The organism is Corynebacterium lizhenjunii (assembly GCF_011038655.2).
Classification (GTDB): domain Bacteria; phylum Actinomycetota; class Actinomycetes; order Mycobacteriales; family Mycobacteriaceae; genus Corynebacterium; species Corynebacterium lizhenjunii.
In genome coordinates this window covers 918,377-1,149,062 of the sequence record NZ_CP064954.1, presented here as the reverse complement: position 1 = coordinate 1,149,062, position 230,686 = coordinate 918,377, and the positions used below count along the sequence as shown (strand labels likewise).

The 230,686-nt window shown below is 61.1% G+C and carries 196 protein-coding genes, 5 tRNA genes and 3 pseudogenes (2 of these 204 cut by a window edge); 83 read left to right on the top strand and 121 right to left on the bottom strand.

What is annotated here, in order from left to right:
* Both G7Y31_RS05340 and rpsA read right to left on the bottom strand, forming a co-directional pair.
* Window positions 1–358, bottom strand: the start of a protein-coding gene (locus G7Y31_RS05340; RefSeq protein ID WP_165010886.1) for a glucose PTS transporter subunit IIA. The gene continues 1,712 nt to the left of window position 1, outside the view; 358 of the gene's 2,070 nt are visible here — the first part of the coding sequence; its start codon is at window positions 356–358; its stop codon lies beyond the left edge, outside the window.
* Window positions 359–650: 292 nt separating this feature from the next.
* Window positions 651–2,105: a 30S ribosomal protein S1 gene (gene rpsA, locus G7Y31_RS05335; RefSeq protein WP_165010884.1), complete on the bottom strand. Its 1,455-nt coding sequence runs from the start codon at window positions 2,103–2,105 to the stop codon at window positions 651–653.
* A 279-nt stretch (window positions 2,106–2,384) separates the two neighbouring features.
* Between rpsA and G7Y31_RS05330 the strand changes: the two genes are divergently transcribed.
* The gene (locus tag G7Y31_RS05330; RefSeq protein ID WP_165010882.1) at window positions 2,385–2,852 is read left to right on the top strand and encodes an RDD family protein; all 468 of its coding nucleotides are present in this window, start codon (window positions 2,385–2,387) and stop codon (window positions 2,850–2,852) included.
* A 47-nt stretch (window positions 2,853–2,899) separates the two neighbouring features.
* Here G7Y31_RS05330 and polA read toward each other — a convergent pair whose 3' ends face one another.
* Window positions 2,900–5,518, bottom strand: a complete 2,619-nt coding sequence (gene polA / locus G7Y31_RS05325) for a DNA polymerase I (protein ID WP_244977467.1) — start codon at window positions 5,516–5,518, stop codon at window positions 2,900–2,902.
* 240 nt (window positions 5,519–5,758) lie between these two features.
* Between polA and G7Y31_RS05320 the strand changes: the two genes are divergently transcribed.
* Both G7Y31_RS05320 and G7Y31_RS12080 read left to right on the top strand, forming a co-directional pair.
* Window positions 5,759–5,832, top strand: a tRNA-Leu gene (locus tag G7Y31_RS05320).
* 157 nt (window positions 5,833–5,989) lie between these two features.
* Complete coding sequence (locus tag G7Y31_RS12080) at window positions 5,990–6,292, top strand: hypothetical protein (RefSeq protein WP_165010877.1); 303 nt, start codon at window positions 5,990–5,992, stop codon at window positions 6,290–6,292.
* 241 nt (window positions 6,293–6,533) lie between these two features.
* On the opposite strand, the gene G7Y31_RS05310 is transcribed toward G7Y31_RS12080, so the two are convergent.
* The 3 genes and pseudogenes from G7Y31_RS05310 to G7Y31_RS12075 all read right to left on the bottom strand — a co-directional run.
* A protein-coding gene (locus G7Y31_RS05310) for an IS3 family transposase (RefSeq protein ID WP_196823625.1) occupies window positions 6,534–7,798 on the bottom strand; the annotation gives its coding sequence in 2 pieces (ribosomal slippage) (window positions 6,534–7,516 and window positions 7,516–7,798; 1,266 coding nt in all).
* Window positions 7,799–7,850: 52 nt separating this feature from the next.
* Window positions 7,851–8,327, bottom strand: coding sequence for a transposase (locus tag G7Y31_RS05305; protein ID WP_196823624.1), 477 nt, complete (start codon window positions 8,325–8,327; stop codon window positions 7,851–7,853).
* Between the two features lie 108 nt (window positions 8,328–8,435).
* Window positions 8,436–8,540: pseudogene (locus G7Y31_RS12075) on the bottom strand (IS1/IS1595 family N-terminal zinc-binding domain-containing protein); the annotation flags it as partial.
* Between the two features lie 295 nt (window positions 8,541–8,835).
* Here G7Y31_RS12075 and G7Y31_RS05300 point away from each other — a divergent pair.
* A complete protein-coding gene (locus G7Y31_RS05300) occupies window positions 8,836–8,985 on the top strand; it encodes a hypothetical protein (protein ID WP_165010484.1) in 150 nt (49 codons plus the stop codon).
* A 392-nt stretch (window positions 8,986–9,377) separates the two neighbouring features.
* Here the strand turns inward: G7Y31_RS05300 and G7Y31_RS05295 are convergent, their stop codons facing one another.
* Both G7Y31_RS05295 and G7Y31_RS05290 read right to left on the bottom strand, forming a co-directional pair.
* Window positions 9,378–9,626 carry a hypothetical protein gene (locus G7Y31_RS05295; RefSeq protein ID WP_165243335.1) on the bottom strand — a complete coding sequence of 83 codons (249 nt, stop codon included), beginning with the start codon at window positions 9,624–9,626 and terminating at the stop codon, window positions 9,378–9,380.
* Window positions 9,616–9,819 carry a hypothetical protein gene (locus tag G7Y31_RS05290; RefSeq protein ID WP_196823623.1) on the bottom strand — a complete coding sequence of 68 codons (204 nt, stop codon included), beginning with the start codon at window positions 9,817–9,819 and terminating at the stop codon, window positions 9,616–9,618. The genes G7Y31_RS05295 and G7Y31_RS05290 overlap by 11 nt, the downstream gene beginning before the upstream one ends.
* Window positions 9,820–9,994: 175 nt before the next feature.
* Between G7Y31_RS05290 and G7Y31_RS05285 the strand changes: the two genes are divergently transcribed.
* The 5 genes from G7Y31_RS05285 (at window position 9,995) to G7Y31_RS05265 (ending at window position 13,972) form a co-directional block, all read left to right on the top strand.
* On the top strand, window positions 9,995–10,300 hold the full coding sequence (locus tag G7Y31_RS05285; protein WP_165010488.1) for a hypothetical protein: 306 nt from the start codon (window positions 9,995–9,997) through the stop codon (window positions 10,298–10,300).
* A gap of 154 nt (window positions 10,301–10,454) precedes the next feature.
* Window positions 10,455–11,288: a DUF368 domain-containing protein gene (locus tag G7Y31_RS05280; RefSeq protein WP_165010490.1), complete on the top strand. Its 834-nt coding sequence runs from the start codon at window positions 10,455–10,457 to the stop codon at window positions 11,286–11,288.
* A gap of 166 nt (window positions 11,289–11,454) precedes the next feature.
* The gene (locus tag G7Y31_RS05275) at window positions 11,455–12,291 is read left to right on the top strand and encodes an ABC transporter substrate-binding protein (protein WP_235923191.1); all 837 of its coding nucleotides are present in this window, start codon (window positions 11,455–11,457) and stop codon (window positions 12,289–12,291) included.
* On the top strand, window positions 12,281–13,210 hold the full coding sequence (locus tag G7Y31_RS05270) for an amino acid ABC transporter permease (RefSeq protein ID WP_165010494.1): 930 nt from the start codon (window positions 12,281–12,283) through the stop codon (window positions 13,208–13,210). The genes G7Y31_RS05275 and G7Y31_RS05270 overlap by 11 nt, the downstream gene beginning before the upstream one ends.
* Window positions 13,211–13,972 carry an amino acid ABC transporter ATP-binding protein gene (locus tag G7Y31_RS05265; protein ID WP_280527299.1) on the top strand — a complete coding sequence of 254 codons (762 nt, stop codon included), beginning with the start codon at window positions 13,211–13,213 and terminating at the stop codon, window positions 13,970–13,972.
* A 26-nt stretch (window positions 13,973–13,998) separates the two neighbouring features.
* On the opposite strand, the gene G7Y31_RS05260 is transcribed toward G7Y31_RS05265, so the two are convergent.
* Genes G7Y31_RS05260 through G7Y31_RS05225 form a run of 8 tightly spaced genes read right to left on the bottom strand, consistent with a single transcriptional unit; the run spans window position 13,999 to window position 21,400 of the window.
* A complete protein-coding gene (locus tag G7Y31_RS05260; protein WP_165010562.1) occupies window positions 13,999–14,739 on the bottom strand; it encodes a sulfite exporter TauE/SafE family protein in 741 nt (246 codons plus the stop codon).
* Entirely contained in the window at window positions 14,739–15,209 is a 471-nt protein-coding gene (gene coaD, locus G7Y31_RS05255) for a pantetheine-phosphate adenylyltransferase (protein ID WP_165010495.1), read from the bottom strand. Before coaD ends, G7Y31_RS05260 begins: the two co-directional genes overlap by 1 nt.
* Window positions 15,202–15,783, bottom strand: a complete 582-nt coding sequence (gene rsmD, locus G7Y31_RS05250) for a 16S rRNA (guanine(966)-N(2))-methyltransferase RsmD (protein ID WP_165010497.1) — start codon at window positions 15,781–15,783, stop codon at window positions 15,202–15,204. Before rsmD ends, coaD begins: the two co-directional genes overlap by 8 nt.
* A 2-nt stretch (window positions 15,784–15,785) precedes the next feature.
* Window positions 15,786–16,052, bottom strand: a complete 267-nt coding sequence (locus G7Y31_RS05245) for an acyl-CoA carboxylase biotin carboxyl carrier protein subunit (RefSeq protein ID WP_165010499.1) — start codon at window positions 16,050–16,052, stop codon at window positions 15,786–15,788.
* A 49-nt stretch (window positions 16,053–16,101) separates the two neighbouring features.
* Entirely contained in the window at window positions 16,102–18,180 is a 2,079-nt protein-coding gene (locus G7Y31_RS05240) for an ATP-dependent DNA helicase RecG (protein ID WP_165010501.1), read from the bottom strand.
* Window positions 18,181–18,184: 4 nt separating this feature from the next.
* On the bottom strand, window positions 18,185–19,657 hold the full coding sequence (locus G7Y31_RS05235) for a DAK2 domain-containing protein (protein WP_165010503.1): 1,473 nt from the start codon (window positions 19,655–19,657) through the stop codon (window positions 18,185–18,187).
* 11 nt (window positions 19,658–19,668) lie between these two features.
* Complete coding sequence (locus G7Y31_RS05230; RefSeq protein WP_244977447.1) at window positions 19,669–20,316, bottom strand: uracil-DNA glycosylase; 648 nt, start codon at window positions 20,314–20,316, stop codon at window positions 19,669–19,671.
* On the bottom strand, window positions 20,309–21,400 hold the full coding sequence (locus tag G7Y31_RS05225; protein WP_165010507.1) for a thiamine-phosphate kinase: 1,092 nt from the start codon (window positions 21,398–21,400) through the stop codon (window positions 20,309–20,311). The genes G7Y31_RS05230 and G7Y31_RS05225 overlap by 8 nt, the downstream gene beginning before the upstream one ends.
* Here G7Y31_RS05225 and G7Y31_RS05220 point away from each other — a divergent pair.
* Window positions 21,348–22,256, top strand: coding sequence for a DUF3515 domain-containing protein (locus G7Y31_RS05220; RefSeq protein ID WP_165010508.1), 909 nt, complete (start codon window positions 21,348–21,350; stop codon window positions 22,254–22,256). The two genes, G7Y31_RS05225 and G7Y31_RS05220, sit on opposite strands and share 53 nt — an antisense overlap.
* Window positions 22,257–22,614: 358 nt before the next feature.
* Window positions 22,615–23,766, top strand: coding sequence for an HNH endonuclease signature motif containing protein (locus G7Y31_RS05215; protein WP_165010509.1), 1,152 nt, complete (start codon window positions 22,615–22,617; stop codon window positions 23,764–23,766).
* 244 nt (window positions 23,767–24,010) lie between these two features.
* Here G7Y31_RS05215 and G7Y31_RS05210 read toward each other — a convergent pair whose 3' ends face one another.
* Window positions 24,011–25,075: a D-alanine--D-alanine ligase family protein gene (locus tag G7Y31_RS05210; protein ID WP_165010511.1), complete on the bottom strand. Its 1,065-nt coding sequence runs from the start codon at window positions 25,073–25,075 to the stop codon at window positions 24,011–24,013.
* A gap of 11 nt (window positions 25,076–25,086) precedes the next feature.
* Entirely contained in the window at window positions 25,087–26,085 is a 999-nt protein-coding gene (locus tag G7Y31_RS05205) for an NAD(P)H-dependent glycerol-3-phosphate dehydrogenase (protein ID WP_165010513.1), read from the bottom strand.
* Between the two features lie 203 nt (window positions 26,086–26,288).
* Here G7Y31_RS05205 and G7Y31_RS05200 point away from each other — a divergent pair, with 203 nt between their 5' ends.
* On the top strand, window positions 26,289–27,287 hold the full coding sequence (locus G7Y31_RS05200; RefSeq protein WP_165010515.1) for an NUDIX hydrolase: 999 nt from the start codon (window positions 26,289–26,291) through the stop codon (window positions 27,285–27,287).
* A gap of 123 nt (window positions 27,288–27,410) precedes the next feature.
* Here the strand turns inward: G7Y31_RS05200 and leuD are convergent, their stop codons facing one another.
* Complete coding sequence (gene leuD, locus G7Y31_RS05195; protein ID WP_165010517.1) at window positions 27,411–28,010, bottom strand: 3-isopropylmalate dehydratase small subunit; 600 nt, start codon at window positions 28,008–28,010, stop codon at window positions 27,411–27,413.
* 45 nt (window positions 28,011–28,055) lie between these two features.
* Complete coding sequence (gene leuC, locus G7Y31_RS05190; RefSeq protein WP_165010519.1) at window positions 28,056–29,498, bottom strand: 3-isopropylmalate dehydratase large subunit; 1,443 nt, start codon at window positions 29,496–29,498, stop codon at window positions 28,056–28,058.
* A 50-nt stretch (window positions 29,499–29,548) separates the two neighbouring features.
* Here leuC and G7Y31_RS05185 point away from each other — a divergent pair, with 50 nt between their 5' ends.
* The 3 genes from G7Y31_RS05185 to G7Y31_RS05175 all read left to right on the top strand — a co-directional run bounded on the left by G7Y31_RS05185 (window position 29,549) and on the right by G7Y31_RS05175 (window position 31,417).
* Window positions 29,549–30,232 (top strand): IclR family transcriptional regulator, encoded by a 684-nt coding sequence (locus G7Y31_RS05185; protein WP_165010521.1) that lies wholly within the window; start codon window positions 29,549–29,551, stop codon window positions 30,230–30,232.
* A gap of 181 nt (window positions 30,233–30,413) precedes the next feature.
* The gene (locus G7Y31_RS05180; protein WP_165010523.1) at window positions 30,414–30,710 is read left to right on the top strand and encodes a hypothetical protein; all 297 of its coding nucleotides are present in this window, start codon (window positions 30,414–30,416) and stop codon (window positions 30,708–30,710) included.
* A 68-nt stretch (window positions 30,711–30,778) separates the two neighbouring features.
* Window positions 30,779–31,417, top strand: coding sequence for a hypothetical protein (locus G7Y31_RS05175; RefSeq protein WP_165010525.1), 639 nt, complete (start codon window positions 30,779–30,781; stop codon window positions 31,415–31,417).
* A gap of 72 nt (window positions 31,418–31,489) precedes the next feature.
* Here the strand turns inward: G7Y31_RS05175 and G7Y31_RS05170 are convergent, their stop codons facing one another.
* Together G7Y31_RS05170 and G7Y31_RS12070 are read right to left on the bottom strand one after the other, a co-directional pair.
* Entirely contained in the window at window positions 31,490–31,921 is a 432-nt protein-coding gene (locus G7Y31_RS05170; RefSeq protein WP_165010527.1) for a hypothetical protein, read from the bottom strand.
* A gap of 24 nt (window positions 31,922–31,945) precedes the next feature.
* A pseudogene (locus tag G7Y31_RS12070) lies at window positions 31,946–32,547 on the bottom strand (fructosamine kinase family protein); the annotation flags it as partial.
* A gap of 190 nt (window positions 32,548–32,737) precedes the next feature.
* Here G7Y31_RS12070 and G7Y31_RS05160 point away from each other — a divergent pair.
* From G7Y31_RS05160 to G7Y31_RS12065, 4 genes and pseudogenes are all read left to right on the top strand, one after another.
* The gene (locus G7Y31_RS05160; protein ID WP_425321656.1) at window positions 32,738–34,567 is read left to right on the top strand and encodes an ATP-binding protein; all 1,830 of its coding nucleotides are present in this window, start codon (window positions 32,738–32,740) and stop codon (window positions 34,565–34,567) included.
* Between the two features lie 67 nt (window positions 34,568–34,634).
* Window positions 34,635–39,607, top strand: a pseudogene (locus tag G7Y31_RS05155) (DEAD/DEAH box helicase).
* Window positions 39,608–39,833: 226 nt separating this feature from the next.
* A complete protein-coding gene (locus tag G7Y31_RS05150; RefSeq protein WP_165010531.1) occupies window positions 39,834–41,147 on the top strand; it encodes an AAA family ATPase in 1,314 nt (437 codons plus the stop codon).
* A 6-nt stretch (window positions 41,148–41,153) separates the two neighbouring features.
* Window positions 41,154–41,765 carry an RloB family protein gene (locus G7Y31_RS12065; protein WP_425321655.1) on the top strand — a complete coding sequence of 204 codons (612 nt, stop codon included), beginning with the start codon at window positions 41,154–41,156 and terminating at the stop codon, window positions 41,763–41,765.
* A 138-nt stretch (window positions 41,766–41,903) separates the two neighbouring features.
* Here G7Y31_RS12065 and G7Y31_RS05140 read toward each other — a convergent pair whose 3' ends face one another.
* The gene (locus tag G7Y31_RS05140) at window positions 41,904–42,086 is read right to left on the bottom strand and encodes a hypothetical protein (protein ID WP_165010535.1); all 183 of its coding nucleotides are present in this window, start codon (window positions 42,084–42,086) and stop codon (window positions 41,904–41,906) included.
* Between the two features lie 487 nt (window positions 42,087–42,573).
* Between G7Y31_RS05140 and G7Y31_RS05135 the strand changes: the two genes are divergently transcribed.
* The 3 genes from G7Y31_RS05135 to G7Y31_RS05125 all read left to right on the top strand — a co-directional run bounded on the left by G7Y31_RS05135 (window position 42,574) and on the right by G7Y31_RS05125 (window position 45,158).
* Window positions 42,574–43,281 carry an NADPH-dependent F420 reductase gene (locus G7Y31_RS05135; protein ID WP_165010537.1) on the top strand — a complete coding sequence of 236 codons (708 nt, stop codon included), beginning with the start codon at window positions 42,574–42,576 and terminating at the stop codon, window positions 43,279–43,281.
* A gap of 392 nt (window positions 43,282–43,673) precedes the next feature.
* A complete protein-coding gene (locus tag G7Y31_RS05130) occupies window positions 43,674–43,979 on the top strand; it encodes a transposase (protein WP_165010539.1) in 306 nt (101 codons plus the stop codon).
* A gap of 624 nt (window positions 43,980–44,603) precedes the next feature.
* Window positions 44,604–45,158: a DUF6518 family protein gene (locus G7Y31_RS05125; RefSeq protein WP_165010541.1), complete on the top strand. Its 555-nt coding sequence runs from the start codon at window positions 44,604–44,606 to the stop codon at window positions 45,156–45,158.
* A 75-nt stretch (window positions 45,159–45,233) separates the two neighbouring features.
* On the opposite strand, the gene G7Y31_RS05120 is transcribed toward G7Y31_RS05125, so the two are convergent.
* The 4 genes from G7Y31_RS05120 to gltX all read right to left on the bottom strand — a co-directional run bounded on the left by G7Y31_RS05120 (window position 45,234) and on the right by gltX (window position 48,799).
* Window positions 45,234–45,306, bottom strand: a tRNA-Glu gene (locus G7Y31_RS05120).
* Window positions 45,307–46,922: 1,616 nt separating this feature from the next.
* Window positions 46,923–46,995, bottom strand: a tRNA-Glu gene (locus G7Y31_RS05115).
* A gap of 38 nt (window positions 46,996–47,033) precedes the next feature.
* Window positions 47,034–47,105, bottom strand: a tRNA-Gln gene (locus G7Y31_RS05110).
* A gap of 215 nt (window positions 47,106–47,320) precedes the next feature.
* On the bottom strand, window positions 47,321–48,799 hold the full coding sequence (gene gltX, locus G7Y31_RS05105) for a glutamate--tRNA ligase (RefSeq protein ID WP_165010543.1): 1,479 nt from the start codon (window positions 48,797–48,799) through the stop codon (window positions 47,321–47,323).
* Window positions 48,800–49,042: 243 nt separating this feature from the next.
* On the opposite strand from gltX, the gene G7Y31_RS05100 reads away from it, so the two are divergent.
* The 10 genes from G7Y31_RS05100 (at window position 49,043) to G7Y31_RS05055 (ending at window position 61,557) form a co-directional block, all read left to right on the top strand.
* Window positions 49,043–51,517, top strand: a complete 2,475-nt coding sequence (locus G7Y31_RS05100) for a choice-of-anchor M domain-containing protein (RefSeq protein ID WP_165010545.1) — start codon at window positions 49,043–49,045, stop codon at window positions 51,515–51,517.
* A gap of 40 nt (window positions 51,518–51,557) precedes the next feature.
* Entirely contained in the window at window positions 51,558–53,198 is a 1,641-nt protein-coding gene (locus G7Y31_RS05095) for a choice-of-anchor M domain-containing protein (RefSeq protein ID WP_165010547.1), read from the top strand.
* Window positions 53,195–54,688, top strand: coding sequence for an anchored repeat ABC transporter, substrate-binding protein (locus G7Y31_RS05090; RefSeq protein ID WP_165010549.1), 1,494 nt, complete (start codon window positions 53,195–53,197; stop codon window positions 54,686–54,688). Before G7Y31_RS05095 ends, G7Y31_RS05090 begins: the two co-directional genes overlap by 4 nt.
* Window positions 54,685–55,548 carry a choice-of-anchor M domain-containing protein gene (locus G7Y31_RS05085; RefSeq protein WP_165010551.1) on the top strand — a complete coding sequence of 288 codons (864 nt, stop codon included), beginning with the start codon at window positions 54,685–54,687 and terminating at the stop codon, window positions 55,546–55,548. The genes G7Y31_RS05090 and G7Y31_RS05085 overlap by 4 nt, the downstream gene beginning before the upstream one ends.
* A complete protein-coding gene (locus G7Y31_RS05080; protein ID WP_165010553.1) occupies window positions 55,545–56,261 on the top strand; it encodes an anchored repeat-type ABC transporter ATP-binding subunit in 717 nt (238 codons plus the stop codon). The genes G7Y31_RS05085 and G7Y31_RS05080 overlap by 4 nt, the downstream gene beginning before the upstream one ends.
* Window positions 56,258–57,202, top strand: a complete 945-nt coding sequence (locus tag G7Y31_RS05075) for an anchored repeat-type ABC transporter permease subunit (protein WP_165010555.1) — start codon at window positions 56,258–56,260, stop codon at window positions 57,200–57,202. Before G7Y31_RS05080 ends, G7Y31_RS05075 begins: the two co-directional genes overlap by 4 nt.
* Window positions 57,195–58,553, top strand: coding sequence for a choice-of-anchor M domain-containing protein (locus G7Y31_RS05070; RefSeq protein ID WP_165010557.1), 1,359 nt, complete (start codon window positions 57,195–57,197; stop codon window positions 58,551–58,553). The genes G7Y31_RS05075 and G7Y31_RS05070 overlap by 8 nt, the downstream gene beginning before the upstream one ends.
* 496 nt (window positions 58,554–59,049) lie before the next feature.
* A complete protein-coding gene (locus G7Y31_RS05065; RefSeq protein WP_196823622.1) occupies window positions 59,050–59,397 on the top strand; it encodes a hypothetical protein in 348 nt (115 codons plus the stop codon).
* 36 nt (window positions 59,398–59,433) lie between these two features.
* The gene (locus tag G7Y31_RS05060; RefSeq protein ID WP_196823621.1) at window positions 59,434–60,177 is read left to right on the top strand and encodes an HNH endonuclease signature motif containing protein; all 744 of its coding nucleotides are present in this window, start codon (window positions 59,434–59,436) and stop codon (window positions 60,175–60,177) included.
* Window positions 60,178–60,441: 264 nt separating this feature from the next.
* Window positions 60,442–61,557 carry an isochorismate synthase gene (locus tag G7Y31_RS05055; RefSeq protein ID WP_165009206.1) on the top strand — a complete coding sequence of 372 codons (1,116 nt, stop codon included), beginning with the start codon at window positions 60,442–60,444 and terminating at the stop codon, window positions 61,555–61,557.
* 66 nt (window positions 61,558–61,623) lie between these two features.
* Here the strand turns inward: G7Y31_RS05055 and G7Y31_RS05050 are convergent, their stop codons facing one another.
* From G7Y31_RS05050 to G7Y31_RS05000, 11 genes are all read right to left on the bottom strand, one after another.
* A complete protein-coding gene (locus G7Y31_RS05050) occupies window positions 61,624–62,421 on the bottom strand; it encodes a fumarylacetoacetate hydrolase family protein (RefSeq protein ID WP_165009205.1) in 798 nt (265 codons plus the stop codon).
* Window positions 62,422–62,753: 332 nt separating this feature from the next.
* Window positions 62,754–63,362 (bottom strand): 3'-5' exonuclease, encoded by a 609-nt coding sequence (locus G7Y31_RS05045; protein WP_165009203.1) that lies wholly within the window; start codon window positions 63,360–63,362, stop codon window positions 62,754–62,756.
* Window positions 63,355–65,211, bottom strand: a complete 1,857-nt coding sequence (locus G7Y31_RS05040) for a DUF294 nucleotidyltransferase-like domain-containing protein (RefSeq protein WP_165009201.1) — start codon at window positions 65,209–65,211, stop codon at window positions 63,355–63,357. Before G7Y31_RS05040 ends, G7Y31_RS05045 begins: the two co-directional genes overlap by 8 nt.
* Before the next feature lie 51 nt (window positions 65,212–65,262).
* A complete protein-coding gene (locus tag G7Y31_RS05035; RefSeq protein WP_165009199.1) occupies window positions 65,263–66,711 on the bottom strand; it encodes a cell wall-binding repeat-containing protein in 1,449 nt (482 codons plus the stop codon).
* A gap of 19 nt (window positions 66,712–66,730) precedes the next feature.
* Window positions 66,731–67,747 (bottom strand): 3-isopropylmalate dehydrogenase, encoded by a 1,017-nt coding sequence (locus G7Y31_RS05030; protein WP_165009197.1) that lies wholly within the window; start codon window positions 67,745–67,747, stop codon window positions 66,731–66,733.
* A 115-nt stretch (window positions 67,748–67,862) separates the two neighbouring features.
* Window positions 67,863–69,449, bottom strand: a complete 1,587-nt coding sequence (gene serA, locus G7Y31_RS05025) for a phosphoglycerate dehydrogenase (protein WP_165009195.1) — start codon at window positions 69,447–69,449, stop codon at window positions 67,863–67,865.
* A 48-nt stretch (window positions 69,450–69,497) separates the two neighbouring features.
* Window positions 69,498–70,307: a hypothetical protein gene (locus tag G7Y31_RS05020; RefSeq protein WP_165009193.1), complete on the bottom strand. Its 810-nt coding sequence runs from the start codon at window positions 70,305–70,307 to the stop codon at window positions 69,498–69,500.
* A 154-nt stretch (window positions 70,308–70,461) separates the two neighbouring features.
* Complete coding sequence (locus G7Y31_RS05015) at window positions 70,462–72,243, bottom strand: GmrSD restriction endonuclease domain-containing protein (protein WP_165009191.1); 1,782 nt, start codon at window positions 72,241–72,243, stop codon at window positions 70,462–70,464.
* A 242-nt stretch (window positions 72,244–72,485) separates the two neighbouring features.
* A complete protein-coding gene (gene ilvC / locus G7Y31_RS05010; RefSeq protein ID WP_165009189.1) occupies window positions 72,486–73,499 on the bottom strand; it encodes a ketol-acid reductoisomerase in 1,014 nt (337 codons plus the stop codon).
* Between the two features lie 197 nt (window positions 73,500–73,696).
* On the bottom strand, window positions 73,697–74,215 hold the full coding sequence (ilvN, locus tag G7Y31_RS05005) for an acetolactate synthase small subunit (protein WP_165009187.1): 519 nt from the start codon (window positions 74,213–74,215) through the stop codon (window positions 73,697–73,699).
* A 5-nt stretch (window positions 74,216–74,220) separates the two neighbouring features.
* Entirely contained in the window at window positions 74,221–76,002 is a 1,782-nt protein-coding gene (locus tag G7Y31_RS05000) for an acetolactate synthase large subunit (RefSeq protein WP_244977466.1), read from the bottom strand.
* Window positions 76,003–76,434: 432 nt separating this feature from the next.
* Between G7Y31_RS05000 and G7Y31_RS04995 the strand changes: the two genes are divergently transcribed.
* The 3 genes from G7Y31_RS04995 (at window position 76,435) to G7Y31_RS04985 (ending at window position 80,548) form a co-directional block, all read left to right on the top strand.
* On the top strand, window positions 76,435–76,959 hold the full coding sequence (locus G7Y31_RS04995; RefSeq protein ID WP_165009176.1) for a PH domain-containing protein: 525 nt from the start codon (window positions 76,435–76,437) through the stop codon (window positions 76,957–76,959).
* A 76-nt stretch (window positions 76,960–77,035) separates the two neighbouring features.
* Window positions 77,036–78,889 (top strand): dihydroxy-acid dehydratase, encoded by a 1,854-nt coding sequence (ilvD, locus tag G7Y31_RS04990; RefSeq protein WP_165009174.1) that lies wholly within the window; start codon window positions 77,036–77,038, stop codon window positions 78,887–78,889.
* A 498-nt stretch (window positions 78,890–79,387) separates the two neighbouring features.
* Window positions 79,388–80,548: an HNH endonuclease signature motif containing protein gene (locus G7Y31_RS04985; protein ID WP_244977446.1), complete on the top strand. Its 1,161-nt coding sequence runs from the start codon at window positions 79,388–79,390 to the stop codon at window positions 80,546–80,548.
* 168 nt (window positions 80,549–80,716) lie between these two features.
* On the opposite strand, the gene G7Y31_RS04980 is transcribed toward G7Y31_RS04985, so the two are convergent.
* The 4 genes from G7Y31_RS04980 to G7Y31_RS04965 form a co-directional block, all read right to left on the bottom strand.
* Window positions 80,717–81,973, bottom strand: coding sequence for a glycosyltransferase family 87 protein (locus tag G7Y31_RS04980; protein WP_165009172.1), 1,257 nt, complete (start codon window positions 81,971–81,973; stop codon window positions 80,717–80,719).
* A gap of 27 nt (window positions 81,974–82,000) precedes the next feature.
* Window positions 82,001–84,328, bottom strand: a complete 2,328-nt coding sequence (locus tag G7Y31_RS04975) for an acyltransferase family protein (RefSeq protein WP_165009170.1) — start codon at window positions 84,326–84,328, stop codon at window positions 82,001–82,003.
* Between the two features lie 62 nt (window positions 84,329–84,390).
* Window positions 84,391–85,458 carry a DoxX family protein gene (locus tag G7Y31_RS04970; protein ID WP_244977445.1) on the bottom strand — a complete coding sequence of 356 codons (1,068 nt, stop codon included), beginning with the start codon at window positions 85,456–85,458 and terminating at the stop codon, window positions 84,391–84,393.
* 65 nt (window positions 85,459–85,523) lie between these two features.
* The gene (locus G7Y31_RS04965) at window positions 85,524–86,405 is read right to left on the bottom strand and encodes an ArgP/LysG family DNA-binding transcriptional regulator (protein WP_165009168.1); all 882 of its coding nucleotides are present in this window, start codon (window positions 86,403–86,405) and stop codon (window positions 85,524–85,526) included.
* Between the two features lie 70 nt (window positions 86,406–86,475).
* Between G7Y31_RS04965 and G7Y31_RS04960 the strand changes: the two genes are divergently transcribed.
* On the top strand, window positions 86,476–87,210 hold the full coding sequence (locus G7Y31_RS04960) for a LysE/ArgO family amino acid transporter (RefSeq protein WP_165009166.1): 735 nt from the start codon (window positions 86,476–86,478) through the stop codon (window positions 87,208–87,210).
* Window positions 87,211–87,388: 178 nt separating this feature from the next.
* Here G7Y31_RS04960 and G7Y31_RS04955 read toward each other — a convergent pair whose 3' ends face one another.
* The 5 genes from G7Y31_RS04955 to G7Y31_RS04935 all read right to left on the bottom strand — a co-directional run bounded on the left by G7Y31_RS04955 (window position 87,389) and on the right by G7Y31_RS04935 (window position 94,309).
* Window positions 87,389–88,774, bottom strand: a complete 1,386-nt coding sequence (locus tag G7Y31_RS04955) for a YkvI family membrane protein (RefSeq protein WP_165009164.1) — start codon at window positions 88,772–88,774, stop codon at window positions 87,389–87,391.
* A 241-nt stretch (window positions 88,775–89,015) separates the two neighbouring features.
* Window positions 89,016–90,083, bottom strand: a complete 1,068-nt coding sequence (locus tag G7Y31_RS04950; protein WP_165009163.1) for an NAD(P)-dependent alcohol dehydrogenase — start codon at window positions 90,081–90,083, stop codon at window positions 89,016–89,018.
* A 160-nt stretch (window positions 90,084–90,243) separates the two neighbouring features.
* A complete protein-coding gene (gatB, locus tag G7Y31_RS04945) occupies window positions 90,244–91,758 on the bottom strand; it encodes an Asp-tRNA(Asn)/Glu-tRNA(Gln) amidotransferase subunit GatB (protein WP_196823620.1) in 1,515 nt (504 codons plus the stop codon).
* 78 nt (window positions 91,759–91,836) lie between these two features.
* Window positions 91,837–92,868, bottom strand: coding sequence for an ATP-dependent 6-phosphofructokinase (locus G7Y31_RS04940; RefSeq protein WP_165009161.1), 1,032 nt, complete (start codon window positions 92,866–92,868; stop codon window positions 91,837–91,839).
* Window positions 92,869–92,878: 10 nt separating this feature from the next.
* Entirely contained in the window at window positions 92,879–94,309 is a 1,431-nt protein-coding gene (locus tag G7Y31_RS04935; protein WP_165009160.1) for a DHA2 family efflux MFS transporter permease subunit, read from the bottom strand.
* 174 nt (window positions 94,310–94,483) lie between these two features.
* Here G7Y31_RS04935 and G7Y31_RS04930 point away from each other — a divergent pair, with 174 nt between their 5' ends.
* The gene (locus G7Y31_RS04930) at window positions 94,484–94,807 is read left to right on the top strand and encodes a hypothetical protein (RefSeq protein ID WP_165009159.1); all 324 of its coding nucleotides are present in this window, start codon (window positions 94,484–94,486) and stop codon (window positions 94,805–94,807) included.
* 88 nt (window positions 94,808–94,895) lie between these two features.
* Here the strand turns inward: G7Y31_RS04930 and G7Y31_RS04925 are convergent, their stop codons facing one another.
* The 3 genes from G7Y31_RS04925 to gatC form a co-directional block, all read right to left on the bottom strand.
* Window positions 94,896–96,047 carry a siderophore-interacting protein gene (locus G7Y31_RS04925; protein WP_165009158.1) on the bottom strand — a complete coding sequence of 384 codons (1,152 nt, stop codon included), beginning with the start codon at window positions 96,045–96,047 and terminating at the stop codon, window positions 94,896–94,898.
* 151 nt (window positions 96,048–96,198) lie between these two features.
* Window positions 96,199–97,686, bottom strand: a complete 1,488-nt coding sequence (gatA, locus tag G7Y31_RS04920; protein WP_165009157.1) for an Asp-tRNA(Asn)/Glu-tRNA(Gln) amidotransferase subunit GatA — start codon at window positions 97,684–97,686, stop codon at window positions 96,199–96,201.
* A 2-nt stretch (window positions 97,687–97,688) separates the two neighbouring features.
* Window positions 97,689–97,991 (bottom strand): Asp-tRNA(Asn)/Glu-tRNA(Gln) amidotransferase subunit GatC, encoded by a 303-nt coding sequence (gene gatC, locus G7Y31_RS04915; protein ID WP_165009156.1) that lies wholly within the window; start codon window positions 97,989–97,991, stop codon window positions 97,689–97,691.
* 226 nt (window positions 97,992–98,217) lie between these two features.
* On the opposite strand from gatC, the gene G7Y31_RS04910 reads away from it, so the two are divergent.
* Both G7Y31_RS04910 and G7Y31_RS04905 read left to right on the top strand, forming a co-directional pair.
* Window positions 98,218–98,877: an ACT domain-containing protein gene (locus G7Y31_RS04910; RefSeq protein WP_165009155.1), complete on the top strand. Its 660-nt coding sequence runs from the start codon at window positions 98,218–98,220 to the stop codon at window positions 98,875–98,877.
* A gap of 95 nt (window positions 98,878–98,972) precedes the next feature.
* Complete coding sequence (locus tag G7Y31_RS04905) at window positions 98,973–100,151, top strand: Fic family protein (protein WP_165009154.1); 1,179 nt, start codon at window positions 98,973–98,975, stop codon at window positions 100,149–100,151.
* A gap of 9 nt (window positions 100,152–100,160) precedes the next feature.
* On the opposite strand, the gene ligA is transcribed toward G7Y31_RS04905, so the two are convergent.
* Entirely contained in the window at window positions 100,161–102,197 is a 2,037-nt protein-coding gene (gene ligA / locus G7Y31_RS04900) for an NAD-dependent DNA ligase LigA (protein WP_244977444.1), read from the bottom strand.
* An 883-nt stretch (window positions 102,198–103,080) separates the two neighbouring features.
* On the opposite strand from ligA, the gene G7Y31_RS04895 reads away from it, so the two are divergent.
* Window positions 103,081–103,752 (top strand): 3'-5' exonuclease, encoded by a 672-nt coding sequence (locus G7Y31_RS04895; protein ID WP_165009150.1) that lies wholly within the window; start codon window positions 103,081–103,083, stop codon window positions 103,750–103,752.
* A 140-nt stretch (window positions 103,753–103,892) separates the two neighbouring features.
* Entirely contained in the window at window positions 103,893–105,038 is a 1,146-nt protein-coding gene (locus G7Y31_RS04890) for an ATP-binding protein (protein ID WP_165009148.1), read from the top strand.
* 13 nt (window positions 105,039–105,051) lie between these two features.
* On the opposite strand, the gene G7Y31_RS04885 is transcribed toward G7Y31_RS04890, so the two are convergent.
* Both G7Y31_RS04885 and mnmA read right to left on the bottom strand, forming a co-directional pair.
* Complete coding sequence (locus tag G7Y31_RS04885; protein WP_165009146.1) at window positions 105,052–105,963, bottom strand: uroporphyrinogen decarboxylase/cobalamine-independent methonine synthase family protein; 912 nt, start codon at window positions 105,961–105,963, stop codon at window positions 105,052–105,054.
* A 25-nt stretch (window positions 105,964–105,988) separates the two neighbouring features.
* Window positions 105,989–107,074, bottom strand: a complete 1,086-nt coding sequence (gene mnmA, locus G7Y31_RS04880; RefSeq protein ID WP_165009144.1) for a tRNA 2-thiouridine(34) synthase MnmA — start codon at window positions 107,072–107,074, stop codon at window positions 105,989–105,991.
* A 92-nt stretch (window positions 107,075–107,166) separates the two neighbouring features.
* On the opposite strand from mnmA, the gene G7Y31_RS04875 reads away from it, so the two are divergent.
* Together G7Y31_RS04875 and G7Y31_RS04870 are read left to right on the top strand one after the other, a co-directional pair.
* Entirely contained in the window at window positions 107,167–108,648 is a 1,482-nt protein-coding gene (locus G7Y31_RS04875) for an HNH endonuclease signature motif containing protein (protein WP_244977442.1), read from the top strand.
* Window positions 108,649–108,781: 133 nt separating this feature from the next.
* Window positions 108,782–109,627: a spermidine synthase gene (locus tag G7Y31_RS04870; RefSeq protein WP_165009141.1), complete on the top strand. Its 846-nt coding sequence runs from the start codon at window positions 108,782–108,784 to the stop codon at window positions 109,625–109,627.
* Here the strand turns inward: G7Y31_RS04870 and G7Y31_RS04865 are convergent.
* The 9 genes from G7Y31_RS04865 to G7Y31_RS04825 all read right to left on the bottom strand — a co-directional run bounded on the left by G7Y31_RS04865 (window position 109,624) and on the right by G7Y31_RS04825 (window position 117,928).
* Complete coding sequence (locus G7Y31_RS04865; protein WP_165009139.1) at window positions 109,624–109,947, bottom strand: hypothetical protein; 324 nt, start codon at window positions 109,945–109,947, stop codon at window positions 109,624–109,626. The two genes, G7Y31_RS04870 and G7Y31_RS04865, sit on opposite strands and share 4 nt — an antisense overlap.
* On the bottom strand, window positions 109,944–110,330 hold the full coding sequence (locus G7Y31_RS04860; protein WP_165009137.1) for a hypothetical protein: 387 nt from the start codon (window positions 110,328–110,330) through the stop codon (window positions 109,944–109,946). The genes G7Y31_RS04865 and G7Y31_RS04860 overlap by 4 nt, the downstream gene beginning before the upstream one ends.
* A gap of 277 nt (window positions 110,331–110,607) precedes the next feature.
* Complete coding sequence (locus tag G7Y31_RS04855) at window positions 110,608–111,810, bottom strand: glycoside hydrolase family 25 protein (protein ID WP_165009135.1); 1,203 nt, start codon at window positions 111,808–111,810, stop codon at window positions 110,608–110,610.
* Window positions 111,811–112,009: 199 nt separating this feature from the next.
* Window positions 112,010–113,155, bottom strand: a complete 1,146-nt coding sequence (locus tag G7Y31_RS04850) for a cysteine desulfurase family protein (RefSeq protein WP_280527298.1) — start codon at window positions 113,153–113,155, stop codon at window positions 112,010–112,012.
* Between the two features lie 3 nt (window positions 113,156–113,158).
* Window positions 113,159–114,106 (bottom strand): electron transfer flavoprotein subunit alpha/FixB family protein, encoded by a 948-nt coding sequence (locus G7Y31_RS04845; protein ID WP_165009133.1) that lies wholly within the window; start codon window positions 114,104–114,106, stop codon window positions 113,159–113,161.
* A gap of 12 nt (window positions 114,107–114,118) precedes the next feature.
* Window positions 114,119–114,913 (bottom strand): electron transfer flavoprotein subunit beta/FixA family protein, encoded by a 795-nt coding sequence (locus G7Y31_RS04840; protein WP_165009131.1) that lies wholly within the window; start codon window positions 114,911–114,913, stop codon window positions 114,119–114,121.
* A gap of 81 nt (window positions 114,914–114,994) precedes the next feature.
* Window positions 114,995–116,260: a THUMP-like domain-containing protein gene (locus tag G7Y31_RS04835; protein ID WP_165009129.1), complete on the bottom strand. Its 1,266-nt coding sequence runs from the start codon at window positions 116,258–116,260 to the stop codon at window positions 114,995–114,997.
* Window positions 116,257–117,069: an NUDIX hydrolase gene (locus tag G7Y31_RS04830; protein WP_165009127.1), complete on the bottom strand. Its 813-nt coding sequence runs from the start codon at window positions 117,067–117,069 to the stop codon at window positions 116,257–116,259. Before G7Y31_RS04830 ends, G7Y31_RS04835 begins: the two co-directional genes overlap by 4 nt.
* 16 nt (window positions 117,070–117,085) lie before the next feature.
* Window positions 117,086–117,928 carry an ABC transporter ATP-binding protein gene (locus tag G7Y31_RS04825; protein ID WP_165009125.1) on the bottom strand — a complete coding sequence of 281 codons (843 nt, stop codon included), beginning with the start codon at window positions 117,926–117,928 and terminating at the stop codon, window positions 117,086–117,088.
* Between the two features lie 69 nt (window positions 117,929–117,997).
* Here G7Y31_RS04825 and G7Y31_RS04820 point away from each other — a divergent pair, with 69 nt between their 5' ends.
* Together G7Y31_RS04820 and glgB are read left to right on the top strand one after the other, a co-directional pair.
* Entirely contained in the window at window positions 117,998–120,037 is a 2,040-nt protein-coding gene (locus G7Y31_RS04820) for a maltotransferase domain-containing protein (protein ID WP_165009123.1), read from the top strand.
* A gap of 82 nt (window positions 120,038–120,119) precedes the next feature.
* Window positions 120,120–122,243 carry a 1,4-alpha-glucan branching protein GlgB gene (gene glgB, locus G7Y31_RS04815; protein ID WP_165009121.1) on the top strand — a complete coding sequence of 708 codons (2,124 nt, stop codon included), beginning with the start codon at window positions 120,120–120,122 and terminating at the stop codon, window positions 122,241–122,243.
* Between the two features lie 68 nt (window positions 122,244–122,311).
* On the opposite strand, the gene G7Y31_RS11910 is transcribed toward glgB, so the two are convergent.
* From G7Y31_RS11910 to G7Y31_RS04790, 5 genes are all read right to left on the bottom strand, one after another.
* Entirely contained in the window at window positions 122,312–122,797 is a 486-nt protein-coding gene (locus G7Y31_RS11910; protein WP_244977440.1) for a hypothetical protein, read from the bottom strand.
* Between the two features lie 82 nt (window positions 122,798–122,879).
* Window positions 122,880–123,149, bottom strand: coding sequence for a hypothetical protein (locus G7Y31_RS04805; protein ID WP_165009118.1), 270 nt, complete (start codon window positions 123,147–123,149; stop codon window positions 122,880–122,882).
* A 195-nt stretch (window positions 123,150–123,344) separates the two neighbouring features.
* Window positions 123,345–123,758: an arsenate-mycothiol transferase ArsC gene (locus tag G7Y31_RS04800; protein ID WP_165009116.1), complete on the bottom strand. Its 414-nt coding sequence runs from the start codon at window positions 123,756–123,758 to the stop codon at window positions 123,345–123,347.
* Between the two features lie 69 nt (window positions 123,759–123,827).
* Window positions 123,828–124,751 (bottom strand): tetratricopeptide repeat protein, encoded by a 924-nt coding sequence (locus G7Y31_RS04795; protein ID WP_165009114.1) that lies wholly within the window; start codon window positions 124,749–124,751, stop codon window positions 123,828–123,830.
* A 6-nt stretch (window positions 124,752–124,757) separates the two neighbouring features.
* The gene (locus G7Y31_RS04790) at window positions 124,758–125,069 is read right to left on the bottom strand and encodes an MTH1187 family thiamine-binding protein (RefSeq protein WP_165009111.1); all 312 of its coding nucleotides are present in this window, start codon (window positions 125,067–125,069) and stop codon (window positions 124,758–124,760) included.
* An 89-nt stretch (window positions 125,070–125,158) separates the two neighbouring features.
* Here G7Y31_RS04790 and G7Y31_RS04785 point away from each other — a divergent pair, with 89 nt between their 5' ends.
* On the top strand, window positions 125,159–126,733 hold the full coding sequence (locus G7Y31_RS04785; protein ID WP_165009109.1) for a class I SAM-dependent DNA methyltransferase: 1,575 nt from the start codon (window positions 125,159–125,161) through the stop codon (window positions 126,731–126,733).
* A 2-nt stretch (window positions 126,734–126,735) separates the two neighbouring features.
* Window positions 126,736–127,890 carry a restriction endonuclease subunit S gene (locus G7Y31_RS04780; protein WP_165009107.1) on the top strand — a complete coding sequence of 385 codons (1,155 nt, stop codon included), beginning with the start codon at window positions 126,736–126,738 and terminating at the stop codon, window positions 127,888–127,890.
* Between the two features lie 267 nt (window positions 127,891–128,157).
* Here the strand turns inward: G7Y31_RS04780 and G7Y31_RS04775 are convergent, their stop codons facing one another.
* From G7Y31_RS04775 to rho, 18 genes are all read right to left on the bottom strand, one after another.
* Window positions 128,158–128,490: a DUF3024 domain-containing protein gene (locus G7Y31_RS04775; RefSeq protein ID WP_165009105.1), complete on the bottom strand. Its 333-nt coding sequence runs from the start codon at window positions 128,488–128,490 to the stop codon at window positions 128,158–128,160.
* A 60-nt stretch (window positions 128,491–128,550) separates the two neighbouring features.
* Window positions 128,551–128,751: a hypothetical protein gene (locus G7Y31_RS04770; protein ID WP_165009103.1), complete on the bottom strand. Its 201-nt coding sequence runs from the start codon at window positions 128,749–128,751 to the stop codon at window positions 128,551–128,553.
* A gap of 70 nt (window positions 128,752–128,821) precedes the next feature.
* Window positions 128,822–129,514, bottom strand: a complete 693-nt coding sequence (gene nucS, locus G7Y31_RS04765) for an endonuclease NucS (RefSeq protein WP_165009101.1) — start codon at window positions 129,512–129,514, stop codon at window positions 128,822–128,824.
* Window positions 129,515–129,556: 42 nt separating this feature from the next.
* The gene (locus tag G7Y31_RS04760) at window positions 129,557–130,096 is read right to left on the bottom strand and encodes a DUF2550 domain-containing protein (protein ID WP_244977439.1); all 540 of its coding nucleotides are present in this window, start codon (window positions 130,094–130,096) and stop codon (window positions 129,557–129,559) included.
* A 187-nt stretch (window positions 130,097–130,283) separates the two neighbouring features.
* The gene (locus G7Y31_RS04755; protein WP_165009099.1) at window positions 130,284–130,655 is read right to left on the bottom strand and encodes a F0F1 ATP synthase subunit epsilon; all 372 of its coding nucleotides are present in this window, start codon (window positions 130,653–130,655) and stop codon (window positions 130,284–130,286) included.
* 10 nt (window positions 130,656–130,665) lie between these two features.
* Window positions 130,666–132,114 carry a F0F1 ATP synthase subunit beta gene (gene atpD / locus G7Y31_RS04750; RefSeq protein ID WP_165009097.1) on the bottom strand — a complete coding sequence of 483 codons (1,449 nt, stop codon included), beginning with the start codon at window positions 132,112–132,114 and terminating at the stop codon, window positions 130,666–130,668.
* Window positions 132,115–132,117: 3 nt separating this feature from the next.
* Complete coding sequence (locus tag G7Y31_RS04745) at window positions 132,118–133,086, bottom strand: F0F1 ATP synthase subunit gamma (protein WP_165009095.1); 969 nt, start codon at window positions 133,084–133,086, stop codon at window positions 132,118–132,120.
* A 59-nt stretch (window positions 133,087–133,145) separates the two neighbouring features.
* On the bottom strand, window positions 133,146–134,786 hold the full coding sequence (gene atpA, locus G7Y31_RS04740; protein WP_165009093.1) for a F0F1 ATP synthase subunit alpha: 1,641 nt from the start codon (window positions 134,784–134,786) through the stop codon (window positions 133,146–133,148).
* Window positions 134,787–134,837: 51 nt separating this feature from the next.
* Window positions 134,838–135,656, bottom strand: coding sequence for a F0F1 ATP synthase subunit delta (locus G7Y31_RS04735; RefSeq protein ID WP_165009091.1), 819 nt, complete (start codon window positions 135,654–135,656; stop codon window positions 134,838–134,840).
* Window positions 135,657–135,662: 6 nt separating this feature from the next.
* Window positions 135,663–136,235 carry a F0F1 ATP synthase subunit B gene (locus G7Y31_RS04730; protein WP_165009089.1) on the bottom strand — a complete coding sequence of 191 codons (573 nt, stop codon included), beginning with the start codon at window positions 136,233–136,235 and terminating at the stop codon, window positions 135,663–135,665.
* Between the two features lie 49 nt (window positions 136,236–136,284).
* Window positions 136,285–136,527, bottom strand: a complete 243-nt coding sequence (locus G7Y31_RS04725; protein ID WP_165009087.1) for an ATP synthase F0 subunit C — start codon at window positions 136,525–136,527, stop codon at window positions 136,285–136,287.
* A 108-nt stretch (window positions 136,528–136,635) separates the two neighbouring features.
* Window positions 136,636–137,433 (bottom strand): F0F1 ATP synthase subunit A, encoded by a 798-nt coding sequence (gene atpB, locus G7Y31_RS04720; protein WP_165009084.1) that lies wholly within the window; start codon window positions 137,431–137,433, stop codon window positions 136,636–136,638.
* A 492-nt stretch (window positions 137,434–137,925) separates the two neighbouring features.
* Entirely contained in the window at window positions 137,926–138,393 is a 468-nt protein-coding gene (locus G7Y31_RS04715; protein WP_165009082.1) for a Cg1360 family ATP-synthase-associated protein, read from the bottom strand.
* An 83-nt stretch (window positions 138,394–138,476) separates the two neighbouring features.
* Window positions 138,477–139,652 carry an MraY family glycosyltransferase gene (locus G7Y31_RS04710; RefSeq protein WP_165009080.1) on the bottom strand — a complete coding sequence of 392 codons (1,176 nt, stop codon included), beginning with the start codon at window positions 139,650–139,652 and terminating at the stop codon, window positions 138,477–138,479.
* Between the two features lie 18 nt (window positions 139,653–139,670).
* The gene (locus tag G7Y31_RS04705; protein ID WP_165009078.1) at window positions 139,671–140,333 is read right to left on the bottom strand and encodes an L-threonylcarbamoyladenylate synthase; all 663 of its coding nucleotides are present in this window, start codon (window positions 140,331–140,333) and stop codon (window positions 139,671–139,673) included.
* Between the two features lie 67 nt (window positions 140,334–140,400).
* Window positions 140,401–141,243, bottom strand: a complete 843-nt coding sequence (gene prmC, locus G7Y31_RS04700) for a peptide chain release factor N(5)-glutamine methyltransferase (RefSeq protein ID WP_165009076.1) — start codon at window positions 141,241–141,243, stop codon at window positions 140,401–140,403.
* A gap of 18 nt (window positions 141,244–141,261) precedes the next feature.
* Entirely contained in the window at window positions 141,262–142,338 is a 1,077-nt protein-coding gene (prfA, locus tag G7Y31_RS04695) for a peptide chain release factor 1 (RefSeq protein ID WP_165009074.1), read from the bottom strand.
* Window positions 142,338–144,257, bottom strand: a complete 1,920-nt coding sequence (gene rho, locus G7Y31_RS04690; protein WP_165009071.1) for a transcription termination factor Rho — start codon at window positions 144,255–144,257, stop codon at window positions 142,338–142,340. Before rho ends, prfA begins: the two co-directional genes overlap by 1 nt.
* Window positions 144,258–144,741: 484 nt before the next feature.
* Here rho and G7Y31_RS04685 point away from each other — a divergent pair, with 484 nt between their 5' ends.
* The 5 genes from G7Y31_RS04685 to mobA all read left to right on the top strand — a co-directional run bounded on the left by G7Y31_RS04685 (window position 144,742) and on the right by mobA (window position 150,194).
* On the top strand, window positions 144,742–146,511 hold the full coding sequence (locus G7Y31_RS04685; protein ID WP_165009069.1) for a long-chain fatty-acid--CoA ligase: 1,770 nt from the start codon (window positions 144,742–144,744) through the stop codon (window positions 146,509–146,511).
* A gap of 142 nt (window positions 146,512–146,653) precedes the next feature.
* Window positions 146,654–147,790 (top strand): GTP 3',8-cyclase MoaA, encoded by a 1,137-nt coding sequence (gene moaA, locus G7Y31_RS04680; protein WP_165009067.1) that lies wholly within the window; start codon window positions 146,654–146,656, stop codon window positions 147,788–147,790.
* 26 nt (window positions 147,791–147,816) lie between these two features.
* A complete protein-coding gene (locus G7Y31_RS04675; protein ID WP_165009065.1) occupies window positions 147,817–149,121 on the top strand; it encodes a molybdopterin molybdotransferase MoeA in 1,305 nt (434 codons plus the stop codon).
* A gap of 18 nt (window positions 149,122–149,139) precedes the next feature.
* Window positions 149,140–149,619 (top strand): cyclic pyranopterin monophosphate synthase MoaC, encoded by a 480-nt coding sequence (moaC, locus tag G7Y31_RS04670; RefSeq protein WP_165009063.1) that lies wholly within the window; start codon window positions 149,140–149,142, stop codon window positions 149,617–149,619.
* A 2-nt stretch (window positions 149,620–149,621) separates the two neighbouring features.
* Complete coding sequence (mobA, locus tag G7Y31_RS04665) at window positions 149,622–150,194, top strand: molybdenum cofactor guanylyltransferase (protein ID WP_165009061.1); 573 nt, start codon at window positions 149,622–149,624, stop codon at window positions 150,192–150,194.
* 559 nt (window positions 150,195–150,753) lie between these two features.
* On the opposite strand, the gene G7Y31_RS04660 is transcribed toward mobA, so the two are convergent.
* Both G7Y31_RS04660 and G7Y31_RS04655 read right to left on the bottom strand, forming a co-directional pair.
* Complete coding sequence (locus tag G7Y31_RS04660; protein WP_165009059.1) at window positions 150,754–151,206, bottom strand: Panacea domain-containing protein; 453 nt, start codon at window positions 151,204–151,206, stop codon at window positions 150,754–150,756.
* A gap of 183 nt (window positions 151,207–151,389) precedes the next feature.
* A complete protein-coding gene (locus G7Y31_RS04655; RefSeq protein WP_165009057.1) occupies window positions 151,390–151,866 on the bottom strand; it encodes a molybdopterin-binding protein in 477 nt (158 codons plus the stop codon).
* A 285-nt stretch (window positions 151,867–152,151) separates the two neighbouring features.
* Between G7Y31_RS04655 and G7Y31_RS04650 the strand changes: the two genes are divergently transcribed.
* The 5 genes from G7Y31_RS04650 to narI are packed head-to-tail and all read left to right on the top strand — an operon-like array spanning window position 152,152 to window position 160,458.
* A complete protein-coding gene (locus tag G7Y31_RS04650) occupies window positions 152,152–153,477 on the top strand; it encodes a nitrate/nitrite transporter (RefSeq protein WP_165009055.1) in 1,326 nt (441 codons plus the stop codon).
* Between the two features lie 36 nt (window positions 153,478–153,513).
* Window positions 153,514–157,251: a nitrate reductase subunit alpha gene (locus G7Y31_RS04645; protein WP_165009053.1), complete on the top strand. Its 3,738-nt coding sequence runs from the start codon at window positions 153,514–153,516 to the stop codon at window positions 157,249–157,251.
* The gene (gene narH, locus G7Y31_RS04640; RefSeq protein WP_165009051.1) at window positions 157,251–158,846 is read left to right on the top strand and encodes a nitrate reductase subunit beta; all 1,596 of its coding nucleotides are present in this window, start codon (window positions 157,251–157,253) and stop codon (window positions 158,844–158,846) included. Before G7Y31_RS04645 ends, narH begins: the two co-directional genes overlap by 1 nt.
* Window positions 158,847–158,855: 9 nt before the next feature.
* Complete coding sequence (gene narJ, locus G7Y31_RS04635) at window positions 158,856–159,665, top strand: nitrate reductase molybdenum cofactor assembly chaperone (protein WP_165009050.1); 810 nt, start codon at window positions 158,856–158,858, stop codon at window positions 159,663–159,665.
* A gap of 10 nt (window positions 159,666–159,675) precedes the next feature.
* On the top strand, window positions 159,676–160,458 hold the full coding sequence (narI, locus tag G7Y31_RS04630; protein ID WP_165009048.1) for a respiratory nitrate reductase subunit gamma: 783 nt from the start codon (window positions 159,676–159,678) through the stop codon (window positions 160,456–160,458).
* Between the two features lie 89 nt (window positions 160,459–160,547).
* Here narI and G7Y31_RS04625 read toward each other — a convergent pair whose 3' ends face one another.
* Genes G7Y31_RS04625 through G7Y31_RS04615 form a run of 3 tightly spaced genes read right to left on the bottom strand, consistent with a single transcriptional unit; the run spans window position 160,548 to window position 164,375 of the window.
* A complete protein-coding gene (locus G7Y31_RS04625) occupies window positions 160,548–161,966 on the bottom strand; it encodes a multicopper oxidase domain-containing protein (protein WP_165009046.1) in 1,419 nt (472 codons plus the stop codon).
* A 13-nt stretch (window positions 161,967–161,979) separates the two neighbouring features.
* Window positions 161,980–163,200, bottom strand: coding sequence for a beta-carotene 15,15'-monooxygenase (locus G7Y31_RS04620; RefSeq protein WP_165009044.1), 1,221 nt, complete (start codon window positions 163,198–163,200; stop codon window positions 161,980–161,982).
* Window positions 163,197–164,375 carry a hypothetical protein gene (locus tag G7Y31_RS04615; protein ID WP_196823619.1) on the bottom strand — a complete coding sequence of 393 codons (1,179 nt, stop codon included), beginning with the start codon at window positions 164,373–164,375 and terminating at the stop codon, window positions 163,197–163,199. Before G7Y31_RS04615 ends, G7Y31_RS04620 begins: the two co-directional genes overlap by 4 nt.
* 101 nt (window positions 164,376–164,476) lie before the next feature.
* Between G7Y31_RS04615 and G7Y31_RS04610 the strand changes: the two genes are divergently transcribed.
* From G7Y31_RS04610 to G7Y31_RS04595, 4 genes are read left to right on the top strand one after another with little or no spacing between them, the layout of a single operon-like run.
* Window positions 164,477–164,737: a DUF2249 domain-containing protein gene (locus G7Y31_RS04610; protein WP_165009042.1), complete on the top strand. Its 261-nt coding sequence runs from the start codon at window positions 164,477–164,479 to the stop codon at window positions 164,735–164,737.
* A gap of 1 nt (window position 164,738) precedes the next feature.
* Window positions 164,739–165,533, top strand: coding sequence for a substrate-binding domain-containing protein (locus G7Y31_RS04605; protein ID WP_165009040.1), 795 nt, complete (start codon window positions 164,739–164,741; stop codon window positions 165,531–165,533).
* Window positions 165,511–167,364, top strand: a complete 1,854-nt coding sequence (locus G7Y31_RS04600; protein WP_165009038.1) for an ATP-binding cassette domain-containing protein — start codon at window positions 165,511–165,513, stop codon at window positions 167,362–167,364. The genes G7Y31_RS04605 and G7Y31_RS04600 overlap by 23 nt, the downstream gene beginning before the upstream one ends.
* A gap of 34 nt (window positions 167,365–167,398) precedes the next feature.
* On the top strand, window positions 167,399–168,115 hold the full coding sequence (locus G7Y31_RS04595; RefSeq protein WP_244977438.1) for a helix-turn-helix transcriptional regulator: 717 nt from the start codon (window positions 167,399–167,401) through the stop codon (window positions 168,113–168,115).
* Here the strand turns inward: G7Y31_RS04595 and thrB are convergent.
* From thrB to argS, 4 genes are all read right to left on the bottom strand, one after another.
* Entirely contained in the window at window positions 168,112–169,041 is a 930-nt protein-coding gene (gene thrB, locus G7Y31_RS04590) for a homoserine kinase (RefSeq protein ID WP_165009036.1), read from the bottom strand. The genes G7Y31_RS04595 and thrB overlap by 4 nt on opposite strands.
* A gap of 30 nt (window positions 169,042–169,071) precedes the next feature.
* On the bottom strand, window positions 169,072–170,412 hold the full coding sequence (locus G7Y31_RS04585; RefSeq protein WP_165009034.1) for a homoserine dehydrogenase: 1,341 nt from the start codon (window positions 170,410–170,412) through the stop codon (window positions 169,072–169,074).
* A gap of 127 nt (window positions 170,413–170,539) precedes the next feature.
* A complete protein-coding gene (gene lysA, locus G7Y31_RS04580) occupies window positions 170,540–171,886 on the bottom strand; it encodes a diaminopimelate decarboxylase (protein WP_165009032.1) in 1,347 nt (448 codons plus the stop codon).
* A gap of 11 nt (window positions 171,887–171,897) precedes the next feature.
* Complete coding sequence (argS, locus tag G7Y31_RS04575; RefSeq protein ID WP_165009030.1) at window positions 171,898–173,550, bottom strand: arginine--tRNA ligase; 1,653 nt, start codon at window positions 173,548–173,550, stop codon at window positions 171,898–171,900.
* Between the two features lie 334 nt (window positions 173,551–173,884).
* Between argS and G7Y31_RS04570 the strand changes: the two genes are divergently transcribed.
* The 4 genes from G7Y31_RS04570 to G7Y31_RS04555 all read left to right on the top strand — a co-directional run bounded on the left by G7Y31_RS04570 (window position 173,885) and on the right by G7Y31_RS04555 (window position 177,104).
* Window positions 173,885–174,670 carry a (Fe-S)-binding protein gene (locus G7Y31_RS04570; RefSeq protein ID WP_165009028.1) on the top strand — a complete coding sequence of 262 codons (786 nt, stop codon included), beginning with the start codon at window positions 173,885–173,887 and terminating at the stop codon, window positions 174,668–174,670.
* Window positions 174,670–176,286: a lactate utilization protein B gene (locus G7Y31_RS04565; protein ID WP_165009026.1), complete on the top strand. Its 1,617-nt coding sequence runs from the start codon at window positions 174,670–174,672 to the stop codon at window positions 176,284–176,286. Before G7Y31_RS04570 ends, G7Y31_RS04565 begins: the two co-directional genes overlap by 1 nt.
* Window positions 176,286–176,909 carry a LutC/YkgG family protein gene (locus G7Y31_RS04560; protein ID WP_165009024.1) on the top strand — a complete coding sequence of 208 codons (624 nt, stop codon included), beginning with the start codon at window positions 176,286–176,288 and terminating at the stop codon, window positions 176,907–176,909. The genes G7Y31_RS04565 and G7Y31_RS04560 overlap by 1 nt, the downstream gene beginning before the upstream one ends.
* A gap of 121 nt (window positions 176,910–177,030) precedes the next feature.
* A tRNA-Arg gene (locus G7Y31_RS04555) sits at window positions 177,031–177,104 on the top strand.
* A gap of 1,820 nt (window positions 177,105–178,924) precedes the next feature.
* On the opposite strand, the gene G7Y31_RS04550 is transcribed toward G7Y31_RS04555, so the two are convergent.
* From G7Y31_RS04550 to G7Y31_RS04525, 6 genes are all read right to left on the bottom strand, one after another.
* Window positions 178,925–179,092 carry a hypothetical protein gene (locus G7Y31_RS04550; protein WP_165009022.1) on the bottom strand — a complete coding sequence of 56 codons (168 nt, stop codon included), beginning with the start codon at window positions 179,090–179,092 and terminating at the stop codon, window positions 178,925–178,927.
* Window positions 179,093–179,338: 246 nt separating this feature from the next.
* Entirely contained in the window at window positions 179,339–179,638 is a 300-nt protein-coding gene (locus tag G7Y31_RS04545) for a molecular chaperone GrpE (RefSeq protein ID WP_165009020.1), read from the bottom strand.
* A 155-nt stretch (window positions 179,639–179,793) separates the two neighbouring features.
* Window positions 179,794–182,604: an AAA family ATPase gene (locus G7Y31_RS04540; RefSeq protein WP_165009019.1), complete on the bottom strand. Its 2,811-nt coding sequence runs from the start codon at window positions 182,602–182,604 to the stop codon at window positions 179,794–179,796.
* A gap of 2 nt (window positions 182,605–182,606) precedes the next feature.
* Complete coding sequence (locus tag G7Y31_RS04535; protein ID WP_165009212.1) at window positions 182,607–183,818, bottom strand: metallophosphoesterase family protein; 1,212 nt, start codon at window positions 183,816–183,818, stop codon at window positions 182,607–182,609.
* Between the two features lie 130 nt (window positions 183,819–183,948).
* Window positions 183,949–184,857, bottom strand: a complete 909-nt coding sequence (locus tag G7Y31_RS04530) for an SWIM zinc finger family protein (RefSeq protein WP_165009017.1) — start codon at window positions 184,855–184,857, stop codon at window positions 183,949–183,951.
* A gap of 2 nt (window positions 184,858–184,859) precedes the next feature.
* Window positions 184,860–187,991, bottom strand: coding sequence for a DEAD/DEAH box helicase (locus tag G7Y31_RS04525; RefSeq protein WP_165009015.1), 3,132 nt, complete (start codon window positions 187,989–187,991; stop codon window positions 184,860–184,862).
* 148 nt (window positions 187,992–188,139) lie between these two features.
* On the opposite strand from G7Y31_RS04525, the gene putP reads away from it, so the two are divergent.
* The 4 genes from putP (at window position 188,140) to G7Y31_RS04505 (ending at window position 192,034) form a co-directional block, all read left to right on the top strand.
* Window positions 188,140–189,687 (top strand): sodium/proline symporter PutP, encoded by a 1,548-nt coding sequence (gene putP, locus G7Y31_RS04520; RefSeq protein WP_165009013.1) that lies wholly within the window; start codon window positions 188,140–188,142, stop codon window positions 189,685–189,687.
* A 96-nt stretch (window positions 189,688–189,783) separates the two neighbouring features.
* A complete protein-coding gene (locus G7Y31_RS04515; protein ID WP_165009011.1) occupies window positions 189,784–190,521 on the top strand; it encodes an HNH endonuclease family protein in 738 nt (245 codons plus the stop codon).
* Window positions 190,522–190,567: 46 nt separating this feature from the next.
* The gene (locus G7Y31_RS04510; RefSeq protein ID WP_165009009.1) at window positions 190,568–191,020 is read left to right on the top strand and encodes a DUF2269 domain-containing protein; all 453 of its coding nucleotides are present in this window, start codon (window positions 190,568–190,570) and stop codon (window positions 191,018–191,020) included.
* Window positions 191,021–191,068: 48 nt separating this feature from the next.
* On the top strand, window positions 191,069–192,034 hold the full coding sequence (locus G7Y31_RS04505) for a pirin family protein (RefSeq protein ID WP_165009007.1): 966 nt from the start codon (window positions 191,069–191,071) through the stop codon (window positions 192,032–192,034).
* A gap of 514 nt (window positions 192,035–192,548) precedes the next feature.
* Here the strand turns inward: G7Y31_RS04505 and G7Y31_RS04500 are convergent.
* The 6 genes from G7Y31_RS04500 to G7Y31_RS04475 form a co-directional block, all read right to left on the bottom strand.
* Window positions 192,549–194,615 carry a DEAD/DEAH box helicase gene (locus G7Y31_RS04500; protein ID WP_165009005.1) on the bottom strand — a complete coding sequence of 689 codons (2,067 nt, stop codon included), beginning with the start codon at window positions 194,613–194,615 and terminating at the stop codon, window positions 192,549–192,551.
* A gap of 59 nt (window positions 194,616–194,674) precedes the next feature.
* Window positions 194,675–195,415, bottom strand: coding sequence for a hypothetical protein (locus G7Y31_RS04495; protein ID WP_165009003.1), 741 nt, complete (start codon window positions 195,413–195,415; stop codon window positions 194,675–194,677).
* Between the two features lie 186 nt (window positions 195,416–195,601).
* Window positions 195,602–196,795 (bottom strand): imidazolonepropionase, encoded by a 1,194-nt coding sequence (gene hutI / locus G7Y31_RS04490; protein WP_165009001.1) that lies wholly within the window; start codon window positions 196,793–196,795, stop codon window positions 195,602–195,604.
* A gap of 100 nt (window positions 196,796–196,895) precedes the next feature.
* The gene (locus G7Y31_RS04485; RefSeq protein WP_165008999.1) at window positions 196,896–198,572 is read right to left on the bottom strand and encodes a urocanate hydratase; all 1,677 of its coding nucleotides are present in this window, start codon (window positions 198,570–198,572) and stop codon (window positions 196,896–196,898) included.
* Window positions 198,573–198,815: 243 nt separating this feature from the next.
* Window positions 198,816–200,384, bottom strand: coding sequence for a histidine ammonia-lyase (hutH, locus tag G7Y31_RS04480; protein WP_165008997.1), 1,569 nt, complete (start codon window positions 200,382–200,384; stop codon window positions 198,816–198,818).
* Window positions 200,385–200,450: 66 nt separating this feature from the next.
* Window positions 200,451–201,209 carry an IclR family transcriptional regulator gene (locus tag G7Y31_RS04475; protein WP_196823618.1) on the bottom strand — a complete coding sequence of 253 codons (759 nt, stop codon included), beginning with the start codon at window positions 201,207–201,209 and terminating at the stop codon, window positions 200,451–200,453.
* A 48-nt stretch (window positions 201,210–201,257) separates the two neighbouring features.
* Here G7Y31_RS04475 and hutG point away from each other — a divergent pair, with 48 nt between their 5' ends.
* Window positions 201,258–202,298, top strand: coding sequence for a formimidoylglutamase (gene hutG / locus G7Y31_RS04470; RefSeq protein WP_165008995.1), 1,041 nt, complete (start codon window positions 201,258–201,260; stop codon window positions 202,296–202,298).
* A 3-nt stretch (window positions 202,299–202,301) separates the two neighbouring features.
* On the top strand, window positions 202,302–203,060 hold the full coding sequence (locus G7Y31_RS04465) for an HNH endonuclease (protein ID WP_165008993.1): 759 nt from the start codon (window positions 202,302–202,304) through the stop codon (window positions 203,058–203,060).
* Here G7Y31_RS04465 and G7Y31_RS04460 read toward each other — a convergent pair whose 3' ends face one another.
* Window positions 203,061–204,017, bottom strand: a complete 957-nt coding sequence (locus G7Y31_RS04460; protein WP_165008991.1) for a DNA cytosine methyltransferase — start codon at window positions 204,015–204,017, stop codon at window positions 203,061–203,063.
* Window positions 204,018–204,233: 216 nt separating this feature from the next.
* Here G7Y31_RS04460 and G7Y31_RS04455 point away from each other — a divergent pair, with 216 nt between their 5' ends.
* A complete protein-coding gene (locus tag G7Y31_RS04455; RefSeq protein ID WP_165008989.1) occupies window positions 204,234–205,322 on the top strand; it encodes an alkene reductase in 1,089 nt (362 codons plus the stop codon).
* Between the two features lie 29 nt (window positions 205,323–205,351).
* On the opposite strand, the gene G7Y31_RS04450 is transcribed toward G7Y31_RS04455, so the two are convergent.
* Complete coding sequence (locus tag G7Y31_RS04450; protein WP_165008987.1) at window positions 205,352–206,590, bottom strand: MFS transporter; 1,239 nt, start codon at window positions 206,588–206,590, stop codon at window positions 205,352–205,354.
* Window positions 206,591–206,839: 249 nt separating this feature from the next.
* On the opposite strand from G7Y31_RS04450, the gene G7Y31_RS04445 reads away from it, so the two are divergent.
* Window positions 206,840–207,427: a hypothetical protein gene (locus G7Y31_RS04445; protein WP_196823617.1), complete on the top strand. Its 588-nt coding sequence runs from the start codon at window positions 206,840–206,842 to the stop codon at window positions 207,425–207,427.
* Here the strand turns inward: G7Y31_RS04445 and G7Y31_RS04440 are convergent.
* The 3 genes from G7Y31_RS04440 to G7Y31_RS04430 all read right to left on the bottom strand — a co-directional run bounded on the left by G7Y31_RS04440 (window position 207,411) and on the right by G7Y31_RS04430 (window position 210,994).
* Window positions 207,411–208,328 carry a hypothetical protein gene (locus tag G7Y31_RS04440; RefSeq protein WP_165008983.1) on the bottom strand — a complete coding sequence of 306 codons (918 nt, stop codon included), beginning with the start codon at window positions 208,326–208,328 and terminating at the stop codon, window positions 207,411–207,413. The two genes, G7Y31_RS04445 and G7Y31_RS04440, sit on opposite strands and share 17 nt — an antisense overlap.
* Window positions 208,329–208,363: 35 nt before the next feature.
* A complete protein-coding gene (locus tag G7Y31_RS04435) occupies window positions 208,364–209,245 on the bottom strand; it encodes a DNA primase (RefSeq protein ID WP_165008981.1) in 882 nt (293 codons plus the stop codon).
* Window positions 209,246–209,308: 63 nt separating this feature from the next.
* The gene (locus G7Y31_RS04430; protein WP_165008979.1) at window positions 209,309–210,994 is read right to left on the bottom strand and encodes a carboxylesterase/lipase family protein; all 1,686 of its coding nucleotides are present in this window, start codon (window positions 210,992–210,994) and stop codon (window positions 209,309–209,311) included.
* A gap of 151 nt (window positions 210,995–211,145) precedes the next feature.
* Here G7Y31_RS04430 and G7Y31_RS04425 point away from each other — a divergent pair, with 151 nt between their 5' ends.
* The 5 genes from G7Y31_RS04425 (at window position 211,146) to G7Y31_RS04405 (ending at window position 218,163) form a co-directional block, all read left to right on the top strand.
* On the top strand, window positions 211,146–211,976 hold the full coding sequence (locus G7Y31_RS04425) for a hypothetical protein (RefSeq protein ID WP_165008977.1): 831 nt from the start codon (window positions 211,146–211,148) through the stop codon (window positions 211,974–211,976).
* Window positions 211,977–212,377: 401 nt separating this feature from the next.
* Complete coding sequence (locus G7Y31_RS04420) at window positions 212,378–216,100, top strand: multifunctional oxoglutarate decarboxylase/oxoglutarate dehydrogenase thiamine pyrophosphate-binding subunit/dihydrolipoyllysine-residue succinyltransferase subunit (protein WP_244977437.1); 3,723 nt, start codon at window positions 212,378–212,380, stop codon at window positions 216,098–216,100.
* An 83-nt stretch (window positions 216,101–216,183) separates the two neighbouring features.
* The gene (locus G7Y31_RS04415) at window positions 216,184–216,567 is read left to right on the top strand and encodes a hypothetical protein (RefSeq protein ID WP_165008974.1); all 384 of its coding nucleotides are present in this window, start codon (window positions 216,184–216,186) and stop codon (window positions 216,565–216,567) included.
* Window positions 216,568–216,645: 78 nt separating this feature from the next.
* Window positions 216,646–217,560: an ornithine cyclodeaminase family protein gene (locus tag G7Y31_RS04410; RefSeq protein ID WP_165008972.1), complete on the top strand. Its 915-nt coding sequence runs from the start codon at window positions 216,646–216,648 to the stop codon at window positions 217,558–217,560.
* Between the two features lie 51 nt (window positions 217,561–217,611).
* The gene (locus G7Y31_RS04405) at window positions 217,612–218,163 is read left to right on the top strand and encodes a GntR family transcriptional regulator (protein WP_165008970.1); all 552 of its coding nucleotides are present in this window, start codon (window positions 217,612–217,614) and stop codon (window positions 218,161–218,163) included.
* Here G7Y31_RS04405 and G7Y31_RS04400 read toward each other — a convergent pair.
* Window positions 218,150–219,676, bottom strand: coding sequence for an IS1634 family transposase (locus tag G7Y31_RS04400; protein ID WP_425321661.1), 1,527 nt, complete (start codon window positions 219,674–219,676; stop codon window positions 218,150–218,152). The genes G7Y31_RS04405 and G7Y31_RS04400 overlap by 14 nt on opposite strands.
* A gap of 113 nt (window positions 219,677–219,789) precedes the next feature.
* On the opposite strand from G7Y31_RS04400, the gene G7Y31_RS04395 reads away from it, so the two are divergent.
* Window positions 219,790–220,038, top strand: a complete 249-nt coding sequence (locus G7Y31_RS04395) for an FCD domain-containing protein (RefSeq protein ID WP_165007519.1) — start codon at window positions 219,790–219,792, stop codon at window positions 220,036–220,038.
* On the opposite strand, the gene G7Y31_RS04390 is transcribed toward G7Y31_RS04395, so the two are convergent.
* Complete coding sequence (locus G7Y31_RS04390) at window positions 220,035–220,799, bottom strand: hypothetical protein (RefSeq protein WP_165007523.1); 765 nt, start codon at window positions 220,797–220,799, stop codon at window positions 220,035–220,037. The genes G7Y31_RS04395 and G7Y31_RS04390 overlap by 4 nt on opposite strands.
* Window positions 220,800–220,902: 103 nt before the next feature.
* Here G7Y31_RS04390 and G7Y31_RS04385 point away from each other — a divergent pair, with 103 nt between their 5' ends.
* The gene (locus tag G7Y31_RS04385) at window positions 220,903–222,039 is read left to right on the top strand and encodes an Mrp/NBP35 family ATP-binding protein (protein WP_165007527.1); all 1,137 of its coding nucleotides are present in this window, start codon (window positions 220,903–220,905) and stop codon (window positions 222,037–222,039) included.
* A gap of 6 nt (window positions 222,040–222,045) precedes the next feature.
* Here the strand turns inward: G7Y31_RS04385 and G7Y31_RS04380 are convergent, their stop codons facing one another.
* The 3 genes from G7Y31_RS04380 to sigE form a co-directional block, all read right to left on the bottom strand.
* Window positions 222,046–222,582, bottom strand: a complete 537-nt coding sequence (locus G7Y31_RS04380) for a twin-arginine translocase TatA/TatE family subunit (RefSeq protein WP_165007530.1) — start codon at window positions 222,580–222,582, stop codon at window positions 222,046–222,048.
* 44 nt (window positions 222,583–222,626) lie between these two features.
* Entirely contained in the window at window positions 222,627–223,121 is a 495-nt protein-coding gene (locus tag G7Y31_RS04375; RefSeq protein ID WP_165007533.1) for an anti-sigma factor family protein, read from the bottom strand.
* Window positions 223,122–223,231: 110 nt separating this feature from the next.
* Window positions 223,232–223,861 carry an RNA polymerase sigma factor SigE gene (gene sigE / locus G7Y31_RS04370; protein ID WP_165007536.1) on the bottom strand — a complete coding sequence of 210 codons (630 nt, stop codon included), beginning with the start codon at window positions 223,859–223,861 and terminating at the stop codon, window positions 223,232–223,234.
* A gap of 153 nt (window positions 223,862–224,014) precedes the next feature.
* Here sigE and G7Y31_RS04365 point away from each other — a divergent pair, with 153 nt between their 5' ends.
* Entirely contained in the window at window positions 224,015–224,665 is a 651-nt protein-coding gene (locus G7Y31_RS04365; protein ID WP_165007539.1) for an O-methyltransferase, read from the top strand.
* Here G7Y31_RS04365 and glgC read toward each other — a convergent pair.
* On the bottom strand, window positions 224,662–225,879 hold the full coding sequence (gene glgC / locus G7Y31_RS04360; RefSeq protein WP_165007542.1) for a glucose-1-phosphate adenylyltransferase: 1,218 nt from the start codon (window positions 225,877–225,879) through the stop codon (window positions 224,662–224,664). The genes G7Y31_RS04365 and glgC overlap by 4 nt on opposite strands.
* 146 nt (window positions 225,880–226,025) lie before the next feature.
* On the opposite strand from glgC, the gene glgA reads away from it, so the two are divergent.
* On the top strand, window positions 226,026–227,180 hold the full coding sequence (gene glgA, locus G7Y31_RS04355; protein WP_165007545.1) for a glycogen synthase: 1,155 nt from the start codon (window positions 226,026–226,028) through the stop codon (window positions 227,178–227,180).
* Window positions 227,181–228,608: a GH32 C-terminal domain-containing protein gene (locus G7Y31_RS04350; RefSeq protein ID WP_165007548.1), complete on the top strand. Its 1,428-nt coding sequence runs from the start codon at window positions 227,181–227,183 to the stop codon at window positions 228,606–228,608.
* Window positions 228,609–228,697: 89 nt separating this feature from the next.
* Here the strand turns inward: G7Y31_RS04350 and G7Y31_RS04345 are convergent, their stop codons facing one another.
* The 4 genes in view from G7Y31_RS04345 to G7Y31_RS04330 are tightly spaced (at most 48 nt apart) and all read right to left on the bottom strand, a layout consistent with a single transcriptional unit that may run on beyond the window.
* A complete protein-coding gene (locus G7Y31_RS04345; protein WP_165007551.1) occupies window positions 228,698–229,558 on the bottom strand; it encodes a methyltransferase domain-containing protein in 861 nt (286 codons plus the stop codon).
* Window positions 229,559–229,726 (bottom strand): DUF3117 domain-containing protein, encoded by a 168-nt coding sequence (locus G7Y31_RS04340; protein WP_165007554.1) that lies wholly within the window; start codon window positions 229,724–229,726, stop codon window positions 229,559–229,561.
* Window positions 229,727–229,774: 48 nt separating this feature from the next.
* Window positions 229,775–230,125: a DivIVA domain-containing protein gene (locus G7Y31_RS04335; RefSeq protein WP_165007557.1), complete on the bottom strand. Its 351-nt coding sequence runs from the start codon at window positions 230,123–230,125 to the stop codon at window positions 229,775–229,777.
* A 10-nt stretch (window positions 230,126–230,135) separates the two neighbouring features.
* Window positions 230,136–230,686, bottom strand: partial view of a glucosyl-3-phosphoglycerate synthase gene (locus tag G7Y31_RS04330; RefSeq protein WP_165007560.1) — the 3' portion only. Its footprint extends 196 nt past the window's final position; only the last 551 of its 747 coding nucleotides appear in the window; its start codon lies beyond the right edge, outside the window; its stop codon occupies window positions 230,136–230,138.

The window sequence follows — 230,686 nt, the reverse complement described above, 5'->3', positions numbered from 1 at the left end:
GAAATTCAAAGCTGTAGTCCACCCATCCGAACTTGCCGCGCACGCCGCCGTACTCCTTGGAGCCGTCGGCGTTAACCTTTGGGCCGCGTGCGGCTGCGCCAGGTTCCACGCCCGGCAGCTTGTTGATGGCGTTGTAGAACTCAGCCACCCCGCCACCCATGACCACCTGGTAGCCGTTGGCACCCTGCGGCACCGTGCCGAGCACCGCCGGGTCGGACTCCAGGGCGGCCTTATCCACCAGGGAAGAATCAGCCAGTTGGAAACGCAGGCGCGTTGCGCAATGCGTTAAGGAAGTGATGTTGTCAGCACCGCCAATGTTTTTGACGATGTGCTGCGCGGTATCGTGTACAGACGCCACAGCAGGTTCCCTTCTTCACGAACAATAGGTAATAACCACTCAGTGCGTGGCCATAACATATCGGACCTTACCCCGTTTCGGGCACAATCAAAAGATACCGACCGCCCGCGCGGGCATGACAATGTTCACACGGGCAATTCGGACACGCCGAAAAGCAACCCATTTTGACCATTAGGCCGGAACTGGCGGGCGCTTAGGAAGCGAGCACTGTTGGGGCGAAAACGGCGAAAAACGGCGAAACCGCCCGACCGGGAAGGTCGAGCGGTGTATGCGCTAGCGAGGCTAGCGTGGCTTAGTTGCCAGCCAGCTTGTCGCGCAGAGCAGCGAGCTGCTCATCGGAAGCCAGGGAACCCTGGGTCTCAGCGGAGTCGGACGCAGGGGCATCGGCAGACTCGGAAGAGTAGTTAGCAGCTTCGCCCTGCTCGGAAGCCTCGGCGGCTGCCTGGCGGGAGCGCTCGATCTGAGCGGTGTGCAGCTGGAAGCGACGCTCGGACTCAGCGTAGCGAGCCTCCCAAGCCTGACGCTGCTCGTCAAAGCCTTCCTTCCACTCGTTGGTCTCCGGATCGAAGCCCTCGGGGAAGACGTAGTTGCCCTGCTCGTCGTAGGAGTCAGCCATGCCGTACTTCGACGGATCGAACTCTTCGGTGTAGTCCTCATCTGCCTGCTTAACGGACAGGGAAATGCGACGACGCTCCAGGTCGATGTCGATGACCTTGACCATAACTTCCTGGCCAACGTTGACAACCTGATCCGGAACCTCCACGTGGCGCTGAGCCAGCTCGGAGATGTGCACCAGACCCTCGATGCCTTCCTCGACGCGGACGAACGCACCGAACGGCACCAGCTTGGTGACCTTGCCCGGAACGATCTGGCCCACAGCGTGAGTACGGGCGAAGACGCGCCACGGATCTTCCTGGGTAGCCTTCAGGGACAAGGAGACGCGCTCGCGGTCCAGATCGACGTCGAGGACCTCAACAGTGACCTCGTCGCCCACGGTGACAACCTCAGACGGGTGGTCGATGTGCTTCCAGGACAGCTCGGAGACGTGTACCAGACCGTCGACACCGCCGAGGTCGACGAAAGCGCCGAAGTTGACGATGGAGGACACAACACCCTTGCGGACCTGGCCCTTCTGCAGCTGGTGCAGGAACTCGGAGCGGACCTCGGACTGGTTCTGCTCCAGGAATGCACGACGCGACAGCACCACGTTGTTGCGCTGCTTGTCCAGCTCGATGATCTTTGCCTCGAGCTCCTGGCCGATGTACGGCTCCAGGTCGCGCACGCGACGCATTTCCACCAGGGAAGCCGGCAGGAAGCCGCGCAGGCCGATGTCCAGAATCAGGCCGCCCTTGACAACCTCGATAACGGTACCGGTAACCGGCTCTTCCTTGGCCTGCAGCTCCTCGATGGCGCCCCAAGCGCGCTCGTATTGTGCGCGCTTCTTGGAGAGGATCAGGCGGCCTTCCTTGTCCTCCTTGGTCAGGACAAGTGCGTCGATGGTGTCGCCGACCTCGACGACCTCATCCGGGTCAACGTCGTGCTTGATGGAAAGCTCGCGGGAGGGAATGACACCCTCAGTCTTGTATCCGATGTCAAGCAGAACTTCGTCATGGTCGACCTTGACCACGGTGCCCTCGACGATGTCACCATCGTTGAAGTACTTGATGGTGGCGTCAACTGCTGCGAGGAAGTCCTCAGCGGTTCCGATGTCGTTAATCGCAACCTGAGGGGTGTTAGAAGATGGCATGTAAATTATGCTCCGAAAGAATGTAGGAGGCCGTAATTGGACAGTTACGAGTCATCTCAATCTGTCCCCCACCTGCGGTTTTAAACCGCGAATGCAGGGGCGAAAGATCCCGGCACTGCGTGCGCGGCGGTTCTCCTACACTAACCACCTCACCCGCGCGCCATAGACACGTTCCTAACATCCTACATCTTCCCAGCTCACTGCGCAATCTGTCCTCCCGGCCCGTCGCCCCACTGCCGAGTCCACTAGCCCAGTCACACTACCGGCTATACTGCGGCCATGCTTTTCGGCCCTGTCTTTAACCTGCGACTCAAGCTGGTGGCGCGCCGCGCCGTCGCGTGGTGGATTGACGGCTTCCTGGTTGCAGCCATCACGGTAGTGCTGCGGTGGACACTTCAAGGATCCGATACCACCGCGACCCCCGAGTTTGATGCTGCCTTTCGCACCATCGCCCCCGCGGTGATCTTCTTTTTCTACCGGATACTTATTGAGGCTTGCACGGGCACCTCGTTGGGCAAGTGGTCCATGCGACTGCGAGTCCACACCCCCGGTACCCCATGGCCCTGCGCTGCGCTGCGCAATGCGTGGCTACTCCTTCCCATGCTCGGGCTGAGCACGTATGTCAATGATGAGTACCTGACTGGGGCCCTGCTGCTCCTCGGCGCAATTGGCGTGGCCACCTTCGGAGTGACCCCCTGGGACAAGCTGGCCGGGGCCAGCGTCAAGCTCCAGACAGCCACCACCTAGTGCTGTCACTAAGTACCGCTACCTAGTGCCGTTAGCTAGTACCGCTACTAGTGCGCAGCAGCGTCCCAATTCTCCCCAGTACCAGCAGAGACCTCCAGCGGCACTCGCAGCTGAATAGCTGCGCCCATTTCGCGCTCCACAATCTCGCGCACCGCGTCCATCTCTCCCGGTGCGACTTCGACAACCAATTCATCGTGGACCTGCAGCAGCACCCGGGAATGGTAGCCTTCCAACGCACGGTCAACCCGCAACATCGCGATCTTAATGATGTCCGCCGCCGTACCTTGGATGGGCGCATTCAAGGCCGCACGCTCCGCGTTCTCCCGCGCCAAACGGTTGTCTGAGTTCAGTTCCGGAAGATAGCGCCGCCGCCCAAAGATGGTAGAGGTATAACCATCCTTGCGCGCTTGGACCACCACATTGTCCAGGTATCGTTTCACCCCACCAAAGCGGTCGAAGTAAGCATCCATAGTCTTCTTAGCCTCGCCGGCTGGGATACCTAACTGCTGGGACAGGCCAAACGCAGACAGACCATAGACCAGACCATAGGACATAGCTTTCACACGCCGGCGCAGCTCTGCAGTGACCTCATCGACCGGAACATCAAAGACGCGGGCGCCCACGTAGTTGTGCAAGTCCTCACCCTGTTGGTAGGCCTCAATCAGGCCTGGATCTTGCGAGAGGTGCGCCATCACGCGCATTTCAATTTGCGAATAGTCCGCAGTCAGCAACGCCTCAAAACCCTCGCCCACCACAAAGGCCTCCCGGATCTTGCGGCCGGCATCAGTGCGCACCGGAATGTTTTGCAGGTTCGGCTCCGTAGACGACAACCGCCCGGTTGAGGCCACCGTCTGATTAAACGTGGTACGGATCCGCCCATCCGACTGCACAGTCTTAATCAAACCCTCCAAAGTGGTCTTGAGCTTTTGGTACTCCCGGTGCGCCAACAAGTGCTCCAAAAATGGGTGCGGGTGTTCCACCGCCAATTGCTCAATTTCCTTCGCCGCCGTGGAATAGCCCGTCTTAGTCTTCTTCGTCTTGGGCATCTCGAAGGTCTCAAAAAGCACTACCTGCAGCTGCTTGGGAGAGTTCAAATTCAGGGAATCATCCCCCGCCAGCTTCCGCGCCGCAGACTCCTGCTCCGCAACCTGCTGAACCAACACCTCTAACTGGTCTTCTAACCGTTGGGTATCCACCGCAATGCCGGTGGCCTCCATCTGTGCCAGCACCAGGGCCAGCGGCAGCTCCATATCACTGTAGAGCTCCAGCGAATCAATCTCCTGGAGTTGACGCGGCAGCTCGATGGCCAACTCAGCCACCGCCACAGCAGAATCGATCAGGGCGGCATCGTCAAGCAAGGAAAGCTGGTCCGTGGGGGCCCCGAGGGTCTTGCGCAGGTGACGCTGATAGACATCGGCAAGCTCATAGGTACGCTGGCCGGGCCGCAACAAATATGCAGCCAAGGCAGTGTCATGCTCTACCCCTGCCAGCGCAATTCCCCGCCCGGCCAGCATGTGAAAGGCAGCCTTGGCATCATGGAAGTACTTTCGGGCCGGGGCTTCCAACCAGGCAGCCAAGGCTGCGTCATCGCCAGCGTCAAGCTCTGCCAACTCCAACTGCACCGCATGAAAATCCTCACGCACCAGTGCCACGGCAGAGGCATCCCCCCGACCCGGCTGCGCACTGCCCCGGACGTAGACCGCCGTCCCATCGGCGTGGCCTAGCCACGCGCTCAGCTGGCCGGCCTGCAGTGTATCGACAGTAACCTCCGGGCCCTGCTCCGCCTCCATCGCACCACTGGCAGCAGCCTCAGCGCCATCATGTGGAATCACCGCCAACACTCGCTCCCGAAGGGTGGCACCAAACTCCAACTGGTCAAAACGCGCCGCCACATCCGCCACAGCAGCACCCTTAAAGCCGAGATCCTGCGGGCCTACCTCCAACTCCATGTCAGTAATCATCTGCGTGAGCTGGCGGTTCATGCGCACCTGCTCAATACGCTCGCGGAAATTATTGCCCACCACGCCCTTGATATCGTCTGCGTGCGCAATCAGCTCATCCAAAGACCCATACTGTTGAATCCACTTGGTAGCCGTCTTCTCCCCCACCTTGGGCACGCCCGGCAAGTTGTCAGACGGATCCCCGCGCAGCGCCGCAAAATCCGGATATTGCTGCGGGGTCAGCTGGTACTTCTCCTCCACCGCCGCCGGGGTAAAGCGGTGCAGCGTAGACACGCCCTTCATGGGGTAGAGCACCGTGGTGGTGTCATTGACCAGCTGCAAATAATCGCGGTCGCCGGTGACAATCAGCGTCTCGAAGCCCCCGGCCGCGCTCGCCTCGGTAGCTAGAGTGGCCACAATGTCATCGGCCTCAAAATTCTCCAGCGACAGCGTGGTAATCCCCAGTGTTTCCAACACCTCCCGGATAAGGTCTACTTGCCCGCGAAACTCTTCCGGTGCGGCCTCACGCTGGGCCTTATACTCCGGAAACATCTCCGTGCGGAAAGTCTTTCGCCCCACGTCAAACGCAACCGCCATGGCATCCGGCGCTTCCTCGCCAACAATGTTGGCCAGCATGGACAAAAAGCCATACACCGCGTTGGTGTGCTGGCCCCCGGTGGTAGCAAAATTCTCCGCCGGCAGCGCGTAGAACGCACGAAAGGCCATAGAGTGTCCGTCAATGAGCAGCAAACGTTGGGTATCAGTCACAGCATGCCAGTCTACATAGCTGCCCGGACACCGCCAGGCCCCAACAGCCGTAGCTTGCCGATGCCGCCTCCTCCCCACCCATTCCACCTTCCCCGCCCTTCCTCACCCTTCCCCACCGCGCAATTTGGCTAGCCCCACCGCGTGGGGTATGCTGTCCCACGTACTTGCTACAGCCCGCAGTGCGAGCAGCAGTAAGACGCCTCCGTAGCCCAATTGGCAGAGGCAACGGATTCAAAACCCGTTCAGTGTGAGTTCGAGTCTCACCGGAGGCACGTTTTTTACACCCCGTCTACCAGTGTTTTTTCTGGTGGCGGGGCGTTTTGACTTTTCGCCTTTCCGCTGTTTTGAGGGCCTAATGGGGCCTAATGGTCAAAATGTGTTGTTTTTCGGCGTGTCGTCTTAATGGTCAGAATGTGTTGGTGGGGGTTAGTGGATGGTACCTTTCCGGATTCCCATACTGTGGTTGTAGTCAGCGTCGATGGCGTTGTCGAGGAGTGCGGGCCGCCCGTCGTCGTGACCGTTGGCGGTTTGGCGCTCGTGGTGGGCAAGGATCGTGGCTTTGGCGGTTGCGTCCTTGCCCCAATTTTGTTCTCTGGCGATGTCTACGGGGTCGCGTGGGTGTTGTGTGTGGGTGTAGAGCCACCAGTCGCAGGCGATGCGTTGATGTTCATCTCTGAGGCCTCTGTGGGCGTGCAGGAGGCTTTTTATCGGGGAGTTGATGCCACCTTCTAGGCTGTTGGTGGTGCTTTTATAGGCGATGGTGCCCTGCTTTTCGGTCAGGTAGGTAAACAAGTGACCGGCCTTGGAAAGTCGCACCAGCTGCATGTAGGCGGCTCGGTGGGTGTAGTGGGTGTACCACCACCTTTTGTTATGGCGCTTCGATTTCGGGATCTGCTCAAGCGGGGTGTCTTTGACGTAGCTTTTCTCATTGAGCTGCGTGTTTGACTCGCCCCGGGATTGTGAGAGTGGGTGTTTAAGCCGCTTGGGCTTCTGATTGCTCCCTGTTGGGATTGGTGAGACGGTACCACATTTCGTGTTCCTTTGGTGGAATGTAGTCAATGGATCCGTGTAGGCGCTCGGTGTTGTACCAACTCACCCAGCTCGCGGTGGCTGCTTCGACTTCCTGCCAGTTGCTCCACTTACGGCCTTCGAAATCAATCTCCTCACTCTTATACAGGCCAATGGTGGACTCCATAAGCCCGTTGTCGTAGGCATCGCCGACAGTTCCGATAGAACCAGTCATTCCTTCCCGGGCTATGAGCCCGCGCAGCTCGGCACTGGTGTACTGCGAGCCTGCATCCGAATGATGGATGACTCCTACCGGGCTAAAGTTTGGGTCTTCGCGGCTGCGAAGGCTAATAGCTTGGCGCAGCGCGCTGAGGATAAACTCAGTGGTCTTTGACTCGGCAACGCTATAGCCCAGTATCCTGCGCGAATACACGTCGGTGACAAACGCAACGTAGCAAAAGCCCTGCTTGGTGTAGACATAGGTAAAATCTGCCACCCACCACTGATCCGGGCGTTCTACGCTTTCCCAGGCTCGCTTGCAGTGATCGGCAAACCGGGGATTGTTCGGGTTGGCCACTGTCGTGCGCGTGGATTTACGCCGCAGCACACCACTAATGCCCAACAGGGTCATCAAGCGATTGACCTTGCCCCGACCAATGTCCCATCCAGCCCGCTTAGCTGCCTTCCACAGCTTGCGACGCCCATAGACCCGCCGATTAGCAACCCACAGGTCGTAGAGCCGGTTTGCCTCGTATGCTTCGTCAAGCTCGGCATCGGTAGGACCGAAATTTCGTGCCTGATACCGGTAATAGGTAGCAGGAGAAATCTGGTACTGATGCTCGTTGAGGACCTGGCACATCCGCTCGATGGAATAAAGGTGCCGGTGAGCATGGAGAAACTCCACGACTATTTTTGTTTGCGGTCGAGCTCCGCCTGGGCGAAAAAAGCCGAGGCCAACCTCAAGATCTCGTTGGCCTCTGTCAGCTGCTTGACTTCCTTGCGCAACCGGGCAATCTCGGCGTCCTTGTCCTGCTCGGCAGCAAGCGAGGAAGCCGCTGCTTCCTTCTCGGCTTTCAGGATCCAGTTATTCAGTGTCGCCGGGTTGATATCCAGCATCCCACCGATCTTGCGGCGCGCCCCAATCTTCGTCGCGCCCTCCTCGGCAACCGCCTCGTAGTACAAGCGCAGCGCACGGTCCTTGGTCTCTTGATCAAACCTCATAGTGCCCATGGGCCCCATTATCTCCTATTTAGCTCGTGCACTCTCACACCCCCAGGACGCCTCAGTTGAAGGTTTGGCCGAACTTTTGCAGCTTTATCGTCCAGTCGGCGGCCTGGTCGAGATCGTCAATGTGCAGTAGCTCTAGGGATAGTCGGCGTAGTGCCTTGCCCATTGTTGATGTGGGATGAAGACCTGTAGCGGTTTGAATATTTCGTTTGACGTGGACGAGACAGCGTTGGATCTTGGTCTCAGGCCAGGTGTTTCGGATGGCTTTTGCTGAGCCTTTATGACCATCTGTAGTCGCTATCAAGGGCGGGGCTATGGTGTCGAGCAGCCGTCCGTAGGCCCAGGAATCTTCGGTGTATCCCCAGAACCAGGAGATGACATGGTCGCAGTCGGCCAGGACAAGCAGGCATTTTGTGTTGAAGTATGTCCCATCGATAAAGACCTGGTCATAGACCCGGTGGGGGTCTGCTGGCATTGGTGGTTGCACATACCAGAAGGTAGCGAAGCGGCGTTGGAGCGTTGATACGCTCACCTTGTGCGTCTTGGCCAGGGTGTTTAGTGAAATTCCGCTGGTTAGCCAGTCAACGAAGACTCTAAACCACATCGCTTGGCCGGCGTCGTCGTGGCAACGGGTAAAGGTGTGCCCGCACTCCTTGCACCGCCAGCGTTGGCGGGTGCTGGTAGTTCTTCCGTGCTTGATACTCCGCCCGGCGCACACCGGGCATGGGGGATGTTTAGTACTCATCCCCTCATCGTCTACGCCCCCATATCACACTTGGTCGGTGGCCTGTGGGATTTCAGTGCATTGACCGCTCATTTACCCCAGAACAGTAAATCATTCCTAATACCACCAGCACGGAGCACAGAAACAGACAAATTCACCAACACATTTTGACCATTAGCCCCCTAATGGTCAAAATGTGATGTTTTAAGTCGTTTTAAGCCCGTTCCTGTGGCTTTTGTCGTGGGAATGTCGTGGGATTTAGGCTAGTATTCAGCCCTCCCACCACACCCTCCAAACACACACAAAAGGAAACCCCATGCCTCTCATCTATTTCGGCACACTATCAGTGCTAATAGGCACCACCATACACAGCGACATCATGATCTACTCATCCCTGGTCACCATCCTGGTAGGCATCCTCCGCGTGCACCAAACCTGGCGAAAGGAAAGCGATACATGGATCTAGTCCCCATCACCATCACCCGCACAGACTCAGGCGCCACCTTGTGGCGCGCCACAGACTGCGCAGACCACTGTAAGGTCACAGCGAACACATTTCTCGGCTACGTTAGCGCAGGCCGCGCACCGAAACCGATTACGCACCTTGACAAGCGGACGCCTCTGTTTGACGCTGAGGAAGTCAAGGCCTGGCACGCGGCCCGGCCTGGCTCGCCGGTGCGCAACGCACCCCGCGCAAAGGGACGCTAGGCCTGCTTCCAGCCCGCCGGGTAGACGTCCGGGGCGTATGCCTTCATGCTAATCTGCCGGAATATGATTCGACAGAACCAGCAGATCGCGCAGCTCGCAATGCATCCAGCTCCTGCTCATAGATTTAGCGTTCCCTCCCAGCGCATCAATTCAATTGACATTGATCTGACGCTCGCAAACTCCAATGATCGGGCCCACCACCGGGTCCGACGGATATTCAATCTTTACCCGTCGAAGAATCTCCGGCGTGACAGCACCTATAAGCAGAGCTTGATCAAGCAAATTAGCAACAGCGCATTCAGGTTCGCCGGCATCGTAAGCTTGCTGCGCAGAATCCCGATACACCTGCGGAGGAAGCACACGGTCAAGCCATTCGTAAACCTCGTAACTAGTCTCCATACTGGACCGCCTTTCTTCCGAGTTTCTCGACAGGATACGCGCTTACGGATCCCTCCTGCACGATACCACCAATAACAGAATACTTTGCCTTTATAATTACATCTCCATATGCTCGATACACCTTGCGTCCCCCTCCCCCCTTCCTGGGATCGTAGTGCTCTGGGTTTTCCAGGGTCTCAACCACAACGTCCACAATTTTCTGATTTGACCACGACTTGGGAAACTTCGACGCTTTAGCTCGCTGTGAGTCCCAGGTATGCCCCATGCGGGAATCCTCGTACCCGGTTAAAATCTTGCGCTCCCACCACCTCTAGTGTGTAATGGAACCCACAGCTTGCTGTTTACAGTTCCCTATCCAAGGAGTGCCCATGCGTGTAAATCGACTCAAGTCCACCGCCGTTGCAGCGATAACCGCAGTTGCGTTGACGGTGGGCCTGGCGGCTGCGGCCGCCCCGGCGGCATCGGCACAGAGCGCTAGTGCTGGGTCATCCGCGCCGGAGTTCCAAGGTTCGGCGTACCACCAGTGGCTGCAAGACAATGTTGCCCGCACCGGCAATCCGCAGGGCGATGTTGCGCTGATGCTGCTGGCAGACTTTGCCATTGGGTCTGCTGTCCTGGGCGTGCTGGGCCCACTGTATGCCGAGATCGCTCGCCGCTTGGGATTGGTGCACTAACCCGGCACACGCCACTATGGTCTACTGGCAATCTTGTGTTACGGTGTAAATAATTCACAACACTGCATGCCATGCAGTGTTGTCTGGGCTAAATCGGACTCTATTGCGGTCCGGCACTCCCCCTCCACCACGCAACTACATTAGATTTGCCTCTATGCACTATGTTCTTAACGCGCTTCGCGGCGCCCTGATTGGCTCAGCAGAGTTGGTCCCCGGTATCTCCGGCGGCACCGTAGCCCTCATCGTTGGTATCTACGAACGGGCCCTGCACAACGCCAATGCCCTGTTCAAACTCAAATTCCGCGAGGTTGAATGGGGATTCCTTGCCTCCGTTGCCGTGGGCATGCTCGCAGCCGTCTTCGGGCTGTCCACCGTCATTCACAGCTTTGTAGAGAATCAATTCTCCGCTTCCCACTCGATGTTCATGGGCATGGTATTTGTCTCCATCACCGTCCCCCTCCTCATGCTCAGTCCCGGCCAACGTAGCCAGGCCAGTACCTGGATCGCCTTCGCGGTCTCTACCGTGGCTATTTTCTTCGTCACCGGCTACACCCGCACTGACGTCGCGGACCCTTCGTACATCGTCATCTTCTTCGCCGCCGCGATTGCCATCTGCGCACTCATCTTGCCCGGAGTCTCTGGTTCACTCATCCTGCTGACCATGGGCTTATACGCCCCCGTCATCGGAGCAGTCTCCGAGCGCAACTTCGTCTTCCTCGCCGTCTTTGCCGCCGGTGCACTATTCGGCCTCGCTGCCTTCGTGCGCCTGCTGGAATACCTGCTGGACAACCACCGCGGCCCTACCCTGGGCGCCATGGCCGGTTTCATGCTGGGCTCCCTGCGCGCCCTGTGGCCCTTCGGCGCTGAACAAGACGCCGGTGCGGGCACCATCATCGCCTGCTTCCTCCTCGGCGCCGTGGTAGTCAGCATCTTCATCGTCATCGACGCCCGCAAAGCCCGCGCCACCGAGCCAACCACCGCAGCCTAAACCGCAGCCTCCGCTCCTCTAAAGAATTTCCTCAAGGACTCCCGCCATGCACTCACCATTCGCCCCTGCCCACCAGGCTGGCCGATGCCGCCCCCAGCAGGCCCAGCCCAAGGCCCGCCTGCGCACGGTGGCGGTACTGACGGCGGTGGCCACGGCGGCATCGGCAATGTCTGCTTGCGTGACCAACGTCGAACCTGCCTTGCCAGACGGCTGGCAACCCATCGAAGTCAACGCCGTGCCAGAAATCGCGGCGCTGGCACCGCAACTGGACGGCAAGCTGACCATCGGCACCAACCCGCCGTATGCGCCTTTTGAGCTCAAGGACAATAACGGAGCCATCGTCGGCATGGAGATGGACCTGGCGCGCGCCGTGGCCCAGGTGCTCGACGCGGAACTGGAAATCAAAGAGCAAGATTTCTCCCTGATTTTGCCCGCAGTGGCCCAAGGCCAAATAGATATGGGCGCCTCGGGGCTTACTGATACAGCAGAGCGCCGCAAGAATTTCGACTTCGTGGACACCCTCTACGCCGGCATCCAATGGGCTCAGCGCCCCGGCAACGACGTCGACCCGGATAACCCCTGCGGGCTCACGGTGGCGGTGCAGCGCACCAGCGTCTCCGAGACCGAAGATGTCCGCCCCAAACAACAGCGCTGCCTGGATGAAGGCCAGGAAGAAATGACCGTCCTGTCCTACGACACCGGGGACAACGCGGCACTGGCCGTGCTGATGGGGCGTGCCGATGCCCTCTCCGCCGACTCCCCTGTCAGCGCCTGGGCCGTCAACCGCTCCGATGAGCGCCTGGAGTTAGTCGGTGAGCTCTTCGATGCCGCCCCGTACGGCTTTGCCGTCCCCAAAGGCTCCCCTCTGGCCCCGGCGCTGGCTGCCGCCATGCAGCACCTCATTGATACAGGGGTCTACGCCCAAATTCTGGCCCAATGGGGTATTGATGAGGGCCTCATCGACCACGCATTAATCAACGAAAGTCCAGCACATGTCTCCTAATTCCACCTCAGAGCGCATTGAAGCCCGCCCACTGCGCCACCCTTGGCGCTGGGTAGCCGCTGCCATCCTCCTCCTGCTAGCGGTCTGGTTTGCTATATCCGCCGCCCGCAATGAAGCCTACGGGTGGCCAACCTACTTCGCGTATCTGCTGGACACCCGCATTGCCGTGGCCGCGGCGCACACCATCGCCATCACAGTGCTGGCCATGCTCATTGGCGTGGCCGGCGGTGTGGTGCTAGCCGTGCTGCGACTATCCCCCAACCCCGTACTGCGGACGGTATCCTGGGTGTTTTTGTGGATTTTCCGCGGCACGCCCATTTATGTGCAGCTAGTCTTTTGGGGCCTGCTGTCCGCCCTCTACCAGTCAATCAACGTGGGCTTAGCAGAGATCTCTTTGGAGGCTGTGCTGTCCAACGCCTTCCTGCTGGCTGTGCTGGGCTTGGGCCTGAATGAGGCCGCCTACATGGCAGAGATTGTGCGCTCCGGCATCTCCTCAGTGCCCGAGGGACAAAAGGAAGCCTCCAAAGCCTTGGGCATGGGGTGGGCTATGACTATGCGGCGGACCGTCTTACCGCAAGCCATGCGAATCATTATCCCGCCCACGGGCAACGAGTTCATCTCTTTGCTCAAAACTTCTTCCCTGGTGGTGGCCATTCCTTATTCGCATGAGATCTTTGGCCGTGCCACCGATATTTCCGCTGCCCTCTTTGAACCCATCCCCCTGCTCATGGTCGCTGCCACCTGGTACCTGGTCATTACGTCCGTGCTGATGGTGGGCCAGTACTACCTGGAGCGCTACTTTGAGCGTGGCGCCACCCGGGAGCTTACCGCCCGGCAGTTGGCATCGCTTGCCGATGCCGAGGGCACCATCCCCCGCAACATCTCCGTCATCCCCACCACCAAGCAGGAGGGACAATAAATGACTCCCATGATCCAGGCCATCAACGTCCATAAATCCTTCGGGCAGCTAGAGGTGCTTAAAGGAATCAACTTGGAAGTCCAGCAAGGCGAGGTTGCTTGCTTACTGGGGCCGTCTGGCTCCGGCAAGTCCACATTTTTGCGCTGCTGTAATCACCTTGAGAAAGTCACCGCGGGTCGGCTATATATCGACGGAGAGATTATCGGCTACCGGGAGCGCGACGGAGTGCTCTATGAGCTATCTGAAAAGCAGGCGGCGCAGCAGCGCCGGGACATCGGCATGGTCTTCCAGTCCTTTAACCTCTTTAGTCACCGCACGGTGCTAGAAAACGTTATTGAAGCTCCCGTGCAGGTCAAAAAGCAGCCGGTAGAAGTAGCCAAGAAGCGGGCGCTCGAACTGCTAGACAAAGTGGGCTTGGCGCACAAGGCTGACGCCTACCCCGTGCAGCTATCCGGCGGCCAGCAGCAGCGCGTAGCAATCGCCCGCGCCGTGGCGATGGAGCCCAAGCTCATGTTATTCGATGAGCCCACCTCTGCCCTCGACCCCGAGCTCGTGGGCGAAGTGCTGCGAGTGATGAAGGAGCTTGCGTCCGAAGGTATGACCATGCTGGTGGTCACCCACGAAATGGGTTTTGCGCGCGAGGTGGCCGATACCGTCTACTTCATGGACGGCGGCCAAGTGGTGGAGCACGGCTCGCCCCAGCAAGTCTTCGACCACCCGCAGCACCAGCGCACACAGGCGTTTTTGTCCTCACTGCTCTAGAGCCGTCGGCTCCGGTAGCCGGGACGTCAGAGCTGGCTGAATCCGCGCCACACAGCCACTGCGGCCCCCGCGGTGGCTACCATCAGCGACAACTTGTGGGCCACGTCCCGCGGAATGCGCCGGGAGAGGTAATTGCCTACTGCAATGCCCACAATCATGCCCGCCACACCGGCGGGCCACACCAGCCAGGTGGTGCCGGCGAATCCCCCAGCACCTAGCAATAGCTTGGACACGACCGAAATTGCGCCGCCTACCATGAAGATGGGCTGCAAGGTGGCCGCAAACATCTGGTGCGGCCAGCGCGCAGCCTGCGCGTACACGGTGATTACCGGGCCCGCCACCCCAGCCAACGTGTTGGTAAACCCGCCTATAACGCCGGCGGAAAGCAACGGGCCGGTGCCCTCCAAGTGCGGGACATACTTTTTGCCCACCGTCACCATTGCCAGAGCCACCAGCAGCGCTGATCCTGACAGAATCAACAACGGTGCAGTATCAATGGTGCTGATCAGATAGGCGGCAGGAAGCGAACCAAAGACCATCACGGAGCCAATTTGGGCGAACTTCTTCCAATCCACGTGTTCGCGCACGTTGATGGTTTGCATAATGGCATTAATGCACGCCAGCACATTGACCACCATGATGCCCTCCACGGGGCCCAACAACAGCATCAAAATCGGCCCACCGATAAGCCCCATCCCCATCCCGGACACCCGCTGCATCAACGCACCCGCGGTAATGGTGGCAAAGACGACTGCGGCGGTGAGCATCATGCGAACTTCGCCCGCACCGCGCGTGCCACGGGCTCAGGAAACATTCCCGTGATGTCCCCGCCAAACTGGGCCACCTGCTTGCACAACGACGAAGAAATGTAGCCGTATTTCTCATCCGTGAGTAAGAACATGGTGTCTATCCCCGTCAGGCGGCGGTTCATTTGCGCCATGGGCAGTTCATATTCGTAGTCCAGTGAAGAGCGCAAGCCCTTGACAATGGTGTCAATACCGTGCTCGCTGGCGTAGTCCACCAACAGCCCCGACCAATGGTCCACTGTGATGCCCTCCGGGACTACTTCGCGAATGAGTTCAACGCGCTCATGCACGCTAAACAACCCCGAGGGCTTGTCTGGGTTTCCCGTGACCAGCACGGTAACGTGCTCGAAGAGCCCCGCAGCCCGGGTAAAGATGTCTAAATGCCCCATGGTCATCGGATCGAAAGATCCGGGGCACACTGCTTTAGTCACGCGTTGCTCCTTTCGAATTCCTGTCGAAGATGGCCATATCCATCCGCGCGATACCAAACGTGCGCTTCTTCAGCTTCTGCGGCGTAGGTGCAAACCCTGGCCGCCACGTTGTGGGCGGCGAATCCGCAGGCCTTTCAATGACCACCATCGCGCGATCCGTGAGAACCGGCTCAATAGCGGCCAGCAGTCCGTCTATGTCCGCGTACTCATAGGGCGGGTCCGCCAGCACCAGGTCAAAATATCCGCGCGGCGCCCGGGCCAGAAATGTGTCCACGCTGGAGTTTTCCACCCGGACCTGGGGGTGGCCAACCACGCCAACATTATGGCGAATGACGTCCACCGCTGCGGGATTGGATTCCACCAGCACTGCTTCCCGCGCGCCGCGGCTGGCGGCCTCGAGCCCCAAGGCACCGGAGCCTGCAAAAAGATCCAGCACGCGGGAGTCTTCAAAACCCCAACGGATGCTCAGCGAGGAAAACAGTCCCTCCCGGGCGCGGTCTGCGGTAGGCCGCGTTCCCTGCGCCGGAACTTTAATGGTGCGCCCGCGCGCCTGTCCAGCAATAATCCGCGGCATGCTTAATCCTGCCTTTCGCTTGAGCTTGCCGATGCCCCCGCGCCCGCCGGCCCTACCTCGGCCATCCCAACCACCGCCAGCAGGTCCCCTCCTAGCACGTCGCTAAAGTCGGTCTGTGCCAAAAATTGGACTACTCCTGGGCCCGGGGTTGGCACCGGTGCTTCGAGTTTGGTGGCCTCCACGGTGGCTACCACGTCCCCCGCAGCAAGCCGCTGGCCGGGCTGGACGTGGTAGCGCACTATTCCTGCAAAGGGGGCACAAATTTTCATGGCTCACACTCTACACCGCGCAATTTTGGCCGCCGCACGCTGGTGGTTTCTAATTCTTCTCCAAATAGGAGCGCTTGTCTGCAGAAAGCTCTGCTGCCAAGCGGTGGGCCAGGGCCTTATCGCGGGCCACTATGCGCTCGGCATCGCGGCGGGCGCGGGCAATGGTCTCATAATCTGTGCCCAAGTTGAGCAGTTGCAGGGTGCGCTTAGTGCCCGATTGGAGGATGCCCAAAACGTCGCCCTCCCGGCGGTGGCGCAGATCTATTTCGGCTAGTTCAAAACCGGACGTGGTCTGCGCAATGGCCTGCACCCGTTGTTCACTAGGGCTGCCGGGGGTCGCGGTGGTGTGGAACAGACACACGGAGGCGTGTCCACCGCGGCCCACGCGGCCGCGCAGCTGATGGAGCTGGGAGGCGCCAAATCTCTCAGACTCCCAAATAACCATCACGGTGACATTGGCAACGTCGACGCCGACCTCAATGACTGTGGTGGATACCAAAACATCGATCTTTCCTGCGGCAAACCGGGCCATGATGTCATCTTTATTCTCTAATCGCCCGTGTAATACCGCTATGCGCAACCCAGCCAGTGGGCCAGATTCCAATGCGGCAGCTGTTTCTAGTACTCCACCCTCGCCCTCAATGCGCGGGCACACCACGTACGCCTGATGCCCCGCCGCAACGTGTTCGCGCACCAGCTGCCAACAGCGATCCACCCAATGCACAAGCTCACCCGGGACTACGTGGGAAGAAATCGGCTTACGGCCTCCGGGCAGTTCAGCCAACGTTGATACCGCCAAATCACCAAAGACCGTCATCGCAATGGTGCGGGGGATGGGCGTTGCCGTCATCACCAATGTGTGCGGCTGCGTGCCTTGCCGCGTCTTGGCCCGCAGACTATCGCGCTGCTCCACGCCAAAACGGTGCTGCTCATCCACGACGACCAAGCCCAAGTCGTAAAATTCGACACTGTCCTGGATCATGGCGTGGGTGCCCACCACAATGTCGGCTTCCCCACTGACAATGTCGAGCAGCGCCTGCCGCTTCTGGGCCACGCGCAGCGAGCCGCTGAGCAACACCACGCGCACGCCTTCTGGCAGGCCCTGGGCCAAGGAGCGTGCATGCTGCGCGGCCAAGACCTCGGTGGGAGCCAGTAGCGCTGCCTGCTTGCCGGCGTCCACCGCTTGCACCATGGCCACGGAGGCCACCAGAGTTTTACCGGAGCCGACTTCCCCCTGCAACAAGCGCTGCATGGGTACGGACTGTTCTAAGTCCTGGACGATTTCGGCCACCACCTGTTGCTGGCCGGTAGTCAACGCGAAGGGCAGCCCCTCTAGCAGCTGCGCACGGTAGCCATCGTCGCGCACCGGCAGGGCAGGCGCCTGCTGGCTGGCTATCTGTTGCTTGCGCAGCGCCATCACCAACCCCACTGTGAGGGCCTCATTGTATTTGAGCCGATGCACCGCCAGGTAGGGCCCCTGCTCCGGGGGTTCGTGGACTTGCCGCACCGCCGCGTCGAAGCTCAAGGGCAGCTCGTAATCCAAGGGCTCAGCAATCGGGGCTGTGCGCTCCAAAAGATAATGGATAGCCCCCATCAAAAACCACGAACTGGCCTTGTGGGTGGCCGGGTACACCGGTATCCAGTGCGCAGACTCCAGCAGTTGTTCAATATCCCCAAATTGGCTCAGTAGGCGCAGCTCCTTGGTTCCCTTCATCTTCCTCGCACTGGAGCCCAACAGGACAAACTTGGGCTGCGTTAGCACCGGATCCCCGTTAAAGGAGGACAGCGTCCCGGCCAGGAGAATCCGCATACCCTCTTTAAGGACCTTGCCCACCCACTGTTGGCCAAAGAAGGTAGCCTTTACCCCACCGGTAATGGTGATGGTAACCAGGTGCAGGCCCCGGCGGGTAGTGCCCTGGCTAAGCCTTAACACCTCGCCAACTAAGGTGACAAAATCCCCCTCGATCGCCCCAGCTAGCCCAATGTCTTGGCCCGCGCGAGTATAACGGCGCGGATAATGCTCCAGCAGCTGCCCACAAGTGGTGTAACCAAACTCCTGCTGGAGCAACTTCGCGGCGCCTTGGGGCAGCACGTCACCTAAAGCGCGGTTGTCCTGCCAGCCCAGCATGTTTTTACTCGACTCCTACCTCTACGCCCACGCCCGGCGCCACGATGACCATGACCTCAACCCCCAACTCTTGTGCCAGGTAGTCCTGGTCCAGTTCCCGCGGCGACAGCACAGTGACCTGCTCGCCACCCGCGGCCAGCAATTCGCGCACCACATCGAGGACCTGCCCCAAAAGCTCCTGCGCCGTAGCCCCACTGAGACCCAATTGGCGCACGCGCATGCTTGCAGCGGCATCGGCCATCGCCGCGGCGGCATCCTCCGCCTGTGGGTCATAGACACTCAGCGCCGCCACCCCGGCAACAATGGACTGCGTGGGCACCACCGTCGCCTGTCCTGCGGGCGTGTCCGTACCATTAGGCAGGAAAATATCCCCCGGCTGCGCCTGCGTCGGCGCTACTCCGGGCTCCACTACCTCCGCGCCTACCTGCGCAAAAAGCTGGGCCACCGGCCCTTCCGGAGCCGCGACCCACACGCGACGGCGCGGGCTAGACGCGGCTTCTGGAGCGGCAACGCCCGCGGCGTCCGCGGCTTCTGGCACAGCAGACGGGGCGGGGGCATCGGCAAGCTCAGACGGGGCAGCAGAAGACGCGGCACACACCGGCGGCAGAACCTCAATGCGCAACTGGCTGACAGCCCCGGCAGCAAAAGCAGCCTCGATGACCTCCCCCGCGCGGGCAGAGTGAATGTGGACCGCGGCCGCACCGGAATGCTCACGGGCCAAGACCAGGCTATTGCCCAAATCCGCCAACTGCTGTTCCAGCACCTCCAGATCGCCCTCAAAAAAGAACATCACCTCAAACTCGGGGCGGGAATCCTCTGCCGCCACGGGCTCTGCAGCCATCTGCGCGCCCTCCAGCTCCGCCTGCAAGGACTCAAGCACCACCACCAGACCGGCCCCACCGGCGTCAACCACCCCAGCCTCCCGCAGAACCGCCAGCTGGCTAGGGGTATCCGCCAAAGCCTGCCGCGCAGCAGCAACCACCCGCTGCGTCATAGGATACAGCTCCTGGTCCCGGGAGTTCTCGGCCTCCGCCGCCGCCGCACGCAACACCGTAATAATGGTGCCCTCCACCGGCTGTGCCAACGCACGGTCCACCAAATCCACCGCCAAAGACAGCGAATCTGCCAGCACCGCGGCATCAACCCGCGAATCAGTCGTCGAATCCGCCACCCCACGCAAAACCTGGGACAGGACCATGCCTGAGTTCCCCCGCGCACCGCGCACAGAACCAACCGCTAGAGCCTCCGCGACATCCCCGCCCTTATCCGCCTGCGCCAAGGCGGCCTCCATGGTGTGGGCCATGTTGGAGCCGGTATCTGCATCCGGAACCGGGAAAACATTCAAGGCATTAATCTCCGCGCGACGCGCAGAAAGCTCCCGCACACAGCGCAGCGCCCAATTATGCAGCCCCTGGGCACTAAGCTCGCGCGGATAAGCCCGCGCCGGGCCCGGTGCCGAAGGATTAGCAGAAGTCATAGGCATACATCTTACAAGCGCCAATCCACCGGGTGTGCCCCTTGGTCTACCAAATAGGCATTAGCAGTAGAAAACGGCCGGGAGCCAAAGAAACCTCTCCGGGCAGACAACGGCGAAGGGTGCGCGCTAGCAATAATGGGCACCCGGTCCAACAAAGGCGCAACCTGTTGAGCCTGCTTGCCCCACAAAATACCCACCAGGGGCGGGCGGTTGAGGGAGGCAATGGCGGCATCGGAAAGCTCCTGCCAACCTGCCCGCACGTGCGAACCCGCCGCGTGCGGGGCCACGCTGAGCACCCGATTAAGCAGCAACACCCCCTGACGCGACCAGGCGCTCACATCCCCATCCTCGCGGCCGCTCACCCCCACATCGCTGGCCAGCTCCGTATAGATATTGCGCAAAGACCGCGGCGGCGCCACCCCCGGGCGGGTAGAAAACGCCAGGCCCATCGCATGCCCCGGCGTGGGGTACGGATCTTGGCCCACAATAAGGACCCGCACGTCCTGCTGCGGTTGCGCAAAGGCGCGGAACAGATCCGGCGCTGGCGGCAAAAAGTCACAGCCAATGGCCTGGGAAATCTGCGGCCACACCCGCTCATAGACCGGCTGCAACACCGGCAACCACGAGGGATGGACGGTATCAAAGAAGTAACTATCCAAAGCTATTCCACCCTCCGGTATAAGCCGGGGCGGCGCCATCAACGCGCACCCCGGGTGTGCGCACCACCCGGCCGATAATGCGGAAGTCACTAACATTGGCATGGTCAGCCGTGGCCACAAGAGTGTGATCCTCCCCGCCGCTGAGTACCCACGACCAGGGATCAAGACCCAGCACCCTCCCTGCACGCACCAACAGCGGCCCCGGGCTCAGCGCCGCCGCCTCTAGCTCAATGCCCACGCGGGAAGCGCGCGCGATCGCACCAACATCCACCACCAGGCCGTCGGAATTATCCGTCATGGCAGTCGCCCCAGCGGCGCGGGCAATCACCCCACGGCCGGGCTTGATCCAAGGGGCGCAGTGGGCATCAATAAGCGGCTGCAGGTCCGCATACTGCGGGGGCAAACTCCGGCCAAAACGCTCCAGCAGCGCCAGCCCCGCGCCAGAATGCCCAATGCGCCCGTGGGCCAGCACATACTGACCCGGGCGCGCCCTGCTCAATGTCAGCGCCGGCCACGCCCCACCCAATTCGCCCAAAGCCGTGACCGTGACCACCAGCTCGCTTGCCCGGGTGACATCCCCGCCCACCAGCTCCGCCGAATAGTGCCCGCACGCCGCCGCCAAGCCCTGCGCCAATGAACGCACCGTGTCCACCGGGGTCTGCGCCGGAGCACACAGCGACAGCAAACAAGCCCGCGGCCGGGCCCCCATGGCCTCAATGTCCGCGAAGTTTTGCACCACCGCCTTATATCCCACCTCATAGGCCGTGGACCAGTCCAGGCGAAAGTGCCGGCCCTCCACCAGCGAGTCGGTACTTGCAACCGTGCGGTGATACGGCGCGCTGGAGGTCAACACGGCGGCATCATCACCATTAACGTCGCTGGGCGCGACCTCCCGGATAACAGAAATAGTCGCGACCTCCCCCACCTGGCCTAGCGTGGGCGCAGCCGGAAGATGTGGCGCCGGGTGGCGGTTACGGGCGGGTTCTACCGGAGTGCGATTCACGCGGGGCCTTTCACTAACATGGTTGGCTATGACCCCCCACTTTAACCGCACCGCCATCTTCATCTCCCTTACGCTATCCATAGTCATGGTGTTGGGCGTTATCTTCGGGGCAAAGTACTTTTATGAAACCTACGCCAAAGAGCCCGTGGCCATGTCGCCCGTGGATTCTCCACTGGCCGACTCCCCCGAATGCGCACAGCTCATCGCATCCCTCCCGTCGCGTTTTATGGGCCACCCCCGCGCCGAGGTAGCCGAGCCCGCCCCACCGGGGGCCGCCGCGTGGGCCACCGACTCCACCCAGGCCGTCACCCTCCGCTGTGGTGTGGACATGCCCTTCCAATACACCAACTACGCCCAACCCACTGACATCGACGGCACCAGCTGGCTCCAAGTCCGCGACATGACCCCACAGTCCACTCTGACCACGTGGTATACCACCGACCGCGCACCCGCCGTGGCGGTCACCACCTTCGACGACCAGCGCCCTACTGGCCTGGAGGCACTTTCGGAGCTAGCCCAGCAAGACCAGCCGCGCCACCCCGCCCCGTTGTCCCAGCTTAAGGCCGCTACAAATGCCAGCGAGTGCTCCGCCCTGGATGGTGCCCTACCGCGCAGCCTCGGCGACTACCAGCAAGACGCCAGCATCAGCCCCGTCACCGAACACACCACCGTGTGGACGGCCCCCGGGCGCGAAGCGATTGTCCTGCGCTGCGGGGTGGCCTCCCCTCCGGGCTATGCCGCTGGCAAGCAATTGCAGCAGGTCAATGACATCCCCTGGTTTGAAGACACCACCCTGGCCCGCGGTACCACCGCCTCCACCTGGTTCGCCCTGGGCCGCAGCACCGACATCGCGCTGTCCGTGCCTCAGGACACCGCCGCCGAGGCTTTAGTCGAGCTTGGCCGTGCCATCGCCGCACACACTCCCGCCGATGCCTAGCTTGCCGATGCCCTAGCCTCCCAAAGCCCTTGCCTCCCGAAGCCCTAGCCTCCCAAAGCCCTAGCCTCCCAAAGCCTTGGTCCCCCGATGCCTCACCGCGCCCGCCCAAGGCTGCCGATGCCCCGCGTCTGTCGCCCGCACCCGGCCCGCCTTTGCCCCAACCTGGCGCCGACATCCTGACCGCAATCCCGCTTGGGTGCCGCGATCGGCCTACCCCGCCTGGGTTGCGCCACCCCCGTGTGGGTGCCCCCATTACCATCGGTAAATCCTTCCAAAGTTTACCCTCATTGCACACTCGAGTGGACAATTTTCCGATAACCCTTGCGAACACCACACAACAGTGCTTACTCTCGGAGGCATGAACTTCGAGACACTACTTGCGGGCCAAGGCCCCGTCATCGACGCCCTAGCCGGATTCGCCGGCCACAGCGCCGAAGACCTCACCGCAAACGGGCTATGCCCACTTGTCGCACGCAAGTACGTCACGCTGTATAACACCTACTACGGCGAGACCTCGTTTACCGGCTTGCAATACAAAGCCCTAACCGCCGCCCGCACCCAAGGCCATTCCGCTGAAGCCTTAGACTTCATCGAGTCCAAAACCAAGCGGGTTAGTGACAAACTCGGCAAATGGAAACTACGCGTCAAACTCTGCAAAACGCCAGCAGCTGAGATTGAAGCAGTCGCGCGAGAGCAGCTGAAGAAACTAGCCAAGCCACGTGAGGTTAAAGAAGGCGTGAAACTCACCCACCACGCTAATGGGCTAGCCACGCTGAAAGCCACAGGCAAGTCTGTCGACATCATGGACGTCCACGCCGTAGTTGATCCTCAAGATCAAGTAGAAAGCTTCCTTGCCGCCTTCAGGGGCGGGGGCGCTGGCAAACAACGCTACATCCCAATCATCCCCATCTATATCGACCAGATTTGTGAGTTCGTCGACCGGATGCACAACCCCGGCCGCTATCCCACCGATGCCGATATCCGCGTCCGCGCCTCCAACGGCGCCATCCTCACCGGCAAGGACTTGTTGGAGCGGTTGTGCCTGGACTATGGGTTTATCGCAGCGCTATCGCGCGAGCATGGTCCGTTGGACTTATACCGCTATTCGCGTACCGCTAACTCTAAGCAACGCTTATTGCTACTCGCCGAAGGAGCAGAATGCTCCTGGATAGGCTGCCACTTGCCGTTTGATAAGTGCCAGATCCACCACATCCACCCCTGGAACCAGGGTGGCCAGACCAACATGTCAAACCTGACCCCATTGTGTCCGCACCATAACGGTGCCAACGAGGACCACCCACCAGATGGCATCCCGATAACCCGGGGTCGGATGGTGCGCATGGGTACCGGGGTTGGGTGGCAAGCACCCGGTGGCGCCCCACCAATACAAACCCGGCCCGCGCCCACACCGCCATCAGCCACACCCACCACCTCCCCACCGCAAGCCCACCACCAGGCAACACCACCACCGGAAGCCCATCACCAGGCAACACCGCCACCGGAAAGCTAGCCGCCAGCAGACCAGCTAGAGGCCAGCAAGCGGACCAGCCGGAAGGAATGCTGCTTCTTGCCAGATGGCAGGCACCGGCGGGCGGCAGGAAGCTGGCGGCATCGGAAAGCACACAGCCCCAACCGCGACCACAAAAGCGCGCGGAAGGGGCAAAAGGTGCGAGCGTTCCGGGACGGAGCAGGCGGCGGAGCGGGCGGCTGGTGCGGGAGAAAAGGGGCATCGGCAAGCTAGGCAGGCATCGCTGCTAGCCGGACAAAGCTGTGGAGACGAGTGTGTCCAGCAGCTCCTCGTAGCTCACGCCGGAAGCGGCGAAGACTTGGGGGTACATCGAGATTGGGGTAAAACCCGGCATGGTGTTGATCTCGTTGAGCACCGGGCCCTCTTCGGTAATGAAGAAATCCACACGGCTAAGGCCTTTGCAGTCGCAAGCCTGGAAAGCAGTCAGTGCCATGGACTTGAGCTGCTCCACAATGGCAGGCTCCAACGGCGCGGGAATGGAGGCCGTAACGACATCATCGAGGTACTTGGTCTCGAAGCCATAAAAGCCCTCCTCCGAGTCAGCGGTACCATTAAGCAGCGCGGGCACGGAGACAAACAAAGAGCCATCGGGATATTGCAGCACACCGATTTCGACTTCCTGGCCCACGACTTCAGCTTCCACGATGACCTTAGAGTCATTGGCATAAGCCAACTCCACTGCCGCCTGGAAGTCTGCCCAGTCGGAGACCTTAGAAATACCGATGGAAGACCCTCCACGGGCAGGCTTGACAAAGACGGGCAGGCCCAGCTCGTGGCGTTGCGCCTCAGTCAGTTCGGTGCGGCCGCCGCGCAAAATGACTTCGGGGGTCACCGGCAGGCCCTCGGCCACCATGAGTTTCTTAGTGAACTCCTTATCCATGCTCGCCGCGGAAGCCAGGACGCCGGGGCCGACATAGGGGACATCGGCAAGCTCTAACAGGCCTTGGACCGTGCCGTCTTCCCCAAACAACCCATGCAACACGGGAAAGACCACGTCCACCGTGGCGTGCACTTGGCCCGTGGTGACGTTGTGGATCTGCCCGCGGGTGGCGGGGTTAAGCGAGAGCGTGAGCTCATCCCCCATGCGTACCTGCGGCAGTTGCCCGTCCACAATGGCCAAGCCGTCACGGGTGCCCGGCGTCCACGCCCCTTCCCGCGTGATCCCGATAGGCACAATCTCGTACTTGTCAGCGTCCAGGTGGTCCATGATGGCGCCTGCAGAAACGCAAGAAACAGAGTGCTCGGTACTACGGCCGCCATACAAAACGGCCACGCGGGTCTTGGTGGTCATAGGCAACCACCTTACTCCGGTTTAGTGGTACGCCCCATCAGCGCCACCACCATGTCCGCAACGGGAACATCGCGGTGGCACACTCCGTACACTGCCTGCGTAATGGGCATTTCCACCCCGGCTTGTTGGGCCAGCCGGAAGATGGAGTCCGAGGACTTCACACCTTCAGCCACCTGTCCATTGGTCGCAGCGGTAGCCTCCGCTAGTGTCCCGCCCTGACCTAGACGGTAGCCAAAGGTCCGGTTACGCGAAAGCGTCGACGAGCACGTCGCCACCAAGTCGCCCAGCCCAGCCAGGCCGGCAAAGGTGCGTTGGTCCGCCCCCAGTGCCACGCCCAGCCGGGTGATTTCCGCCAGGCCCCGGGTGATCAACGTTGCCATCGTGTTATTGCCCAGCCCACGCCCGGAAGCCATACCGCAGGCCAGCGCAATGACGTTCTTACACGCCCCGCCAATTTCCACCCCCACCACGTCGGTGTTGGTGTATGGCCGCAAGTAGTCGGTCTGCACAGCTTCTTGCACCGCCACCGCACGGGCTTCATCGCTACAGGCAATCACGGTAGCCGCCGGCTGTTGTGCCGCAATCTCCTTGGCCAAGTTGGGTCCGGAGAGCACAGCCACGCGTTCCGGTTCCACACCCGCGGCGTCCACGACTACCTCGCTCATCCGCTTGAGAGTTCCGGTCTCGACGCCTTTGGAGATGGTGACCACGGTGGAATCGGCAGGCAAGAGCGGCGCCCAGGCAGCAACGTTGGCGCGCAAAGACTGCGACGGTACCCCCAGCACCACGATGTCTGCGCCGCGTAGGGCCGCTGAGGCATCGGTGGTTACGCTCAAGCCCTCCGGCAGCTCGAAGTCTGGCAAGTAGTCCGCGTTGCGGCGGGTGGTCTCAATGGTGTGGGCCAGCTCTGCGCGCCGCGCCCACAGCCGCACCGGGTTTCCGGCGTCCGCAAAGACCTTCGCCAGGGTGGTTCCCCAGGAGCCAGCTCCCATTACTGCGACGTGCGCCATTGCGTCCTCCTCCGTTGCTGCCGGGCGCCCCCAGCAATCTTTTTTGCCATCCTAACTTAACCGCTGTGGGCCACTTTGGCCAATCACTCCACCCAAATGCTCCCCCGACCTGCGGGGCTGCACGATGCCCCCGGTGTCAGGAACAATGGAATCCGCCGTGTTCGTAGCGCGCACAACGAACCCCACACAACAAGGAGCATTCCATGGCAGCACACAATAAGCTTGGCGAAGGCGACAAGGACACCGCGGGTGAAACTTTTGTCACCGGCCGCTATCAGGCTATCGGCGCGGACCCCGCCGGGGAGTACCCGCGGACCACGCTGGCCGCCGGTGCAGTGGTGTGGCGCGGGGAGCGCGACAACCCTACCGTGGCCATTATTCACCGTCCACATTATGATGACTGGTCCCTGCCCAAAGGCAAGGTAGACCCGGGTGAGTCCCTGCCAGTGACGGCGCAGCGCGAAATCCAGGAGGAAACCGGCTTCGACATCACGTTGGGCAAGCTCCTGGGCAAGGTCGCCTACCCTGTACAGGGCCGCACGAAGGTTGTCTATTATTGGGCCGCACGCTGGGAAGGCGGTGAATTTGTGCCCAATGAGGAAGTCGATGAGGTCCGGTGGGTAACGTTCGCCGAGGCCGCCCGCCTGCTCACGTATGCCGTCGATGCCCAGGTGCTGGACAAGGCCCGCAAGCGCATTAAGCGCGCTCCGACTACGCGCGTGCTGTTGGTGCGTCACGCGCACGCGCACCAGCGCCACAATTGGCACGGGGATGATGACTTGCGTCCGCTGGACAAGAAGGGTCGGCGCCAGGCTAAGTTGCTTGCAACGCAGTTGGCTGCGTTTGGTCCGACGGCTGTATACGCCGCGCCGCCGCAGCGTTGCCGCCAAACTGCCGCCCCGGTATCGGACCTGTTGGGGCTGCCGGTCCAGGATTTCCCTGAGCTTGCCGATTCCGCCTTTAGCTCCACCCCGCAGACCTCCCTGCAGGTATTCAACGACATCGTGGCAGGCGGTGGCACCCCGGTGGTGGTCTCTCAGGGCGAGACCATTCGTGGGGTGCTCGAGGCGATTAATCCGGGCTTCTTGCAGCGCGAGGAAGCGGACTTTAAGGCCAAGAAGGGCAGCGTGTGGGTGCTGTCCTTCCAGGACGGCGTGCTTACCGGCGCGGACTATTTGGCCAGTCCGCTGCCGGTGCGCTAGCGAGCAGCTCGGCAGCGGATTCCGCCGCTTCCGGCGTTTGTGGTTTCCCCGCCGCGTTGCATCTAGCGCGGGCTAGGTGGCAGCGCGGACTAGTTGGCAGCGGGGGCTAGTTGGCAGCGCGGGCTAGTTGGCAGCGCCGGTGCGCACTGCGGGCTTGAATGCCGGGCGGGCCGACTCGAAGGAGCTAATAGCGTCTTCATCACGCAGGGTCAGCGCGATGTCATCCAGGCCCTCCATCAGGCGCCAGCGCACATAATCATCTACCTCGAATCCGTAGGTATTGTTGCCCACGGTCACGGTGCGGGCTTCGAGGTCTACGGTTACTTGGGTATCGCCGGATTCCAGCTGCTTCCAGATAAGCTCGATGTCTTCTTGCTCCATGATGCCCGTGAGCAGTCCAGCCTTGCCGGAGTTGCCGCGGAAAATGTCGGCGAAGCGGGAGGAGAACACGGCCTTGAAACCGTAGTCGTTCAACGCCCAGACAGCGTGCTCACGCGAGGATCCGGTGCCAAAATCTGCGCCCGCGAAAAGCACGGAGCCGTCGCGGAATTGCTCCTGGTTGAGCACAAAGTTGTCGTCTTTGCGCCAGTTAGCAAAGAGCCCATCTTCAAAGCCGGAACGCGTAACGCGCTTAAGGAAGACAGCGGGGATGATTTGGTCGGTATCGACATTGGAGTAGCGCAGCGGCACGCCAGTGCCGGTGTGGGTGACAAACTTGTCCATGGGGTTAATCCTTCTATGCGTGGGAAGCTGGGCCTGGCTGGGAGCTTAGGCGGGCTGGCTGGGGGCATCGGCAAGATCTGCTGGGGAGGCCAAGCGGCCGGTGACAGCAGTGGCCGCCGCCACCAGCGGGGAGACCAGGTGCGTGCGCCCGCCCGGGCCTTGGCGGCCTTCAAAGTTGCGATTGGAGGTGGACGCGGAGCGCTCGCCCGGGGCAAGCTGGTCCGGGTTCATGCCCAGGCACATGGAACATCCGGCGGTGCGCCACTCAGCGCCGAAGTCGGTGAAGATCTTATCCAGGCCTTCTTCCTGCGCCTGCAGCATAACTTGAGCAGAAGACGGCACTACCATCATGCGGGTATTCGGCGCGATGGTGCGCCCCTTGAGCACGGACGCCGCAGCGCGCAGGTCCTCAATACGCGCGTTGGTGCACGAGCCCAAGAACACCGTGTCAATCTTTATGTCACGCAGCGGGGTGCCCGGGGTCAAATCCATGTAGGCCAGTGCTTTTTCAATGGCGGCCTTGTCGTTGTCGTCTTTGCCGTCTTCCGGGGAAGGCACCACAGAACCCAGCGGCAGACCCTGACCCGGGTTGGTACCCCAGGTGACGAACGGCGTCAGGGCGGAGCCATCAATGTGGACCACGGTGTCAAACTCTGCGCCCTCATCCGTGGGTAGGGTCTTCCAGTACTCGACCGCAGCATCCCAGTCTGCCCCGGTGGGCGCGAACTCGCGGCCTTTGACGTACTCGAAGGTTGTCTCATCTGGCGCCACCATGCCGGCACGCGCGCCCGCCTCAATCGACATGTTGCAGATGGTCATGCGGGCTTCCATGGACAGCTTGCGGATAGCCTCCCCGCGGTATTCAATGATGTGCCCCTGGCCGCCGCCGGTGCCGATCTTGGCGATGATGGCCAGGATCAGATCCTTAGCACTCACGCCTTCGGCCAACTCGCCGGAGACCTCAATGGCCATGGTCTTAAACGGCTTAAGCGGCAGGGTCTGCGTGGCCATCACGTGTTCGACTTCGGACGTGCCAATCCCCATGGCAATGGAGCCGAACGCGCCGTGGGTGGAGGTGTGGGAGTCGCCGCACACGATGGTCATACCCGGTTGGGTAATGCCCAGTTGCGGGCCCACCTGGTGGACGATGCCCTGCTGGGCATCGCCCATAGAGTGCAGACGCACCCCGAACTCTTCACAGTTTTTGCGCAGCGTGGAGACCTGGGTGCGCGAGGTTTCGTCCTTGATCTCCAGCAGGTTACCGCTGGTGATGCCGACCGTGGGCACGTTGTGATCCTCGGTGGCCAGGTGCAGTTCCGGGTGGCGCATGGTGCGCCCCGCCAGGCGCAGACCGTCGAAGGCCTGCGGGGAGGTTACTTCGTGCAACAGCTGGAAATCGATGTAGATGAGGTCCGGTGCCCCGCCCTCACCTTTGGTCACGATATGATCGCGCCAGACTTTCTCTGCCAGCGTGAGCTTTTCCGACATATCCATCACTCCACTTGAAATCTCATTTATTGGGACGTAAGTTTCAGTATATGGGAGACTATACCGCAGTATCCGGAATTAAGGTATTAGACCGCGCCATCGCCATCATGATGGCCGCCACGAATTCCCCATCCACCCTGGCCGAACTCTGCGAGACCACCGGCCTGCCCCGCGCCACCGTCCATCGGCTGGCCACCGCCTTGGAAGCGCACCGCATCCTGACCCGCACCCCGGAGGGCAAGTGGACCGCAGGTCCCGCGCTTCCCGGCAACCGCGACCGTCTCATTGAGGCCGCCGGCCCCGTAATGGAGCACCTTCTCCACACCACCGGCGAGTCCATCCAGCTCTACCAGCACACCGGCGATACGCGCACGTGTATTGCGTCGCGCGAGCCCAGCCACGGCCTACATAACGTGGTCCCCGTCGGCCGTCAGCTGCCCCTAACCTCCGGGTCTGCCGCCCGTGTTATTGCCGCCTTTTCTGATTACCCGGACATCGCGGCCAATTTCTCCCCCGCTGACCTCACGCGTACCCGCGAACGAGGCTACGCCGTGTCCATCGAGGAACGCGAGGCCGGCCTGGCCTCCATTTCCGTACCAATTGTCAGTTCCAGCGGGATGCTCATGGCTGTGCTGTCCATCTCCGGTTCCGCTGAGCGCTTCCGCCCCTCACCTGCAGAAAAGTTCGCCGTCCCGCTTGTCGATGCCGCCGCGACCCTCTCCGCACTCCTCTAACCCACGGCCCCCAAGTTACCTCCCCACGCCTCTCTAACACGCGGTCCCCAAGTCGCCTCTCCGCACTCCTCTGACACTGGGCCCAGCCGCGCCCCGCGCAACCCCTATTGAAAATCAACTGGAAATCGGGTTTAATGAAAATGTACTGAAAACACACAGGACATACCCCTAAGGAGTTTCCATGAGCACCCACACCATCCACGAGTCCCACACGCACGCCCACGGCGAGGGCTGCGGCCATGTCGCCATCCCCCACGGTGACCACACCGACTACCTCCACGATGGCCACATCCACCGCGAGCACGAAGGCCACTGGGACGAGTGTGAATCCACCGAGCACATCACCTCCGAAGATCACGCTGGGCACACCCACGGCGAAGGCTGCGGCCACGTCGCCATCCCCCATGGCGACCACACGGACTACCTGCATGATGGCCACCGCCACGCCGCCCACGGCGATCACTACGACGAGCACTAAACTCCCAACCTCCCGCCCCGCCAGGAACCTGCTGCGCTGGGGCGGGTTTGTTGTTTAAGCTAGCGGCTATGACTATTTCCCGCGCCTGTGCCGCGCTTGCCCTGACCTGCCTAGCCGCCTCTGCCTCTGCGTGCGGTTCCCCGACGCAGCTTGCCGATGCCCCCTCCACCCCAACCCCGCCATCCAGTTCCCCGACTTCCCCCACCCTGGCTTCCAGCGCCGCCACCCGCCCTGCGCCGCACCCGGTGAGGGGCACGACGGTGGGGTCTGAGGGGGCATCGGCAAGCTCACGCATGGCAGTGACAACGGTGACCACCACGGCAACGGTGGCCCCCGCGCCAGAACCACAACCGCCTGCGGTGAGCTTGCACGAGTCCATCATCAGCCAAATTTCTGCCCACCCGCAAGCCGGCGCGACCATCATGATCGGCGATGAGGCCACCACATCCTGCCTGGTGGGAAACGGCTACGGCATCACCCTGGCCGCAGCCAACCAGAACACGTCCTGCGAATTTGCCATTGCCGTGACCGCACAGCTGACCAGCGGGGTCAACCCCACCCAGGAAAACGTGCGCCAGACACTTCCGCGCACCATCACCGCCTCTAGCCCCGTCACCGGCGGCGAATACTCCATGGCATGCACCGTCGACGCCAACCAGCTCATCACTTGCGCCGGCGGCAACCAGGCGCGGGTCTACCTGTACTAACAGCGCCCCGTAATCTGGCATGTGCCAGGTATCGGGGCGCTTTGTCATTCTTTTTCCACCAGGGTTTCTGGATTACCAGTACCCGTAGGGACCGATCTGCGGGTGGGTCATGTCGTGGCTCACGCGAGCGCGCAGGTCGGGGTTGACCAACAGACAGGCGGCGGCCCCGAGGAAGCGGGCACCGCCCATGGGAAGCGAGGACGTGGCGGTACGCGCGCACTGGTCCATCTCCCCGAAGGCGCCTGGATAGTTGTGTCCAGTGTCCATGGAGTAAATGGAAGCAGCCATGAATGCACCTTGGTCCTGCTGCAAAGTGGCCACGGAGCTGTTGAGGGTGCGGCACAGAATTTGGCCTAGCGGGTCCGGGGCGCAAGCGTCGTCATAGGCCTGCGAGGAGAAATTCGGGGTCAGCTCAACTGCTTGCGCCGCGGAGGGGGCCAGGCCGCCAACTACTAGTGCGGCAGCCGCCGCGATTACTACTTGAATGCTACGAAATTTTGCCATGCGGTTGATTGTGTCACACTAATCTCAGTCGCGCAGGCGTTTTGGGGAAATCTTTTCAATCGTCGCTGCCGCGGCCCGCTCCAGATCGCGGTAATACGCTGGTCCGTGCGTTAAAGCATGGACGGCCAGCGGGTGTAATTGGTGCATGGGCAGCCTGCTCAATGTCTGCCGGGGCACCGTAACCATCCAGGAATTCTGCTAAATACGGCACCCCAAACAGGGCCAGCATCCCCCAGTCGGTGTGCGGGTGCCCGCCGTGGGCCGCCGGGTCAATCATGACTGCCCCGCCAGCGCCGAAGAGAACATTGCCCGCCCACAGGTCACACCATGGATGCGCGCCGGTTCTCCACGTCCCAGTCACGGCCCGCGATTAACTCACAGGCCCGTTCCACTGTGTCTAGACACCGCGCGGATACCCCGGCTGCTCGCACGAAGGGCAACACGCGTTGCGTGGCATAAAACTCGCCCCATGAGTCCGTGGGCACACAGTCCTGTTCAATCCTTCCGATGTAATTCCTGCCCTCCCACCCTGCCGGCGGCGCCCCGAAGGCTGGCGCCCCGGCGTTGTGCATCTGCCGCAGGTGCTGGCCAAATTTTCTTGCCGATGCCCCCGTTGGGCGCACCGTCACCACCTTCCGCGGCACACTCTCCACTGGGTTCGACACTATATCTCCCAAAATGAACGTATAATATGTATTCATGAGACAAACACGCGTTGTGCAATTGATTGAATTACTGCGGCAGAACCCGCAGGCGGAACACACGGTGGCGGCGTTTCCGGTACGCAATGGCCTGCCAGAGGGGATCGAGGAAACGGTGGCGGCCTTCGCCAACATGCCTGAAGGCGGCACCCTCCTACTTGGTATTACACAGGATAGCGACACCTACACCGTCACTGGCGTGAGCTACCCGGAGGAGGTGCCTGCGGCGCTAGCCACAGCGGTGCGCAGCACCATCGTTCCAGCACCGCAGTTAGGGGAAGTCACCACAGTTATCGTGGAAGATAAGGCTGTGGTCGCGTGCACCATTCCCCCGCAAAGTAAAGAATCCAAACCTTTCCGCATCGGGGCCCAAGGCCCGGCATTTATCCGCAGTGCAGCCGGTAATTTCCGGCTGAGCTTCGAAGAAGAACACTTTTTGAAGGATAGTGCCGCCACCATCAGTGCGGACCGCGCGCCAGTCCTCGCCGCACAGGTGGATAAAGACTTGGATGAAGAACTGCTTGAGCGCTATCTCAACCGACAAATTGCCTCTTCCATCCGTTTGCGCAAAGCTAGCAAGGAAGAGCAGCTGCTGCGTACCAATGTCCTTGCGGATGAAGAGGGCCATCCCACAGTCGCCGCTCTCTACGCGCTGGGTAAGCACCCCCAGCAGTTCCTGCCACATTTGGGGCTCAGTGTGGCAGCAAAGGCCCCTGTGAAGGGTTCGTCGCAGCTTCGTGCCACCGATGCTCGGCGCCTGTCCGGTCCCCTCCCGGACTTGCTGGACCAGGGCATGAAGTGGATTAACCAACATGTAGCGTCAACGATCACGTTGCGCTATGGCGATAACAAGGACTTCCCGGAGCTGCCGCCTTCAGCTGTGCGCGAAGTGTTGACTAATGCCCTTATTCACCGCGATTTGTCTGCCGCCAGCGTGGGCCGGCTCACTGAGGTGCTTAAGCTGCCGGAGCAGCTACTCATCACCAATCCGGGTGGCCTGTGGGGTCTTAGCACCAGTGCGCTGGGTAAGGTAGGTTCGCGTCCACGCAATCCGATTCTCTACAGCATGTGTATGGCCGTGGCTACGGAAGACGGCAAGCTCGTGGTGGACAACCCTGCCTCCGGTGTTCCGTCCACGCGCCAGGCATTCCAGGGCGTGTACTCTACTCCCCCGGAGTTTACGGATGGCGTGGTGAGTTTCCAGGTAGCACTAACCTCCGCTTCTGAGTTCACTTCTGAGCAGCTAAGATGGCTGGCCACCCTTCCGGGTGCCAAGTCGCTGTCGGCTACCCAACAGCAGGCTTTGTTGACCATGCGTGAGGAAGGCGAGCTCACTAACCGTCAGTTCCGCGAGCAGGTCTCTATCGATTCCGCTCAGGCTCGCACGGAGTTGCAGGATCTGGTCTCTGCAGGCTTGGCAGAAGTGGTAGGCGCCGGCCGTGCCACGGCGTACCGTCTTGCGTCTGCCGATTCCCCCTCCCCCACCCCGCAGCAGACCCGACCGATAGCGGGAGAGCCACTGCAGCGTTCCCGGCGTACTGGCTTTGCTACTGCTCCCCGGCCGGAATTCAAGTCCGCGACGAGCACTCAACCTACAACCAGTTCCGCTAGCCCAACTCGCATGGCGAGCCTGGGAAATACGCCTGGCGCTGCTGCTACCCCCAACCCTGCACATTCCGCCAGCCCAGTAAGTACAAACAGTTCGCAGCCGCGACGGACCCGCAAACGGTCCGCATACATCTCCACGGAAGATAAACGCCGAATTATCATTGAGACTTTGCGCAATGCCGGTAAGCCACTGTCTAAGAGTGAGCTTCTCCAAGCCTCTTCGCTCTCCTTCGGACAACTCACGCCAATTCTTTCCGCGTTGATCAAAGGCGATGTGATCAAGATGGAAGATCCCTTCCCACGTTCTCGCAATCAGCGCTACATGCTGGCGGACTAAGACCCGCGGTGGCGCGCGCGTGCCCCATGTGACCTGGCCTAGTCTTAGGGCTGGCAGAATATGGGGCATGTCTAAGTTCTCTGAGGTCCTTGAGCAGCTGCGTGATAATCAGCCGCAGGGCAAGTATGGTGTTGCGTTTGAGAAGTTGATGGTCAATTACTTCCGCACGGACCCTACTTTGTCTGCTGAGTATGACCAGGTGTTTCGGTGGGTGGATTGGCCGTATAACAGCGGCCGGGCGGATACCGGCATTGACCTGGTAGCCCGCCGGGCTGAGGACCAGTCCTGGACGGCGATTCAGTGCAAGTTCTACCAACCGACCACCTCTATCCAGAAGTCCCACCTGGATTCCTTCTTCGAAGCCTCCGGCCACTCCTTCGATACCGAAGAAGGAACGCAACACTTTGCCCACCGCCTGGTGATCTCCACAACGGATCGCTGGTCGGCGAACGCTGAGGCCGCGCTGGCCGATCAGATTATCCCGACCAACCGTATTGGCTTGGCCTCGATTGCAGAGTCCCCAATTGACTGGGATGTGGCTTTTCCGGGCTCCGAGATCCAGATCAATCTATCGAAGCGGGAAACATTTAGCCCTCGCCCGCATCAGCAGGCCGCGATTGATGCCGCGATGAAAGGTTTTGAGGCTCATGGTCGCGGCAAGCTGGTGATGGCCTGCGGTACGGGCAAGACTTTTACCGCCCTGCGCCTGGCAGAAAAACTCGCCCAAACCCAAGGCGGGCGCGCCCGCGTACTGTTCCTGGTGCCCTCCATTGCACTGCTGTCGCAGACGTTGAAGGAGTGGACTGCCCAGGCCCAGGTGGACCTTCGTGCCTATGCAGTGTGTTCGGATACCAAGGTGGGCAAGAAGGCCGAGGATATTGCCTCCTATGACTTGGAGGTGCCGGTGTCGACCACGGGTGCTGATATTGCCGAGCGGATGAACCAGGGTGGTAAGCGCTTTAAGGGTCTGCATGTGGTGTTTTCGACCTACCAGTCCCTCCCTGCTGTCCATGACGCCCAGGCTGCTGGCCTGGATGAGTTTGATGTGGTGATTTGCGATGAAGCCCACCGCACCACGGGTGTGACCCTAGATGGTGGGGATGCCTCCAACTTTGTGCGGATTCACGACGCTGACTACATCCGGGCGGCGCGGCGCCTGTATATGACTGCGACGCCACGGTTGTACGACGAGACGGTGAAGTCGAAGGCGGAGGCACATTCGGCAGAGATTGCGTCGATGGATGATGAAGCCATCTATGGCCCGGAGTTTCACCGCCTGGGCTTCGGCGAGGCCGTGGAGGCCGGTCTGCTGACTGATTACAAGGTGTTGGTGATGACGGTGGATGAGGACGTCACCGCCGGTGCGATGGCAGAGATGGGCGAGCACAGCCTGAATCTGTCGTTGGCCTCGTCGATGATTGGTGCGTGGAACGGTCTGGCCAAGCGTTCCGGTAAAGAACAGGGCACGAAGTCTGGTTTTGAGATCGATGCGGTGCCGATGCGCCGTAGCGTGGCGTTCGCCAAGGACATCAAGACCTCGAAGGAGATTGCTGCTAGCTATCCTGAGCTGATTAGTGTGTACCAAAACACGCTGCGTCAGGCGGCGGCTCTGACGGATGTCAGCTTGCTCAATGTTGGCTTGGAGGCGTCCTGTCAGCATGTGGATGGCGGGATGAATGCCATGGAGCGTAATGGGAAGATCTCCTGGCTCGAATCCGACATCACCGGTGAGCAAACCAGAATCCTCACCAACGCCCGTTGCCTCTCCGAAGGCGTGGATGTGCCGGCGTTGGATGCAGTAATCTTCTTCAACCCGCGTAATTCCATGGTGGATGTGGTCCAGTCTGTGGGGCGTGTGATGCGTAAGTCTGAGGGTAAAGACTACGGCTACATCATCCTGCCGGTGGCTGTGCCGCCGAACGTCTCCCCCTCAGAAGCACTGCAGGATAATGCGCGGTTTAAGGTGGTCTGGCAGATTCTCAACGCACTGCGCGCCCATGATGACCGTTTTAACGCCACCGTTAACGCCCTGGCGTTAAACGACAATAACCGGGAGAGCTTGCCTATTGAGGCAGTCCATGTCCCCGACCACCGCAAAGCCCTGGAAAAGGCAGAGCGCACCGGTGCCGATACCAATGCTGACGACCAGGAGATGGCCGAACAAATCGCCCTATTCTCCCTGGAGAAATGGCAGGAAGCCATCTACACCAAGCTGGTGGACAAGGTCGGAACGCGTACGTACTGGGAGGATTGGGCTGATGATGTCGCCTCCATCGCCCAGGCCCAAATCACCCGCATTACCGCCCTGGTGGACAACGCTTCCCCGCAATTACGCGCCGAGTTCGAGGCCTTCGTGGAAGGCCTACGCGGCAACCTCAATGATTCCATTACCGAGGCTGAAGCCATCAGCATGCTCTCCCAGCATTTGATTACTGCCCCGGTGTTCAACGCCTTGTTTAGCGACTACGACTTTGCCGCCCACAACCCGGTGGCTCAGGTGATGCAACGCATGGCCGATGCCCTAGCTGATGCCAACCTGGAATCCGAAACGGAACCGCTGGAAGCGTTTTACGCCACGGTACGCAAACGCGCCCAGGCAGTGACCAGTGCTGCGGGTAAGCAGCAGGTGATTAAGGACCTGTATGAGCGGTTCTTCCAAAAGGCGTTTAAGAAGCAGGCCGATGCCCTCGGCATTGTCTACACGCCGGTGGAGATCGTGGACTTTATCCTGCGTGCCGCCAATGACCTGTCGGTGAGGCACTTCGGCAAGGGGCTGACTGATGAGGGTGTGTGTATCCTCGACCCCTTTGCCGGGACCTCCACATTTTTGGTGCGCCTACTACAATCCGGGCTAATCAAACCAGAGGACATGGCGCGTAAGTACGCCAGCGAGCTCTTTGCTACTGAGATCATGCTGCTGGCTTACTATGTCTCCTGCGCGAATATCGAAATTGCGTTCAACTCGTTTATCGCAGAAAATGACAGCCCCCCCCCGGAACTGCAGAACAGCCAGCGTATGTTCCGTTTAGCGGCATAGCTCTAGCAGACACGTTCCAGATCCATGAAGACGGTGACATCCTGGATCTGACAGTGTTTAAGAACAATAATGAACGCATCGAGCGGCAGAAGGCTACCCCGATTAACGTCATTATCGGCAACCCACCCTATTCCGCGGGCCAGTCCAGCGCCAATGATCTCAATGCGAACATGAAGTACCCCACCCTGGATGGGCGGATTGCACAAACGTATGCGGCGAAGTCCACCGCGACGAACAAGAACTCCCTCTACGATTCTTATCTGCGGGCCTTCCGTTGGGCCACCGACCGAATTCAGGACCAAGGCATCGTCGCCTTCGTGTCCAACAATGGGTGGCTTGACGGCAACACAGGTGACGGTATTCGGCTGTCCATGGCAGAGGACTTCACCGATGTCTACGTGCTGAACCTAAGAGGTAATTCCCGCATGGCCGGTGAGCAGGCGAAGAAGGAAGGTGGCAACGTCTTCGACATCCGCGTGGGTGTGAGTATCTTCCTAGGAGTTAAAGACCCCGCAAAGACTGGCTTTAACATTCACTATTACGGGTTGCCGGACTACGCCACCAGGCAAGACAAGCTCAACTTCGCCGCGACCAGCACACCATCCGCTATCGAGTGGCAGACCATCACCCCCAACGAACAGGGCGATTGGCTGAACCAACGCACTGCCGACTTCGCCACCTGGCCCGTCATCGGGGAGAAGAAGGGCAACTCCACCACATTCTTCACCACGTTCTCTCGCGGTTTGTCTACGGCACGCGATGCGTGGGCCTACGCTCAGACCACCGACAAGCTCCTCAACCACATGAGCGCTCTCACCGATACTTACTCGAAAGCCACCGAGGGATTGCAGGCCTGGTTGCAGAACCTAGAGATCGTCAAACCCACAGAGGCTGACGTTACTCAGTTCTTGCTGCAGCATCCTGAGTTCGCAGACACCACCAAAATCTCGTGGAACCGAACGCTGAAGAACCTCTCCGCTAAGAACACCACCATCGTGGTAGACCCGGACCGGGTATACCGGTCTCTCTATCGGCCATTTACTGGTTCATTCGTGTATTTCGATGCACCATTGAACGACATGACTTATAAATTGCCGTCGATGTTCCCGACCCCGCAGCACACCAACATCGGGTTTGAAGTGATGGCACCGCGCGAAGGCGTTAACTTCTCGGTTTTGGCAACGAACCTCATGCCGGACTTGTCCTTCTTCACCTACACTGCCCAGTTCTTTCCGCGGTTTACCTGGGAACCTGCCGAGGGTGGGGATGATGGTGCGTTGTTTGGGCAGGGCATCGGCAAGCTGGGTGCAGGTGAGGCCAGTGCCTATGGTGAGATTGGTGAGGTGGTGGACGGCTACGTGCGTGTGGACAACATCACCGACGAGATTAAGGCGCTGTACAGGGAAGCGCTCGGCGTCGATATTACTGGCGATGATATCTTTCATTTCGTCTACGGCAAGCTGCATGACCCGGCTTATCGGGAGGCGTATGCCGCGGATTTGAAGAAGATGCTGCCGCACATTGAGACCCCGGCTACGCGTGAGGAGTTCGAGAAGTTCGCGGCTGCTGGTGCCAAGCTCATGGCCCTGCACGTGAGCTACGAGGATGCCCAGCCGTGGCCGTTGACGCTGGATGTGCGCGGTGATGAGAACGACCGGGAGACCTGGCGCGTGACCAAGATGGCCTGGGCGAAGAAGAAAGACTCTGAGACCGGCAAGTCTGTCAATGATGTGACTACGTTGAAGTACAACAAGCGGGTGACCATCAGTGATATTCCGGAGGAAGCAGACCGGTACATGCTGGGTGCGCGCTCTGCGGTGGCGTGGCTGATTGACCGCTACCAGGTCAAGACCGATAAGGCCTCCGGGATTGTCAACGACCCGAACGACTGGGCCGATGAGGTGGGCAACCCGCGCTACATCGTGGACCTGGTGGGCAAGGTCGTGCGCGTGGCGATGGAGACCGTGGCGATTGTGGATGGGCTGGAGAACGGCGTGGAGTAGGGCGTCTAGGACCTCGGACAGTCGCTTTAGGTAACGACGTCTATCAAAGCCTTAGCCGCCCAGATTCCCTGGGGATCCTGCGCGACAGTCTTGGCTTGGGTCCCCATGGCCTGCGGAACGCGCATTACTCCACATCTGCGGGCATTCGACACCCCAGCTTGAAGCTCTCGGGGGTAATTCTGCACAAGATGTGCAGAATTGAGTGGTAAACGTTTAGGATTGGCCTATGTTGCTTTCGCTTACGGTGGAGAACTACCGCTCTTTTGGAGATGAATTCGTCCTGGACATGCAAAGGCGTGAGTTCAAGACGCTTCGTCCTAGTAAGGGTGAGTCGTGGCAATCTCAGACTTTACGTCGCGCTGCGCTGCTGGGCCCCAACGCCGCAGGCAAGTCCAACGCTTTGAAGCCGCTGCACCTTCTGAAGCATGCTGTCGAGCATTCATTAAGCAATCCTGCGGCTCTCAAGGCGCTCTATGATCCACACAAGCAGCGCATGGGAGAACCGGCTTCATTTCGCGTTGAGTTTGTCCAGGATGACATTCGCTATCTGTGGTTCTTGGAATTAGACGCCACAGGCATTCTCCGAGAGGAACTTGATGCCCTGGTCAGCTCTCGCTGGTCAAAGGCTTTCCGCAGGCACGGAAGTAACGTAGAGTTTGGCCAGAACATGAAGATTCCAAGTGCGTCGAAAGAGAATATTCGCGCCTTTATGCGCCCCACTGCCCTAGTTCTCAGCGCGTGGACAACCATCAAAGATAGGGGTCGACTATCGGGTGCGACGGAATGGTGGGCAAAGGTTCTTCCGCTTATTGAGAACAGCGACACAGATCGGGCCGATAGGCACCGGTGGACCATTGAGCTTTCGCAAAAACTTCCATCATTGCTAAAGACGCTAAGCCAGACGATTCGTGCAGCTGATGTGGGAGTGCAACGACTTAGTATTCACGAGCAGGCGCCGGATTCCGTAGCGAAGTTTGTGGTGGACTTTGGTGCGGAACCTGACCAGATGCCGTTGGTGGAACGCATCGATCCCGCTGATGTTGAGGAGCTCTTCAAGTACTTCATATTTCACCATTCAGCCCGCGACGGTAGTTTCGAGCTGCCTGAGTCGGAAGAGTCAGAGGGCACGCGTGCCTGGATCGACCTGGCCACACCGGCGTTGTACGCCATTGCCATTGGCGGAATTCTTTCCGTCGATGAGCTTGATAGTTCCCTGCACCCTTTTTTAGTCCGTGAAATTATCGGCTTATTTGCTGATACTGAGCTGAATTCTCTCGGTGCGCAGTTGTTGTTTAGCACGCATGATTCGACGTTGTTGGGCCGGCATCCGGAGGAACCAATGGAGCGTAGTGAATTGTGGGTCGTCGAAAAGACAGATTCGGAGTCTCAACTGATCGCACTCGACGAGTTCCCCACCCGTCCAAACCACAATTTGGAGAAGCAATACCTGCAAGGAGCATTCGGCGCGGTCCCACTTTCTCACACGATTTCCATGGCGAATGCCATCGAAGAGCTCCGGAAATCCATAGCACAGGACTGATAGATTATGGTCAGCATTAAGTCGCGCAGGAGAAGATCGCAAGGGTCTCGCCCGATGAAGCCTGCAGTCCTCATCGTATGTCAGGGTCGTAATAATGTGACTGAATCAGAGTATTTCAAGCAGTTGAAGCGTCACCATCGAATGGGATCCCTGCAGATCATTAGTGAGTCAGATTCCTCACCGGAGAAGATTGTCCCTGCTACAAGCAGGGTACGGCAACATGATAAGAACGCTCCTTTTGCGCGCGTCTTCTACGTCGTGGATGTTGATGACTCTACACGTACTCAGTTTGATCAAGGATTCCAGCAGGCGCGACAGGCGTCGACTAGGAACACTGCTTGTAGCTTCGTAGTTTCTAACGAGTCTTTTGATGCGTGGCTTCTCGCGTACTTTGAGGATATACGAGGGAGGACAATTCCAAGGGATTCGGTGTCGGAAAAACTCAAGAACCTTGGCATGCTTTCAGGGACATCGGGGAAGAATATCGACCCGAAGTTCCCGTTTTCCAAGCATGACGACGCTCGAAAGAGCATTGACATCATAGAATTCAACCAGGTTGGTGAGTCTACAGCTAGCGCTGTGCCAAACCTGTTAGATGAGCTTTTCGTGCTACTTTGAGGCGAAGCTATTCTCATTCTTTGGCTCATCTGAGCTGCGATTCGGCAGTCACGCGGGGTAGGGACGCCTGGGGGTCAGTCAGTTGGCGCCCGGGCTTCCCCGTAGGGAAAATTGGGGACTATCCGTAGTTGCCACAGCCTACAGCCCGAGCTCCTCCTTCACACGCTGCTTGTTTTCTTCCGTATTGGCATCAAGGCCTGTCAAGACCTCTTCAATGTCTTCGTCCGTGGGGACTACCTTGAGCCCGTGAAGATACTTTAACTCAATGAACTGAATTGCCTTATCTACCGGCGTTGCGTGGGGATCCAGAAAAGCCTTCATTGTCTGCACTTCCTTATGCGTGAGCGCGCCCTATATCTGGGACGCTTCATAACTTTAGGTCCAACCCTACACAACTTACCCCCGCTTACTCGCTTACCCAGGGCTCATGGCTGATCTACATCAGCAGCGGGAGCGCAATCGAGGCGACGACAATGTGCAGGACGAGGCCTAGGACAACCTTGGCCTTCCAGGTGACGTGACTGTGGGAATGAGCTAGTTAATCTCAAAGCACGAAAGCCCTCACGGAAGCCCACGAGCCCCGGAAGTGGCAGCTGCCAAGCTTCGTGCGTCAGCAGGCCCCCAATAGCTACGGCAAATGCCAGCAACGCTTCCACGTCCAATGGTGTACTGCGCTCCCCCTCATTCTTGAGTCTGAACCGACCCCGGGACCTGAGCAGGGTGGGGCCGGGGAATAGATTGAGGGCCGCGACGGGTTGCAACCGGCGGAAGACACGTAGCGTGAAACGACGACGATAGGGAGAAACCCATGGAAAAAATCGGCATCATCGGCAGTGGATCTATCGGCGAGGCGGTTGCTCGGCTGGCAGTACGCGCTGGTATCTCCGTGACCATTGCTAATTCGCGTGGCCCAGAGTCCCTGCAGGAACTGGTCCAGGAGCTTGGCCACGGAGTACACGCAGGCACAGTGCAGGAAGCCGCCGGGTATGCAGACGTGGTAGTTCTGGCTGTTCCACTGGCTGCGTATCCATCTCTGCCGGTGGACGCGCTGCGCGGCAAGCTGGTGATATCGACGGGAAATTACTACCCACACCGCGATGGGCGCATTGCACAGTTGGACTCCTTGGAGAAAACCACCGCCGAATACGAGCAGTCCTTGCTGCCAGGGGTGACTATTGTCAAGGCCTTTAATAACATCATCTTCCACCACATTCCAGCACTCGCCCACGGCGAGCCCCGCACTGCCCTGCCACTATTTGGCGACGATGCCGCTGCAAAAGAAAAGGCAGCACGCCTGGTGCAGGCCCTTGGGTTCGACACCGTGGACGGCGGCGGCATGGACGTCTCCTGGAGAGCTGAGCCCGAATCTGGCGGCTACACGCAGACTTATGCCGCAGACAAAGAGGGCTTTGCCGCGAACTATCTCAACGACCCCGGTCGGCCGGTCAGTGCCGAGGAGCTCCGGGATGTCCTGGCCAATTCGCAGCGTGCCGATGTAGCTGCACGGCAGTTCTAGCCGCGGCCCATTGGCCGGGTTTAAACCTAAGCAGGGAGCGTGAACTGCCCTGGCCAGTTGCCTTCGTTAATGTATTTCGCTACGCGAAGAATTCGAAGCAGCTTCATTGCAGTGCTCCCATTGCTGCACGGCGGGCTCAAGGACAATTGTGAAACGCCTAATCTCGGGGCTGCTCACACCAACAGCGTCTCCACAAGACCAGGCGTCTAGGCACACGCTGAAATACGCGCCGGTCCCTTTTCAGGAAGGTGCAATCTTACTGGACCACCCAGTAAAGTGAGGCCAACCCATGCTTACCCGATCAGTAATCCTGCTGGCACCAGGGCTAAACCCCCCTTGGAGTGGACATGGGCTAACCCCAGTTTCTAGCCGGAGAAAGGTACTGTGTGACCATGCCCCGTAAGACGTATTCTGAGCAGTTCAAGCGCGATGCTGTCGCGGTCTACGAGAACTCTATGGAAGGGACCTTCAATTCCATCGCTGCAGATCTTGGTATTAACCGAAATTCCCTAGCGAACTGGGTCGACAAGTACGGCACTGGCAAACGCGCTCGTCGTAGCCGTGAGCAAGCCCATGCCCAGCAAGTCAGTGATGCTGAACGGATCCGGCAGCTGGAAAAGAAGCTGGCCATCGCCGAAGAAGAACGCGATATCTTGCGCAAGGCCACCGTATATTTCACCAAGGAGATGAACTCGTAATCCGCTCCAAGCTCATCGATGACCACACCCACCGATATTCGGTAAAGCGGACGTGTCAGGTGCCCGACGTACACCGTTCGTCGTACTACGCATGGAAGAAGGCCAAGCCGAAGCGAACGAGACCGTGGCGATTGGGGATGAGCTTGAGGTAGCGAGGAACAGCGCAGCTGGGCTGAGAGCACCGCGGTGATGCGGGCTGGAAACAAACCGGGGCCCAATAGCCTTTCCCGGTGGCAACCAGCGAGCAATACCCCATCACCGCAAGGAAAACATGAAGACTGTAGAAATCACTGCCAGCGAATCGCTTTCGGCCCGGCGACCGTAGACGGTGGGGGTGGGACGCTACCCGGTACGGAGACTCTGTGCCCAGGGACCGCAATCGTGAAGGCTTTCGATTATATTGTTGAGCACCACTTCGCGTTACTGGTGCGTGTCACAGCTGAGCTTGACTTCTTCTAAAAGTTTTTTTATACTAAAAATCCGAAGCAGTTCCACGGCATCCATCACATGACTGCACAAGCACAAGGACCAAACATGAAACGCTTAATCACGGGACTGCTAACCAGGCCACTATCCAGCAAATGTAACGCATACTGGTCCACCCAGTAAGGCCGGATTCTCCCGATGCGTACCCGATCCCTGATTCTGCTGTGCACCTTCACAAGCGTCGGCTACGCCCTTGCACATCTGTCCACTGAGGACATGCGTGAGGGACATGCTGAAAGCCTCATGTTTATCAGCAGCGTCGTGGGCAATGTGCTGGGCGCCGGGATCCTGTGGGCGGCGTGCGCTTTCTTTGCCGGAAAACTCTACGCAAGGAGTGCACCCGCCGCTATCTGCAGCACCATGACGCTCCTTACCATGCTGGCCGTGCACTACAGCCTGCTGTTCGCCCTCGGCGTCTACCAGGGCTACGTTTTCTTTAACAACTGGCTATGGTTTGTAGCTGCTTGCTTGGCAGGCCCCCTACTCGGGTTGGTAGGAAGCTGGTCCCGCAATCAACCTCGGTGGAACATGATCCTGCCCATCGGAATGATCCTCGAAGCACTACTCTATCAACTGGTAAACCTGGCTAGCCCGCTTCTCCGGCAGACGCACAAAGCTGAACTGCTGGTTGGCTTCGTCATGCTTGCCGCGGGGATTACGCTCCTGACCATCCAGGTTCGGCGCCGCCGGTAGCTGGTCCCCCATTTTTGGCCATTAGGCCCGTTAGTGAAAACCAGAAAAGCCGCCATCAGGCGGTTCTTCTGTTTGTACCCCGTACGGGATTTGAACCCGTGTTACCGGCGTGAGAGGCCGGCGTCCTAGGCCGCTAGACGAACGGGGCATGTTGTCGCGTTGCGGACCTGATAAGACTAAACCAGAGGCTTATTGATTGACAAATCACCTGCTCAAGGCATGAGTTATCCCGGGCAACAGCTGGAGGCGCTCCGTGTATATCGTGTTCTCGCGGTGCGGATCGAATCAGTGGTTATTCCGCGGTGTCCCTGTGGGGACTGGGAGGGATATGTAGAGCGTGTATGTAAAGGGGGTTGCTGTGCCCGGGATAATGCTTTCACGGTGCTGCATTACGCTGGTAGCTCCTGTACTTCAGATAGATACTCGGGGATTGAAGCTGTGGATTACGGCTGTGCCGCTAGCCAGTGACTGCAAGAGGTGAAAGCGACTTGGAGTGAATTTCTAGTTCACTTGCTTCCATACAACTCCTTTCCGTCTGTGGTCTTGGATGTAACTTCGCAGTGTAGGCCAGCAAGCGCGCCTTGGGAAGAGATCTGAAAAAGAAGATTTGGCCCCGCACTGGTCATAACACGGACTGTCCGGCTGGCAGCGGGCTTGCAGGAGATTTGCCGACTAGAGCAACAGCTCGTGACCTACTGGTAGGGGCTAGCGCAATACCACTTACCTACCCCCGTGAGGTTACCCGCCCGCATCTTGACCATTAGGCACCCGGTTGCTGCTGCGGAGCTGAGAGGAAAGCACTCTTCCCACTGAAGACAGGGGACAAAGAAACCCGCTAGCTGCTAAATCCAACTAGCGGGGATTCCCAATTGTTTACGGATTTTAACCCGTCTTGTGGACCCAAGTGTATAACAGGAGCCATGAAAGTGCAAAATGCTCAAGCCATCGCCTCCTCGCTCTCCCGTCCTCGCTTAGCGAAGTACATGGCGGCAGCGGACAATGACATCTTAAAGGCTTTGGATCTCTATCTCTGGAACATCGACGTAGCCGGAGCAGTCCTCTCTACAACCGCCATGGTTGAGGTGCAGTTGAGAAATGCTATAAATGCCCGACTATGTTCCTGGAATGCCGCTCAAAACTTCGAGGTGGATCCGACGCGATCTCAACCTTATTCTCAGGATTGGTTAACCGATCCGGCCCCCAAACTTGCACAAGTAATCTCACCCCCTCGCAGGGAACCGCTCTGGAAGTCAGCCCAACAGGCTGCGAGGAATATCGAAGAGACCTACGCTTCAACCAACCTTAGTCATGACGACCTGGTAGCTGGCCTTTCATTTGGGTCATGGTTATGGCTCCTGCCACGTCCGGATGTAGATCCTAGTTCAACGAAGAATAATCGAATGTATTTGTGGAATGAGTGTCTGAAATATGCTTTTAAACCCAGGCCAGGTGTTCCGTATAAAACTGCAGGGCACGCAGTTATCTACAATTGGGCGGATATAGTACGGCAAGCCCGAAATCGCGCTGGCCACTTGGAGCCTCTTATTAATGAGCACGAGCTCCGGCGCCTTCACCGGGTCTCTTGCCGTCTACTGAACTCGCTGAATGCGCCTGCTGCTTCATGGCTCGCAGGGCAACACTACATCGATAATGTTCTGGAGCGAAGGCCGTTTTGAGATAATTCCGCCGTCAAGGAAGCCCTACCCCACCCATCACATGCAGAACGTGAGGTGGATGAAGAACTCATCCACCTCACGTATGTTGTACCCCGTACGGGATTTGAACCCGTGTTACCGGCGTGAGAGGCCGGCGTCCTAGGCCGCTAGACGAACGGGGCTTAGAACTGTAACTTCTGCCGCTAAGCAGTTGTTACTGCTGGCCTACCAGGACTCGAACCTAGAATGACGGTACCAGAAACCGTAGTGTTGCCAATTACACCATAGGCCATTGTCTTTACCGGAGAACTTCTGACTTGCGCCCTGCGCTCCGTGCGACGAGATATAACTATAGGCATGATGGCCCATGCACACAAATCGCCAGTATAGGGCACGTTTTGCGGCTCACGGCGGGCACCGCCAGCCCCCGGGAAACTACACAGATGTAAGTAACCGTGAGTTTAGGGGGCATCGGCAAGCTAGGGCACGGGCAGGCTAGGGCATCAACTAGTCAGCCTGCCAAGGGGTCTGCGCCAGGGCCGCACGCAGGCGAGCCAGGGTGGAATCCTTACCCAGCAGCTCCATGGACTCAAACAACGGCGGGGAAACCTGCTGGCCGGAAATAGCCACCCGCAGAGCGCCGTAAGCCTTGCGCGGCTTGAGTTCCAGGTCCTCGATCAGGGCCTTGGTCAAAGCAGTCTCAATGTTGGCGGTGGTCCACTCCTCCACCGCCTCCAAGGCGGCAATGCCAGCCTCGAGCGGCTGCACGGCGTCTTCCTTGAGGTTCTTTTTCGCAGACTTCTCCTCCAGCACCAGCTCGGCGTCTGGGGTGGACAGGAAGGACAGGAGGCCATAGGCATCAGAAAGCACCTTGATGCGCGTTTGCACCAGGTCAGCCGCGATGGCGAACTTGGCCGCGTCATAATCAGCCGGGAAGTCGGTGTACTCGCTTAAGTAGGCGCGCAGGCGCTGAGCGAAGTCCTGCGGGTCCAGTAAGCGGATGTGGTCGGCGTTGATGGCTTCCAGCTTCTTTTGGTCAAAGCGCGCGGGGTTGCCCAACACGTCGGCGACATCAAAGTTAGCAATGAGCTCTTCGACGCTGAAGATGTCCTGATCCGCAGAAAGGGACCAGCCCAGCAGGGACAGGTAGTTGAGCATGCCCTCCGGGATAATGCCGTTATCGCGGTGGTTAAACAGGTTGGACTGCGGGTCGCGCTTGGATAGCTTCTTGTTGCCCTCCCCCATCACAAAGGGCAGGTGCCCGAAGACCGGGGTGCGCTGGGCAATACCGAGATCCACCAGGGCCTCATACAGAGCCAGCTGGCGCGGGGTGGAAGACAGCAGGTCCTCGCCGCGCAGGACGTGGGTAATGCCCATGAGGGCATCATCAACCGGGTTGACCAGCGTGTAGAGCGGGGCACCATTGGAACGAGCCACCACGTAGTCCGGCTGAGTGGACGACTTAAACGTCATCTCGCCGCGCACCAGGTCCGTCCAGGTCCAGTCCTTATCCGGCATCCGCAGACGCCACACGGGCTGGCGGCCCTGCGCCTCAAAGGCGGCGATTTGGTCCGGGGTCAGGTCGCGGTCGAAGTTGTCATAGCCCAGCTTGGGGTCGCGCCCAGCTGCCTTATGCCGCTCCTCGACCTCCTCTGCGGTGGAGTAGGCCGGGTAGACGTAGCCAGCCTCCTTGAGCTTTTCCAGGACATCTGCGTAGATGTCCATGCGGCGCGACTGGCGGTAAGGCTCGTGCGGGCCACCCACATTCACGCCCTCGTCCCAGTTCAGACCCAGCCACTCCAGGGAGTCAATGATTGCCTGGTAGGACTCCTCAGAGTCGCGGGCGGCGTCAGTGTCCTCGATGCGGAAGATGAGCTTGCCGCCGGTGTGGCGGGCGTAGGCCCAGTTGAACAGGGCTGTGCGAACCATGCCGACGTGGGGCGTTCCAGTGGGAGAAGGGCAAAATCTTACGCGTACATCACTCATGGGTACTCACTCTACCGGCCGTGGTAATGCCAACGGCCTTAGGCAGTCAGGGCCGGCAGGTGAGGTGGCCCGCAAAGCCGCCGCGCCCCACACCAACGGGGGTAATGAAAATAAGATTCATTTTCATATTCTCCAAGGTTGCCAGCCCGGCGCGCCGCGGGCGGGGTTAGGCGCAAGGCATTATTGACAGCGATTTTCTATAGTGAGAGGGCTTGTCCGCTCACCTGCAGAAAGGACGCCGTCATGGCTCACCTCCGCACTCGCTTTCTTGCCGTGTTAACCACCTGCGCGCTGCTGAGCCCCGCCGTAGCCGCCGCTGGGCCCGACGATGGCAAAAAGGTAGCCACCGGCTCCCACGTGGATTCCCCGAAGGCGTTCTGGGAGAACGGCCAGCTGGTGTTGAAGTCGGAGTACCGGCTAAAAAACCACCCGGAGGCCGGCGAGCTGCATTCCCTGGCGGACACAGTGGCCTGGGTGGGCAAGGGTTGGGCCAAAAATGGTGCCAGCCAGTACCAGTTCACGTTGCCTGCCGATGGCGCCTTCGACTTCGTGGGCCAGCCCGGCCAGACCTTCTACAACGCCCCGGCAACGGTCAATGGCTCCCACTTCCCTATCTGGTTGGGCTTCGGCGCGGACTTAGAGCTGCCCACGGAGAATTTTCGCGATGGTGTGACGTCCCTGGACTTGCTGTCTGTGGACGGCCCAGGCGAGGTGGAGCTCTACCGCCATTACCACGAGGACAGCCCCGACGCGGGCCGCATGTTGGGCACCTCTGCCGGGGCGCCGAGCTCCTATCCGCTCAAGGCCGGCTCGCACACCCATAACAGCACGTTGTTTACCAAGCCGGGGCGTTACGTTCTGACCTATCAGCTCTCTGCACGCACGACGGCGGGCACGTTGCTGCGTTCTGCCCCCGCCCAGGCAGTCATCCAGGTTGGTGGCACTAAGCCTGCCGATGCCCCCTCCCCCTCCCTGCAGGAGCGTTTTGCCGCCGCGCGCCCGGGCACTGCGGCATCCTTAAACCAGGCAGGCTATGAGTTTAGGGTGGCCCCACACGCCGGAGCTACAACCCGCGATGGCGATGAACATTTGAGTACCCTGACTTTTGCGGCCAACAACGGTGCTGATGGCACCTTGACGGTGTTGATTGACGGCTATCACCTCACCGACTTAGAGGTCTCTGGCGGGCACGCCGAATGGGAGGAGATGCTGGGTCCGCTATCTTCACGGCTGCAGGCGGTGTTTACTCCAGCCGGACAAGAGGCTGCGCGGTGGGTCTCGCCCGTGGTGGAGTATCAACCTGGGGCTCAGGTGGCGGTGGATTCGCGGGCTGCGGCGGACTCGCACGGCGGCGACGCGGACGTTGCCACCGATGCCGTCCTAGAGACCTGGGAGGACAATACCGGGCACCCGCGCGTCGTCTCTTCCCCGCAAGAGACCACCCTAGGCCAGCCCGGGGTGCAGGTACGTACCGAGCCCACGGCAGATGGCAATACGCGCGTTATCGTCGACACTGAGGATAGGAACTTCCGGGGCTTCATTGAAGGTGGCCTGTATGCCTCCGCACAAGACACCTACGCTGAGGAACCCATCGAGGGCGTTATCGCAGATGGCCACGGCGAGGTAGTTTTTGCCGATGGCGGCGACTTCGACGGCTATGTCCTGAAAACCCGCATCAAGCCGCACCCCACCATCAGTGGGGCTAGCGCGACGGAGATTGCCCTTGAGCAACCACACCAACAGCACACCCCGGGGCGAGGTGCGGGGGTGCTAGCGGTAGGGGCATCGGCAGACTCAGCTGAGCCTGGGCCTGAGCACTGCACGGATAAGACTGTGCTCGACCGCGGCCATGTAGACATTACGGTCACGCGCGAGGGCAACCAGCTGCACACCCGATTGAAAGATGAAACCGCGCTGGTGGACAAGAAAGTGGTCCACCGTTTGCTAGACAGCGTGGTCCTGGGGGTACACGATAATGCGCGGCGCAAGCGCACGCAGCACCAGGCCGCTAAAGAATTCGACTTCATGGGCCCCGTGGGCGAGTATTTTTACCTGTTGCCGCAGGTGCAAAATCAGGACGTCATTTGGCCTGGCTATAACACCTCCCAGTTGGACTATTCTCGCCTCAACGGGCCCGTCCAGCTGCACCTGGAGCCGGTCCACATTCCGGATGGCGCCAGCTGGGGGTTGTACCTGTCCCGGGGCTTCGATGAGGCCGAGGTACTGGCGGACTCCACCATCGGCGACTACACCGTGGACACAACGTTTGCCTCCCACACCCACACCGGCTGGGCTTTTAGCCGCCCGGGACTCTACGCCTTCCGCGTGTACTACACCGCCATTGACGCCGACGGCACAGCTCTGGCTTCCGCGCCGCAGACCATGACCGTGGCTGTCGGGGATGCCGCCCTGGGCGAGTGCACCGGCGGTGCTGCCCCCGCCGACGATGCCCCAACCACCCCAACGCCGACACCTGTGCCGGACCCCGTGCCAGATCCTGCCCCGCGGCCCACCCCGAAGCCCGCGCCCACCCCCGCACCGCGGCCAACCCCGAAGCCCGCGCCCACACCCGCACCGGAAACTTCTAGCGCTGCAAACATCCTCTGGGCGCTGTTGGTGCCGCTGTTGGGCATAACAGTACTTAAAGCATTCGCGGACTTCTTCGCAAAAAACGGTGGAGCTATCGCGAAATTCGGCGCGCCCCTGACCGGGCGATAACAGCCCGCAACCACCGAAAGGCATAGAGAAAGGTTTATTCATGGTGTTGAGGCACTCGAGCGCTATCCGGCCTTCCCGGATGGGCATTATGCCCGGCGCGCTGGCCGGAGTGCTGGCCCTGATGGCGCTGTTGTGTCCATGGGCGGTGCCGGTAGCTCACGCGCAGGTGGCGTTGAGCGTGGGCCACGTGGACGCCTTCTACGTCACTGCCCCGGATGGCCAGCTGCACCTGGGTCTGAAAGAAGACGTCACTGGCACAGGCGTGGAGCATGAGGCCCACGACGCGGTGCTGGTGGTGGCCAATGCGGCCTGGAGTACGGCAACGGTGGGAGTTGGGGGTATCGGCAAGGAAGCCTACCTATTGCCGCAGACTCAAGACCATGGGCTGCTGTGGCCGGGATGGGATACCCAACCGGCGGGCAGGGCTGGTTTTGAGCAGGTGGAGCTGGTCTTTGGTGCCGTGAGTGGCCCGGGTGAGGTCTATGTTTTTGAGACCAACGGCTTTGGGGAGGTTAATGCGCTCACGCACTCGGGGCAGTTGGAGCTGCGCGAGGGCGAGCGCATAGTCCAGCCCTACCCTGCCCACCGGCACGTCAATTGGGCGTTTAGCCAGCCGGGGACCTACACCATGGAGGTCACTGCGCAGTCTGGCGGGACCTCGAGCAATACTGCGACCTACACCTGGCAGGTTGGCGAGTCTGCCGATGCCCCCGCCGCCTCCACCGAGCACCAGCAGCAGGCGCTACCCGCGCAGCCAGCGCCGCAGCCCGCGCGGGCTGGCGCCGGGGCTGATTCTGCACATTCAGCTGGCGCTGCCACGGATGCGAGTCAGGACACGGAGGCTAATGTGCAGGCAGGGCAGGCGCAAGCCGCGCCGGAGAGCCAGTGCGTCCCAGGGATCGAGCCCCTGCTCAAAGATGATGCGGGTGAGTGGGTGCGCGCTGATGGCGCGGTATTTCACCTGGGCAGTGCTGCTGAGGTTGTGCTGCCACAGCGCATAGGCCCACTAGAGGCGGGGCCGGCGTGGATGATTGGCTCCACGCAGCGCCCGGACGTGCCATGGCTCGGCGCCAATACCCAACACCCCAGCATGCGGGAGCACACCGCCGGGCCGGTGACGTGGCAACTAGTAGCAGCAAGTGGTCCGGGCGATGTGGTGGTCTACACCCAAGGCGGGTTAGGCCAGGTGGTAGGCCAGGAATGGTTCAGCTTTGACGGCACGCCCAGCGGCGCGGTGGAGGTAGCGGAAAACGCCCATGTGCACCCCAACTGGGTCTTTAGCACCCCAGGTGATTATGCGTTGACTATCCGCCAGGTAGCCACCGGCCACGATGGGCGCGCGCTTGCGGGCCAGGCCACGCTGCACGTCCATGTAGGTGGAGTGGCACCAGCGGGTGCCTACGCGGCCGGCCATTTTGACCTCGGTGGTGCAGCAAACCCCGGAGGGGGCGACTGCGGCGACCAGCAAGGAGCCATGGCGGCGGGACAGTCGGCCGACGCAGGGACTGCTGCCCCGGCGGCAGCGGCTGGTACGGTGGCGGCACGGGCTGGGATTGGCGGCATCGGACAGGTAGCAGCCAGCAACGAACGCTACACCATTGCCGGCCTGGTGCTGCTGGGTCTGGGGATGGCGGTGCTGGGCGGGGGCATCGGTGCGGTGGCCTGGAGGTGGCGCCAATGAGATCTCTGTGCACGGTGCTTGCGGGTGCGGCACTGCTGTTGAGTGGCTGCGCGGGGCCGGCCCCGGCGGAGCACGAAGGCGTGCGCATTGCTGCAACGACGCCGATTTTAGCGGACATCGCCCGCAACGTCGCGGGCCCTGACGCGCAGGTAGACACCCTGATTCCTCCCGGAAGGGACGCCCACAGCTTTGAGCCTTCGCTGCGAACCTTTCGCACCGTGGCCCACGCCGATATTGCCCTGGCCAATGGGCTGCTCTTAGAGCCCGCCGGGCTCATGGATGCGGTGCGGGAAGTCGCGGGCGGGCCCGTAGTCGAGGTCGCCGACGTCGCCTCTACCCGCGGCGCGCAACTAGTGCCCTTGGTCGATAACGTGGCCCTGGATGCCATCTGGCTGGGACTGCGCGTTACGTCCGGCCAGCCGCAGGAAATGTGGCTAGAAAACGTATCCGGCCCAGGGGCGGTGGCGGCCTACGTGGTCTCAACTTTTGGCAGCCCGCAGGTGATTTTTGACTCCAGTGACGGGGTGGACCCGCGCCGGGATCGCACGCAGCTGCCCGCGCGGGCACACACTCATGTCTCTTGGGCGTTTAGCCAGCCCGGCATCTATGAGCTGCGCGTGGGCGCTAGCGGGGTTAGACCTGCCACCGTGCGCGTGGCGGTAGGTGTCACGCCCCCACAGGCGCGCCACGTGTTGGACTCCGGGCACATCGACATCACAGCAGATGCCGAAACCGGGCGCGTGGAACTGCGCGATGGGCACGCCGAATATGCGGTCGACGACACTGTTATTGCGGTGCCCTCAAGCGTCTACCAGCCCATTCCTGCCGATGCCGCCTACCGCTTCCTCGGCACCCCCGGCGCCGACACCTACCTGTTGCCGCAGGCAGTTTTGGGCCGGCACATTCACGGCGAAGTTGATCCGCACCTGTGGCACAACGTGGCCAACGCTTCGATGTATGCCGAAGTCATCGCAGAGGAGCTGGCGCAGATAGACCCCTCCCACGGGCACGACTACCGGGCGCGGGCACAGCGCTACCGCGAAGAGTTGGGGCGCATAGACGCCCAGGTGCGCGCCGAGATTGCCGGAATTGCACCCCAGCGGCGCCACCTGGTGACCCCGCACCACGGCTACGCCTACCTTGAACAAGGCTACGGCGTTGACCAGGCGGGGTTCGTCAGCCCCAACCCAGCAGTGGAACCCTCCCCGCGCGATGTTATTGCCCTGCGCCGCACGCTGGACAACCTCGACGTGCCAGCAGTGTTTATCGAACGCACCGCTGAAGCTAGCGCCGCCACCTTGCGCCAAACCGCCGCACAGCTAGGCATAGCCGTGTGCGAAATCTATGGCGACACCCTGGATGAACACGTGCCCACCTACGCCGACTTGATGCTGCACAACGCCAGTCAATTGCGGCGCTGTCTTAGCGCTGATAACAGCCCTGATAACAGCCCTCTTGATAGTCCTTCAACCCAGAAAGAACCCCAATGAGTACTTCCCTGCCCTTGCGAACCCGCCTGGCCGCGCTGGCCTGCACCGCCGCGCTAGCCCTGCCCCTGGCACCGGTGGGAGCACCCACCGCTAATGCCGGCGACCTGGCCCAAGTAGTCAACGCTGATGAGCGCCTGGCCCCAAGCGGCGAGCAAGCCACCATCAGCGCCGGGCACATAGACCTGGGCGCACTCATCCGCGACGGCCAGGCCACTTTTATGGCCCGCGATGACTCCGGCGAACAACCCGTATGGCGGGAGCTTGATGATGTCGTCTTTGCCGTCTCCGACGCCGCCGCCCAACCCCTGCCGAAAAACAAGAACTACTCCTTCGTTGGCGCCAAACCCGGCGAGAACGTGTGGGTAATCCCCCAAACCGAAATCACCGGCGTACCGTGGCTGGGGTGGAACACCCAATCCCCGTCGCTGCTCGAGGTTGCCGACCGCGGCGTATGGCTGGAGTACCTAGGCCATCAAGGCCCCGGGGAGTTCTCCCTCTTCCTCCAAAACGGCGGCTTCGAAGCCCCCCAGGTACTCTTTGCCAGCACCGGTGGCGGCGAAGAGCGCATCTGGGTAGACCTCAACACCCACACCCACGCTAACTGGACCTTCACCCGCCCAGGCACCCACCTGGTGGGGCTGCGGCTGCACGTCAATACCCTTGACGGCCAACACTTGTCTGCCGATACCACCCTGCGCCTCGCCGTAGGTGCCACCGACCCTCAGCAAGCCCGCGCGCACCAGTGGGATGCGGACGCGGCGGGGGCATCGGCAAGCTCAGGCACACTGTGGTGGGCACTGGGGGCAGTCGCGGCCGTGGTGCTGGGCGCAGTGGTACTCGTTGTGCGGCGGCGCGCATGATTAGCACAACACAGCTGAGTGTTAGCCTGGCTGGGCGCACCGTAGTGCACGATGTGAGCCTGCACGTTGGTGCTGGGGAATTTATTGGGCTGCTAGGGCCCAACGGTGCGGGCAAGACCACACTCATGCGCGCGCTGCTGGGCCTGGTGCCCTACCGCGGCGAAGTGAACACCCAGCAGCGTTGTGGGTACGTACCCCAGCGCCACGAGTTCGCCTGGGATTTTCCCATCAATGTCTACGATTGCGTGCTCGGTGGGCGCACCGGGCTCATCGGCTGGGCGCGCCGGGCAGGGCGCGCCGACCACGCCGCGGCAGCCGAGGCAGTCGAGCTAGTGGGCTTGACCGCCCTGGCGCGCCGTCCCATAGGGCAGCTCTCCGGCGGGCAGCGCCAACGCGTGCTAATAGCCCGAGCCCTGGCCACACGCCCCGGCGTTCTGCTGCTCGACGAGCCATTTACCGGACTGGACGCGCCGAATTCCGAAGCCCTCCTAGCGTTGTTTGCCGGGCTGAGTGCCCAGGGCAAGTCCGTGCTGATGTCCACCCACAACCTGGCCGAAGCCGCACACTCCTGCCCGCGGCTGGTGCTGTTTAACCGCACCATTATTGCCGATGCCCCCGCCAGCGACCTGCTGGCCAACCCCGCGCCCTGGGAAGCCACGTTTGGCGTGGCAGCAGATTCGCCATTACTGGGTGCGATAGGAGTACGCCGATGATTGACTTGAGCCTTATTCACTTCTTCCACGACCTGGCCAATCCGCAGCTGGACTTTTTGCTGCGAGCAGTAATCATGGCGGTTCTGGCCGCCACCGTGTGCGGCGTGGTGGGCTGCTACGTGGTCTTGCGCGGCATGGCCTTTATTGGCGATGCCGTCTCCCACGCCGTCTTCCCCGGACTGGCCATAGCTTTTGCCCTGCAGGGCTCTGTGCTGGTGGGCGGGGCAGTTGCCGGTGCGGTGGTCGCGGTGCTCATAGCCGTGTTCTCGCAACGCCGCCAAGTACGCGAGGACTCCATCATTGGAGTGTTCTTCGCCGCATCGTTTGCCCTGGGCATGGTAATAATCTCGCGGATCGACGGATACACAGCGTCACTGACGAGCTTCTTGTTTGGCACGCTAACCGGGGTGACGCGCGCCGATTTGCTTGCGGCAGTGGGCGTCAACGCTGTGGTGCTGGGCGTGCTGGTGGTGCTGCGGCCGCAACTTTGCGCGGTGTGTCTGGACCGGGAGACCGCCCGAGCCATGGGCCTACCGCTGCTGATTCTGGACTGCGTACTGTACTTGGCGGTCACCGCCGCGGTGGTGATTTCCGTAGGAACGGTGGGAAACATCTTGGTGCTGGCGTTGCTTATCACTCCGGCTGCCACAGCGCGATTGGTGACGAACTCATTAGGGGCGATGATGGCGGTTGCCGCGAGCATTGGCGCCGGGGGTGCCGTGGTGGGCATCTATCTGGCCTGGGCAATCGACTTGCCCGCCGGGGCGACGATCGTCTTGGTATTAACAGTTGTCTTTTTGTGCGTGTGGGCTGGTTCGGCTGCGACTATGGCTGCGGCTACGGGTTCGGCTACGGCTTCGGCTAGGGCTGCAGCTGCTCCGGCTGCAGCTGCTCCGGCTGCGCGCGCACATTCTGTTGCGAAGGAGAAAACTCATGGTTAAGTTGTGTACGCGTTTTGCGGTTGGCGGCCTGGTCACCGCGCTTATGTGGGCAGCGACACCGGGAGCAGCTGCGGCGGAAATTTCCCACATTATTGAGCGCGGACACCAGGATCTGGCGCTCTTCGCCGGGCCCGGTGGCGTTGCCGCCGGGGTCTTCGACGAGTCCACCGGCACCCAGCCGCTAGCCTCCGGGCAGGTAGCGGTGGCCGTTCCGGAATCCCAGCGGCGCTTTGTGCCCGTCCCTCCGGCTGACCTGGATACCGAGCTGTGGGTACTGCCAGACCCACAGGTTGCCGATGCCCCCTGGTTCGGCTTTTCTACCACCGCTCACCCGGGTGGTTTTGACGCCATAACCGAAGATGTAACGTTGCGACTGCAGGTAAACAGCGGGCCCGGCCGGGTGGTGGTGGCCACCAATGCCCCCGATTTCCAGTCCTTTGACACCGTGCTCGACTCTGAACAGCCATGCACCCCGTGGCAGTATTACGGCAACACACACGCTCACGCCAATTTTTTCTTTAGCGAACCGGGAGCTTATTCCACCACGTTTACCTTTAATCACGCGGGCGCAGACTACCCAGTTGACGTAGTCTTCCTGGTGGGCGGTGGCCTTGAGCTTGCCGATGCCCACGCCGCCCAATCAGCCCATCCCACCGACCAGTGCACAGGATCCGCAACGACCGGGCCGGGTGCCGTGGGCGGAGCAGGCGCCCAGTCAGGGCGCGGGGCAAAAAGCCGCCCACAACAACTGGCCGCGGACATCCGGGCCATGGACCGAGCGGTGGCGGGGCTCGACCGCACCCTAGACAAGACTTTCAAGGAAGCCGAGGCCTTCCTGGGCGTGGGGACTCCGGCCGCGCAAGCATCACGGAATAACCAGGCCGGGAAAGCACAGCCGGGGCAAGATACACAGTCATCCCGGAATACGCAGGGGTCCTCGGCGCAGTCACGGGAATCCTCACTAAATTCATCGCAAAAGTCATCGCCGATGCAACGGACAGGCACCACGAGCACTCCAGGGCGGGTGCAGTCTCCACCACGAGCCCATACGAACGCACCGGCACAGCCTACAGGCGATGCAAGAGCCAGCCACTCAAATTCTCGCCCTTCCGGAACGCACGCGACCTCCGGTGAACGTCCGCGTAATGCTGCAACGGCCAGTCCGAATGCCCAACAGTCCGTCCCTCAACCTGCCCCTAATGCCCAGACACCCGCCGTCAACCTTGCTAACGCGGAGGGCAACGGGATGTTTTGGGCTGGAACGATGGCCGGAGTCGGGGCCACTTTCCTCCTAGTGGGAAGTGCGCTCCTGGCTTATGTGTACGCCAGCCGCCGAAAGCAGGCAGAGTAACGCCTTCCGGCACCCGATCCAGCAGTGGCGGTCGCGCCGGGCCAAGCCGCATTCCCGCGCGCCTCGGTCCGCCCGTGTACGGGGCAGCTCGGTTTGTGGCCCCTTTTCCCGCGGGCGCGCGCCGCAGTCCGCCCGTTCCCCACGCAACGCAATCTGCAGCCCCCTCCCCGCGCGCGCCTCGGTCCGCCCGTGTTCCGCGCAACCCATTTTGCGGCCCCTCCCCGCGTGCGCCGCTGTCTGCCCGTGTACCGGGCAGCTCGGTTTGTGGCCCCTTCCCGCGTGCACGCGCCGCTGTCTTATTGCCGGGCCGGGCTGCGTCAGCACCCCCGCTTTGCTCGTGCGGGGCTAGATTATGTCACGTTTGTGGCACTGTCCCTGTGGAATTCTTCGACAATTGTCTAATAGAGTGCACATTTTCGGCGAGTTATCCACAGATTTCGGGTTTTCCCAAAATTCCCCTTGCGCAGGGTTGCACAATCGCCTTAGCGTCAAAACCATGAAAGAGATCAACATAGCCGCCCTGCTAGGCAGCGTCATCGACGCACTGCCACAGCTAGAGCATGCCACCACCACAGACCTGGTGGGCTTAGGTGTTGCACCAGATACCGCAGAGTTCCTGGTGCGCCTCTACCGCCTGTACTACGGGCCCGGCCAGCCCTCCCGGCGGCAAAGGAGCGCTATTAAAGGCGCCCGCCGCCACGGCCACGGGCTTATCGCCATGCAAGAAATAGAACGCGAAGTCACCAAAACCAAAACCACCCAACAATGGAGAATGCGCCAACAACTGTGCGCCACACCCGCAGGCCAATTCACCACTGTGGCACGCAAACTACGCCGAGAATAGAACCCGAAGGATGACACCCCGGTAGAAAAAGTCACCATGCGCCGCTACGCCAACGGCACAGCCACCATGTCGATTACCGCCCGCGATGTGGACCTTACCGATGTCTACGATGCCATCGACCAATCCGCCCCGGCAGAAAGCTTCCTTAACCTAGTACGCGGTGAAGGTGGAGCCGGGCGATTGAACTACATCCCCATGATCACCCTGCAGCTAGATACCTTCGCCAAACTGCTCGCCGTTAACGACTGCAACCACACCAGTACAGACTCTGCCGGCGCCAAACCCACGGGCAACACCCACACCAGTGCCAGCGCAGCCAACCCTGCCGGGGCAAACTCCGCCGATTCGGACATTATTGTTCGGGCGAACAACGGGGCGCGGATGACCGGGGCGGAGTTAGCCCAGCGCATCTTGCTCAAGCACGGGTTCGTGGCAATCCTTAGTCGGGTGCATGGTCCGGTGGATGTCTACCGTGTGGAACGCTTTGCCACCGACAAGCAGCGCCTTCTTCTTGCCGCGGAGAGCCCGGAGTGTGCGTGGTTGGATTGTCACGTGCCGTTTGATAAGTGCCAGATCCACCACATCACGTCGTGGGCTGATGGTGGGGAAACCAACATCAGGAACCTCACGGTGTTATGCCCGCACCATAATGGTGCCAACGAGGACCACCCGCCAGGAGGAATACCCATCCACCGCGGCCGAATGGTAAGGGTTGGTGGGCAGGTTGCCTGGCAGTCGCCCGGTGGTGGTGTCCCGGTGCCAACCAGCCCCACCAACTAAACCCCCGCGCCCGCAGCGCAGGCAGCACGCCAAGCGCGACGCGGCAAGCAGCGCAGTGCACAAGTCCGGCGCAGCGCAGCGCAACCAGCAGCGCGGCAAGCAGCGCAGCAAGCAGCGCAGCGCTCAAGTCAGGCGCAGCGCAACACCCCAGCCCCACGGCAGCCAACAACAGGCAGCCGGAGGGGCTAGAAGCGCGGGAACAACAGCCGGAGGGCGAACGGTGAAGTTAGGCGGCAGGAGAGCTGAGCATTAAGCTGGAGCATCATGCACACCTCCCGGCCGGCGACAGCACCAGATTTTCTTCTCTCCCGCAGCACTGGATCGGTGCGTACCCAAGGCGCCCAGCGCACCTTCACCGAAGTTGACGACGCACTGGCGGCCCTGAGAAATGGCGAAGCCGAAATGGTAGTAGGCGCGCTGCCCTTCTCCCGTAACGCAGCGGCAGCCTTGACGGTACCGAAGAGAATCATTCGCGAAGATGGGCCGCTTGAGCCGCACGCGTATTATCGGCAAGCCAGGCTGGGAGCGCGGGTCGTGGGCTATGATCCGCAGCCCGAAGAGCACTTGGAGCGCGTTGAAGCAGCTATTGCGACCATCGAGAATTCCGCGTTGGAAAAGGTGGTACTCGCCCGCGCGGTGGATATAGCGTTTCCGGAAGAAGTAGATCCGCGATTTGTGGCAGCGCGGTTAATCGACTTGTCGTACCATCGCGATGGCTTTATCGCCGACCTTAGCCCCGCAGGTCGGGAAGGTGCGGTCTTGGTGGGGTCCTCCCCGGAAGTGTTGATCAAGCGTCAAGGGTCTACGGTAAGCGCCTTCCCTTTGGCGGGGTCGGCAGCGCGGCATCCGGATAAAGCCCGGGACCTCATCGCAGGCCAGGATTTGCTGCATAGCGCCAAGGACCTCCACGAGCACGCGTTTGTAGTCAACCACCTGCGCAGCGTGTTGGAACCACTGTGTAAGCGGCTAGACTGTCCAGCCACCCCGCAGCTGCTCAAGACCAACGAGATGTGGCATTTGGGAACCCCGATTACCGGCACCCTCAAGGACCCCACCCTGCCTGCTTTGGAACTGGCTGTGCGTGTTCACCCCACCCCGGCAATTTGTGGCACACCTACCGATGCCGCCGAAGACGTCATCGCCATCGCCGAATCCGACCGCGGCTTCTACGCCGGGGCAGTCGGCTGGTGCGACAGCAGCGGCGATGGCGAATACATGGTGGCCATCCGCTGCGCAGAAGTCCAAGGGGATCGCGCGCGAGCGTGGGCTGGCGGGGGCATCGTAGCCGGTTCTGATGCCGCAGCCGAGCTAGCCGAGACCTCGGCCAAGTTGCGCACCATTTTGCGCGCCCTGGGAATTGACGCCAGCAGCGCTTCCTAGCGTGGCTGCGCGCTCGGGCGCAGGGTAGTCCCCTCGCATAAGAGACATGCGGGGGCGGGGCGTGGACTAAGCGCGCTCGATGGGGTTGGTCAAAGAACCAATGCCGGGGATTTCGATTTCGATGGTGTCGCCGGGGACCATCGGCGCGGTTCCGGCTGGGGAACCAGTGGTGACCACATCGCCAGGCAGCAAAGTCATGGAGGCAGAAATCTCTGCGAGGATGCCGCCCATCTTGACGATCATCTGGTTGGTGTTGGAGTCCTGCTTCTGCACGCGCTGACCATCATGGGTGAGATAGGCGTTGATCTTGGTGTTGTCCAAGTCAAACTTGTTGATGTCAGTCTCAATCCAGGGGCCCAGCGGGCAGAAGGTGTCGATACCCTTAGCGCGCGCCCACTGCCCATCTTGGAATTGCAGGTCACGCGAGGAGACATCGTTGCAGATGACAAAGCCCAGCACGTGCTCCTGCCACTTATCCGGATCAATGTTCTTGGACACCTTGGAGATGACCACCGCCAGTTCGCCCTCGAACTCCACGTTGGTGGCAAACTCTGGAATCTTCACCGGCGCACCAGGGCCGATAACGGCGGTGGAAGGCTTGACGAAGATGGTGGGCGGGAGGTCATCAGCAGACTTTGCAAACACCTCCGCCACGTGGTCAGCGTAGTTGCGGCCCAGGGCCACGACCTTGGTGGGCAGGGTGGGTGCCAGGAGGCGGAATTCGGCTTCGGCAAACTCGCGGCCAGTCGGCTCCGGTGGGGTAAATGGGGTGCCGGAGATTTCCTTGGCAACCAGGTTGCCAGGCTCGCCTTCGATGATGGCGAAACAAAGTCCTTCTTGGTGTGCAATTCGTCCTAAACGCATAGCGAATAATCATACTGACCCCTCCCCCTAACACTTGTGTAAAGGTCACATTCACAAACATATCACCCGGATTAGCAGGCGATAGTGCGCCCAACGGGGCATCTAGCCCACGAGAACCATCGCCGGGACTCTGAGTAGCTCGCGAGCCCAAACGCCAGAAATCGCGCACGGCTGCAGACACGCACGGCTCTGCGGGCACACACGACTGCAGGCTCGCAGAGCAGCGGGCACCCAACACCCTGCAAGCACGCAAAGCAGCGGGCACGCACGGCTGCGGGCCCACACGAGCTGCAAGCCCGCAGAGCCAAGCTGGGCTAGGCGGCAGGACAGTGCTAGGAGACAATATCGGCCAGCGTCTGGGCGCGAGTCTGCGTCACCTGTGCCAAGAACAGCTCCGCACAGGCCAACGCGTCCGTGAGCGCATTATGGTTGCCATAGCGGGGCAGCCCATAGCGCTGCCGCACCCGTGCCAGCCGCAAATCCTCGCCACGGGGATAAGTCCCCATGCGCTCCATATGCCTACGCTCCAGGGCGAACGTGTCCACCACCTGCAACTGTGGCCGCTTACCGTACTGCTCCTGGCACAGCCGCTCCACAAAGCCCACCTCCAAGGCAGCGAAGTGCGCCAACAACACGCGCCCACGCAGGGCCTCCAGCAATTGCGGTAACACCTCGGTGGCGGGGGCACCGCGTTCCACGGCGGCATCAGTAAGCCCATGGATCAGTGCCGAATCCCCCACCTGTGCCCCACTGACCACGTGATAGCCAGCCTCGCCAAGGACAATCTCCCCGCCATCAACCGGTACCCAACCCATCGAGACCACGGCGTCGCGACGCGGATCAGTGCCTGTGGTCTCAAAGTCCACGGCCAGAAAACGCGCCTGCTCCACCGCTAGCGAACGCGCCGGCGCACCAACATCCAATCGCCGCCGCCTAAACATTGCGCACCGGGTACTTCGTGGCCAACGCCGACTGCATGGACTTGATAATCCGGAAGGCATCGCGCAAATGCTCACGGTCCATGCGCCCCAAAGCACTCGGATCAATGTGATAGTCCGGAGCCTGACCCGCCCGAACCTGCTCCGCCTGGTGCTGGAGGGTTAAGGAACGCAGGTAGGTCAGGGCATCGGCAAGCTCTTTGGCTCCCTGGGTGCTCACGCTATCGCCGGCAGCGGCTCGCAAACGCTCCTGGGTCTCCACGGCAGTACTCCCACTGGCCAGCGCAAACAACCGCGCCATCTGCACAATGCCAGCCGTCCCGCCCTTCTTGACATCCAAAGTATTAACGTGCTGGCCATCGCGCTCCACCACCAAACCGCGGAAGAACGTCAGGGGCGGCTCCCTACGCGCCGCCAGGCTAGCCAGGTGCGCGTGCAAACGCCGCGAACCCTTGGCCACACTCACGGCGTAGGCGTGGACCTGCGCGCCCAACTCGGCAGCGCCATAGACTGTCCGCATATCGAAAAACACCTGCGCCGAGAGCAGCGCATCAGGCTGCGGCGCAGTAATCCACTGGTGAAACGCGGACTCCCACTGCGCTTGCGTCATCCGCCACTGTGAGTTCGCCGCCATCATCTCCCCTGGGCACAGCTCTTGGCCCGCCCGCGCCAGGCCCGCACACACGCGCTGCCCAAACTCCGCGAAGTACTGCCCGTGCACCGCGGGATCAAAGGAATTGTCCAGCACCAGCGCATTGTCCTGGTCAGAGGCCATTCCCATCTCCCGGCGCCCCTGCGAGCCCACCACCACAAACGCAAAAGGAACAGGCGGCGGGCCCAGCTCTTCTTCCGCCAGAGCGCACACGCGCCGCGCCACGGCGTCAGCCACCATGGTGATAATGTTGGCTACCTCTTGCGGGGTCGAACCGCGGTCAATATAGCGCACCGCCAACCGCGCCGCATGTGAAAAAGCGTCCGTCACGTCCGTGGAGCGCGCCAAATTGGCGGCCACAAAAATGGGGTCTTCCTGCAACAGTCCGGCGATGTCAGCTTGGGTTAAAATGCCCCGCAATTGCCCGTCCTCGACCACCGGTACGTGATGGAAGTTGTGCTCCGCCATCAGCAATTGCGCTTCCATGGCCATGGTTTCCGGGGTCAGGGTTACCGGGTTACGCGTCATAATCTGCGCCACCGGTGTGTCCAACGGCACATCCGCAGCCAGCACCCGGGCGCGCAAATCCCGGTCGGTAACAATGCCCACGACCGCGCCACCGTCGGCCACAATGAGCGACGACGCCTGGTGTTGCGTCATCGCCCGCGCTGCCTCCTGCACAGTGACGTCTGGACCCAGTTCGGGGGCGGCATGCAGCGGTATGTCGCGCACCCGCGTGCGCAGCAGCTCCGTGGAGTCCTCTTCCAGCTCGCGCACCGCGGCACTGGTGCGCCGGGTCTGCGCATCAAAAAAGCGCGCCAGGTCCGGGTGGGCCGCACATAGCTGGTCAAACTCCGCCCGCGCCAGCACCAGGAGCAAGGCGTCTTCCACAATTACCATCGTGTATTCAGACTCCGGTACCCCCACCAATGTGGAATAGCCGCAGGTAGCCCCGGTATCGCGCCGGTCCACCAGGACATCGTCCGCGCTGAGCACATCCACCGCCCCGGAGCGGACGATATAGAGATAATCATTGACTTCCCCGGCGCTAATAATGTGCTCACCTCGGCGCACGTAGCGCATGCGCAAAGCGCGCGCCAACTCCACGCGTTGAGCTTCGGGCAGGCGGGAGAACGGATCATGCTGGGCGAGGAATCCGCTGACTTCCTCGAGTTCCACGGCGGCAACAGGCTGGTTCATAGTGGCCAAGATTACTGTATGCGCGCCGCCGTGGGAAGCAGCACGCACCGGTTATTGGTAGCTCACGAACCAGGGTCGCGGCTCCACCGCATAGGTTGCAGCCGGGTCCAGCATGGGCTCATCTTCGTCGATGAAGTTCTTCCACGCCATAAAGAAGTCTGGGTGTAGTCCCTCACGCAGCACATTCCACGTCTCCATCTTCACGCCGGTGGGCCCGTGGCCGTCGGCGTGGAGCACGAAGGCCAGTTCTGGTGCGGAGGTATCAATCTGGCTGCGGTCGCGCAGCATCTGCAGCTGGAATTGGTGCAGCACCAGGGCCTTTTGCGGCAGCCCTTTCTCGCGGACCAGGGCGGCAAGCCACTGGGCCACCTCATTGACCTCGGCGGCTTCGACGTGGCCAATGCGCTCCATCGGCAGCTCATCCGGGCCAATCTTCCACTCCGGGTCCAGCGCTAGGCCCACGTTGGGGTGGCTGAGGAGGTCCTCATAAAGCTTGGCTTGCTCCAGCAGGCTGGCCCGGCCCGGCTGGAGGTCGAGCACGGCGTAGCCCCCGGCGTTGACAATGGCGTCCACGTAGGGTTGCAGCTCTGCCGGGTCTGCTTCGTTGGAATAGTCCCCGTCGGGGCCAGGGCTTGCCGATGCCACCGTAGCGATCACCTCAAATGCCGGAATAACGGGTTCCTCTGAATGGGGTTGATACTGCTCTACGAGGGCGCGCACGCGCTCAACGGCTGCCTGGGGGTCTTGCTCCCCCATCACGCCCAAAGCTGGCCCGGAGGGGTGGCCGTAGAGAGCCACCATGCGTCTACCAGGAAAAACCAATCCGCCGCCACCGGGTAGCTCGCCAGCTGCAACCATCTCCACGCGGGCGGCAAAGTCCGCTTCGCTGCCGAAGCCCGGGCCAACCGCGATGACGTTGCCTGCTTCTACTGCAGCCATGGACTCCGAGGTAGCGCGCGGATCGGCCACTGGCAGTGCGAGGACCCGGGCTCCTGCGGCCTGAGCAGCGGCTACCTGGCCCACCGGGGTATCCGGGGCCACCAAGACGGTGGAACCGGCTAACGCGGTGTTGTCGCCGCCTGGCTGCCAGCTGGTGATGTCTGCATGCTGGAGGGAGGGGGCATCGGTAGACTCTGCGGAGGAGGCCCCGGCAGTGACTTTAAGCCCCTCCGGCAAGCCGACAGCTGGGGTGGGGCCGAAAGTGACCAGCTCTTTGAGGGAGGCCGGCACGTCCGTCGCATTCTCATACAGCGGCAGGCCCTCCGCGACGGCAAAGCGGGCGGCAGGGGCAAGGTGCGCGGGGTCGGTGGCCAGCACGGCCCGGGTGGCATCGGTGAAGACCTCCGCGCGCAGATCAGAACTTAGCCGCGGGGCGCGGGCCTCATCCGAGGAAGAATGGGCGGACGAGGAGGAATCAGCGGAATTGGGGGCAGTGGAGCACCCGCTAGTAATTAGGCCTGCGGCCGCGAGCAACGCGAGAGTGATGGGGAGAGTTTTCACCCCGTCATCCTAGCGTAAGTTAGACCAATGCTGCGGCGATGCGGTCGCCAACCTCCACGGTGGACAGCGGGCCGGCCCCACGCTGGGCAACGTCAGCAGCCACGGCCTGCTCGATGCGTGCCGCGTTGGCCTCATCACCCAGGTGGCGCAACATCATGGCAGCGGACAAAATGGCCGCGGTGGGATCGGCAATGCCCTTGCCGGCGATGTCCGGGGCAGAGCCGTGCACCGGCTCAAACATGGAGGGGTTGGTGCCGGAGGCATCAATGTTGCCCGAGGCTGCCAGGCCGATACCGCCCGTGACCGCACCCGCCAGGTCCGTCAGGATGTCGCCGAAAAGATTGTCGGTGACAATAACGTCATAGCGCGACGGGTCGGTGACCATGTAGATGGTGGCGGCGTCGATGTGGTTGTAGTCCACCTCCACGTCCGGATATTCGGTGGCAACCTCATCCACAGTGCGCTGCCACAGTCCGCCTGCATTGACCAACACGTTGGTTTTGTGCACCAGGGTGAGCTTCTTACGGCGGGACTGGGCGCGCTCGAAAGCGTCGCGCACCACGCGCTCCACGCCAAAACGGGTGTTCTGGGACACCTCGGAGGCCACCTCATGATCGGTGCCCTCGCGCAACACGCCACCGTTGCCGCAGTAGAGACCTTCGGTGCCCTCACGGACTACTACGAAGTCGATCTCGCCAGGATTGGCCAGCGGCGAGGTGGCAGTGGGATAAAGCACCGACGGGCGCAGGTTGACGTGGTGGTCGAGGGCAAAGCGCATCTTGAGCAGCAGGCCACGCTCCAGGATTCCGGGAGGCACCTGACCAGGTGCACCAATGGCCCCCAGGAGGATGGCGTCATGGCTACGCAATGAATCCAAGTCAGCGTCGGTGAGAAGTTCCCCATTGCGCAGGTAGCGGCGGGCGCCCAGATCATATTCGGTGGTCTCAATGTCATCGCGCACCGCGCGCAGGACTTTGAGGGCCTCGGCCGTGACCTCGGGGCCGATACCGTCGCCGCCAATAACCGCAAGTTTCATACCGTGGAAATCCTTTCTCACACTGTGGATACTTGCGGTTAGTGTAGCACGCAGGACCCTCAGATGCGGGGCCCTCGAGCGCAGGACCCTCAAATGCGGGCCCTCAAGCGCGGGGCTAGGAATCCAGGTCGAACTGGAACGCCACGGCCGCAAGGTCCTGGGAGACCTGCGCGACAACGTCGTCCGGGACCGGCTGGTCCACCCGCAGAATCAGCACGGCTTCCTCCTGAACCTTGCCCTGGGTCAGGGCTGCGGCCTGGATATTGATTCCGCGCGCGCCCAGAGCGGAGCCCACCACGCCCAGCGCACCCGGCTTATCGGCGTAGCGGAAGAAGAGGTTGCGGCCAGTGGCGCGCATATCCACGCCGCGGCCATTGATGCGGATGAACTTCTCTACCCCATCAATCCCCGCCAGGGCGCCGGTGAGCTGCGAAGAATCTCCATCAGCGGAAATGACTTTCACGCGCAGGGAAGAGCGGTGGCCCTTGGACTCGGCATTGGTGCGCACCGAAACGCTGACCCCGCGGTTGTCCGCGATCTGCATTGCATTGACAAAGGTGACCGCCTCAGAGACCACGCCGGAGAACAGGCCGCGCACGGCGGACAATCCCAGGGCCTCGACATCCTCGGTGGACAACTCGCCGCACGCTTCGACCTCGATGGCTACCGGTGCTTTGCCCAGCAGCGTGCCCGCGGTCAGGCCCAGCTTGCGGGCAATCTCTAGCCAGCCAGCGACCTCCTCGCCCACGCGGCCGCCCTGGACGTTGACGGCATCTGCCACAAACTCCCCGGCCAGAGCCTTGAGCACGGACTCCGCCACATCGGTGCCGGCACGGTCCTGGGCTTCTTCCGTCGATGCCCCCAAGTGCGGCGACACCGTAACCTGCGGCAGAGCAAACAGCGGCGAATCCGTGCACGGCTCGGAGGCAAAAACATCGAAGCCTGCACCGCGGTGGTGGCCCGCGGCAATCGAATCCGCCAGGGCTTGCTCATCAACCAAACCACCGCGGGCAGCGTTGATCAGGATCTGCCCAGGCTTGGCCTTGGCCAACAGCTCCGCATTGAACATGCCGGAAGTCTCCGGCGTCTTGGGCAGGTGAATGGTGACAAAGTCTGCCCGGCCCACCAGCGTTTCCAGGTCCACCAGTTCCACGTTCAATGCGGCTGCGCGAGCGGGGTTGGCATAAGGATCATAAGCAATGATAGTGGTTTCAAAAGCTGCCAGGCGCTGGGCAAAAAGCTGACCAATGTGACCAAAGCCCACAATGCCAATAGTCTTCCCGTAGATTTCCACGCCCTTGAATTCCGAGCGCTTCCACTGGCCCTGGCGCAGCGATTGATCCGCCGCCGGAACTTGCCGGGCGGTGGCCATTAGCAGGGCAATGGCCTGCTCACAGGCGGAGTGAATGTTGGAGGTAGGCGCGTTGACCACCATGACGCCGCGCTCCGTGGCAGCCGGGATGTCCACGTTATCCAGGCCCACACCAGCGCGGCCGACAATCTTGAGCTTGCTGGCTGCAGCTAGGACCTCGGCATCGACAGTGGTAGCCGAGCGCACCAGCAGCGCATCAGCCTCCGGCACTGCTGCCAGCAGCTCCGCCCGGTTAGGACCATCTACCCAGCGGACCTCGACCCCCTCTCCCAGTGCAGCCACGGTGGACTGGGCAAGCTTATCGGCGATGAGAACAACCGGCTTCGACATGAGATCCCTTCGAGTCAGTGGGGTGTATAAGATACGCGAAAGTGTAGGTTATTCACGCCAGCCCTGTCCAATTCGGTCGCTCAATAGGTGAGGGTCACCAAAGTCCTCCCCCAACGCCACCAGTGGACCATTGTCCAAACCCGCCACCATCGCGTACGCCGCCTTCGATTCCTGCGGGTTAGCAGTCGGCATAATCCGCACTTCGGCGCCAAAGGCACGGGCGTTGGCCACCGCCGCAGGGCTCGTCGCTGCCGTAGCCACCACCACTGGGGCCATTTGCCCATCACGGCGCGGCTGTGCGGGCAAAGGTTGAGCCTCTAAGTGCTCGCGGCGTGCAAGCGGCTCCCACGCGGCCTTGAGCTCCGTGTGCGCCCCCGGGTCCAGCTGCGCCACCGCCTGGGCGATCTGCTCCGGGGAACCCACCACCTTGCTATCGAACTGGAACGCCGTCATCACCCCCATCGCACTGGTAGTACCCGGATCCCGCACCACCTCCACCGTTCCGGTACTGGCGGTTACCGGCACCTGGCCCACCAAAAGCACATGACGCACGCCCAACTTCTTTACCAGCCGGAAGATTTCCTCGCGCACGGAGGAATCAAAAATAACCATCGGCACCCGCTGCGCCACGGACAACGATGCCGCCCGCAACAAAGGCGCCGCTGAGTTCTCCGCGATAATCAGCGCCTCCGAGTCCGGGAAGAACTCGCGCACCGACTCCACGCCCCAATAATCCGGCAACACCTCTACCCGGCCGCGAAAACGCTCCTGAACAAAGCCACCAGCATTGGCCTGCGCAGCACGAACCAGGTCAATGTCTTCCTCCGGCACAGTGGCCAGGTCTTGGGGCGAGGGCATCGGCGGTTTCTGCGGCGCACAACCAACCAGCACACTCCCTGCCAGCATAGACCCTGCCAGCATAGACCCAGCCAGGATAGACCCAGCCACCACGCACCCAGCCAGTGCCCGCGCAGCGGTAGGCGCACCAGACTCTCTTTGACGGGCGCCGCGACTAACGAGCGAAGGCATCCGGCCCCTCAGCCCCAGAACGCAAATCCGTGCCATCCACATCGCGGATGACGTCCTTGCCCATGGCGTGTTCTACCATCCCGACGAAGCGACGGCGCCGGTCCGCGAAGAACTCCGCCGCCTTACCGCCGTGCAAATGTACCGGGTCCAATTCATGCGAGGCTAACACGGCATCAAATTCCGCGTCCTCCATAATCGACTTCGACTGCACCCGGGGCAGGTAGCGCTGCGGGCTGCGGTCATCGACGATAACCTCCGTGCGCTTGCCCATCGGCGTGCGATTGAGCACCGACTGCGCCAAAATCGGATCCACACCATGCTGGTCGCACCACGCCAGGGGGAACACCGGATAAAAGCCCGGGCTAAGTTCAGAGAACGTCGTGCGGTCAAATTCGCGCCCGCTACGCCAATCGCGCGCACCACGCGCCATCAGCAGTGCATCTAGCGCCTTGAAAATCCCCGAATCCGGGGTAGCAGACAACAACCGCGACTCCGCAAACGTGGCGTCGCGCACGGTCTTGGGCACCACCTCAGTCTCCCCCAGCACCCACGCGACCACCTCATCAACATCACGCGCCGCGCGCTGGGCCACATCGTGTCCGCCATAGAGCTCACCAAAGACTCCCGACCAGAACCAACGGTTAATCTTGTCCCACGCCTCTCGCTGCGCCAACACCCCCGGGCGGTCCACCAAGCGTGCCAAAATCACCGCCAGCGGCACCAGTTGAGCATCAAACGGCACCTGCGACTGCGAGAAAATGCACCGCTGGGACAAAAACGCCGCGACCTCTTCAAAAGTCACCCGCAACGTAGCAGCCACCCGCCGGTAATCCGCTAAGGACAGTGACAATACATCCTCCCGGTTGCCTGCCGCGTGCCCACGCTGCGCGGTAACCAGCAAGCTCACAGCGGACAAGAATTCTGTATGCCCAATACCCGCCAACGCCGGGTGGCGCTCTAAGCCACCCCGAATGTCCTCCCAATGCTCCCGCAGATGAAAATCTGGGTCTTCACTAGCAAAGACCGCCGTGAGCAGGTCGAAGACGTCCATCTGCAAACCGCTGGAGTTGGCTTGGGCAAAAACCTGCCCCACCCCGGAGCGCTCAGTTTCGCGCGCCAGGCGAATCACCGGGACGTCATAGCCCGCCAGCGGGCGCATTATCCGATTGTGAAACTCCGCCGCCTCCGCAGCCAACTCCCCTGCCGCGAGCTCAAAAAGAGCGCGCGTCCCCGCAGCAAAAAGCAAATCAGCCACCGCAATACACCCGGGCAACTGGGGCGTGGCGGATGCGGGGGAATCGGCAAGCTCAGGACCAAAATGCGAACTGACCTTGCCGGACTCATCGACGGCAAAAACGGCCTCATCCGGCAACATCGGCTCCGAGACCGCCTTGGCCACGTCCACATAAAAAGTCCGCGTCACCCGCTTGGCACGGAAATCCGTGGTGCGCACCGTGCCCGCACCGCGGAAACAGTGGTACAACGTGGTCAGACGCTGCTGACCATCCAGCAGCAACAGCCCCGGGCGCGCGCCCGTATCCGGTGCACCCCGCAGCGGCCGCGGCCGAAATCGCATGGGCTCATTGCGAGTATCCAGCACCATCAACGCCCCCACCGGGTAACCGCGCAGGACCGTGACAATCAGGGAACGAATGCGGTCCTCATCCCAGGCATAGTCGCGCTGGAAGTCCGGCAGCTGAATATCCCCCCGGTCAATGCGAGCAAATAGGTCTAGCAGATCAAAGCTTGGCGTGGTAAAACCCATAACTCCAACCCTACCGCAGGCTGCCCAGGGTCTAGCTTGTGCAGGCAGATGTAATCGGACACAGTCGGACACCCAGAGCTTGCCGATGCCCCCGTTTCCTCCCGGTTTGCCTACCCCAGCCACCGAAAGCAGCCCCCCCGGCCTAATGGCCGGGGGCTGTTGGCGTTTAGCGAGATTTTGCGGGATCCTAGCGGGATCGCGCCGAAGCCGGCCGGATCCCTTAGGCCGTTGACCTGCGGTTTTTACGCGGTGGCGTCCAGCGGGTTCTTGACCCAGGACATCAGGTCGCGCAGCTTGGAGCCGGTGTCCTCGATCGGGTGGGAGTTGACCTCAGCACGCATCTGCTCCAGCTCCTTGTTGCCACCCTCAACGTTGGCAACCAGGCGCTTGACAAAGGTGCCATCCTGAATGTCGGTCAGCACATCCTTCATGCGGGCCTTCACGGACTCATCGATGATACGCGGGCCGGCAACGTAACCGCCGAACTCTGCGGTATCAGAGATGGAGTAGTTCATGTTGGCCAGGCCGCCCTCCCAAACGAGGTCCACAATGAGCTTCATCTCATGCAGCACCTCGAAGTATGCCATCTCCGGCTCGTAGCCGGCCTCGGTCAGGGTTTCAAAGCCAGCCATCATCAGGTACTCCAGGCCACCGCAGAGCACGGCCTGCTCACCGAAGAGATCAGTTTCGGTCTCATCCTTGAAGGTGGTGGGGATGACACCTGCGCGGGCACCACCAATGGCGGCTGCGTAGGACAGACACAGCTCCTTGCCCTCTCCCTTGGGATCCTGGTCCACGGCGATCAAGCACGGGACGCCCTTGCCGTCCACGAACTGGCGGCGGACCAAGTGGCCCGGGCCCTTCGGCGCTACCATGCCGATGGTGATGTTGTCCGCCGGGGTGATGAGGTCAAAATGAATGTTCAGACCGTGGCCAAAGAACAACGCGTTGCCATCTTCGAGGTTCGGGGCAATATCCTCGGTGTAGATGGCAGCCTGGGAGGTGTCCGGGGCCAGCAGCATGATCACGTCCGCCCACTTCGCGGCCTCTGCGTTGGTGAGCACCTTGAAGCCGGCTTCTTCAGCCTTCGGGCGGGACTTGGAGCCTTCACGCAGACCAATAGCAACCTCAACGCCGGAGTCACGCAGGTTCTGGGCGTGGGCGTGGCCCTGGGAGCCGTAGCCAATGATGGCAACCTTGCGGCCCTGGATGATGGACAGGTCAGCGTCAGCGTCGTAGTAAGTCTCAATTGCCATGAGTATCAATCCTTAAAAAGTGAGCGGGATGTGAGTAGTGATTGCTTAAAGTTATAGCACACACCCACAGCCCATTTTTTCATTACCTGAGACAAGTTTGCAATTTTGTCTCATTTTGTGGGAAATCGGGGCTCTTGGGCACGGAGGCCCGCCCCTAGCTCTTGCCGGGCCACCCGCAGCACACAGCGGGCCCTGCCCTAGTGCTTAGTGGGAGCCATCGCCTTTGGACCGCGCGAGAGAGCCACGTGACCAGACTGGACCAGTTCGCGGATACCAAAAGGCTCGAGCACATCCAACAACGCGCGCAGCTTACCCGGAGTACCGGTGGCCTCGATGACCACAGATTCCTGGGCTACGTCCACCACGCGGGCGCGGAAGATGTTGACCGCATCCACCACCTGCGGGCGGTTGGTGTTATCTGCCGCTACCTTGACCAACATGATGGCACGAGCAATGGAGAGGTCCTCTTCTAACTCCACCACTTTGAGCACATGAACCAGCTTATTTAGCTGCTTGGTTACCTGCTCAATAACGATGTCGTTAGCGTCGACCACAATGGTCAAACGGTTAATGCCTTCGGTTTCCGTGCGGGCAGAGACCAGGGAGATGAGGTTATAGCCACGGCGGGAAAACATTCCCGTCACGCGGGAGATAATGCCCTCCACGTCCTGCACCAGCACAGACAGGGTGTGGCGGGTGATGTCAGTTGCTGCCATTATCCTTAGGCCTCCTCAATCGCTTCGTGAATATCGGCAGGGCTTTCGGCCGCCGACTCATTCTCATCAAACAGTGGGCGCAAGCCCAGGGCGTACTGGATTTCCTCATTCGACGCCCCACCGGAGACCATCGGCCACACCTGGGCATCCTCACCGACGATGAAGTCGATGAGCACCGGGCGATCAGTGATCTGCCGCGCCCGCTCAATAGCCGGCACTACCTCTTCTTCGGTGGTCACGCGGATGGCCTCACAGCCCAGCGCCTGAGCCAGTTGCACAAAGTCCGGCAGATAGCGGTCCTCTTCGCGCAGCTTGGTGTTGGAGTAATGCTTGTCATAAAACAGCGTCTGCCATTGGCGCACCATGCCCAAGTTGCCGTTGTTGATCACCGCCACCTTGATGGGGAAACCCTCCACCGCAGCCGTGGTCAACTCCTGGTTAGTCATCTGGAAGCAGCCGTCACCATCAATTGCCCACACCTCTTTGTCCGGCTGGCCAGCCTTGGCGCCCATTGCAGCAGGGATGGAGTAGCCCATGGTTCCCGCACCACCGGAGTTAAGCCACGTACGCGGCTTTTCAAAATCAATGAACTGCGCAGACCACATCTGGTGCTGCCCCACTCCGGCCACATAGACCGCATCCGGGCCCACGACTTCCGACAGCTTCTCGATCACGAATTGCGGGTTAAGCTTGCCATCAGCAGTAGGCTCCCAACCGCGCGGGAAACGACCCTTCATGTCCGCCAAGTAGCTCAGCCAGGAGTGCATCTCCGGAGGGTTGAGCGCAGAGTCATTTTGATAAACCTTGGTCAGCTGGAGCAACACTTCGCGGGCATCGCCCACAATTGGCACATTAACCTCGCGCAGCTTGCCTACCTCAGCTGGGTCAATGTCCGCCTGGATCACCTGGGCGTGCGGGGCAAAGGAATTCAGGTCACCCGTCACGCGGTCATCAAAACGAGCGCCGATAGCGATGATCAAGTCCGAACGCTGCAAGGCAGCCACCGCCGGAACCGTGCCATGCATGCCCGGCATACCCATGTGCTGCGGGTGCGAATCCGGGAAGGACCCCAGAGCCATCAGGGTGGTAACCACCGGGATGCCGGTGTATTCTGCAAACTCCAGCAGCTCGCGGTGCGCATTAGCCTTAATCACACCGCCACCCACGTAGAGCACCGGGCGCTGAGACTGGGCAATCAGCTTAACCGCCTGAGTGATCTGCCGCGGGTGCGGCGTAGTCACCGGCTTATAACCCGGCAGGTCGATAACCGGCGGGAAAGAATAGTCCAAGTAGTCATTCTGGACATCCTTCGGAATATCCACCAGCACCGGGCCCGGGCGGCCCGTAGAGGCCAGATGGAAGGCCGCCGCAATGGCCTCCGGAATCTCCTGCGGGTGGGTCACAATGTAATTGTGCTTGGTAATCGGCATGGTCACGCCGCGAATATCAGCTTCCTGGAACGCGTCCGTACCCAACAAGTTGGAGCCCACCTGGCCAGTGATAGCCACAATGGGCACAGAATCCAAGTTGGCATCGGCAAGCGGGGTCACCAGGTTGGTCGCACCGGGGCCCGAGGTAGCAATGCACACCCCCACCTTGCCCGTAGCCTGTGCGTAACCCTCGGCAGCATGGCCGGCCCCCTGCTCGTGCCTGGTCAGCACGTGGCGCAGGGAGGTGGAGGCGTGCAGGGCATCATAAAGCGGCAGCACCGCGCCACCCGGAATGCCAAATACCAGCTCGGTGCCCAAGTCCTCTAGCGTGCGCACAATCGCCTGCGCACCCGTCATGCGTTCGGTACCCGGCTTGGCGTGTGTGGGTAGCGTTGCCGGCGACGGCGTATGAGAAGCTGCCACGAGAATCTCTCCTTGAGATGGTCAAAATCGGTCAGAAGTTATCTTAAGCTCTTGAGCACAGCCCCACTGATGTGCGGGACAACATAATCATCGCTAGAAGGGTACGGGTGGCCCTCCATAAACAAAGCCCCCGTCTCAGATGCTGCGGTGGCATCTGGCGAGGGCGCTTGCTTCATCAACGTCAACTTAACGCGTTGCGGCAGGCGCCGCGGACGGTACTACAAGCTGAAGCCGAATAATGATCATGGTTAACTATCATACACTCGACAGGTATTCCCGTCACATCACACCCCACGCACGCGCCCGCACCTGCGTTTATGGCCCCTACTAACGGTCAGTCACGGCAGTGAATTAGGCTGGGTGGCTATGAATGCGCACACGTTTACCCCTGACCGCTCGCATCTGCTGGCCATCGCGCTGATGGTGATGATTGCGGTAATCGGTATCGGCTGGGCCCCGCAATACCTGGCCTGGGTGCTCATCTTCCCGCTGGCATGGATGTACTGGGTACTCAAGGCCCGCACCATCGTTAGCGAGGAAGGCCTGGACATCCAGTACGCATTCCGCGGCAACCGATCCTTGAGCTGGGAGCAGTTCGCAGGCATCGGCTTCAAGGGCGCACGGGCTTTCGCGCGCACCAACACTGGCGAAGAAATAAATCTTCCCGGCATCACGTTTAACTCCTTGCCGAGGTTGTCCCAAGCCTCCCGCGGCCGGATTCCGGACGCACTAAGCGCGGGACAGGCAGCAGCTAACGAAAAGGTAGTGGTAATCCACCGCGACGGCCAGCAAGTCTTGCTCACCCAGGAAGAATATGCCCGCCACCAGCAACAGCTTGCCGAATCCCCCTCGGCAACCCAGCCGGACACTCCCCCGCGTCGCCGCGCCTAACCGGCTTCCGACTCCTTGTCCCCATGCCCTCCCGCTCCCTCTTTGTCACCATAACTTCAACCCATATAAGGACCCCATGTTTCCGCTGCGCTCTAAAGTCACCACTGTTGGCCGTCAAGCATCCGGCGCCCGTGCGCTGTGGCGTGCAACCGGCACCAAGGAGCACGAATTTGGCAAGCCAATCGTGGCCATTGCCAACTCCTACACCCAGTTCGTCCCCGGCCACGTGCACCTAAAAAACGTCGGCGACATTGTGGCTGATGCCGTGCGCGCCGCAGGTGGTGTGCCCAAAGAGTTCAGCACCATCGCTGTCGATGATGGTATTGCCATGGGTCACTCCGGCATGCTGTACTCGCTGCCCTCGCGCGAGATCATCTCTGACTCCATCGAGTACATGGTCAATGCCCACACTGCCGATGCCCTGGTGTGTATCTCCAACTGCGACAAGATCACCCCAGGCATGCTCAACGCCGCATTGCGCCTGAACATCCCCACCATTTTCGTCTCTGGTGGCCCGATGGAAGCCGGTAAGGTTGTGGTGGTTGACGGTGTGGCCAAGGCTCCTACGGATCTGATTACGGCGATTACTGCTTCGGCTTCCGATGCCGTCTCTGACGAGGACCTGCGCCTGGTGGAAGAGTCCGCCTGCCCCACCTGCGGTTCCTGTTCGGGCATGTTCACTGCTAATTCCATGAACTGCCTCACCGAGGCCCTGGGCCTGGCTTTGCCTGGCAATGGCACCACCTTGGCTACCCATGCAGCACGCCGCCAACTCTTCGTTGAGGCCGGCGAGACCATCGTGGAGATGTGTCAGCGTTACTACGGGCAAGAAGACGAGTCCGTCCTGCCGCGCAACATTGCCACCAAGGCGGCATTTAGCAATGCCATGGCGTTGGACATGGCCATGGGCGGTTCCACCAATACTATCCTCCACACCCTGGCCGCGGCCCAGGAAGGCGAGGTGGACTTTACCTTGGAGGATATTAATGAGATCTCCTACCGCGTTCCGTGCATTTCCAAAGTAGCCCCCAACGGGACTTACCACATTGAAGACGTCCACCGCGCCGGTGGCATTCCCGCCATCTTGGGCGAACTGCACCGCGGCGGCTTCCTGGACACCAACGTGCACACGGTGGCATACCCGGATCTGGATTCTTGGTTGGCGGATTGGGACGTCCGCGGGGGCAAAACTACCGAGCGCGCCGTCGAACTCTTCCACGCCGCCCCCGGTGGGGTGCGCACCACTGAGCCTTTCTCCCAAGACACTCGGTGGGATAGCTTGGATACAGACGCCGAGAACGGCTGCATCCATGATGTTGAGCACGCCTTTTCAGCCGATGGCGGCCTGGTGGTCCTGCGCGGCAACCTGGCGCCCAACGGCGCGATTGTCAAGGCCGCCGGAGTGGAGGAAGAACTGTGGACCTTTAGCGGTCCGGCCCGCGTGGTGGAGTCGCAGGAGGAGGCCGTGTCCATCATCTTGAAGCGCGAGGTCCAGGCCGGCGATGTGATCGTCATCCGTTACGAGGGCCCTGCTGGTGGTCCAGGCATGCAAGAAATGCTGCACCCGACGTCCTTCCTCAAGGGCTCTGGCTTGGGCAAGGCCTGCGCGCTCATTACGGACGGCCGTTTCTCCGGCGGTACTTCGGGCCTGTCCATCGGCCACATCTCCCCCGAAGCCGCCCACGGTGGTCTGATCGGCTTGGTCGAAAATGGCGATACCATCACCATAGACATCCACCAGCGCAAACTGACCCTGGATGTCGATGACGCCGAGCTGGAGCGCCGCCGCACCGCCCAGGTAGCCCGGGAGAACCCCTGGACCCCTGTCAACCGCAACCGCCCGGTGACTAAGGCGTTGCGCGCCTACGCCAACATGGCTACCTCCGCCGACCGCGGCGCCGTCCGCGTCGTCGATGGCCGCGTGAACTAACTCCACCGCCACTCACGGACCGCAGCGCGCTGATTTCTGCCGCGTTGTGGTCCGCTTCTTTTCGCCGCCTCAAGCGTCGCTTGCCAGTACCCCTAGCTTGCCGATGCCCCTGCTCGCCACTGCCCCCCTGCCCGCATCCGCGGCCCCCGCCCGCATCCGCTGCATCCCATCACCGGACAAAACCAAGCCACCAACCCCTTCATTTGACCGCGCGCCGCCGTCCACCCGTGTGCCGGGCAGCTCGGTTTTGCGCCGTCCCTTTTCCCGCGTGCGCGCGCCATATTCACTAATCCTGCACCGCACCGCCGCACTACTGACCGGTCCCCGCGTGCGCGCGCCATAGTACTCTGGCATTTCGCACGGTGGCAACCGCACCTACAGCCAGCCTGTGGATAACTCCCCATTTCTGCCACGGGTGGGGACAAGTTATCCACAGATTTCGGGTTTTCCCAAAATTCCCCTTGCACACGGTTGCACAATCGCCTTAGCGTCAAAACCATGAAAGAGATCAACATCGCCGCCCTGCTAGGCAGCGTCATCGACGCACTGCCACAACTGGAGCGCGCCACCACCACAGACCTGGTGAGCTTAGGCGTTGCACCAGATACCGCAGAGTTCCTGGTGCGCCTCCACCGCCTGTACTACGGTCCTGGCCAGCCCTCCCGGCGGCAAAGGAGCGCTATTAAAGGCGCCCGCCGCCACGGACACGGGCTTATCGCCATGCAAGAAATAGAACGCGAAGTCACCAAGACAAAAACCACCCAACAATGGAGAATGCGCCAACACCTGTGTGCTACACCCGCAGGCCAATTCACCACTATGGCACGCAAACTACGCCGGGAATGGAACCCAAAGGATGACACCCCAGTAGAAAAAGTCTCTATACGCCGCTACGCCAACGGCACAGCCACCATGTCCATTACCGCACGCGACGTGGACCTTACAGACGTCTACGATGCCATCGACCAATCCGCCCCGGCAGAAAGCTTCCTTAACCTAGTACGCGGTGAAGGTGGAGCCGGGCGATTGAACTACATCCCCATGATCACCCTGCAGCTAGACACCTTCGCCAAACTGCTCGCCGTTAACGACTGCAACCACACCAGTACAGACTCTGCCGGCGCCAACCCCACGGACAACACCCACACCAGTGCCAGCGCAAGCAGCGCCAACGAAGGCAATGCCAACACCAGCGGTGCTAACGCAGGCGGTGTGGGGTCTGCGGGCGACATTATTGTTCGGGCGAATAATGGGGCGCGGATGCCTGGGAAAGAACTAGCTGAGCGCATTTTGCTCAAGCACGGGTTTGTGGCGATTCTTAGCCGGGTGCACGGTCCGGTGGATGTCTACCGTATGGAGCGCTTTGCTACCGACAAGCAGCGCCTCCTCCTTGCCGCGGAAAGCCCTGAGTGTGCGTGGTTGGACTGTCACGTGCCGTTTGATAAGTGCCAAGTCCACCACATCACGTCGTGGGCTGACGGTGGGGAAACCAACATCAAGAACCTCACGGTGTTATGCCCGCACCATAATGGTGCCAACGAAGACCACCCGCCGGGAGGAGTGCCCATCCACCGCGGCCGGATGGTAAGGGTTGGTGGGCAGGTTGCTTGGCAGTCACCTGGTGGTGGTGTCCCGGTGCCAACCAGCCCCACCAACTAAACCCCACGCCCGCAGCGCCGGCAGCACGCCAAGCGCGACGCGGCAAGCGCGACGCGGTAGGCTGCGCAACCAGCAGCGCAGGCAGCGCAGCGCTCAAGTCCGGCGCAGCGCAACACCCCAGCCCCACGGCAGCCAACAACAGGCAGCCGGAGGGGCTAGAAGCGCGGGCTAACTGTGTGTGGGAGTGCTTGCGGGGCGATTACGCAGCGACCAGACCAACACGATCAGTGGAATGCTCACCCACGCGATAGAAGCCTGCCAGCGCAACACCGCGGTTATGGCCTCTGGCAAGTGGCCCCACCACACCGTGCTAGCGGACAATGCCGCATAAGCCAGCCACATCCACGGCGAGTGCATGGGTGAACGGGTGCTTAGAACGGTGGCAAGCATCGGAAACAGCCACATGTTGTAGTAACCCTGCAGTAGGCCGGAGCCCATCAGCACGCCACAAAACAACACGCCGAGGGTACACAGCAACCACATGGTGGTGTCCACATGACGCCAGCGCCACAAAGCTGCAATGGCTGCGGCAACCATCAGCAGGAAGACAACCCGGAGGCCAACGACGAGGGCATCGGGCCAGCCCAGCTGCGCGCCGATTCCCGAAATGGAACCATTGTTATAGTCACGCGCCTGGGCCAAGTATGGCAGGAGACGATCTACGTAATCCATCGGCTGCGCCATCGTGGCCCACCCGGCGGCAAAGACCACGAGCATAAAGATCCCCGCCACCAAGAGCGGGACCCACAGGCCAGTGAGGAAAGGCACCACGGCCAGCACCACAAACTGCGGTTTGATGGTCACCGCCACCCCAATGAGCAATCCGGCTGCCCAGACATCACCGCGGCGAACCTGCGCTCGTTGCCACGCCCACCAGCCAGATCTGGCAGCACGCAACGCCGACAACAGCGCCACAATGCACAACACCTCCACCAACAGCAAGAAGCCATTAATGTTTGTCAGCGACAACGTGGTGGAAACCGGCTGCTCATAGTAGAAAGTTGCCACAATAAACGCCAGAAACGCGGTGCGGCGGCCCGTGGAAGTCACGCAACGAACCAGAATGTACATTGCTAAAAGGACGCACAGGCCGCCGGCTAACAGCAACACCCAGCGCGCAAAATCGCGCTGGCCAAGAATCCCAATTGGCGCCAGCAACAACGTCGCCCCCGGCGAATACAGATAGTGCGGGAAGTCTTGCGTGTAGTCTTCGTCGTAGACTGGCAAGCCCTGCAGGTATTTCTGATTGGCATTCCAGATGGGGTCAAAGTCCGGTCCATACGTGGCCAGCGGGTCCACCACCATGACCTTGAGCACCGCGATAATTGCAGCAACCCACAGGGCTTTTTGAGCCAAGGGCTGCCACACTGGTCGGCCTGGGCGTGCGGCAGCGTCCACGTATTGGGCAAGGGCTGAAAAATTCATCGCCAACAGTATAGGCGCGCACCTCTGTTAGCTGGGGGCGGACTCTCCCGGCACGGCACCGGCGGGCAGGTCGTCGGCGGGCAAGTCGTCGGCGGGCCCGTCATCGGCATCGGCAGGCTGGAGCACGGGGTCAGAAGCAGGCGCATAAGGCAGCTGCGGCTCGGCCGCTAGCATCTGACGCTCGAGTTCGGGCCCCAGCAGTGCGGAGTAAGTATCGGTCAGGTGCGAAGAATCCCGGTACACCAACACGTTGCCCACCACGCCGGGGCACCACTGCTCATCGCACAACCCGGCGGTCAAGTCCAGATGGTGGACCCCCAGGCCAGCCAGTCCGCCGATAGCTGGGTTTATCGGCTCCAGAGCCGAGGCCCGGGGAATTCTACACAGCTCCGCCGCCTCCTGCGGGTCTAATTCCACAACGCAGCCGCGGACATCCAAAATGCCATATTCCGTGTGCGGCCACGGCGAGTCCCGCAGCGCCCACACAGAAATTCCGCGTTCCCGCAGCCGGGAAACGATGTCGTAAAGTCCCTCAGCCACGGTGTCCGGCCCGGTGCTTCCTTGCTCCGGCACGGTGGAGACGACCATGACGCCATCGGTGGGCGGATTGTCCAGAATGTATTTCTCCGCCGTCTCCTTCCACTGCCCGCATTCCGGGTACTCCTTGCCATCGGTGCGCACGTCCGGCCCGCCGGGATAGCAGCTCATCTTCAGCAGCGGGATAATCCGAATTCCCGTGCTGCGCCCCACGTAATCCAGCGCGGGCAGGAAGTGTTCCGCGTGCGAATTGCCGTAGAGGTACATGGTGCGGGTGGCCTCGACGTCGCCGTAGGCGCAGGGCTGTTCGGACTGGTTGAATTGCTGCTGCAGGATCAGGTCGCTGTGCTCGATCAGTCCGGCACAGCCGTCGGCGCCAGTGGGCGGATAGAAGGACTCAATGGGGTTGGAAGCCGGCGGGATGGAGGGACGAACCGGCACGTCGCGACCTTCCAGCAGCGCCACGGGCCCGGGGTAGAGCGCTTGGTCTTGGGGGGTGCCGGCGACGGGGGCATCGGCAATCTGGCGGGGAGGCTGCAGCGCAGAAGCAAAAATGATGGTGCCCACCGTCAGCGCCGCCATGCCCGCTGCCAGAGCTTGCCGATGCCGCCCCGCCCCCGCCAGTTCTTGCCAGTACTGCTGGTCCCTCACCAGCCAGGAGCGGCGCTGCGGCTTGGCGGCCTGCCGGGTGGGGTGTTCCACCCAGCGTAGCGTTGCCCAGGCCAGTGCGATGGACACTGCGATGACGCCACCACCAACCAGGATTCCGCGGGTGGTGCCGAGGACGGCGATGACTCCTGATGATTGTGCGCGGACTTGTCCGTGGGTGGAGGTGTCGAAGGCGTAGGTGGCCAGGGCTAGTAGCGGCCAGTGCCACAGGTAGAGGCTGTAGGAAATGCGGCCCAGGAATTGCGGCAGTAGCGATTTCAGGCCGCGAGTAATGAGGTTCTCCGGCTGCGCGGTGGTGGTCGGGTTGCCGGCCAGAATGACTAGCGCCGCGCCAGCTAAGGGAATGAGCGTCCATGGGCCGGGGAATTGGCTGGCGCCGTCAAGAAAGATGCCGGTGCCGCCGATGAGCAACAGTCCCAGCGCCCCGACGGGTGCCCGCCAGGCCGCGAATGCGGGAGGAAGCGCGCGGCGGACGAGCCATATCCCAAAAATTCCGCCTAGACCGATTTCCCAAAACCGCGATCCCGGGGAATAGTAGTTCCAGCCCTGGTCCACCTGGTGCTGGTAGACAGCAAAAAGGAAGCTGGCCGCGGTGGCGAAGAGCAGGGCGGTCGATGCCACACGTTCGGCCCGTCGGCGCGCCAGGCCGACCAGCACGGTGATGCACACCAAAGACCCCAGGTAAATCTGCATCTGCACCGACATGGACCACAGGTGCTGGTAGATGCTTACATCCGTGCCGATAGCCGCGTAGTCGTTATCGGCACGGGCCAGCGCGAGATTGTGAATGTAGGCCAGGGAGGTCAGCGCGTCATGGCCCAGCGCGGGCCAGCGGGTGACGGGAAAGACTGCCACGGCCATGACCAGGGTGGCCAGCACGACGGTAACCAACGCCGGAAACAGACGGCGAAGCATGCGCACCACGGCTTGGAAGAGCGTCAGACCGTTGGGGCTGAGCGCGTTGCGAATCTGGGGGCCAAAAAAGAACACCCCGCCGATGAACAAGAAGACGTCCACACCGGAGGAGACCTTGCCCACGAAGACGTGAAAGACCACCACCAGCGCGATGGCCAGCCCGCGCAGGCCGTCGATATCCGAGCGGTACGCCAGGGAAGGACGGGTGGCAGGAACCGAGGGCGAAGAAGTCATGACCAATCCACCTTAGGACTCTTCAGCCCTAAACCATAAACCCGCCACGCCGCGGCCAGAGTCTAGCGCAGTGGGTTGACGGCTGCGCCAAACCACCACACGGCCACCGCAAGTGCTGCGCCGACGATGATGAAGACCCACGACGACGCCAGCGGCCGGCGCGCCCAGGAACGCCCAAAGTCCAGCGAAATCACGCCCGGACCGGTGAACTGTAGTGCCACGTTGCTCAGCAGCAGCACCAGCGACAGCCAGACTGCGTCCGGCCACTGCACGACGTCGATGCCAACTCCCGCGACCGTAAGCGCGTGCAGCGCGCTAAAGGCCGTCACCACCAGACCCAGCATGGATGCCAGAGGTGTGACCAATCCCAACAACAGGAACACCCCGGCCAGCAGCTGGACGGTGGGCACGCCAATGGAGAGGACCTGCGGCATCGCGTAGCCCTGGGCAGTGAAGTCAGCTTCCAGGCCGCTGAGCCCGCGGGTCTCCCCAAAAGCGAAGAACGACAGCACGCTGGCAAAAATGAGGTATCCACCCAGCGCGATGCGCACAAACAGCAGACCGAGGTCCAGCGTGCCGCGCCGTGGGTCTGCCTTACGCTCGGCGCGCTTTTGCCGCGCCTGCTCGGCCTTGAGTTCTTCCGGGCTCGGCTCCGGTTGGCCTTCCGGGACCACCATGGGCTCGGCCGTGGTCACGCCCAAGCCTGCCGATGCCCCCGCCACCTGGCCGCCTGGCACCGGTCCCGTCGGGCCTGGGGTGCCCAGTGCCGGATTAAACTGCGCCGGATTAGACTGTGCTGGATTGGAAGGCACAGCGTTCGCAGGACCAGGGGATGCGACGTTAGCGGGACCAGAGGGCGCGACGTTGGCAGGGCTGGAAGGCGCTGCGCTCGCGGGGCCAGGGGTGGACGGCGGCATCGACGGTGCAGAAAAGCTCAGGGTCTCCTCGCCGCCGGCCTGCGGAGAATAGGTAGGGAATCCGCCCTGGGGCGTACGGCCAGGAGCACCGGCCTGAGGCGAATTGGCGGGAGAGCCGGCCTGGGGGTTGTAGGCGGGGACGTCGACGTCGTCGAAATTGCGAGCGTTATCGGGCCCGCCCTGCGCGTTGGCGCCGGAGTTGTTCATAGTCATGGGCTCCACGGTAGAACAACCCAGCCAAAAGCCCAGGCGGGGCACGCCGGTTCCTGGGCCGATTGTTATGCAGGCGTTGCCAAACCCTGCGCGGCGCGGTACACAAACCCGTTCAGTCGCTCCAGCAGCTCTGAATCCAGCCGCCAGCACTGCCAGTACAGCTCCAGGTCCAATGGTGCGGGGTCGACAACCACCAACTCGCCGCTGTCCAACAGCGGCTGGGCTTGGAGCTGCGGGATGAGCCCCCAACCCAGTCCTGCCCGGACAGCCTCGTTGTGGGCATCAATGTTGGGCAGGTAACTCACCCGCGCCTGGATATCACGCAGCCCGATACCGTGCCGGCGCAGGCCTTCTTTGAGAACCGGGTCTTGCTGGCTGTAGAGCACCAACGGCAACTCGTGCCAGCGGCCGGTGCGCAGGGCGGTATCGGCAGACTGGGCCAAGCTGGGCGCGGCGACGGCGAAGTAGCGCATAGCGCCCAGCCGGGTGGACTCGCACCCGGCAACGGGAGTGGATTCGCTGGTCACGGCCCCCATGACGTCGCCGCGGCGCAACATTCCCAGCGTGGCCACCTCGTCTTCTACGCGGATGCGCAGCGCGGCGTCGGTATGGTTGGCCACCGCAGCGATGACCGGGGCAAACCAGGTGTGCAGGCTATCAGCGTTGACGGCCACGGACAGAGGCACGGAACGCATGCGCTCGCCCCACGCGCGGCGGGCTTCGTCGTGAACCAGCGCGACGCGCCGAGCGGTTTGCACCAGCACCTCCCCGGCTTCTGTGGGCGTTACCGGCAAGGCGCGGCGCAGCAGCACCCGCCCGGTGGAGGACTCCAGGGCCTTGATGCGCTGGGAGACCGCTGAGGGCGAAATTCCCAGCACGGTCGCGGCGTCTTCGAAGCTGCCTTCCTCGACGATGGCCAGTAGGGTTTCCAAATGCGTCTGGTTCATGAAGCACATCTTAACCAAATGAAGTTTATATAAATGGACTTCACTGCTAAGGGGCGATAGCTTTCTAGGTATGTCGATTGTGCTCGCCGGTTTTGCTTTGGGCCTGTCCCTCATCGTTGCTATTGGTCCCCAGAATGCCTTTGTGATTAAGCAAGGCATCCAGCGCAACCACATCGGTGCGATTGTGGCGGTGTGCGCAATCTCAGATGTGTTTTTGATCCTGGGCGGCACTGCCGGTGTGGGTGTTTTGGTCGACCGCTTCCCCACCGCGCTGATGGTGCTGAAGTATTGTGGCGCCGCCTACCTGCTCTATTTTGCGTTCGTGTGCTTCCGTGATGCCTTCCGCGCCGACGGCCAGGCACTCAACACTGCCGATGCCCCCGAACTCAACCCCGATCCCCTCCTCAGCGTCGGCCCCGATGCCAGCATCGACGGCGAAGATCCCACCGACGGCCGAAGCTTTACTGAAGACGGCTCTAGCGTCGCCACGCTCACGCGCCAGCGGCTGCACACCCGCACCTGGGTCAAGCCGGTCCTGGGCGCTTTGGCGCTAACGTGGCTCAACCCCGGTACCTACGTGGATGTGCTGGTCATGCTGGGCGGCATTGCTAACCAATACGGCCCCAGCGGGCGGTGGGCATTTGCCGCCGGCGCTATCCTAGCCAGCTTCTGCTGGTTCCCGGCCCTAGGCTTTGGTGCGGCGCGCTTCTCGCATGTACTGGAGCGTCCAAAGGTCTGGCGGGGAATTAACGTGGCCATCGGGTGCGTCATGCTCGCTTTGACCGTCAAGCTCCTGCTGCACTAGCCGACAGCCTGCCCCACGCCCCGATAGCCCGCAATGCCCACCGTGCGAAATGCCCACGGTGCGCAATGTCCTCGGTACGCAATGCCCCCGATGTGCAACGCCCACGGTGCGCAACGATGCCCCGGTAGCCTGCAAACGTTGCAGGAACCGGGGCATCGGCAGACTAGGGCTCAAGCAGCTATTTGGCCTCCAAGTCTTCCTTGCTGGAGGTCTCTTCGATAAACGCCGCGATTTCTTCTTCTGTGCGGTCGGTCTCTACACCGTCGAGCTCCGTGTAATCAGTGACGTCATGGTCTACCTCTTCGAACTCTTCCAGGCTAAAGTCCACGGCGTCATCGCCGTCTAGTTCCTCGCTGACTTCGGCAACCAGTTCCTGGTAAAGGTCTGCGTCTTCCATGTTGGAATCAACCACGTGCTGGCCGATTTCCTCGTCATACTTATCGTCGTACTCGCGGTCCGGATGCAGCTTCAACGTCAGCAGGGCGCGAATGCGCTCGCGGCGAACGGCTTCATCTTTAATCTTGGACAACCCACGCACCCAAGCCACCACAAGGACAGCCACCAGGATGATGCCCAGGTAGCCCAGAACCGGATACACCGAGGCCATCAGCGAACGGAAGCCTACAAAGGAAAAGGCAAAACCAGCCAGGCACCCCGCGATAAACACCGGACGGTACAGGTGCGGGCGCTTGGACGTCAGCCGCTTGCCCAGCGCGTAGAACATGCCGATGGCGGTATTGAAAATCATCAGATAAATGGTGACGGCCATGGCCAGACCCAGCCAGGGATGAATATCGTTGACCAGGGAGAGCATGGGGATGTCATCATGCGCCGCAACGTCGGCATTCATAATCAACACAAAGCCCGCCAGGCCCATGAGCACCGCGTAGCACAGACCGCCTACCAAGCCACCGCGCCCGGCGTCGCGCGGGGAGATGTTATCGCCGCCGATCACCAGGGACATCGACACGGCCAGAATGAGCGCCAAACCGGCATAGTTCAGCGCTGACAGCAGCCAGTGGTTAATGGGAGATTCAGTTTCGGCTGCGATCTCCATGGCGGCACCGACGTCCTCCGGCAGGTGCACTGCGGTGTAGATAGCCATTCCCACCACGGCGATGATGATGAGAGGTGTCAGGCCACCGATAACCTGGGAGACCTTATCCACGTCCAGCATGCCGCAGGCCATAACCAGCACCAGCATGATCGCAGAACCGATCCACGGCGCGAACCCAAATTGTTGCTCCAGGTTCGATCCCGCACCAGCCAGCATGACCATGCCGATGGCAAATAGGGTAAACACCACACAAGCATCCATAAAGCGCGAAATCCACGGGTGGGTTACTTTACGGAAGACATCCGAGTGGGCCGAGGCGTTAAAATACGAGCCCAGCTGCAAGAACACGGTGCCCGCCAGCGCCATGATGGTGCCAGCGATAGCTATCCCCCATAGCCCCCAAGCGCCGAAAGAGGTGAAGTATTGCACCACCTCCTGGCCAGTGGCAAAGCCCGCGCCAACGAGCAGCCCGATGAATGACAAAGCAATTGACAGTGTTCGGTTCACAACAGTAGATCCCTCCAAGGCAGGTAGTCGAGCACTTCAGCCAAACAATTCTACGCCCCCATTCCTGAGAGCGCAGAACAATTTCTACTGCATAATCAAACCGGCAAGGTGGGAGGGCGTGATTCCGCCACCCTCGGTGCACACGGCACCAACACGACGCTGAGCAACGCCGAGGACGCCCCGAGCCCCCGCGCACACAGCACCGACACGACGCCACGCCGGGCACCGCGCGCACGGGCGATTAGGCGAGGACGTCCACCTCATCGAAAGTGGACGTGTCGATGACGAAGCGGAACTTCACGTCGCCCTCCACCACCCGGTCGTAGGCTTGGTCCACCTCGGTGACTCCAATCTTTTCGATCACTGCGCCAATTCCATGCTCCGCGCAGAAGTCCAGCATCTCTTGAGTCTCTGCGATTCCGCCAATGTTATTGCCTGTGAGGACCTTTCCCCCGATGATCAAGCGGCCCATATTGACTCCCAGCTGCTCGGGTGGCAGGCCCACCACCGACATCACACCGTGAGGCTTGAGCATCCCCAGGTAGTCATCCAGGGAATAGGCTGCGGAGATGGTGGAGAGAATCAGGTCAAACTCGCCGCGGTGCATCTTAAAGAAGTCCGGGTCTTCCGCTGAGGCCAGCACGCGCTTAGCACCGAGCTCCTTGGCTTCTGCTTCCTTGCGCAGCGAACGCGAGATCACCGTGACATCCGCCCCCTTGGCGGCGGCAATCTGGACGCCCATGTGTCCAAGTCCGCCCAGGCCCACAATGGCCACCTTGTCGCCCTCCTTTACCTTCCAGCGCGCCAGGGGCGAATAGGTGGTAATACCCGCGCAGAGCAGCGGTGCGGCGACATCGAAGTCGATTCCTTCTGGGATGGTGCACACGAAGTTTTCATTGACCACCACCTTCTGGGCGTAGCCGCCCTGGGTGATGGTGCCATCAACGTCCTCCGAGTTGTAGGTGCCCACGTTACCTTGCAGGCAGTCCTGCTCCTGGCCGTTGCGGCACTGCTCGCACTCACCGCAGGAATTGACCAGGCAGCCCACACCAACGCGGTCCCCCACGGCAAACTTAGTCACACTTTCACCTACGGCCTCGACCACTCCGGCAATCTCATGGCCGACAGTCAGCGGGAAATGCGCTTCTCCCCACTCATTGCGGATGGTGTGAATGTCCGAGTGGCAAATACCTGCTGCTTTGATGTCGATGACCACGTCATCCGGCCGGGGGGCGCGGCGCTCAATGGTCGTAATACGGAAGGGCTCCTGCGGCCCGGTCTTTTGCAGGACCTTAGTGCGAATACTCATGGGAGCAAGCATAGCGAAACCCCCTCTGACCTAGCATAATGGAAATTTATGCCGATAAGAGGGGGCCACCAAAACACCCCGGGTACAGCAGCCGCCAGCTCACAACTACCACAGCTGCCGGCTGCTCACAGCTACCACAGCTGCCGCGAACGCGCCGCTACTACTTCAGCTTCTGTGCGATAAGCCGGTTCACCTGACCAGGGTCCGCCTTACCCTGCGTAGCCTTCATTACAGCACCGACAATGGCCCCGGTAACCTTCGTGTTGCCAGCCTTGTACTTCTCCACGATGTCTGGGTTAGCCGCCAGGGCCTCATCAACCGCCTTTTCAATCGCGCTATCGTCGCGGACGACCTCCAGTCCGCGGGCAGCGACAACCTTGTCCACATCGCCTTCGCCGGCCAGCACGCCGTCGACAGCCTGGCGCGCCAGCTTGGTGGTCAGCTTGCCCTCACCCACCAGCTCAATCACGCGCGCCACCTGCACTGGGGTGATGTCCAAACCAGCCAGCTCCACACCAGATTCGTTGGCCTTGCCAGCGAGGTAGGAGACCCACCAGGAGCGGGCATCGGCAGGCTTGGCTCCAGCCTCGACCGTAGCAATGATGAGGTCCAATGCCCCAGCGTTGACCAGGTCACGCATTTCCTCATCCTTGACCCCCCACTCCTGCTGGATGCGCGCCCGGCGAATCCACGGCATCTCCGGTAGGGTCTGGCGGATTTCTTCGACCCACTCGCGCGAGACGATCACCGGTGGCAGATCCGGGTCATTGAAATAGCGGTAATCCTCCGCGGTCTCCTTCGGGCGCCCCTTGGAGGTGGTGCCGTCGGTTTCCTGGTAGTGGCGGGTTTCTTGCACAATCTCCCCGCCTTCGCTCAAAACTTGTGCCTGGCGCTGCATCTCAAAGCGCACCGCCTGCTCCACGGAGCGCAGCGAGTTAATGTTCTTTGTCTCCGTGCGGGTGCCAAATTCCTCCTGGCCCACGGGACGCAGGGAAACATTCGAGTCCACGCGCATAGACCCCTGGTCCATGCGGGCATCAGAGACCCCTAGCGCCGCTACCAGCTCACGCAGCGCGGAGACATAGGCCTTGGCTACCTCGGGGGCGCGTTCACCTGCGCCAATAATTGGCTTGGTCACGATCTCAATGAGCGGAATACCGGCGCGGTTGCAGTCCACCAGCGAGGCGGTGGCGCCGTGGATGCGCCCATCTGCCCCACCCAAGTGGGTCAGCTTGCCGGTGTCTTCTTCCATGTGGGCGCGCTCGATTTCCACGCGCCATTGCGTGCCATCTTCCAGGACTACGTCCAGGTAGCCGTCGTATGCAATTGGCTCATCATACTGGGAAATCTGGTAGTTCTTGGGTTGGTCCGGGTAGAAGTAGTTCTTCCGCGCGAAACGGGAGGACTCTGCAATGGAGCAATTGAGCGCCAGACCAATCTTGATGGCTCCTTCGACGCCTGCGTGGTTAACCACCGGCAGCGCTCCCGGCAGCCCGAGGGACACGGGGTCCACATTGGAATTGGGAGCTGCGTTGAAGTTAGTTCCAGAGGTGCTAAACATCTTGGTGTTGGTGTTGAGCTCTACGTGGACTTCCATGCCCATTACCGGTTCGAACTTCTCCAGGACCTCATCGAAGTCCATCAGGTCATACATCGCAGCAGTCATGCGTGCCATCTTAATACGCGCCCAGACCCGCGCGGCTATCGGTGGGGCACCGCAAGCCAGTTTGCCGATGCCCCCTCTTCCCCACCCCTATCCGAACAGCGCGCGTGCAGTGGTGTAGCGCCCACCCGGCACCGTCTTGAGCTTGCCCACTGCGGCTTCCAGGGGTACCAATTCGATGGACTCCCCGTGCAGGGCCACGCACATTCCGGACTTGCCGCTGTGGGCGGCCCGGGCGGCGTGCACGCCATAGCGGGTGGCCAGCACGCGATCATAGGCGGTGGGGGTACCACCGCGCTGAATGTGGCCCAACACCGTGGTGCGCACGTCATAGCCGGTACGCGCCTTGATCTCATTGCCAATTACTTGGCCGATGCCATTGAAGGTCTGGTGCCCAAATTGGTCCACCCCACCTTCTTCGAAGTTCATGGTCCCTTCCTTGGGCAGGGCGCCTTCGGCGACGCAGACAATGCCGTATTTCTCTCCCATCTGGAAGCGGCGCTCCATTGCTTTGCAAATATCTGCAATATCAAAGGGCTCTTCGGGGATTACGGTGTAGTGTGCGCCACCGGCCATGCCGGCATGCAGGGCGATCCACCCTACGTGGCGGCCCATGACCTCGACGATAAGGATTCGGTTGTGGGATTCCGCTGTGGTGTGCAGCCTGTCAATGGCATCGGTGGCCACGGACACTGCGGTGTCGAAGCCGAAGGTATAGTCCGTGGCGTTAACGTCGTTGTCAATGGTCTTGGGCACACCGATAACCGGGACCCCATTATCGGACAGCCACTTGGCGCCTTTAAGGGTGCCTTCGCCGCCAATGGCAACCAGGGCATCCACCTCGGCATCGGCAAGATTGGCTTTGATGCGGTCCAAGCCTGCCTTGAACTCATCGGGATGCAGGCGGCCGGTGCCCAAAATGGTGCCCCCGCGCAGGAGGATGCGGTCAATTTCGGCATCATCATAAAGGTCCCGGCGGCGGTCCTCCATCAAGCCCACCCAACCATCTTCGTAGCCGACGACGGTATCGCCAAACTCGTTAGACGCGGTGCGCACCACGGCGCGGATGACGGCGTTGAGGCCCGGGCAATCGCCCCCGGAAGTTAGTACTGCAAGACGCATGGTTTCCAACTTACCGCGCCCGCTTGGCCGCCGCAGGCTGCGCCAGGGTGTTGCGGAAGAACAGTGATGCAACAAACCCCACCACCAGTGCCAACGCGATGACCATGAAGGCTCCGGCCACGCCAGCGTGTGGGCTGCCTGCCACTGTGCCTGCTTGCAGGGCTGCCGATACCCCCGCCACGCCGATTACCGCACCGACCTGGCGCGAAAGGTTGTAGACTCCCGATGCCGCCCCCAGCAGCGCCGGTTGCACGTCGCGCATGGCTGTGGCTGAGTTGGTGCCCCAGATAAAGGACTGCCCCACACCCAATCCCAGTGCGGCGACGCTGACCCAACCCACCGCGGCGTCCGCGCGAACGGCCACCACCAGACCGGCGGTGGCGGCCAGCAAAACAATAAAGCCCATGCTGGCCAGGCGGCGTGGGTCCAGTTTGTCTGCCAGGATGCCCGCTACGGGCGAGAGTCCCAGAGAAATCACGGCCATGGGGGCGACCATCAGGCCGGCTTCCCCCGCGCCGATGCCCCGGATCTGCTGCAGCCACAACATCACCGGCAACATGATCGCTGCCGCCATAAAGCCCATGGACACAATGCCTACCGTGCCTGCGGCGTAATTACGGTTACTAAACAGCTCCAGGGGCACTAGCGGCTCCTGGTCCATGGCGGAGGCATCTTTCTTGCGTTCAAGCGCGCGCTGGCGCAGCATAAAAGCAGCGAGTGCGATCACCGCCCCGAACATCACGGAGCCATGCTGGGCGATGCCCTGTTGGATGCCGTAGACCAGCATCCCCAACCCGGCAGCGGACAACAGCACTGAAGGGATGTCGATCCGCCGGGCAAAGGTGGGTAGACGAGGTATCCACCGCTGTCCCACAAGCAGCGCCACCACCACGACGGGCACGTGAATCCAAAACACCGCGTGCCAGCTAAACAGCTCTACCAGTACCCCGCCTAGCAGCGGGCCGGTCAGCGCGGCGACGGAGCCGACCACCCCCCACACCCCTAGGGCACGGCCGCGGCGCTCACGGGGGAAGATGCGGTTGATAACAGCCATGGTCTGCGGCATTTGCATGGCAGCGCCTAGCCCTTGGACCGCACGGGCAGCAATGAGGATCCCGATGCTAGGCGCAAACGCACAAGCCAGCGCACCCAGGCCGAAGACGGACACGCCAATGAGGAACATCTGCTTGTTGCCCACTACATCGCCCAGCCTTCCGGTGACCAGCAGCGGGACTACCACGGCAAGCAGGTAGGCCGATGATACCCACAGCGTCTCTAAGACCCCCGCTGCAAAGTCTGCCTGGATGCCGGGCAGGGCAACTGCCACGAGGGATTGATCCAACACGGAGACAAAGAAGCCCAGGGAGAGCGCAAACATGGCTTTCCACGCGTCGCGCGCGGGCAGCACATCGCTGCTTCGGGTATCTGGCGAGTCAATCATTGGGGCTTAATCTAGCACCACTGGCTGCGCGACCCCTGCGTGCCCGCCCATGTACGCCATAGCGGGCACACCGCGTGTGTGCCCCTGTATACCGGAGTGGGCACACCGCGTGTGTGCCTCTGTGCACCGGAGTGTGCGCGTTTCTCCGCGTGTGACTGTCTAAGATGGGGTGGCATGGCAATGATTAATATAAAGAAGCCCGCAGAAGTCTCCACCGCCACCACGGTCACCCTGGGGCTCATCGGCGGTTGGGTCACCGCAAAAGAAACTGGAATTCGTCCCCTAGGCGGGGTCATCCTCGCCGCCGCTGGACTGTGGGCGGGGCGCTCCTGGCTGGACAAGGCCGGTGCTCCCACCACCGCCGCTCTTAGTGCTGGCTACCTGGCCGCATTCGGTGCGAGCCACCCCTTGGCCAAGAAGATTGGGGCATGGCCGGCCGTGCTCACCGTCACGGCCGCTACAGCCGGAGCGGCCTACGCATTCTCTGACGCCAAGTAGTCCCACTCCGACACCTGCTGAGCTCCAATTGCGCCGAGGTGGCGCTATCGTTCGCGAGCAGCGGCACTAGGGCCTACGGGCAGCGGCACTAAGGCTCGCGGGCGGCCGCTTCTTCCTCGGCTTCCAACGCCGCGACGAACTCCCGCTTGGATTCTTGCCACTGGTCTTCTGTCATGCGCAGGCGCCAATAACCGGAGATTGATGCATCGCGCTTGGACACGCCCTTGGCCACGAAGAGGTGGCGACGCAAAGCCTTAATCATCTCCGCTACCCCATGGACGAACCAGCCCACATGGCCTGGGGGTGGGGTGTAGGAGCGGACGGCATCGGAAAGCACGGAACCAGGCATGGCACCTTCGCGGTAGACGAAGCGGACCTCGATGTCCTCGCCGGTAGGCAGCGGAATCTCGTGCCCAGCAGCTTCTACTTCAATGAAGGCCACTGCGCTAGAGCCCGCCGGGATCCTTTCTAGGGCGGCCGCGATTGCTGGCGCTGCAGACTCGTCACCGGCCAACACAAAGTGGTCATACTTGGCGGTAGGCGCCCAACCCCCACCCGGGCCGAGGAAGGCGAAGGTCTGCCCCACTTCCACGTCGCGAGCCCACGGCCCTGCCAGTCCGGAATCCCCGTGCAGCACGAAGTCGATTTCTATCTCACCCGTGGCGGAATCCACGCTGCGCAGCGTGTAGGTGCGGGTGACTGGACGCAGGTGCTTGGGCTGGCTCCGCTTGATCTCCGCCAAGTCGAAGGGCCACGAATAGGGTGCACCGTCTGGTACAAAGAGAATCTTAATGTAGTGATCCGTGTAGTCGAACTCCCGGCCAATTAGCTCTGGGGCCAGCGCCCGCAGGCGAACCATGTCGGGAGAAATCTGCTCCTTACCCACGATGGTGGCTTCCTGTGCGCGGCGGCCTTTAGAGCGTGGAGCTGGTGCGGGGGCAGCGGTAGACCCGGTGGCAGATTGGGCCGTGCCGGGAGCAGTGCGGCCGGGGTTGCTGGTAGCCAGGAAGCGGGCACGCGCGGCTTCGCGATCGCGCTCCCGCTCCAGCCGGGCGGCGTACTTGGCCTCGCGCTTGGCGTTCTTGGCTTCGCGCTTAGCTAGCTTGCGCTCTAGATGTTGGTCCGCATACAGGCCCGCGCGGCCTGCGGCAAGCCCCGCCTGGTAGCCCTCACCGTAGGCTGCGGCGTAGCCAGCCTTGTAGCCCTCCGCCCACTCGGCGGCATGTCCGGTATCACCCATTGCATCTCCTGTTCCATAATCCTCTGGCTGGGGCGGCACTGAGCGTGCCCGCCCTAAAGCCGCAACATTATGGAAAGGCTACCCTAATCCGAAAGCCTGGGGCCAATGCATAGGCCCCCATAAAAGGGGGCCCGCGGGGATAACATCGAAACTAGCGCTGGCGGCCAGCCTCATATGCGGCGCCCACCTTGTACAGACGGTCATCCGCGAAAGCCGGGGCCATGATCTGCAAGCCGGTGGGCAGGTTGGTATCGCTAGCCAGGCCAGAAGGCACCGACATGCCGCACACACCGGCCAAGTTCAACGGCAGTGTGCACAGGTCAAAGTTGTACATGGCCATCGGGTCTTCGACCTTCTCCCCCAACTTGAATGCCGTGGTGGGCGTAGTGGGCGAAACCAGGACATCTACCTGTTCAAAGGCCTTGGCAAAGTCCTGCGCAATCAGGGTGCGCACGCGCTGAGCTTGCAGGTAGTAGGCATCATAGTAACCGACGGACAGCGCGTAGGTGCCCAGCATGATACGCCGCTTGACCTCGGGGCCAAAGCCGGCCGCACGCGACAGGGACATGACTTCCTCGGCCGAGTGAGTGCCATCGTCGCCCACGCGCAACCCGTAGCGCATGCCGTCAAAGCGGGCCAGGTTGGAAGAAACCTCGCAGGGCATGATCAGGTAGTAGGCTGCCAGGGCATCATCGAAGTGCGGGCAATCTACTTCCACGGTCTGCGCGCCCTGGGACACCAGCTGTTCCACAGCGGCGTGGTAGGCCTCCATCACTCCAGGCTGCCAGCCGTCGCGTTCAAATTGCTTAATCAGGCCAATCTTCACGCCCGTCAAGTCGCCGTTGGCACCTTCCTTAGCGGCGGCCACCACGGGTGCCACCGGCCGGTCCACAGAGGTGGCGTCGAAAACATCGTGGCCCGCGATAACCTCATGCAACAGCGCGGTATCCAGGACGGTGCGCGCACAAGGTCCAGCCTGGTCCAGCGAAGACGCCGCGGCGATGAGCCCATAACGCGAGACTGTGCCATATGTGGGCTTGACCCCGACAGTATTGGTCAGGGCAGCCGGCTGGCGGATAGACCCGCCAGTATCCGTACCGATGCCCAACGGGGCCTGGCCGGCGGCCAATGCCGCGGCAGTGCCACCACCAGAGCCACCCGGGGTGCGCTCGGTGTCATAAGGGTTGTGTACCGAGCCAAAGGCGGAGTTCTCATTAGAAGAGCCCATCGCGAACTCATCCAGGTTGGTCTTGCCCAAGATAGGGATTCCGGCCTCGCGCAGCTTGGTCACCAGCGTGGCATCATACGGCGACATCCAGCCTTCGAGCATCTTGGAAGCTGCAGTAGTAGGCATATCCGTCGTGGTTAGCAGGTCCTTAAGCGCCAACGGGACACCAGCTAGTGCGGAAGCCGGGGCTTCACCGGCGTCCAAGGCGGCATCGACGGCATCGGCAGTAGCCAACGCCTGCTCCGCCCCCACATAGAGGAAAGCATTAAGCTCACCATCGGTCTGCGCAATCCGCTCCAAAAAAGCCTCGGTGACCTCACGGGACGTCAGCTCCCGGGAGTGGATCTTCTGTGCCAACTCGGCTGCCGTAAGAGAAGTAATTCCCTGCTCCGGTGCAATAAAAGTAGCCATGATTATTCATCTCCTCCAGCCAGAATCTGCGGAACCACAAAGCGGCCTTCCTCCGCCGCGGGGGCCTGGTCCAGTGCCTGCTGTGCGGTCAACGTGGGCACAATCACGTCCTCACGCATAGGCGCCACCACAGAGTGCGGGTGACTCATAGGTTCCACCCCAGTGGCGTCCACCTTGCCCACGGCCGAGACAGAATCAACAATCTTGTCAATCTGCTCCGCGAACTGCTCCAGCTCCTGTTCACTTAGGGCCAGGCGCGACAGCTTAGCCAGGTGCGCGACCTCTTCCCGCGAAATCTCAGACACGCGAACTCCATCCTTTTCATTCACACTTCATCCACCAGCATCGGGTGATTGCTAACGCACCATGTTACTGCACACCCACCCCGCACAACGCACCGGGGAGGGCCGCTTGCCCACCACCGGAACGGGCACTAAGACCTTGAAAAATGCCCGAAGCCCTTGAACAGTGATTAATACCACGGGTAGCATGGCAGGGAGCTAATTACACCTATGGAAAGAACCTAAAGACATGTCATTCCTTATTCGCGTCCTTGTCCCTGACTCCCCGGGAAGCCTCGGCCGTTTAGCTGATGCCTTAGGGGCTATCAATGCAGACATCGAGTCTGTCGATATTGTAGAAAACTTCCCCGACGGCACCGTCATGGATGACATTGTGGTTTCTTTACCGCAGGGAACCATGGCGGATGAAATTATTACCGCCGCTCAGGGCGTGACCGGCGTGGAAATTGACTCCATCCGCCCCTTTAGCGGCCGCGTGGACAGGCGCGGCCAGATTGAGTTTTTGGCCAACGTGGTGGCGCAGAAGAACCTGACCGCCGCCATGGAGGAAGTTGTGGCCGCCATTCCGCGTGCGCTGACGTCCAACTGGGCCATCGTTATAGATAACGGCCAGCCTATTCGGCGCATTGCGGCCTCCTCCGCTGCGCCTGAGGACGACGGCAGCAACCCACCCGCCATTGATGTGGAGTCTGCGCGCATTCTGCACCCAGACCGCGAGGATTGGATTCCAGAAAGCTGGTCTCTGCTGGATTCTTCTCTGGCCGCCGCCCCGCTGGGCAACACCGGCTTGGTGCTGGTCATGGGCCGGGTGGGCGGGCCTGAGTACCTGGCCTCCGAAGTTGAGCACCTGGGCAACTTGGGCACCATCCTGGGGGCGTTTCTGCGTTAGCGCCCACGGCCCACAGCTATTTAAGTGATCGCGTTGTACACCAAGGCGATCACTTAAGCTCATAAGTGATCGCCTTCCTTGGTAGCATTAGCTCCATGTGGCCGACTGTGACCTATGAAGAGCTGACCTGGTCGTCTTCCGCTCCCCTGTCCCGACGGATGCGAGCTAAACAGCCGCGCACGTACTGCAGCTCGATCGTTGCGCCAATCGCTGAACAAGATGTTGCGCTTTCGGCACCAGTTGTCACCAGCCTGACGGAAGCTACCGCCGCCATCGCTCGCTTCGATCAAAAACACGCTGGAATTGTTGCGCCCTTTGCGCCGCTGCTGTTGCGCGGAGAATCTTTCGCCTCCTCACGCATCGAGCAGCTGAGCTCATCCGCGCGCCGGATTTTAGAGGCGGAAGCCTTCCAAACTGGCCGCGGCAACGCAGCGCTCATTTCTGCCAACACCACGATGATGCGGAAGGCAATACACACTCGGCACATAGATTCTGAAAGTATCCGCGCCATGCACGCTCTGCTTTTAGGTAGCGAGTCACCGCACATCGCTGGTGTGTTTCGCAATGAGCCCGTATGGATCGGCGGAAGCGACGCCCACCCAGTCGGTGCACTATTCGTACCGCCGCATCATAGCTACGTGCAATCCCTCCTAGAGGACCTTACAGAGTTTATCCGCCGGGAAGATATTCCTGCTCTCGCGAAAGCCGCACTAGCCCACGCGCAGTTCGAGACAATCCATCCGTTTGCAGACGGCAATGGAAGGACTGGGCGCGCACTCGTACATGCGATTCTGGGCCAATCGAGTTTAACAACCAACGGCGTTCTGCCAATCTCCGCCGCGTTATTGTCAGATACGCAGCGGTACTTTGCGGCTCTCGATTCCTACCGGGACGGAGACGTCGCCGCTATCATCTCGCTGTTTTCCGATGCCGCCGTATCCGCCACCATGCTTGGCAGTCAGCTAGGCTCCCAGCTAATGGCTCTTCGCACTGAGTGGGCGGAATCCACAACGCTCCGCGCTGATTCGGCCGCCCGAAAGATTCTGGATTACTTGATTCAACAACCTGTCGTGGACGCCGCCGGCGTGGCCGAGCATCTCAATGTCTCCCCCGCCACTGCCCGGCGCGCACTTGAACGCCTGGAAGACGACGGCATTGTCCGGTCATCGCAGGTCACCAAGGCTAAGCGCGCGTGGCATGCCCCCGAGGTGCTAGAGCTTCTCGACGCTTTTGCAGATGCTAATCGACGCCTCACTTTTAGGCCTGACCTTTAGGCCAGACATTTAGGCCTCACCGGTGTCCAGCAGGCGCTGGAATCCCGCCTCATCGATGATGCGCACGCCCAGGTCGCGGGCCTTGGCCTCTTTGGAGCCGGCGTTGGCCCCCACCACCACAAAGTCGGTCTTCTTCGACACCGAGCCTGAGGCCTTGCCGCCGCGGGAGACAATTGCCTCTTTTGCTGAGTCCCGGGAGAAGTTCTCCAGCGTCCCGGTGACCACGATGTTAAGGCCCTCAAGGGTTTGCGCGGGTTTGTCGGTGGCCACCTCTTCCATGGTGACGCCCGCGGCCTGCCATTTCTCCACAATGTTGCGGTGCCAGTCCACTTCAAACCATTGCTTGAACGACGTCGCGATGATGTCCCCGACACCATCGGTATCTGCCAGCTCACTTTCCGATGCCGCCCGCAGCGCCTCCATCGAGCCAAAGCGGGCTGCCAGTGCACGGGCAGCAATGGGACCCACATGCCGGATGGACAAGGCTACAAGGACGCGCCAGAAATCGGTGTCCCGGGCGGTTTTGAGGTTTTCTAGTAGCTTTTTGCCCTGGGCATTAAGTTCGCCCTCCTTGTTGGTGTACGCCGAGGACTTCAGCAGTGCATCTTCATCTAGGTCGAAAAGGTCGGACTCATCAGTCAATGCCCCGGAGGCTATGAGGTCAATAGCGGCCTTCTCCCCCAGCGCCTCGATGTCGAGTGCTTTGCGGGAGGCCAGATACTCCAAGCGTGCTGATAACTGTGCCGGGCAGCTTTGGGTATTGGGGCAGCGCCAATCTTGATCGCCCTCTTTCTGCGGGGCAAGCCGGGTGCCGCAAGACGGACAGTGTGTGGGAAAGACCCATTCGGTCTCACGACCATCGCGCAGGTCCAACACTGGTCCCAAGACCTCGGGAATGATCTCCCCGGCTTTGCGGATGATAACGGTATCACCAATCAACACATTTTTATTCTTGACCTCGAATTGGTTGTGCAGCGTGGCCTTGGACACCGTGGACCCGGAGACAAATACCGGCTCCATCACTGCATAGGGGGTCACCCGGCCGGTGCGGCCCACGCCGACTTCGATGTCGAGCAACTTAGTAGTGACTTCTTCCGGCGGGTACTTATAGGCAATTGCCCAGCGCGGTGCCCGCGACGTGGCTCCCAAAGATCGCTGGCTGGCCAGATCATCCACCTTGACCACTAAGCCGTCCATCTCAAAATGGGCGTCATGGCGGTGCTGCGCCCAGTAAGCCACACGGTCTTGTACTTCCTGCGCGCTGTGGACGAGCTGGGTATAGGGGCTTACCGGAAAACCCCAGGCCGACAATGCCTCATAGGCATCGTGCTGCGACGTGGGCTCGAAGCCTTCGCGGGCGCCTAAGCCGTGGCAGACCATGTGCAGGCGGCGCTTTTTTACCTCCTGCGGGTCTTTCATGCGCAGGCCGCCAGCGGCAGCATTGCGCGGATTAGCGAAGGTGGGTTTGCCCTCCTCCCGGCGCGCAGCGTTAATCTGCTCGAAATCGTCCGGGCGCATGTAGACCTCCCCGCGTACTTCCACTAGTGCGGGCACCGGATAATCATCGCTACCAGTTAAGTGCTGCGGGATGTCCTCGATTACCCGGGCATTAGCGGTGATGTCCTCACCCACTCGCCCATCGCCACGAGTAGCTGCAGTGGCCAGCTGGCCGTCACGATAGACCAGGTCAATGGACAAACCATCAATCTTTAACTCCGTCAGGTAGGCCTTGGCCGGGGTGCGGTCCAACCAGTCCTGCAGCTCAGCGGCATCAAAGACGTTGTCCAAACTGTAGAGCCGCTCTAGGTGTTCGATGTCGGCAGCGCCCTCCGGGGCTGCGCCTACTTGCTGGGTGGGCGAGTCTGGGCTTTGCAGCTCCGGGTGCTGCGCCTCAAGTTGTACCAACGCGGCAAAGAGCTGGTCAAAGTCGGCATCCGGGATCGATGGCTGCCCGTTGTAGTACTGCTCGCGGTGCTTGCGCACTTCTTGGGCGAGTTCCGACCACTGGCGTTGGATGTCTACGGGGTTTGCTCCAGAGTTAGTCACGGTCAACTAGTTTAGCCAGTTGTCTCACCGTAGCGTCAGGGGCGTCAACCCCAATTCGAACTGTCGATACCTGGTGGCACTGGGCACGCTGCCATGGCCACTCGGCAATCCTAGCCGTAGTGGGTTCCATCAGCTCTAATTGGAGGTTGGTTCCATCGCCACCCATGATCAAGGTGTCGCCTTCGAATGCAATGTGCTCTGTTTCAAAGCCCCTGCTGTGGGACACCGTGCCTTTGGCGGAGACTGCGAGGACTTCCTGCCCCCGGTACCGCAGATGTGATGCACGGCGTGGTTGTTCTACATCGAGCGGCTCGCTCGCGCCGTTTGGCTGGTCCGCAACGTTTGCCTGGTCCACAACGTTTGGCTGGCTTGGGCCGTCTAGATAGTGAGGATAGACCCACCGCGCGCCAAACATCCCCCCACAACAGCACCAGGCTATATAGCGTAACCACCAACACCAGCACACGTACCGCCGGCCAAGGGACGATGAGCTCCACAGCAACAACCTCGATCAAGGATGCCACGGTCATCGCTACGGGAATGTGCCACCAGCCGCGCCACGCGGGGATGGCCACAGCATGTTGCGGCAGCACTTGTTTGCGAGCCACCAGCCGCGCAACGGTTGCCAGCGTGGTCAACTCCCCTTTCACCAGCCGGATACTCACGTGGTCACTATCCCACAGGGTACACACGAAAATGAGGCGTGGTAGTGGTAAATCGTGCGCACGGAGCACCCCGCGATCCCCGCTACGGAAGAAATTCGCATGTCGCCTTTATACGCATGTCGCCTTTATACACTATGACGCAACGTCAAGGTCATTCCGCCCGGCCTGCCGAACAGCTCGGCAGCCCCGTGTCCACCCCAGACGCTAGAGTAAGTGGCATGAAATTCGACGCTAGCCGCATGCTCTCCTTTGACCTGGAAACCACCTCCGTTAACCCTCAAGAGGCCCGCATTGTCACCTCCGCCCTAGTGCGCATTGACGGCCGTGAGGTTGATGCCCGCGAGATGCTCGCCGACCCCGGAGTGCCCATTCCCGATGCCGCCGCCAGTGTCCACGGCATTACTACCGAAAAGGCCCAGGCGGAAGGCCGTCCCCATGCTGAGGTGCTTCAGGAAACCGTGGATTCCATCCGCCAAGCGTGGGACGATGGCCTAACTCTTATTGTCTATAACGCTGCCTATGATCTGTCGGTGCTGCGTGCCCTTACCGGTGACTTTACGGTCGATGGTCCCGTGTACGACCCTTTCCTCATCGACCGAGTCAAGGACAAATTCCGCAAGGGCAAGCGCACCCTCACGGCTGTGTGCGACCATTACGGTGTGGAGTTGGGCAATGCCCATGAGGCCACTGCCGATGCCCTCGCATCCGCCCGCGTGGCCTGGAAACAGGTCCGCCAGGTATTTCCTGACCTAGCACAGATGGATACTGATGAGCTTATGGAGTTCCAGGCTGTGAGCTGGTACGAGGATCGCACGGCGTTTAAAAAGTACTTGGAAGGCCAGGGCAAGGATGCCTCCGGGGTCTCAACTGCCTGGCCGATGATTTCCTAGCGGCGGCCTGCACCAGCCTCCGCCCCGCCACGAACTCGAGATTCTCCAAATTCTCCAAGTTCTGTAAATTCTCTGAGTTCTCTAAGCCGCGCAAGTTCTCTGAGTTCTCCAAATTCTCTAAGTTCTCCACGGGTCGTATCATGGAAGCTGTGATCACTGCAAAGAATCCATTTCGCCCAACTTTCGGTGTCCCACCGGTCTTTTGGGTGGGCCGACACAGCGTCCTCGACACCTTTGATAGTGCTCTTAGCGCCGGTCCAGGATCTGCTGGTCGTTCATTGCTCATTTCCGGGGCCCGCGGTATCGGAAAAACTGTATTGCTCAACGAGATCGAAGACAAAGCTCGTACCCACGGTTGGATATGTCTTCGCGCATCTGGTCGCGGCACGATGGTGAAGGAGCTTGTAGAGACCACCATCCCTGAAGCGCTAACTTCCCTTTCTCCCATTTCAAAGCGCACAATCAGCCAGATAGGGGTCAGCGGAATAGGTTCCATCGGGTTCTCCCAAGAATCCAGCCGGTCCTATATTCCAAATCTGAAAACTGAACTGCGGGCGCTCATCTCCCAGCTAAAAGGCACTGGGGTGCTGCTCAGTATTGACGAGGTCCAAGATGCAGACGCCAGTGATCTAATGGAGCTGGCCACCGCCTATCAAGATGTGATTCGCGATGAGCTAGACATCGCCCTCGTGGCCGTTGGCCTCCCACAAGGCATCAACCGTCTACTGAGTCTTCCGGGCATTACCTTCCTGCGGAGAGCTCAAAAGTTTGTCTTAGGGCCGTTTTCACCACAAAACGCCGCTGCGGCATTTCGCGCTACCCCGCAGGACTCCGGAATAACCTTCGCCCCAGCAGCTATCGACCAGGCTGTAGTACTCTCCCGCGGATACCCATATATGGTGCAACTGGTAGGCTCCTTGGCCTGGGACCGGGCACACCGCCGCGGTTCGCACACCATCACCGACAACGACATTGCCTCCATTGCAACTGCCGCCCGAACCACCCTCGGAGTACACGTCCACCAACCCGCCCTGATAGATCTATCACCTGGCCAACGCAGCTTCTTAGAAGCGATGGCACACTGCATTGATCCTGCCACTGGCAGTTCCCGGATAGCAGATATTGCCGCCACCCTTGGCAGCACCACCAAATCCCTGTCCTCAACACGCCAATATCTGCTAGACGCAGACCTTATTGAACCTGCCGGCTACGGCAGCCTACGCTTTGTCATCCCCTACATGGAAGACATCCTCACTCACACGGACAGCCTCGGGCGCGTCGATTAGCCCGCACCCCCGCCTACAGATCCCCGGCATCACGCTGGAGCATCCCTGCGGTGGCAACCACCTCGCGCAGGCGGGCGGCATCGGCAAGCACAGGGTAGACATCCACCTGCTCAACGAGCAGCTCACGCGGCAAGCCCATCTGGTCGAAGTGGCGGGCCAGGGCAATGGCTTCCGCGCGAGCATCACGCCCGGCAATACCCAGGCCAACGCGCCCGCCCGCGCTTAACCACTGCCCCAGACCGTCTAAATCCCGGGAATTATCCAGACCATCGAAGGCCGTAAGCAGCGTGGTTGCCGCAGGCGCGAGCTCCCACAAGGGGGCGGTGTGGAGGAAATCAGCGCCAAAACGCGCCAGGCGCTCTAAGGCGACCTCGGCAGCAACCGCGGGGATGCTATCAAAATCCGTGGTCCCGGGAATGCGACCAGCCAGGATTGCTGGCAGGGCGGGCTCATCTAGTTGCACCCGAACCTGCCCATTGAAGCGGCGGGCAATGTCATGCACATGCTTGCCGATTCCCTCCTGCAACGCCGCCGTGAGATCCTCCAGCGCCCCACGGTCGGTAATCGCCCGGTGGCCGTTGGCCAGCTCCAGCGCGGCCGCGAGGGACCACGGGCCCAGTACCTGCACCTTTAGCAGCGGCACGGACTCTCCCCACACCGCCTGTACCTCGTCGAGGTCGCGGTCAAGCCGATCCCACAGCCGGTGCGTGAACAACTGCGGGCGGTTGCTCAAACGCCATGAACGCGGACCGCGCTCAACCGCAAGACCCTCCAACAAGCCGGCTGTGCGCCCCACGGCATCTGAACCTAAGCCGCGCTGTGGCAACTGCGGGAAGGCCGGGAAGTGACCGGACTCCCCTATGATGATGTCCGCCGCCTGCGCCATGGAGGTTCCCGGCATGGGCCCTAGTGCAAAACCAGTCATCTGCGTATTTGCCTGTCTTCGTTACTTATGCCGTGGCACAGATGGTTCCAGAGCCCAGCACAATATCGCCCAGCTCATCCGGGCTGGGCAAGTACAACACCGCCGCCTGGCCGCGCGCGACCCCTTGGATGGGCCGGTCGAGGAGCACCTCCATGCGGTCTTGTGCGCGGTCAATGCGCGCGCGGCAGGGCACCACTGAGCCATGGGCGCGCACCTGCACCTCACAGTCCACTTCCCCCTCCATTAGCGGGTGCAAATACTTGAGCCGGTCAGCTTCTATGCGCCAGACGTCTAAGTCTGCGCGCGCCCCTACGGTCACCGTGCCGGTGCGGGCATCAATGTCGGTGACATAGCGCGGGGTGCCATCTGGCGTGGGGGTCTTGATGTCCAGCCCCTTGCGCTGACCGATGGTGAAATTCCACGCACCGTCGTGTTCCTTGAGCTGGTTGCCGTCCGTGTCCACAATCATGCCCGGGCGCATGCCAATCGAGCGCCCCAAAAAGGCCTGAGTGTTGCCGTCCGGAATAAAACAGATGTCATAGGAGTCCGGCTTGGCGGCTGTGGAAAACCCATGGCGCTTGGCTTCCTCGCGGATCAGCGGCTTTGGCGTGTCCCCAATGGGGAAATAACAGTGGTCTAGCTCTTCTTTGGTGATAACCCCCAGGACATAAGACTGGTCCTTATTCTCATCCAGAGAGCGACGCATATAGCCATCGGCGTCGATGGTGGCGTAGTGGCCCGTGGCCACAGCGTCGAAGCCCAGCGCCATGCCCTTGCGCAGCAGAGCGGCGAACTTGATCTTCTCGTTACAACGCAGGCACGGGTTCGGGGTCTCCCCGCGAGCATAGGAGTCCACAAAGTCCCCAATTACTTCCTGCTTGAACTCCTCTGAGAAGTCCCATACATAAAACGGAATGCCCAACTTGTCACAAATCCGCCGCGCGTCTGCGGAGTCCTCCAGCGAGCAACACCCGCGCGCCCGCTCCCGAGTCTGCTGGGCGTCCTGGTGCAACGCCAAATGCACTCCCACCACCTCATGGCCCGCCTCTACAGCACGGGCCGCGGCAACGGAAGAGTCCACTCCACCGGACATTGCTACTAAAACACGCATGGGCACCAGTCTATTAGCGGTGGCAAATCGGACCGGAAAAAAGTTTGCGCAACCCCTTGCGCGGGTGGCCGCTGCGGTTTAGACTGTGCGGCATGTACGCGGGGGATTTTTTCACCATCCAATCTCGGGGCATCCACTTAGTCGCCGAGTGCGTCGGCATGAGCGCCGAGGATTTCCTGGCCATGGGCGCTGACGGTACTACTGCCGCCGAGTTTGCCCACTTGGTACAGGTCTACTTCGAGTCTGCCGATGCCCCCTCCTCCCGCAACCGCTCCCGTACCCACAACCGTTCTGCCCAGTCCGAAGCCCGCAACCGTGCCGCAGCCAAAGCCCAGGCCAAAGCCCAAGCCCAGGCCAAAAGCATTGCTACCGCCCAAGCCGCTGCCCGCGACTTTGCCACCACCCAAGGCCACAGCCTACGCACCCTCACCCGCATCGAAGAACACGTCAGCCGCGTAAACAAAGACCGCCGCTGGGAACTACGCCTCCTGCTATGCTCACTGCCCTGGCAAGAACACGACACCGCCGCCGCAGACTTCCGCGGGCCTTCTAAACAATCCAACCCCGAGCGCGGGGTGCGCATGACACGCCGGGCCAACGGCAACCACACCATGTCCATTACAGACACCCCACAAGCTGTAGCCGACATGTACGGAGTCCTCACCGCCCAAGCACAAGCCCAAGCCGCCGCCGAGGCCCAAGCCGCAGCCCAGACCCAAGCTGCCGCAGAGGCCCAAGCAGCCGCTGAAGCCCAGGTTGCCGCTGAAGCCCAGGCCCACGCCGCGCAAAAGTCCCTCCCCGGCCTGGACAACAACGCCGCCCCCGGCCACAATGGCGCAGAACCCGACACCACGGGCAGCCAGGCCAACGCTGACCTTAGCGGCAGCAACACCGCTGACCACCATGACGGTGGTGACGATGGCGACAGCGGTCGGGTTGCGGGCAGGCCTTATCGGCCGAGTCCGGTGGAGTTGGTTGATGCTGCCCACACCATCTTCTTCGGCACAGACGACAACGACGACTCCGTCCCGCATGCCGCAAGGCCCCAAGTACGCACCAACGTCATCATCCGCCTCGAAGACCTCGACAAAATCATCCACGGCCACGGCGAAGAAATCACCGTAGAACTCACCAACGGCGCACGCATGACCGGCGCCCAACTTGTTGCCCGCAAACTAGCTGATATTGGGCTTATCACCCTCGTCCACCCCTTTGCTGGCCCGGTCAATCTTTATACTGCTCGTTCTGCTTCTTACAAGCAACGCCTTATGGCGTGGGCAGAACACCCCACCTGTGCCTGGCCCGGATGCAACAAGCCTGCCGAAGAATCCCAGATCCACCACATCCGCCGCCACAAAGACAACGGACAAACAGAACCATCTAATTTAGTGCCACTGTGCAAGTACCACAACGGCACCAACGACGATGACCCCACCAAACCCACAGGCAGAGGCATCATCGAGCGAATCAACGGACGGATCGTCTGGTTCCCACCCTGGGGCGGGCCACCGTGGTACATCCCCAGCCCCGCACACCCCGACCCACCACCACCAAGCCCACCACAGCGGGAATAGACCGACCCCCAGTCGGTTAGTCCGGCGCGCCCATAACCTACTAAGTACCGCAGCGACATTCCCGAGCACGCGCGGCACTCCGGGATGTCCGCACGTGGACGTTCCGCGGGCTGCTTGCCTAGACTGTTCACCCATGGGTAGAAAGCGCGCAGGTTCTAGGGCTAACGCCGGCCCCGTGGGCACCTATGAAATCTCCACGGGCACGTTGGAAGTCGAAGCCGACCCGTTTCGCGATGGCGCTTACGTCCTCAACATCAATGGTGTGCCGTCTTCGCACATCGTGCCAGGACAACCACGCGAGTTGGAATTTGAATACATGCGGTGGATCGCCGCAGCTGTCGAGCAGCTCGCGCCCGGGCGGCGCCTAGTCCACCTAGGCGGTGGCGGATGCAGCCTGCCACGCTACTTCGCCGACATCTGGCCGGACTCACACAACACCGTTGTCGAGCTTGATTCCCGCTTAGGCGAGCTGGTCCGAGAGCTCTTCGACATCCCCAAAGCACCCCGGGTAAAAATCCGGGCTGGCGAAGCTCGCACTGTCACCGAAGGTTTTCCGCCGGGACGTTGCGAGGTAATCATTCGAGACGTCTTTGCAGGCAACACCACTCCTCGCCCGCTAACCACCGTGGAGTTCTTCCGCCACGCGCACACAGCACTGACCCCCGGCGGACTATACGTTGCCAATTGCGGCGACCACTCCGACCTGCAGGGTGCAAAAGCGGAGCTGGCCGGTCTGGCGGAGGTATATGCAAACGTCGCTGTCATCGCAGACCCGCCCATGCTCAAGGGTCGCCGCTACGGCAACATCATCCTCCTGGCCAGTGACGGGGAGCTGCCGGCGGAGGGGACGGCGGCGGCAGGGGGCATCGGCAAGCTATTGCTCTCCGGCGCGGTACCAGCACACTACAAAGACCCGATTTGGACGCGAGCATTCTATAGCGGTGCTAGCCCGCGCCGCGACGCCGCTGGACCGGACTAGTATTGCGGGCTCTGCTCCGCATGACTGGTCTGGGTGCGCTGCTTCTTGGCGACGACCCGGCTGGCAATGCACCCAGCCAAAACAAAGCCACCAATGTGCAAATTCATCCCCGGTGTTTGAACCAGCTGCCCTGGCACCATCGCGAAGGTCTCGACGAAGACGATTATGCATATGATCACCAAGTACGCGTTCGCAGAGAACCAGCCCTTCGAGTCCGCACTGCGCCCGAACAGACGGTGCAAGTTCGCAAGCCCCAGGCAAACCAGCGCCCCAGCAGCCAAGCCGACCAGAAGATTGAAAACGTGAACGAGGAACATCATGCGGCGGCCCCTTCCTGTTTATCCTGGGACCGCGCCCGGGCCACGCGCAGCAAGAAATCATCCATCAAAACGGACAGCGCGTTCAAAGCGCACCCCATCAACAAATAGGTCCCAAGGACCTGGTTGGTAGCCGAATTACCCCCACCTTCTGTTATGGCCAGAAACACTGTCATGGCTACGCACAATAAACAGTGAAGCACCAGAAGTACTCGTGCTTTTATCCACAGCTTAAAGGCAGAAAGCAGGATTATCGCAGCATTGATAACTAGCAGTGCGGCGTACACCACAATGCCCAGCAGGATTCCCGGAATGGCGAAAGTCCAGGCGAACCCGCCAAAAGCTACCCAGCCAAGAAGCTCGTCGCCGATACCAAGATTAAGCATGTGACTAGCTCTCCGATTCTAAGGTTTCAAAGTCGGTTCATCGGGATTGTTTGCCGATCCGTCGACCAGAATGGAAGTACACGAATAGAGATAGTATCCGCAACCAACTCGCAACGTCTACAAAATTAGAAAACATTTATAAATTCTAGCCCCATTGCTACCCCTATTCACCCTGATAAACCCCGCACTTTTACCCCAATAAGCCCCGCACTCACCGGGGAGCACGGGGCCAGGACCAGAAAACTAAAGCCGCGAAGCGCGGGGCAGGACCAACCGGTTAGCGCTGAAACAGACGGGTAAGCGTTCCAGCGACCTCGCTAGCATTGATACCACCGAGGTTCAGCCCCTTGGCAGCATTGGCCGCGTTCGTGAGACTCGCTGCGGCAGCGCCCGCGTTTGCGCCGTCCAAGGGACCGGTGGCCCCTGCCCCACCAGCGCCATCGGTGACGTCCGTGTTGCTCACATGCGCGGCGTTGTCCAGCAGCATGGCCAGGTCAGACAAGCTAGCGCCGTTGCGCGCCATGCGCTCGAGTTCCCGTACCGGAAGAGCGTCATTGTCAATCAGCGCCTGGGCAATCTGGGTCAATTCATTGCCACCGGGCAAATTGACGTCGGTAAGCCCCGGGGCCACCGCAGCACCGGCGGCCAGGGCCAGGATGCCGGCGATGGCCGCGCGGGCATCGCCAGACAGGTCCACGCCAGGGATGACCAGGCCTTCGAGCATGCCGCCGAAGTCGAAGTGATTACCGGCAGCGAATGCCTCTAGCTGCGCGGCATTGCCGTTAAACAGGTTCAAATCCACCGGGCCGGTAATGCCATTAACCCGCCCGGAGTCAGAGCGCTGCCAAAATGCCAACTTCTTCCAGCCACCGACCGGCGCCGGGGCCTGGTTCTGGTAAGCCGCCAGCCACAAGGGGAACTCAGAGAACTGCGTGGTGTTGGCCATGTGGTCGGTCCAGAAGTACCGGTAGGTGTAGATCATGGGGGTACGCCCGGTGCGAAGTTGCAGCTCAGTGGTAAATGCGCGCGTCCAGGCGATGAGCTCTTGCGGCGAGCGCCCTTCTGCTACTTCCAAATCCAGCACGGGCGGCAGCTGCATGCCCGGCACCCGAGCAATCTGGGCAGCAAAGTCGCGGGCTTGCGCCAGCGGATCCCCTGCCGGGCGGGCGTAGTGATAGGCCCCAACTTTGAGCCCGGCGTTGAGGGCAGCGCGGGCATCGGCAAGATAGTGCTCGTTAGTCCAGCCCTCGCCTTCCGTGGCCTTGACAAAGGCATAAGAGTGGCCGTCGGACTTCACCGCGTCCCAATTAATGCCCGCGGTGGTCAGGTGCTGGTTGGAGGAGACATCCACGCCAGATGGTGCGGCGATGTTGAGCGCCTGGGCAGCGGGCTGTACCGTGCTAAGGCTCAGGGCGGCTGCTGCGACCAGAGCGGTGGCGGCTGCCCCCAGGCGGCGGGTGGCAAAGACAGAGCGAATCATGCGCCTAAAGCTATCACCAGTTTCACATCAGTCACACGAACAACACGCGTGGCCGATGTGATTCGCGCCCAGCGCCTGGCCAACACTGGCCGGGGCCAGCCGAGCGTCCGACACTAGTCGGGCTCAGCGGGCACGGCCCAGCCCGCACAAGCGCGTATAACAGGCCGGACCCAGCCGAGCGGTCTAGGCCCAAGCGGGCCTAGACCCCGCGGGCGCGTTCAATGAGCCCAGGCAGCGTGGCGCACACGGCGTCCACATCGGCCTGGGTGGTGCCGCGGCCCAGCGTAAAGCGCAGGCTGCCGCGGCCTTCGTCCGCGCTCACCCCCATGGCCTCGAGCACATGGGACATGCGGGTGACCCCGGCGTGGCACGCGGAGCCTGCCGATGCCTCTATCCCCTCCCCGTCCAGCAGCATCAGCAAACTATCGCTATCAGTGCCGGGGAAGGACAGGTGCAGGTGGCTTGGCAGGGCTGGCTCAGCGGTGTTAACCACCACGTTGTCAATAGCCCCCAGCAGACCCGCGCGCAGAGTATCGCGCAGAGCGCCAATCCGGGCGGCTTCGGCGTTCATCTCTGCAACCGACTCTCGCAGCGCCGCCGCCAATGCTGCTGCCGATGCCACGTCCACTGTGCCGGGGCGAATGCCGCGCTCTTGCCCGCCACCGAAGGCCAATGGTTGTGGCGCGGGGCTGCGCCGGGCCAACAACAAGCCCGCCCCGCGCGGGCCGCCAAACTTGTGCGCGCTGGCCGCCAAGGTGGTCGCCCCCACCGCGGCGAAATCCACCGGCACCTTGCCCACCACCTGCACGGCATCAATGTGTACGGCGGTGTCCTGGGCACTAGCGCGACGGCACAGCTCTTCTACCGGCTGAATGGCACCGGTTTCATTATTAGCCCACATGCAGGTGGCCAGGGCCGCCGGGGTGTCTAGCGCGGATAAATCACCCACGTGCCCATCGCGGCCCAGCGGCAAAAACTCCACCTCCGCACCCAAGTTCTGGGCAGGTTCTAACACCGCCGGGTGCTCAATGGGCGTGGTGATAATTCGCGCCGGCCTGCCCGCTACCCGTGCCGCACGGTACAACCCCTGCACCGCGATGTTGTCGGCTTCCGTGCCAGAGGCGGTAAAAATGACCTCGATGGGCTCGCACCCCAATAATGAAGCTACGGTTTCCCGGGCATCATCCAACACGGAGCGCGCCTGGCGCCCAGAACGATAGGACGCTCCAGAATTGACCGAATGCGCGGCCTCTACCCAGGCGTCGATGGCCACCTGGCGCATGGGCTGGGTGGCCGCGTAATCGAAATAGCGCGCAACCTGTGCGCCGGCCCCTTGAGCACTCACGGTTTAGCCCTCGCGGCGGGAGTTGATCTCTGCTACCAGCGCCGGGGCAATCTCATGCAGATCGCCTACCACACCCAGGTCTGCAATCTGGAAGAAGGGCTCATCCTGGTCTTGGTTGATCACCACGATGGTCCCGGAGGTTTGCATACCGGAGGTGTGCTGAATGGCACCGGAAATGCCCAGGGCAATGTAAAGGTCCGGGCTTACCGTCACACCGGTTTGGCCCACCTGGTGGGCGGGGTCGTAGAACCCGGAGTCCACGGCGTCACGGGTGGCACCCACGGCGCCACCGAGGGCATCGGCAAGCGGTTCGACCTTGGTGGCAAATTCATCGCCCACACCACGGCCACCAGAGACCACCACCTTGGCAGCAGACAACTCCGGGCGGGCAGACTTCTCAGCCGGGGTAAAGGAGGTCACGGTGACATCGCGGTTGGTGGCAGCCGGAAGCGGCATGGGCGCAAGCTGGCCAGCAGCAGGGGCCGGCTGGGCAGCCACGGCACCGGGGCGCACGGTGTAAACCGGGCATTGGCCAGCCGCGGTAGCCTCCACCCGCACGGTGCCACCAAAGATGGTGTGCACGGCGCTGCGATCAGCGCGAATCTCCGAGACCTCAGCCAGCGCACCGGACGCCAGCCGGGCGGCCACGCGGCCAGCAATCTCATTGCCGGTTGGGGTCGCAGCAATCACAATCGGCGCGGGATTGGCAGCACCGAGGGCATGCAGGGCATCTACCTGCGGGGTAATCAGGCGCTGGGCATAATCAGCAGCGGTGGCCTCCACCACCTGCGCGGCACCCAGCTGCGCCAGCTCAGCTTCCAGCCCCAGCGCGGCAGCTGAGACCACCACAGCGGAAACCGCGCCCAGCGGACGCGCAGCAGTAATAAGTTCAGCAGTGACCGGGGACAGGGCGCCGGCCTCGTGCTCTACCAAAACATAGACGTGAGACATAGGTGGGCTCCTTTAAATGAGGTTGCGGTCGGCCAGGAAATCTGCAATCTGGCGCGCGGCATCTTGCACAGAAACGCCAGAGATGACAGCACCAGCACTGCGCGGCGGCAGCGGCTGGGAGGAGGTCACCTGGGTGGTTGGCGCAATGGCCTCAATGCCCAGATCCGCCACCGCCAGCGTGGTCACCTCATGCTTCTTTGCAGCCATGAGCCCCTTGAAGTTGGGGAAACGCGGCTTATCAGCCTTATCCGTCACGCTCACCAGTGCCGGGGTGGCAGCTTCTAGGTTCCACACCCCGTGGGCATCTTCGCGCACCCCACGCACCACGGCACCGTCGAGCTCCACGGACTTCACCCCGGTCAGAGCCGGCCACTGCCGGTATTCCGCCAGCAGGCCAGCCAGCAGGCCGGTCTGGGAGTCAGAGGCCTGGTTTCCCATGGTCACCACGGCAATCTCTCCAAAACGCTGCGCCACCTGTTCCAGGGCGGCGCTTAAGGTCCAGGCGGTGGAGAGGGCATCGGCACCAGCCAGGGCGTCATCCACCACGTGCACCGCGTCATCTGCGCCCATGGCCAAGGCCTTGCGCAGGGCTTCATCCGCCCGCGCGGGCCCCATGGTCAGGGCAATAACCTGGTAGCCGGCGTCCGGGTGAGCCTCGCGCAGACGCAATGCCTGCTCCACGGAGAACTCATTAATCTCATCAATCACGTTATCCACGGCCTCGCGCTCCAGCCGGTGTTCAGCCGAGAGCGTCTTGGTAGACCAGGTATCAGGTACGTGCTTGACCAACGCCACGATAGTTGGCATGTGTCGCTTCCCTTTCCTTCTCACGCCCAACCGCCGCGCCCTACAGATTTTAGGCACAGCGATGTTGCGTAAATCGTTTCTTTAGTGATTCCTGCTAGATACTACTCGCGGCCCGCACACGAACGCTATCGGCTGGGAACCAATCCGCGTCAGCACCACCGCCATCTGGCGGCTCCCCTTGAGCTTCAACCGCTTGCGCAACTCATCCGGGTCCGCATTTACCCCGCGTATGAGGATTTCTACCGCCCCGCAGTCATGCGCAGCCAGGGCGGCCTTGAGCCGCTTCGGCGCCACAGATTCGATGAATGCAAATCCCGACGCCCCCTCCGGAATCCGCGGTCCGGTCAGGTAGGCGATGCGCTCATCAAGCTGCCACAGCCCCTCCCGCGCCGCATAATGCTTGACCAGCCCCCCGCGCACAATCGCCCCATCGGGGTCAATCAGGTAGGTACTCACCGCGCCCGCCCCCGGCAGCTCTGCCGCAGGCGCGCTGTCATCCACAATGTCCACGCTCACGCCTAGCTTGCCGATACCCCCTCCGCCAGCACCCTGCCCACCGTCACCGCTGCAATTGGCGCGGCTACCCGGCCCGCTGTCGCCGGTCCCGGCGGTGCGGGCCCCGCGGTCGCTGCGCAGCAGCACCGCCCGCCGCGCAACGCCTTCTGCTGCGAGCTCCGGGGTGTAAAGGCACGCTTCTTTGACCCCGCCGTCCAGGCTCACCACATCGACCTGGCCGGTCCACTGGCTAAAGTCCAACCCCGGCGCGCACTTGATCGCCATCGGCGCGCCAGCGTGGGCGGCAAGCACGTCAGGCAAAGGCGGCAACAGCTGCGCAGGATCGCTAATGCGCCTGCCACCGGCCCGCCGTGCGGGATCAGCAATCAGCACAGTGCCCGGACCGAGGGTGGTGGCGGGGGCGAGGGCATCGGCAAGCAAGAGCTTGGCACCAGGCAGATTGTGGCGGGCCATGCGCACGCGGGAGGAGTCCAGATCGCTACCCACATAGTCCAGACCGGCCCCGGCAAGGTAGTGGCCCTCAGTTCCTATAGAACAGGTGATGTCACAGGCGCAGTCGAACCCAGCCCCAGCCAGGTAGGCGGCACGGAAGGCAGCAACGGGGCCGGGGGTGGCTTGTTGGACTGAGTCGGCATCGGCAAGCCATCGGGGCCCAGGCAGTTTGCCTTTGGCACGGGCATGCAGCAGCTCGGTCACGGCGCGGGCAAAGCTGCCATAGCGGGCGCGCAGAAACTCCGCGTCACGCAGCTGGGTGGCAGGACTTAGGCCCAGTTCAGGGTGGTCAAATTCCCCGGCGGCCAGGAAGTCGACTTCTTCGCGGGTATAACTCATATGCGCTCGATTGGGATGGTGGTGAAGTATTCGTGGTATCGGGGATCATCTACGGGCTCGCCAATAACTAGGCGCAGGTCAGACAGGCTAGCGGAGTTCATCACGTCGCGCACCCGCGCGTAGTCACACAGCCGCACCAGTTGAGCCCAGGTAGGCAGCGCCAGGCGCACCAACCCGGCGCGCCAGCCGTCAAGGAGGAGTTGCGGGCTAAACCAATTGGCATCTGCGGCTTCGAAGGTGGTGGCGTCCAGTGCCTGGCCGGGCGGCAGGGTGGCCACGAAGAAGAAGGTGTCAAACCATTGGCCGCGGTCCACACCTGCCCAGCGCGCCCAAGGCGCCAACAGGTCGGCGTCGAGTTTGAGGCGTTCTTTTTCCAGGAAGTCGGTAAAGGAGATGCGATGGGACTCCAGGGCGAGGCGGTCGGTGTGGTAGGCGCGGGCATCGGCAAGCACATCGCCGCCTAGGTCGCGCACCAGCAGCGCACCAGCTTCTTCGAAGAGCTCGCGGGCGGCGGCAAAGACTAAGGCGTGGGCCTTGTAGCGGGTAACGCCCATCAGGCGCGCCATGGAGATGGTGGACGCGCCGGACCATAATTCCCCGGAGTCCCAGGTGCGCGGCGGGAAGTCGCGGGGGTCTACTCCCCCGCCGGGGAAGACCACGTGGCCGGGGTAGTTGCGCATGGTGGGCACGCGCTCTTGGACCCAGACTTCGAGTCCTTCGTCTCCGTCGCGCACCACGATGATGGTGGCGGCTAGGCGCCCGCCGTTGAATCCGGTGTGCTCGGTGGCGGGGGTCGCGTTGCTTGGCATAGGTACCCGGGGCTAGCTATCGCACGCGGCGCGCGAAGTAGCGCTCTCCAATACGGTCGACCTGAATGTCTTGGTGGAAAGCGCGCGAGAGGTTCTGTGAGGTCAGCACGGAGTTGATCAGCCCCTTGGCTACCACTGTGCCTTCGTCGAGCACCATGGCGTGGGTAAAGCCATAGGGGATTTCTTCGACGTGGTGGGTGATCATCACGATTGCCGGGGCGTCAGCATCCAGGGCAAGGTCTCCCAGGTAGCCCACCAGGTCTTCGCGCCCGCCTAGGTCCATGCCTGCGGAAGGCTCGTCCAGGATCAGCAGCTCCGGGTTGGACATGAGCGCCCGCGCGAGGATGACGCGCTTCTTTTCTCCTTCAGACAGGGTGCCCCACTGGCGTTCCTTCAGGTGGGTGGCGCCGACTTGGGCCAGGATGTCGTGTGCCCGGCTAAAGTCCATGTCTTGGTATTCTTCCCGCCATCGCCCCAGGACGGCGTACCCGGCGGAAATGACCAGGTCATCTACGCGTTCGTGGTCAGGAATGCGGTGTTGGACGGCGGCGGAGGAAATGCCGATTGCCGCGCGCAGGTCGCGCATGTCCGTGCGTCCCAGGCGCTCTCCCATCAGGTAAGCCACCCCGGCGGAAGGGAACTCTTCTGCTGATGCCATGCGTACCAGGGAGGTCTTGCCCGCACCGTTGGGGCCGATGATGACCCAGCGTTCGTCCAATTCGACCTGCCAGTCGATGGGCCCTACGAGGGTGCGTCCGCCCCGGCGCAGCTCTACGCCGCGAAAGTCAATGAGCCAATCCGGATCAGTCTGGCTGGGATCAATCTGGGTGGGTTCCGTCTGGGAGTGCATAGATAACATAGTGCCTTATATGGTCCGTGCCCGCAGAAAGTGACACAGGTGCCCTACCCCTGGGATAGGCTTAAAGGCATGATTTCGCGCATTGGGATTGATGATGTCCGTCCGCAGGTTTCCGCTGGCCAGCTGCCCGCTAAGGGGGTGGTGGGGGAAGTCATTCCCGTGACTGCTTTAGTGTGGCGGGAGGGCCATGATGCCGTTGCTGCGACTCTTTCGGCGTGGACCAACGCCCATGATGGTGTGATTTCTACCACCATGGTGGTGGATCCGCATAATCCTGACCGGGTGCATGGCACGTTTGTGCCGGACCGGGTGGGCCGCTGGTTCTTCCGGGTTGATGCCTGGTCTGATGTGGTGGCCACGTGGCGCAACGCGGTGGAAAAGAAGGTCGCCGCCGGCCAGTCTGCCGCCCAGTTGGCCAATGATTTGGCTCATGGTGCCCGGGTGTTGCGCCAGGCTGCTTTGCAGACTCCCTCGGCCCAGGCTGGCCCCTTGTTGGCTGCGGCTGCAGCGTTGGAGTCTGTTAGCGCCGAGTCTGCCGATGCCGCCCTTGCCGATGCCGCCCTTACCGAAGCCCTCGCCCCGGCCCTGTCTGCCGAGGTCACTGAGATTTTGGCTGAGCATCCGGTGCGCGAGTTGCTAACGGAGGGCCAAATTTTTGAGGTCCTGGTGGAGCGGCGCGAGGCGCTGTTTAATTCCTGGTATGAGCTCTTCCCCCGCTCTACTGGCGGGGTAGATACACAGGGCAATCCGGTGCACGGCACGTTTGCTACTACTGCGGCTGCGCTGCCGCGCGTGGCGCAGATGGGTTTTGACACCGTGTACTTCCCGCCCATCCATCCCATTGGTCAGGTCCACCGCAAGGGCCGAAATAATTCGGTAGTGGCCCAGCCGGGCGACGTGGGTTCCCCGTGGGCTATCGCGGACCACACCGCCACCCACCCGGAGCTAGGCACCATGGAGGACTTCCGGCAGCTGGTAGATGCCGCTCATGATTTGGGTCTAGAGGTGGCCCTGGACTTGGCCCTGCAGTGCTCGCCGGACCACCCGTGGGCGCAGGAGCACCCAGAGTTCTTCACTGTCTTGGCCGATGGCACCATTGCCTATGCGGAAAACCCGCCCAAGAAGTACCAGGACATCTATCCGCTTAACTTTGATAATGCCCCGGAGGCCATCTACTCCACCATCTATGACATGGTAATGGTGTGGGTGGAAGCCGGTGTGCGCACCTTCCGGGTGGATAATCCGCATACCAAGCCCGCACAGTTTTGGGCGTGGCTTATTGCCACGGTGCGCGCCAGCCACCCGGATGTCATCTTCTTAGCAGAAGCCTTTACCCGCGCGCCGCGCTTGTTCGGGCTGGCCAAGGCCGGGTTTAGTCAGTCCTATTCCTACTTCACCTGGCAGACCACCAAGGCGGAATTAACGCAGTTTGCTCAACTGCATGTCGAGCAGGCCGATATTTGCCGTCCCAACCTCTTTGTCAACACCCCGGACATCTTGCATGAGTCCCTCCAGCACGGTGGGCGCGCCATGTTCGCCATCCGCGCCGCCTTGGCCGCAACCCTGTCCCCGCTGTGGGGCGTCTATTCCGGCTTTGAGCTCTTTGAGCACCAGGCGGTAGCCCCCGGTAGTGAGGAGTACCTGGACTCTGAGAAGTACGAACTGCGCCCGCGGGATTTCGCTGCCGCGCTCAACGCCGGTGACTCCCTGGAGCCTTTCCTGACCCTGCTCAACCGGATTCGCCGGGATAACCCCGCGCTGCAGCAACTGCGTAATTTGCGTTTCCACCATGCTGATAATGAGCACGTTCTGGCCTATTCCAAGGCAGATCCCTCAAGCGGCAACGTGGTCTTGACTGTCATTAACCTGGATCCGCGTTATGCGCAAGAGGCTACGGTGCACGTAGACCTTGCCGCCATCGGACGCGAGCCTGGGCAGACCTTCACAGTCACCGACGCCATCACAGGGGCTACCTACACCTGGGGCGAGCGTAACTTTGTCCGCCTGGAGCCCCAGCGCGATGTGGCCCACATCTTTGTCTTGGACCCGGTAGTCCCTGAGCGCCGCCAGGCACTGGCCTGGCGGCAGGTAGACGACTACCGCCCCTAGGCCGGCTGGCTCCACCGGGCCAGCCGATCCCACCCAGGCACCCCCAACCCCCGTTCGCACAGCACAAGGTAGCGTTAACACCATGCACATCTCCCCCGCCGACCTCGACCGCCTCAACGCCTGCACCCACCACGCCCCGCATGATGTCTACGGCTGGCACCACGGGGTGGTGCGCACCCGCAAACCGGGCGCCGAGCTAGTAGAGCTCGTCACCGCCGCCGCAACAGTGCCCATGCAGCCCCAGGGCCACGACATCTGGGCCGCACCTTTGGACCAAGGGCAGGACTATCGTCTTCGCATCACCTACCCCGGCCAGCCACCGCGCGAGGTTGCCGATGGCTACCACTTCCTGCCCACCCTAGGGGAGATGGACCTCCACCTCATCGCCGAAGGCCGCCATGAACGCCTGTGGGAGGTCCTCGGCGCCAATCTACGCAGCTATGACACAGACTTAGGCACCGTAGAAGGCGTCTCGTTCGCCGTGTGGGCACCGAATGCCCGCGGCGTGGCTGTGGTGGGTGATTTCTGCGGCTGGAACCCCACCCAATACCCCCTGCGCAGCCTGGGCTCATCGGGGATCTGGGAGGTCTTTGTCCCGGGGATCGGCCCCGGGGAGCGCTACAAGTTTGCCATCCAGACCCAACACGCCGGGCGCATAGACAAAGCCGACCCCTTGGCCAAGGCCACCACCTGCCCGCCAGAGACTGACTCCGTGGTCGCCCATTCCACCTACCAGTGGCAAGACTCCCAGTGGCTCCAGGAGCGTACCGGAGCCTTAGACGTCCCGGTAAATATCTACGAGCTCCACATCGGTTCTTGGAAGCAGAATTGCACCTACAACCAGCTGCGTGAAGAGCTCATCCCCTACTTGCAGGAGCACCACTTCACCCATGTGGAGTTCCTGCCGGTGGCAGAACACCCCTTTGGGGGTTCTTGGGGCTACCAGGTATCTGGTTACTACGCCCCCACCGCACGTTGGGGAAGCCCGGATGAGCTCAAGGCGCTCATTGATGCCCTGCATAACGCGGGCATCGGCGTGATTGTGGACTGGGTTCCCGGCCACTTCCCCAAGGACCAATTTGCCCTGGGGCGCTTCGATGGCCAGGCGCTCTACGAGCACCCGGACCCGCGCCGCGGTGAACAGCCCGACTGGGGCACCTACGTGTTCAATTTCGGGCGCAATGAGGTCCGTAACTTCCTGGTGGCCAACGCCTTGTACTGGGCAGAAGAGTTCCACGTCGATGGCCTGCGGGTCGACGCCGTAGCCTCCATGCTCTACCTGGACTACTCCCGCCATGATTGGCTGCCCAACATCCACGGCGGGCGTGAACACCTCGAAGCCGTGCAGTTCCTGCAGGAGACTAATGCCACGGTGCACCGCACCCACCCCGGGGTGTGGACCATCGCGGAAGAATCCACCTCCTGGCCAGGGGTTACCGCCCCCACTTCTGAGGGCGGGCTGGGCTTTGACCTGAAGTGGAACATGGGGTGGATGAATGACACCCTCCAGTACTTCCACCGCGAACCCATCCACCGCAGCCACCACCACGGCGAGATTACGTTTTCTATGGTCTACGCCTACTCAGAGCGCTACGTGCTGCCCTTTAGCCATGATGAGGTAGTCCACGGCAAAGGCACCATCTGGTCGCGCCAGCCCGGCGATGACTGGAATATCGCCGCCGGCGTGCGTGCCCTCTACGCTTACATGTTCTCCCACCCCGGCAAGAACCTGCTATTCATGGGCCAAGAATTTGGACAAACCACCGAGTGGAATGAGTCCACCTCTGTGGACTGGGCCAATCTGGAGGGCTGGGGCGGCGAGTGGCACCGCGGCATCAAGCGCCTGGTACGCGACTTGGGCGCTGTCTACACCTCCACCCCAGCATTGTGGCAGCGTGACTTTGATGCTTCTGGTTTCCACTGGGTGCTTGCCGATGCCGCCTCCGCCAACGTCCTTGCCTACGAGCGCTACGGCGACGATGGTTCTGCCCTACTTGCCGTGGTCAACCTTTCCGGATCCTCCCACCTGGATTTTGCCCTTAACCCCACCCGCCCGGGCACGTGGGAGTTAGTGCTCAATACTGACGATGCCGTCTATGAAGGCGCCGGCAATGACCTGCCCCGCCACGTCCACTCCAACGAGCACGGCCTGCGCCTACACCTTCCAGCCAACTCCGTGCAGTGGTACGCCTACCGCGGCGAATAACTAGCCCTGGCCGGCGCGGCCGCCACCTGGCCGCGCCTTAACACCAACCAATCTCGATTTAATTGGTCTTAAACCGTAAGCGGACGGCCATAGTTAATATTTTCATTGGTCTTATCTCGAAAAGGTGCCAAAAGGTAGCGGCTTTCCCATGGGCAAGGGACCCTCCACAAGTAGAAACCATTGCCTATATATCCGTCTTCACGTTGTGCTGCTTCTGCTTCAGGCTGAGGACGTACAACACCTTTAAAACTCTCCGGAATTATGGCCCTGCGGCCAACTGGATCGGTCCACTGGAAATCATTATCCCAGCTTTCGTTGAAACTACAACCATCGAAATAAACGATTACTTCACCCGGTACGTTCGAAGACTGAGACGACCCTTCTAGCGGAATTTCTTCATACCAAATATCATGGTCAATCTTTTTCCCTTCATCGATCCAATCGAGAATTTCTTTCTCATCAAAACTAGCGCCCGCCAAAATCTGTAGTGCCGTACCGGGAGAGTCTATAAAGAAGCGTTTAACATAGGCGAGGTATATATGAGATGGGTACATTGATCTTGAATCTCCTCCGTTAATCGTTGCCAGGAATCTTACAGCCGACTCAATGCAATGGTACGCCTACTGCGGCGAATAACTAGCCCTGTCCGGCGCGGCCGCTACCTGACCGCGCCTTAACACCAACCATCAACAGCACCACGCCGTACATAGCCACGCTCGCCACGGAAAGCACATCGATCCAGCTGGAATCCCACCCACACAAAAGGGCCAACAAGAGCACAGCCGCGAAGCCGGTAGCGACTACTGCTACACCAAACACCCACCTTGCAGTGGTCTGTCGGCGCGCATAGAGCAATCCCCACGTGATGATCGGCAAGCCAATTATCGTGACCAAGGATCCTGGCACTTCCGAATCTCCTTCCGCTTACTCGTCTTCAGCACCTAGTGGCATACGGGATCAGCACCTATCGGCATGAGGGAACAGAGGACTAGGATTTCGAACCTCGCCCTCACTATAGGGAACAATGCCCTAAAAGTCTAGAGTGATGTCAGTCTCATTCAGTGCCGATTCCCGCAGCTGGGCACCCGGCCCGCTGAGGAATTAGTTCTGCGGCTCCAAGCGGGCGATGAGGTCACGCACCCGGGCGTCTAGATCGTCGCGCAATTGGTCCATGCGCTGCTCGCCCTCTACTCCCCGCGAAGAAGGATCTTCGATGTCCCAGCGCTCCACGTTATCCGGGGTGGTGTCGTAGTCCGCGCCACCGACGATGATGACGCGGTCGGCTTGGGCTGCCCAAGCGGCATCAACAGGCTCCGGGATCCCCTGGGACATATCCGCCCCACAGCGAGCCAGGGACTGAGCGGCTTCGGGGTTAACATCGCCAGGCTCCCCGACCTGATCGACCTGCACGCCCGCGGAGCGGATCTCCCACTCCGGGGCGTGCTTGGCGGCCAGGGCGGCGGCCATCTGGGACTTACCGCGATTGGTGTTACAGACAAAGAGTACGGAGGTCATGTCGTTGCATTCTACGCACACTGTCCTGCCTGCAGCAGCAAACCGTGCCTCTGCCAATGCTGCGCAGTGCTAGTAAAGGGCACTAGCCAGTTGCGTGCGCGCAGCCAGCACCCGGGGATCACCGGCATCGAAGAGCCCAAAGAGCTCAAGTAAGCGCTCGCGCACCAGGGCTTTATCGTCGCCTGCGGCAGCCTTCATGGACTCGATGAGGCGGGCGAAGGCCTTTTCCGGTACTCCGGCGACCACTTCGGCATCGGCGGCGGCCATCTGAGCCTGCGGCGAAGGATCCTGCTCTGCAGCTGCTAGCGGGTCCTCAATCCCGGAAATTCGCTGGAGCAAACGCGTGGTATCACGCGCCTGCTTAACCTCTGTGGCCTGGGGGTCATCGGCCAGAATCTGATCGTAGACGGCAATCGCGGCATCGAAGTCGCCAGCATTCAGTGCCTCTTCGGCCTGCGTCACGCGCGGGTCCAGCTCCTCTTCCGGCGCACCCGGCTGTGCGGCTTCCGCGTCCGGAATACCCGGTAGCTGCGAGCCAACCTGCTCCACCAAGGCAGCCAGCCACTGCTCCAAAGCTTCGCGCGGCTGACCACCCTCAAAGCTGGTCAAGGGTTGCCCATTGGCAACAGCCACCGTGGTGGGTAGGTTGCGCACGCCGAAGGCCTGGGCGAGCTGCGGGTGAGTATCGGCGTCAATGTAGCCCACGATAAAGCGCAGCCCACCAGCAGCGGCCAGCTGCTCAAAGTCGCTCTTTAGCTGCTCCGACTGCGGGGAGCGCGCCGTGCCAATCAGTACAATCACTGGCACTTGGGCACTGCGGCGAACCAGGGCGTCCTCAAAATTGCTGTCATCGACTGCGAAGAAGGGTGCCACCCCGCCATTGCCGGCGGTGCTGGTGGCGGGGGCATCGGCAGACGCACCACGGGCTTGGCTGTTGGCCTTGAGCTGGCCCAAGTCCAAGGCACCGCCTACAAAACGCTGTGGAATAGTCATGGGTGCTTAGACCTCCCCGTTTGCCAGGTGCTCTTCGACAGACTGGACCTTTTGGGTCAGCTGGCCGGTGACCCCTTCGCGAATATCGGCCTTAATCACCAAGGACGTGCGCGGGGAGACCGCCCGGACAGCATCCGTGGCTTCCTTGATCACCGCAAAGACCTCATCCCATTCCCCCTCAATGATGGTGAACATCGCATTCGTCTCATTAGGCAGACCCGAAGCACGCACCACCTTCACCGCTGCAGCAACAGCCGCGGACATTTCCGCTGAGGCGTCCGGCACAATGGTTGGGGCAACTGAAAACGCAACAATCATGCCGGACAGTCTACCCGGCTGCGCCAGAACCTAGCTGCTGGGCAGCGTCTATCCCTTTCATGTCCGGGGTTCGGCTTATGCTGGTGGGCATGATTACTGGTGCCTTGAAGAACAGCGTTGACCGCATCTGGGATACCTTTTGGTCTGGGGGTATTTCTAACCCGATTTCGGTGATCGAGCAGTTCACCTACCTGCTGTTCATCCGGGAGTTAGATACCCGTCAGGCTTATATTGATACCCGCCGCAACCTAGGCGACCCCACCGCCACCCAAGACATTTTTGATGCCTCCCAGCAGCACCTACGTTGGCGCAACCTGATTGAGGACGCCGACCTTTCCCGACGTAAAGCTACCATCACTGCAGAGGTCTTCCCGTTTATCAAAACCATGGGTGGGCATGGTTTCCAACAACACATGGCTAATGCCTCCTTCGACATTGAATCAGAAGCGACCTTAGGCCGGGTGATGGAACTTATCGACGCCCTAGAGTTCGCCAATAAAGACATCGCCGGCGATCTCTATGAATACATGCTGGACAAACTGTCTACCTCGGGAACCAATGGGCAGTTCCGTACCCCCAGCCACATCATCGAACTACTGGTAGCTTTGATGGCCCCAACCCCGTCCCTGCGCATTATTGACCCCGCCTGTGGCACCGCAGGGTTCCTCGTAGCGGCCAATGATTGGATTAAAACCCACCACCAGGACCAGTTGTTTGATAAACCCACCCGGGATACCTTCCTGGAGCAGGGGTTGACGGGGTTTGATTTTGATAAAACCATGGTGCGTATCGCGGCGATGAATATGTTCATGCATGGTTTTGACGAACCTGCCATCGCCTACCAAGATTCCCTCACCCATCTTGATGCCGAGCATTTTGGGGCCTATGACCTTATTTTGGCTAATCCCCCCTTTGCTGGAAGCCTGGATAAAGACGCCATCGACCCAGCACTCAAATCTGCCACCACGGCGAAGAAAACTGAGCTGTTATTCCTCCACCGTTTTCTGCAACTGCTCAAGCCTGGTGGGCGGGCAGCTGTGATTGTGCCTGAGGGTGTGCTGTTTGGTTCCACCAAGGCGCACAAAGTCTTGCGCCAACACTTAGTTGAGGACCAGCGCCTAGATGCAGTCATCAAACTACCCTCCGGGGTGTTCAAGCCTTACTCCGGGGTCTCGACTGCGATTGTGTGTTTTACCCGGACTGATTCTGGTGGCACGGACCAGGTGTGGTTTTATGATGTCACTGCTGATGGGTACTCGTTGGATGATAAGCGCACCCCGTTGCTAGAGGCCCGCCTGTTGGGCCCGGCACCGGTTTCGCATATTCAGGATCTTGATGACCCAGACCTTGCTGCTGACCCCCACCCGGTGACCCTGACTACGGAACAAGCAGCACTCAATAACCTGCCGGACGTGGTGGCCCGCTGGCATGAACGCACCACCACCGAACGGGACCGAGCACGCACCGAGTACTCGTTTACTGTGCCGAGGGAAGAGATCGCTGCTGCCGGGTATGACTTGTCGATGAACCGGTACAAAGAAATCATCCTGGAGGCCACCGAGACCCGCGACCCGCTAGAAATCATCGCCGAGATCGAAGCCCTCGACCACAACATCGCCGCCGGCCTGGCCAAACTGAAGACCATGCTCACGGAAGGCAAATAACCATGACCACCACACAGCACGACTGGCCCATGGTGAAGCTCGTGGACGTATGCGACATATCGATTGGAAAAACACCGTCACGAAAGAATCCGGCGTATTGGGGTTCCGGTCATCCCTGGTTGTCGATTAAGGACATGAACCAGGGCAGTGCACTTTCCAGCACTGCAGAGCAGATCACTGATCTCGCTGTCGAAGAGACTCGACCGCGGCTGTGTGACCCAGGTACCGTACTCTTTTCTTTTAAGCTCACCATCGGGAAAGTCGGCATATCAAAGATTCCCCTGTACACCAACGAGGCAATCGCGGCGCTTCTGCCCAAAGATAGAGCCTCCTTGTCCAATGGCTATCTGTTCCATGCAATGAGTCACTACGGTGCCAACCTCGAAGGTAGCCGAGCTGTGATGGGCCAAACCCTCAACAAGAAAACACTGGGGCAGGTTGAGTTCCCCCTCCCACCGCTGGAGGAACAACACCGCATCGCAAAAATCCTGAATGGGGTTGCAGCTGTGGAAGCTAAGGTCGCAGCGCAGAAGAACGTGCTCGCAGCTCTCCTTGGACCAGTGCTTGCTAGGGCTTCGCGTGGTGCAGATAAAAAGCGGCTCGAAGAAATCGCTAGGGTTGGTACTGGGGCAACGCCCAGCAGAAAGATCCCTGGAAATTTCACAGGCACTATACCTTGGGTGAAAACTACAGAGGTCAACGGCAGAGTCATTACTCATACGGAGGAACACATCAGCCAAGAAGCTTTGCAACATTCGAGCTGCAAATTGAATCGGATCGGATCCTCAATTGTTGCTATGTATGGTCAAGGAGCCACACGAGGCCGCGCGGGTATGTTGGTGATCGAAGCTGCTACCAATCAGGCCTGCGCGGTTGTATCCCCTCATCAACAAGCCGACGACTACTACGTATTCAAGTGCTTGGTGAATAGCTACGAGGACTTGCGTGGACTGGGACGTGGCGGTACACAACCAAACTTGAATTTATCGCTGGTCAAGAGCTTTGAAATACCATTTCCGCGGGCTGCGGATAGGTCGTGGGCAACTGAGATTTTGCAATGCGCCGATAGCATCGACAATCAATTGGACAGAACCCTTAAACTGATGAGCGAGCTGAAGAATGCCCTTGCCACCCGCGCGTTCCAAGGCGAGCTTTGATGCCCCGCGTGCAGGTGACGGTGCATTCCCGATGCGAACACGCTAGATTCCGCCCATGGGTGGGGAGAGCCTTGGGCGGCGGAAATGCGTCACGTTGCCGCGAGCGAAAGCGCGAGGCGCAGAGATTGCGACTTTCGGGCTCAAGCCCAATCGAGCGATCCCGTTCCAGGCCAGTGGTGCGGTGAGCTGTAAGACGAGGGAGGGAGAAGGGGCATCGGCAGGCTAAGGCCCCGCCGGAACGGGCCGGACTGCGTCAGGCTTAACCCCTTAGCCAAAGAAGATGGGGTCGTCAGTATTATCCAAGTAGTCGAGTATCGACTGAACATCCTGCGTTGGCGGGAAGTAATCGTACTCATGGAACTTGAGGTTCCGGTCACGCCAGTACAGGCTCCACAGACGAGTTGTCGCGGTATAACGCAGCCTGGCGATGGGAAAACGGGTTGGATCTCCTTCCCCATCCCAAGGCGGTCGGACTTCCACAATAGTGACGTGGCGATTAGTAACGTCCGCCTCCAACTTAACCTGATCCCACAGGTGCTCCGGGACCTTCTTCTTACACCAGCGCTTAATGCGCGCGACATCTAACTCAGAAATGGCCATGGCTGAAGTTTAGCGAGCCCGGAATGCTGATTTGAGCAGCCACCAGCAAGTGTCCAAGTCCTACTGACGCGACAGGAGTTTCGCCACGCCCAACATAATGGCGAAGCCCCCGAGGAAGGTGACAGTCCACAGCAAGCCGAACTCAAGCATCGCATAACCGAACTCCTTGGCGGAGTCCAGCGCAAAATAAGGCTTAGCAGACGTGACAGAAATGAGGAACGACATGCAGATTGCCATGGCGAAGATCGAAGAGGTCTTCATTGTTCTTACCTTTCGTTGATTGAGAACAAGGAACGATTGTTGGGAACAGCGGCGAGTGTAGCACAAATCACTAGAAAAGGCGGAGCTCGTTACTTTCAATACCGCGCAGATCTTGGTAGTCAAGCACAACACAGCGGATGCCGCGGTCCTCTGCGAGGGTGCGGGCCTGGGGCTTGATTTCCTGGGCGGCAAAGACTCCGGAGACGGGTTTGAGCAGTTCATCGCGATTGAGCAGCTCGAGGTAGCGGGACAATTGCTCCACGCCGTCAATCCCGCCACGGCGTTTGATCTCGACGGCGACGTGCTGGCCTGCGGCGTCGCGGGCCATGAGGTCGACTGGACCAATTGCGGTGGGGTATTCGCGGCGCACCAGGGTGTAGCCCTCCCCCAACGTGGTGATGTGCTCCGCCAATAGCGCCTGGAGGTGTGCCTCCACGCCATCTTTGACCAGGCCCGGGTCCTCGCCCAGAGCGACCTCGATGTCATGATGGACTTCGGTCAAAGTGATGCGCAGCTGCTCCCCTTTCGGGTTTTCCACCAGCCACAAGACCTCACCGGTGTCTTCGCCATCTAGGTCCGTAATGGCGGACTCGGTCAGCGTGCACGGGGGCGTCATCCAATTCAAAGGCTTATACGCGCGATCATCGGCGTGAATGGACACAGAGCCATCAGCTTTAACAAGCAAGAGTCGATTCGCGGACGGAAGGTGGGCATCCACACGGCCAACATAATCCACTGAGCACTGGGCGATGACTAAACGCATGTCCTCTACCCTAGCGGCAGGCTGGGGCATGGACCAAAGGGATTACTGGCGGCGCTTGCTGCGCTCCATGCGCTCGCGCAAGACCTTGGCGTCCGCGCGCTCCTGACGCCGCGACGGTGCAGACTCCACCCACGCCTGGAGGGCCATGGCGCCGCGCTGATCAAGAGCGAACTCAAAATGCCGATCCCCAGCGGCAATCTCCACAGCGTTAGTGGCATCGGGCATAAAAGAAGCCTCTTCGTCATCAAGGGTACGAGTACCAACAATTGAGACGTCGAGGCGCGGGATTTTCAGGTCAGGAGCAGGCCACAGCGAACGAAGCTTAAAGCACTCCATATGCTCCCCCGTATATCGCACAATGCCATGGCGCCAGCTGTAGCTATCCTTGGCGGGCAACTCGCGCACCAACACCTGGGCGCCGGAAGAGCGAAGTTTAACAAAGCGGACCGCGGCTAGCCCACCGGCAACCACAAGCACTGCGAGAGCAATCCAGAAGACCACCACTGCGGGGGAAATCACGCGCATGCCACCTTCTTCCTTGACCGACAGCGCCTCCCGCAAGAAACGCTGTTGACTGACCAATAAGACGTTACTTTAGCGCGCCAGGGGCAGACAATGCCAACGCAAGCGGGGGCATCGGCAAGCAAAGACAAAGCCGCGCCCCGCTGAACCTTTCCATCACAGCGATGGTTGAGGTTTGCGGGGCGCGGCGGAAGTCAGAGCAGGAAGGGCATGCTACTGCCCTCGGCCTCTCTTAGCCAAGCGGACCTTAGTCCTCCTTGGCGCGACGGATGGCACGCAGGCCAGCCTCGCCACGGGATGCCGTGAGGGCATCGGAAGAAGCAGCGTCCTGCTCAGCCTGGGCGGGATCGACCTCATCGGCCCACACTGCCCAGTCTGCAAGGACGGTGACCTTCTCCGCGGTCACAGAGAGGAAGCCACCCTGAACGGCAGCGACACGGCGCTCGCCATTAACCGGGCGGATGGACACAACGCCATTGTCAACCAATTGGCCGACCATGGGCTCGTGGCCAGGAAGCACGCCGATCTCACCCTCAGTGGTCTCGGCCCTGACGCCAGTGGCCCGACCGGACCACAGCATGCGCTCGACGGAAACCAGTTCCACGGTGATGTCAGCCATGTGCCACTCCCTACTTCTTCTCAGTCAGCTTCTTGTAGGCTGCCTCGACATCGTCCAAGCCACCCAGGCCGTTGAAGGCCTGCTCCGGGTAGTGGTCGAATTCGCCGTTGCAGATACGCTCGAAGGCATCAATGGTCTCGGTCAGCGGGACGTAGGAGCCCGGCAGGCCGGTGAACTTCTCCGCAACGAAGAAGTTCTGGCCCAGGAAGCGCTCGATACGACGTGCACGCTGCACGGTGATCTTGTCTTCCTCAGACAGCTCGTCCATACCCAGGATGGCGATGATGTCCTGCAGTTCCTTGTTCTTCTGCAGAATACCGATCACGCGCTGGGCGACCTCGTAGTGGCGCTCGCCAACAATCGACGGCTCGAGGATACGAGAAGTCGAGGTCAGCGGGTTCACTGCCGGGTAAATACCCTTGGAGGCAATACCACGGTCCAACTCGGTGGTGGCATCCAGGTGGGCGAAGGTGGTTGCCGGAGCCGGGTCGGTGTAGTCATCCGCAGGCACGTAGACGGCCTGCAGAGAGGTAATCGACTTGCCCTTGGTGGAGGTAATACGCTCCTGCAGCACACCCATCTCATCAGCCAAGGTCGGCTGGTAACCCACTGCGGAAGGCATACGGCCCAGCAGGGTGGAGACCTCAGAACCGGCCTGGGTGAAGCGGAAGATGTTGTCGATGAACAGCAGCACGTCCTGGTTCTGCACATCGCGGAAGTACTCCGCCATGGTCAGGCCGGACAGGGCCACGCGCATACGCACTCCTGGCGGCTCGTCCATCTGGCCGAACACTAGCGCCGTGTCCTGGAGAACGCCCATCTCTTCCATTTCTAGGAAGAGGTCGGTGCCCTCACGGGTACGCTCACCCACGCCGGCGAACACGGAAGTACCGGAGAACTCGCGAGCGATACGGGTAATCATTTCCTGGATAAGCACGGTCTTGCCCACGCCGGCGCCGCCGAACAGGCCGATCTTGCCGCCCTTAACGTACGGGGTCAACAGGTCGATGACCTTGATGCCGGTCTCCAGGATCTCGGTCTTGCCTTCCAGCTGGTCGAATGCCGGTGGCTCGCGGTGGATGCCCCACTGCTCGCCGTCACGGCCCAGGCCCGGCTGGTCCAGGCAGTCGCCCAGGGCATTGAAGACGTGGCCCTTGACCACATCGCCCACCGGCACCGAAATCGGCTTACCGGTGTCTACGACCTCGGCGCCACGGACGAGGCCGTCGGTCGGTGCCATGGACACAGTACGGACGAGGTTGTCACCGAGGTGCTGAGCGACCTCGAGGGTGACAGTCTTTGCAACAGCCTCCAGGCTGATCTCGACGTGCAGTGCGTTGTACAGTGCCGGCAGTGCGCCACGCGGGAACTCCACGTCGACGACCGGACCGATGACGCGCACAACACGACCGGCAACAGCCTGGTCCTGTGCATTCTGCTCTTGCAGAGCTGTAGTCATAATCTAGTCACTTTCTGCGCTGTCAGATAGCGCACCAGCGCCACCGACAATCTCTGTAATTTCCTGGGTAATCTGCGCCTGACGGGCCTGGTTAGCCACGCGGGAAAGGTCCTTGACCAATTCCGTTGCGTTGTCAGTTGCAGACTTCATTGCGTTACGGCGTGCAGCGGACTCGGCGGCAGAAGCCTCCAAGAACATCGCGAAGAGGGTCCGCGAGACATACTGCGGCAGCAAAGCTGCCATCAGCGTGTCTGCATCGGGCTCAAACTCAAAGTCTGCGCCAACCGGGCCCTCAGGGGACTCGGTGGCAGTCTCCGGCAAGTGCATATTCTCTTCGTGAACCACCGGTACTACCGGCAGTAGCTGCTGGACGCGAGCGTTTTGCACCAGCATCGACTCAAATTCCGTGTAAACCACGTGAACCTGGTCGAAGCCGCGCACGCTGCCGTCCACGCCTTCACGCGCCTTCGACTGGCCCTGCGAGCCCGCGAGGAAGCCGTCCACAATGTGGTGGCGTACATCGTGGGTTGCTTCCCAGGACGGATCCTGAGAAAAGCCAGTCCAGCTACCAGCGATGTCAGCTTCACGGAACTTGTAGAAGCCGACTCCCTTGTTGCCAGTGACGTAGCGGACAACCTCGAGGCCCTGGCCCTTGAGCCGGGCTTCAAGCTCAGCCGCCTTCTTGAAGACGTTGTTGTTGTAGCCGCCACACATGCCGCGGTCAGAAGTGACCACGAGGATGGCTGCTACACGAGCATCAGGGTTGTCGCGCAGCATCGGGTGGTCCAGCGAGCTGGCCGAGGCCAAACGCGACATCACCCGGCTCAACTCGGTGGCGTAAGGCTGCGACGCTTCCACGCGAGCCTGCGCCTTGGTGATGCGCGAGGTAGCAATGAGCTCCTGTGCCTTGGTGATCTTCTTGGTCGAGTTCACGGACCGGATACGGTCGCGCAATTCGCGAAGATTTGCCATGGTGTTCGCTCCTCCCTTCTTTCTTTAGACGGTGTTAAGTCTCTAGCGGTGTAAGGACTTTACTTGGCCGTCTTACGGGAGACGCTGAGCTCGGTCTTGTTGTGCTCGGACTCCGCCAAAGCCTCTACCGGAGCCTCAGAGCCAATGTTGTGGCCCTCAGAGGTGCGGAAGGTCGGAGTGAAGTCCTGTGCTGCAGCAAGCAGTGCTTCCTTGGACTCATCAGACAGAGCCTGACCGCCAGCGATCTGCTCGAAGACCTGCGGCGCGTTTGCGCGCAGGTGCTCCTGCAGGTCGGTTTCAAAGCGGCGTACGTCCTCAACCGGAACGACGTCGAAGACGCCTTCGTCGGCCAGGAAGATGGACACCATCTGGTATTCCACCGGCTGCGGGGAGGACTCTGCCTGCTTGAGCAGCTCCACCAGGCGAGCACCGCGGTCCAGCTGAGCCTTGGAAGCGGCATCCAGGTCGGACGCGAAGGCGGCGAAGGCCTGCAGGTCACGGTAGGAAGCCAGGTCCAGACGCAGGTTACCGGCGACCTTCTTCATACCCTTAGTCTGTGCAGCGCCACCCACACGGGAGACGGACACACCGACGTTAATAGCCGGACGCACACCCTGGTTGAACAGGTCGGACTCCAGGAAGACCTGGCCGTCGGTAATGGAGATGACGTTGGTGGGGATAAAGGCAGACACGTCGTTTGCCTTGGTCTCGATGATCGGCAGGGCCGTCATGGAGCCAGCACCCATGTCGTCGGAAAGCTTTGCAGCACGCTCCAGCAGACGGGAGTGCAGGTAGAAGACATCGCCCGGGTAGGCCTCGCGTCCCGGCGGACGACGCAGCAACAGGGAGATAGCACGGTAGGCCTCTGCCTGCTTGGTCAGGTCATCGTAGATAACCAGGACGTGGTTGCCCTGGTACATCCAGTGCTGGCCCAGGGCGGCACCGGAGAACGGTGCCAGCCACTTGAAGCCTGCGGAGTCAGAAGCCGGAGCGGCCACGATGGTGGTGTACTCCAGTGCGCCGTGCTCTTCCAGGGTGCGGCGAACACCGGCGATGGTGGAGCCCTTCTGGCCGATGGCGACGTAGATGCAGCGGACCTGCTTATTCTTGTCGCCAGACTCCCAGTTGGCCTTCTGGTTCAGGATGGTATCAATGCAGACTGCGGTCTTACCGGTCTTGCGGTCACCAATGATCAGCTGGCGCTGACCACGGCCGATCGGGGTCATTGCGTCGATAGCCTTGATACCGGTCTGCATGGGCTCTTCCACCGGCTGGCGCTGGAGAACGGAAGGTGCCTGCAGTTCGAGGACGCGGTCCTCTTCCTTGGCAATCGGGCCCAGGCCGTCAATCGGCTGGCCCAAGGGGTTGATAACGCGGCCGAGGAATTCCTCGCCCACGGGGATGGAGAGAACCTCACCGGTCCTCTTAACCTCGTCGCCCTCCTTGAGGGTCTCAAAGTTACCCAGGACCACAACACCGATGGAATTGGTGTCGAGGTTCTGCGCGACGCCGATGACGCCGCCCGGGAACTCGAGAAGTTCGTTAGCCATTACGGAAGGCAGGCCAGAGACCTGTGCAATACCGTCGGCTGCAGAGATAACCACGCCGGTCTCCTCACGGGAGGCCTCCGCGGAGTAGCTCGAGGTGTAGTTCGCAATCGCGCTACGGATCTCATCAGAGGAGATCGTCAGCTCCGCCATGTTGTTCCTACTCTCGTAAATGTTTATGTGCTTGAAAAGTAAAGTCGCTTGCTACTTCGACAGTGCGGTACGTAATCGTGCGATCTTGCCCGCGGTCGAACCGTCAATAACTTCGTCGCCGACGCGAATAACCATGCCACCAAGCAGGCTGGAATCAACCTCAGAGTGGATGGACATTGCGCGACCGTAAATCGTGCCCAGCTTCTCAGCAAGCACGGCCTGCTGGCCCTCGTTCATCTGCCCCGCGGTGGTCACAAACGCAATCTCGCGTCCCTGCAGCTGCGCTGCAGTAGATGCCAGGCTGGCAATATCGACCACTGGGTTGCGCTCCGGGCGAGCAATCGTCTGCAGCGCCAGAGCTTCAGTGAACATGGTGACCTTGCCGTAGAGCACATTAGCCAACAGGTTGCGCTTGCGTGCGGATTCGGCGTTGCGGTCGGTGAGCAACTGAGTCAAATGGCTCTCGCGGTCCAAAATGCGCGACAGACGGAAAAGCTCGTCTTCGACTTGACCCAGCTGTCCCTGTGCCTCGGCACCGCGCAGCAGTGCGCGGCGGCCCAGAAATACCAGTGCATTGACAATATCGCGCGTGCTGGACCACTGCTGGCCGGCTACTTCTTCCAGCAGGCGGGCTGCCGGAATGGACAGCTTAGAGCCGAAGAGCTCCTTGACCAGTGCCTTGCGTGCGGAGGGTGCAGAGCCATTATCGGCCAGTGCTACCCGCAGCTCGCGGTCTGCATCGAGTACTTCGACTACCTCAAAAAGGTCCAGGCCGGTGCGTGCGGAGTCAGCAACTGCGTCGCCACCTTCCAAGAGCTGATCCAGGAAAGTGTTCGCATGTGCCAGTGCTTCGCGGCTAGCTGCCTTCATGAGTGCCTACTTTCCGGCCGGTGCCACGTGGTCGAGCTCGGACAGGAAGTTATCGATGGTAGAAGACTGCTTGGTGGACTCGGACAGTTCGCCACCCAGCAGCTTTTCTGCCAGGTTGATCGAGTTCTTTCCGATGTCTGCGCGCAGTTCGTTCACGACCTGTGCACGGGAAGCCTCCAGCTGCTTTTCGCCAGCGGCGACAATGCGACGGGACTCTTCCTCAGCCTGTGCCTTAGCTTCAGCTTCGATCTGCTTGCCGCGCTCGCGGGCCTGCTCACGGATCTCAGCGGCCTCCGCACGGGCTTCGGCAAGCTGTGCGTTGTACTTCTCAAGAGCAGCCTTTGCTTCAGCCTGCTGGGCCTCAGCGTGCTTGATGCCGCCCTCAATCCGGTCTTCGCGCTCCTGCAACATCTTCTTGTACGCCGGCAGAACTACCATGGCGAAGACAACGAGGATGATGGCGAACGGAATGAGAGACCAGACGATGTCGTATGCCTTGGGCAGGAGGATCGAGTTGCCGCCCTCGAGCGGCAGGGTCTCGTGTCCCCCCTCCGCAAGGTAAAAAATGACGTTGTTCATGGGTCTCCAGTCTGTAAAAGGTCGGATTACTTACGTAAAGCGCGCTTTATTAGAACAGGAAGCCGGCGACCAGGCCGATCAGGGCCAGGGCCTCGACGAAGGCGATACCCAGGAACATGGTGGTGCGCAGCTGGCCAGCCATCTCCGGCTGACGAGCCATGCCCTCAACGGTCTTGCCGACCAGGATGCCGATACCCAGGCCCGGGCCGATGGTGGCGATGCCGTAGCCGAGTGCGCCGAGGCCGGTGATGGTGGACTCGGAAGCTGCCTGCGCCAGGATGATCTCGTTCATGTGAAAGTCTTTCCCTTTCGAATGTTTCCCCGCCGGCGCCTTACCGGCGGGGGCGGTGTGTGGTTTGATGAGTGGGTTATTTAGTTGGCCGCGTAGTTCGCGATGTTGTTAGTGCGAGTCTGCGTGCAACGACAACTCGATGTACACCGCCGTGAGCAGAGCAAAAATGTATGCCTGCAGGAAGATGACGATGATCTCGTAAATCGTAAACAGAACCGCAGCTGCCAGCGTCAGGCCACCGACCGCAGTCCATGCATTTAACTGGAAGACGAAGAAGTTCGTCGCAGAGTAGAGCAGGACCAAGATGATGTGGCCGGCCAGGAAGTTCGCCATCAGACGAAGAGCCAGGGTGACCGGACGCAGGATGAACGTCGAGAAGAACTCGATGGGCACAACCAGCAAGTGCAGAGCCGGCGGCAGGTTAGGGATAACCACCGAGGACTTGATGTACTTGCCAAAGCCGTAACGCTTAGAACCGGCGTAAATCATGGAGATGTACGCGACAGCTGCCAAGACGATAGGCATACCAATGCGGGCGTTTGGAGAGATATTCAGGCCCGGCACGATAGTGGTGACGTTCCAGAATAAGACCGAGAAGAAGATGGCGGCGATGATCGGAAGGAACCGGCGCCCCTCCTTCTTACCCAAGATGTCTTCGGCGATGTGGATACGCACGAAGTCAATGGCGTGTTCAGCGACGTTCTGCAGACCCTTCGGCACCAGCTTGGGGTTGCGGAAGGCGACAACAAAAAGGACCACAAGCACAGCCGCCATGAGTAGGCGGACGAGCATGATGCGGTCCAGTGCGAACCACCCGTTCGCGAAATCCGCGAACAGTTGGTGGCCGTAGTATTCACCCGGGAAAAATTCTGGATCCAGTTCGGGCGCGTGGAAGCCGCCCTTCATGGCCAATGTTGTAACGCTCAGCGTTCTCTCCCGTGTTCGGGCCGTATGACTTGTCGAAGGCCATACGGTGCGATGGACGTCTCAAACTCTCTGCCACAGCTACAGACTCCGTCGCACATCAGGAAGCCATGGCAGGGATTCACCGCTACGAAATGAGCGTCTTGGGCGGGGCTGCTCAAGCTGGTTCTCACTTCGCGGTAACCCAACGCGAAATAATAGCACCCCAACAGCCATTTTTAAGCTTTACTGTTGCCCCCAAACGGCCCCCTGCACCGCAACCAACTACCCCACCCCTTCACCACGTCCATGACCTGCGAAAAGTCTACTCGTGGTTTTAGTCACAACCTGCGGTTTAGGGGATTAACGGGGGTAGATTCGCGCACAGATTTTCCACCGGTTTCCGGTCGCAAATCGGCGCCCAGCCAGGGCGCAACTTCCCCACCCGGCAAGGAGAAAATCTCCCGCAGCCGGCGTCCTAGCCGCCCACTTGGACTACGCAGACACGTACGTGACGCGGGAGGTGATTATCCCCCAGACTTCGGTACCCAGCGTGGCCACCATGGCCAGCACCACGGTAATAAACAGCGCCCAAGTGTCGTAGAAGTCCAGCCCGCGGACCACCATGAGCACCACAATCAAGACCATCAGCTTGACTAGCCAGCCTCCGAGCATCACCGCCATGGTGGTGGCCGGGGTGGAGCGTGCGGTGACCAGTGCCATGACCGCGGTCAGCAACACAAATCCCCCACCAATACCTGCCCCAATCAGCACCCCCCAGATTCCCGGAAGGCCGCGCACCCCGCCCCACACAGCCAACGAGGCAATGGTGATGGCAAGTAGCGCCGCCCCACCCAGACGAACCGCGCGGACCAGCGGACGACGGTGGTCATCGAAGTCGCTACCGGCGGTGCTGGCTGGCGTGGACTGAGGTTGAGACGTGGATGCAGAAGTGTTGTTCACAGCGTGACAGCCTACCGCATGGCATCCGGATGGCGCGGCCAGCGCAGCGAGTGCGGCTGCTACAGCCAGCGCAACCAACGCAGCTAGTGCGGCTCCGTACTAGCCACCACCCTGGTGGGCAAAGGGGTCCGCCCGATTTTGCCTTGGCGCAGTGGAATGAGCGTCATCACAAAGGCAGCCACCAGCGCCACAGCACTAAACGCCACCGCCACCCGCGTGGGCACAATGGAAAAACTCACGGCACCAAATGCCACCGCGCTGACCCACAAGTACAGCACCAACACCGTGCGCCGGTGCGTGTGCCCCAGGGAAAGCAGGCGGTGGTGAATATGGAGCTTGTCTGCAGCGAAGGGCGAGCGCCCCTGAGACACGCGGCGCACCACGGCCCACACTAAGTCCAGCACAGGCACAAAAACCGCCGCAGCCACCACGATAAACGGCGACATCAGGGCTACCATATCCACGCCGCCATAAAGCGACATGTTGATCTTGCCGGAGGCAGAGGTAGACGCCGCCGCCAGCAGCAGGCCGATGAGCATGGCACCGGAGTCCCCCATGAAGATCCGCGAGGGCTCAAAGTTGTGCGGCAAAAACCCCGCGCAGATTCCCACCAACGCCGCAGCAATAATTGCGGGAGGGTATGCCGATACCGCGCCGCCTTGATCATGGAGAACCGTCAAGGAGAACACCAAAATGGCCCCGCCGGCGATCATCCCCAGCCCGGCAGCCAGACCATCCAAGCCATCAACAAAGTTCATGGCGTTAATCAGCAGCACGGTAATAAAACCAGTCAAGATTGCAGACTGGAATTGGTCCAGAATGACTGTGGTGCCGTCCCCAAAGGGAACAAAAAGCAACGTCCACGTCAGCCCCAGGGCGGTCATAATCCCGGCAGCAGCTAACTGGCCCACCAGCTTCAACAAGGCAGAAAGCTCCAGCAGATCATCAATCACGCCCACCAACACAATGGCCAAGGCGGACCACACCACCGCGTTCATCTCCGGGGTCACCGGCAAAAACCCCCGCGTAAGCGCGGGCAGCTGAGTGGCCAAAAACACCGCAGCCAAAAATCCACAAAACATCGCCAGCCCGCCCACGCTCGGAGTGGGCTGCGAGTGCGCGTCACGGCTGCGAATCTCTGCAATCCGGCCACTGCGTACCACCGCGGAGCGCACCGCGCCTGTGGTCAGGTAAGTAATAGCAGCCGCGACCAAGATAATCAGGCCTAGCTCGCGCAGCGGGACCCCGGCACCAGTCATCACAATGCCTGCTCGCTCTTAAGGGCGGGTGCGCAGCGTGTGCGCATCCCCGCCAATGACAGCACTGATGTCCTCAGCGCTTAGCGCCCCTTCACGCAGAAGGTACGGCCGGGACTGGGACAAGTCGATGATCGTCGACGGCTGGCCCACCTCAGCCACCCCGCCGTCCAGGTACACGGCCACTGCGGTGCTCAACTGTGCCTTGGCCTCCAGCGCCGTAGTCGCCGGGGGTTGGCCGGAGATATTCGCCGAGGACACCGCCATGGGCCCGACCTCGCGCAACAGCTCAATGGCCACCGGGTGCGCCGGCATCCGCAGCATCACGGTGCCGCGCGTATCCCCCAGATTCCAAGGCAATGACGGCGCCTGCTGCACCACAATTGACAGCCCGCCTGGCCAAAATGCCTCCACCAGTAACTGCATGGTCTCCGAAGCCGTGGCCACCAGCCCCTTGTACGTATCCCAGGAGCCCACCAGTACCGGCACGGGCATATCCGGCCCGCGCTGCTTGGTGGCCAACAGTGAGGCCACCGCCTGGTTGTCGAAGGCGTCGCAGCCCAGGCCATAAAGTGTATCCGTCGGCACAACCACCAGGCGGCCGCTGCGCACGGCGCGGGCTGCCTGTTCAATACCTTCCGCGCGGGTGTCCTCCCGCGCACAATCAAAGATCTGTGAGTCCATCACCCTTGTTACCTTTCGACTTTCCTACCCTACCCCGCGCCGACTGCCCGGCGAAGCACCGCTAGGCTCAGCGCCGCACCGCCGTGACAAAGCGCTCGCGCCCAGTTAAGTCCTTAAGCTTGCCGATGCCCCCAAAACTCCCGCTGGCAGCCAACTGCGCGCAGACCAGGTCCGCTGTGGCATCATCATGCTCTATTCCCACCTGCCCACCTGGGGCCAGCAGGCGCTCTAGCGTGGGCACCAGCTTGCGAATGACCTCCATGCCATCTGCTCCACCAAAGACCGCCATGTCCGGATCTGCGTAGACCTCCGGTTGCAAATCCTCACTGCGCGGCACATAGGGCGGGTTGGTGACAATCAGGTCTACCGTGCCGTCCAGCTCAGCCAAGGTCGCGGCCGCGCAGGCATCGCCTGCCAGCAACTCCACCCCAGCACCCGCCAGGTTACTGCGGGCATAGGCTAAGGCGGTATCGGCAAGCTCAACTGCCCACACCTGCGCCGCGGGCACATAGTGGGCCACATAGGCAGCCAGCGCGCCAGAGCCGGTGCACAAATCCACCACCCGCGGAGCAGTAACCTCAGCCAACTGGCGCACCGCCCAGTCCGCCAGCACCTCCGTCTCCGGGCGCGGAATGAACACCCCCGGCCCCACCGCCAACTCCAGGGGACCAAACCAGGCCACGCCCAAGATGTGCTGCAGTGGCTCCCGAGCCTCCCGCCGGGAAACCAAGGCCTCAAAGGCAACCTCAAAGCCGGGAATAGGCTCCTGGTCCAAGGGGATGTCCATGTGTCCGGTGTGGATCAGGTGCGCGCACAGAATCCGCGCGTCCCACTCGGGCGAGGCCACCCCAGCATGCTGGAGGCGCCCCGCGGCAACGCGAAGCGCCTGTCCATATGATTGATAAGCCATAGGCTTCCAGCTTAAGCCCTAGCCTTCGGCCTCCATGCGCTCGGCGCGCTCCTGGGCCTGCAAAGCCGCAATCAAATCCTGCAAATCACCATTGAGCACAGAGTCCAAGTTATTGGCCTTATACCCAATGCGGTGGTCTGTAATACGATTCTCCGGCCAGTTATAGGTGCGAATACGCTCCGAACGGTCCATGGTGCGCACCTGGGAGGCGCGCTGCTCGCCAGCCTCGGCCTCGCGGGCCTCGCGCTCCATCTGATCCAGACGGGCCTGCAGCACCTGCAGCGCGCGGGCCTTGTTCTGGATCTGGGAACGCTCCTTCTGGCAGGTCACCACCAGTCCGGTGGGCAGGTGGGTAATGCGCACCGCGGAGTCCGTGGTGTTCACCCCCTGGCCGCCCTTGCCGGAGGAACGGTAGACATCCACGCGGATGTCCTTCTCGTCGATATTGACCGACTCCACCTCGTCCGGCTCCGGGTAGACCAACACACCGGCCGCGGAGGTCTGAATGCGCCCCTGGGACTCAGTCACGGGCACGCGCTGCACGCGGTGCACGCCGCCTTCAAACTTAAACACCGACCACGCACCGTCGCGCGAGGGGGTCTTGGACTTGAAGGAAATGGACATGTCCTTCACACCGCCCAAGTCGGACTCGTTAAGACCTAAGACCTCCCAGGCAAACCCAGCCTTGTCCGCGTAGCGCTCATACATGCGCGCCAAGTCCCCGGCAAACAGCGCGGCCTCTTCGCCGCCTGCACCGGCCTTGATCTCCATGATGATGTCCTCAGAGTCATGCTCATCACGCGGAGCGAGCAAGTCCGCAAGCTTTTCTTCCAGGTCCAACACATGCGGGCCTAGGCGATCGACTTCCGCCTGAAACTCGTGGTCCTCATAAGCCATTTCCTTCGCGTCTGCTAGGTCCGTGCGGGCCTGCGTGAGCTCCTCATGCACCGCCACGATGGGGCGCAGCTCCGCATAACGCTTGGACAATTTGCGAAACAGCGTCTGGTCCCCGGCAACCTCCGGGTCCGCCATCTGCATCTCAATGCCCTGGTACTCAGAGACAATGTCATCGACCAGAGATACCTGGCTAGCCATTAGGAGTAATCCTCCTCGTTACCCGTAGCCGCCATGGGCGCGGAGCTGGCAATCTGCATGAGGAACTCGCCATTAGACCGCGTCTTCTTCAGCTGCTTGAGCAGCAACTCAATAGCGGAATACGAATCCAAGCCAGACAGAATGCGCCGCAGCTTAGTCATAATGCGGGCTTCCTCAGCCACCATCAGCAGCTCATCCTTACGAGTGCCCGAAGGATTGACGTCAACGGCCGGGAAGATCCGCCGCTCAGAAATGCCGCGGTCCAGCTTCAGCTCCGCGTTACCGGTGCCCTTGAATTCCTCGAAGATCACCGTGTCACCCGTAGAGCCGGTCTCCACCATGGCGGTGGCAATGATGGTCAGGGAACCGCCGTTTTCGATGTTGCGGGCAGCGCCCAGGAAGCGCTTTGGCGGATAGAGCGCGTTGGAATCCACACCACCGGACAGTATACGACCAGAGGCCGGGGAGGAGTTGTTGTAGGCGCGGCCCAAGCGGGTAATCGAGTCCAGCAGCACCACCACGTCTTCGCCCTGCTCCACCAAACGCTTAGCGCGCTCAATAGCCAGCTCTGCAACCCGGGTGTGCTCTGATGGTGGGCGGTCAAAGGTCGAGGAAATGACCTCGCCGCGCACAGAGCGCTGCATATCGGTGACTTCCTCCGGGCGCTCATCCACCAGCACCACCATCAGGTAGCACTCGGGGTTATTGGTTGCAATCGCATTGGCGATGTTTTGCAAGATGGTCGTCTTACCCGCCTTGGGCGGGGAGACGATCAGCGCACGCTGGCCCTTACCGATGGGCATGACCAAGTCAATCACGCGCGTGGTCAGGTTCTTCTGCTCCGTTTCCAGGCGCAGGCGCTGGTTTGGGTACAACGGAGTCAGCTTAGAAAACGCTGGCCGGTCCCGGGCCTCTGCCGGGGTCAGGCCATTGACGCTATCGACGTGCAGCAGCTGATTGTAGCGGCGGCGGTTGCGCCCATTGCCGTGGGTGTAATTGGCACCACCGGCCTTGACCTTGCCCACCAGGGCGTCACCCGGGCGCAGGCCCAAACGGCGCACCAAATTGCCATTGACAAAGACGTCCGAAGTACCTGGGCGGTAGCCGGTGGTGCGCAAGAAAGCGACATTGTTGTCCACCACGTCCAAAATGCCGGCCACCTGCTGGAGGTCATCACCTTCGCGCACCTGGTTATCGCGCCCACCGGCGTTGTTGCCCTGGTTAGCGTTCTGGTAATTGCCACCCTGTGCCTCACGCTGCTGGTTGCGGCGGTTGTTGCGGCGCCCCCGGCGGCCGCGGCGGCTGTTGCCGTCCTCTTCATCATCACCAAAGCGACGGTTGTCTGCCCCGGATTCCTCACGGTTATCTTGGCGGCTGTCCTGACGCAGCGGCGGGCGGCCCCGGCGGGAGCGGTTAGCGGAGTTCGCACCGCGCACCTCGCGGCCCTCCCGGTTGTCCTCCTGCTCCCCCTGGCCCGGCTGGCCAGCAGACCCAGCGGCAGACTGGGCGGAGTCACCTGCGGAGGAATCGGCAGACTGGGCAAAGCCCTCCTGGTCCCGGCGCGGACGGCCACGGCCCCGGCGCGCCTGGCTGCGAGTGCGGCCCTCGAGCTGGCGCCCACCGCGAGAGTCCTGACTATTCTCCCCTGCAGTAGCCTGTGCGTTAGTGGCCTCTGCCGTGGTGTGTGCAGCGGACTCGGTGGGGCGTGGTGCTGCCACACGCTCGGTGGCGTTCTCATTGGCCTTCAAGGTTGCGCGGCGCTTATCCCGCTCAGGCACCCGGCCGGTACGCAGGGCTTCCTGCAGCTCCCCCTTGCGCAGAGTGGAAATGCCCTTCATTCCCCGCTCTGCGGCTAATGCGCGCAATTCCGGCAGCTTCATGCCTGAATAATCTTGTGCGGCGTTGTCCGTTTGACTCACGGATGTCCTTTCGTTGTTCCCCGGGTAGCGCTGCGCCCGCCCGCGGCGGGGCCGGTACGGGGCCCTGACAAGTCTCTACAAAGTATGGGTGCGCAATTGATGTACGCATAAACGGACCGTGGGGGCTAGCGGCGACGACCTTGTGAGGTCCACCTTGGCCCCGCTGGAACCAGTGTCACGCTGACGCTTTGCTATGCAGACGCTGTGTAAGCGACCTATAAACTCTGTGCCAACCTCGCGGCGCCTGCGGTGCACAATGCGTTTCCCGCAAGCGGCGCGGAGTAGTAAACGTGACGGCGATTGCAATGCTGCGCGATAGTTCGCTGGCCCCTTCCCCAACCGCGGGGTGCACCCGCGAGGAAATTATTTGTGCGGCCTAACGCCCGCGCGCAATCGTGACCCCAGTATAAACCACCTTCCTGGCACTGTCATAGTGTGCCCCACTCTGGCAGGGTTGGCACAGGTTTTGGCTAAGGTTAGGGGCATGCTTTCCACAATGCAGGACATTCCTTTGAATATCTCTCGCATCCTGGAGTACGGCTCCAGCGTGCACGGGGAAACCCGCGTGACTACCTGGCATGGGGATTCCCAAGTGGAAGACCCCCAGGAGCTGTCCACTTTTGCCGGGGTAGGCGCGCGGGCTGCCGCGTGGGCGCATGCCCTGCATGAGGATTTGGGCGTTACAGGGGATGAGCGGGTGGCAACGCTGCTCTACAACTGTGCTGAGCATCTGGAGGTGATGTTTGGCACGTGCTGTAAGGGAGCGGTGTTTACTCCGCTAAACAAGCAGCTGATGAATGACCAGATCCGCCACATTATCAACCACTCACAGGCGCAGGTCATTGTGGCAGATCCGCGCTTAGCCACCCAGTTGGGCGCCATTTTGGTGGGCGCGCCGGAAGTGAAATCGGTGGTATTTACCGGCACTGGTCCGTTGGCGCAGTGCCGTGCAGCTATGCCCACTGGGGTGGCTACGTATTCCTATGAAGAACTCCTTGACGGCAAGTCCACCGTGTTTGCCTGGCCAGAGTTGGACGAGCGCACCGCGGCAGCACTGTGTTATTCCACCGGCACTACCGGCGCGCCGAAGGGTGTGGTCTATTCGCACCGCTCAATTTATCTGGAGGCCATGCAGCTGCGTTCTACGGATTCGCTGTCGGTTACCCACGGCGAGACCTTTTTGTGCTGCATCCCCATCTATCACGTGTTGTCCTGGGGTGTGCCTTTTGCCGCATTTATGACAGGAACTCCCCTGGTATTGCCGGACTCTGATGTCTCTGCGCCCACGTTGGCAAAGATGATTGCCTCCACGCACCCACGTGTGGCTCACGGCGTGCCGACGATTTGGATCCAGCTTTTTGTCCACTATCTGAAGAACCCCCCGGAGCGCATGTCCCTGACGGAGATTTTTGCCGGTGGCTCACCGGTTCCCCCACAGCTGATCAAGGTGTGGGAGGAGCGCTACGGCGTAGACATTATTCACGTCTGGGGGATGGCGGAGACCTCCACGGTGGGCTCCGTTTCTCGCCCACCGCAGGGCGCTAGTGGCGATGCCCGCTGGGCATATCGCATCTCCCAAGGTCGTATCCCGGCCTCCCTGCAATACCGGGTGGTCAATGACGGCCAGGTGGTGCCCAAAACAGACCGCAACTCCGGGGAAATCCAGGTGCGCGGCAATCTGGTCACCGCGTCCTATTATGACTCCCCCACGGCTGCCCCTGGGGGCGGTGCCAGCGAATTTCGTGGCAAGCCCGTAGAAAACGCCGCCGCGAAGTTTACGGCCGATGGTTGGCTGCGTACTGGCGATGTTGGCTCAGTTACCGAAGATGGCTTCCTCACCGTCGAAGACCGTGCGCGGGATGTAATCCGCTCCGGCGGCGAGTGGATCTATTCCGTACAGCTGGAGAATCTGATCATGAGCGCCGATGAGGTGGTCGAGGCCGCCGTCATTGGCTATCCCGATAAGAAGTGGGGCGAGCGCCCCCTGGCGGTGACTGTCTTAACCCCAGAGACCAGCCCCACCATTGAAACTGCCGAGGCCCTGCGTGAGCGCCTTGCTCAAGAACTACCCCGGTGGATGCTGCCGGAGTACTGGGCCTTTACAAAGAGCATTGATAAGACCTCCGTGGGCAAGTTTGATAAGAAGGACCTGCGCATTCACCTAGCCGAGGGGGACTTCAACATCATTCGCTTAGAAGGCCCCGGGCAGCGATACCGGGAAGAATACGACGATTTCGAGTCCGAGGAATACTAGGCAGTACTGGCAAACACCGGCCAGCACTGGGCAGCACTGGGCAGCACTGGGCAGCGCCAGGCTGCGCCCTACCCCGGCACCGGAATTTACCCCATAACTTCCGTGTTAAATTGGGTAGGTAGTCGTCTACAGTAGGAGCCCTATGACACCGCCTTTGGATACGCCGTCGACTGCACTGCCGCTACCGCACCCACTAGTGCGCTCGCAGCCCGCGGCGCCGCCCTCAGCGCAGCCCGCGGCGCCACCCAAACAAACACCCCAAACGCTCATCGACCGCTACGGCCGGGTGGCCAAGGACTTGCGGGTGTCACTGACTGACCGCTGCAATCTGCGCTGTACCTATTGCATGCCAGCCGAAGGCCTAGAGTGGATCCCTACTCCACAAACACTGACAGATGCCGAAACCATCCGGCTCATTGCCCTAGGCGTAAACCAGCTGGGCATTGAACAGGTCCGTTTTACCGGTGGGGAGCCGCTGCTGCGCAAGTCCTTAGAAGACATCATCGCCGCGACCAAAGACCTGCGTACCGCGGCTGGTACTGCCCCCACGGTGGCGCTGACCACCAATGGCTTGGGACTCGACCGGCGAGCTGCTGGACTCAAAGCCGCCGGCCTGGACCGCGTCAATATCTCCCTGGACACCCTGGACAGGGAGCTCTACGCGCGACTGACTCGCCGCGACCGCTTACCCGGAGTCCTCGCGGCCATCGATGCCGCCCTGGAGGCAAACTTCTCCCCGGTAAAAATCAATGCCGTCATCATGCCCGGGGTTAACGAGGATTCTATTCTGCCCCTGGCTCATTTTGCTTTGTCACGCGGTGCCCAGCTGCGCTTCATTGAGCAGATGCCGCTGGGTCCGCGCTCACAGTGGCGCCGCGAGCAGATGGTTACCGCCGATGACATCCTGGCCACCTTGGCCAAAGACTTTGCGCTCACCCCGGCTACCCAGCCACGTGGTTCCGCCCCCGCCGCACTGTGGGAGGCCACCCCACGCACAGCGTCCGCCACCCCAGCCGGGCAGCTGGGCGTGATTGCCTCGGTGTCCTATTCTTTTTGTGGCGACTGCGATCGCACCCGCCTGACCACCGATGGCGCCGTGCGCAATTGCCTCTTTGGCAATTCGGAGACCTCCCTGCGCGACCTCATGCGCGCCGGCGCCAGTGACGCCGAACTAGCACAAGCCTGGGCCGGGGAGATGTGGCGTAAACTTCCCGGCCATGGCGTCAATGATGAAGGATTCCTCCAGCCCGACCGCCCCATGTCCGCCATCGGCGGCTAGTCCCACCCACACCCCAAGGCACCATCATGTCCCATTCTTCCGGCCAGTCCGGCGCCACCTCCCCGGAGGCCTACTACCAGCGCGTGATGCAGCTGTGCAGCCAGGCTGCCCCCACCGCTACCGCGCACATTCCCGTTGATGTCTTCGCCTGCGGCCGTGTCCTAGCCGCCGATGTGCGCGCTACCTGGCCGGTGCCCCCGCACGCCAATTCCGCCATGGATGGCTTCCTGGTCCACCGCGCCGATCTGCCCGCCGCCGGCGCCGGGCCGCGCTCACTTGCCGTGTGCGGCGATGTACCCGCCGGTTCCGCCCCACAGCTTCCCGCCCCCGGCCAGGCCGTGCGTATTATGACCGGCGCCCCCATCCCTGAGTTTCCTGCTCAGCTTGCCGATACCCCCGATCTCCTCGTTGTCCCCGTCGAGGACACTGATGTCCCCGCCGGCCCCGGACCGCTGCCCAGTGAGGTGACCATAAAGCGGGCTCCCCGCCGCAGCAATATCCGTGCCCGGGGCGAAAATCTGCAGCCGGGCGATGTGCTGGCTACCTCCGGATCGGTGGTGGATCCCGGAACCGTAGCCGCGCTCCTATCTGCCGGAGTATCCACCATTGCGGTACGCCCCAACTTGCGGGTGGCCATTATTTCCTCCGGCGCAGAGCTGCTCCCGCTCCACCCAGGCACACCGACACCACAGACCCTGCCTGCAGGAAAGATTCCCGATTCCAACGGCCCCATGCTCGCCGCTTTAGTCCGCGCAGCTGGGTATTCACAGCTAAGCACCCACCACAGTATCGATGATCCGCGTGCACTGCGAGGCCTCTTCGATAAACTCAGCGCCGACCACGACGTTATTCTGACCACCGGAGGAATTTCCGCCGGGGCCTTCGACGTGGTGCGCCACGTGCTGAGCACCAGCGAGCAATCCTGGTTTGGCCACTGCGCCCAAAAACCCGGCGCACCCCAGGGCCATGGCCTATGGAAGGACACCCCGGTACTTTGCCTGCCGGGCAACCCGGTGGCCGCCTTTGTCTCCTTCCACCTCTACCTCGCCCCCGCCTTAGCCCTACTCAGCGGCGCACAAGCCGCACCCACTCTGTGGGCGCGCCCACAACTATCCGCCCAGGCTGCCAGCGATTTCCCTGCCGCACCACCAGGTAAACTCGCCGTCGTTCCGGTATCCGTAGACTACAGTGGCGCCCGGCCGCAGGCAGTGGCTTATAGCAGCGGGGGCATCGGCAGTCACTTCGTAGCCTCCCTGGCCGGTACCACAGCGCTGGCAGCCTACGCCACGGCGGTGAGCGCCGGAGACCCGCTAGACATTTACCCTTTTTAGATTCGCAGAAGGATGGCAATGAAGTTTACTCACCTCAACGACGCCGGTGCCGCCTACATGGTCGACGTCACCGATAAACAACCTACCGTGCGATCAGCCACCGCACAGTGCGAGGTCCGCTGTTCCCCGGAGGTCATCGCCGCTTTGCGCGAAGGCCGCGTGCCCAAGGGTGATGTGCTGGCCGTCGCCCGCATTGCCGGGATAGCCGCAGCCAAAAAGGTCCCGGAGCTCCTCCCCCTGGCGCACACCATCGGCGTGCACGGCTGTGCCGTCGAGGTAACCCTGCGTGAACAGGACGTATTCATTGAGGCCACCGTGCGCACCGCCGACCGCACCGGTGTGGAGATGGAGGCACTGACCGCCGTCAACGTTGCTGCCCTGGCCGTCATTGACATGGTCAAGGGCGTAGACCGCAGCGCATACATTCGCCGGGCAGGCATTACCGCCAAATCCGGCGGGCGCTCCGGGGACTGGACCCGCACCCTGCCGGAGGATTAGACATGCTCGGGGTAATTGTGTTGGCCGGCGGGCGCAATACGCGCATGAAGGGTACAGACAAGGCGGCCATTACCGTCGGCGGCGAACGCTTTATCGACCGCCTCTACCGGCAGCTTCCCGCCCACGCGTTGCCCATTGCGGTAACTCCCCGAGATATTGGCCATCCTCGCGTGTGTGAACAGCCCCCCTTCGGGGGCCCGGTGGCTGGCATCGCTGCCGGTGCCGCGTACCTGGCCCGTCACCCAGAGGTCAGTACCATTGCAGTCTTGTCTGCCGATGCCCCCGATTCTCCCCGCACCCTCCCCGCCCTGCAGGCCGCGCTCGACGCCGCTGGTAGTAGCGCCGACGTCGCCGTGTGTGCCGAAGCCGAGCATCTGCACCCCTTGTGCGCCCTTTGGCATGCCGATGCCCTCCACAGCGCCCTGCAGCAACTCGGGGACCCCCGCGATGTCTCCGCCAAACGACTACTCAGCCTTGCCCGCGGCCAGGTTGTGGTGCCTGATTGCGACTTTGCCCGCGACTATGACACCCCCACAGATGTCGCAGCCTACTCAGCTCGGCTGTCACTCCTCTAGCGCGACGCACATACCCATGAGTCAAGCCGGGGCGACACATTGAGCTAAGTGTGGCGCTTTTCCACGGGATACACTTCGTGTTGTTGGTCGTACCAGAGAATGCGAAACAGGCTTCCCGACCTAAACCCCCACAGCCTGCTCTTCGCATTCAGACGAAATCTAAAGACTCGTTCTTCATTGTCATCGAGAACACGCAGTCTTTCCTGCGCCACCGGAAGCAAGTCCGTAATTGCATGGTCATGATTCCGCTTATGCCCGTTAGATGTTTCGCTTTCACATTGCCGCCACGTCTTCTGCGTGAGCTCATCAAGAAACCTCAGAAGTTCCACAATTTCAATTGCGCTCAACTCCCACCGGCGCCATCGCTCGGGAGCAGGACCGTGATCTATTTCCCGTGCAGTCCAGCGAACACGCTCATCCTTATAAGTATCGCTGTTTGTTACGCTAGCAGGAAGGTGCTTGCCCCGGGTTGCCGGGATAACCGCAGGCACGTACTTACCTCCGGCGTTGTTTTGCTGGCGGGCAAGCTTCTTAGCATTGCGTTTCCCCCTGGACATGGCTACACAGCAGACGCCGACTGCAACGCACTATAGAAGTCTTGCATGACTTCTGGGCTGACTTCATTTCTAGAGGCCGCCCCATCCTCCACGCCCTCGCGTGCCTCACGCCATGGGCGTTCGCTGTGCGCTAGGTCGCTCAATTGCTGGCCACTGAGCTGGCCATAAGCCTCCAAAACAACATCAACGGTTTCTCGTTCCGACTCGTTGAGCCTTTCCGAGTCCCCGGGGAACATATCGACACTGGCCGTAAACTGCCCCCGGTGGCGGTCGTAGAGTTCGCGAGTTACCGGCCCATTTGCCCACGCCTCTATGCGCGCGTTAAAAAGTGGCCTCTCATCCCAGACTAAACTCCAGGCCTGGGCGTAATACACAAGTTTCTGCAGCTTCATCGTGCTCACTTCCCCACCCTGACGCTCCAAAATGTACCTAGCCACATCGTTAATGTGTGCCATGACTACCCCTTTCACTCACAGCGGCGATACAATGCCAGCTTTCACTCAGGTACTCCAATTATCCATGCATTTCACATTTCTAGCTACCCCCACTCCTAGCCACCCGTGGTGAAGCCCTGCCCTTAGACTGCGTGACAAACACTCGGGAGGGGCTGGCGGTGCGGGTGCAGGGGCATCGGCAAGCTAATGCTCACAGTGCCCCAACAAGCTCGGCAGGAGGGGCGTGACCACGCCCAGGACGTCGCGGACGGCCCCAGCAGAAGAAGCACTAGTGATAATCAGAGTTCCCTCATGGCTGGTCATGCCGATAATGCCCCGGGAGAGCCCGGCCTTTGCGGAGTGCTCCAGGCCTGCTAGCAGCACCTGGGTCTCCAGGCCATGCAGCCGCAACTGCACATATTTTTGTGTGACCTCCGGGGTCCAATTGCCTGCACGTACGCCGGTTCCGCCGATGAGCATAATGACCCGGTGGCCAGCGGCCAGTGCACCGGATAGAGCGGCGTCAATCTGGGCATAGTCCTCGGCCACCAGCTGGGCGGGTGCCACGCGGCAGCCTGCGGCGTGCAGGGCCTCGGCGGCAATCGAAGAGACGGTATCGGGCTTCTGCTTAGCCAAGATGCGATCGGAACAAATAATCACGGCGGCGGAGTGGGCGGTCATGGGAGCCTTTCTGTAGAAGTCAATAGTTGGGTGATAGTGCGGTCGGCGGGGGTTTGCAAACATGGTTTGGCTTAGGTGGGCAGGTTAGCAAATTCACAAAAGGTCCAGGTGAGACGGGGTGCGTGGGGACTTGGCGCGCCCACCTGCACAGTTGTTAGCTAGGCAGCATTTACGCAACACAGCCATGCCCTAATTATATACGGGTTTTCCTTGATTAAATCGTGGACTTTGGTTCCTCTTTGGGTACATTAAGGAAGGAATTAACTCCGACTTTAATGAGGGAAAATGACTACTCTTGACACCTCCGGAAGGGTCATCCAGGGCTGGTCCCCAGAAGAACCCGACCATTGGGATTCCCGCATCGCCTGGCGCACGCTGTGGATTTCCACCTTCGTCCTCATCATCGGCTTCGCCACCTGGTACCTGGTTTCCGCAGTGGCCCCCATGCTCAACCAGATCGGCTTCGACCTGAGCAAGTCCCAGCTCTACTGGCTGACCTCCATCGCCGGCCTATCCTGCGGCTTGTTCCGCCTGATTTTCATGTTCTTGCCGCCGATTATCGGCACGCGCAAGCTGGTCACCTTGTCCTCACTGCTGTTCATCATCCCCATGCTGGGCTGGTTCTTCGCAGTTCAAGACACCTCCACCCCGTACTGGTGGCTGCTGGCACTGTCCTTCCTCTCCGGCATTGGCGGCGGTGTCTTTTCGGGCTTTATGCCCTCGACCGGCTACTTCTTCCCCAAGCGCATGTCTGGCACGGCACTGGGCTTGCAAGCGGGAATCGGCAACTTTGGTATCTCCTTTATCCAGCTGGTAGCCCCCTGGCTGATGGGTTTTACCCTGCTGGGCATCGGTTTTGTGGCGCCGCAACGCACCACCGCCGGCCAAATCTACGTCCACAACCCGGCCATCTTCTTGGTGCCCTGGGCCATCGTGGGCGCAATCTTGGCCTGGACACTGCTCAAGGACGTCCCCGTCAAGGCCAACTTCCGCCAGCAGATCGACATCTTTGGTAACAAGAACACCTGGATCCTCACTGTGGTGTACTTGATGACCTTCGGCGCCTTCTCCGGCTTTGCCGCGCAAATGGCCTTGCTCATCAACCAGACCTTTGGCGCGGACTCCCAGTTTGCTGGGCAATTTGAGGATCTGCCCAAGGGCGCGGCCTTTGCCTTCCTGGGCCCGCTCATCGGCGCGCTGGTCCGCGCCCTGTGGGGTCCGCTGTGTGACAAGTTTGGCGGGGCTATCTGGACCTTCGTCGGCTGCGTGGGCATGACGGTCTTTACCGCCGTGGCAGCGCTCTTCCTCAACCCGACTGACCCTGACCAGTTCTGGTGGTTCCTGGGCGCGATGCTGACCATGTTCTTCTTCACCGGTCTAGGCAACGCGGGAACCTTCAAGCAAATGCCCATGATCCTGCCCCAACGTCAGGCAGGCGGCGTGATCGGCTGGACGGGGGCCATTGGAGCATTCGGCCCCTTCATCGTGGGCGTTCTACTGTCCCTGATGCCCGCGGCGACCTTCTTCTGGGGCTGCGTGGTCTACTTCGCGATTACCACCGTGTTGGTGTGGGTCTACTACGCCCGCCCCAACGCGCCATTCCCGGGCTAGCGCCCCACATTTACCTTCCACCTCAAGGAGTACCCCATGACTCACGTTGAGCCCGTTGACGGCAAAGTCAACCCCCTCTTCCAGCTGGGCGCCTACCTGCGCAAAGGCGAAACCAGCAAGTCCGGCCAACAGATTTTCTTGCAAGGCGGACGCCAAGCCGACGTCTTCTACCGCAACCGCTGGGCCTTCGACAAGATGGTCCGCTCCACCCACGGCGTGAACTGCACCGGTTCATGCTCGTGGAAGGTCTACGTCAAAGACGGCGTAATCACCTGGGAATCCCAGGCCGTGGACTACCCCACCACGGGCAATGATATGCCCGAGTACGAACCTCGCGGCTGCCCGCGTGGAGCATCTTTTTCCTGGTACACCTACTCGCCCACCCGCGTGCGTTACCCCTATGCCCGCGGCGTGCTGGTGGACATGTTCCGGGAGGAAAAGAAGCGCCACGACGGCGATGCGGTGCTGGCGTGGCGCGCCATTCAGGAAGACCCGGACAAGCGCCGGGCGTATATTTCCCAGCGCGGCAAGGGCGGGTTGATCCGCATATCCTATGAGGAGGCCATTGAGATGGCCGCGGCAGCCCACGTCTATACCCTGCGCAAATACGGCCCGGACCGCATCTTTGGATTTACGGTGATCCCGGCGATGTCCCAGGTCTCTTACGGGGCGGGCTCGCGCTTTTTGCAGATGATTGGCGGCGTGGCGCTGTCCTTCTACGACTGGTACGCGGACTTGCCGCCGGCCTCCCCGCAGACCTTCGGTGATCAGACGGACGTGCCGGAGTCTGGGGACTGGTACAACTCCTCCTACCTGATGATGTGGGGCTCAAACATTCCGGTGACTCGTACTCCGGATGCCCACTTCATGGTGGAAGCCCGCTACAAGGGCACCAAGGTGGTGGTGGTCTCCCCGGATTTCGCGGATAACACGAAGTTCGCTGATGAGTGGGCCCGTATTGAGCCGGGCACGGATGCCGCGCTGGCCTTCGCGATGGGCCACGTCATTTTGAGTAAGTTCCACGTTGAGCGCCAGGAGCCGTACTTCCTTAACTACATGCGCAAGTACACAGACTCGCCGTTCTTGGTGGAGTTGGACCGCCGCGAGGACGGCACTTATACCCCTGGCAAGTTTGTTACTGCAGCTCAGCTTGCCGATGTCACCCTGTCCTCCAGCCCCAATGCCGCCTCCCGCACCGTGGTGATGGAGGCCGATGGTCGCGTGGTCGATCCGGGCGGGACGATGGCGGACCGCTGGGATATGGACTCGGCAAAGTGGAATTTGTCTCTGGATAACGCAGATCCGGTGATGTCGATTGCCCAGACGGATGCGTTTGCTACCGCGGAGGTGCTCTTCCCGCGCTTTGATTTGGACGCACACCCGGAGGAGTCGGGCGCGATGGGTCCCATCGGGGCGGGCGTGGTTCACCGCGGTGTGCCGGTGCGAGAAGTCGACGGCATGCTGGTGACTACGGTCTATGACTTGATGTTGGCGCACTATGGGGTCAACCGGGCGGAATTGAACCTGCCGGGCTCGTGGCCGCGAGACTTTTTTGATGCTTCTGAGGTGGGCACCCCGGCATGGCAGGAGGAGCTCACGGGAGTGCCCGCAGAAACAGCCATTCGCATTGGCCGGGAGTTTGCCCAGAATGCGGCGGAGTCGAAGGGCCGCTCCCAGATCATCATGGGCGCCGGCGTCAACCACTACTTCCACGCCGATACCATCTACCGCACCTTCCTGGCGCTGACCTCCATGTGCGGTACCCAGGGCGTCAATGGTGGCGGCTGGGCCCACTATGTGGGCCAAGAGAAGCTGCGCCCGATTAATGGCTGGACGCAGTGGGCGATGGCTGCGGACTGGCAGCGCCCGCCGCGGCACATGATTTCGACTGGCTTCTACTACTTCGCCACCGAGCAGTACCGCTACGACAATTCCCACGCGGCCCACCTGGGCTCACCGCTGGCTAGCCGCGGGGTGATTGGCGACAAGATGGTCTCTGACACCATGGCAGAGGCCATGCGTCGCGGCTGGATGCCGGCCTACCCACAGTTCAACCGCAATAACTTGCAGATTGCCCAAGATGCTGCTGTGGCGGGCAAAAAGATTGAGGACTACGTGGTGGAGCAGCTGGGATCTGGCGAGCTGGAGTTTTCCTACGATAATCCTTCAGCTGAGGAGAACTGGCCGCGTATTTTGCTCAACTGGCGCACCAACTTGCTGGGTTCTTCTGCAAAGGGTACGGAGTTCTTCCTGCGCCACCTGCTGGGCATCGACAGTGATGCCACCGCAGCAGAGCTGGCCCCGCATGAGCGGCCCAAGACGATCAACTGGGTAGAACAGGCCCCCGAGGGCAAGCTAGATTTGATGCTGACCACGGACTTCCGCAATACCTCCACCACGCTGGTCTCTGACATCATTTTGCCGGCCGCGACCTGGTATGAAAAGCACGACATGTCCTCCACGGACATGCACCCCTACCTGCACTCCTTCAACGCGGCAATTAACCCGCCGTGGGAGGCACGCACGGACTTTGAGGTCTTTAGGGATCTCTCGGCCTCCTTGTCGGCTATGGCGGTGAAGTGGTTGGGGGTCCAAACAGACATTGTCACCCAGCCCAGCCACCATGACTCCCCGGATGAGATGGGGATGCCACGCGGCATCGTCCCGGACGTTGACCGTAAGAACCTGGTGCCGGGCAAGACCATGCCCAAGCTGCACACCATCGAGCGTGACTACACCAAGATTTATGAGAAGTGGACCCACCTGGGCCCACTGCCAGCCAAGGCTGGCACGGGCGTGCATGGCACCAAGTTCTCCGTGGAAAAGCAGGTCAAGGAGCTAGAGCTCATTTGCGGCACCTCGCAGACCTCCATGGGCCAGCTGGTGGACCTGACCAAGGACACCAAAGTCATCGACGCCATCTTGCACCTCTCCGGTGTGTCCAATGGCGAGCTGGCTAAGCAAGGCTTTGAGTTCTTGTCTTCGCGTACCGGCAAGGACCTGACCCCGCTGGGTGCAACGGATGAGGATGTGCGCATTACCTGGGACGCCATCAAGGAGCGCCCCACCGAGGTCATCACTTCCCCGGAGTGGACGGCAGACAAGCGCAACAAGCGCCGTTACACGGCGTTTAGCATCAACGTGGAGTTTGATAAGCCCTGGCACACCATCACCGGGCGCATGCACTACTACGTGGACCATGACTGGTTCCTGGACTACGGCGAGGCCCTGCCAGTCTTCCGTCCGCCGCTGGACCATGTGCGCATGCACGGCGAGTTTGCCCCGGGTCAAACCCTGCACAATGAGCGCGGGGAGGTCGAAGTCACGCTGCGCTACCTGACTACCCATAACAAGTGGTCCATTCACTCGCAGTACTTCGATAACCTCCACGTGTTGTCCATTTCCCGCGGCGGCCAGGTGGTGTGGATGTCTGATAAGGACGCCGCCAAGATCGGCGTCAAGGACAACGAGTGGGTGGAGGTCTACAACCGCAATGGTGTGGTCTCGGCGCGCGCCATTGTCTCCCACCGCATTCCGGAGGGCACAATGATTTGCAATCACGCCCAGGAACGCACGGTGGGCACCCCGCTCAATGAGCACACCGGACGGCGCGGTGGTACCCATAATTCACTCACGCGCATCTCCATCAAGCCGGTCCACATTGCTGGCGGCTACGGCCAGCTGACCTACCACTTCAACTACATCGGCCCAACTGGCAACAACCGTGACGAGGTCACGCGCGTTCGCCGCCGTTCACAGGAGGTAACCTACTAATGAAGGTCATGGCCCAAATCTCCATGATTATGAACCTGGACAAGTGCATCGGCTGCCACACGTGCTCGGTGACGTGCAAGCAGGCCTGGACCAACCGGGAAGGCACGGAATACATCTGGTTCAATAACGTCGAAACCCGCCCCGGTGTGGGCTACCCCCGCGGCTGGGAGGACCAGGATAAGTGGAAGGGCGGCTGGGAGCGCACCTCTAATGGCAAGCTCAAGCCCAAGGCCGGTGGCCGGATAAAGAAGCTGGCCACGCTGTTCCACAACCCTAATCTGCCCACCATCCAGGACTACTACGAGCCGTGGAGCTACCAGTATGAGGATCTGATGGGTGCCCAGGCTGGCCAAAAGACCCAGCCCACCGCCAAGCCGGTGTCCCAAATTGATGGCCGCGAGATCAATAAGATCGAATGGTCTTCTAACTGGGACGATAACTTAGGCGGTTCTACTGCCACCCTGGACCAGGATCCCACGCTGCACCAGATGAACCTGCAGGTCAAAAAAGAGATTGAAGACTCTTTCATGTTCTATCTGCCGCGCATTTGTGAGCACTGCATGAACCCAACGTGCGTGTCCTCTTGTCCCTCGGGTGCAATGTACAAGCGCGCCGAGGACGGTATTGTCCTGGTGGACCAGGATCGCTGCCGCGGTTGGCGCATGTGTGTCTCCGGCTGCCCGTACAAGAAGGTCTACTTCAACCACAAGACCGGCAAGGCCGAAAAGTGCACTTTGTGCTACCCGCGCCTGGAGGTGGGCCAGCCCACCGTGTGCTCGGAGACGTGCGTGGGGCGCCTGCGCTACCTGGGCGTTATCCTCTACGATGCCGACCGCGTAGCAGAGGCTGCCGCTACCGAAAACGAGCAGGATCTTTTCGAGGCCCAGAAGTCCATCATGCTCAACCCGCATGACCCGGAAGTGGTCAAGGCGGCGCAGGCTGAGGGCATTCCGCACTCGTGGATTGATGCCGCACAAAACTCCCCCATCTACGATCTGATTTTCACCTACGGGGTAGCTTTGCCGCTGCACCCGGAGTACCGCACCTTGCCCATGGTCTGGTACATCCCGCCGCTGTCTCCCATCGTGGAGCAGGTTTCTGCCACGGGCAACGACGGCGAGGACCACAAGATCCTCTTCTCCGCGCTGTCCAACATGCGTATCCCCCTGGAGTACCTGGCTGGCCTGTTTACGGCGGGCGATACGGTCCCGGTGGAAAAGTCACTGCGCCGCTTGGTGGCTATGCGCTCCTACATGCGCGACATCAACCTGGGCAACCCGCCGCAAGAGGAGATCGCCGCAGCTGTGGGCATGACGGGTGCAGACATGGAGGCAATGTACCGGTTGCTATCCATTGCTAAGTATGACGACCGTTACGTCATCCCCACTGCCTCCCCGGAGACTCCGCGCGGGATATCCTCGCTGGATCCCTTTGGCAATATCGACCCCTCCCGGGCGGCCGATGAGGTCTTCCACGACCTGGGCATGGGCGCTCCGGAGGCTTGCACGCACGGGGCTGCAGCGGGCAGCGGCACGGTGTCGTTGCTGTCGTGGTCTGGAAAGCGCCCGGACGCGATGTTCCCGGCACGAAAGTAGGCCGGAGCCATGTCCCTTTTTGATAAGCTCGCCCGCCGTACTGCCTCTGGCGGTGCCCAGTCTGCCGATGCCCCACCTACCGCCACCCCAGCGGGCATCGGCAGCGGTGGCGGGGCGCGCGACGTGCAACGCACGCTGCGCACCCACACCGGTCAGGTGCCCACCCAGTTCATCGCGCCGGTGGAAATGAGCGCCCAACAGCGCAAGGTGGTGGCGATGGCGGCGTCGGTGCTGCTGCGCTACCCCGGCCCGGACTACCTGGCGCACTTGGCGGTGGTAGATGAGCAGGCGGCGACGCTGCCGCTGGCAGTGGCCAGTGACTTCATCGACTTCACATCCTGGGCGCGCGGTATAGGCGGGCGCGGCCTGGAAGAGCACTACGTGGAGACCTTTGATCAACGCCGCAGGTGCTCACTGTTTTTGTCCTATTACGCGGTGGGAGATACCCGCCAGCGTGGCATGGCTATCTTGTCTTTCCGCGAGCAGCTGGAGTCCCTGGGCTTTAGCGTGAGCGAAGATGAGCTCGCGGATCATCTGTGCGTGATTTTGGAGGCCGTTGGCCTTAGCGAGGGCGCAGCACATGAGCGTGCGGTAGAGCTTTTGGCTAGCCACCGCCAGGGCTTAGAGGTGCTACGTGCTGCGCTAACCCAGCTGGGTTCGCCCTATGCCAGCCTGATTATTGCTGTGTGCAAGGCGCTGCCTGAGGTAGACGCCGATACTGCGCAAAAGTACGTGGACCTGATCCGCACTGGACCTCCTGCGGAGATGGTCGGAATCGCGGACTTGCCCTTCCCCACTGCCCAACCCGATTTCATCTAAAGGACCCACCATGGATTATTTCACTAACTTCTTCTGGGGTGCCTTCCCGTGGCTGGCGATTGCCGCCTTCTTCGTGGGCATCTTCTGGCGCTGGCGTACGGACCAATTCGGTTGGACCACGCACTCATCCCAAATCTATGAGTCACGCTTGTTGCGGCTGTCTTCGCCGCTGTTCCACTGGGGCATGGTCTTTGTGATAATCGGCCACCTTATGGGTTTGGCCATCCCCAAAGACTGGACCCGCGCGGTGGGCATTTCTGATCCCGCCTATCACCTGATCGCCACAATTCCCGGCACCATTGCTGCTGCGGCGGTTGTGCTGGGCTTTGCGGGGTTGCTATACCGGCGCATCGTGAACAAGTCGGTGTTTTTGTCCACGTCGCGTTCGGACAAAGTCATGTACGTGTTCTTGGGCGCCGCGATACTCTCCGGCACTATCGCCACGGTAAGCACGCAGGTCTTTGGTGGCCCGCACGGATATGACTATCGCGAGACCATCTCTCCGTGGCTGCGGGATTTGTTGGTATTCAACCTGCACCCAGAGACCATGGCTGATGTTCCCTGGCAGTTCAAGGTGCACGTGCTGGCTGGTTTCACCATCATCGCCGTGTGGCCTTATACCCGCCTGGTGCACGCGTTTTCTGCCCCGGTAGGCTATGTCACCCGCCCGTATGTGGTCTACCGTTCCCGGGACCAGCGCGCAACGGACATGCGCTCCCACACCGCGTGGGAGCCGGTGCGCAATCACCGCTCCCAGCTGGACAAGTCTGAAACTCCCTCGCACGGCGCCTAAGCCCGTCGGGCGTCCGGCCCGTATGGCACGGGCGTCCCACCGGTGCGGAACGAACGTCCCGCCGGCAAGTCTGTGAGCGGCTAGGCACCCTAGTTGCTCACGATGATCTGGCCGTGTTGGCCCTTCTCCGCACTAGTCATAATGTGATTGACAAAGGTGTAGGTGCCAGGTTCTGTGAAGGTCATCTCCACAAAGCCACCCTGGGCTGGTTGGAGGTCTAGAGCTTGCGAGCCGGTGTCGCTGGCCCCGCGCAGCAGATAAGCTCCTTCCTTGTAGACGGTATCGAATTGCTCGCCCACCACGTGGAAGGACAACGCTTGGTCGGGGCCCACGTTGAGCAGCCACACGCGAATGCTCTGGCCCACCCTGGCGCGCAGGGGTTGCAGGTCATACTGGTTGGGGTAGTAATTAAACGCCATGAGGTCTGGCTGGCCTGCGGCAACGCGGGCGGCATCGGCACCGATGGCCTCCTCGCCCAGGAAGATGTCTGAGGCCACCAGGGCATATTCGGCATCGACAGGGCGGAGATCTTGGGGGTCAATGACCACGGCGCCAGCCATGCCGTTGGCAATATGCAGGCTCATGGGCGCTGTCGCACAGTGATACATCCAAATCCCGGCGCGGTTGGCCTTGAACTCGTAGACCAATTCCTCGCCCGGCTCGATGGTGCGCATGGGGGCATCGGGGCTGACTTCCCCGGCGTGGAAGTCAATGGAGTGGCCCATGGTGCCCTGGTTAACGATGGTAATGCGGAAGGTATCTCCCACCTTGCCACGCAGCGTGGGACCGGGGGCCTGCCCATCGAAGAGCCAACGCACCTGCCGGTGGCCGGGGGCGACATCGCGAACTTCTTCCGTCATTACCCAGCGGTGTTCATGGACTCGCCCCTGTGCTGGGGCCAGGCGCGGATCTACGGCCTCAAAGTCTGCTCGGGCGGCCATGCGTTGGGCAGCGCTGGGAACCTCCACGAAGGGATTATCGCCCCCAGCAGCCATGGTGTGATCATGGCCGGCGCTTGGTTGCGCGCCGTCGATGGAATTAACGTCGATGGCATTAACCGCAATCGTCATGCCCTGCACGCTGTGCCCAGCAATGGTGCATAGCCCGGCGACGTCCTCGGTAATCACCCCAGCATCCAGGCGCACCGTCTTGCCTGGCTCCACCCGCCCGGTCTCTGCCTGCCCAATCTTGAGGTCATGGACGCGGTCGCCTGAGTTGGTGAAATTAACAATCAGTTGCGAGCCCACCGGCACGTCCACGCTGGCGGGCACAAAAGCCATGCCCTCAACGCGGACATCGACGGTAACCGCGCCGCTGGCAGCCGGTGCCGACGCCCCTGCCGCATGGTCAGATGAGTGCAGGTTGGTGGCCTGGGTGTTGACTACCGCAAGCGCAATGACTGCCGCAATGGCCAGGCCAATGAGCGCCCACGCACCCCAACCGGCACCTTCAGGGGTCTTCCCAGCAGCGGGCTTGCCTTCAGGTGTTGGTGCAGACAAATCAATCATGGAATTCTCCCAGCTAATTAGTCGTTCGCGGATGAAATACGGCCCAGGCAGTCGCCGCGACAGTCCAGGCTAAACCTGCGCCCATCATGATAATCCCGGACATGGTGGCTTCCGGCGCGCTACCAGGAACCACGGTGATGACGGCCCCGAGGTTGATCAGGACCACGCGGGCTACGCCACTGCGCGAGGCCCTCGCACGGGCGGCAAGGACTTTCTCACGCCCTCCGCCGCGCAGGGTGGGCAGCAGGTGGCTGAGCACCCCGGTGACCATCTGCAACAAACCGGCGCCCACAAAAGCCGGCAACAGCACCAAGGTCACTGCCCGGGGATAAGCGCCGGTAAGAATGCTCAGGGCATCGGCAGCATTGAGCGCCACCATCCAGCCCAGGCCAGCCAGCACGCTAAGCGTGGCAGCGGTGAGCTGCGGGCGGTTGCCCAGCACGCTATCGACAACCGGGTGTAATACCAACGCGCTTGCCACCACGGTGGCCAACTGCCCCAGCCCACCCACCAGGTACCACCCGGCGCAATAGCCAACCATGGCCACCGCCAGGCCCGCGGTATGGACCACCAGTGCCCTGCTACACCGGGCGCGCGCCGCCGGGGCGATCGGTGTGCCCGATAAGGTGGGCAGCAACGTCACCACCGTGCCCACGATGGTCAGCAGCGCAAAGCCCCACACCGCGCCGCGCTGGTGCGCAGCAATCATATTGGAATAGTTGCCCGCCCCGCGTGCCGCCGCCGCAGCGCACAACACCGCCGCCGCTAAAAAGCCGGTAGCGACCAGGTAATACGGCACCGTCACGGCGAATTGGCCGGACAATGAACCCCGCAGCGCCCGCCCGATAGCCACCGCGTGCCGGGCCAGGGCAGACAGGATGAGTACAACGGCGGCATCGGAAAGCACTCCCCAGTCAAAGCCTGCCCGGTCTGCCAACAGCAAGACCAAGCCCACCTGGATCAGCCCCACGCGCCCGGCCACCGCGCGGTAATCCTGCGTGGCGGTGCGGGTGAGTGCCTCGCTAAAGTGCGTCGAATACACCACAATTGCGGTGGTCAGCACACCAACGCTGAATGGGTGGATAAGCTCCCACCACACCACCGGCGCCCCCAGCTGGCGCGCGAGCACCAGGCCCATGCCCACCGCCAGCCACACCGCCACCAAGCAAAAGACTGCGGTGTGCCAGCGCCCGCGCCGGGCCAAAGAGACATCATTGATTAGTTGCTGGCTCATGCGCGGGACTCCTGGGCCTGCCGGAAGTCCTGGCCTTGCTGGAAGTCCTGGCCTTGCTGGTCGTGCCGGGATCGGTGGGCTTTGTGTGCGCGCCTGCGGCGGGCATGCACGGCGCCCAGCCCCAAGGCAAGGACAATAAAGCTCAGCACGGCAATGATGTTGAGCACCCCACCAGTTACGTAGCCGGGAGCATAATTCTTCCATCCGGCGTAAATCCGCAACGCCAAACCACCGTGCAGAAACACCACCGGTACGTAGAGCACCCAGTGATAAGGAAGGGTGCGGCGCACCACCGCGGCCAAGATGGTGGGGGCGTGGGCAAAAATCATCGACAACACAAAGCCCAGGAAGATGGCATGCACGCTGGCGTCGTAGCCATAGCCGGTTATGGCATTGCCTGTTGCCAGCCAGCCCAGCCCGGCGCTGGCCAACCACGCGTAGCCCAGCAACATGCACCACGCGCTATACCGCGGCAGGCCCTGGGCGCGCACCAACACGCGTGCTACATCTACCCGGGCGGCGGCCACCGCCACGCCCACAAGCCCGGCCCCCAGCAAGCGGTAGCCGACGGCGGGGACCACCAGATAAACCACCGTGGCCGCAGCCAGACCCAGGCACCAGGCGGCCAGGCGGGATTCTGCGCGAGCACCGCTGATGCTCACCCGGGCAAGTTCCATGCGCTCGCCAATAATGGTGCTCACCGCATAAAGTACCGCTGCGGGCATGGAGGTACGGAACTCACCGCTCAACGCCCACAGCCACACCGCAGCCACACCGCCAATAACCCCAATGGCCTGCACCACCACCGCAGAGGTGGGCTGGCGGCGATAAATCGCGGCATAGATAGCGCCCAGCACCCCAAAGCTGACCCCAAAAGCTGCGGCCGGAAGCACTCGGGGCGCGCCTGTAAGCAAGCTCAGCACTCCCAGCACGTGCGCAATAGGCCCCACCCAGGCCCAGCGCGCTCGCACCGCAATGGTGCGCTCCAGGCCAATGGCCCCACCCACGAAGCCAAAGACCATCAACGGGCCGTGGTCCCGGGCAATGTCGCTAGCCGCCCCGGCCGGCCCCCAGGTTAGCCCCAGCAGGTGTGCGCCCGCCGCCAGGCCATGCAGAAGGGCCACCCCTGCGAAGACCAGGAAGAATACCCGGTGCGCCACGCGTTTATTTTCCACGGTGTTAATCGTACTAAAATTGCGGCTATGCTGGAAGCAACGCCCAGCCCATCTCACCCCTACCAACCAAGAAGGACACAACCCACAAAGGAGTCTTAACCATGCAGTTGCCCATCTCTGACGTTCACGCCTCCGGGGACATTCCCACCCTCAACGCCAGCGAAATCCCCCACGCCGTTCGCCACGGTGCCATCCACGGCGCACTGGGCACGTTGGCCGTAGGCGAGTCCATGGTGCTCATCGCCCCGCACAACCCCCTGCCGCTCCTGCGCGAAGTTGAAGCCCGGGAAGAAACCTTCGAGCTAGACTACCTCAAGGAAGACCCCCAGGATTTCCACATCAAGTTCACCCGCACCGCCTAAAATGCCCGCACGCGCATATTCCGCCCGGGCCCGGGCGCTGGGGGTCACCGCCGTAGCAGGCCTGTGCACAGCGCTGAGTCTCCTGGCCGGGTGCTCCCCGCTGCCGCAGGGCCCCAGCCAAGAAGCCGGCCCCGAATTGACCGTCTTTGCGGCATCATCCACCCGGGTGCTCAACGAGGACCTCACCCACGCCGCCGCCCAGGCCAATCCGCCGCTACAGCTGCGCCTGAACAACGCCGGTTCCGCCGCGTTGGTACAGCAGTTAGCTGAGGGTGCCCCTGCCGATGTCCTGCTCACCGCCTCCCAAGAGACCATGGACGCCGCGGTGGCGGCGGGCACCGTGGCCCAGCCGGTGCGCCTGGCCACCAATACCATGGTGATGGTGGTACCCGCGGGTAATCCCGCCGGGATCACTGCGGCTGCGGGGCTGCGCGACGAGCACGTGCTGGTGCTGTGCGATCCGCAAGTGCCCTGCGGGGCAACTGCCCAGGCTTTGGCCCGCGCCAATGGGTTGGACCTGCAGCCGGATTCGCTAGAGTCGCAGGTAGCCGATGTGATAGGTAAGGTAGCCTCCGGGCAGGCCGATGCCGGCTGGGTCTATTCCACCGATGCCGCCGCCGCTGGATCCGCCGTCGAGGTCATCGACATTCCCCAGGCCAGCGCGTACCCCACCATGCTCCTGGGCGCGCGCACCTCTGCTTCTGTCCATCCCGAGTCTGCCGATGCCCTCCTAGACCTCCTCGCCCACAACTTCCGGCCCCAGTGGATCGCCCATGGGTTCCACCCAGTCAATTAGCCAGCCCACCCCGGCCCGCCACCGTGCGCCGGGGCTCTTTGGGGTCATTGGCGCGCTGGCCGTGGCTTATCTGGTGGTGCCGCTCCTGGCCCTGGCCACGCGGGTTCCATGGGGCAGGTTGGCAGACATTGCCACACAGCCTGCCACCCGCGATATGGTGGCGCTGTCTGTGGCAGCGGCCGCGCAATCTGCCGCGCTGGCAACCGTGTTGGGCGTGGGCCTGGCACTATGGCTACACCACCTGGGCCGCGCCGCGCAGTGCGTGCGCCTCTTTGTCTATCTTCCCCTGGCCTTGCCGCCAGTGGTGGGCGGTCTGGCGCTATCCGCGGCCTGGGGCCGCCGCGGTTGGCTTGCCCCGCTGCTTGAGACCTTGGGGGTCCACTTCGCATTCGCCTTTCCCGGGGTGGTCCTGGCCCACCTCTTTGTCATCATCCCCTTCGTGGTGGTGGCGGTGGACTCGGCACTGCGTCAGCTGGATCCGGAGATTATTCACTCCGCTCGTGGGGTGGGCTTGCGCCCCTGGACAATTAGCACTCGGATTATTGCTCCCGCTATCACCCCGGCTATTTTTACCGGCGCCGCGTTGGCTTTTGCCCGCTCCCTGGGGGAATTTGGCACCACATTGACCTTTGCCGGTTCCCTGCCCGGGGTCACCCGCACGCTGCCCAGCGGCATCTATTTGGAGCGCGACACTGACCCGGATACCGCCTATGGCTTGGCCGCGGTGCTGATAGCCACCGCCTTGGTAGCGCTGTTGGTGGCTGCCTTGCCCCTGCTCCCGCGGGCCCTGCGCACACAGCGCCCGGTTGCCAAGGCCCCAGCCGGGCAGATGGATTACGCCGCGCTATTGCGCCTGTCTAGTCCCCAGCTTGCCGGTACCGCCCCGCCCTCCCTGCACTGCGCCGGCGCGGTGTTTCCTGGCGGGCGTGCGACCGCCATCGTGGGCCCCAACGGCTCCGGAAAAACTACTCTTGGCGGCATTGTTTCCGGCAGACTGCACGGGGATGCGGTGCTGCGCGGCAGCACGGACATCTCTGCCACTCCTGCCCACCTGCGCGGTATAGCCATGCTGACTCAGCGTCCCGGTCTTCCCACCACCGGCACCGTGGAACGGGCCCTGAACATGGTCACCAGCAACCGCCAGCGCTCCCAGCAGCTGCTGGCCGCAGCAGGTCTAGCCCACCTTTCCGGTGTGCGCACCTCGCAACTTTCCGGCGGGCAAGCCGCCCAAGTTGCCCTGGTGCGTGCACTGGCGGCCCGGCCGCGCTTTGTGATTCTGGATGAGCCTTTTGCCGCCCTCGATGTCGAGTCCGCTGCCGCGTGGCGGGAGTTCTTCCGTCAAGACGCTGCGCGAGCCCAGCGCAGCATCATTGTAGTTAGCCACGACGTGATTGACGTTGCCTCCCTGTGCACTCACGCCGTGGTACTCGACGCCGGCCAGGTCATCGCCACCGGCACTGTGAGCCAGGTGTTCTCCCGCCCACCAAACCGTTTCGTCTCCGCGCTGGCGGGCTTGAATTACCTGCGGGTGCGCACCACCAGCAGCGGCAGGCTGCACCCGGACCCCAACGGCACCCGCATGGTCTGCCAGCTGGCGGACACCGAGTTGCTCACAGATGGCGCGCCTGGCACGACAGATGCGGAAGAACCTGGGTGGTGGATCGAGGCGAAGGTGCGCGCGATAGAGACCACGGACTTCCTCACGGGCGCGCGGGTGCTGCTCGATGCCGCAGGCTACCCCCTCCACGCCCCCGTAACGGGGCAGGCTCCCCCAGTGGGCGCACAGGTTCGCGTGAGGTTCCACACCGCCACTTTTTATGAACTACCCTGATTTTCTACGCCCCCAGTGGAGTAAAATAACTCGCATGATGCCTACCTCCCCCAGGTCTTCAACCGAGCTCTTTCCCGAAGCGCTGCGCCTTTCACCCAAACAGCGCGAGGTACTCAACACCTTGCAAACCTTCCCGCAAGGTGCCCGCGCACAGGACATTGCCGCCGCCCTAGGTATGCACGTCAACACCGCTCGCGGGCATTTAGACGAGCTGTTACACGTCGGGGCCGTGCGCGTGATTACTGCACCTGCTAAAGGCCGCGGTCGGCCGTCGTTGATTTTCCAGGTCCGTATCCCCGATAATCGCTCCATCGCGGAGGAATACATTGCCCTGATTAGCTTGATGGCCCAGATGTTGGCAGAAAAATCGGAACTGGAGGACTTTCAGTCCCAGCAGGCCCGCGAAATTGGTCGCCGCTGGGCGCAGTCCGTGTCCTCCCCACACCTAGTGGGCCAAGACCCCCTGGAGCCTGTCTATCGCAAAATGCGCGACATGGGCTTCGATCCCACCATCAACGTCAGTGAATTAGAAGCCACCGGCCAAGCCCCCATGGAACTCCACGCCTGCCCCTTCGTCTCCTCTGGTGTGGAGCCCTCCCCCTTCATCTGCGCGGTGCACGAGGGCTACTTGCAAGAAATAGCCCAGCGGGATCTTGACGGCAAACTTGCCTTGCGCCTGGTGCCCAAGTCTGGCAATGGCACCTGTCACATACAGGTGGCCAAGGCGCCAGCGGGGGAACCGGCAAGCTAAGCCTGGGTGACCTCCACGCTCACCGGCCCGGCCACGTCGAGTTCAAGCACCCGCAGGCCTTGGGCGCGGGCATCCTCCAGCACCGCCGGTTCCACGGGTTCGGTATGCAGCACCATCACGGTGGGCCCAGCCCCAGATAGATAGGCGGCATAGCCACGGTTGCGCAGGCGATTGACCCACTCCGCCGTTACCGGCAGCACGTCCGCACGATAAGGCTGGTGCAGACGATCACGCGTGCCTTCCCACAACAAATCCGGGTAGTGCTGCAAGGCGGCAACCTGGACGGCTGTGCGGGAGACGTTGAAGGCGGCATCGCCATGCGTGACGTGCGAGGGCAGCACGCGGCGCACGGCCTGGGTAGAGGCGTAGAAATCCGGCACCAGTGCGGTCGCGCGAATATCTGGATGCACCGGGATGGAGGCGGCCTTATACTCCGGCAGCGACCGCCCATCCACCGGCACCGTGGTCCACGACACCACGGCCCCGCCCAAAACGGAAGCCGAGGAATTATCCGGGTGCCCCTCAAAAGCCGTAGATAGCTGCACCAGCTGTTCCACCGACAGCGGCGAGCCCGCCAGCCCGTTGCCTGCGGCAACCCCGGCCACCGCAGCCGAAGCCGACGAGCCCAGGCCCCGGGACTGCGGGATATTGTTATGACAGACCACCCGCAGGCCTGGAGCCGCAACATCGGCAGCCTTGAGCGCAGAGCGGATGGCCTTGACCACCAGGTGCGAGTCATCGCGCGGCAGCTCCTGCGCCCCTTCGCCAAAGATCTCCACCGCCAGGCCGGAGCGAGTTACCTCCACCTCCACCGTGTCATAAAGCGAAAGCGCGATGCCCAAGGTGTCATAGCCCGGGCCCAGGTTTGCCGAGGACGCAGGGACCTTCACTATCGCTTTGGTGCCTACTTCAATATCGGTGCTCATGCGGGTGTGTCTCCTTTAATGCAGCTGTGCTTAGGCGTTGTCTAGGCGGATAACAGAATTGACCGCGTGAACGTCCGCCAGGGTCTCCAGCCGGGCCACGATGTCTTCCAAGTCCTTCTCTCGCGCGGAGTGCGTCACCACGATCAAGCGGGCAACGTCCCCACGGTCCTCTTGGCGCACGGTGCGCAGGGAGACCCCGGCGTCTGCAAAGACATTGGAGATAGCCGCGAGAACCCCGGTGCGGTCAGCGACGTCCATGTCAATGTGGTAGCGGGTAGAGACCTGGCCAAAGTCAGCCAATGGCAGTGCGGCGTAAGTATTGTCCTCCGGGGCGCGGCCGCCGTGGACCTTGTTGCGTGCGGCACCCACTACATCACCCAACACTGCCGATGCCGTCGGGTTACCGCCAGCGCCGTTGCCGTAGAACATCAAGGACCCGGCAGCCTCAGCCTCCACGAAGATGGCGTTATAGGACTGGTTGACCGAGGCCAGTGGGTGCTCCTTCGGCACCAAGGTGGGGTGCACGCGGGCATTGACATACTCCCGGCCATCCTCGCCTTCTAGGCGTTCACAAATAGCCAACAGCTTGATGGAGTATCCGGCCTGGTTGGCCGCGGCAATATCAGCTGCGGTAATAGAGGAAATTCCCTCACAGTGAACATCATCAAAGGTCACGCGGGTATAGAAGCCCAGGGAGGCCAGGATAGCCGCCTTGGAGGCGGCGTCATGGCCTTCCACATCCGCGGTGGGATCCGCCTCTGCATATCCCAGACGGGTGGCCTCTGCCAGGGCGTCCTCATAGCTGGCACCGGTGGACTCCATGGCGTCCAGAATAAAGTTGGTGGTGCCGTTAACAATGCCAGAAATACGCTTGATCTTGTCGCCCGCCAGGGACCGACGCAGCATGCCCACCACCGGGATCGCGGCCGCCACAGCAGCTTCAAAGAAGAGGTCCACACCAGCGGCATCGGCAGCCGCGGCAAGCTCATCAGCGTGCGCTGCTACCAGGGCCTTATTCGCAGTCACCACAGACTTGCCGGCATTGAGCGCAGCCAACACCAGCTCGCGCGGGTAGTCGATGCCACCAATGACTTCGACCACCACATCCACGTCCTCGCGCTGCACCAGCGCGTGAGCGTCCGTGGTCAACAATTCGGCCGGTACACCCGGGCGCGGTTTGGAAGTATCAGAGACCGCTACCCCACGCACCTCTACAGGGCCGCCAATACGCTGGGCAAAGTCCGCAGCGTTTTCATGAATCAGGCGAAAGACCTCTGCACCCACGGTGCCCATACCCAGCAGCGCGATTCCTACAGTCGCGCCTGCGCCCTTGCCGTTGCCATAGGTCGTTGCTGCCTGATTCTCAGCCATGATGCTCCCCTCTCGCGGGTGGTCGATTACCCGCATAATCATACAGACCTCTCGGTCTAGTTGTGCAAGCGCGGGGCCGCCACACGCACCCCCGCACCTTCCCTCTCCTACAGGTCTTCCCTAACCCTTAGAGATCGACATCCAATGCCAAGAGGTCATCAATAGTCTCCCGGCGCAACATCAAGCTAGCCTGGCCGCGGCGTACCGAGACCACTGCCGGGCGCAGCGCGCCGTTATACCGCGAAGACATCATGTATTGATACGCACCCGTGGTAGCAAAAGCCACCAAATCGCCGGTAGTAATGTCCCCGGGCAGACGCCGCTCGTTAACCAAAATGTCCCCAGATTCACAGTGGAAACCTACAATGCGCGAATCCACCAATGGGGCCTCAGAGTCGCGGTTGACTAGACGGACATCATATTCTGACTCGTACAAAGCGGGGCGGATATTATCGGACATACCGCCATCGACGGAGAGGTAGCGGCGCACTGGCAGATCATCCTTGCCGGTTTCAACATCCTTAACCGTGCCCACACGGTACAGCGTCACCGCACTGCCACCCACCAGGGAACGGCCCGGTTCCACCAACACCTTTGGTGCCGCAATGCCGAGTTCGGCTGCGGTACGGCCCACAGCTGCCAGCAGATCCGCAGCCAACGCGGCTACATCAAGGGCTTCCTCATACTCCATGTACGGGATGCCAAACCCGCCGCCCAAGTCCAACTCTGGCAGGCTTACTCCCAGTTCAGTGTGGATACGCTTGTACAAGGACAGCACCCGCTCAGCAGCCAATTTAAAACCTTCAGCGTTAAACACCGAGGAACCCACGTGGCAGTGCAAGCCCACCAGATTCAAGTGGCTGGCCTCCAAACAGGCCTGAGCCGCCGCAAAAGCCGCACCGGTAGCCAAGGAGATGCCAAACTTCTGGTCTTCATGCGCGGTAGCCACGAACTCATGGGTATGCGCATCCACGCCGGGCTTGACGCGGATCATCACATTTTGCACCCGGCCCGCAGCTGCAGCTACCTCATTGAGGCGGGCCAGCTCACCTTCATTATCCAGCACCACATGGCCCACGCCAGCAGACACGCACAGCTCCAGATAGTCCTGTCCCTTATTATTTCCGTGCGCGGTCATGCGCTGCGCCGGGAACCCACCAGCGAGCGCTACCTTGGCCTCGTTCACACTGGCTACATCCAGACACAAGCCTTCCTCGTTAACCCAGCGCACAACGCGGGTGCTAAGAAACGCCTTGGAGGCATAATGCACGTTCTCCGGCCCGCCAAAGGCCGCAGCCATATCCCTGCACCGCAGGCGGAAGTCATCCTCATCAAAAACATATAGCGGCGTACCAAACTCAGCCGCCAGCTCAGGGGCAGGTACACCCGCCAGCGTCACTACGCCGTCTTCCTCCCGACGCGCACCCTGCGGCCACACGTGGGCGGGCAACTCATTGAAGTCAGTCTCAGTCACGTCAAGTCCCCTTACATCTTCTCCGGGGCGCTGACCCCAACCATGGTGAGGGCATTAGCCAGGACCTGGCGGGCGGCATCGGCAAGCCCCAAGCGGGCAGCGTGGATAGGCTCTGCGGCCTGGTCTGCCTTCGGCAGCACCTGGCACTGGTCATAGAAACGGTGGAATACCGCAGCTAGCTCCTCAGCATAGCGGGCCACACGGTGCGGCTCCCGCAGGCTAGCCGCAGCGGCCACCACGGCCGGGAACTCGCCCAGGGTGCGAATCAGATCGCCCTCCTTCTCATGGACCAGCAGCGATAGATCAGCGCCCTGTGCGCTCACGCCAATCTCTGCTGCCTTGCGCAGGATGGAGCAAATGCGCGCGTGGCCATACTGCACGTAATACACCGGGTTATCCGCGGACTGCGAGGCCCACAAGCCCAGGTCAATATCAATGGACTGATCCACGGAGGAACGCACCAAAGAATAGCGCGCGGCATCAATACCAATGGCATCTACCAAATCATCCAAAGTAATCACGGTGCCAGCACGCTTGGACATACGCACCGCCTTGCCATCACGCACCAGGTTGACCATCTGGCCAATCAGCACCTCTACCTGCTGCGGGTCATAACCCATGGCAGCGGCAGCCGCGCGCAGGCGAGCAATATAGCCGTGGTGGTCTGCGCCCAGCATGTAGATGGCCAGGTCATGGCCGCGGTCAAACTTGTCTGCCACATAAGCAATATCGCCGGCAATGTAGGCAGCGTCCCCGTCGGACTTGATAACCACCCGGTCTTTGTCATCGCCAAAGTCGGTGGATTTCAGCCACCACGCACCGTCTGCGAAATACAGCTGGGAGTTGTCCTTCAGGTGGGCCACTGCCTTGTCCACGGCACCGGATTCGAATAGGGAATTCTCATGGAAGTAGACGTCAAAGTCCACGCCGAACTGGTGCAGCGAGTCCTTGATGTGGGCAAACATCATCTCCACGCCCGCGGCGCGAAAATTCTCCCGTACCTGGTCCGCATCCCCGTCGAGTGCCTGCGGCTGCTCCTTGAGCACCGCAGTGGCAATGTCCTGGATATACTGCCCGCCGTAGCCGTCCTCCGGTGTGGGCTCGCCTTTAGCCGCAGCCACCAGGGAATTAGAAAAGCGATCAATCTGGCGGCCATGATCATTAAAGTAATACTCCCGGGTAACCGTTGCTCCCGATGCCTCCAGTACCCGGCCCAGCGAATCCCCTACCGCTGCCCAGCGGGTACCGCCCAAGTGGATCGGTCCAGTAGGGTTGGCAGAGACGAACTCCAGGTTGACCTTCTGGCCCGCAAAAGAATCATTATTACCGTATGCCGCGCCTTCCTGGAGGACCTTTTCAACAATCTTGCCCTGGGCAGCTGCGCCCAGACGGATGTTCAGGAACCCCGGGCCAGCAACGGTGGCCTCGGCAATGGCGGGCTCGGCCATGAGGGCATCGGCAAGCCACTGCGCTAGCTCACGCGGATTGGCACCAGCCTTCTTAGCCACCTGCAATGCCAGATTGGTGGCGTAATCCCCATGCTCCGGGTTGCGCGGACGCTCCACGGTGGCCTGCGCGGGCAGGACAGAAGCATCCAGACCATGCTGCGCCAGCACTGCGGCGGCGGTCTGCCTAATTAATTGAGCCAAATCTGCAGGAGTCATAGCTGCTAACTGTAGCCAATGCCCCGGCGCCAACCTGCATTAGGCCAGGGCTTTACTGCGCGCTCCCAGCTGTGACTGCTCTCCACTCTTCCCCGCGCTCTCCCAGGGCGCTCCCGTGCGTTTTCCCTCGGCACCCTCGTGCGTTTTCCCTAGGCGCCGCCTGCCGCACTGCTCTGCGGTCGCAAAGGAATTTCGCAACACCAATCTTGCGAAATAGATGCAGGTCAGAGTGGCTAAGAGGTGCCCCACACGCGTAGAATCGCCCGGGAAAGACTGCGACTACCCACCGACTATTGACCACCTGATCACAGCCAAAATACCGCGAGGAGCCCACATGCGCATAGCGCTGTTTTCCACCTGCATTGGGGACGCCTTGTTCCCCGACGCCCACAAGGCCACCGCACTCATCCTTGCCCGCCTGGGCCATGAGGTGGTTTTTCCGCCCGCGCAAACCTGCTGCGGCCAAATGCACATCAACACCGGCTACCAAAAAGAATCCCTGGGGATGATTCGCACTTATGCGGAGGCCTTCGCAGACCCCTCCATCGACTACGTGATCGCAGCCTCCGGATCGTGCGTGGGCGCGGTGCGCGAACAGCACGTGCAGCTGGCCCAACGGCATGGAAAGCCTGCCGATGTCGCCGGTGCCCAACAAGCAGCCGCCAAGACCTACGATCTTCCGGAGTTTTTGGTAGACATCGCGGGCGTGACCAATGTGGGCGCCTTCTTCCCCCACCGGGTGACCTACCACTCCTCCTGCCATGGCCTGCGCTTCCTCAAATTAGGCGATAGGCCCTACCAACTGCTGGAACAAGTTGAGGGCATTGACCTAGTCCCGTTAGCCAACGTGGAGGAATGCTGCGGCTTTGGCGGCACCTTTTCCCTCAAGAACCCGGAAGTCTCTCAGGCCATGGTGGCCGATAAAGCCCGCCACGTTAAAGACACCCAGGCGGAGTACCTCACCGGCGGCGATTCCTCCTGCCTCATGAATATCGCCGGTGCTCTCGCGCGCCAACGCACCGGAATCCGCGCCGTCCACCTCGCGGAGATTTTAGCCTCCACCAAGTCCCACCCCTGGACCCCAGACTCCGCCGCCTACCCGAAGGAGAAGATGCTGTAATGGCTACTTTTGCAGACACTTTCCCACCTCGCGCCACCGCTACGGTGGGAAACCTGCGTGGCGATAGTGGCTTTGTTTTCGCCGCCCATGCTGGTCTTAACAACGCCACCCAGCGTCGCAACCTGCAGCACGCCACCACCACCATTCGCACCAAACGGCAGGCGGCGGTCACAGAAACCCCCGATTGGGAGCAGCTGCGCGCGGCCGGATCGGCGCTCAAAGCCGACGTGGCGGCACGCATGGACCAACTGCTACTCCAATTCGAAGAGCAGGTCACCGCCCGGGGTGGCACCGTCCACTGGGCGCGTGACGCCGCAGAGGCCAACCGGATTATCACCGGCCTCATCCGCGCTACCGGCGCCAACGACGTGGTCAAGGTCAAGTCCATGGCTACTCAGGAGATTGGACTCAACGAGCACTTAGAGGCCGAAGGAATTCACGCCCAAGAGACTGACTTGGCGGAGCTGATTGTGCAATTAGGCCAAGACAAGCCCTCGCACATCCTGGTGCCCGCCATCCATCGCAACCGCGCCGAAATTCGCGATATTTTTGTGCGCACCATGCCGCACACCGATGCCTCGCTTGCTGCCAACCCGCCCGAGCTTGCCGAGGCCGCCCGCGTCTTCCTTCGCCAGCAGTTCATGAAGGCCACCGTAGCTATTTCCGGGGCGAACTTTGGCGTGGCCGAAACCGGCACCATTAGCGTAGTGGAATCTGAAGGCAACGGGCGCATGTGCCTGACCCTGCCGGAGACCCTGATTACCGTCATGGGGATAGAAAAGCTGGTCCCCACATTCCAGGACCTGGAAGTATTCTTGCAACTGCTGCCCCGTTCTTCTACAGCCGAGCGCATGAACCCCTACACCTCCCTGTGGTCCGGGGTCACCCCCGGCGATGGTCCGCAAAACTTCCACGTGGTCCTGCTGGATAATGGCCGCACTGCCGCGCTGGCTTCGCCCGTGGGCCACCAGGCGCTCAAATGCATCCGTTGTTCTGCCTGCCTGAATGTCTGCCCAGTCTATGAGCGAGCCGGCGGCCACGCCTACGGTTCTGTCTACCCCGGCCCCATTGGCATTGCCCTGACCCCGCAGCTGACGGGAATGGCTGACCACCACGACCCCTCTGCATCCCTGCCCTACGCCTGTTCACTGTGCGGGCGTTGCGATGAGGTCTGTCCCGTCAAAATCCCACTTTCCCAGGTCATCTTAGAAAACCGCCACCAGAAAGTGACCACCGCCGCCCCGCCGGTAGAGCCCTATCTGTTTAAGACCATACAGTTGTTGTGGGACCGTCCTGCGCTATGGAACCGCGTCACCCACCTGGTGGCCCTGGGCCGGGTTCTGGGCGGCTTCAACGGTGTCATTGACTCGCTGCCGCTGTTCCTCTCCGGGTGGTCCGCCACGCGCGATACCGCCGTTCCCCCCAAGCAGTCCTTCCGCCAATGGTTTGCCACCGACGCCGCCCAGGACCTGCTAGCCCAGGCCCGCGCTGAGGGGCTGCCCACCAACGCCCTGTCTAACGCCTTGTCTGCCGATGCCCCCGCCACCCCCAGCGCCCCTAACCCCAACGCTTCCTCCCGTATCCCCGCCGACCAACACGAAGAAGGTACCCACTAGTGTCGCGTTCCGAAATTCTGGCCCGCATCCGCGCCGCTCAACGCTCCGCAGGGCTTGCCGCTTCTGTTGAAGTTCCCCGCGACTACCGCACCAGCGGCACCCTCAATCCTGAGGAGTTGCGAGACATGCTTATCGACCGCCTCGAAGACTACAAGGCAGAAGTTCACCAGTGCGCCGAGGATCAGCTTCCAGCCACCATCGCCGACATCCTCCACAATCGGGGGTGCACGCAAGTCCGCTACGCAGAGGGCCTCAACGCGGAACTATTCGCCAACTTTTCGGGCACCGCCAGCCCCGATAACCGCGACAGCGATCCGCGTCTCCTCGATTCCGTCGATGCCGTTGTCACCGCCTGCCACGTCTCCTGCGCGCAAACCGGGACCATTGCCTTAGAAGCCGGCCCCTTATGCGGCCGGCGGGCCTTATCCTTAGTCCCCGACCGGCACGTGGTCATCGTACGGGCAGACCAGATAGTCTACGGCGTTCCAGAAATGGTGGCCCGCCTCAATCCCCAGCACCCCATCACCTGGATCTCCGGCCCCTCCGCCACCTCCGATATCGAACTATCCCGAGTCGAAGGAGTCCACGGCCCACGGGATCTCATCGTGGTGCTGGTGTCCTAGGCTTTATCCATTCCCTACCCCGCTGCCAACGCGCACATTCCCCATCCCACCACCCAATTGCACACTAGCCTCACTCATGGGCTATGATTACTTAGCGTTGCTCCACTGCAGTGGAGCGCATGCCTCTGTAGCTCAGCGGATTAGAGCATCGGTTTCCGGTACCGAAGGTCGCAGGTTCGATCCCTGTCAGGGGCACTTTTTCATACCTCGTGTCGTGTCACTTCTAGCCACTCACGGCCTAATGGCCCGTTCCCGACTCTCTCGCACGAAGCCTATGCCGCCCGCCTACCGCGGGCGTTAAGCTGAGGCCAAACTGAGCCAACGGGGGTGACAACACTGCTCATCTTTCGCTATAGTGGGTGGTGACATGAAAGCTCGCCGCTCCAATGTCACCTACATGGCGAAACCCCCACGAGGCGGCTAACCTTGCGTGAGGGTTTCGTGAGACTAGCTAGCTAGCCAGGTTATAAACTCACGGATTGCATCCGCGAGTAGCCTGGCAACTAGCGCCCCGAAGGCTCGGACCGTAATCTTTCCGATTACCCTCCGAGCTTTTCCTTTATCCGGCTTTCCGCCGTCTGCAGGCTTCGGCATTTCATCTCACCCCCTTCCCGCAGGCGAGGTGGACCCAAAACTAGCAAGCGCTACTTTAAGCTCCACACTAGCGGCGGAGACTTATTCGCACCGCTAGAAGAGGGGACGCCACAACAGCGTCACCGGCAAGCTTACTCAAAACCGCCAACACACCGCCGAAAGCCCCCTCACATACGGCCAACCGTCCCTTTGCTGTGGGATCAACAAAGCAGCACAGGGGGTAATGAGCGGGGGGAGTCTAACACCGCGATTTTATAGCGCTTGACCTGCGGTTTTAAAGACGTGAATAAAATGCTTCCAAAATTCCGCACCGTCGGTTAATATGCAAGAAACCGCAAACCTCTAAAGCTACGAAAGGAAGGAAAAATTAAAGCAGCCCCGGCCGCTCGGGGGGGGGTGGTTGGCCGGGACTGCCGCCCGGAGCTCAGCTCAACGGGCTATAGCTATACTAACTCATCCGTGCGCAGAATGCACATCGAGTGAAATGAGCTTTCAATTAGCCTGGTCAGAGCGAAAAATACCCTCGGCGCTTGTTGCGCAGAGGGCTACTCGCGTGCGCTAAGAGAGGGCTACTCGCGTGCGCTAAGAAGGTCCGCCCTGCGCACTAAGGACTCCTGGTGCTCCTGGTGCGGAGCTCCTAGCGCGAGGCGGTATGCAGCTCCTGGCACAAGCCGAAACTGCCCCGCTCTCAAGCAACACGAAGCCCTCCACGCAAAGTTAGTGAGGGCCGGAAGGGCGGTTAGTGAGGGCCGGAAGGAAGGGCGGACTGAGTTTTTTAAGAGAGTTTTGCCAGGAACGGGTCACCGCTGCTAAATGCCAACGGCTTAGGGGCGGCAGCAGCCACCGGAGTGCAAGCACCCGCAGGTCGGGTGTCGGACCGAGAGCGTCGAAACCAAGCCCCGTACCTCGCGACTCGAGCCGCCCTAGGCCATCAGGCCTCACTCTACTTGTATATATCGCGGGATAGTTTCATATACAGGTGACCCAGGGGTGGTTGCGTTTTCCCAGGTCGCAAATCAGGCTCACGGCTACCTGTATATATCGCGGGATAGTTTCATATACAGGTAGCGCGTGGGGCAGCTGGGACTAGCACACAGAGGCCAAGGGAAACTGGGACTAGCGCACAGAGGCCAAGGGAAACGGGACTAGCGACTAGGGGGTCGTGCTTGGACCTGCTTCCACACTAAAACAAGCCAACTCGGGCCACAAAAAGGACCGTCTTTTGCACCAAGTACTCCTGGTGCAGAAGCTCCCAGCGTGAATGGTACGAGGCTCCTAGCGCGACTGGTGTCAGGCTACTAGCGCGACTGGTACGAGCTGTGCGAGTCAAACTGCTCTGCGCTCAAGCAACACGAAACCCTCCACACATAATGCGTGGAGGGAGAAAGTGTGCGACGGATAGCTCTGGTTGAGCAGTCCGTCTAGAAGAGTGTGCCCCACTCGATGTAGTGCATGCCCACCAGGGAACCCCACCAGACAATGGCCATCAGGATGAACATGGGAATTACAAAGACGAACTCGCCAACCCAGCCATCACCCTTGTCGCGTGCAGCTGCTTCCCGAGTTTCTAGTTCCTGACGATTGCTCATTGCGCCTGCATTCCTTTCGGTACATCCTTTGTGCCAATCCGGTGACCCGGCCCGCACCCTTGCCGCCGAGGCCGTCGAGATGGAGGATTAGCGTTGTTTTTGACAACACTTACTGTAGCAGCTCGGAGCAATAATTTCCCCATTCCCTGGAGAAAATCATTCCTGGAGAAACTACTGCGGTTAGCTCCACCGGATAGCCTCGCCCGGCAGAATCTAGTCCATTGACGTAGATCAAACAGTTATGGTTTAAAGGCCCGGATCTTCTCCGGCTTCAAGTGCCGCAATAAACTTCTCCCGGTCCGCAAACATCCGCTCTACACTGTCTTCGGTGCCAGCAATCCACTCCCCCGCTGCCTCGTCAAACGTGACGGCAAGGTCCGGGTAACGCTTAAGGATTGCTTCTAAAGCATCCAACGACTCTTCGCTAGCATTCCCAGACTCGTAGTCTTCCGGTGCGGACAACAGCTGTGCGGCACCGTCGATAACCTCGATGCCGTATTCCCGGTATTGCCGGCGAGGGTGTTCAAACAATTCTTGGCCCATCATGGCCGTCATTCTAAAGCACCCCGCCGACCTGCAAGCGGTCGCAGCCCCTGTGCGGGCGGTCGCGGCCCCAGTACGGGCAGTTGCGCCCCCAGTGCGGGCAGTTGCGCCCCCAGTACGGGCAGTTGCGCCCCCAGTGCGGGCGGTCGCAGGCGCCGCTACAGGACCGTACTGGCTGGCGCCTGCTTGAGCTGCTCGATGTCGAACTCCACCTTGCCTGGGATGCTGTCGTAGCGCTCCGGCATACAGGTCAGAACAATTACTTGGCTGTTCTTGGCTGCTTGCGTGAATACTGCAGCTATCAGGTCCAAGCGGTGCTGGTCGGTAGACCCCAGGGCATCATCCACCAACACAGGAACCGATTGTTCTTCGCTACCGCGGGCTACCAGCTGAGCGATAGCAAACCGTGTAATCAATGCCAACTGTTCTCGCGCCCCACCAGAAAGATCCTCAAGCGGAACCGTAGTTTCTCCTTGGCTGCGGTTGACGATTTCCAGTTCCTCATTGAGCCCGAATTCTACATCTGGACCAAAGATAGCGCTGGCTAAAGTACTCAGCTCCGCTGCATAAGGAGCGGCGTAGCGTTTGCGGGCAGCATCCCGGTGCACCACCATAGTGGTGTACAACAGCTTGGCGGCCTCAGCACGCTGCTGCGTAGAGGCCAACACAGCCTTCGCTGCCTCCCAACTGGACTCGGCATTCCGCAACTTCTCAGCGGCACCTTCGGCTTGCTCAATGACAAGCTTCAAGCTGTTCATAGTGTTTTCGGCGGCATCCTTGCGCTTGCGAAGTGAACTCACTTTCTCTTGCGCTCCTTCGAAGAGGTTCTGCACTTGTTGCACATCCGTCTCCCGGAGCGTGGCCTCAGCTGTTGCTACAGCCTCCTTCAGCTCAGCCACGAGCGCTGCGGCACGCTGTGTCTTCTGGGCAAGTTCCTCGCCTGGCAGCGCCTTTTCAGCCGCAGCCAGTGCTTCCTCCGCCCGCTTAAGCTGTACTTCAGCTTGCTCATGAGCCTGTTGCGCAGTAGCCAACGCCACGAATGCGGGACGCTTCTGCAACGGCGCCAGCTTCGCCTCGGCATTTTCTAGGGCCGCTTCGCTTTGGGCACTCGCTTCTTCGGCAGCCAGCTCAGCCTCTTGTGCAGCGGCCTTATCCAGGACCGGTTCTCCGGGCTTCTCCCCTGCCGGATCTACGATCTGGTCTGCAGTTTGGTCTGCCCCCAGCTCTACGGCCTCGCCTCCAGCGGTGACCGTGGCGGCATCGGCAGACTGACATGCTTGCACGGTGGCTTCAACGCGTTCCCGGGCAGCTTGTAATTCGGCACGCAAGGCGCTGAGAGAGTCATTCCCCAAGGCCTTCTTGAGTTCAGCCTTTGCTGCGCGCAACCGATGGTCAATCTCTTGGTGCTCAACGCGACGGCTGCGCACCTGCTCGACGCTGGAGCAGTCTAATTCCTCCAGCAATTCATCCAGTAATTCTTGGGCATCAGCCACCTTTTGCACAAGGTCCTTACCTTGGGCGCCGGGTTCGAAGCGCACTGGGATGGAGCCAATGACCAAGTCGGTAGTCGCGTCTAGAGCTAGTACCGTGTCTTGCCCGGCTGGAAGCACCTGAGACGTACTGCTCACGGTGACCTCGGCGGTATCGGCAGGGTGGAAGATGAGCTTCGCCGCCGCTTGTTCCTTAAGGCTCAGTGCTACCTGCAGGCTATTATTGGCAGACTCGACAGCCTCCACATCGGCATCCTGAATAATCCGACCGCGCGCAGCCGCCAACTTGTTGGCCCCATCAACAGCTGCTTGCAGCCCCTCCAGGGCAGTGACCTTGTCCTGCAGGCGGGTGAGATCCTCCCGCGCTTCAATCGCGCGCACCGCCTGCTTCGCAGCACGCACGGCCCTGCGCGCTTGCGCACGGTGCTCCCGGGCCTCATCCACTGCAGCCTGCAGGTTTTCTAGCGCAGCGCTCTCCTGCTCATTCTTCGCGGCAGCCTCCTCAAGCTCCGCAGCAGTGTGCTCCAGGGCTTCCTGCGCAGCAGCGACCTGCTGGCTAAGTTCCTCACGGCGCATCAGGTCTTCCCGCGCGCGCTCATCTTCCCGTTGGGCAAGGGCCAACTTCTCCCGCTGGGCCTCGACACTATCAAGCAACTCTTGCGCAGACTTTGCCGCGGCGTGCCTTTCCGCCAATGACTCAAGAGCACCCGGCAGCGCAGCTGCCGCCTTATCCCGATCTGCCATTGCCCGCGAGTATTGTTCCACATTGCCGTCCAGCGCCTGTTGCGCCTGCTGCGCATCGCGCAAGACCTGCGCAGCATCCTTTTCCCGCGTCTGTGCGTCCTTCAATTCCTTGGCAGGACGGCCAGTTTTGTCGGTGAAGTACCGGGAATACTCGGCCTCCACGCGCTGCATCAACACCGTGTCTTCTTCGGAGCTGCGAGACTTCGCTCCCGTGGTAGCAGTAAGCACGCGTTCCAAAGAAGGCAGCCCGGAAGCCACAATGGCAGTATCAAGCTGGTCCTGTTGAAGGAATAGGGCGTTGAGCAACTTGGCATCCAAGTGTTGCTCCAAAATGGCCTGCAGCTGGTTTTCTGCCTCCTCACCGGTGAGCGAGGCGCGCTGGGGAGCAAAAATGGTCAACTCCGTCTCCGGGGTTTTAATCCAGCGCTTATGGATCCGGAATTCATATGGCCCCACCGTGAGATCCAGGGTGACCTCCGGAGCTTTATCGGAATGAACTGACTGCAACCACTGCGTGCCCCTATGCGGGATATCACTATTGCGCGCCTTGGGGCTATTCGGCTTGGTTTTGGCACTCGCCTTTTCTGTCAGCACAATTCGAATAGCGTCCGCAATTGTAGACTTACCAGCCTCATTAGGGCCATGGATGACAATGACGCCGGTCTCCGGCAGATTCTCCGCGCGCAGATGTTTGACCCCACGCACATTGTGTAGCTCAATGGACTTGATGCGCATGGCTACTTCCCCTCTTTCACGCCTGATACCAGTGCTGCTTGTCCGCCGGCTAGACGAAAGAGCAGGTTAGCGGCATCCCGCGCCACCGGGTCCTGACCCAACCTATCTACTAATTCCTCCAACACGCCTGCTGCATACCCCTGAAGGTTCAACTCCTCCAACTCGCCTTCTGCGGGTTCCAGAACCAAATCCATGCGGCGGTCACGGGGGTAGAGCGCTGCAAAAATACTTCCGAACTCCGCCAATCCCTGTTCAAGAGCGGCTTGAGCCTGCAAGCTGAGCGTTCCCGTCAATCCGTACTTGATCACCGTCTCATCCTTGTTGGGGTAATCCGCTAGCCGCTGGAGGAAGGCCTCCACATCGGCCATAGAGTTCAGCTGGGCGTCTACTGCATGGAAGGTCCAGGTGCCGATGGCATGCTTGCTCACATCGACGCTGACCCCACCGGCGTCTTTACTAATGGTCACCACCAGTGCATTGCCCGAGTCAACCTCCCCGTTACCACCCCCGCCGGCGTCCACGCCGTGAAAGTCTGTGGTCTCCGGTGCCCCGGAAAACCACACGGCCCCCGTGTCACTCAAGCTTTGTGTCGAGTGAGTATCCCCCAATGCCAGGTAGTCGAAAACCCGGTTCGCTAAGGCCTCCTCCACCGTGGGGAGGTCAATCTGATCCGGTGCACTATCCCCGGCCCGGCTAAAGACCTGCCCGTGCCCCACAGCTACCCGAATGTTCTGGGTAGGCTCCAAAGGTTCCAACATCTGTGCAACCAAGTCGCGAGTGGCATGCTTCGTCATCAGCGGAGCGCCCACTACCTCAACCCCGGGAAGGGCCACCACCGGATCGCAGTCACTGATGACATGGATATTCTCCCCCTCCATCTTGTTCAAGATCGAGTCCGCCACCAGCGGGTCATGGTTTCCGGGGAGTAAATACACCGGTACTGGTAGCCTGCGCAGGCGCTCCATAGCACGCTTGGTGGTTGTATTGGACAGCGAGTTGGCATCAAAGACATCCCCAGCTACCACGATGAACTGGGCCCCAGTGTCTTTAGCTAAACCTCCCAGGCGGTCAATAGCGGCTAAGCGGGCGTTATTGAATCTCGCTTGAGCCTCCCCTTCAAGGAACCAGCGCTGCATCCCCAACTGAAAATCCGACGTATGGATAAAGGTCACACTTCGTGCGATATTTTCCAGTTTGTCCCTATGTCCCGACATGGCCTTGTATTCCGGTTTACTACTGCTCATATTCATGACTCATACCATAGAACAAAGCCGGGACATTGGACGCACCTGAATCGAACAGGGCATCGGGAAGCTCAAGCAAAACCCGCGGCCACCAGTCACGCTACCGAGTAAGGTGCTCGTAGAGCTCCTCTATGTCACTCACAGCCCGCAGCAGCTCAATGTTGGTATGACATACCGCGCGCAGCGCCTTGCGCAGCAAATCCATATCGGAGTCCTCCAGCACGGGCGCCGTCTTGGGCTCCGGCAAATCTGGCAGCTCGCGCCCAGACCAAAACAACTCGTTGCTCTCCGCAAGGTTGCGACCGCCTGACAGGGCGACCACATCCTGAGCACCAGCACCGGCCTCGTTGAGCAAATTGCGCTCCAAGGTGCGAAAATCCAGGCCGCGCAAAGCAAAAACCACGCCGGGATCCGCATCCATCCGCGCCGCCAGCCGCTCCCCCACAGCAACAATATGCTTGCACACCAAAGCTCCATCAGGACACGTACACCGCACCCGCAGGTCTTGGCTCTCTTCACCCAACAAGATGTCCAAGAGCTCTTCACTGACCACGCCCTCGCGGGCAAGTCGCAAGGAATTCGACTCCCGGGCCATGATGTGCGATAACTCCAGCAACTGCGCGCTGCTGCGGTGCGGCAGCTGCAACAGCACCTCAAAGGGCTGGTTCTGGCTTCCAGCCACCCGCCCGTGCGCCGCGCCCACCCTAATATCGAGCCCCACCACGTTGCCCGCACGCGCATAATCGCGCCCGCGCTGCAAGCGGCCACTGTCCACGCGTCGACTAATAAAAGAAATCAGGCGGGTTGCCGCCGGACCCATGGTGGAGCCAAAGTGTCGGTGGCTCACCTGAGCAGACGGCGACTGAGGCGTACGCCCCCGGCGTGCCGGTACCCTCGCTTCCAAATGGGCTACTTCTTCCGGGGAGCTCGCCCGCTGCCGTGTGCGGAAGTTCACAAAGGTGACATTGTTGGCATTGTTGGCATTGTTCTTATCATTCCCGCTGGCCATTACTATGCCTCCTCTTCAGCGTCCGCGCGGTAGTGCATCAGCTCTGCCAATTGATCTGGGTTCAGCTCCGTTAGCCAACCTTCACCCTCGCCCACCACGGCGCCGGCCAATTTGGTCTTGCCGTCGAGAATGTCCTGGATGGATTCCTCCAGCGTTCCGGCGGTAATCATCTTGTACACCTGCACATTGCGCTGTTGGCCAATACGGAACGCACGATCGGTAGCTTGGTTTTCCACCGCCGGGTTCCACCAACGGTCCATGTGCACCACGATGTTGGCGGCGGTGAGGTTGAGTCCCGTTCCGCCAGCTTTAAGGGAGAGCACCATGGCCGCCGGTCCGTCGCCGCGCTGGAAGTCCTCCACCATGGCGTCACGCTTGTTTTTGCTCACCCCACCGTGCAAGAAAGGAACCTCTTGGCCAAGGTGCTGTGACAAATACGGCACCAACAACTGCCCAAACGCCCGGTACTGAGTAAAGATCAACAAGCGTTCACCGGCTTGCTGGGCTTCATCAATAATGCGGATTAGCTCCGCCACCTTACCGGAACGGTGCTTGCCCTTGAGCGTGACAGCACTGCCATCGCCCAGATAGTGCGCTGGGTGATTACAAATCTGCTTAATGCGCGTCAGGGACGCCAAAATCAGCCCCCGGCGCGCCATCGGCTCTGCCGACTCCAGCCTGCGCGTGATGTCATCCACCAGGGAGCGATACAGTGCGGCTTGTTCCGAGGTCAAGTTCACGGTGATAACCTGCTCGGTCTTTTCTGGCAAGTCATCAATAATAGACTTATCCGTCTTAAGCCGCCGCAGAATAAACGGCGCCACCAAGGCGCGAAGGTGTTCGGCCAGCTCAGGGGCCTGGCCTCCCTCAATCGGCTTGGCAAAGTGGTTGCGGAAGAAAGACGCAGATCCCAGCACCCCGGGGTTGCAGAAGTCCACAATCGAGCGCATCTCACTCAAACGATTTTCCACCGGGGTACCGGTGAGCGCTATGCGCTGCCGCGCCGGCAGCGAGCGCACCGCCTTAGAGGTGTGCGTGCCAGGGTTCTTAATCGCCTGAGCCTCATCTAGCACCACGTGCTCCCATTCCACTGCTCCCAAGACGGCAAAGTCGCGCGTCGCCGTGCCATAAGAAGTAATGACCACATCAGCGTCTGCTACCGCTTTCAGGAAGTCTGCCCCGCGCGGGCGCTGGGTCCCGTGGTGAACAATGACCTTGAAGTGCGGTACAAACCGGGCGGCTTCCCGGCGCCAATTTCCCACTACGGAGGTGGGGGCGACCACTAAGGTGGGGCCGGGGGAATCGGCAAGCTCCTGCTCGACTGCCAGCAAACTCAACAGCTGTAGGGTCTTGCCCAAGCCCATGTCGTCTGCCAGCACTGCCCCCAGATTGTTGCGCGACATCCAATATAACCAGTCCACGCCGCGGTGCTGGTACTCCCGCAGCTGCGCGTGCACCGTCGGTGGGATATCCACGGGCTGGGGCGAAGGGCTATCCATCCCGCCCAGCAGAGAGGCATGCCAGGCTGAGCCGCTAAACTCCACCGGCTGCTCCACGGCAGATTCCAGGGCCAGGCGGCGCAACTCCGCCAGGGAGACCACGCCCTGGGTGTCATCGTCCTCATATGCCAGCAGCGCCTGCTGGGCCTCCTGCGCGCGCTCGAGACGTTCCTCCCAGCCAGGCAGTCCCAATTCGCGGGCTTCCTCAGCGCGACGCAGGGCCTCCTCCACCCGGGCACGCGCCTGCTTGCGGGCGGCAGCGGCCAGCTGTTCCATATAATCGCCGATTTTGCTCAGCGTGGAGGTATCTGCCATCACCCACTGGCCCCGCAGCTTAATTAGCCCAGATTTGGAGGCGACCAGCTGCTCCATTTCTTCATCACTAAGCTGCGTGTCGCCCACCGAAACTTTCCAGTCGTAGGCCACCAGCTTCTCAAAGCCCACGTGGCTGTGCGTGGCAGCGTTTGCGGCAGCCGCCGGGTCAATCTCGCGCACCTCCAGCTGCGCGGTGGTGGACATGTGTGCCCAGGCCTTGGGCAACATCACGGTAAACCCGGCCGCCTGGAGTTGGGCGGTGTCGGTGCTGACAAAGCGCACCAGGTCGTCGGTGGTGAGGTAGACATCCCAGTCCCCCATCCGGTACGCCTCTTCCGGGTGTGGGTGGTACGTGTTCGGGTCCAGCAGTGGCGATATGGCAATGGCCCGCTGCTGGGACGCCCGCAGCCGCTCCATGCTGGAATGGTCTAGCTGGGTCTGGCGCATGGGCACCGGGGCATCGGTACCCGAGCGCACGCACACCCGCACCGGCCACATGTCACCTTCATCTGAGCTTGCCGATGCCCCCTCGGCTCCCGCACCGACCCCTACCGCAGGTTCTTGCGGCTCATCCCCAGGTTCTTCCACAATGAACACCAGCTGCAATTGGACGTCCATTATCGAGTCGCGCCACTCGTTTAAGCCGCGCAGCAACTGGGCGCGACCTTTACGTACCGCAGTGGTGTGCAAGATGGAGTCCACAAAATGATGCCATGGGTAAGGTCGTGGTTGGGTGCTTAGTTCTTGGAGCTCACGGAAGGCAATCCAGTGGGTGAGCTCATCAGCCATATCCTCTGCCAAGACCCCATTATTAACGGTGAGCACCTGCGGGGCTGCGGCAATCATCTCTGCCAACCAACCGCGCTCTGCTAGCCCCGTAGCCAGCTGCCACATGGGCACCCACTCGCCCGATTGATAGTTCATGCGCAGGGTCACCCGGCCAGCGCGCACCCACTGCGCCAAACCAGCATATGCCTGCGCTAGCCACAAGAGGTCTGGCGCTAGGGTCTGGCGTTGTTGTGCACTGACCTCCGGGCTGCTTAACGATTCCCGCGTGCGCTGAAGTGTCTCTACCATTCCCAGCGGATCAAATAAGGCCATAGGCACCATCAGGGTGACGTCTTTTCCCTTGGGCGTGCGCAGCGACATCCGCGCCCGATTGCGGAACGTCTTGCCTTTGAGGATCTTTTCTAGTGCTGGCGGGAAATATCCCTGCGGCACTGCCGCCGGGGTGACAATTTTGTGCCCCTCCAACTGCTCAATCCACACACCCAGTCCCGCTGAGGGCAACCAGACGCCGTGGATGAGGAAACTAGACATAGCGGCTAGTTTAGCCACAGCTGTGGGTACCCCTAACTTTGGGGAGTCCGGACCTCAATTACGCCCTATTGCTGTGTAAATCACAAATTATAGGTACTATTGGCCGGGTTATCTGCTCAATCACTCAAGAGAAAGACAGGAGAGCTACATGGAATCTTCGACGTGGTACGTCATAGCCATCATCATCTACCTGTTCACCATGCTCGCCATCGGTTATTGGTCCTACCGCCAGACCAGTGAGTATGACGAATACGTCCTGGGCGGGCGCGGCCTGAACCCCTTCGTGGCAGCCTTGTCCGCGGGGGCATCGGACATGTCCGGCTGGTTGCTCATGGGCCTTCCCGGCGCGCTGTTCCTCACCGGCATGTCTGAGCTATGGATTGCCATTGGCTTGACCGTGGGCGCCTGGTTCAACTGGAAGCTCGTGGCCCCGCGCCTGCGCGCCTACACCGAGGTGGCCAACAACTCCATCACGGTGCCCTCCTTCTTTGAGAACCGCCTGCGGGATAAGTCCCGCGCGCTGCGCGTCATCGCTTCTCTCATCATCATCTTCTTCTTCACCTTCTACGTCTCTTCCGGCATGGTGGCCGGTGGGCGCTACTTCGAGTCCACTTTCCAGGGCGACTACCTCACCGGCATGCTCATCGTGGCGGCAGTGACGGTGGCTTATACCTTCATCGGCGGCTTCCTGGCAGTGTCCTACACTGATGCCGTCCAGGGCATTTTGATGTTCCTCTCCCTGGCCATCGTGCCTATTATGGCCATTATCTCCCTGGATAACCCGGCCGACATCTTCTCCTTCGCCGCAGAAAACCCCTACGCCACCGGCGGGGCCATTGTAAACCCCGACTACTTCTCCATGATTTCCGGAGTGTCGGCCGCGGTTATCATCGGCAACCTTGCTTGGGGTCTGGGCTACTTCGGGCAGCCGCACATCATCGTGCGCTTCATGGCGCTGCGCACCCCGGCAGATGCCAAGACTGGCCGCCGCGTGGGCATCCTCTGGATGGCGCTGTCCGTCCTGGGTGCGATCTTCTGCGCCCTTGCCGGTACGGTCTTCTTCACCACCACCGAGCACGCCATTACAGACCAGCAGTCCTATGAGACGATCTTCTTGGACATGGCGCAGATCATGTTCCACCCGCTCTTTGCTGGTCTGGTGCTCACCGCAGTGCTTGCCGCAATTATGTCCACCATGTCCTCCCAGCTGCTGGTGGTGTCTTCTTCCCTGATTGAGGACTTGCTGAAGGTCTTTAGCAAGAAGGAGCCCTCGGAGTCTACGCTGATTAATCTCTCCCGCACCGCCGTGGTAGGCGTGGCCATTTTGGCCGCCATCCTCGCCGTGAACCCGAATGATTCCATCCTGGGCCTGGTGGGCTTTGCTTGGGCTGGCTTCGGCGCTGCCTTTGGCCCGCTGGTGCTTTTCTCCCTGTTCTGGTCGCGCCTGAACGTTCCGGGTGCGATTGCCGGCATGGTGGTTGGTGCCGTGGTTACCATCGGTTGGGGCATGTCCGCCTTGAGCGACTCTCTCTACGAGATCGTCCCCGGCTTCGCCGCTTCCTGCCTGGCAATCGTGGTTGTCTCCTTGGCCACCAAGGCCCCCTCGGCGGAGATTACCAAGGAATTCGACCTGGCCATCGATGTCTCTCGCCGTGCCGCTGGTGATGAGAGCTTCGAGTTTTCCGCCACTGCTTAACGCAAGCCTCAATCCCCGCCCCGCCCCGTGCTGCCTTTGCACGGGGCTGCGGCCTTTTTCGGAACCTTTTGGGGTAGCTGACAAGTCTAAGTAGGTATGTCACCTTCTCGTCTACCTAGCCGGCGCCCCTCCCAGGCGCGCCGACGCCAGATCTCTGTGCATCCAATCCATGCAGCCGTTGTGGTATTGAGCGTGGCCAGTGTGTGGTTGCTGCTCCCGCAGCTGCGCGCGCCGCAGCCACTTGACCCGGGGCTACCCCCACCGGCGGAGCTTTTTGCCCAGATTGCCGAAGGCCCGCCGCGACTCAAGGACCACACCTATAAACGCACCGAGTTCGGTTCCGGGTGGGGCCCAGCCCGCCTGCCTGGCCAGGAGGCGTGCACCGCGCGCGAGGCGGCCCTGTTGGCCCAGGCCCCTCACAGTCCGCCCACTCCGGGTAGTTGCGAGCGCCCTGCAGAAATCTTTGATCCCTATTCCGGAACCACGCTGCATCTAGAGGATCTCCCCCGCCCGCCGGAAGCTGACCACGTGTTACCGCTGTCAGCCGCGTGGGATTTGGGCGCAAGCCAGTGGTCGACGCAGTTGCGGGTGGAATTTGCCAATGATCCACTCAACCTGGTGGTCACCAGCAGAGAGGCCAACCAGGCCAAGTCCGACCAACTGCCCAGCCAATGGATGCCGCCCCAGCGCCACACCCATTGTTGGTACTCCCAGCGCTTAGGAGCGGTGGCCTACAAATACTCCCTGGCCCTGCCTGCAGAAGACTTGGCGCGCATGCGCGCGTCTTGCCGCTATTTCCGGCTGCGCGACTACATCGCTAGGCTGGGAGGTTGACATTGCACCCGCAGATGTTTCCTACCTTGAAGGATTTTTATACCCCATGACTACTTTTGCCATTGCTCTCCACGCCATCGCCGCCGTGGCCCTCATTGGGCCCGTGATGGTGGCAACCTCCATGTTTCCTGCGCAGTTGGCGCAGGGTAACGTGGGAGCACTGACCATTTTGCACCGCATCACCAACACCTACGGGCTCATCTCCGCGCTGGTTCCCATCCTGGGCGTGGCCGTCTTCCTCTCTGATCTGTCTACCTACGGCCGCCAGGGCCAGTTCCATGCTTCCATCCTGTTGGCCGTCATTGCCTGGGCCCTCTTGCTGTTCGTCGTGGTCCCGAAGCAAAAGGCTGCCCTGACTGCTCTTGGCGTTGAGTCCGCTGAGTCTGCCGATGCCCCCTCAGCCCCCGCCTCCCTGGACAAGTCCCGTTCCCAGTTGGCGATGTTCTCCGGCATCTTCAACCTGCTGTGGATCCTCTGTGCAGTGTTGATGTTCATCTAAACCACTCCTGCCCCTCCCGGTGTTGCATAATCGTTTAAGATTGTGCACATGGCACCAGATTCCATTGAGATTCTTGGCCCCCGCTCCGTTCCCCTCGGCGGGCCACGGGCAATGCCAGTAGCCCGCACCCTTCCTCAGCGCCACCGCTCCACCATCGGAGCGTGGTGCTTTATTGATCACTACGGACCAGATGATGTCTCTGCAACCGGCGGCATGGACGTCGCCCCGCACCCACACACTGGATTGCAGACCGTATCCTGGCTCTTCTCTGGCAAAATTATGCACCACGATTCTGCCGATAACCACGCCGTGGTGCGACCCGGGGAAGTAAATCTGATGACGGCAGGCTCTGGAATTTGTCATTCTGAGGTGTCTACGCAAGACACCACTGTGCTCCACGGGGTGCAACTGTGGACCGTACTGCCTGACGCTCACCGGCACACCACGCGCCGTTTCGACCATTACGCCCCGCCCACAGTCCTCCACGGCCCGGGAAGGGTGCAAGTTTTTCTGGGTACACTCCTTGGTTCAGCAGCCCCGCCATCTCCCCTGCCCACCTACACACCACTTCTAGGCGCACAGGTGGACCTGCCGGCTGGGACGCAAATAGAATTACAACTCGACACCAACTTCGAACACGGAATCCTCGTAGATACGGGGACAATTCACCTAATCCTCCCAGGGAACAACGCACAGCAGGTGAGCCCCCAGGAACTCGCTTTCCTCGCTAACGGACCGTCACGGGTGATACTGCACAACCCAGGACAAGAAACGGCCAGGATGCTCCTTTTAGGCGGAGAGCCCTTCGAAGAGGAATTTGTCATGTGGTGGAACTTCATTGGCCGCACGCATGACGAGGTCACGTCCTACCGTGAAGAATGGCAGCAGCATGGGCAGCGATTCGGTCATGTGGAGGGCTATATTAGCCATGATCCTTCAGGACTCTCGCGCCTTCCGGCGCCTACTCTTCCACCAGTGCAGTTGCGTCCGCGTGGTGGACGAAAGCAATCCTAGCCACGCTTCTTTTGCCAGTTCAACACCATGATGACTATGCCAGCGATAAGCAATGCTGGCACTAATACGTCCACTGCAATCGACGCAATAATAATGAGCAGTTCTAGCATTGATTTCTCCTCAGCACGCTTTAGCCACCGGCGGTTCCGCCGACTCTGTTCTCCTCCGTCCCAGGCTAAATAACCTCTCCCGGAAGCCGCAAGCCCTTTGGAGAATTAGCGACTTTAGTACACACCCGGGCAGGCAGGGGTGGCCCAACCACCCGTCATGCTTACCCAAGGACTCCATACTTCCCGAACCCCTAAAATCCCCGAACTTGTCCATACAGCCCAAAATGACCCGTTCCCGACAAGTCAAGACCTGATTTTTCACATTCTGAGGCCAGCGTTGTCGGGAACGGGTCATGTTCCGCCAAGGTCACGTTCCGCCAAGGTCACGCGTGCTCAAAGCCACACGGGCCGCCGGACGGACCGGACACTCTGAGCGGACCGGGCCCCGGGCGGACGAGGCCATGCTAGTCGCGCCAGCCGCCGCGGTTACCGCGGTCATCCCGGTCCCGTCCCCGTCCGCCACGGTAGCCGCCACGGTCATCCCGATCGCGGCCGCGGCCGCCACGGTAACCGCCGCGGTCGTCACGGTAGCCACCCCGATCGTCGCGGTCGCGGCCCCTACGGAAGCCGCCGCGATCATCGCCGTCGCGACGCGGTGGACGGCCGGTGTCCTTGGCAATGTTGATCAGCTGGCCGGAAATGCGAGTATCCCGCAGGCGGTCGAGCACCGCCGGGTCCATGTTCTTAGGCAGGTCCACCAGCGTGTGGCCCACGGCGATGGTGATACGTCCGAAGTCTTTTGCAGACAGACCACCTTCGTTGGCCAGGGCACCGACAATGGAGCCCGGGCGCACGTTGTGGCGCTTGCCCACGTCCAGGCGGTAGGTCACAAAGTCGCCATCATCACGGCGTGGCCCGCGCTCACGGAAGCCACCACGCTCCCGCCGGTCATCACGGTCGCGGACTCCGCCCCGCTCCCGGCGGTCATCGCGGTCAAAGCGATCCCGGCGGTCCCGGTCCCGCTTGGCCTTCGGCTGCTCCTTGAGCAAGAACTCTGCACCGCCCTGCAGCTGCACAGCCAGTGCGGCAGCAATGTCATCCATAGCCACGTCATTGCCCGCGGAATACTCGCGCAGCAACGTGCGGAAGAAATCGAATTGCTTGTCTTCCAGGCTCTCCGTAATCCGCGCAAAGAATTTCTCCTTGCGCTTGGCGTTGACCTCATCGGCTGTAGGGAGATCCATCTCCTCAAGGCGGGCATTGGTCACGCGCTCAATGGAGCGCAGCATGCGCCGCTCCCGCGGAGTGACAAACAAGATCGCCTCACCAGTACGCCCCGCGCGGCCGGTGCGGCCAATGCGGTGGACATAAGACTCCGTGTCATTCGGGATGTCGTAGTTAACCACGTGGGTAATGCGGTCTACGTCCAGGCCGCGAGCGGCTACGTCGGTAGCCACCAGGATGTCCAGGCGGCCATCCTTAAGCTGATCCACGGTGCGCTCACGCTGCTGCTGAGCAATGTCGCCGTTAATTGCGGCTGCGTTATAGCCAGCATCGCGCAGCGCGTCAGCTACTTCTTCCGTCTCATGCTTGGTACGGCAGAAGACAATCATGGCGTCGTATTCAGTGACTTCGAGGATGCGAGTAAACGCATCCATCTTCTGGCGGTGCGCGGTCAGCAGGAAGCGCTGCGTGATGTTGTCATTGGTGCGGCGCTCCGACTTCACAGTGACCTCAGCCGGGTCGGTGAGGTACTGCTTCGACAACCTGCGGATGGACCCCGGCATGGTGGCAGAAAACAGGGCCACCTGCTTGTCTTCGGGGGTATCCTCCAAAATTCTTTCGACGTCTTCTTGGAAGCCCATGTTGAGCATCTCATCAGCCTCATCCAGCACTAGGTAGCGCAGGCGGGAGATGTCAAGGGAGCCCTTCTCCAGATGGTCGATGACGCGCCCCGGAGTACCCACAATGATGTGAGCGCCACGGCGCAATCCAGAAAGCTGAATGCCATAAGCCTGCCCACCGTAGATGGGCAGGACCTCGATGCGACCCAAGTGGTCCGCAAAAGACTGGAAAGAGTCTGCCACCTGCAGCGCCAGCTCACGGGTAGGAGCCAGCACCAGGGCCTGCGGGTGGCGGGCAGCAACATCGATCTGCGAGAGCACCGGCAGCGCAAATGCTGCGGTCTTGCCGGTGCCCGTCTGGGCTAGGCCCACCACGTCGCGACCTTCCATCAAGATGGGGATGGTCTGTTCTTGAATGGGGGAAGGCTGGGTAAACCCAACCTTTGCCACGGCATCTTGCACGCTTTGCGGCAGGCCAAGGTTTGCAAACCCCTGGGACTCTTCATTGGTCGAATCTGCAGATTCGACGCCGGTATCCTCAGAAGTTTCCGCAGCCCTGGTGCCTTCAATGGCGTCCTGCGAAGCCTGCACGGCTTCGCTTCCTTGCGAGTTTTCCTGAGATTCCGACTGATTAAAATTATCTTCCGGCTCGTTTACGCCGCCGGTGGCGTTATCGGTAATGCTCATTGCCCGCTCCACAGTACGCCATCAGTGCCCACCGCACCAGCCCGGCACTCACGGCGGGGCTAGCGAGCACCCCACCAACCGACGCTGACATCACAGACAGCTTCGCTAAAATCCGCCAGGTCTGTGCCCACTTCGACTACCACGCCTGGAACAGAAGGCTGCCACTTCAGGTCAATCAGGACTGCTTTCTCGGCCCCACCGGGGGCATCAGCACCCGGCTGCTTATTGAAGTTCACCACCCCACTTTCCTGGTTCGCTTGGACCATCCAGGAGCGCCCCACAATGTAGGCGCGTGAGGACTGATCGTGTCCTGCGAGCATCGGGTGCGTCCCCCGCCGGATAGCCGGTTCCATAGCTACGAAATAGGCCAAGAGATCCGTAGTTTGCGCCACGGTGTCTACTACCTGCTGGCGCAGTTCTGCCACCAAGTCCCGGGGGTAGATACCTATCTCCCAGGCCAGCTCATCAATGGTTGCAAACTCCCATTCCATAAATTCCCAGTAGGAATGCTCATCCTGTTCGGTAACTATCTGCTCTACCAACCCCTGGCAGAACGCATAGTAGGCAGCATTGCGTTCCAGCTGTTCCCGGCTGGGGCGCTTGGATACCCGCCCGCCGAACGTACGCAAAGCTTGTTTCCATGTGGGCATCGGCTCTGCCTCACGGCGCTCGTACCACTCCTCCCCGTCTTGTTCCTCATCCACTGGCAGCGAGCTGGCCACAGGCTCGACCGTGATGTCGTAGTCCATGTAGCTGTTGTGATAGGTCTCTAGCAGTTGGTTGATGTCGATCTTCGACATGTTTCCCCCTCGATGTATGTGGGCCCGGCGGCACGAGTGTCGCACCGGCGCGGGCAAATGATTGGCATTAGATGTTGCCGGGAAGCAGGTGCGCCCCCAACGCAACTGCTCCCAATTATTACCCGGTCAGACCTCGTTGTCTACCCCTTTTTTCCTCACAGGGGTAAACCAGGGGTGCCCCGGGTTTTAGCCGTACACGCGCTTGCCTGCCACGTAGGTCTGATACGTCAGCGGCATCCCTGGCCGGTAAGCCAGGTCAATGGCGTTGGCGGTATCCAATACGTGCAGGTCAGCGCTCGCACCGGCCACCAGCGTCCCCTTAGCGGGCCGGCCCTGCGGGTCACGTCCGTCGCCCGCATCATGGCGCCGCAAAGCCTTAGCTCCCCCGGTGGTCGCCGCGGCAATGGCCTCATCAAGGGTCAGGTGCTGCTGCAGCACGGCGGTAGCCACACAGAAATTCATGGAGGAGGTATACGACGTGCCAGGGTTGAGGTTGGAGGCAATGGCCACGGTAGCCCCGGCATCGAGAAGCTGACGGCCCGGCGCCAACGGCTGGCGGGTAGACAGGTCGCAGGCAGGCAGCAGGGTGGCCACGGTGTCGGAGCCTGCCAGAGCGGCTATGTCGGCGTCGCTGAGGTAGTTGACATGGTCTACCGATGCCGCCCCCAGCTCCACCGCCAGCGCCACTCCAGGTCCCTGGCCCAGCTGGTTGCCGTGCACCCGCAGGCCCAGGCCCGCCTCACGGCCGGCCTCCAGGACCCTGCGGGACTGCTGCTGGTCAAAAGCTCCCCTCTCGCAGAACACATCTATCCACTGTGCGTGTGCGGCCACGGCATCCAACATGGGCCCCACCACCTCTGCCAGGTAGGCTTCGGCATCTGCCCCCGGTGGGACCAAGTGCGCCCCTAGGAAGGTCACGTCATCGACATATTGCGCGGCCACTTCCGCAGCCAGCAGCTCAGATTCGGTGTTGAGCCCATAGCCAGTCTTAGTCTCAAAGGTGGTAGTACCCCCGGCGTGGCCGGCAGCAATGCGCTCGCGCACTAGAGCTTCCAGGCGCTCGCGCCCAGCGCTGCGCGTGGCTTCCATGGTCACGGCGATGCCGCCCGCTGCATAGTCCTGGCCAGCCATCCGGGCTTCAAACTCCGCCCCGCGGTCGCCATCAAAGACCATGTGGGTATGGGAGTCCACCCACCCGGGCAAAACGGCGCGCCCGCCTAGATCTACAACAGAGTCCGCGGCATCCGCAGCTACCGGGCAATCGTGTGCAGCACCCACCCACTCGATGGTGCCGTCACTGACCACCAAGGCAGCCTCCGGGATAGTCCCTGCCACAGAGACAGTACGCAGCTCAGAAATTCCGGTAAATAGTGTCCTCATTACAGGCATCTTTCCTTTCCAGAAGGGCTTGAGTCCAGGCGGGCTTGAGCCTCTACTCACCTCTACGCAGCCAGCGCCAGCCAGGCGGCAACTAGAGGAACTAGTCGCGCGCGTGGAAGGGCATGGGGATGCGCACGCCGCGCTCATCGGCTACTTCCTTGGCGCGGGTATAGCCGGCATCCACGTGGCGGATAACGCCCATGCCAGGGTCATTTGTCAGCACTGCACGCAGCTTGGCGGCAGCCAACTCGGTTCCATCAGCAACAGAGACCTGGCCGGCGTGGATGGACCGGCCCATGCCCACGCCACCGCCGTGGTGGATGGACACCCAGGTCGCACCGGAGGACACCGCGGTCATGGCGTTGAGCAGCGGCCAGTCAGCAACGGCGTCGGTGCCGTCCAGCATGGCCTCGGTTTCGCGGTAGGGCGAGGCCACCGAACCAGAATCCAGGTGGTCACGGCCAATGACAATCGGCGCGGAAATCTTGCCCTCAGCCACCAGCTCATTAAACCGCAGGCCGGCCTTGTGGCGCTCGTTGTAGCCCAACCAGCAGATGCGTGCTGGCAGACCCTCAAACTCCACGTACTCCTCGGCGGCATCCAGCCAGTTGTGCAGGTGGGTGTTGTCCGGGAAGAGTTCCTTCAAAGCCTGGTCGGTGACCCGAATGTCTTCCGGGTCACCGGAGAGTGCGGCCCAGCGGAACGGGCCCAGCCCCTCACAGAACAGCGGCCGGATATAGGCCGGCACAAAGCCTGGGAACTCAAAGGCGCGGGTGTAGCCAGCGTGGCGGGCCTCATCACGGATGGAATTGCCGTAGTCAAAGACCTCAGCGCCTTCGTCTTGGAACTCCACCATCGCCTGGACCTGCGCGGCCATGGACTCCCGGGCCTTCTTGGTAAAGGTCACCGGGTCCGCCTTGGCCTCAGCGTGCCAGTCTTCGACGGTGATTTCGGTGGGCAGGTAACTCAGCGGATCATGCGCAGAGGTCTGGTCCGTGACCACATCCACGGTAAATTCCCCGGCGCGCTGGCGGCGCAGGACCTCGGGGAATACTTCCGCGGCGTTGCCCACCAGGCCCACGGACAGCGGCTTGCGGGCTTCCTTGGCTTCCAGCACCAGCTTGAGGGCCTGGTCCAAGTCAGTGACTACCTCATCCAGGTAGCGCTTGGACTGGCGGCGCTTCAGGCGGGACTCATCGACGTCGACAATTAGCACCGCACCCCCGTTGAGCGTGACGGCTAGCGGCTGAGCGCCGCCCATGCCGCCGCAGCCGCCTGTGAGGGTGAACGTACCGGCCAGGGTGCCGCCGAAGCGCTTTTTAGCCACGGCGGCAAAGGTCTCATAGGTGCCCTGCAAAATGCCTTGGGTGGCGATGTAGATCCAGGATCCGGCGGTCATCTGGCCGTACATCATCAGGCCCTCTTCCTCCAGGGCCCTGAAGTGTTCCCAGTTGGCCCAGTCGCCCACCAGGTTGGAGTTGGCCAGGATTACGCGCGGTGCCCACTCGTTAGTCTTCCAAATACCCACGGGCTTGCCGGACTGGATCAGCAACGTCTCGTCTGCTTCCAGATCCTTGAGGGATTCCACAATCGCGTCGAAGGCCTCCCAGTTGCGGGCGGCTTTGCCGGTGCCGCCGTAGACCACCAGGTCTTCGGGGCGCTCGGCCACCTCCGGGTCCAGATTGTTCATGAGCATGCGCAGTGGGGCTTCGGTCTGCCAAGACTTGGCATTGAGTTCCACTCCGCGGGGGGCGCGGACTTCACGGGCCTGGGACATGGGCTTCTACACTCCTTCGGTGGTGCTGGGACAGTTGTATCTGCATGGACTTGTTCCGGAAAGCTCAAGCGTGCCACCGGTGCGAAGTGGGGCCGGTTGTCCGGGGCTGTCCCCCTCTTCGCGGGCCTGGCGTGTAAGCAATGCGCCTTCCGCCTCCTAATGTAAGTCAGCACACACCTACACTCCTAGGCCCACGGCCCTCCAGGTGTCTGAAATGCAAGACACCCCAGCTCGGCACCGCTTTTAGCGGAGCTTGCCGATGGCCCCCTCTACCGCAGCCAGCAGCGATCCGTCCTGCACCAGGGCCACCGTGGCCTCAATCTCCGGGGACAAGAAACGGTCCGTACCCGGCCCAGGGACCTCCTGGCGCAAGCGCTCAATGACCGCACCCGTGCCCGTCGCAGGGGTGCCCTCCCGCATATCAACCGCGCGCGCCGCGGTGAGAATTTCGATGGCCAGCACACGCTGCAAACCATCGACGGCCTTGCGCAGCTTGCGGGCGGCCGCCCACCCCATGGAGACGTGATCTTCTTGCATAGCCGAAGACGGAATAGAATCCGCCGAGGCCGGATTAGCCAAGCGCTTAAGCTCACTAACTATCCCCGCCTGGGTGTATTGGGCAATCATGTGGCCCGAGTCCACGCCAGGGTCATCAGCCAAGAAGGCATTGAGGCCCCGGTTGCGGGCCGGGTCCAAGAAACGATCCGTGCGGCGTTCCGAAATGGAGGCCAGATCCGCGGTAACCACAGCCAAAAAGTCCAGGGCATAAGCCACCGGCGCGCCGTGGAAGTTGCCATTAGAGACCACGCGGCCGTCCTTAGTGACCACCGGGTTATCCACCGCGCTGGCCAGCTCCCGGCCCGCTACGAGCTCCGTGTGGGCCAGAGTATCCCGAAAGCCACCAGCCACCTGCGGGGCGCAGCGCACCGAGTAGGCGTCTTGCACCTGATTCTTCTTGAACTCCTCTAGCGCCCCAGCCAGGATCTCGGATCCCTGCGCCACCTGCAGAATGTTCGCCGCAGAATCCGCCTGGCCCGGATGCGGACGCAACTGCTGTAAATCATCGGCAAAGACCACCAAGGTACCCAGCAGACCTTCAACGGTGAGGGCCGTGGCGACATCGGCAAGCTTGGCCGCCTCACGCAAATCCACAATGGCCAGGCACAACTGGCCCAGCATGCCATCGGTGCCATTGATCAGGGCCAAGCCTTCCTTCTCCCGCAACTGCAACGGGGCAATGCCAGCCTCCGCCAAGGCACTGGCTGAATCTTGCACCTGACCGCCCTTGACACGCACCTGCCCCTCCCCCAGCAAAGCCAGGGCGCAGTGGGACAGCGGCGCCAAATCACCCGAGCACCCCAGGGAGCCATACTCGCGCACCACCGGGGTAATGCCTGCATTGAGCACATCGCAGTAGGTCTGCGCCACCACCGGGCGCACCCCGGTCCGGCCCGTGCACAGGGTGGACAGGCGCAGCAACATCAGCGCGCGGATAACTTCTTCTTCAACCTCCGGACCAGACCCGGCCGCATGGGAGCGCACCAGGGACAACTGCAGCTGAGCGCGCATTTGCTCCGGGATATGGCGCCGGGCCAGGGCCCCAAAGCCAGTAGAAATGCCATAGACCGGCGTGGGGTCTTGGGCCAGTTCGTCTACTCGCTCGCGGGTAGCGGCAATGCCGTCAAGTGCTTCGGGGTCAATGGCCACAGCCGCGCCATAGCGGGCCACCGCCACCACCTCTTCGATACTCAACGCACCAATTCCAACGGTGACGGTGGTCAGGGACTTGGGATCTACAGGGGTCTGAGACATGAATACTCCTCGGTAAAAGTGCAAACGGGGTATTCGCGCGACAGCCAGACGCGACTAGGCGCAATCCTACCGCAGCGGCGCCCGCGCGCCTGCTTTGTGGCCGTACATCTTCTGCCCCACTCGCGCCGCCAGCGCCTGCAGGCTCGTCAGCGCTGCTTGCCGTGCAGCTTCGGTGGGCTTTCCCACCGGGTACGTCACCGCCACGGCTGCGGCCGGCCTGCCCACATGGTCCACAATGGGCACCGCCAACGATGCCTGCCCGCGGGAGACCTCCTCATCCTCGCTATCCCAACCCCGCTCGGCTACCTGCGCCAGGTGCTGCTTCATCGCCTGCCAGCCGGACCCGGCACCAAACGCCGCGCGTACTTCCGACTCCGGCAACAGCGACAGCATCGCCCGCCCAGACGCCGTCTTATGCGCCTGCAGCCGCACCCCCACCTCTGTGACCAGGGATACCGCCCCCGGCGCGCGCACCTCTTGCAGGTAGACCACCTCCGTGCCAGCCATGCGCGATAAGTGCCCGGACCCGCCCACATTCAATGCAATCTTCTCAAGGTCTTTAGTTACCAAGCGCACCAGCGGCTGCTGCGTAGAATAGGCGCTGGCCATCGCATAAGCTGCCAAGCCCAGACCATAGGTTTGGTTTTCTGGAATGTGCACCACAAATCCGGCCTCCACCAGCTCTGCTAGCAGGTGGTAGGTTGTCGAACGCGGCAGGGACAACTCCGTGCGGATCCTGCTCGCGGAGACCGGAACATCAATGGTCGATAGCAGTTTGAGTATGGCCAGCGTGTTGCGCGCCGCAGGCACCTGTGGTTTTCGCACGCGCCCATACTAGCGCGGCCGCCCCCGGTACAGCTACCATGCAGGTGCATGAATACCGTTTCTGCCCCTGAGCTCTACACCCCTGCGCCAGGCTGGTCCGGGCGCGATGACGGCCCCGGTCGGGCGCACGCCCGCTGGCACAGCGTGATTAGCTCCGCCACTATGTCTGCCGATGCCGCCGATGCCACCACTGCCACCACTGGCGAGGCCCCTTCTGCCCTCCCACAGGCTGGCGTCGCCCTCCTCGGCTTCGCCTCCGATGAAGGCGTGGCCCGCAATGGCGGGCGCCAGGGTGCCGCAGCGGGCCCAGATGCCCTGCGTTCCGCGTTATCCTCACTGGCTATCCACCACCCCCGCGCACTCTACGATGCCGGAACCATCACCACCCAAGGCGAGGACTTAGAGTCCGCCCACGTGGCCCTGTCCGCGCACGTCGCGCGCCTGCGCCAGGCCGGCAACCTGGTCATTGTCCTCGGTGGCGGGCATGAGACCGCGTTCGGTTCCCATCGTGGCGCTTACCAGGCCGCTGACCGTCAGCCACTGCAGATTATCAACCTGGACGCACATTTTGACCTGCGCACCGCCACCCGCGCCACTTCCGGCACCCCCTTCAAGCAGATCGCGGACCTTATCCACGCGGACCATCCACAGACCCCTGCTGCCTTCGACTACACGGTGCTGGGAATCTCCCGGCCCAATAACACTGCCGTCCTCTTTGAGACCGCCGCTGAACTCGGCGTGCGCGTGGTCGAAGACACCTCCCTGCTGGACAGTCCCGCTGGTGCTGCGGCCATTGCTGCCGATGCCGCCGCTACTTCCACCGCCCCCATCCATCTGTCCATTGACCTCGATGTCCTTCCCGCCGCCGAGGCCCCCGGCGTTTCCGCGCCAGCCGGGCTGGGGGTGCCGTTTACTCACATTCGCGCCATGGCGCTAGCCATCGCCGCCACCGGCCGCCTGGCCCTGGTGGACATAGTCGAACTCAACCCCACCTACGACATCGACTCCCGCACCGCCCGCCTGGCCGCCCGGCTCATCGAGGACATCGTAGCCACGCACCTAATGGCGACCTCACATCAGGAGTTTTAAAACATGTCTGGCTTTGATTTCGTACCTGCTGACCAAGAGTACCCCGTAGAAGCGTATGCGCCTGATGGAACACTCTGGTGGAAGTCGTCCATACGCGGAGCAACCGGGGCCGTCCCCCGCATGGCATCGTGGCTGCGGTGGAACGTGGAACTCGGAGGCAGATTCTCAACCCGTCAACTGCGTGACACTCTGGATATTTCTAACGAGCATGCACAGCGCCGCCAGCGTGAGCTGCGTGATTATGGGTGGGAATACTTATCCGCAAAAGAAGAGCCAAGTCTCGGCGAAGAGTGCATTCTAGAGAAATACGGCTGGTGGCCTGGCGAGGGGCAGCGCCCCAAACGAGACACTATTTCCGCCAAAGTTCGCCGACAAGTCATCGAGCGAGACGGCGGGCGTTGCGTATTGTGTGGACGTGCCGCGGGCGAAAAATACGAAGATGGTTCTGTGGTCGTGCTGACTGCGGGACACATCAAGGCCAATTCGCATGGTGGCGCTGCCAGCTTAGATAATCTGCAAACTGAGTGCAGAGTCTGCAACGAATCTGCTCGAGCCGACACGGGTTCAGCCTCCGAGCCGGAGGCAGTAATCGAGCAAGTTAAAAACCTCAAGAAGGCAGATCGTTTGGAATTGCTGGCATGGATCCGATCAGGCCGCCGTAGTCGCAGCAACTTGGACCGCGCTTACGATGAATACCGATTGGGCGGTCCGTTAGTGCAAGAAGCCGTTCGCTCCTACTTAGAAAAAGTGGAAGGCCGCTAATCACTGTTGAGCATCGGTTAACTCAAAGGCATTGCGGATTTGCTTCCCGACCGCTTCGGCAACCGGCGGTGGAAAGGCGTTGCCAATCTGGCGGCAGGCATTCGTCTTTCGCCCAGTGATTTCCCACGAGTCCGGAAATCCTTGGATACGGGCTAGCATCTTCGGCGTCATGCGCGGCTGGCCAGTAAATCCGGCCTCCGGTGCCTCATCCGCAATTGTGGTGCCGATGACGTTCATCTCTAACCACGCCCGGCGGGCTCGCGTCGGCCCCAGATCTGGGCCGCCATGCTTCTTGGAACCACCAACAAGCGTGGGAGCAATTTTATTAGCCCCCTTAGCCCAGGCCTCTGCCCCCTCCCAGCCGTTGGCTGCCATGAGATCTCCAACGGTCTCACCAACTGTCGGAGCCTTCTCCGGATGCTTTTCCGGCCACGCAAAGTTGTCCCAGTCCTCCGGTTTAAGTGCAACAAGGATGGCGCGAGGGCGAAGTTGCGGGACACCATAATCTGCAGCTTTAATCAGCTGCCACTCTCCGACGTACCCTGCCTTGTCCAGCCGTGTCAGAATCTCTTGGCGGTATTCCTCAAATTTAGGTTCCATGAGTCCGCGAACGTTTTCCAGCATGACACCACGCGGCTTGATTTGCTCAATCAGCTCGATGGCACGGGTAAAAAGGTCCCTTTCATCATCTTTGCCCAGCTGTTTCCCAGCGACGCTAAACGGAGGGCACGGCACTCCACCCGCAAACAAGTCCACACCAAAGTACTCAGGGGTCGGTTCCCACTCGTTTAGGTCCGCTTGCAGTACATTCCACTCAGGGCGGTTGTGCCTGAGCGTATTTGTGCCCCAGCTCTCCAACTCAATCAGCAGCTCATGGTCAAAACCCGCCATCTCTAGGCCCAATGCTTGTCCACCCGCCCCGGCGCAGACCTCGATTGAGGAGTAGTTCTGACCCATAGTGCGATCCTTCCTGGCTATTCTCGAACCCTATAACGGTCCCTACCGCGAGATTATTGCAATCGAGCGCTAAGAGTACCCGAACAGCACCCCATTCCATTGAATCTCTTCGAACATATATCGCATAATGACCTGAGCCAGAGCCCCTGCTACCAAGAATCAGTCCGTGCCCGAGTGACAGGGAATTTTGACGCCGCCGCCCCCGTTGAACTGGCCATGACTGAACTTTTTACTCCCCTACAAGTGGGACGCTACGAGCTGGGTAATCGAGTGACCATGGCGGCACTAACGCGCTCGCGCGCCGGGGAAACCGGAGTGCCCACGCAGCTGCACGCCCAGTACTACTCCCAGCGCGCCAGCGCTGGGCTGGTGGTGACTGAAGGCGTATTCCCAGCGGTAAGTTGCCGGGCATTCCCGGGCCAAGGGGGCATCGGCAATGATGCGCAACAGCAGGGATGGACACAGGTAGCAGAGGCGGTGCACGCGGCAGGCGGCACCATCTTCATGCAAATCATGCACGGCGGCAGGCTCTCCCTGCCGGGGCTGCTGGAAGGCGCCCAGCCGGAGGCTCCGTCAGCCATTGCGCCGGAGGGCGTGAGCTTGCGCGACTTTGAAGGCCGAAAGGAAGTGGGCATTCCGCGCGCGTTGGAAGAATCTGAAATACCGCGAGTCATCGAGTCTTTCCGGGCTGCGGCCCGGCGCGCCATTGACGCAGGGATAGATGGCGTGGAAATCCACGGCGCTAATGGCTACTTGCTCCACCAATTCTTGGCTCCAGCGGCAAACAGGCGCACCGATGGCTACGGCGGCAGCCCACAGGCACGGTATCGCTTGGTAGAAGAGATCCTGCGCGCTGTGGCCGGCGAGATTGGTGCGGACCGGGTAGGACTGAGACTCTCCCCAGAACACAACATCCAAGCACTGATCGAAAACGACCGGGCGGACGTGCTGGCCACCTACGGCGGGTTAATTGATGCCGTAGCGGATATGGGACTGGCGTATATCTCCATCCTGCACGCTGACCCGGCCGGGGAACTGGTGGAAGAACTATCGTTGCGCGCTCGCGCCAATGGGCGCACCAAGGTGATTATCAACCGGGGCTTTGGGGAGCCAACGTCCTTCGAGTCGGCCCAGGAGCTCCAAGCACTGCCCTATGTGGATGCAGTGGCAGTGGGCCGTAACTTCATTGCCAACCCGGACCTGACGCGCCGGTGGCAGGAGGGCTTGGAGCTCAATGAGCCGGACCCGCAGACGTTCTATACCCCGGGGCCGGAGGGTTACACAGATTATCCGGTGCACCCTTAACGCAAGGCGTAACTAGAACTAGGGGCGTACTACAGCGGGGCGCGTTGAACCTTGGCGGGGTCTTTAGCCAGTGGTTCGCGGGCCCAGAGCCAGCCAAGAATGCCTAGCAGCGCGATGAGGGCGCTAGAGCCGAAGGCGACGCCAAAGCCATAGGTATCTGCCAAGAAGCCGATAACAATCGGGCCGAGAATTTGGCCTAAATCACCAGCCATTTGGAAACCGGAGAGCACCTGGCCACCAGAGCGTTGCGAACCCACGATATCTGCCAAAGTAGCCTGCTGCGCAGGATTGATTAACCCAGAGGCTGCGCCGGCAAGCACGGAAATCACCAGCAGCGAAGCCACGTTGTCCGCAAACCCCAAAACGCCCACAAAGATGCCGGAGCCCAACAGACCAGAAATGATAAGTGGCTTGCGCCCCAGGGCGTCTGCCCACCGGCCAGAGAATTGCAACACCACGGCGTTGCCAGCGGCGAAGGCAGCCAAGGCAATACCCGAAGTGGCTGCACCATTATGGAAGACAGCTGCAGCAAAGAGTGGCAGGACAGAAACTCGCACGCCAAGGTTAATCCAACTGTGGGCGAATCCAGACATCAAGCTGGCGCGAAAGGCCGTGTCCGCCCACGCCTCACGAAGAGTCATTGCGGGCAAGGCTTGTGCTTGCTGGGTCGCGGCATCCTCCGCAGGCATGAGCACCCAGACGATGAGTGCTGCCAAAGCGACACCAATGCCGTAGATGAGGAACGGCCACCGAAAGCCCAAGAATGCTAGGGCCGCGCCCAGGAGTGGCCCGGCTATATTACCCAGGAGAAAGGCGGTGGCATAGAGCGCAGAACAACGCCCACGGATGTGCGGCGGCGAGTGCTTGACTATGAGCCCCATTGCAGAAACCGTGAACATAGTGGAACCAATGCCAGCTATGGTGCGCAGGATGAGAATGTGTAGATATTCCTGAGCAAGGGCAACTGCCCCAGTGGCCACGGCGACGACAAATAATCCCGTGATGTAGACCCGGCGGCTGCCAATGCGATTGACCAGCGCCCCCGATGCTGGGGCGAAGAGCAAGCGGGAGGCGGCAAAAGCTGAAACCACGAAGCCGGCCGCGGCCATGGAAACGTCGAAGCTGACGATGAACTGCGGCAATAGTGGGGCGATCAGGCCGTATCCGATAGCGATGACAAAGGCTGCGGCAACCATAATCCAGATCTCCCGTGGAATGGTGGAAGTCGGTTCTGGTGCGGTGTCAGCTGTATGGAGTGCGTCCGTCATTATGTTGTGAGCTTAAGTGTTGAGGATAAAGGATGAAAAAATCGAACATTCGAGCGAAGATCTTGGCTAGTGGTGACACTGATGTCCAGGCTGGGATCTAAGCTGCCAACCATGAAGCACATTTACGCACCACATTATTCCAATCTCACATCTGGTTCGAGTTCTCACCCCACGTCCAATCACGGTTCCAGTCCCGGAACCAGCCACAACTCCGATCGCGGACCGGGTCGGGGCCTACTGACCGGGGTCATGTCCATGGCTTCACGCATTAGCAGGTCCCAGGCTTCTGGCAGGCCGCAGGATTCTGGCAGGTCCCAGTCCCCTGGCAGGCACGGGGATCCGCCCCGTCCGGCGCTGGCTGGAATCGCCGGGCAATGGGACGCCGCGGGTTTGCGCGCCCACATCGCGCGCACGCAACGGCCCACCCTGCAATCGGCGGAGTCCATACTCACTCACCCACGCAGCCTCGCCCGGCCGGTTCCGGATTGGCGCCCGCCCACGCTACGCTTGCCCGCCGTGGGAGAGTTTCCTTCTTTGAACCTGGCGCTAACGCGCTATCGCGTGGGACCACGGGTCAAGGCGCGACTACGCGGATACGGCGAGCCCCGGGTACCGGCCTTCCTCGTTGTGGCCCGGTTATCAGACCCGCAGGGGCGCACCACCGATGGCCGCCTAACCCACGCGTGGGTGTCTTGCCTGGTCCAGCCGGAGTCCTCCCACGTTGTCCATGAAATCACTTCCAGCTCTAGCGCAACGTTCGTGTGGCTAGTAGACCGCGACTACACCCCGGTGGCTTCCCCATTATCCCTGTTCGAGGACTTTAGCGCAGCCGCCTAAGTCTATGACACGGACGCCGGGACCTCCTGCGAGGGACATCGGAGGAAGCATCTTGGTCTACACCCCGGTGTGAGGAGCGCCGCGAGGCCTCCAAAGTCTCTAACTCGCTAGCCGAGCACAGCACGCACCGCAGGCGCTGCTCGTTGCCCCAAAAAGTAAACATCTTGCGGGTCAACGGCGGCATGTAGCGCGCGGCAACTGCGGCAATGATCAAGGTATAGGTCTTGTCTACCACACCAGAGACCAGGCTTTGCAGCCAGATGGCAGAGGTAGTGTCAAAGTGCAGGTAGATGAAGTAATTGGTTAAGTCATTGGAGCCAGGCAACAACGGGCCAATGAGGCCGTAGTTGACGGTCAGGGCGCTAATAACGCCTGAGATAAGACCGAGTGCGGCCCCATAAGCCATGACCCGGCCAAGGGTGCTCAACTGCTTGCGTTCAGCCAGGTACGCCACGGCCAGGCACAGCACCACTTCGCCAATCAGGTGCGGCAGCATCACGGGAGTAGAAAACCCCCACAGCAACACAGTTAGTGAACCCACGATCAGCCCTAGCAGTGGCCCGCCCACAATGGCAGCGAACGCGGTGCCAATACTATCCCCGTAGAAAGGCAACCCCAGGCTCACCATCACACTCGCCAGCGCTAAGTTCAGGGTTACTAATGCCGGTACGGCGAGGATGAAACGATCTGGGACCGTGCCAAATCCAGCAGCGAAGAAGCATGCAGTGGCCAGGGCCGCCAACGCCCACATAGCTTTACCCAAACTCGAGTCGAAAGCTGAATTAAAGCCGTACTCCGGGAAAGAACTATTAGCGAAAGCCAGCAGCCACAACACCATGACGGCTGCCAGGCCGACAATGGTGCATGCTCGTCGCCACAGAGTGAGGGAATTGAAATACATAGTTAGGAAAGTCACTGGATAAGCAAAGAGCTATATCATAGCTCAGCGCTGGAGTCCCCGTCGAGGTCTTCGCCGTCATTGAGGCCATCGCCATCGTCGATATCCTCGCCATCGTAGAAGACATCCGCGTCATCATCGTCGGCACCGAAGATGTCGTAAACGTCGGGCTCATCAAAGTCATCCTCATCGAAGGCCACCAGCTGTGCTTCCCAATCGGCTGCTTGCTCCGAAACTAGCGAGAGGACGTCAAAGAGGCGATCAAAGTCGGTGTAGGTACCCAGCTCCAAGGTCTCCGCGGGTACCTCAATGATGGGACCAGCTAGTTCACCGTCCAGGCTGGACAGCACAGCTAGCTGCTCGTCCAGACTTAAGTCCGGCACCACAGCGCGTGTCTGGGCACCTTCGATGTTGGGGTCAGCGTCGCAAGCTGTGGAATCTTGCCCGGCGTAGTCTTCTTCTGCGAAGTCAAAAGCAACAAAGCGCACGATGGCGCTGGGAGTGCCATCGATGGACTCCACCAACACCCGCAACTCCGAGTCCTGGGCAACCTCCGCTACCACCAAGTTTGGATTGAACTCGTCTTGCTGGAACTCCAGCTCCGCAATGCGCTCATCGGTTCCCTCTAGCAAATCCCGCAGCACGGTGACTACCTGATCTGTGGCAATGTGCCCGGCAACAGCCTCTACAGCGTCTTCCACTGAGAAAGCGACCGAGACCAGTACGGCCTCAAAGTCCTCGTCGTCTTCATCCACATCAGCAGCAGCGATGTAGACATTCGCAGCGGGAAGCAGGGGATCAATTTCCTGGAACTGAATCTCCAAGTCCGAGGTGATGGGCACGAACATGACCTCATCATGGACGCGGGACTCAATTCCTTCGGCATCAAGCGCCGTTGCAATGTCCTCAAAGAAACTCATGGTGATCCTTAAGCTAGATGGACTTATGGGCAAGCCAGCGGCTCCCATCGCCACAGCTTACCGCTAATCCAGCAGGCTGGTAATGAAATCAAGGGCCTCAACCAATTCTGGCCGCCCCGCGCCCCATTGGCGCATATTGTAGTCCTGCCAGGCCAGGCGTTTATCCGCCTTCGGATCACACACCACCGAGCTTTCCACATCGAAGCGGCGCACGGCCCGCAAGCCAACGTCAGCACCTGAATTGTCCCGGGCAGCTTCCAGACGCTGGGCTGGATCGCCACTATGAAACACCCTGTAGGCCGGCCACTGCGGGCCCGGATCCCCGGCATGGATGAACTGGCGCCAATGCTGTTGCATGGTCTGCGTCACCCCAGCAAAGTCTGCCGCGGATCCCATGCGTGTGAGCACCGAGATACGCGAGGCTTGGGCGTCGCCAAACAGGTGCGAAAGCTCCAGAGAATGCACCGCCCCCAACCCCAAAGCCCGCAGCACAACCGGAGCAAACTCGAAGCTATACATCCAGGTGGGATGGTGCACCGCATGAGCCTCAGCGACGGCAACGGCGGGTGCCCAAAAGAGGGCATCGGCAAGCAACTGCGCAAAATCAGAGCGGCTATGGGCACCGTTATACTGCGCCACCACCTCCTCGGCTGCAGCAGAGTCAAAGGAGCTTAGCAGGCGCACCCCGGCACGGCGGCGGGCCCGGGCGCGCTGGAACAAGAACTTGGCAAAGCTGGCCTCGTCAGCATTCGTCCCAATCAGCAGGGGCACCGGGGCCTGGGTGCCGGACTCGAAGACATCAATGGGGTGCTCCGGCAACAACTGGCGGTCAACGGTAGGCGCATAACACGAATTGAGGTGCAGTAACTCCTGCTTGCGCCACATCATTGACTGACCTGCGCGGACGATATCGGCAAAATCCTGGTCCTGCAAGTCCCGCACCGTACTCATCCGCGGCAAGGCCAGCCGGTTGACTAGCTCGCGCGCCCACAAAGTGGACTGAGCCCGGGAGTGCACCAAACTAATCGGAGGCGACTGGGCAATGGCCCGGTGGAACAGCCCTTGGGCTGCGGGGCTAGCCATCAGAGTCAGCACAGCAGCACCGCCAGCAGACTCCCCCATCACCGTCACGGCCTGCGGGTCACCACCAAAGGCAGCAATGTTATCGCGCACCCAGTGCAAGGCCAGAAGCTGATCGCTTAGCGCCGGGTTGGCACACGCCTGGCCTGCGAGGCTGCGCACGTCCAGGTAGCCCAAGGCACCCAGGCGAAAATTTACTGAAACATAGACCACATCTAAGTCGCGAGCCATGTTGAAACCGCGCAGCATGAACATGTGAGAAGAGCCCACGATGTAGGAGCCGCCGTGCAGGTACACCACCACCGGCAGCGTGCGGTCCGTGTCCGGGCGAACGATGTCCAGGTGCAGGCAATCCTCACTGCCTTCCACGCGCTCAGTCCAGGAATAGGTGGGCTGGGGTGCAACTGGACCAAATTCGCTGGCATCGCGCACCCCGGCCCAAGGCGGCACCGGGCGCGCGGCCTGGAAACGGGCTGGCCCGGCGGTGGTATCCCCAAAGTAGACCCCGCGCCAGGAGCGCACCCGGCTGCCGTCTTCTAGCTGCTCGTAGATGCCGCGCACATAACCGGCGGTGGTGGGCACGGTCAGGACATCGGCAGGCTGCGCAGAAGCTGAGCTGGCCGCTGGGTGGCCATTGGGTTGGGAGGCTGGGTGGGAATGGGCGCTCATACCTTCCACAGTAATTGCGTACACTGAAACAGGCAGACAATTTCACCGATTTATTAGCGTGAACCCAGCTAATACTTGCCCTGCGCTTAGCTGGGACTGAAATTTGAGCGCGCACACCCCGTGCGCCATCAGGATTTATTAAGGAGATTTTATGCTCGGCATTGACGTGAAGCCCTTTGCCAAGAACAAGAAGAACACCGGTAGCTCCCAAGCGGATGACGGCGCCGCAACCAGCGCCGAGGTGGAGGTCATTGACCATGTCTCAGAGGAAGAAGCTGCTGAGCTGAGCCGGCGCTTCCGCAGCCAGTGGGCGGATGAGAACTCCGATGGGGACCGCTTGTCCCGGGTTGTTTTGGGCACCCTTGACCGGGCGGTGGGGCTGCAGGCCTCGACCATTAGCAAGTACGTAGACGGGGTCAAGTCCCGCAACCCGCAGGCCAGTATGGCCGAGCGCCAAAAAGAGATTGACGGTCACTTCCTCCTCATCGTCACCGGAACCGGCGCGAGCGCTGGCGGCGCGGCGGCCGTGCCCGGCATTGGCTTTGTTACTGGCACCGCCGCCATTGCGGGTGAGTCCGTAGTGTTTTTGGAGGCCGCCACCTGGTACATCTTGGCTTCCGCCAAACTGCGCGGCATTGACATCAGCAGCAAGGATCTGCGCCGCGCCCTGGTGATGATGGTGCTCTCCGGTTCCCGGGGCACCGCGATTGTCGATACTTTCTTTAGCGAAGATGGCCAGGCCGCAGCCCTTGGCTCACTGACTAACGCCCGGGCACTGACCCGCTTTTCTGCCCCAACCCTGCAGGGCCTCAATGGCCGCCTGGCCAAGTCCTTTACCAAACAGGTGACCAAGCGCTTCAAATGGGCGTGGGTGGGCAAGCTGATGCCCCTGGGAATCGGCGCGGTGCTAGGCGGCGTGGCCAACCGCAAGCTAGCCCGTGTGGTCATGGACAACACTCATTCGCAACTCGATGCCGTCTAGGCCTGCAACCTAGGCAGGTTGGGCAGTCTTGGCAGCCCTGCCAGCCCTGGCTGCCCTGACAGCCTGAGCTTGCCGATGCCCCGGTTAGCCTCCGGTAGCCCCCTTCCCCCGCCACCACCCCCGCACTGGGGTACGACCGCAGTGAATAGACTGCTAACCGTGCAGGTCAGGGCGATAAATAGATTGCGTAGTGAGCGAAAGAACTAAAGCACCCCCCGCAGCGTGTAGGCAATCCGGGGTGGGGTTTATCATGGTGGGCAGACTATTTGCCGGTTGAGGATGGCCTCGGCCGCTTCGGTCCGACACCAAGCCGCGGCATGCGTGCGTCCAGGAGGAGTCCCACCCCGCCTGCGGCTGACAACAAAAGCAAGTTAAGCAAGGAAATGAGGCGAGCATCTGCCGTGAGCAACTCGAGCATCTTCGGCCCTAACGCGTGGCTGATTGACGAACAGTTCCAGCAGTATTCCAAGGACCCCAACTCCGTTGACAAGGAATGGCGCGAGTACTTCGAAGCCAACGGCGCCCCGCAGGCTGCCAAGGAGTCAACCGCCGCGGTCAAGCAGACCGAAGGCGCCAACACCGAGCGCAAGCAGGCTGTGCGCGAGACCAGCATAGACAAGGCCGAAGCCTCCGCTGTTAGCAATACGAAGAAGTCCGCACAGCCCACCCAGGCTGCAAAGGCTGCTAAGCAGGCTAAGAAGGACGAGTCCCCCTTGGATCGCATTGGCCCCGCACCGGAGCCGGGTGAGAGCCAGCTCAAGGGCATGTTCAAGGCCATTGCAAAAAACATGGATGAGTCTTTGGCTATCCCCACCGCCACCACCGTGCGCGATATGCCGGTGAAGCTGATGTGGGAAAACCGTGCGATGATCAATGATCACCTCCAGCGCACCCGCGGCGGCAAGATCTCCTTTACCCACATTCTGGGCTACGCCATGGTTAAGGCAGCACAGATCCACCCGGGCATGAATGTGCGCTATGAGGTCAAGGACGGCAAGCCCTTTGTTATCCAGCCGGAGCACATCAACCTGGGCCTGGCCATTGACCTTCCCCAGAAGGATGGTTCCCGCGCCCTGGTGGTGGCAGCCATCAAGGAATGTGAAAACAAGTCTTTTGCGGAGTTCATCGACGCCTACGAGGACATCGTGGCCCGATCCCGCAAGAACAAGCTGACCATGGATGATTTCTCTGGGGTCACCATCAACCTGACCAACCCTGGTGGCATTGGTACCCGCCACTCGATTGCGCGCCTGACTAAGGGCTCCGGCGCGATTATTGGTGTGGGTTCGATGGATTACCCGGCCGAGTTCGCCGGTGCTTCCGCAGACCGCTTGGCGGATCTGGGCGTGGGCCGTCTGGTCACGCTGACCTCTACCTATGATCACCGCGTTATCCAGGGTGCAGAATCTGGCGAGTTCCTGCGCACCGTTGGCCAGCTGATTAATGACGCAAAGTTCTGGGACGAGCTCTTCTCTTCCATGGGCGTTCCTTATTCCCCGCTGCGCTGGGCACAGGACGTACCCAACACCGGCGTGGACAAGAACACTCGCGTCCAGCAGTTGATTGAGGCCTACCGCTCCCGCGGCCACCTCAAGGCCAATGTCAACCCATTGCGCTGGCGCCAGCCGGGCTTGCCGTGGCCGGATCACCGCGATCTGGACATCGCCACCCACGGTCTGACCATCTGGGATTTGGACCGCACCTTCAACGTGGGCGGTTTCGGCGGCAAAGAGACCATGACGCTGCGTGAGGTTCTCTCCCGCCTGCGCGCTGCGTACACCCTCAAGGTGGGTTCCGAGTACACCCACATCATGGACCGTGACGAGCGCGAATGGCTGCGCGACCGACTCGAGGCCGGTATGCCCAAGCCCACCAATGCGGAGCAGAAGTACATTCTGCAGAAGGTCAACGGCGCAGAGGCCTTTGAGAACTTCCTGCACACCAAGTACGTGGGTCAAAAGCGCTTCTCCCTGGAGGGCGCGGAGTCGCTGATTCCGTTGATGGACTCCATCATTGACACTGCCGCTGGCCAGGGTCTGGACGAGGTAGTCATTGGTATGCCGCACCGCGGCCGCCTGAATGTCTTGTTCAACATCGTGGGCAAGCCGCTGGCGGACATCTTTGGTGAATTTGACGGCAACTACAAGGGCGGCCAGCTGGGCGGCTCCGGTGACGTGAAGTACCACCTGGGTGCCGAGGGCTACCACCTGCAGATGTTCGGCGACGGGGAAATCAAGGTCTCCCTCGCTGCTAACCCCTCCCACCTGGAGGCGGTGGACCCGGTCATGGAGGGCATTGCCCGCGCCAAGGAAGACCTGTTGGCCAAGCCGGGTGAGCACAGCGTGGTGCCCATCATGCTGCACGGTGATTCTTCCTTCGCCGGCCTGGGTGTGGTGCAAGAGACCATCAACCTCTCCCGCATTGCCGGCTATACCGTGGGCGGCACCGTCCACATTGTGGTCAACAACCAAGTGGGCTTCACCACCACCCCGGACTCCGCACGTTCCACCCACTACGCCACCGACTTGGCCAAGGGCTTTGACTGCCCGGTCTTCCACGTCAATGGCGACGACCCGGAGGCCGTGGTGTGGGTAGGCCAGCTGGCTACCGAGTACCGCCGCCAGTTTGGCAAGGACGTCTTCATCGACCTCATCTGCTACCGCCTACGCGGCCACAATGAGGCAGATGATCCGTCCATGACTCAGCCCATGCTCTACGACGTGATCGAGGATCACACCAGCGTGCGCGAGCTCTACACCCAGGAGCTCATTGGCCGTGGCGACCTCTCCGAGGCCGACGCTGAGGCTGCTGCCCGCGACTTCCACGATCAAATGGAAGCTGTCTTCTCCGAGGTCAAGGAAGCTGAAAAGCAGCCGCCGAAGGAGCAGACCGGCATTACCTCCGCCCAGCAGCTCACCCGTGGCCTGAACACCTCCATCACCCGTGAGGAACTGGCCTCCATCGGCCAGGCCTACCTGGATACCCCGGAGGGCTTCCAGTACCACAAGCGCGTGGGCAAGATTGCAGAGCAGCGTGCTAAGGCCGCCATCGAAGGCGGCATCGACTGGGGCTTCGGTGAGCTCATCGCCTTCGGTTCACTGGCCAACTCCGGCAAGGTCGTCCGCTTGGCCGGTGAGGATTCCCGCCGCGGTACCTTCACCCAGCGCCATGCGGTGGCATTTGACCCGACCAATGCTGAGGAGTTCCACCCGCTCAATGATCTCGCACTGCGTGCTGGCAACGGCGGCAAGTTCATGGTCTACAACTCTGCACTGACCGAGTTCGCGGGCATGGGCTTCGAGTACGGCTACGCACTGGGCAACCCGGATGCCGTGGTGGCGTGGGAGGCACAGTTCGGTGACTTCGCCAATGGCGCACAAACCATCATCGACCAGTACGTCTCCTCCGGTGAGGCCAAGTGGGGTCTGATGAACTCCCTGATCCTGCTCCTGCCGCACGGCTACGAGGGCCAGGGCCCGGACCACTCCTCTGCCCGCATTGAGCGTTACCTGCAGCTGTGCGCTGAGGGCTCCATGACTGTGGCACAGCCTTCCACCCCGGCTAACCACTTCCACCTGCTGCGCCGCCAGGCGCTGGGTACCATGAAGCGCCCGCTGGTGGTCTTCACCCCGAAGGCCATGCTGCGTATGAAAGCCGCATCTTCCTCCGTGGAGGAGTTCACTGACATCAAGAAGTTCCGTTCGGTTATCAATGACCCGAAGTACTTCGACATGTACGGCGAGAAGATTGCCGATACTTCCAAGGTCACCACCATCATGCTGGTCTCCGGCAAGCTGTACTACGACCTGGAGAAGAAGCGCAACGATGATGGCCGCGAGGATATTGCCATCGTTCGCGTGGAAATGCTGCACCCCATCCCGTTCAACCGCCTGCGCGAGGCCTTTGAGGCCTACCCGAACGCTAAGCAGATTCGCTTCGTCCAGGCCGAGCCGGCCAACCAGGGGCCGTGGCCGTTCTACAACGAGCACCTGCGCACCCTGATTCCGAATATGCCGGACATGGTTCGCATCTCCCGCCGCGCCCAGTCCTCTACGGCTACCGGCAACGCCAAGGTGCACCAAATTGAGCACGATAAGCTGCTCAATGAGGCTTTCGCCGACTAGCACCACCCTGCCGCCCCGACTTGTTCGGGGCGGTCTTTTTTATCGGCGCTCCTACCCGAGCCAGACCCTACTAGGGAGCATATATGTTCAACCAGCTTGACAAATCCGGACTCTACTTACTCATAGTTGGGGTCGCGTGCTCTATCTTTGCCGGTATCAGTTACACAGTCGCGGGCTCCCAAAACCGGGGCATCCTGCAGCTGGGGACAACTGTGGCCTTCCTCGGCATTGTTGCAGCAGCATCCCTGAGCTCTCTGGGAAAGTCACTCAAGCGCTCACAACGCGCGCAGCGCTATTTCACCATTGCTTTCTTTGCTTTTGTCTTGGCCGCGCTCATAGGGATCTGGCTGTGGATGGTTCCAGCAGCGCAGGGCCCGTCCTGGTTGTTGGTGGCTGGGTTCAGTGTGCTGCAGGCGGTTCCCTTCTATGGTTTCGGGTTAAAGCTGCTGCGGGAACAGAATACCTAGGGTGCGCCTGCTGGTTCGGTTGCCGGGAGGTACCATTGCACGGTACAGACCTTCCTGACACAGACCCCGAAAGGATTCATGCTTCACATCAGCGCCCAGGACGTTGCCAACCTAGTCTCCCCTGCCGATGCCGTGAAGTGCATCCACGAAACCCTTGCCGCAGGCTTCGACCCCGCGCAGGACTTCGCCCGGGATGCCAAACCGGTCCCCGGTGGGGAGTTCCTTCTGATGCCTTCGGCATCTACCGCGGGATTCGGCGTGAAGCTGGTATCGGTCGCGGATCCCGACCCCAACTTCACCGGCCCGCGCATCCAGGGCACCTACGTGCTCTTTGACGGCGCCACCCTGGCCCCGCACGCAACCATTGATGGCGTGGCGCTGACCAACTTGCGCACCCCTGCAGCTTCCTTAGCGGGTGTGCGAGACTTTCTTGCCGATTCCCCCGCTCCCTTGAGCGCCGTTGTTATTGGCACTGGTCCGCAGGGGCGCTGGCACGCCCGCACATTGGAGGATATGCTGCGCGGGACGCGCGAGGTGGCTATAACCTTTGCGTCGCGTACCCGGCCAGCTGACCTGGACAGGTGGGTTCGCATGGGCAGCCCGGAGGCGGCAGCAGCTCTGTCCACCGCCGACGTCATTATCACCACCACGACCTCTACAACACCAGTCATTAGCCGCAAGGACATCTCGGATACCGCAATTGTGGTGGCGGTGGGCTCCCACTCCCCGCAGGCGCGCGAGCTAGCCGCTGACATTTTGGCCGATGCCACGGTAATAGTCGAGGATAAGGCAACCGCTTTGCGAGAAGCCGGTGATGTGGTGCTCGCTATTGAAGATTCCGCCCTCAGTGGAGAAGATCTGGTAGAAATCAAGGATGTCTTGTGCCAAAGGTCCACAGTCAGTCTTAAGGCTCCGATAGTATTTAAGACTACGGGCATGGCGTGGCAAGATTTGGTGATTGCGCAGCTTATCGCTCAGCGCTACGCCCACTAATTACCGCGAGAAAGAGGGAGCACGTTGAAACCATCCTTGCCAAACTTCGGCGTGCTGCCCCAGACACAGAAACTTCGCGATCGCGTCACTGCAGCGCTACGCGCGGCGATAATCTCCGGTGAGTTGACCCCTGGGACCATCTACTCGGCCCCCGAGCTAGCCCGCGCCTTTGGGGTGTCGCCGACCCCGGTACGCGAGGCCATGATTTCCTTGGTCAACGACGCCCTGGTAGAAAAGCTCCCTAACCGGGGCTTCCGGGTTATCGAGTTAGACCCCGCCATTCTCGATCAGGCCGTCGAAGCCCGTCTGCTGCTCGAAGTGCCCACGATGGGTGCGATTGCCCAGGCCTGCACCGGTAACGTTGCCAAGGCAGTCTTTGCGTTGCTCCCGCTTGTCGATGCCATGGAAACCACCGCTCGCCACGGTGACCTGGTGCGCCTGCTGGAAACCGACACCACATTCCACACTCGTTTTCTGTCTCTGCATGGAAATAACGTCATCGTAGATACGGTCCGGAACATGCGCTCCCTAGCCAGGCTTACTGGGCTCAAAGCCCTAGCACCCGACTTGGCTCATTTTAGTGCGGAAGTCAGGCTTGGGTGATGGCGTTGAGGAGTTGTTGGACGTCAGGGGGCAGTGGTGTGGCGGCGTGGATGGTGGTGCCGTTGAGTTTGAGTTCGAAGGTTCGGTATTTTTTCAGGGTTCGTACCAGGCGTTTGATGCTTTTGCCTGTGGCCGTTTCCATCATCTGACTGATTGCTAGAGCGGCCATGACGATGTTGAGGTGGGCGTTTATAGAGTCTTCGGTTCGCGCGTAGATCGGGCGGGCTTTGAGATCGGACTTTGACATTCGGAACGATTTTTCAATGTTGAGCAGATGTCTGTAGGCGCGGAGCACCTCGGGTGCGGGCATCGATGTGAGCGTCGTTTCGTAGCCTTTAATCCCAGCTAAGGCCCTATGTTTGGTGGCCAGTTCGTAGTTGACCTTTTTATTTGGGGCTTTGAGATCGATGTATCGATTACGTTTGATCGCTACTTTGCCTTCTACTGCTCGGGCAGCCTTGGCTAGCTGCTCGTCGATGCCGCGCACTGTTCGTCGAGCCCGATCGTAGGAGTAGTGAAAGTGAGTAACAGAATCCGGCTTGCCTGTTGTGGCATGGCGTCGATCTGTGTAGGAAGGCTGGGACCATATTTGCCCGTGAGTGTAGTCCTGGCCAGGATGTTCCTGTTTCCACTGGGTGATCACCTCAGGCAGGGAGGGGACTTTGGTAGAAAGGATGTAATCTAGCCCCGCCTCAACGATAGCTGTCTTGTTCTCGGCTGAAAACATGCCCGCATCAGCAACAATCGTGACGCGGTCGAGATTGTACGCAGACTGAAAAGCCCGGATCATCGGTAACAACGTGTGCGTTTCGGCTTTGTTGCCTTCATAGGCCCCGATATGTAGTGGGAAGCCCGTGGCATCGGTTAGCAGGCCTACCAGGATTTGAGGTTCGACTCGGCGTTCTTTCGAAAAGCCGGATTTACGCAGGTCATCTGGAGTATCAGTTTCGAAATACAGCGTGGTCACGTCGTATAAGACGAAGCTTCCTGCACCGATACCAGCATGGCGAGCTAAGGCTTGAGACAAAATCTCACGAAATGACTCTGTAGCGTAGCTGGCTAAATGCCGTTTGATTGTGGCATAAGTGGCACTTACCACGCCAACTTCGGCCAAAGTCTCAATCGAATCCAGCTTGGAACCTGGCTGAATAATCCGCGCGCGCACTAGATTGGCAAAAACCTGGTCGCCACCAGTGGCAACATCAAATCCAAGCCGCTGGTAGCACGAGTCAATGCACTCTAAAAGGACACCAGCCTTTTGGGAACTCACCGGTAACGGATTGTCTTTCGACCCACTACCTGCAGGCGCATTCCTATCATCAAGCCCTAAATCGAGGCAGAGTTGATCCCCATCAATCACGCGTTGAGCTTCAGCTTTCAACAACGCTAGCTCATAGTCATCGTGGGCAGAGCCGATATGCTTCATCACCTTTCTACCTGCACGTTCTTCTAACACCACCTGCACAGCAGTAGCACCTGAGGCGGTGGTAACGGTACGAATATACGGGCTCACAAAAATCACATTACAACCAACCCCGCCCCCTACCCCCTTAGTGCGGAAAAACCCGACCCCGCAAGACCAAAACTGCAGGCCTACGTGTCAAGGGTTAATTTAATCACACCCTGATGAGCCAAGTCAGGTTCCACACTCGTTTTCTGTCTCTGCATGGAAATAACGTCATCGTAGATACGGTCCGGAACATGCGCTCCCTAGCCAGGCTTACTGGGCTCAAAGCCCTAGCAGAACGCGGGAAGCTCCTGGAAACCACTGGCGACCACCGGGCGATGGTCACCGCCGCCCTGGACCGGGACCGCCCAGTGATGGAGCGCCTGGTGACCGCACACATCAACAACGTTCGCAGCACCTGGTCTTAGCTGATGGTGGAGCCACCACCGGTGGAACCACTACCGTCGCTATTGGCGGTGCCCTCGCCCTCCCCGGAGCTGGTGGTCTGCGTTTCAATCCACAACCCCACAGTCTCCGCGATGGAGCCGGAAGCCTCGGCGTCCTGAGTGAGCTGTTCTATGTCCTGGCTAGAGATGTATTTAGTCACCGACGCCACCTGAAAACGTTCTTCCCTATTGAGCAGGTTCTTTTCGTAGACCACCACATAATTTTGCGGCAGGTCCACCTCCTCCCGGTCGTGGCACCCCGGTGCTGGGGAGGGATCCACGGTGGTAACTTCAGCTGGCAGCGCGCCCATCATCGCGATGTGGGTCTCCGCCAGAAAGTCGCGATCGCTACGCTGCCCGGTGCGCTGCTGCTGCTCGTGGGCTTGGCGTTGTTCTTTCTCCAGTTTCTTGGCAGTGGCATGATCTAGACCATTGAGGAAATTTCCGGTACAGCCCACAATAAAATCGGCATCCCCACTGCGGATTCGGTCTAAACGCTCAGCCGAAGTGGAACCATCCACCCGCACCAAAGTGGCATCGCGCCCCTGCTTAGCCAAGGTACGTATATACACCTCACCGAGAATCAACTGCTCCACACGACTAGGATCCACGGCAATACGCACCTGAGCGTGGGTGCTGGGGTGGCGCTGTGGATGTGGGGTTTGCTGCGCACAGCCAGCCAAGGCCAGACAAGCCATACTGGCAACCCCGAGGGTAGAAAGGGTGCGGTGTAGAGGGGGCATCGGCAAGCTCCTTGCAAACTTTCAGACGAGGTTGTGGGCAAAGGCGACCTTAGGGAGTCTACAGTGTCAGCAGCCAGCCGACAGGGCTAGGATGGGTACAGATATGACTACTGCAATTAATGAGTCCGCTGTACGCAGCGCGCTAGCCCGTGTAGAAGACCCTGAAATTGGCCGCCCCATCACTGAACTGGACATGGTGAAGTCCATAGCCATTGATGGTAGCGATGTGGCGGTAGAGATTTATCTCACCATCGCCGGGTGCCCCATGCGCAACACCATCGAGGCTAATACCCGTGCCGTTCTGGAGGAAATCCCTGGAGTCGGTGCTGTCAGCGTGCAGATGGACGCCATGAATGATGAGCAACGCCGTGCCCTCAAGCAAAAGTTGCGCGGCGGCCAGGCGGAGCCGGAAATTCCCTTTGCCAAGCCCTCCTCCACCACCCGGGTCTTTGCCGTAGCCTCCGGCAAGGGCGGCGTGGGCAAGTCCTCCATGACCGCCAACCTGGGGGCGGCACTGGCAGCCAAGGGGCTCAAAGTGGGCATTGTGGATGCCGATATTTACGGCCACTCCATCCCAGGGCTGTTGGGCAACCATGCCCAGCCCACTGTGCTGGACGAGGAAATGCTCATGCCGCCGATTGCCCATGGGCTGAAGTTCATCTCCATCGGGCAATTTGTCGAGGGCAACGCCCCCGTGGTGTGGCGCGGGCCCATGCTGCACCGGGCGCTACAGCAATTCCTGGGGGATGTCTTCTGGGGCGACCTTGACGTGTTGCTGCTGGACCTACCGCCGGGTACTGGCGATGTCGCCCTGTCTGTTGCCCAGCTCATTCCCAATGCCGAGCTACTGGTGGTCACCACCCCCCAGGCGGCGGCGGCCGAAGTCGCTGAGCGGGCCGGCTCTATCGCCTCCCAGACCCGCCAAAAGGTAGCCGGAGTGATTGAGAACATGTCCGCCATGGTGCTGCCTGACGGGACCACCATGGACATCTTCGGCAGCGGCGGCGGCCAACAAGTAGCCCAGCGCCTGAGCACCGTACTGGGCCACGAGGTGCCCCTGCTGGGCCAAATCCCGCTGGACCCGCAGCTGCGAACCAATGGTGACGCGGGCATCCCCTTGGTGGTGGCCGAGCCCTCCTCGCCCGCAGCCACAGCCATTGCCGCAGTGGCGGAGAAGCTGGCGGTGCGCAGCGAATCCCTGGCAGGCAAGCCTCTAGGTCTTGGCGTTACCCGCCACTAGGCAAGGCTAGGTGACGTCCTTCCAGGGATCTTCGGGGCGTTGGGTTTCGGGCTGCTGGGTTGCGGGCTGTTGGGTTGCGGGCTGCTGGATGGGCAGCTCGGGGTAAATCTGGGAGTAATCGAACCCGGGGGCGGCACTTTGCTGCCCCTGCTGCGGGGGCCGAACCTCCTGTGAAGGGCGGGCCTGCCGCGGGTCTTGGGCCTGCTGCTTTTGCTGCCCGTGAGCCGGTGGGGTGACCCGGGGATCGAAGTCCTGCCAGGCGGAGTCGTCACCATCGAATAGCGCCTTTGTCAGTGCGGCCCGGGGGCCCAGACGGCCCCATTCGGCTGCAGCGGTAATGGGCCCGCGCAGGGGCTCAAACTCTTCCTTGAGGCCATCAAACTCCCCGTTGAGCTCCGCCTTGGCGTTATTAATGGCTTTGCGCGCCGCGAAGATGGCTGCGCGCACGTCTTGGACCAGGCTGGGCAGACGCTCAGGCCCCACGATGATGACGGCGAAGACGAGGATGAAGAAGATCTCGCTCCACCCAATGGAAGAAAACACGGTACTAGACTAACCCCTTATTATCCGCAGGCGAGCACCCGGGGTTATTTTTGCTTTCCCCAGGTGCGCAGCAGCAAGTCCACCTTGTCCAGGAAGTGGTGGTGCCCGCTGTGCACGGTATCTTCCGCGCTGGGTCCAGGGTACTGCGGCATGCTGGCAATGTTATACAGCTTGGCCAGCAGGTCCACGGGAGCATGCATGTCCGATGCCCCGCTACACTCACGCACCCACGCCGCGGCCCCGCGCTGGCGGTGGACTTCCGCACGGCATTCATCGCAATGGACAAGGTGGATCCGCACCCTGTGGGTAGCTTTGTGGTCCATTTCCCCGTCGACAAATGCCACCACGGCCTCAGGCCCCAGGTGGCCAATGTGGTCACGGCTGCGGGCATGGTCTTTGAGGCGTTCTAAGACTTTGGTGCGCCGGGCTCCTGGCAGCGCTACGAGGGTGGCCAGGGCCTCCGCATCAATTCCGAGATCGCTAGCTAACTGGTAGATCTCTGCCTGCGGGCAGTCCTGGGGCTGCTGGGAATCCTGCATGGCGCAGACCTCCTTGTCCGTAGTGAGACACTGCGGCTAAACGTGCACTACGCCGTCAGTGCGCTACCTAGCGTAGTCCGTTTATGGTTACAGCGCTGTGTGCGAACCACTTAGCGTACTGGAAGCAGCAGGCGCGCCTCTGCGTCCTCGGCTGCCGCGCGTTCCAAGGCGTCGCGTAGCTGCGAACGGCCACGGTGAATCCGGGAGCGTACGGTGCCCATCTTCACACCCAGGGTATCGGCAATCTCGTCATAGCTCATGCCCACAACGTCGCATAGCACCACCGCCACACGGAAGTCCGGGCTCAGGTCATCCAGGGCCTTTTGCAGTACCGGGTCCAAGTTAGCTACAGAGTAGGCCTGTTCCGGGGTCATCTCAGTACCCGGGACGCGGTCGTAATCCTCCGGCAACGCCTCCATGCGGATGGTGGAACGGTGGCGCACCATATCCAGAAAGAGGTTGGTGGTGATGCGATGCAGCCAGCCCTCGAAGGTTCCTGCCTTGTACTTATCCAGCGAGCGGAACACCCGCATAAAGGTCTCTTGGGTTAGGTCCTCGGCGTCGTGCTGATTGCCAGAGAGGCGGTAGGCAAGGCGGTATACGCTGTCTGCGTGCTCTGCCACGAGCTCACCCCACGAGGGCATCGCGCCTGTCCCCGCGTCGAATGCCGCGGTCCCGCGCTCCTCTTGCCCAGGGGCAAGTTCTCTAGGTGCGGAGGCGGAGGGGCGCGCGTGTGTCATAGGTGATTATTATTGTCTATTCAGCTTGTGAAAGCCAGCAAGTGTTCTGCAAAAACGCTGTGAATACTTAACATGCGCCCCACCAGTCACTACTTCGCCGTGCTCTCCGCGTGAGTCACCCAAGCTTAGCTAAAAATCCCTAGAGTTTAGGGCGTGACTTCCACTGCCTTTGACGCCCTGCGCGCCTACATTGAACAGACTTCCCCTGCTGACGATGCCCTGGCGGGCGCCACCGCCCACGCCACGGAATTTGCGCTGCCGTTTCCCGATGCCGCCACGGGCCAGCTTTTGACCACCCTCACCGCCGCCGCCACACGGCATGGGATAGATAAGCCCCAGGCCATCGCGATTACCCCTGCGGCGTCCGTGGTGGGCCTGTATTTGCTCAACGGGTTGCCGGATTCTGGCATTTTGTCCTGCATTGACCCAGAGGCTGAACACCAGGCCAACGCTAAGGCAACGTTCCGCGCCGCTGGTTATGCCGCGTCCCGGGTGCGCTTCTTACCGTCGCGCCCCCTCGACGTGATCGAGCGTTTAGCTACCAGCGCCTACCAGCTGATTTACGCTGATGTCCCCACCATGGACCTGTTGGCTTTACTCAAGACGGCCTGGCCGTTGCTTAGCCCCGGCGGCACACTAGTGGTAGCCAACTCCTTGTTGGATGGGACCATCGCGGACCCCACCCGTACAGACCGCGCCACCCTGGCTGCCCGGGAAGCAGACGACTACGCGCGCGATTTGGACGGCGCAGTGCTCACCCGGCTACCTTTGGGCGCCGGGCTGACCTTGCTGACTAAGCGCTAAACGGTCTGGTTCTTGCCCACGACCACCACTCCGCCAGCGGAGATAGTGTAGCGCTCTTCGTCACGGGCACGGTCCACGCCGATGATGGCCCCTTCGGAGACCACCACATTTTTATCAATGATGGCGTGGCGCACCACTGCCCCGCGGCCGACGCGCACGCCGGGCATCAACACCGAGCCCTCAACCGTGGCCCCGTCCGCCACATGGACGTCTTCTGCCAGCACAGAATTGCGCACTGTGCCACCGGAGATAATGCACCCCGCAGCCACCATGGAGGACTGTGCAATACCGTTTTGCACAAACTTCGCGGGCGGCAGATTGGTGGAGTCTGTCGAGTGGATGGGCCACTTGCTGTTGTACAGATTGAAGATGGGGTGCACGGAAATTAAGTCCATGTGCGCCTCGTAGAAGGAGTCAATAGTGCCCACGTCGCGCCAGTAGCCGCGATCGCGTTCCGTTGCCCCCGGGACCTCATTAGCCATGAAGTCATAGACGTGGGCTTGCTGCTTGGATACGAAGTAAGGGATGATATCGCCGCCCATGTCGTGGGCAGAAGCCTCATTCTTCTCGTCTTCCAGCAACGCCCGCTTGAGAGCGTCGGCGTTGAAGACATAGTTACCCATGGAGGCGTAGGTCATGGATGGATCATCTGGCGTGGACGGCGGATTATCCGGCTTTTCTACAAAGTTGGTGATGGTGCCGGCAGCGTCAGCTTCAATACAGCCGAAGGCACTCGCCTCCTCACGCGGTACCCGAATGCCAGCCACGGAGCATTCCAGGCCCGTGGCAATGTGCTCTGCCACCATCTGGCCGGGGTCCATGCGGTAGACGTGGTCTGCGCCGAAGACAATCACGTAGTCCGGCTTTTCATCGTTGATCAGGTTCAGCGACTGCACAATGGCATCCGCTGAACCGGTGTACCACCGCTTGCCGCGGCGCTGCTGGGCGGGAACGGAGGCGATGTACTGGGTGGTGGGCCCGGAGAGGTTCCAGGCTTGGGAAATATGGCGGTCCAAGGAGTGGGACTTGTACTGGGTCAATACGGCAATCTTGAGGAAACCTGCATTTACCAGGTTAGACAGCACAAAATCCACGAGGCGGTAGGCTCCCCCGAAAGGGACTGCGGGCTTGGCACGGTCTTCCGTCAGCGGAAACAGGCGCTTTCCTTCACCGCCGGCTAGGACGATGGCGAGTACGTTTGGCTGGGTCTTCACCCTTTCCAACCTATAGGGCCAGCCCGGCTTTGTCACGGGGTTGCTCAGCTTAATTGCCCTCATATGAATGTGATGTTTTCTACCGCGGCCTAGAAATGTCCACATTGCGGCCCCTGGCAGGGTTTATGCGGCTACTCTGGGGTGCTATGAAATCAGGCATCTTCACCAAGGAATACCCACCGGAGATTTATGGAGGCGCAGGCGTTCACGTAGCCGAACTCACCCGCTTTATGCGCGAGATCATCGACGTCGACGTCCACTGTTTCGGCGCCCCGCGTGCAGAGGCGGGGGTCTACACCTATGGAGAGGACCCCGAACTAGCAGAGGCCAACGGCTCCCTGCGCACCCTGTCTACCGGACTGCGCATGGCCCACGGTGCCACCGGGCTAGACGTTGTGCACTCCCACACCTGGTACACCGGCCTGGCCGGACACTTGGCGGCAAAGCTCCACGGCATCCCCCACGTAGTGACTGCGCACTCCCTTGAGCCGCACCGCCCGTGGAAGCGGGAACAGCTAGCAGGCGGCTACGATATCTCTTCTTGGTCAGAGCGCAACGCGGTGGAATATGCCGATGCCGTCATTGCCGTCTCCTCCGGCATGCGCCAGGCCATATTGGACGTCTACCCCGACGTAGACCCAGACAAGGTCCACGTAGTGCTCAATGGCATTGACACTCAGGTGTGGCAGCCACGCGAGGCAGACCTGCTAGAACGCCTTGGGGTGGACCGATCGCGCCCGGTGGTGGCCTTTGTAGGGCGCATTACCCGCCAAAAGGGGGTAAGCCACCTGATCAAGGCTGCAGCTAACTTTGACCCCGCTATTCAAGTGGTCTTGTGCGCCGGCGCCCCCGATACCCCAGAAATTGCCGCTGAGACCGCCGCACTCATTGAGCAGCTTCAATCCCAGCGCGAAGGGGTCTTCTGGGTCCAAGAGATGCTCTCGCGCGAAGACATCCAGCAGGTCTATTCCGGGGCGGACATTTTTGTCTGCCCGTCCATCTATGAGCCGCTGGGAATTGTCAACCTGGAAGCCATGGCCTGCCAGACCGCAGTAGTGGCTTCTGACGTCGGGGGTATTCCGGAGGTAGTCGTCGACGGAAAAACCGGTACCCTGGTCCACTATGACGAGTCCGCGCCTGCAGATTTCGAGGCCGGACTCGCCCACGCGGTCAATGACCTTGCTGCTGACCCCGCCCGGATGGCGGAGTTTGCCGCTCAGGGTCGCGCCCGCGCGCAAGAGAAATTTAGCTGGGCTACTATTGCGGCCCAGACCGTCGACATTTACCGGAGCTTGATCTAAATGACCTACCGCCCTGAGTTGCACCTTGCACCTGAGGCTGGAGTATTGGAAGCACCCGCTGGCGTCCTGCTAGACGGGTCCACGTGGCACCTGTTCTACCAGTACCGCCCTGCTGTCAATGAGCCCACTCGATGGGGGCATTCCTATGCTGAGGACACCCCGTTTGACTGGCTTGAATGCGATGACGTGCTGGCCCCGGCTGGCGGTGAGATTGGTCTGCGTGCAGGCGCGGTGGCCCAGGTGGATGCCAACGTCAATCTGTATTACACCTCGATTACCTCCACGAGTTCGTCTATTCGCCTGGCCAAGTACGCCGACTACCACGACACTCACGGGGTTTCTGATGATCCGCTCACGGTAGACCCTTTGGTCATGCGCCATGGGGAGGTCATCTCACAGGCAGAGGGATTCTCCCGCTTCCGCTCCCCGTGCGTAGTTCCCGACTGGGAAACTGCAGACCGCGACGACCACGCCGGCTGGCTTATGCTGGCGCTTTCCGGCAGCACAGAGAACCCCACCCCAGTGCTGCTGCGCAGTCCGGACGGTGATTCGTGGACTTTCGAGGGAGCGCTGACGTTTAACGGGGATACCGGCTTTGCGACGAGCACGGAAGACTATCCTCCGGTGGTCTCTCCCCGCATCATTCGCCTGCGCGACGAGGTGGACGGCGAGGTCTATGACATCCTCTTCTTTACCATTGAGGCCGAGTCCCGGGAGATTGCCGGCTACCTGGTGGGCACCTTGCACGGTACCCAGTTCGACGTGGTCACCGGTTTCCGCCGCCTAGATTTTGGCCATGATTTCACCCGTCCGCGCAACACCAATGTCACCGAGGGCACCGCGCATGAAGGCGAGGGCTACACCGAGGCTTGCATCCTGGGCCTGCTCAATGGCCGTGGCCGCGCCGATGATCCGTCGGCCCACCACTCCTGGCACGCCGAAGGCTGGGCTAATGCCTTGTCCTTGCCACGCCACTTGACGTTGCAAGGCGGGGTGCTCTACCAGACTCCTCCGCGCGGTTTGCCGGATGCTGTCTCTGAATCCGATCGTGCACGCCTGTGGACTGGCATGCTGGAGGTCCCAGAGGGCTCTGGTGTGACTGTCACGTTGCTCGATGGCGAGGGGCAGGCTGCGGCCACCATCACCCATGCCGGGTCCCAGCTGCAGATTGACCGCTCCCCCTCCCGGGCGTTTGAGCATACCTATGCTGACGATGCCCCCGCCACGGCACCCTTGGCAGATGGTGACGAGGACTCGCTGACTATCGTGATTGATGGCTCTGCGTTGGAAGTCTATGCGGACTCGGGCCTGGTTACCATGGCTTCACGCATGTACATCGAGGGCGGCTGCTCCGGGTTCAGCGTGGAGACTTCCGGTGAGGCCGCCGTGCTCAACAGCTTTGAGCGCGCCGGCTCGCGCCTAGGCTAAACCGGGCCGCCTGGGCTAAACCGGGCAGTCCAGGTCGAACAGGTCGCCTGGGCTAAACCGGGCAGTCCAGGTCGAACAGGTCGCCTGAGTTAAACCGGGCGCAACCGGTCCAGGCGAGCACGCGCGGTGACCGTTATAGTCTCCGGAAGCGCGGCCATGCGCTCGGCCAGGTCCTCTGCGCCAATGTGGCGCGCCGAGGGGCTCATGCCCACTTGCGCGGCGATGGCGGCCCTGTCCAACACGATGGGGAAAGAAATGTCCACCGGGTCTGCGGCTTGTTCCAAAAACCCTGCGGCCTGTTGGTACATCCGCTCGACTTTGTCTTCGGCTACCCCCAAGATTCCGAGGGGTTCGCGCAGCTCATCCAGGTGGCCCACCCCGGGGGTGAGCACCACTACTTGACCGTGCGGAGCCAGTACGCGCTGAAACTCAGCGGGATTAGCGGGGGCAAAGACCACGGAGATGGCGTCAATACAGCGATCTCGCAGCGGCAGCCGCTCCCACACGTCAGCCACCACAGCACCGGCGCGCGAATGGCAAGCAGCCAGGTGCTTGGCGGCGTGTGGGGAAATATCCAGCCCGACACCGCGGGCGCCTTCCACAGAGTCCAACGTATGAGCCAAGTAATAACCGGTGCCCGCGCCTACTTCCAGCAACGCGGGCGGTGTGGATTCGGGGGCCTGTTCAAAAATGTCTTGAACCGCACCCGTAACAGTCTCCACAAAGGGTGCAAAGTGCCCTAGCGACAGATAGGTTTCTCGTGCAGCTACCATGGCAGGTCCATCGCCTTGATGGCTCAAGCCAGTACCGGCGGCCAAGGTCACATACCCGGCCTCGTCTACAACAAAAGAGTGCCCCGACTCAGATTCCAGGCGGTCAAAGTCATCCACGCCATGCAGCGGGGTGCCATCGCTGGGATCTGCGAGTAGATCAATGACATCGCGTAGCACTTAGCCAGCAGCCTCCAGCAGCAAAGCGCCCAGCTCAGCGGCTTCTTCCTTGGTCAGTTCCACCACAATGCGGCCACCGCCATCAGAAGGGATGCGCATAACAATTTTGCGGGATTCCTCCACGGCCTCCATCGGGCCGCCGGTAGTGCGGGGTTTCATCGCTGCCATAGTGGGTCAGCTCCTTAAATAATCTCAAACAAAGGTACCCCGTCCACTTTACGCTATCTGGCCCTCCCCGCCGCGCGAGCCAGCCTCTACCTCTTGCTCGCGCAGTATCGCTGCATCGCTCTCACGCAGTGTCTCTGCACCATTCTCACGCAGGATCTGTGCCACCTGGGCCAGCACGGCATCGACCTGCTCCTGGCGGTAGCCATAGCGCACCACATCAAATTGCACATCGGCGATTGCCCCGCGCGCCACGGCCGCAGCGTTGGCTTCCTTCACCTCGACTGGTCCTTCGGGCTCATCCATCACCCGCCCCCGGGTACCCAGGCGGTCCCAAGCGGCAATCCCCGCCAGGCTCACCATGCCCACCACGGCAATCAACAGGATCCAGGATAAAAACATGGCCTTTAGCCTACCGCGAAGTCTTGCCCATCACGTCATCTACAGGTGGACGTTGAGCGCACCCCTGCACTACCCCGGCACGGTGCAAGATGGTGTGGGCCACCACCTGCGCCATTGGGGCAAGCTGCTCCAATGGGCGGTTGCGGTGGCGGCGTGGAGGCAAATCCACCTGCGCAATGGCCCCGCTACCCCAGCGTTGAGCAACATCGATAAGCAACCCGGCTTCCACACCGTAGCCCTCTACGAAGGGCAACTGGCGCGCCACCGAGGTACGCAACGCATATTCGCCGCCCAGCGGCTGAGCTACGCCGCGTAAATCCGGGAAGAACTCTCGCAGCAGTGGCTTCGCGGTCAGCTCGGTTACCCGCCCGCCTCCACTGGCCGCACCGTCTAGGGTGCGTTCATAGCGGGCTTTAACCAGGTGCACGGTGGGGTCTTCCAAAGGCGCGCACAGTGCGCGCACCATTCCAGGTTCGGCGGATTCAATATCGGCGTCGATAAAACACACCACGTCGCCTGTAGCCGCCGCCACCCCCCGCCACAAGGATTCTCCCTTGCCGG

What these genes read in the sequence shown, in the direction of transcription:
- rpsA (WP_165010884.1), bottom strand. Translation starts at nt 2,105, where the DNA reads ATGCCATCTTCTAACACCCCTCAGGTTGCGATTAACGACATCGGAACC.
- G7Y31_RS05330 (WP_165010882.1), top strand. Translation starts at nt 2,385, where the DNA reads ATGCTTTTCGGCCCTGTCTTTAACCTGCGACTCAAGCTGGTGGCGCGC.
- polA (WP_244977467.1), bottom strand. Translation starts at nt 5,518, where the DNA reads ATGGCCTTTCGTGCGTTCTACGCGCTGCCGGCGGAGAATTTTGCTACC.
- G7Y31_RS05300 (WP_165010484.1), top strand. Translation starts at nt 8,836, where the DNA reads ATGCCTCTCATCTATTTCGGCACACTATCAGTGCTAATAGGCACCACC.
- G7Y31_RS05295 (WP_165243335.1), bottom strand. Translation starts at nt 9,626, where the DNA reads ATGGAGACTAGTTACGAGGTTTACGAATGGCTTGACCGTGTGCTTCCT.
- G7Y31_RS05285 (WP_165010488.1), top strand. Translation starts at nt 9,995, where the DNA reads ATGCGTGTAAATCGACTCAAGTCCACCGCCGTTGCAGCGATAACCGCA.
- G7Y31_RS05280 (WP_165010490.1), top strand. Translation starts at nt 10,455, where the DNA reads ATGCACTATGTTCTTAACGCGCTTCGCGGCGCCCTGATTGGCTCAGCA.
- G7Y31_RS05275 (WP_235923191.1), top strand. Translation starts at nt 11,455, where the DNA reads ATGTCTGCTTGCGTGACCAACGTCGAACCTGCCTTGCCAGACGGCTGG.
- G7Y31_RS05270 (WP_165010494.1), top strand. Translation starts at nt 12,281, where the DNA reads ATGTCTCCTAATTCCACCTCAGAGCGCATTGAAGCCCGCCCACTGCGC.
- G7Y31_RS05265 (WP_280527299.1), top strand. Translation starts at nt 13,211, where the DNA reads ATGACTCCCATGATCCAGGCCATCAACGTCCATAAATCCTTCGGGCAG.
- G7Y31_RS05260 (WP_165010562.1), bottom strand. Translation starts at nt 14,739, where the DNA reads ATGCTCACCGCCGCAGTCGTCTTTGCCACCATTACCGCGGGTGCGTTG.
- rsmD (WP_165010497.1), bottom strand. Translation starts at nt 15,783, where the DNA reads ATGCCGCGGATTATTGCTGGACAGGCGCGCGGGCGCACCATTAAAGTT.
- G7Y31_RS05245 (WP_165010499.1), bottom strand. Translation starts at nt 16,052, where the DNA reads ATGAAAATTTGTGCCCCCTTTGCAGGAATAGTGCGCTACCACGTCCAG.
- G7Y31_RS05240 (WP_165010501.1), bottom strand. Translation starts at nt 18,180, where the DNA reads ATGCTGGGCTGGCAGGACAACCGCGCTTTAGGTGACGTGCTGCCCCAA.
- G7Y31_RS05235 (WP_165010503.1), bottom strand. Translation starts at nt 19,657, where the DNA reads ATGACTTCTGCTAATCCTTCGGCACCGGGCCCGGCGCGGGCTTATCCG.
- G7Y31_RS05220 (WP_165010508.1), top strand. Translation starts at nt 21,348, where the DNA reads ATGACCCCCCACTTTAACCGCACCGCCATCTTCATCTCCCTTACGCTA.
- G7Y31_RS05225 (WP_165010507.1), bottom strand. Translation starts at nt 21,400, where the DNA reads ATGGATAGCGTAAGGGAGATGAAGATGGCGGTGCGGTTAAAGTGGGGG.
- G7Y31_RS05215 (WP_165010509.1), top strand. Translation starts at nt 22,615, where the DNA reads ATGAACTTCGAGACACTACTTGCGGGCCAAGGCCCCGTCATCGACGCC.
- G7Y31_RS05210 (WP_165010511.1), bottom strand. Translation starts at nt 25,075, where the DNA reads ATGACCACCAAGACCCGCGTGGCCGTTTTGTATGGCGGCCGTAGTACC.
- G7Y31_RS05205 (WP_165010513.1), bottom strand. Translation starts at nt 26,085, where the DNA reads ATGGCGCACGTCGCAGTAATGGGAGCTGGCTCCTGGGGAACCACCCTG.
- G7Y31_RS05200 (WP_165010515.1), top strand. Translation starts at nt 26,289, where the DNA reads ATGGCAGCACACAATAAGCTTGGCGAAGGCGACAAGGACACCGCGGGT.
- leuD (WP_165010517.1), bottom strand. Translation starts at nt 28,010, where the DNA reads ATGGACAAGTTTGTCACCCACACCGGCACTGGCGTGCCGCTGCGCTAC.
- leuC (WP_165010519.1), bottom strand. Translation starts at nt 29,498, where the DNA reads ATGTCGGAAAAGCTCACGCTGGCAGAGAAAGTCTGGCGCGATCATATC.
- G7Y31_RS05185 (WP_165010521.1), top strand. Translation starts at nt 29,549, where the DNA reads ATGGGAGACTATACCGCAGTATCCGGAATTAAGGTATTAGACCGCGCC.
- G7Y31_RS05180 (WP_165010523.1), top strand. Translation starts at nt 30,414, where the DNA reads ATGAGCACCCACACCATCCACGAGTCCCACACGCACGCCCACGGCGAG.
- G7Y31_RS05175 (WP_165010525.1), top strand. Translation starts at nt 30,779, where the DNA reads ATGACTATTTCCCGCGCCTGTGCCGCGCTTGCCCTGACCTGCCTAGCC.
- G7Y31_RS05170 (WP_165010527.1), bottom strand. Translation starts at nt 31,921, where the DNA reads ATGGCAAAATTTCGTAGCATTCAAGTAGTAATCGCGGCGGCTGCCGCA.
- G7Y31_RS05150 (WP_165010531.1), top strand. Translation starts at nt 39,834, where the DNA reads ATGTTGCTTTCGCTTACGGTGGAGAACTACCGCTCTTTTGGAGATGAA.
- G7Y31_RS12065 (WP_425321655.1), top strand. Translation starts at nt 41,154, where the DNA reads ATGGTCAGCATTAAGTCGCGCAGGAGAAGATCGCAAGGGTCTCGCCCG.
- G7Y31_RS05140 (WP_165010535.1), bottom strand. Translation starts at nt 42,086, where the DNA reads ATGAAGGCTTTTCTGGATCCCCACGCAACGCCGGTAGATAAGGCAATT.
- G7Y31_RS05135 (WP_165010537.1), top strand. Translation starts at nt 42,574, where the DNA reads ATGGAAAAAATCGGCATCATCGGCAGTGGATCTATCGGCGAGGCGGTT.
- G7Y31_RS05130 (WP_165010539.1), top strand. Translation starts at nt 43,674, where the DNA reads ATGCCCCGTAAGACGTATTCTGAGCAGTTCAAGCGCGATGCTGTCGCG.
- G7Y31_RS05125 (WP_165010541.1), top strand. Translation starts at nt 44,604, where the DNA reads ATGCGTACCCGATCCCTGATTCTGCTGTGCACCTTCACAAGCGTCGGC.
- gltX (WP_165010543.1), bottom strand. Translation starts at nt 48,799, where the DNA reads ATGAGTGATGTACGCGTAAGATTTTGCCCTTCTCCCACTGGAACGCCC.
- G7Y31_RS05100 (WP_165010545.1), top strand. Translation starts at nt 49,043, where the DNA reads ATGGCTCACCTCCGCACTCGCTTTCTTGCCGTGTTAACCACCTGCGCG.
- G7Y31_RS05095 (WP_165010547.1), top strand. Translation starts at nt 51,558, where the DNA reads ATGGTGTTGAGGCACTCGAGCGCTATCCGGCCTTCCCGGATGGGCATT.
- G7Y31_RS05090 (WP_165010549.1), top strand. Translation starts at nt 53,195, where the DNA reads ATGAGATCTCTGTGCACGGTGCTTGCGGGTGCGGCACTGCTGTTGAGT.
- G7Y31_RS05085 (WP_165010551.1), top strand. Translation starts at nt 54,685, where the DNA reads ATGAGTACTTCCCTGCCCTTGCGAACCCGCCTGGCCGCGCTGGCCTGC.
- G7Y31_RS05080 (WP_165010553.1), top strand. Translation starts at nt 55,545, where the DNA reads ATGATTAGCACAACACAGCTGAGTGTTAGCCTGGCTGGGCGCACCGTA.
- G7Y31_RS05075 (WP_165010555.1), top strand. Translation starts at nt 56,258, where the DNA reads ATGATTGACTTGAGCCTTATTCACTTCTTCCACGACCTGGCCAATCCG.
- G7Y31_RS05070 (WP_165010557.1), top strand. Translation starts at nt 57,195, where the DNA reads ATGGTTAAGTTGTGTACGCGTTTTGCGGTTGGCGGCCTGGTCACCGCG.
- G7Y31_RS05065 (WP_196823622.1), top strand. Translation starts at nt 59,050, where the DNA reads ATGAAAGAGATCAACATAGCCGCCCTGCTAGGCAGCGTCATCGACGCA.
- G7Y31_RS05060 (WP_196823621.1), top strand. Translation starts at nt 59,434, where the DNA reads ATGCGCCGCTACGCCAACGGCACAGCCACCATGTCGATTACCGCCCGC.
- G7Y31_RS05055 (WP_165009206.1), top strand. Translation starts at nt 60,442, where the DNA reads ATGCACACCTCCCGGCCGGCGACAGCACCAGATTTTCTTCTCTCCCGC.
- G7Y31_RS05050 (WP_165009205.1), bottom strand. Translation starts at nt 62,421, where the DNA reads ATGCGTTTAGGACGAATTGCACACCAAGAAGGACTTTGTTTCGCCATC.
- G7Y31_RS05045 (WP_165009203.1), bottom strand. Translation starts at nt 63,362, where the DNA reads ATGTTTAGGCGGCGGCGATTGGATGTTGGTGCGCCGGCGCGTTCGCTA.
- G7Y31_RS05040 (WP_165009201.1), bottom strand. Translation starts at nt 65,211, where the DNA reads ATGAACCAGCCTGTTGCCGCCGTGGAACTCGAGGAAGTCAGCGGATTC.
- G7Y31_RS05030 (WP_165009197.1), bottom strand. Translation starts at nt 67,747, where the DNA reads ATGAAACTTGCGGTTATTGGCGGCGACGGTATCGGCCCCGAGGTCACG.
- serA (WP_165009195.1), bottom strand. Translation starts at nt 69,449, where the DNA reads ATGTCGAAGCCGGTTGTTCTCATCGCCGATAAGCTTGCCCAGTCCACC.
- G7Y31_RS05020 (WP_165009193.1), bottom strand. Translation starts at nt 70,307, where the DNA reads ATGCCCTCGCCCCAAGACCTGGCCACTGTGCCGGAGGAAGACATTGAC.
- G7Y31_RS05015 (WP_165009191.1), bottom strand. Translation starts at nt 72,243, where the DNA reads ATGGGTTTTACCACGCCAAGCTTTGATCTGCTAGACCTATTTGCTCGC.
- ilvC (WP_165009189.1), bottom strand. Translation starts at nt 73,499, where the DNA reads ATGGCAATTGAGACTTACTACGACGCTGACGCTGACCTGTCCATCATC.
- ilvN (WP_165009187.1), bottom strand. Translation starts at nt 74,215, where the DNA reads ATGGCAGCAACTGACATCACCCGCCACACCCTGTCTGTGCTGGTGCAG.
- G7Y31_RS05000 (WP_244977466.1), bottom strand. Translation starts at nt 76,002, where the DNA reads ATGACGGGTGCGCAGGCGATTGTGCGCACGCTAGAGGACTTGGGCACC.
- G7Y31_RS04995 (WP_165009176.1), top strand. Translation starts at nt 76,435, where the DNA reads ATGAATGCGCACACGTTTACCCCTGACCGCTCGCATCTGCTGGCCATC.
- ilvD (WP_165009174.1), top strand. Translation starts at nt 77,036, where the DNA reads ATGTTTCCGCTGCGCTCTAAAGTCACCACTGTTGGCCGTCAAGCATCC.
- G7Y31_RS04985 (WP_244977446.1), top strand. Translation starts at nt 79,388, where the DNA reads ATGAAAGAGATCAACATCGCCGCCCTGCTAGGCAGCGTCATCGACGCA.
- G7Y31_RS04980 (WP_165009172.1), bottom strand. Translation starts at nt 81,973, where the DNA reads ATGAATTTTTCAGCCCTTGCCCAATACGTGGACGCTGCCGCACGCCCA.
- G7Y31_RS04975 (WP_165009170.1), bottom strand. Translation starts at nt 84,328, where the DNA reads ATGACTTCTTCGCCCTCGGTTCCTGCCACCCGTCCTTCCCTGGCGTAC.
- G7Y31_RS04970 (WP_244977445.1), bottom strand. Translation starts at nt 85,458, where the DNA reads ATGACTATGAACAACTCCGGCGCCAACGCGCAGGGCGGGCCCGATAAC.
- G7Y31_RS04965 (WP_165009168.1), bottom strand. Translation starts at nt 86,405, where the DNA reads ATGAACCAGACGCATTTGGAAACCCTACTGGCCATCGTCGAGGAAGGC.
- G7Y31_RS04960 (WP_165009166.1), top strand. Translation starts at nt 86,476, where the DNA reads ATGTCGATTGTGCTCGCCGGTTTTGCTTTGGGCCTGTCCCTCATCGTT.
- G7Y31_RS04950 (WP_165009163.1), bottom strand. Translation starts at nt 90,083, where the DNA reads ATGAGTATTCGCACTAAGGTCCTGCAAAAGACCGGGCCGCAGGAGCCC.
- gatB (WP_196823620.1), bottom strand. Translation starts at nt 91,758, where the DNA reads ATGGCACGCATGACTGCTGCGATGTATGACCTGATGGACTTCGATGAG.
- G7Y31_RS04940 (WP_165009161.1), bottom strand. Translation starts at nt 92,868, where the DNA reads ATGCGTCTTGCAGTACTAACTTCCGGGGGCGATTGCCCGGGCCTCAAC.
- G7Y31_RS04935 (WP_165009160.1), bottom strand. Translation starts at nt 94,309, where the DNA reads ATGATTGACTCGCCAGATACCCGAAGCAGCGATGTGCTGCCCGCGCGC.
- G7Y31_RS04930 (WP_165009159.1), top strand. Translation starts at nt 94,484, where the DNA reads ATGGCAATGATTAATATAAAGAAGCCCGCAGAAGTCTCCACCGCCACC.
- G7Y31_RS04925 (WP_165009158.1), bottom strand. Translation starts at nt 96,047, where the DNA reads ATGGGTGATACCGGACATGCCGCCGAGTGGGCGGAGGGCTACAAGGCT.
- gatA (WP_165009157.1), bottom strand. Translation starts at nt 97,686, where the DNA reads ATGGCTACTTTTATTGCACCGGAGCAGGGAATTACTTCTCTTACGGCA.
- G7Y31_RS04910 (WP_165009155.1), top strand. Translation starts at nt 98,218, where the DNA reads ATGTCATTCCTTATTCGCGTCCTTGTCCCTGACTCCCCGGGAAGCCTC.
- G7Y31_RS04905 (WP_165009154.1), top strand. Translation starts at nt 98,973, where the DNA reads ATGTGGCCGACTGTGACCTATGAAGAGCTGACCTGGTCGTCTTCCGCT.
- G7Y31_RS04895 (WP_165009150.1), top strand. Translation starts at nt 103,081, where the DNA reads ATGAAATTCGACGCTAGCCGCATGCTCTCCTTTGACCTGGAAACCACC.
- G7Y31_RS04890 (WP_165009148.1), top strand. Translation starts at nt 103,893, where the DNA reads ATGGAAGCTGTGATCACTGCAAAGAATCCATTTCGCCCAACTTTCGGT.
- G7Y31_RS04885 (WP_165009146.1), bottom strand. Translation starts at nt 105,963, where the DNA reads ATGACTGGTTTTGCACTAGGGCCCATGCCGGGAACCTCCATGGCGCAG.
- mnmA (WP_165009144.1), bottom strand. Translation starts at nt 107,074, where the DNA reads ATGCGTGTTTTAGTAGCAATGTCCGGTGGAGTGGACTCTTCCGTTGCC.
- G7Y31_RS04875 (WP_244977442.1), top strand. Translation starts at nt 107,167, where the DNA reads ATGTACGCGGGGGATTTTTTCACCATCCAATCTCGGGGCATCCACTTA.
- G7Y31_RS04870 (WP_165009141.1), top strand. Translation starts at nt 108,782, where the DNA reads ATGGGTAGAAAGCGCGCAGGTTCTAGGGCTAACGCCGGCCCCGTGGGC.
- G7Y31_RS04865 (WP_165009139.1), bottom strand. Translation starts at nt 109,947, where the DNA reads ATGATGTTCCTCGTTCACGTTTTCAATCTTCTGGTCGGCTTGGCTGCT.
- G7Y31_RS04860 (WP_165009137.1), bottom strand. Translation starts at nt 110,330, where the DNA reads ATGCTTAATCTTGGTATCGGCGACGAGCTTCTTGGCTGGGTAGCTTTT.
- G7Y31_RS04855 (WP_165009135.1), bottom strand. Translation starts at nt 111,810, where the DNA reads ATGATTCGCTCTGTCTTTGCCACCCGCCGCCTGGGGGCAGCCGCCACC.
- G7Y31_RS04845 (WP_165009133.1), bottom strand. Translation starts at nt 114,106, where the DNA reads ATGTCTCACGTCTATGTTTTGGTAGAGCACGAGGCCGGCGCCCTGTCC.
- G7Y31_RS04840 (WP_165009131.1), bottom strand. Translation starts at nt 114,913, where the DNA reads ATGCCAACTATCGTGGCGTTGGTCAAGCACGTACCTGATACCTGGTCT.
- G7Y31_RS04835 (WP_165009129.1), bottom strand. Translation starts at nt 116,260, where the DNA reads ATGAGTTATACCCGCGAAGAAGTCGACTTCCTGGCCGCCGGGGAATTT.
- G7Y31_RS04830 (WP_165009127.1), bottom strand. Translation starts at nt 117,069, where the DNA reads ATGCCAAGCAACGCGACCCCCGCCACCGAGCACACCGGATTCAACGGC.
- G7Y31_RS04825 (WP_165009125.1), bottom strand. Translation starts at nt 117,928, where the DNA reads ATGTTATCTATGCACTCCCAGACGGAACCCACCCAGATTGATCCCAGC.
- G7Y31_RS04820 (WP_165009123.1), top strand. Translation starts at nt 117,998, where the DNA reads ATGATTTCGCGCATTGGGATTGATGATGTCCGTCCGCAGGTTTCCGCT.
- glgB (WP_165009121.1), top strand. Translation starts at nt 120,120, where the DNA reads ATGCACATCTCCCCCGCCGACCTCGACCGCCTCAACGCCTGCACCCAC.
- G7Y31_RS11910 (WP_244977440.1), bottom strand. Translation starts at nt 122,797, where the DNA reads ATGTACCCATCTCATATATACCTCGCCTATGTTAAACGCTTCTTTATA.
- G7Y31_RS04800 (WP_165009116.1), bottom strand. Translation starts at nt 123,758, where the DNA reads ATGACCTCCGTACTCTTTGTCTGTAACACCAATCGCGGTAAGTCCCAG.
- G7Y31_RS04795 (WP_165009114.1), bottom strand. Translation starts at nt 124,751, where the DNA reads ATGACTATTCCACAGCGTTTTGTAGGCGGTGCCTTGGACTTGGGCCAG.
- G7Y31_RS04790 (WP_165009111.1), bottom strand. Translation starts at nt 125,069, where the DNA reads ATGATTGTTGCGTTTTCAGTTGCCCCAACCATTGTGCCGGACGCCTCA.
- G7Y31_RS04785 (WP_165009109.1), top strand. Translation starts at nt 125,159, where the DNA reads ATGATTACTGGTGCCTTGAAGAACAGCGTTGACCGCATCTGGGATACC.
- G7Y31_RS04780 (WP_165009107.1), top strand. Translation starts at nt 126,736, where the DNA reads ATGACCACCACACAGCACGACTGGCCCATGGTGAAGCTCGTGGACGTA.
- G7Y31_RS04775 (WP_165009105.1), bottom strand. Translation starts at nt 128,490, where the DNA reads ATGGCCATTTCTGAGTTAGATGTCGCGCGCATTAAGCGCTGGTGTAAG.
- G7Y31_RS04770 (WP_165009103.1), bottom strand. Translation starts at nt 128,751, where the DNA reads ATGAAGACCTCTTCGATCTTCGCCATGGCAATCTGCATGTCGTTCCTC.
- nucS (WP_165009101.1), bottom strand. Translation starts at nt 129,514, where the DNA reads ATGCGTTTAGTCATCGCCCAGTGCTCAGTGGATTATGTTGGCCGTGTG.
- G7Y31_RS04755 (WP_165009099.1), bottom strand. Translation starts at nt 130,655, where the DNA reads ATGGCTGACATCACCGTGGAACTGGTTTCCGTCGAGCGCATGCTGTGG.
- atpD (WP_165009097.1), bottom strand. Translation starts at nt 132,114, where the DNA reads ATGACTACAGCTCTGCAAGAGCAGAATGCACAGGACCAGGCTGTTGCC.
- G7Y31_RS04745 (WP_165009095.1), bottom strand. Translation starts at nt 133,086, where the DNA reads ATGGCAAATCTTCGCGAATTGCGCGACCGTATCCGGTCCGTGAACTCG.
- atpA (WP_165009093.1), bottom strand. Translation starts at nt 134,786, where the DNA reads ATGGCGGAGCTGACGATCTCCTCTGATGAGATCCGTAGCGCGATTGCG.
- G7Y31_RS04735 (WP_165009091.1), bottom strand. Translation starts at nt 135,656, where the DNA reads ATGAAGGCAGCTAGCCGCGAAGCACTGGCACATGCGAACACTTTCCTG.
- G7Y31_RS04730 (WP_165009089.1), bottom strand. Translation starts at nt 136,235, where the DNA reads ATGAACAACGTCATTTTTTACCTTGCGGAGGGGGGACACGAGACCCTG.
- G7Y31_RS04725 (WP_165009087.1), bottom strand. Translation starts at nt 136,527, where the DNA reads ATGAACGAGATCATCCTGGCGCAGGCAGCTTCCGAGTCCACCATCACC.
- atpB (WP_165009084.1), bottom strand. Translation starts at nt 137,433, where the DNA reads ATGAAGGGCGGCTTCCACGCGCCCGAACTGGATCCAGAATTTTTCCCG.
- G7Y31_RS04710 (WP_165009080.1), bottom strand. Translation starts at nt 139,652, where the DNA reads ATGACTGGTGCCGGGGTCCCGCTGCGCGAGCTAGGCCTGATTATCTTG.
- G7Y31_RS04705 (WP_165009078.1), bottom strand. Translation starts at nt 140,333, where the DNA reads ATGGACTCACAGATCTTTGATTGTGCGCGGGAGGACACCCGCGCGGAA.
- prmC (WP_165009076.1), bottom strand. Translation starts at nt 141,243, where the DNA reads ATGGCTTATCAATCATATGGACAGGCGCTTCGCGTTGCCGCGGGGCGC.
- prfA (WP_165009074.1), bottom strand. Translation starts at nt 142,338, where the DNA reads ATGGCTAGCCAGGTATCTCTGGTCGATGACATTGTCTCTGAGTACCAG.
- G7Y31_RS04685 (WP_165009069.1), top strand. Translation starts at nt 144,742, where the DNA reads ATGCTTTCCACAATGCAGGACATTCCTTTGAATATCTCTCGCATCCTG.
- moaA (WP_165009067.1), top strand. Translation starts at nt 146,654, where the DNA reads ATGACACCGCCTTTGGATACGCCGTCGACTGCACTGCCGCTACCGCAC.
- G7Y31_RS04675 (WP_165009065.1), top strand. Translation starts at nt 147,817, where the DNA reads ATGTCCCATTCTTCCGGCCAGTCCGGCGCCACCTCCCCGGAGGCCTAC.
- moaC (WP_165009063.1), top strand. Translation starts at nt 149,140, where the DNA reads ATGAAGTTTACTCACCTCAACGACGCCGGTGCCGCCTACATGGTCGAC.
- mobA (WP_165009061.1), top strand. Translation starts at nt 149,622, where the DNA reads ATGCTCGGGGTAATTGTGTTGGCCGGCGGGCGCAATACGCGCATGAAG.
- G7Y31_RS04660 (WP_165009059.1), bottom strand. Translation starts at nt 151,206, where the DNA reads ATGGCACACATTAACGATGTGGCTAGGTACATTTTGGAGCGTCAGGGT.
- G7Y31_RS04655 (WP_165009057.1), bottom strand. Translation starts at nt 151,866, where the DNA reads ATGACCGCCCACTCCGCCGCCGTGATTATTTGTTCCGATCGCATCTTG.
- G7Y31_RS04650 (WP_165009055.1), top strand. Translation starts at nt 152,152, where the DNA reads ATGACTACTCTTGACACCTCCGGAAGGGTCATCCAGGGCTGGTCCCCA.
- G7Y31_RS04645 (WP_165009053.1), top strand. Translation starts at nt 153,514, where the DNA reads ATGACTCACGTTGAGCCCGTTGACGGCAAAGTCAACCCCCTCTTCCAG.
- narH (WP_165009051.1), top strand. Translation starts at nt 157,251, where the DNA reads ATGAAGGTCATGGCCCAAATCTCCATGATTATGAACCTGGACAAGTGC.
- narJ (WP_165009050.1), top strand. Translation starts at nt 158,856, where the DNA reads ATGTCCCTTTTTGATAAGCTCGCCCGCCGTACTGCCTCTGGCGGTGCC.
- narI (WP_165009048.1), top strand. Translation starts at nt 159,676, where the DNA reads ATGGATTATTTCACTAACTTCTTCTGGGGTGCCTTCCCGTGGCTGGCG.
- G7Y31_RS04625 (WP_165009046.1), bottom strand. Translation starts at nt 161,966, where the DNA reads ATGATTGATTTGTCTGCACCAACACCTGAAGGCAAGCCCGCTGCTGGG.
- G7Y31_RS04620 (WP_165009044.1), bottom strand. Translation starts at nt 163,200, where the DNA reads ATGAGCCAGCAACTAATCAATGATGTCTCTTTGGCCCGGCGCGGGCGC.
- G7Y31_RS04610 (WP_165009042.1), top strand. Translation starts at nt 164,477, where the DNA reads ATGCAGTTGCCCATCTCTGACGTTCACGCCTCCGGGGACATTCCCACC.
- G7Y31_RS04605 (WP_165009040.1), top strand. Translation starts at nt 164,739, where the DNA reads ATGCCCGCACGCGCATATTCCGCCCGGGCCCGGGCGCTGGGGGTCACC.
- G7Y31_RS04600 (WP_165009038.1), top strand. Translation starts at nt 165,511, where the DNA reads ATGGGTTCCACCCAGTCAATTAGCCAGCCCACCCCGGCCCGCCACCGT.
- G7Y31_RS04595 (WP_244977438.1), top strand. Translation starts at nt 167,399, where the DNA reads ATGATGCCTACCTCCCCCAGGTCTTCAACCGAGCTCTTTCCCGAAGCG.
- thrB (WP_165009036.1), bottom strand. Translation starts at nt 169,041, where the DNA reads ATGAGCACCGATATTGAAGTAGGCACCAAAGCGATAGTGAAGGTCCCT.
- G7Y31_RS04585 (WP_165009034.1), bottom strand. Translation starts at nt 170,412, where the DNA reads ATGGCTGAGAATCAGGCAGCAACGACCTATGGCAACGGCAAGGGCGCA.
- argS (WP_165009030.1), bottom strand. Translation starts at nt 173,550, where the DNA reads ATGACTCCTGCAGATTTGGCTCAATTAATTAGGCAGACCGCCGCCGCA.
- G7Y31_RS04570 (WP_165009028.1), top strand. Translation starts at nt 173,885, where the DNA reads ATGCGCATAGCGCTGTTTTCCACCTGCATTGGGGACGCCTTGTTCCCC.
- G7Y31_RS04565 (WP_165009026.1), top strand. Translation starts at nt 174,670, where the DNA reads ATGGCTACTTTTGCAGACACTTTCCCACCTCGCGCCACCGCTACGGTG.
- G7Y31_RS04550 (WP_165009022.1), bottom strand. Translation starts at nt 179,092, where the DNA reads ATGAGCAATCGTCAGGAACTAGAAACTCGGGAAGCAGCTGCACGCGAC.
- G7Y31_RS04545 (WP_165009020.1), bottom strand. Translation starts at nt 179,638, where the DNA reads ATGATGGGCCAAGAATTGTTTGAACACCCTCGCCGGCAATACCGGGAA.
- G7Y31_RS04540 (WP_165009019.1), bottom strand. Translation starts at nt 182,604, where the DNA reads ATGCGCATCAAGTCCATTGAGCTACACAATGTGCGTGGGGTCAAACAT.
- G7Y31_RS04535 (WP_165009212.1), bottom strand. Translation starts at nt 183,818, where the DNA reads ATGTCGGGACATAGGGACAAACTGGAAAATATCGCACGAAGTGTGACC.
- G7Y31_RS04530 (WP_165009017.1), bottom strand. Translation starts at nt 184,857, where the DNA reads ATGGCCAGCGGGAATGATAAGAACAATGCCAACAATGCCAACAATGTC.
- G7Y31_RS04525 (WP_165009015.1), bottom strand. Translation starts at nt 187,991, where the DNA reads ATGTCTAGTTTCCTCATCCACGGCGTCTGGTTGCCCTCAGCGGGACTG.
- putP (WP_165009013.1), top strand. Translation starts at nt 188,140, where the DNA reads ATGGAATCTTCGACGTGGTACGTCATAGCCATCATCATCTACCTGTTC.
- G7Y31_RS04515 (WP_165009011.1), top strand. Translation starts at nt 189,784, where the DNA reads ATGTCACCTTCTCGTCTACCTAGCCGGCGCCCCTCCCAGGCGCGCCGA.
- G7Y31_RS04510 (WP_165009009.1), top strand. Translation starts at nt 190,568, where the DNA reads ATGACTACTTTTGCCATTGCTCTCCACGCCATCGCCGCCGTGGCCCTC.
- G7Y31_RS04505 (WP_165009007.1), top strand. Translation starts at nt 191,069, where the DNA reads ATGGCACCAGATTCCATTGAGATTCTTGGCCCCCGCTCCGTTCCCCTC.
- G7Y31_RS04500 (WP_165009005.1), bottom strand. Translation starts at nt 194,615, where the DNA reads ATGAGCATTACCGATAACGCCACCGGCGGCGTAAACGAGCCGGAAGAT.
- G7Y31_RS04495 (WP_165009003.1), bottom strand. Translation starts at nt 195,415, where the DNA reads ATGTCGAAGATCGACATCAACCAACTGCTAGAGACCTATCACAACAGC.
- hutI (WP_165009001.1), bottom strand. Translation starts at nt 196,795, where the DNA reads ATGAGGACACTATTTACCGGAATTTCTGAGCTGCGTACTGTCTCTGTG.
- G7Y31_RS04485 (WP_165008999.1), bottom strand. Translation starts at nt 198,572, where the DNA reads ATGTCCCAGGCCCGTGAAGTCCGCGCCCCCCGCGGAGTGGAACTCAAT.
- hutH (WP_165008997.1), bottom strand. Translation starts at nt 200,384, where the DNA reads ATGTCTCAGACCCCTGTAGATCCCAAGTCCCTGACCACCGTCACCGTT.
- hutG (WP_165008995.1), top strand. Translation starts at nt 201,258, where the DNA reads ATGAATACCGTTTCTGCCCCTGAGCTCTACACCCCTGCGCCAGGCTGG.
- G7Y31_RS04465 (WP_165008993.1), top strand. Translation starts at nt 202,302, where the DNA reads ATGTCTGGCTTTGATTTCGTACCTGCTGACCAAGAGTACCCCGTAGAA.
- G7Y31_RS04460 (WP_165008991.1), bottom strand. Translation starts at nt 204,017, where the DNA reads ATGGGTCAGAACTACTCCTCAATCGAGGTCTGCGCCGGGGCGGGTGGA.
- G7Y31_RS04455 (WP_165008989.1), top strand. Translation starts at nt 204,234, where the DNA reads ATGACTGAACTTTTTACTCCCCTACAAGTGGGACGCTACGAGCTGGGT.
- G7Y31_RS04450 (WP_165008987.1), bottom strand. Translation starts at nt 206,590, where the DNA reads ATGACGGACGCACTCCATACAGCTGACACCGCACCAGAACCGACTTCC.
- G7Y31_RS04445 (WP_196823617.1), top strand. Translation starts at nt 206,840, where the DNA reads ATGTCCATGGCTTCACGCATTAGCAGGTCCCAGGCTTCTGGCAGGCCG.
- G7Y31_RS04440 (WP_165008983.1), bottom strand. Translation starts at nt 208,328, where the DNA reads ATGTATTTCAATTCCCTCACTCTGTGGCGACGAGCATGCACCATTGTC.
- G7Y31_RS04435 (WP_165008981.1), bottom strand. Translation starts at nt 209,245, where the DNA reads ATGAGTTTCTTTGAGGACATTGCAACGGCGCTTGATGCCGAAGGAATT.
- G7Y31_RS04430 (WP_165008979.1), bottom strand. Translation starts at nt 210,994, where the DNA reads ATGAGCGCCCATTCCCACCCAGCCTCCCAACCCAATGGCCACCCAGCG.
- G7Y31_RS04425 (WP_165008977.1), top strand. Translation starts at nt 211,146, where the DNA reads ATGCTCGGCATTGACGTGAAGCCCTTTGCCAAGAACAAGAAGAACACC.
- G7Y31_RS04415 (WP_165008974.1), top strand. Translation starts at nt 216,184, where the DNA reads ATGTTCAACCAGCTTGACAAATCCGGACTCTACTTACTCATAGTTGGG.
- G7Y31_RS04410 (WP_165008972.1), top strand. Translation starts at nt 216,646, where the DNA reads ATGCTTCACATCAGCGCCCAGGACGTTGCCAACCTAGTCTCCCCTGCC.
- G7Y31_RS04395 (WP_165007519.1), top strand. Translation starts at nt 219,790, where the DNA reads ATGAGCCAAGTCAGGTTCCACACTCGTTTTCTGTCTCTGCATGGAAAT.
- G7Y31_RS04390 (WP_165007523.1), bottom strand. Translation starts at nt 220,799, where the DNA reads ATGCCCCCTCTACACCGCACCCTTTCTACCCTCGGGGTTGCCAGTATG.
- G7Y31_RS04385 (WP_165007527.1), top strand. Translation starts at nt 220,903, where the DNA reads ATGACTACTGCAATTAATGAGTCCGCTGTACGCAGCGCGCTAGCCCGT.
- G7Y31_RS04375 (WP_165007533.1), bottom strand. Translation starts at nt 223,121, where the DNA reads ATGCAGGATTCCCAGCAGCCCCAGGACTGCCCGCAGGCAGAGATCTAC.
- sigE (WP_165007536.1), bottom strand. Translation starts at nt 223,861, where the DNA reads ATGACACACGCGCGCCCCTCCGCCTCCGCACCTAGAGAACTTGCCCCT.
- glgA (WP_165007545.1), top strand. Translation starts at nt 226,026, where the DNA reads ATGAAATCAGGCATCTTCACCAAGGAATACCCACCGGAGATTTATGGA.
- G7Y31_RS04350 (WP_165007548.1), top strand. Translation starts at nt 227,181, where the DNA reads ATGACCTACCGCCCTGAGTTGCACCTTGCACCTGAGGCTGGAGTATTG.
- G7Y31_RS04340 (WP_165007554.1), bottom strand. Translation starts at nt 229,726, where the DNA reads ATGGCAGCGATGAAACCCCGCACTACCGGCGGCCCGATGGAGGCCGTG.
- G7Y31_RS04335 (WP_165007557.1), bottom strand. Translation starts at nt 230,125, where the DNA reads ATGTTTTTATCCTGGATCCTGTTGATTGCCGTGGTGGGCATGGTGAGC.